The following is a 230686-nucleotide window of genomic DNA, read 5'->3' on the forward strand; positions in this document are numbered from 1 at the left end:
ACGTTTTTCCAATCGTGCTATTTCGCTTCCAGCTCTGCTGCAGGTGTTTCAACAACCACTTTCCAAGCTGTTCCGATCGGAGGCAGGCTGCGTGTCAACACAGGGCTGTAGAACCCAATGACTTTAGCGCCTTTGGTCAGTTCTTCGGCTTTCACCGTTTCACCTTCGTGGTTCACGATCATCGTGTCTTTAGCAATGTTCAGCACGACATGGTCAGGAGCTGTTTCTGTTAAGCGTGTACCTGTAATCTCAATCTGTGAGATGCTGCCTTCAGCTGTTGTTACATTTTCAATCGTACCCGCTGTCCCCAGAACGTCTTTCAATTGTGATTCCGCAGCGTCATCCAGTACAGTGACTTTGTAAGTCGGCGTTTGTGGTGGCAGACTGCGGGTGGTGATCAGGGAATGTTCAGCTTCCACGTTCATGCCAATGGCCAGATCAGTCAGTGCAATCTCTTTCCCTTCAACTGAGATGAATTTCGTCTCATCGCTCAGATTGAGCACAATACCATCCGTACCTGCACCGCCAATCTGGATGGACTTATATTTATCTTGGTTCGAGATTCTGGTAATTACACCACGTTCAGTAACCGTCTTCACGTCCTCTTCACTGGTGATCGTCACCTGATTTCCTGTTGTGTTCACTTGTCCATGCAGTGCTTTTTCTGCAAAAGAAACCGGTACATACAATTTGCCGCCTGTGATTTCGGGCGCTGTACCCAGCGTGAGCAGCATTTTATTCACGGAATATTGATCCTTGCCTGTGATTACCTGTGTCCAGAGAGCACCACGAGTCAGCTCTGCAGTTTTAGTTTCTTTATTCCATTCCAGTTCAATACCCAGTGCGTCGGTAAGATCACGCAGCGGGATCATGGCTACTTTGCCATCTTTGTTCCAATAACCATCAGAAATGGTTGCACCATTCACGGATACGTTTACTACACTCACTGCGTTACTATCTGCTGAAACGGATGTTTGATGGACTGGTTGTGTGTTGTCCAGTGTTGCTGCATAAGCGGCTCCACCACCCAATGCCATGGATAGGGCCATCAGTGCACTTACTTTTTTCATGTTGTTGTTCATCAATATTCATCCCTTCTAATCTGTGTACTGACGCGGTAAAATCTTCCTTAGGGCCGCGCTTCAAGTTAATAGACGGGACAAATCGTCTAAGTGTTGCAGTTGAAATGCAATGAATGTAAGCGGTAGATTATTTTAAATTAGAAATATCGCTTGTATTGCAGGTTATCCGCAGCAGGATCAGGTTAATTTCAGGTAAGTGGCCAAACCTTTGTCCTATTTCACATTCAAGTACGAGGAGGAACGGATTAGATGAGTGATATGTTGGTAGCGCTCTATCGTTTACCGGAGCAAGAGAGTGGACTGAGAGCGTTGGAGGAATCCTCCATTGTGATTCGAAGAGCCATTGCCCCAGAGAAACAGCTTGTACTGGATTGGGTGAGGTCACATTTTAGTCAGGCTTGGGTGGATGAATGTGAGGTCGCTTTTGCGCGTCAGCCGGTGTCCTGTTATATTGCGGTTGAACATGGGAAAATGATTGGATTTGCCTGTTACGAAGCGACGTGTCGCAACTTCTTCGGACCGACAGGTGTGAGCCAGGATGCACGGGGCAAAGGTGTAGGCACAGCCCTGTTACTGGCCTGTATGCATGCGATGAAGGCGGACGGTTACGGGTATGCGATTATCGGATCAGCGGGACCTGTGGATTTCTATGCCCGGACGCTGGGTGCCGTGAAGATTGAAAATTCAACGCCGGGTATTTACGAAGGCATGCTGCGGGCAGACTAGACGATAATGATGTTGTGGAAGTTGTGGAAAAGGAAGGGAGGACGATGATGAGCACGAAACAAATGTTACACATCGGAATGATCGGTACAGGATCAATTTCGGATCTTCATATGAGGTGTTATGCCAAAAACGAGGATGCCGTCATCTATGCCATCTGTGATCTGAACGAAGAGCGGGCTAAAGCTGCTGCGCAGAAGTATGATGCTCAATCCGTATACACTGATTATCGGGAGATGCTGGAGGACCCGCATGTGGATGCTGTCAGTATCTGTACCTGGAATAATACACATGCGGAATTTGCCATTGCTGCACTGGAGGCAGGCAAGCATGTATTGCTTGAGAAACCGGTGGCAACCAATGTGGAAGATGCGCTACGGATTGAAGAAGCGGTGAAGAAGAGTGGACGTACCTTTATCGTTGGATTTGTGCGTCGGTATGATAACAATATGCAGATGATGCGCAGATTCATTGATGCCGGAGAGTTCGGTGAACTGTATTATGCCAAAGCTTCCATTCTGCGGCGTCATGGCAATCCGGGTGGTTGGTTCGCTGACAAAAGCCGTTCTGGCGGAGGTCCCCTGATTGATCTGGGCGTACATATCATCGACCAATGCTGGTATCTGATGGGCAGGCCGAAACCTGTTTCGGTCAGTGGTAATACGTATCGGAAGTTGGGCAATCGTGCCCATATCGAACATCTTTCTTTTTACAAAGCGGCCGACTACAGCGCAGCTGTAAATGACGTAGAGGATATGGCGAATGCGCTCATTCGATTTGAAAACGGGGCTTCGCTGGCGGTGGATGTGAGCTTTACCCTGCATGCACGCGGAGATGAATCTTCGGTGAAATTATACGGCGAGCGTGGTGGGTTCGAATTGGAGCCGGAGACACTGATCGTCACGGAGAAAAATAATACCATCCTGAATATTGAACCCCAGACGGACAATACGGGTCTCCATATTCATAGTGCATTCCAGAACCAGATTGACCACTTTGTGGATTGTTGTCTGAACGGTACAGAGCCGATCAGCCCAATTGCGGATGGTGTGGCTTCCACGCGCATGTTGTGCGGAATCTACGAATCCGCTGAGAAAGGGCAGGAGATTCGTCTGGATTGAGTTCATTTTACACATGGCAGTTGTCCTTCATCATATTTAAAAAGCATGCGTCTTCCGCGTGATCTGCGGTTACGCATGCTTTTTGGCATCAGGTCATTTATTCAGTGGTGAATTCTCGTACCCAGGGTCATCATAATCCGTATCCTGCAGCCTTGGAAGAACGTTCATGCTCTCAATTGCCTGCCGGGTATCCGGCGTGCCATGGTCATACAGAAAGGTATACAGCAAGGTCATACCATCTGAAAATTGCTCTGTTGCCTCATCGTGGTCTGCTGATTTGTAGGGTACCGGCGCCCGTTGCAAGGTATAGGCATCGTCATCCTCCAGCACCTTCATCAGATCTTTTAATCGGCCCAACTGTTCGTCATCCACCAACACCTCAAAGGGTGTAGATTCGTTCTTTGTTTGCTCAATAAGATTATGTGTTACCGATACATACAGATGTTGTTTGCCGTCCTGCATAAACCAACCCCCATTCTGAAATGGAAAAAAGACGCTTCTACTGTTAATAAACAGCAAAAAGCGCCCTGAAACGAGCTATAACGGTATCCCGTTTCGTTTATTTCCCAAATCTCCCCGTTACGGGCACTTGGCGGGTACCGGCCTCCATCGATCCTGAACACAGGGGACAGGCGGGAGGGCCTGATGATGCCTTTTTGGTTGCTTTAGAAGGCACAGCTGGCTTCTGTCTTAGCCACGCTTTACAGGTGGATGAACTGCACTTCCAGACCGCAACGGTCTCCGTACGCTCAGCATTACCTGAACCTGAAGTGTACGACTGTGAACTGGAGGAACTCGCAGCTGTCGGTCTCACACCAGTGGTGCTGAACGCCTTATGGTTGCGAATTTCACCACTGCCACGCCGTTCACCGAAGCGATCCTCATCACGTTCGTTGTGGACCTCGTAGTCACGACGGTCACTGTGACTGATGGCACGACGCTGTGCCACATCCCGACCTTCGGAACGGGCACCTGAGCCCGAGCGGGCATACTGTCCATTACCTTTACCATATGAAGTCTGACTGCTCGTCCGGCTCTCCTCACGAGGTTTACGTTTGTCCGGAACTTCCATGCCGAAGGCTTCAAGCAGGAAGCGGGACACATCCGCTGGCTTTCCGTGATGGCTCGCCGGTGAGGTAACGTACAAGTACTGCTTGGCCCGTGTGATGGCAACATAGGCGAGCCTGCGTTCTTCCTCCAGTGCCATGTCCAGTTCGGCGTCTGTCTGTTGCACAGCAAGCGCAGCTTTCTGATCCTCGGGGATATCCTGGCGTAGTGCGGTACTGTGGGGCACAATACCTTCACTGGCTCCGATCCAGTATACACAAGGGAACTCCAGTCCTTTGGCCCGGTGAATGGTCATCAGCTGCACTGCGTCACTGTCCTGTGCACGGCGCAGAGATTCCATCTCACGGTGTCTGCGGGAGAGCTCATCCGCGAATTGGATGAACTCTTCCACGGTTTCGAATTTTTTGACGGCAGCTTCAAATTCATCCAGGGTTTCCAGCATCGTTTCCTTATAATGGGTGAAGATGCTGGGATCACCACTTTCCATATACTTGTCGTAGAACTGCCTGCGCATCTCCTGAATGGCGATGATGGGCTTTAGTTTGTGCAGTGATTTGATCAGCTTGATGCGTTCCTTGACCTGTTCCTGCTGGAACGGTTTCAGCTTGTCCCATTTTACCAAATGAATAAGCGGATATTTCTTCGCCTGTTGTTGTTCACAGCGCTGAATCCACTCCAGACCCGCATCACGTGATACATAGAGCGGTCCCAATGCACTGGGGAGAGCATCCATGGCACGTGGATCAAGGGACAGACGCAGATGATCCATCAGGGGTCTGATGAGAGACTGGTCATAGAACACCGGAGAAGCACCATGCTGTACAAAAGGTACATCTTTCAAAACAAGCTGCTCGAATACAGCCCGGCTGCTGCTTGCTGTCCGGTGAAGAATTGCAATATCACGATAGGTATGTTGTCCTTCTTCAACCTGTTGGCACAGCTGGTTTACGACCCATGCCGCTTCTTCCTCCGCATTGGATGGTGTGGCGAAACGGGGCGCATCGCCGCGGTTTCCGGCGGCACGCAGCCGCTTGTCACGTCTGCGTTTATTGCGGGCGACCAGTTCACTTCCGAGTCCCAGAATGCGTGCATCACTACGATAATTGATATCCAGCGTCACGATGCGTGCACCGGGGTATACTTTATCGAATTCCAAAATTGATTCCTGGCGTGCGCCATTAAAGGTATAGATCGTCTGGTCATCGTCTCCCACAACCATCAGGTTGCGGTGAGCGGAAGCCAGTTTTTGCACAATTTCATACTGCAGATGGTTGGTATCCTGGAACTCATCGACCATAATGTACTGAAAACGCTTCTGAAGCGGCCCCAGAACAGCAGGGTCACGAAGCAGGGCGGCTGCCCGCAGTAAAATATCATCAAAATCCATTTTGCCCCGATCCTGTTTCCAGGCTTCGTAACCTAGCAGAACACGCTTGGCATCGCGTTCTTCCTGCGATTTTTCAGGCAGGTCGGTTGTTTCCGATCCTTGCATCTTCCATGCGGACAGCATGGCCAGCAGACTTTCAGGCTGGAAGGCTTCACTCATGCCATTTTGGCGAAGAAGCATCTTCAGAACCGTATGCTGAGCCCGCGACTCGCCAAAGATCTCTTCCTGCACACCGTAATGACGCAATAATGTCAGGGCAAAAGAGTGAAAGGTACGAGCCTGTACGGCTCTCGCGGCTGCCGGGCGTATACCTGGCAAAGCCGCGATCCGGTCTTTCATCTCAGTTGCGGCCTTGTTCGTGAACGTCACCAGTAGGATACTGCCAGCATGTACGCCGCTGACTTCTATAAGGTAGCCAGCTCTTGCAGCCAGCACAGTTGTTTTGCCACAACCGGCTCCGGCGAGCGTCAGAATCGGTCCTCTTCCGTGACGGACTGCCGAGATTTGTGGTGCGTTTAACTTGATGCCTGCCTCTTCAAGAGAACGAAAATAAAAGGCATCCTGTTGCTCATTACCCACGAGTTGCCGACTGGTCTCCAGCGGAGCAGACGGGGACTGGGGCAGGGACGCCGCCGGGGTAACCCCGAGCGGACGGGGGTAGAACGTTGAGTTCGGACTTAACATGTTTCATCCACCTCTGTATGCATTCAGGGATAGGACTATCCCGGCTAAAAGTAAACCATTTGCCCTTTTCACAATCACATTGTAAATTGGTATGATAGAGTTAGTCGCCTAATCAGGCGGTTAAGTATGGTCAAAGCTTCATTATACCCGAACATATGGTCTTGACGAAAGCCCCCGATTTCATCCAGTATCGGTATAAAACGGGCACCTGCACGAGATTACGCAACTTTTTGGCATGATATCGTATAAGTTATATGCCTGAGCATTTTGCATGAAGGATGTAATATGCTAATTTACTACTAAATAGAAATGATAATATTGGTTTTGACGGGACAGAGGAGGAATGGTCATGAAACTGCTTCAGCGCATCAAAGACGGAGCGAACAAAGCAACAGAGCGTGCCCAGCACGCCGTTGAGATTGGAAAACTGAACAACCAGATTGTGGGCTTGCAACAGGAACAGGAAGTCCATTTTACAGATATGGGTCGCATCTTCTATGAGGGTTATCGGGCACAGGATATGACGCGTGCAGAAAAAGAAATGGTGGATCTGTCGCAGCTCTGCGACGAATTGCAGGACGAGATCGATGGTCTGCGCAACAAGATTGCTCAGCTTAAGAACGAACGGTTGTGCGAATGTGGACACGTCGCTTCCCTGGATGCCAACTTCTGTCCTAAATGCGGACGCAAGTTGGGTGAACTCAAGACAGCAGCGCCTAAAGTAGGAGCAGTAGGAGTCGCAGGAGCCACCACAGCCGCGAGACAGGAGGCAGCTGTAGCTCAGACCCAAACTCCAGAGCCGGACTTCTACGATGCGCCACCTGAATTGGAACTGGAGGAAGATGAGCCGTATCACACGGTCATTCCGTCCATAGCGGATCTGGAGACAGAATCGGAATATAACAGTACGGAATTTACCCAGGAAGAAAAGGAAGCGTTCGATGCGGAGTGGGAACGTCGCAGAGATGAAGAGATGCAACGGGAACGTGAGCGTCAGCAAGAACTGGACGAACGCATCCGCTACTGGAAAGAAAACAACCCGATTGTGAACACGGTGGACGTACAGACCGAAGTATCACGCGAAATGGTGAATTGTCAGATTTGTGCAGCCGAGCTGCCCAAAGGTTCGAAGTGGTGCCCGCGTTGTGGTGCCGAACAGATCTGATCTGATGCAGTAGAAGCACTGCTGCATCATTGTGAGGCAGTGCGGGTTGCTGACAGCATGGGGGGACGGGAATATGGACCAACTGCTGCATCATTTGCGTCATCTCGGGTTTACCGAGATGGAATCTAAAATTATGGTGGAACTCGCCCGTCAGGGATCAGCCTCAGGATATGAGGTTGCGAAGCGGCTGGGCGTGTCCCGTTCCAATGTATATGCGACCCTGCAACGGCTGGAACAGCGTGGGTTCTTGCGGTGTAGTCCAGGGGAGCCGGCGAAGTATAGTGTGCTGAAGCCAGAGGAGATGACACGTATGATCTCCGATCAAATGCGTACCTCACTGGATTATGTCCAGAGCAGCATGCCCAAAAGTGAACCGGAGAAGCCTGTTTTCTACAACGTCGAAGGGGACAAGAATGTGTTTGAGAATCTGAGCCGTGAATTGGCCGAGGCTCAGCATGAGATTGTTGTAGACGTTTGGCGTGAAGAGGCAGAGTTGCTACGTAATGACTTACAGCAGGCTGAAGCTCGGGGTGTGCGGCTGTTATGGTCGTGTGATGGTGGCGAAGGTATGCTTGATCAGCCTGTTCCTATGCCGGGTTTGCCTATGTATGGCACAGGTAATGGTCGGAAATTTTCCCTGGTGGTGGACCGCCGCTGGTGCATGCTGGGCATGCGCGGGGAATCATGCGCCACACAGGCAGTGGTGACGGAGCATCCGGTAATGACCGGACTGCTACTGAATCATTTTGCTCAAGAGCTGGTGTTGTACGAACTGGAACAGGATATGGGTGAGGAACTGGAGTCCCGCTATGGGCACCGGTACGAAGAAATCTCTGCGCGTTATTGGTCTTCTCCTTCAGGAGAGGGTGACCAGAGCTAGACAGATCGGCGACTAATTCACCTCTGATGGAGTGAACATGCCAGCACAAAGGTATCTATCTTGATGAAACGAATACGTGTGTACATAAAGCAGGCGCTGCCCAAAGGCAGACGCCTGTTTGTGCTGGTTTGAGATATGACAGTGATGTTCGTCACAGCATCTGTTTCCAGTCAAGTCGATAGTAAAGGTATGAAGTTATGCTATTTTTGAGAAAATGAAGCTATGAACATTCGATTGAACAGGATACTACATGATCATTCTTTGGGCACGTGATATAGAGCTTCAAGCACATCGATATAATAAGCTGTACCATGGGGTACAAATTCCGTTGCCCGAATCTCGCGAACGACACGCTCAGGTTTATAAGCTGCCTGATCGCTTAACGGGTCCTTATGACCGATGGAATGTGGTGGTGATATCAATGGCTGAGTCTGAACTCCAGTAGCTTGGATGACGTCGATCTCGCCACGGAACATAGCGAGTAGATCATCCAGCGGCACTTCATACAGGCTATCCACCTCGCTGGGCTGCAGAACGTAGGCTTCGAGCGGCTGGTTCAGACATAATCCATAGACGGCGCTGAATTCCCGATCTATGAATGGGACACCACGCACCTCTCCTTGGAGCTGCTGTGTAGCCGTGAGTAGATAGGTTAGTGCCTCGAATGGAGTATTCACACCCAGTTCTTCCTCCAGCTCACGAATGGCGTCTTGCAGTTGTTCACCTGCGGTAAGATGGCCTGCTGCTGTAATGTCGTAACATCCGGGAAAGGTATCCTTAATATCACGCCGTCGCTGAAAAAGGACCTGTCGCTGCTCGTCTTTGTCACGCACGATCCAGCAGTGGAATGAACGGTGCCAATATCCTTTGGCATGGACCTCGCTGCGTAGTGAAGTGCCGATCCAATTTTGCTGATCGTCATAAATGTCGAAACGTTCTGGGGTCATGAAACGTATCTCCTTATATAGCAGATTTTAAAGTTCAAAATTTCACAAAGTATGTTTTAAACGAAAGGGGAACGATCGTATGGAATGCATTGTACACTTTCAGGTGATTTATCCGCAACCTCAGGAACGTAAAAGTCTTAGAGGACTTATATTTGTAGGGCAAGGTCAGGAACCGGCTAACAGTCAGTTAAGCAGCATGTTTAAGGATATGGGATTTAATGTACGTTTGGAAGATGAGGCCCAGTTGTTGTTCAAGCCAGTGGATGCTTCGGCAAACTTTGAATATATTCGTGTGACAGAGCTTGATACTGGAGAAGAAGTTTACAAAGAAGATAAGGATCTGAAGTCGATCCTGGAGCATTTGCTGCCACGCCGCTTCTAATTCATGAGCATGGCCGCAAATGACATTCATGGGGGAGCACGTGTAACACATGTATGTTAGGCACAAAAAAAGGCCCCACCTTTACGGTGGAACCTTCAACCCTTTAAGCTACGCAACCATTTTTAATGAAGCCCATATGGCTAGCTTTTCATACATACACCCTAGCAAGTAAGAGGTTGTCCCCCGCATCAGGATTTATATCCGTAATTCAACTCGGTGCGTCTTTATACGTTCATTGTGATTATGCTAGTGCGCCGGTTCCTTCTGCTTCCAGTTCTGAAGTACAGTGCGAGCAGCGGGTAGCCGCGGCTGGAATTTCCGATAGGCAATACTTGCAAGCCTTGGTCGTTTTTTGCGGCTCGGGCTTTTTGTGTTCTTTGCTTTTGAGATAGTTGATGCCCTTCACAAGCATGAAGATACAGAACGCAACGATAAGAAAATCAATCATGACGTTGATGAACTGACCATAAGCAATCACGGTAGCCCCAGCTTCGTTGGCTTGAGCGAGGGTGGTGATGTCCTGTCCGTTTGCTGTTTTCATGTCTCTATCCAGGTTGATGATTTTCTGACTGAAGTCAATTCCACCCAGCAGTTTTCCAACTGGAGGCATGATGATATCATTCACAAGGGACGTGACGATTTTACCAAAAGCAGCCCCAATAATGACACCGACCGCCAGATCGATGACGTTGCCGCGGACGGCAAATTCCTTGAATTCTTTAAGTACGCCTTTCATGTTTGCATATCTCCTTTGATCATTCAATTCAAAATATAGGTCGCGTTTCCATCCATTCTCCGTTCAGATCCGCGCTTCCGTTCTCATATTGTACATAAAAAATAGATTCCAATCACCCCCTGTTTGCAAATTAAGACAAGTTTCCGCAACTTCCATGAAAATACTTCTTTATTTCACGCCGCCGATTCGGTATACTTCTAACATTGTCAGTTATGTTTAACCTTTTACATTCAGGTTCGCGATCATACATTGTAACGAATCATGGAGCCAAAAAATTAAATATGCCGTTACTCGTATATGTGCAGGAATAGGCCTGCATGTCTCTACCCGATCACCGGAATGATCGGACTACGGGAAAGATGTTGCAATGTTTTGTATGGTTGGCATGAGATTATTCTCAGGCAGTTTGACTGAAGAGCAGGTTCAAGTAATTTCTATCTGTTTCTGATCACACTGTTTGGAGTTTCTCACGTCAGGAGTTATATCCTGTCATTCTGTCCATCCAGTACACTTGCAGCATCCATACGGCTTGTCCATATACGTACAAGTCCGTCTTTCCCGTCTCCGGTTATTCCGCGGCGTGTGAAAAGGCGGGCTTTTTGCTTTTTTACCATGCGATTGGAAGAGCGTGTGAGCTTCTGTGCGGAGGGCATTCAGGGGGAAGAATTACAATGCAATTGTTAAAAGACAAGGTAAGACAGGAAGGCATCGTCCTGTCCGAGCAAGTACTCAAAGTGGATTCATTCCTGAACCACCAGATGGACCCGGTTCTGATGAAGGAAGTGGGCAAGGAATTCATTCGCCGCTTTGAAGGTGAGAATATCACACGTGTGCTGACAATTGAGTCGTCAGGGATTGCACCAGGCATCATGACCGCTTTGGAGCTGAACGTGCCGCTGATCTTTGCACGGAAGCAGAAGTCGCTCACACTGACGGAAGACATTCTGGTAGAGAAGGTCTACTCCTTCACGAAGCAGGAGACCAATGAAATTACTGTTGCCAAGAAGTTCATGAAGCCTGGTGATCGCGTGCTGATTATTGATGATTTTCTGGCGAATGGTGAAGCAGCATTTGGTCTGGCTCGCATAGTGGAGCAGGTTGGAGCCGAAGTGGTGGGTATCGGTATTGTTATTGAAAAAGCATTCCAGCCGGGAGGTCGCTTGCTGAAAGAAGCAGGATACCGTGTGGAATCGCTGGTTCGCATCGGTGCACTGTCGGATGGACAGGTTACATTTGCGGACGAGGAGGGCACGAACTAATATGGCACGCGAACGTATCTTTCAACGGCATCGGCATCCAATCAAAACGTTCTCCCTCGGACTACAGCACGTGCTTGCTATGTATGCAGGAGCCGTCGTTGTCCCATTGATCGTTAGTAACGCATTGGGTTTTACACAGGAACAACTAACCTATCTCATTGCTATTGACCTGCTCGCATGTGGTGTGGCTACACTGCTTCAGGTATGGGGAAATAAATATTTCGGCGTAGGGCTGCCTGTCATGCTCGGTTGTGCATTCCAGGCCGTGTCTCCGATGATCCTAATCGGGATGAACAGTGGGGTATCTGCCATCTACGGAGCAATTATTGCCTCAGGGCTGTTCGTATTGATCTTCTCCGGAATCTTTGGGAAGCTTATTCGGCTCTTTCCACCCGTGGTTACGGGTTCGGTGGTTACGATCATCGGTTTGACCTTGATTCCGGTTGCTTTCCACGATCTGGGCGGCGGTCAGGGGTCAGAAGATTTTGGCAGCGGAGTGAACTTGTTACTCGGTTTCGGCGTGCTTCTGTTTATCATTCTGATGACTCGTTTCACAACTGGATTTATCCGTTCCATCTCGGTACTGATTGGTCTGCTGGTAGGTACGGTGGCAGCAGGGTTCATGGGTGAGGTTAATTTTGCTCCTATTCGTGATGCAAGTTGGTTCCACGTTGTTCAGCCGTTTTACTTCGGTACACCGACATTTGAGATTGTACCGATTCTGACGATGATTCTGGTGGCGATTGTCAGCGTGGCCGAGTCCACAGGTGTATTTATGGCTCTGGGCAAAATACTGGACAAGGACCTGTCTTCCAAGGATCTTGCCCGTGGTTATCGCGCGGAGGGTCTAGCCATTGTATTAGGTGGTATTTTCAACTCGTTCCCGTATACAACGTATTCGCAAAATGTAGGACTGGTACAGATGACACGTGTGAAGACACGTGATGTCATTGTGGTGGCTGGTGGAATCCTTGTGGTCATTGGATTTGTACCAAAAATTGCAGCCCTTGCACAGCTCGTTCCAGGGGCAGTACTTGGCGGAGCGATGGTGGCCTTGTTTGGCATGGTGGTATCATCAGGCATTCGGATTATCGGCAGTCAGGTCGATCTGAACCGACATGAGAATCTGTTTGTCATCGCTTGTTCTGTAGGTATGGGGCTTGGGGTTACCGTTGTACCTGAGTTGTTCGCAGGTGCACCGGCCTGGGCTCAGATTATGCTCGGTAATGGTATCATTGCAGGTAGCTTCACGGCGATCTTCATGAACCTGCTGTTCAATGGTCTTGGTACCAAGGAAACGGCTGCCAAGATGGCTGAACAACAAGCAGATGCCATACTTGGAGAGACGGGCAAGTCAGCTTAAATTAGCCGAAGTAGGCTAGGATTATCATCCAGCAGGATTGTTATGTTAACTGTTATAGATAGACGATTCACAAGATGAATAATGAATCAGATTAATCATGAAGATATACAGCATGAATGGTTTATGACATACATCTTTTATGCTATGAATGTTCAACCACATGAACGAATGAAAGAGACACCTTTAGATGCGAAACACCGAAAACAGGCTCAACAGAGTCGCGTTTTCGGTGTTTTTTGTTTTATTTAACTATGATGAGCGGGGATTACAGATGACGTAACTGTTTCTCTGCAAAATCGCCAACCCACGGCAGCTTCAGCCACTTCCCCTGTAGACTGGTGACGACCATAATAAGCCAGACCACCACACCAAGCAGGGATAACAGCGATGCCACGAGGGGGCCAAACAACGGAAGGAAAGCTGATAGTACATGCCCGACCATAATGATGCCAAAGACCGTTACAGATTGCAGCGCATGGAATAGCACAAACCGACTCCGCTTCTCCACAGCGAGAAAGACAATTCCCCCTACAAAGGTAAACAGATAACAGAGCATGCCAGCAATATTTTCATCCAGACCGCTAGACGATTTCATGGGGGACATCCGGTCCAGCCTCCTTTGACCTTTTTAACTAGGTTATGAGAGAGATGGACAGAACTGAACCGATGAATTTATTTGCCTGTGAACGGATGGGGATGCAACACATGGGAAAAAGCAAACAGGGGCAGAGCAAGCCATTGTACAGCTTGCTCTGCCCCTATTGTCGTTTACGATTAATACGTTACACGAACGAAATCGTTATCCGCCCTCGATCTGTCTGCGAGGGTTTGTAATCTTGCCAATTTTATCGGTGTCGTTTTCTTTGGGAACCAACCGCTCATCGGTTCGTCCTTCGTGGTGATTATCATATGCATATTCGGTCAGTTTCCATTCCGACTTGCCAAGAACGGGATCGGCCGGGAAATGTTGCCCCCGGTGCAGATGTTCCTCACGTCCGGCTTCATTGATGTAAACTCCGTCTACTTCCACCTTTTCATGCGAAAGGGGCAGCATATCTTGTTCTTTGCGGTCCATGAGACGACGCCTCCTTTGGATACCAGTAATTTAACTGTATGGGTTGTCCGTGATAATATCCCCCGAATAGTTCAGTGTTATGCTGGATATATTAATTCCGTATAGAATGGTGGCATTCATAACATATGATTCGGAATTAAACTTTTTGGGCATGAGAACCGTTATATTTATTAGAGGAAATCGTCAAGTCGTAAGATACTTCCGAATATGCTACAATAAGATTATGATTCATTCCGAATCATATCGGGTATTTATAGTGTCAGGTACTTGCTTTCTAGCGAGGTTCCCGACCTAAAGCTTGCTTTAAGCCGCGCACACAACTTCATGGATGGCATTTAAGACTTATTCGGCATTCTCTAAACGGAGCATTCACTTTCAACGTTTTGGGAGGGAATTACAATGGCAACGAAAGGTCACAATGAGGTCAAAGAAAGTTTGAGGGAAATGACTCGGATTTTCCGTCCTAAAGATCCAAAAAAATTCGTGAAGGAGTACGTGAGAAAATACCGGATTACGGGTGGATACGAGGAAGAATTGACTTCTGTGGTTGAGCATGAGCTTGTCAAGATGGATTCTTCCGTGTCCTGAAACAACACACAACTCTGATTATACTGTTCCGATAATGAATAGAACCGTCTCCCGGGCGATAAGCTCCGGCAGGCGGTTTTTTTTGCGTTCCTGCTGCATATATATGGGAGTACACCTACAGCGGGAAGGATGAATGCATGTGGACCCTATTTTGAAAACCAAAGAAGAGATTGGCTACATGCGGGAAGCTGGACGGATTTTGCGAAGTTGCCACCAGCATATTGAGCAGTGGATGATCCCCGGTATCACGACAGCAGAGATTAATGAGCGGGTGGAAGAGTTTCTGGCAGCACGAGGAGCCACACCGGAGCAAAAAGGGTACAAAGGATATCCGTACGCGACGTGTGCCTCTGTTAATGAAGTGGTCTGCCACGGATTTCCGGGGGAAGAGGAGCTGGCGAGCGGGGATGTATTGACCATCGATATGGTGGTGAACAAAGACGGCTGGCTTGCTGACTCGGCCTGGACATATGGAATTGGTGAAACAAGCAGATCCATTCGCAAGCTGATGAGACGCACGGAGAAGGCACTTGAGCGGGCGATTGCCCAGGCAGTTCCAGGGAATACACTCGGAGATATTGGAAATGCCATTGAACGAACAGCCAGATTGTATCGGTACGGAATTGTGAAGCCTCTCATTGGTCATGGGATTGGTCAATATATTCATGAACCCCCAAATGTGTTGCCTTATGGCAAACGCAGAACGGGCACGATGCTCACCGAGGGCATGGTTATTACGATTGAACCAATCTTTACAAAGGGCAGTTCCGGGGCCGTTGTGTGGGATGAAGATGGATGGACGGTAAGGACGGTAGATGGCAGCTGGGGGGTCCAGTATGAGCATACGGTTGCGATTACTGGGAATGGCCCCTTGATTCTGACCGATGGCACGTGAGATGAAGTCAGTGAAGAAGAGGACTTGAGTTGAACTTTCTCCGAAATGCTCCATGCTGTTTTGAGCTTGAAGATAGCGGTATGGAGCGATAGGCATGTCTTCTGAATGGATATGGAAGAGGTTTTCCATAAATTCTGATCTTTCTTTTGCATAATAGCACATGTTTTCAATGTGAGAAAAATCACCAATAAATCGAGTTTTATCACCGAAATTTGGCAAAAATTTTCAAATGTAGAGTGTAATACTTTTAACTGAAATCGTTTGCAAATCAAGTTGTAGAGCGGTTTTTTACATAAAGTGAACAATTTGTGAACATGTGTCCAAAGATTGACAAAATCATACCCTCAACTTATATTTAATAAGTGATTGAAGCATATAGAATGAATTGGAAGAATGCGCAGACATGCCCTGAGCAGGAAATCACGGGAGTACTGGAAGCGTTATTTTTGTAAGCGTTCTGTATGATGAAGAGGATTATGCGTATCGTGCTGAAACGTACCTTTTGTTGCCTTTCTACCGAACGACAACGGTAATCTACGAAAACGTAAAAAAGTGGGGTAGATCAATGATGAAACAGTGGCAGGTTGCAAAGCGAATTCTCCCCTTGCTGGCGGTGTTCTCTTTGCTGCTATCCGCATGCGGGCGGGAAGACTTGTCGGTAATGAAACCTCAGGGTCCTGTAGCGCAAGGCCAATATGATCTGATGAAGTTATCCATCGCGATTATGATCGTGGTGCTCATCATTGTATTTGCCATAGCGGCCTATGTTCTGATCCGGTTTCGTAGACGAGCCGGGCAGACTGAGATGCCCGAACAGGTTGAAGGTAATTTCAAGCTGGAAGTAATATGGACAGCCATTCCGTTATTGCTGGTTATTGTTCTGGCAGTACCGACGGTCCAAACGATTTTTGCCCAAGGCGAAGATCTGTCCAATGACAAAAACGCACTTAAGGTCCAAGTCACCTCACATCAGTACTGGTGGGAATTCACTTATCCTCAATATGACGTAACCACCGCTCAAGATCTCATCATCCCGACCGGAACAAAAATCGCATTCGAATTAAAAACCGCTGACGTGCTTCACTCCTTCTGGGTGCCGTCACTTGCGGGCAAAATGGACACAAACCCGGATGGAACACTTAACAAGTTCAGTTTCTCTGCACCGAATGAAGGCGTTTACCGCGGTAAATGTGCCGAATTATGTGGCAGATCGCATGCTTTCATGGAGTTTAAGGTAAAAGCAGTGAGTCAGGAATCGTTTGACAGATGGGTGAACCAGATGAAAGCACCCGCAGTCCTTCCTGAAGACACTCAATTGGCCGAAAAGTTCAAAACAAACTGCCTTTCTTGCCACGCTGTTGGTGATCAAGGTGGACCGGTTGCACCTAACCTGACGGGAATCGGCGGCAAGGAATCTGTCGCAGGCATTTTGCTGAATTCTCGCGAGGGACAGGAAGAAGGTAGTCCGGTACTGGATAACATGAAAGAATGGCTCCATGATCCACAATCCGTGAAGCCGGGCAATACCATGCCGAATCCCAAAGATCTTGGGTTGACGGATGAAGAAATCGACGGAATTGCCGAATATCTGGCCAACTACAAATTGGACTATGAATAGAACAGCAAGGACGAAGAAGGGGGTACACAACCTTGGCTCATGCGCATAGCGTCAAGAGGTACAGGGGCTTGATGGATTGGATCACCACCGTCGATCACAAAAAAATCGCCATTCTCTATTTGGTTGCGGGTGGATTTTTCTTTGGAATCGGCGGCATTGAAGCCATTTTGATTCGGATTCAACTGATTAAGCCTATGAATGAATTTGTATCGGCACAGGTCTTCAACGAATTAATTACAATGCATGGAACAACGATGATTTTCCTTGGTGTCATGCCACTTATTTTTGCCATTATGAATGCTGTCGTGCCTTTGCAGATCGGGGCGCGGGACGTTGCTTTCCCGTTTCTTAACGCGCTGGGTTTCTGGACGTTCCTGTTTGGTGGATTGTTGCTGAACCTGAGCTGGGTTATGGGCGGAGCACCGGATGCAGGCTGGACCTCATATACGCCGCTTTCGGGCAGTGAGTACAGTGGAACGCATGGTGTGGATTTCTACACCATCGGCCTTCAGATCGCGGGTCTGGGAACGCTCATCGGGGGCATTAACTTTCTCGCAACGATTATTACAATGCGTGCTCCAGGCATGTCCTACATGCGGATGCCGATGTTTACATGGACGACATTTATTACATCCGCCATTATCCTTTTTGCTTTTCCTGCCATCACGGTAGGGCTTGTACTTTTGACGTTTGACCGTATACTGGGAGCGAATTTCTTCGATGTCGCAGGTGGCGGTAACCCCGTACTCTGGCAGCACATCTTCTGGATCTTCGGGCACCCGGAAGTATACATTCTGATTTTGCCGGCATTTGGTATTATCTCGGAGGTTATTCCGACCTTCTCGCGTAAACGGTTGTTTGGATACAGCTCCATGGTATTTGCCACCATCCTGATTGCCTTCCTGGGCTTCATGGTATGGGCGCATCACATGTTTACAACAGGTCTGGGTAATGTAGCCAACGCGCTTTTCTCCATCTCCACGATGTTGATTGCCGTACCTACCGGGATCAAAATCTTTAACTGGCTCTTTACGATGTGGGGTGGACAGATCCGCTTTACAGCGGCAAATCTGTTTGCTGTTGGATTCGTTCCAACCTTCGTTATGGGTGGCGTTACAGGCGTCATGCTGGCATCTGCTCCAGCGGATTTCCAGTTCCATGATACGTACTTTGTTGTAGCCCACTTTCACTACGTTATTGTAGGGGGACTGGTGCTCGGCTTGTTCTCGGGACTGCATTACTGGTGGCCGAAGATGTTCGGACGTATTCTGAGTGAAACACTGGGCAAATGGACGTTCTGGACGTTTATGATCGGTTTCCAATTAACGTTCTTTGTACAGCATTTCCTCGGTCTGATGGGGATGCAGCGCCGGATCGTTACATACTTGCCGAATCAGGACTTTGACCTGCTTAATCTGGTCAGCTCCGTCGGTGCGTTTCTAATGGGTGTTGGGGTTATCATGTTCCTCGTGAACATCGTAATCACAATGAGAAAACCGGCTGGCGCGCCAAACGATCCGTGGGAAGATGGCCGTACACTGGAATGGTCTATTCCATCTCCGCCGCCGGAATATAACTTCAAGCAGACGCCGCTGGTACGCGGAATTGATGCATATTGGAAGGAAAAAATGGCAGGACATACCGAGATGACACCGGCAGAACCTGTAGGTTCGATTCATATGCCTTCAGCAACGCCGTTGCCGTTTGTAATGTCAGTAGGTATCTTTATCGCCGGACTTGGCTTGATGTTCAGCAAGGATGAATTTGGTAATGCATTTATGAATGTCATTTTTAACAATTATATTGTAGTTATTATTGGTCTCGTAATCACATTTGGCGCAATGGCACTTCGTTCACTTTATGATGATCATGGCTGGCATATTGAACCGGAGGATCAGGATGAGAAGGGGGCTAGAACATGACAACCTCACATGCCGAACCGGTGAACAACAAATTGCCGCATGAACCGGAGAAAGCAACGCTTGAAGGCCGTAACAAGCTTATCGCCTTCTGGTTGTTCCTTGGCGGCGAGACGGTACTGTTCGGTACACTCTTTGCTACCTTCCTGGCTCTTCGTGGCCAAACCAATGATGGACCTACGGCGAATGAACTGTTCCACCTGCCACTCGTGGCCGCTGCAACGTTCATTCTCCTGGTCAGTAGTTTGACGAGTGTATTTGCGATTCAGGCCATGCATAAGGGCAAGCGAGATGCACTGGCGTTGTGGCTTGGCATCACGGTAGTACTGGGTATGGGATTTCTCGCACTGGAAATTTACGAGTTCTACGAGTATGTGAAACATAAAGAGTTTGGCATGACCACGAGTGCATTCAGTTCAGCATTCTATACACTGGTCGGGTTCCACGGAGCCCACGTTGCTTTTGGTATTGTGTGGATCGGAATCATTATAGGTCAGCTGTTCAAAAAAGGATTGACGGTCGTAACCGCACCTAAAGTATACGTCTCCGCAATGTACTGGCACTTTATTGACGTGGTCTGGGTGTTCATCTTTACGGTCGTGTACCTGCTCGGAAAGGTGGGGTAGCACATGTCAGCACAGGATAAGACAGATCAACAGCCTGTGAAACACCGTCACCGGACGGAAGGGCCACAGAAACACGTCGTGGTGTTTATCTTCTCCATTATTCTCACGCTGATTGCGTTTGCGGCTGCTTCTGCCGGAGGGGTCAACACAACCTTTATCATTATTATTTTGCTCGTCATGGCTATTCTTCAAGTATTCGTTCAATTGGGTTATTGGATGCACTTGAAGGACAAAGGGCACTTGATGCCGATTCTGTTCATGGCCTTTGGCTTTTTCGTAGCCTTTACGTGCATCATTATGGCACTCTATTGGGTCTGGTGGTAAAAGAGATGGCGGCGGCGCATTGCCGCCGTCTTTTCCCCTTTTTGGCGAATGAATTTTCACAAAGTAATGAAGGCAACAACCAAATCAGGTCACGGGGAGGTTTCCCGTATGCTCGGGTTGCAATATTTTAGCTTCAACGACTTATGGAGTCCGCTTATATTGGCTTTATTTCTGATCATTGCTGCGGCTTATCTGGTGCTTGTGGGACCGTTAAGCGAGCAAATAAAGGATGCAGAACCTGCGACTGTTGCACAGAAAATCATGTTTATTACAGGGTTGTTTGTCCTGTATCTGGCTCAAGCTGGCCCATTTAATCTGCTTGGTCACGTAATGTTTAGCTTCCACATGGTGAGTATGGCGTTATCCTATCTGGTAGCGCCGCCGCTGATGATGAAAGGTTTGCCGATCTGGGTATGGCGCAGAATCGTACGCTGGTTGCCAACGCGCCAGCTATCGTTCCTGGCTCATCCGATCGTTGCGGCTGTGATCTTTAACGGGCTTTTCTCGCTGTATCACCTACCGATTGTACATGATTATGTCATGCTGAATTTTACCGTTCACCGGTTGTATTATATTGCACTGTTCATCACCTCGATGCTCATGTGGTGGACATTGCTGAATCCGTTGCCAGAGGGTAGACAAGCGTCGGGGTTATCCAAGATTGGTTTTATTTTTCTGAATATGGTACTGCTCACGCCTGCGTGTGGATTGATTATTTTTGCGTCCGAGCCGTTGTATCAGACGTACAGCAACCCGGCAGTATGGGCTGAAGCCATGCGGTATTGTGTGTCTGGAGATTCTACGGCGTTACTTCGCTCATTCGGTGGGCCTGCGTTCTTCAACTTCCTGTCTTCCGCGAAGGAAGATCAGCAGGTTGGTGGCATTGTAATGAAGTTTATTCAGGAAGGAATCTTTGCCTCCATGCTGGCTTATGTCTTTTTCCAATGGTATCGGAAAGAGAAGCAGGAAGATGATGATGATTCGTATCCTGCAGGGGGCGCAGGGGGGCCGCTCAATCCGGCTGCCAAATAATTAAGTCAATGTTCTGACAAGAGGGGGAACACACGATGGATATGTATTTTTGGCTACCCACGATCAGTACTTCTTTCATTGTGATTAGTGCAGTACTGGTGGGGATTGGATGGGTACTGATTATTCGAGGTAAACGTGAGGCTCATCAGTCCGCCATGGTAGCAGGTGCGATTGCAGCTCTAATTTTCTTTGTGATCTATATGTCGCGAACGGTGTTCGTGGGTAATACGGCTTGGGGCGGGGACCCGGATCTGGAGATCTTTTATCGGATATTTCTGATCTTTCATATTATCCTCGCTACCGTGGCAGCGATATTCGGCATCTCCACACTGGTCTTGGGGTTCAAAAAGAAGTTCGGAACACATCGCCGCTGGGGCAAGTTCACGTCCATGATCTGGTTCGGATCAGCGCTAACAGGTGTTGTCGTGTATGTTCTTCTATATCTCTTATATCCTGGTGGTCATACACGTCCCGTATGGGAAGTTATCCTCGGCGTATAAAAGTATAGATATAACCTCCGGCTACTTGGGCGTGTGTCACTATGACCTTCTGAAACTATGAAAATAGACGAATCTAGTAGACGATTCGTCCACGCTCCCTCTCTCATTCATTCATAGAATGAGTTTGAGAGGGGGAAAGTAAATGAAAAAAACAGTCAATGTCAGTCAAACGTATCCACGTCTCACGGTGTATTCTGAAGAGAACTACAGAGGGAGAAGCCGCATTTATCGTGGCAATACGGGGCTCCGCAACCTGGACAATATTTTGGATGGGGTGGAGAGCCTACGCTTTTTCTCAACAAGTTCGAATGCAACGCTGGTTGTGTTTACGCGTCCTAACTTTCAAGGTGGATTCCGTGTCTTCCGTGGCAACACCAACTTGAGAGATTTGGATGATCTGATCCGTGGCAATGATGTGGAATCCCTGATCTCCACCAATCAACGGTTAACGCTGGCTCAGATTCGCGCAATCCGCAGGGATCGCAGTCTGCCTAGTGGCTACAACCTCGTTTAATCGTAAGACCTCTTCTGTAAACAGGTGCTAGAGAACGGCAAAGGGCTGTATCCGTTATTGTGTGTGTACACAATAACGGGTACAGCCCTTCTTTTGTGCTTGGGGAATTTCGTATATTCCCCTAATCCCCGCCGCCACTATCCCCACCACTGTCGCCGCCGCCACTATCCCCACCACTGTCGCTGCTGCTACCACTATCGCTGTTGTGATGAGAATGTGTGTCTGATGAAGAATCCGACTCATGATGTTTGTGATCCGGTGTGTGTCTGGAATGTCGATCGTAGGAGTCATCTCCTGTAATGACCGGATATCCCGAAGCAGAGTCGGTATAACCGTTGTTACGACGGATGCGGTGTCTCCCTTTTTTGGCAGAATGACGATGAGGCTCATCCCGGAGGACCAACCATATTACGACGATAAGGAAAAGGAGGACAAAACCGATCTCTACCAGCCAATCCATAGCTGTAACCTTCCTTTCTTTGATTCATTACTATAATTTATTTTAACGTAAATTCGTACTGTGTCCCATCCCGTCTTCCTGATTCAGGAAATTTAAGGGTTGACGGGATGAGAATTCGGTCTGTATACTGTGTATATTGATATATACAGTAAACACAGTGAACACAGTAAGCAAGATGAGTGAGTGAATGACAGGTGAAAGGCAGGCAGGCATATGAACGAATGGAAGCAGGCGTGGTGGCTGACCCGCAGTCAGATGAGTAAGGATAAGCTCCAATGGCTATGGTCTGCAATATTCATGATATACACTGGCAGCATGAGCGGTGTGATGTTAGTAGGACAACAACAGACAGATTTCATTAATCCGGTGGTGGATGCCTTCTTTTTACTTATGTTGCCATTTCAAGGGTTTATGTTCTGCAGGCGCTCCTTCCGTTACATACATGAGGATTCCTATACGCAGATGCTGGCCTACTATCGCAGAATTCCTATCCCTGAACAAGCGGTGATGTGGTCCAGGTTACAGCAGTCTCTAATGGCGTTTGCTTACAACGGTATCTTTTTCTACGGATCGTTATATGTGGTTAACCTTCATTCCGAAGGATTCCGATGGGATCAATATCTGGCCTTTAGCCTTACCTGTACAGGTTATGGACTTGTGGTAACAGGATTGTATATTTACGGAGAGTTTCTGAACAGTGGCAAGAAATATTTGCTTCTCAGTACGCTTTTTGTACCAATCGCCATTGGCATGTCCTTACTGATTCGAATGTCAGGCAGTTACGGATTACGGCTTGTACTGGATGAAAGTAAATCATGGGGGCTACTTTCCCCGATCATGTGGATTGCTCTGGTGGCTGGCGTAGCGGGACTATGGCTGTTTAGTCGCTTGACGCTGAAGAAGCTGGTTCAACGGGATTTGAATTAAAATGAGAATTGAGCTTATGTACGAATACAGGATGAAACCGGCACGGTCAGGTAACAGACTGGAGTGTACCGGAGGGCGAGGTGCAAGATGTGAAAATACCCATTCAAATTAATGAAAATAGCGCTGAACCTTTATACCACCAAATTGAAAATCAGTTAAGATCGTTAATTATTACGGGTCAGTTGGGGGAGGGAACACATTTGCCGTCCATTCGTGAGTTCGCCGGAGCACTGAATTGCAGTGTTATTACGGTTAGACGGGTCTATCAGGATCTGGAGAATGAAGGCTTGCTTCGTACGAAGCAGGGGACAGGTACATTTGTGGCCCAGGTAGAAGCCGGCGACAGAGAGAATTATAGATTAAAGGCCGCACAGGAAGCGATGCAAGCAGCGGTGCAGTCCGGGAAATCGGTAGGCTGTACGGAAGAAGAGATGGAGAGCCTGTTCCGGGAAGTCCTGAAGGCTATTTACGCGAAGTAAGGGAGTGATTCATACGTGGAACCGATAGCAATCCAGTTGAACGGCGTATCCAAAATGCGAAAACGCAGAGTTATTGGCCCAATTGATCTGACCATCCCGGAAGGGTATATAGTCGCTATTCTCGGTCACAACGGTTCAGGCAAAAGCACCCTTCTTAACATGCTGCAGCAAGTGGTGCTGCCAGATGCTGGGCAGATTATATGGTTTGGTCAGGAACATGATGGGCCACTTCCCATTGAACTGAGACAACAGATTGGTTTTGTGGCAGATAACGCTGGTTCAGAAGAGAACCGGATAACAGCACAGGAAGCAGCCCATTTCCGGGCGTACTGGTATCCACGTTGGGATATGAAGTTGTTCGACCAACTGATTCATGATATGGAAGTACCTGTTGATGTGAAGCTGAACAAGATGTCCAAGGGAGAACGGCGAAAATTTGAGATTGCAGCTGCAATTGCAGCTCGCCCAAGACTATTGCTTTTGGATGAGCCTTCATCAGGACTGGACCCCTTTGCCTGGAAAGTGATGGTTGAGCAGTTCCGTACCTTCATGGCGGGGGGAGACACCACGATTCTGATTGCCACACATATTGCGGACGAAGTCAAAAGGCTTGCGGATTACATCGTATTGATGCACCGTGGTCAGTCGCTGGGGATGGCCGAGAAAGATATGGTGCTCGATCAGTGGAAAGAAGTCTGGTATGAAGGAGATTTAAGGCCAGAAAGTATTCCTGGTGTTGTGGAATCTTCTTTGGAAGAGGGGGGTCTGGTTCGCGTAATTACAACCCGGGTCAGCGAGGCGCAGGAGAGGCTGGAGCTGTCCAATAACCGGGTATTGAAAATCCGTAACTTGGAATTGGATGAAGTGCTGGCATTCTGGATTGCCGGGTATGCACCCGTACAGTGGAAATAACCGAAGGGAGACGATAAATGATGAACCGATTGGAATTGAAGCAAGTCGTCAAGCAATATGCAGACAAAACAGCCGTTAATGGAGTCACGCTCAATGTAAAAGAGGGAGAGATTTACGGACTGCTCGGAGCCAATGGTGCAGGTAAAACGACAACAATGCGCATGGTGCTTGGACTGATTCACCCTGACGGAGGGAACATCCTTTACAACGGCAAGCCCTATAATACGGAGCTGCAACAGATTATGGGTTATCTTCCGGAAGAGCGCGGATTGTACCCGAAGGTGAAAGTCAGCGAACAGATTAATTACCTGGCACGACTTCGTGGCATGAATGGTAAGGACGCAGATCAGAGCCTCAAGTACTGGCTGAATCGGTTTGAGGTACCTGAGTATTACGATAAGAAGATCGAGGAGTTATCCAAAGGTAATCAGCAGAAAATGGGCTTTATCGCAGCCGTAGTGCATAGACCGCAGATTCTCATTCTGGATGAAGCGTTCAGTGGTCTGGATCCTGTGAACGTGGAATTACTCAAGTCCACCGTCAAGGAATTACGTGACGAAGGCACAGCTATTCTGTTTTCAACACACCGCATGGAGCACGTTGAAGAGTTGTGTCGTCAGATCACCATTCTGCATCGTTCCAACACGGTGGTACAAGGAGAGATCAAGGAGATCAAGAGCCGGTATCCGCGTGAACAGGTTTTCCTGGGTACGATTGGTAGTGTGGAAGGGCTCGAACAATTGTCTGGTGTGAAGAAAGTTGAGCGGAATGAGCGCGGGTACCTGATACATATTAGTCAGGTGGAAGCTGCTCAAGAGATTCTGAGAACAGCCATGACCCAGACGACAGTGGAACACTTTGAACTGAAGGAACCAACGCTTAACCAAATCTTTATTCGTGAGGTAGGTGAGTCGAATGAATAAAATGGGAACGATTACGGGTTTTACATTTAAAAACAAAGTTAAAACGAAATCATTCATGGTAACGACCATTGTACTTGCACTTTTAATTTCAATCGGACTCAATGTTCCATATTTCATTACCTTATTCAATGGGGGTTCCATTGGCGGAGCTTCCAGCAGCAATCCTGTAAATATCGGTCTTCTGAGTACAGGGCAGCCTGAAGTTTCGGAGAAACTGGAGAGCTTCTCTGCGGCTCAAGGAGATCAGGCCTATCGATTCATTGCCAGTGGTGCCAAAGATGAGGCTGCTCTTGCGGCGGATGTGGAAGCAGGGCTTACCGATGGTTATCTGAAGTTTGAAGCTGTTTCCGGGCAAGAGTTCCCGCAGCCCATTCTATATTCAGCAGAAGACGTATCACCTCAGATCATTGCATCCATTGAAGCGGCATTACAGAGTGTGAAGCTGGATGTGGTTGTGAAGGATGTACTCACAGCGGAGCAGAAGGAACTGATTACAACACCTGTGAAGCTCACCGAGCAAAGTTTGAGTACAGATGAGAGCGGAGCAGGTACTGAGTCTGAAGGTGGAATGAGCCCGATTAACTATATTGTGGTGTACTTGCTGATCATCCTGCTGTTTACCTCAACGATGATGACAGGTAACATGATTGCCTCCGAGATTACAGCTGAGAAGAGCTCACGTATTATGGAGATTTTGATTACGAGTGTATCACCGCTCAGTCAGATGTTTGGTAAAATCATCGGTATATTCATGGTGGGGATGCTGCAAATCGGGATCTTCGGAGCGGTGGTTGCCGGAAATATCTTGCTGCCGCATAACCGTGCAGTATTAGGTGACTTCAATATGAGTCTGAGTGATGTGAATAGTGCAGTTATTGTGTACGGACTTATATTCTACATTCTGGGTTACTTCCTGTATGCCGTGTTGTTCGCTGCCATTGGTTCAATGGTAAGCCGTACTGAGGAACTCGGTCAGGCTGTTCTGCCGATTACGATGTTGTCACTTGTATCCTTCTATATTGCGATCTTCAGTATTTCTACGCCGAACATTCTGTTGTTGAAAATCGCAAGCTTCATTCCATTCACATCGCCGACCGCGATTCTGGTACGGATTGGTGCAGGGGTTGCACCAACCTGGGAGATTCTAACTTCATTAGCGATTCTGATCGTATCCATTATCATCTTCGGATGGCTTGCAGCCAAAATTTATCGCACAGGTGTGTTGATGTACGGTAAACGTCCAACCTTTAAGGAATTGTTTAAAGCCATGAAGGCTTATAAGATCTAAATTGAGTGTTTGAAGGGGAGGGATTGGATAAGTGCTGCTCCGTTTGTGGAGTGGCACCAATTCCCACTTTTATCCGTAGTATCTAAGTATGTCTATTCTATTAAAAATTGGATTGGCAACTATATTCAATAAAGGAGATTACATAATATGAAAAATTGGAAACGCATGCTCTTATCTCTTACCATCTCAGTGAGTTTGCTCGCATCTGCAGTACCAGCTATGGCTGCTCCACAAGGAACTTCCGTCAAGGTCAATGACCAGGCTGTGAAATATGCTACAGGAGCACCAATCCTGGATAAAGGTACAACATTGGTTCCACTGCGGACTACGCTGGATGCTATGGATGTGAAGTTAACAACTGCGACAGATGATACGATCACGGCTGTGGTAGATGGCAAAACGATTACACTCAAAAGCAAGCTTACACGTATCAACGGTGTAACGTATGCGCCAATCCGCATCGTTGGTGATGCTGCGGGTTATGAAGTTCGCTGGGATGCTGCAACGCGCACCGTGTTGTTGGTATCCAAGGGCGGAGAAACCGAAACTGCTCAAACCGGTGGACGCGGCTTCATGTGGGAAGTTGAAAGCAATGGCAACACGGTCTATCTGGTAGGATCTATGCATATTGCTGATGAGAGCTTCTATCCATTACGTCCGGAGTTCGAAGAAGCCTTTGCGGAAGCCGACTATCTCGGGGTAGAGATTGATATTAGCAAAGCCGCTGATGAAGAGCAGCAAAAGCTGGTTCTAAGTCTGGGTTCGTATCAGGATGGCACAACACTGAAAGATCACATTTCCAGTGAAACGTATACTAAGCTGGGCGATGTATTGAAGAAAAATGGTCTGGAGTCTAACGCTTTGGATGCATTTAAGCCTTGGGTAGTAGAGAGCACACTTGCAAGTTTGAAGTCCACAACGGCAGGATACGAAGCGTCAGCAGGAGTGGATCTGTATTTCATCCAGAAAGCGATCGAGCGCAAACTTCCAGTTATTGAGTTGGAGAGTTATCAATCTCAACTTGGTATGTTTAACGACTTTTCCAAAGAAACACAAGAGGAAACACTGAAAGCGACAATTGAAAACTTCGACGTGTTGGATAACAGTGTGAAAGAAATGGCTGAGACGTGGAAAACGGGTAATGACGAGCAACTGCTTGAACTGACAAACAGCTTCTCCACTAACGAGGAATATAACAAAGCAATGTTAGTTGATCGTAACATTGGTATGGCGGACAAAATCGATGGTTACTTGAAAAACGGCAAAGGTGAGGAATATTTCATTGTTGTTGGTGCGGCACACTACTTGGGCGATCACGGCATCGTGAAACTGCTTGAGGATAAAGGATATAAAGTAGAACGTAAATAAATATAGATTACTATAGAAGGTAACCCTTTCGTCTCGAATATAAGAGTTGAGAGGGTTACCTTCTTAATATATAGAAGAAAGACAGATTAAATAAAGAAGATCAAGCTGTAGGATAATACAATCGAACCTAGGATTTCATCGTAGATTCAAGGTCCTTAATATGGATTAGATTGTGGATTTAATATGTTTTGAAATTAACTCTTTACAAGTGCGTGTGCTGCATGGTATATTCTATTTCCGGCCAAAAAAACACGAGATACACGGTGCGGCAAGCAAATCAAATAAGCTTCGAAAGAAACTTAAAAAAAGAGCTTGCAAAGTTGGTTCGGACATGATATTATATAAGAGTTGCTGAAGAGAACGACATTCGGTAACAAAACAAGTTTGATCTTTGAAAACTGAACAACGAGTGAGTAAACATTCTGCTTGCAGAATGAACGCAAAAGTTTGAAACAAGCCTTGGCTTGAATCGACTGGAGCACAAATGAGATTTTTAATCTCGTCAGATTCAAAATGAGCTTATCGCTCTTTTCAATACTTTATTGGAGAGTTTGATCCTGGCTCAGGACGAACGCTGGCGGCATGCCTAATACATGCAAGTCGAGCGGACTTGAAGAGAAGCTTGCTTCTCTGATGGTTAGCGGCGGACGGGTGAGTAACACGTAGGCAACCTGCCCTCAAGTTTGGGACAACTACCGGAAACGGTAGCTAATACCGAATAGTTGTTTTCTTCGCCTGAAGGAAACTGGAAAGACGGAGCAATCTGTCACTTGGGGATGGGCCTGCGGCGCATTAGCTAGTTGGTGGGGTAACGGCTCACCAAGGCGACGATGCGTAGCCGACCTGAGAGGGTGATCGGCCACACTGGGACTGAGACACGGCCCAGACTCCTACGGGAGGCAGCAGTAGGGAATCTTCCGCAATGGGCGAAAGCCTGACGGAGCAATGCCGCGTGAGTGATGAAGGTTTTCGGATCGTAAAGCTCTGTTGCCAGGGAAGAACGCTTGGGAGAGTAACTGCTCTCAAGGTGACGGTACCTGAGAAGAAAGCCCCGGCTAACTACGTGCCAGCAGCCGCGGTAATACGTAGGGGGCAAGCGTTGTCCGGAATTATTGGGCGTAAAGCGCGCGCAGGCGGTCATTTAAGTCTGGTGTTTAATCCCGGGGCTCAACCCCGGATCGCACTGGAAACTGGGTGACTTGAGTGCAGAAGAGGAGAGTGGAATTCCACGTGTAGCGGTGAAATGCGTAGATATGTGGAGGAACACCAGTGGCGAAGGCGACTCTCTGGGCTGTAACTGACGCTGAGGCGCGAAAGCGTGGGGAGCAAACAGGATTAGATACCCTGGTAGTCCACGCCGTAAACGATGAGTGCTAGGTGTTAGGGGTTTCGATACCCTTGGTGCCGAAGTTAACACATTAAGCACTCCGCCTGGGGAGTACGGTCGCAAGACTGAAACTCAAAGGAATTGACGGGGACCCGCACAAGCAGTGGAGTATGTGGTTTAATTCGAAGCAACGCGAAGAACCTTACCAGGTCTTGACATCCCTCTGACCGGTACAGAGATGTACCTTTCCTTCGGGACAGAGGAGACAGGTGGTGCATGGTTGTCGTCAGCTCGTGTCGTGAGATGTTGGGTTAAGTCCCGCAACGAGCGCAACCCTTATATTTAGTTGCCAGCACTTCGGGTGGGCACTCTAGATAGACTGCCGGTGACAAACCGGAGGAAGGTGGGGATGACGTCAAATCATCATGCCCCTTATGACCTGGGCTACACACGTACTACAATGGCCGGTACAACGGGCTGCGAAATCGCGAGATGGAGCCAATCCCAACAAAGCCGGTCTCAGTTCGGATTGCAGGCTGCAACTCGCCTGCATGAAGTCGGAATTGCTAGTAATCGCGGATCAGCATGCCGCGGTGAATACGTTCCCGGGTCTTGTACACACCGCCCGTCACACCACGAGAGTTTATAACACCCGAAGTCGGTGGGGTAACCGCAAGGAGCCAGCCGCCGAAGGTGGGATAGATGATTGGGGTGAAGTCGTAACAAGGTAGCCGTATCGGAAGGTGCGGCTGGATCACCTCCTTTCTATGGAGAATCGTTTCCTGCAACGGAAACATTCAAATATAAAATCTAGCCAGGTCGGCTAGTTACTCACTCGTTGCTCAGTTTTGAGAGCTCAAACTCTCAAACAGCTTGCTTTTGCATGGAGCTTGTTCTTTGAAAACTAGATATCGAAACGAAACAAACGCGAATTAGAACATTCCTTTAAGCTGATCTTGTGTAAACAAGTGAAGTGTTTTTATAAGGTAGATTGCACGTACGATGGTATCGAGTGGGAGCGACTTTTGGCTTTGCGCAAGCAAAACAAGGGAAGCGAGCAGTCGAAACCGGAGCACGAGGTTAAGCTACTAAGAGCACACGGAGGATGCCTAGGCGCTAGGAGCCGATGAAGGACGTGGCGAACAACGAAACTGCCTCGGGGAGCTGTAAGCAAGCTTTGATCCGGGGGTGTCCGAATGGGGAAACCCAGCTGGGGTAATTTCCAGTTACTCATAACTGAATACATAGGTTATGTAGAGGCATACCAGGGGAACTGAAACATCTAAGTACCCTGAGGAAGAGAAAACAATAGTGATTCCGTCAGTAGCGGCGAGCGAACGCGGAGAAGCCCAAACCAGAGAGCTTGCTCTTTGGGGTTGTGGGACGTCTCACATGGAGTTACAAAGGAACCGGTTAAGCGAAGAGGTCTGGAAAGGCCCGCCAAAGAAGGTAAAAGCCCTGTAGTTGAAAGTCTGTTCCCTCCGAGACGGATCCCGAGTAGTGCGGGGCACGTGAAACCCCGTATGAATCCGGCAGGACCATCTGCCAAGGCTAAATACTTCCTAGCGACCGATAGTGAAGCAGTACCGTGAGGGAAAGGTGAAAAGCACCCCGGAAGGGGAGTGAAATAGAACCTGAAACCGTGTGCTTACAAAAAGTCAGAGCCCGTTTTAGGGGTGATGGCGTGCCTTTTGTAGAATGAACCGGCGAGTTACGTTCCCGTGCAAGGTTAAGGTGAAGAGCCGGAGCCGCAGCGAAAGCGAGTCTGAATAGGGCGACTTAGTACGTGGACGTAGACCCGAAACCGGGTGATCTACCCCTGTCCAGGGTGAAGGTGCGGTAACACGCACTGGAGGCCCGAACCCACGCATGTTGAAAAATGCGGGGATGAGGTGGGGGTAGCGGAGAAATTCCAATCGAACTCGGAGATAGCTGGTTCTCCCCGAAATAGCTTTAGGGCTAGCCTCGGAAAACAGAGTCGTGGAGGTAGAGCACTGATTGGGTGCGGGGCCCGCAAGGGTTACCAAGCTCAGTCAAACTCCGAATGCCATAGACTTACTTCCGGGAGTCAGACAGTGAGTGCTAAGATCCATTGTCAAAAGGGAAACAGCCCAGACCATCAGCTAAGGTCCCCAAGTGTGTGTTAAGTGGGAAAGGATGTGGAGTTGCACAGACAACCAGGATGTTGGCTTAGAAGCAGCCACCATTGAAAGAGTGCGTAATAGCTCACTGGTCGAGTGACTCTGCGCCGAAAATGTAACGGGGCTAAACACACCACCGAAGCTATGGCTTGATGCTTTGCATCAGGGGTAGGGGAGCGTTGTATAAGGGTTGAAGGTGTACCGTAAGGAGCGCTGGACATTATACAAGTGAGAATGCCGGTATGAGTAACGAAAAGATCAGTGAGAATCTGATCCGCCGAAAGCCTAAGGGTTCCTGAGGAAGGCTCGTCCGCTCAGGGTAAGTCGGGACCTAAGGCGAGGCCGAAAGGCGTAGTCGAAGGACAACAGGTCGAAATTCCTGTACCACCGTAAGCCGTTATGAGCAATGGGGGGACGCAGTAGGGTAGTGACGCGGACTGATGGATGTCCGTCTAAGCAGTAAGGCTGATGTGTAGGCAAATCCGCACATTGTAAGGCTGAGCTGTGATGGGGAGCGAAAATTGTAGTAGCGAAGGTCATGATCTCACACTGCCAAGAAAAGCCTCTAGCCAGGTGATGGTGCCCGTACCGCAAACCGACACAGGTAGGCGAGAAGAGTATTCTAAGGCGCGCGGAAGAACTCTCGTTAAGGAACTCGGCAAAATGACCCCGTAACTTCGGGAGAAGGGGTGCCCCGGTAGTGTGAATAGCACGAGGGGGCCGCAGTGAAAAGGCCCAAGCGACTGTTTAGCAAAAACACAGGTCTGTGCGAAGCCGTAAGGCGAAGTATACGGGCTGACGCCTGCCCGGTGCTGGAAGGTTAAGGGGAGTGGTTAGGGAGCAATCCCGAAGCTGTGAACCGAAGCCCCAGTAAACGGCGGCCGTAACTATAACGGTCCTAAGGTAGCGAAATTCCTTGTCAGGTAAATTCTGACCCGCACGAATGGCGTAACGACTTGGGCGCTGTCTCAACGAGAGATCCGGTGAAATTTTAATACCTGTGAAGATGCAGGTTACCCGCGACAAGACGGAAAGACCCCATGGAGCTTTACTGCAGCTTGATATTGAATTTGGGTACGATCTGTACAGGATAGGTGGGAGCCTTTGAAACGTGAGCGCCAGCTTGCGTGGAGGCAACGTTGGGATACCACCCTGATCGTATCTAGGTTCTAACCTGGTACCGTAATCCGGTGCGGGGACAGTGTCAGGTGGGCAGTTTGACTGGGGCGGTCGCCTCCTAAAGAGTAACGGAGGCGCCCAAAGGTTCCCTCAGAATGGTTGGAAATCATTCGAAGAGTGCAAAGGCATAAGGGAGCTTGACTGCGAGACCTACAAGTCGAGCAGGGACGAAAGTCGGGCTTAGTGATCCGGTGGTACCGCATGGAAGGGCCATCGCTCAACGGATAAAAGCTACCCTGGGGATAACAGGCTTATCTCCCCCAAGAGTCCACATCGACGGGGAGGTTTGGCACCTCGATGTCGGCTCATCGCATCCTGGGGCTGAAGTAGGTCCCAAGGGTTGGGCTGTTCGCCCATTAAAGCGGTACGCGAGCTGGGTTCAGAACGTCGTGAGACAGTTCGGTCCCTATCTGTCGTGGGCGTAGGAAATTTGAGAGGAGCTGTCCTTAGTACGAGAGGACCGGGATGGACGTACCGCTGGTGTACCAGTTGTTCCGCCAGGAGCACCGCTGGGTAGCTATGTACGGACGGGATAAACGCTGAAAGCATCTAAGCGTGAAGCCCCCCTCAAGATGAGATTTCCCAGTATGTAAGACCCCTTGAAGACGACGAGGTAGATAGGCTGGGGGTGGAAGTGCAGCAATGCATGGAGCTGACCAGTACTAATCGGTCGAGGGCTTATCCAATAGCAAGTTCTAAATCGCATGTTTCGTTTCGAATCTAGTTTTCAGAGAACAACACTCTGAAATGTAAGCTACGCGTTTGGTGGCGATGGCGGAGGGGTTCCACACGTACCCATCCCGAACACGACCGTTAAGCCCTCTAGCGCCGATGGTACTTGGACCGCAGGGTCCTGGGAGAGTAGGACGCCGCCAAGCAACAAGGAAGACACACTTGATGATATCGAGTATGTCTTTTTTTGTTACTATTTTTCTGCTGAGAAACAAACTAACTATATAGATAAGACAGCATCAATATAATCATTTATATGTGAAGACTCTCAGTATTAATAATTGGACTACGGATTAATGCTGATATACATACTTCCAATAAAAATGATCAACTTCTGTTTCTTAGCTCCTTCAGCAACCTTTCAGTTGAATTTAACGTACGTTTCAATGGAATAGGGTATAGTGAAGCCAAGTAAAGAGGAGGAGAACCATAATGAATATATCTTCTACAGCCAGCTCCACTACATCATACATATCGACATCTTCGAGCTCCGACAATTCAAGTAGCTTGGAGAAACAAAAGACGAAGCTCGAAGCACAACTGGAGAAAGTGCAGTCTAGCAAGGACGATGAGAAGACGAAGGAGACAAAGACCAAACAGCTTGAGCAGCAGATCAAGCAGATTGAGGCACAGATTGCACAGCAAAGCTCTCAAGGATCCGGTACAACTGGTACGAAGGAGGCACCACCTGCCCAACCTCCATCCAATGGAAAGGGCGTAGCTACCCCTAAGGAAATTGCTAATGCAACAACAGATAGTAATGGCCGATTTGATATACGTATCTAGTTGCTTACATCTAATGTAGGATAAAACAAAGCCCTGACCGATCTATATTAATCGTGCAGGGCTTTGTTTATTTGTCTGTTAAATTATTGATGAGGTCTACCTACATGCTACCTTCGTATCATGTATCTTCTATCTGATGCCGCTATATTATCTGTTACCGTTATTCAGACTGCAACGCGTGTATTCGATCCGTAAGGGATCGTTTTCTATAGTACAGGGCTATGGTTGCAAGAACCAGCATTTCGGACAGCGGTACGGCAAGCCACACACCCGTGACACCAAAGAATGAAGGCAGGACTGCAATCAACGCTATCATGATAATCATTTCACGCGCAGCTGTAATCCAGATGGCCATTTTGGCATTACCTACAGATTGGAAATAAGTGCTCATGACAAAGTTAACACCCATAAAGACATAGGCAAATGTAAATATACGTAATCCGTAAATGGCATTATCCGTTACGCCACTACTGAAGTTTCCAAAGATTTGCACGAAATAAGGTGCACCGATTTGAACAACAATCAGTAATAATAGACCGCATGCCAGAGCTGTTTTAGTCGCTAAACGTATCGTTTGTTGTACCCGTTTAATCTGATTGGCACCGTGATAATAACTTATCAGAGGTTGGGCAGCGGATGCCAGACCAAGGAACGCTAACAGTACCACACCATGAATATAGTTCAACACGGTAAAGGATGCTACGCCATCCGTGCCCGCAATGCGGTCCATGGAGATATTATGGGAGACAGAGAAGACCGACATGCCAAGTTCAGCCAGAAAGCTGGGGAAACCAATGAGTAGAAGGGAAGCCAGCAGTTTGTTGTTCCATTTGAACCGGGTAAACGTGAGATTATTTGTTTTTTTGAAAAAGTGAGTGAATAGGACAAGCAGCGCAAGAGACGCCGATACGATTGTACCGATGGCTACACCACGTACACCCCATTCGAGTACATACAATGTTACATAGTTAATAATGATATTGGCCACAGCAAAGGTAATCTGAGCGTACATGGATGTGTTGGGATTCCCATCGTTTCGTACAAAGACAGAGAGTGCATTCTCAATGGTGAAGACAAATCCGAACAATAACATGATATTCATGTAGTCCGAAGCAAACGGGAAGGTCTCGGCGTTAGCACCGAGGGAGTATACCAGCTTGTCTTTGAACGTAAATGCAGTATATCCAATGGCTATCGTAACTAACATAATGAGCATAATAGATTTGGTGAAAATTTGTTTGGCTGATGTGATATCTTTTCTACCCATCGCGTTGGAGTACAAGGTTGCCCCGCCCATACCAATCCACAGTGACATGGCAACAAAAAGCGTGTAGACAGGAGAGGCAATGCCGATCCCGGCCATCGCGGTAGAGCCCAGTTTGTGTCCAACCATAATGCCGTCGATAATAAAATTAAAAGCAACTACCAGCATCCCCAATACGGAAGGCACAAGGTAACTTATAAAAGCTTTACCTACAGATTGCCCTTCCAGTGGATGCGTCCATTTCGTATTCATAATGACCTCCGTTAGTAAACTGAATGTTCATTCTGTATTAAATAATACTGAACGTTCGTTCTGTATGATAACACGGCTTGAATTCTCTTGGCAACTTTTGCGTTTAAATATCGTTTATGTGGTAGAGTAGGTGGATATTTATAAGGCGGGAGGAATCTCTTGATGAAACAAAATAAATACGATGAAGCTGAGTTTTTCGACAACTATAGTAAGATGGCTCGTTCCGTTCAAGGGCTGGATGCAGCCGGGGAGTGGCATGAACTGCAGACTCTTTTGCCTGATTTGAAGGACAAGCGTGTGCTGGATTTGGGATGTGGTTTTGGGTGGCACTGCCGGTATGCGCGAGAGCAGCAAGCGAGTTCAGTGATCGGTGTAGATTTGTCTGAAAATATGCTTCAGCGTGCTCGTGAAATGACGGACGACCCGCAGATCCAGTACAAGCAGCTGGCGATTGAAGATATTGATTTTGCACCGGGACAATTTGATGTTGTGATCAGTTCACTTGCTTTGCATTATATTGAAAGGTTAGACACGGTGTATGCTAAGATCAATGATTGTCTCGTAGAAGGGGGCACATTTGTACTATCTTCCGAACATCCCATCTTCACTGCTCGTGCTGCGCAGGATTGGCATTACGGACCCACAGGTGAGATTCTGCATTGGCCCGTGGATGATTACCACGATGAAGGGAAACGTGTGGCGAACTTTTTGAATCAGGATGTGGTCAAATATCATCGCACACTGGCAACGCATCTTAATGAACTTATTAAGGCGGGGTTTGCTATTCAGAAGGTGGCTGAATCCAAACCATCACCGGAGATGATTGAACAGGTTCCTGGCATGCGAGACGAGAATCGGAGACCGATGTTTCTGATGATTGCTGCGGTGAAAGTATAACGATGAAAATGATACGTTAGACTAGAGGGCAGAAAGAAACTGAGGGAGTGGAGCGTTCGCTTAAAAGCTTCTGATAGAGATCACTAACTAAGTGAACTTGAAGGAATCAGCGTGTTCAGCGATGTTGAACATGCTGTTTTTTTATTTTGCTACAATAATAAGAAATAATGTCCAAAACAGGGAACTAAATCACATTAGACTCAGTCATATTAAGTGAGGTGAACAACAGTTGGATGATCAATTACTGGCACAGGCTCAGACCATAGACAATTACAAACTTAGCAGCATGATGGATGACTACGGAAACGATGTGTGGAATTACGCTTATTTTCTGACCAAAAGTGCCGAACAGGCAGATGAATTGTCACAGGAGGTATTTATTCGGGCATACTCGGGGATCGCCCAATATCGCGGTGAGTGCTCACTGAAAACATGGCTGTTGACGATTACTAGGAACACCACTTTTACATATCGAAAATCCAGATTTTTTCGTAGCAGTCTGTGGGGAGAGACGTTACCCATTGAGACAGAGCATGGGGATTCGAACCAAAGAGTCATGATTGCAGAGCAGCCTGCACATCCTTCGGCGGAGATGGAAGTGATGCGTAAGGAGCATATCCATGAAATCTGGGATATTGTTCTGGCGTTGCCGAAGAAGTTCCGGGAGATTCTTTTGTTGAATCTGAAATATGAGCTTACGACGAGTGAGATTGCTGAGATGTTGAAAATCAGCTTAGGCACAGTAAAATCCAGACTATCCCGAGGTAAGGATAAGGTACGGAAACAATGGGAGGAACGATGCAAATGACACAGAAGGATGAGCAATGGGAAAAGGAAATCCGGAAGGGACCGTTTGCGTCGTCTCCTTTTACAGAGGATCACAAGCGGAAGGTGCTTCAACAGGTGGAGTGGATTAAGAAGTCGGAAGAGGGAAGCAAGGGAGATAGATCAGAGGACAGTTCCAGGTCATTTAGGCCGTTTAGACCGCAAGTAGGCAACGTGTCACACAAGCGCCGCCGTAAAAGAGGGCCTCTTGTTGCCGGCATGGGTTCGTTGGTTATTGCTGCTGGATTGTTCCTATGGATCTGGGATGATGGACAGCTGGTAAAACCCGTGATCGAGCAGGTCTATCCGACAGCAGCGTTACAGTTATCCGATGGTTTGAACACAAATCTGCTAACCGACAAAATGAAAAGAAATGTTGCTACTACGATGCGAGATGATCTGGGTAAACAGCTGAAGATTAAGAAAGTGGAAGACCTGCCTGTGTCCGGCAGAATATATGTAGAGGCTGGAAATGAAATTGAGAAGGAGTATGCGCAGATATGGCTCGATGCGACAACAGGAAATCTGCGTGAAGTACAGATGAGATGTGAGATGCAGCCAAGCGAGCTGGAACAACGTTATCTGCGTCAAGTTCCATCGCTTTTGCAAAGTATAGGCAGTAATCCAACGCTTAAACCCGCATCAGTCCAACGTTTTGTGAGTATGAAGCAAGGGGAGTCGGAGCCAATATCGCATACGACATTAGCGTTAGAGAATGAGACTGGTTATGGGGAGATTGTATGGCAGCAGGACAAGGCTGTCTCGATCACAGGCGACCTTAGACCTGATCAGGTATCTCAGGCAGCGCTGGCGGATGCGGAGGATGCCGTTAATGCAGTATTCGGTGAAACATCTCTAAAACTTAGGGGGGTAAGTCGTTCCAAAGATGATGAAATTGGGAGAGATATAATTAATCTTAGTTTCAATGATCATTACTTGGTTCAAATGACTGTAGGAGAAGAAACTAAGGTTTACTCTATTATTGGGGAGAATTCTTATCGAGATGATTTTGCCAATTGGGATGAAGTAGAGGCGTACCATCAGAAGATTTATGATGTGAAGGAATCTTTCCTTAGGGACGAAGTAGGGCCGATGATTAAAGAAGTATTCAACGTCAACCTCGATGGATACAGTCTTCATAGGGAAGCTGATAATCCGGGGATTGCCGTATTTGAACTAGAGTCGCCGAAAGATGTGATACGGGTTCGCTACAATGAAGATGTAAAAATTACGATGATCACCAGAGGCGAGTTATAGGGCTGATCTTATATGTTACAATTTACTTCATAGATGGAATGGGTATAAGGAGATAACGATGAAATATTTGGTGAGTTCATGTCTGGCGGGGGTAGCTTGCCGTTACAATGGAACAGCGAGCCTGGATGAGAAAATTCAGGAGCTGGTGGAGCAGGAGCAGGCCAAGATGGTGTGTCCGGAGCTGCTTGGTGGATTCTCCACTCCACGGGAACCGGCTGAAATTATCGGTGGCACGGGCAAGGACGTACTGGCAGGCACTGCAAAAGTGATCGAGAAAAGTGGCAAGGATGTCACAGACCTATATATCAAGGGAGCCTATCAGACGCTCGAATGGGCCAAAAAATTGAATGTATCGTGTGTGGTACTGAAGGAGTTTAGTCCGTCCTGTGGTACACAGATGATCTATGATGGGAATTTTGCCAACCACAAGGTAACTGGAGAAGGTGTCACCTCAGCATTGTTGAGGCAAGAAGGATATACCGTCATTTCTGAAAATGAATGGATGGAGCAATTGTAAACTTCATGTGTGAGATTATGCCGTCTAGGAGAAGATTTATGTCCTGCAGCGGCTATTTTCCTTGTTAGGATACAATACTTACTTTTAGAAACTGAGAAACAATAATGTGCGTACTTTTCATTTTCGGATATAGATTCTAAACTAATACTTAAGTAAATCAAAAACTAGAGACTGATGATTCAACATAAAAAATCTATAAAAAGGACGTGGAGTTTCATGGAAGTTACAGCAAAGTCAAAGACAAAGGAAGACATCTTAAAAGCTTATCATTTCCGGCATGCAACAAAGATATTTGATGATACCCGCAAAATCTCGGATGAGGATTTCCAATTTATATTGGAAACAGGCAGATTATCTCCAAGTTCCATTGGTCTTGAACCGTGGAAGTTTCTGATTGTACAAAATCCAAACCTGCGTAAGCGTCTGTCCGAAGTCTCTTCCGGCGCTCAAAAGCAATTGGCTACAGCAAGCCATTTTGTTGTTATTTTGGCCCGATCAGATGCCAGTTATAATTCTCCTTATGCGGAGTACATGTTGAAGGAAACAAAGGGAATGCCAAATAACGTATTTGAGCTAACAAGTGAGGCTTATGGAAAGTTCCAAAATAACCAGAAAATTCTGGATAATCCACGATCATTATTTGACTGGGCATCCAAACAGACGTATATTGCACTCGGCAACATGATGACGGCGGCAGCTCAGATCGAGATTGATTCTTGTCCAATCGAAGGTTTCAGCCGTGAGGACGTCCACCGTATTATGGAAGAAGAGGGCTTGCTGGAAAATGGCGCATGGGGCGTCTCTATGATGGCAGCCTTCGGTTATCGGGTAGAGGAGCCCCAACGTGAGAAGTCCCGACAATCCGTTGAGAAAATCACGCAATGGATTAACTGAATTCAGCATGGATTCAACTTGAATTCAAAAACAATTAGCTAAGATCTAACATTATAGATCAGGATCAAAGTAGTATCGGAACAGCCCGATATTTTCCATATGTTAGAAGGATGGAAAGGGCTGTTTTTCTTTTTTATAAAAAAGAACTTGAAATTACATAGATGTCTATGTATAATGAGGTCATGCCAAAATATAACGCAATTGCACTGATTGCAAGAATCAGGGACCATGTCAACAAACGGATTGTACACGAATTGGAACAGCATGAGGTAACAGGGATTGTTCCTTCTCATGGGGATGTATTAATGTTCTTGTACCGGGAAGAGACGCTGTCGATCAAGATGTTGGCTGAACGTGTTCAACGCACGCAACCAACGGTAACGGTACTGGTCAACAAGCTTGAGAAGCTTGGCTATGTTGAACGTAGCAAGAGTGCCGAAGATAGCCGAGTGACGATGATTCGCCTAACCGAACAGGGGAAGCGACTCGAACCGATCTTCCATCAGGTATCAGAGCAGATTAATGACATCATCTATAGTGGCCTGTCCGATGAACAGTCGGAGCAATTGGAGAGCTTGCTGTCCATTATTGTCCGAAAGTTATAATGAATGAACTCTTCTGTCTGCAACCCTTCCAGATTTGACTGGGGTGGAGGCAGAGGAGCCAAAATATTTTTTTGCCCATATACATAGATATCTATGTATGCGGGAACGTATCAATGTAACCCATTTTCGCAACCTAACTCAAACCAAACCTGGAGGGATTCACACTATGAAACATCTTATCGTATATGCTCACCCACACACAGACAGCTTGAATAACGCAATCCTCAATACTGCTGTAGAAGCTCTCGAAGCTCAAGGCCATGAAGTAGTCGTTCGTGACTTGTACAAGCTTGGATTCCAACCCGTACTGACTGAAGCTGACACAGCTTCTATGCGTGCAGGACAGACACCACAGGATATCGCTACAGAGCAACAGTTTGTTACAGATGCAGAAGCCATTACATTCATCTATCCGATCTGGTGGACAGGTCTTCCTGCCATTATCAAAGGATATGTTGACCGTGTATTCGCCTATGGTTTTGCGTATGCAGCAGGTGAAGCGGGAATCGAGAAATTGCTGACAGGCAAAAAAGGCCTCATCATCAACACACATGGTACACCAAGTGAAATTTATGATCAAATTGGCATGACTGCTGGACTGAAATTAACTTCAGACGTAGGTATCTTCGATTTTGTAGGCATTGAAGCCGTAGATCATCTGCTCTTTGGAAGTATTGGATACCTGGATGCACCCGCATATCAAGCCATGTTGGATCAGGTTAAACAAACGGTTACAACCAAATTCTAATATAGATGTTGTTTCCCTATAGGATTCCATATGATACCAGACCGACTCGATCATGAGTCGGTTTGTTTGTTCATGTGTTTGCAAAATGGATGAAAGGGGGTATAATCGTACCCATGGAACCTATACTTATATTTAAAGCATTATCGAACGAGACACGTAGACAAATCCTGTTGTGGCTCAAAAACCCGGAGCAACACTTTCCACCGCTGGAACTATCTCAGCATCCGGATGGTGGCAAGAACGGAATCTGTGTTGGCACGATTCAAGTGAAGGCTGGACTGGCTCAGTCGGTTATCTCCAGTTATCTGCTGACCATGCTCAAGGCAGGGTTGCTGCTCTCCGAGCGAAGAGGACAATGGACGTATTATCGGCGCAACGAGGAGACAATCCGTCAGTTTGCTGAATACGTGCAGAACGAGTTATAAGCCGGATGCCGGAACGGAAGCTAGGATGCACATGTAGGCAGGGATTCCGTCCGGATGTAAACGGCTAGTTTATCATCAAATCACCATATCCAGTTGTGATTTAATTAATCTATATATCTGGATATACAAAAATATAATCATCGAGGAGATTAAACGATAATGACTACAGAAAATACAGCTTCATCCCATAAAGAACATATTAATGACGTTAAGCTTTCCATCCTGGATTTGGCTCCTGTTGTAGTGGGCGCAACACCTGCTGATGCTTTGCGCAACAGCCTGGATCTGGCACAGCATGCTGAGCGTTGGGGATATCACCGTTACTGGGTAGCTGAACATCACAACATGCCGGGTATTGCTTCTTCCGCAACTTCGGTCGTTATTGGATATCTGGCTGGTGGAACCAAAACGATTCGTCTGGGTTCAGGAGGCATCATGTTGCCTAACCATGCACCGCTTGTCATCGCTGAGCAGTTCGGCACACTGGAATCCTTGTATCCTGGCAGAATTGACCTGGGACTGGGTCGCGCACCAGGGAGTGACCGCCGTACATCGCTTGCACTACGCAAAGATCTGAACAGTGGGGAAGATTTCCCTGAGCTTTTGGCAGAACTTAGAGCATACTTTGATGCTTCGGCGACATCTTATCATGCACCTGTTCGCGCAGTTCCTGGAGAAGGATTGAATATTCCAATTTATCTCTTGGGGTCCAGTGATTTCAGTGCACGTCTGGCAGGTCAGCTGGGATTGCCGTTTGCTTTTGCCAGCCACTTCTCGCCCGATTACACCCGTATTGCACTGGAGACGTATCGAAACAATTTCCAACCATCTGATAGCTTGAAGGAGCCACATGTGATTGTTGGTGTTAACGCTGTTGTTGCGGATACAGACGAGGAAGCAGCATGGCTGGGTACAACGATGCAACAGCAGTTCCTGAACATTATTCGCGGCACAACGGGATTGGTACAGCCTCCGGCAGAGATGGAAGGCAAATGGACGGATCGTGAGAAAGCTGGTGTTGAGCAGACGCTGAAGGCAGCTGTTAATGGTTCGCCAGAAACCGTACGTGGACAGTTGGAATCCTTCATTCGGCAGACGCAGGCAGATGAGCTGATCATTACGTCGATGATCTATGATCATAAGGCACGTCTGCATTCCTATGAGTTAATCGCACAATTGGCGGGAAAAGCCTGATCTTAAATTTTTCAGCATAAAAGCTGCTTAAAGGTAAGTTATAGATACAAATTTACGGTTCGTCTCACAGTGAGGCGGGCCGTTTTTGAATAGGGAGAATTTGCAAATGTTTCGTGTGGGGCAGAAGACTCATTTTGGGGTAAAATGACTTTACCGGTTTAATTTGAAACGGTTAATCAGCACCATACGTATAAATCCAGAGTGTTATACATATGTTGGCTTGTACAAGATACTTTATTTTATTCGTGTGTAAGGGGCGTTTATCTAGATTTACAGTTTGAATTTTTAATTAAGGATACATGAGAGAGGACGACACGCCTATGGAGCAACCTGAGCAACCCCGCGTTTGGCCGGAGCGGTTCAAGCGATTTTTTCTTAACAACAAGTTTGTGCTATTTCTGCTAATTCTGCTGTTGGTGGGACTGAATGTCATGGTTCTGACCAAAGTATCCTTTGTTCTTCATCCGCTCGCAGTACTCATCAAAACCATTGTGTTACCTATTATTCTGTCAGGCATACTCTATTATCTGCTGAATCCGATTGTGGATGTGATGGAAAGGTGGAAAATCAAGCGCGGCTGGTCCATTCTGATCCTGTATCTTGCGATTGGAGGCATTCTGACAGTCGTAGTATTGGCGGTCATTCCGGTTGTGCGTAACCAGATTGTGGGGCTGATTGAAAATTTCCCAACGTACAGTGAGACGGTAAAACAGCAGTTTGAGGAGCTTACGGGCAGTAAATTGTTCGGTCAGTTCCAGGAAACGGTGAATCTGAATTCGCAGGACTGGTGGGGAACAATCTCCCAAAAGGCTACTGAAATTCTGAACTCGACCTGGACCAAATTGGGCGGATTCCTCGGAGCTTTCACGGAGACCGTGCTGTCCATCGTAACGGTTCCGTTCATTCTGTTCTATCTGCTAAAAGACGGCAAGAAGCTGCCAGCGAAAATTCTGTCTTTCCTGCCGATCAAGAGCCGTACGGGCGCAATGCATGTGCTGGAAGATATCAATCACCAGATCAGTTCATTCATTCGTGGACAGATTATCGTCAGCTTCTGCATCGGTATTCTGCTCTACATCGGTTATATGGTCATTGGTCTGGATTATGCACTGATTCTTGCAATTATCGCATCGTTCACAAGTGTTGTTCCGTATCTGGGACCTGCAATTGCGATTACACCAGCATTGATCGTGGCACTCGTCACTTCCCCGGTGATGCTGCTGAAAATGGTTGCCGTATGGACGATCGTACAGTTAATTGAAGGTAAATTCATCTCACCACAGATCATGGGTAAAACGCTGAAAATCCATCCGATCACGATTATCTTTGTCATTCTGACTTCGGGTAATCTGTTTGGAGTCGTGGGCATTCTGCTCGCTGTTCCAGGATACGCGGTGCTGAAAGTATGTGTATCGCATATCTTCAACTGGTTCAAGGACAGATCGGGCCTTTACGATCCAAACAAGAACAATCTTTTATAACCAAAGTGGCAAGTTCCAATGGATAGTTAATCAGAAGATTTAGTCACTTTTTATTTTGTACAAAACGGTACCCTTACCAAGAAGAACCCCCGTCCATCGGCAAATAGCCGAGAGGCGGGGGTTCTTCTTCATGAACAAGCTTGGCTGCTGCCTAGCTGTGTTTAATATGTTGGAGCGTTTGCAGGAAAATCTGCTCAATATGAGTATCATCCAGAGAGTAGTACACCGTCTTGCCTTCCTTGCGCCGCTTGACGATCCGCATGTTGCGGAGAGAACGCAGCTGATGTGAAATGGCCGACTGTCCCATGTCGAGCAGAACCGTCAGGTCATGAACACATAATTCCTTCTGTAACAGCGCATCAATAATACGTAGACGTGTAGGGTCGCTGAATGCCTTGAACCAATCTGCCATCTCGGAAGAGGTCTCCCGATCTATGAGTGAAGTGCGAATCGTCTGCACGTCCGCTTCAGTACCTGAGCAGGCTGCATCACATTCGCTTGGTGCTTTAACCGGTTGTTCCATTTCCTATCACCACCTATGTTAACAACTATAGCTCTATTATATCCAAAACCCGCCTAAAGCGAAATGATTACTATTAGCATAATCTGTATGAAAAATCAACAACGATTGTTGACACTCATGTTTAGGCGTGCATATAATAGGGGTAACCAAACATATGAATGAGTGCTCATATATTGAATACAATTGAAATATAACATCGTTTTTGTACTGCAAAGGGGAGAATTCACATGGGAACCGGACAGGAACAGGTGAAAAGGGAACTGCTGCTTGATGGACTGGATTGTGCGAACTGCGCATTAAAGATTGAGAATGGCGTCAAAAAAATTAAGGGCATTAACGAATGCTCTGTCAATTTTGTTACCAAAACATTATCGCTACACACCACTTCCGACATGGACGAACAGGTAGTGGAAGAAGCAAAACGCAAAGTGCTTCGGCTGGAGCCGCATATTCGCATTTCGGAAAAAGGAAAACACGTGAACGGACATGTGCACACCCATACAGGGAGTGCAGGTAGTGCAAATAACCACAGTCATGACCATACTGGACATGATCATGGACATTCACATTCACATGGCAAACACTCGCATGCTCATGATCAACATCAACATGGTCACGCACATGATCATACACATGAGCACGGGAGTCATGCTGGACATGATCACAGCCATACCCATGATGATGCCCATGCAGGCCACTCGCATGAACATGGTGCAGGACAGACGAAAGTGTTGCTTGCTCGTCTTGCTGCAGGTTCTGTGCTGCTCGCAGCTGCGATCTGGTCGCCGCTGGAGGGCTGGGCACAGTTTACGCTATATGCGCTCGCTTATCTGATTGCCGGGGGAGACATCGTGCTCCAGGCGTCCAAAAACATCATCCGCGGTCAGGTGTTCGATGAATACTTCCTGATGTCCGTCGCTACCTTGGGTGCCTTTGCTATTGGAGAGTATCCCGAAGGGGTAGCGGTCATGCTCTTTTATCAGCTCGGAGAGCTGTTTCAGGGCATGGCGGTTAATCGGTCACGCAAGTCGATTCAGTCACTGATGGACATTCGCCCAGACTACGCGAATATCCTGACGGGTTCGGGTGACGAGACCCGTCGTGTATCTCCAGAAGACGTATGGATTGGTGATCGTATTGTCGTGAAAGCAGGAGAGCGAGTACCGCTGGATGGTATCGTTAGAGCTGGGCGTTCCATGGTGGACACTTCTGCTCTGACAGGTGAATCGGTACCTCGTGAGCTGGAGCCCGGAAGTGATGTACTGAGTGGATTTGTGAACAAAAATGGTATGTTGACCATTGAAGTAACCAAAACGTTTGGTGAATCAACGGTATCCAAAATTTTGGATCTGGTGCAGAACGCGAGCAGTCGGAAAGCGAAAACAGAGCATTTTATTAGTAAATTTGCCCGTTATTACACACCGGTTGTTGTTATCCTTGCAGCCCTGATTGCATTTGTTCCGCCGTTGATACTTAGTGGTGCAACATTTGCCGATTGGATCTATCGTGCATTGGTCTTCCTGGTTATCTCATGTCCTTGTGCGCTGGTGGTCTCTATTCCACTTGGATTCTTTGGTGGTATCGGAGCGGCTTCACGTAACGGGATTCTCGTCAAAGGCAGTAACTACCTTGAAGCGTTGAACGATGTGAAAGTTGTTGTTTTTGATAAAACGGGTACACTAACCAAAGGTGTATTCAAAGTAACAGCCATTCGTCCCGTAGGCGGACGCACGGAAGAGGAATTGATGAAGCTGGCAGCCATTGCCGAAGCGAATTCCAATCATCCGATTGCCGAATCCATTCGCGCAGCTTGGGCCAAAGCGATTCCCACGCAAGGTGTGGAAGGTTATGATGAAGTTGCCGGACACGGGATCAAGGTGAGCGTGGATGGTCGGGAAGTGCTGGCAGGCAACGCCAAATTAATGAAGCAGGCAGGTATATCCTATACCACACCGGAGACGGCCGGAACGATAGTCCACGTGGCTGAAGCTGGCACGTATGTTGGTCATCTGATCATCGCCGATGAAGTGAAGGACGATGCAGCTGCTGCGATTCAGGCGCTGAAGAAGCTCGGCATCCGCAAAACGGTCATGCTGACAGGAGATGCGAAAGCCGTGGGTGAAGCGGTAGGACGTGAGCTGGGTGTGGATGAGGTCTATGCTGAATTGCTGCCACAGGATAAAGTCGAACGACTGGAGCAACTGGAAGCTGCCAAATCTCCGAAGGAAAAAATGGTGTTTGTCGGTGACGGTATCAACGATACCCCTGTGTTGGCACGCGCCGATGTGGGCGTGGCGATGGGTGGACTCGGTTCAGATGCCGCGATTGAAGCGGCAGATGTGGTCATCATGACCGATGAACCGTCGAAACTGGCGAGCGCAATCCGCATTGCAAAGCGTACACGAATGATTGTATGGCAAAATATCGCGTTTGCTCTGGGGGTTAAGGCGATTTTCCTGCTACTCGGTGTGTTCGGCATAGCCACCATGTGGGAAGCGGTATTCTCGGATGTCGGTGTCACGGTGCTGGCTGTCCTGAACGCCATGCGTGTACTTCGTGTGAAGAATATCTAAGTTTACGAAACGATCCAGGCGGCTCTTCGTATATACGTAGAGCCGTTTTTATATTTTTTATGTAGATAAGTCTAACTAGACATTTACACGAGAACGGAGAGGACAGAAATAACTTGAAGAAGCGAAGCGTTCACCTTTATCCCCGGGTTTTCCCCTTTCAATAGGGAATCAAAAAAATCTGGGGGTAACAGTGATCAGTAGGTTATTCTGTCACCGGAGTGTCAGTGTAAGCAGGTCTATGGAAGACAACAGTGAAGGGGAGAACGTTTTGACAGGAGCAGTAGTAGGGATAATTATCGGAGTGTGTTATTTCATTCTGGGGTTAATGGTGTTCAAAAAACCACCGAAAATGATTAACGGAATATATGGATATCGGACCCCGCGTGCAATGAGTAATCCCGAGTTGTGGGACGAAGCGCAAAGTTATAGTGCCAATCTGATGATGCAATTTGGTGTAATTATCACGATATTTGGCATTATCGGTTTCTGGCTTACAGATGTACGAGCTTTGGTGCTGAGTCTGGTTGCTACAGGATTTTATACGATCAGACTATTTACCAGAGTTGAAGGCCGGTTGAAGCAAATGCAACGTGCTCAACAGCAACAGCAACAGAATGAGCAGAACGTTTAAGGTAAAGTGAATGAATAGTTTACAGAGGAAGACTCGCGTGTGAAGCGGGTCTTTTTTTGTTGAAGATAGAGAATGGAAGGCGATGTTGAACTCGCTAAGGCTTTATGTTTGAAATCTAACGTTGACGTTAACGTTAAAATTATATATAATTATATACATAACATTACAGACATATGGAAGAGGTGAGGGAAATGAGTTTATATAAAATCGACGACGTAGCCAAGGAATGTGGTTTGACCAAGCGGACCATTCGGTATTATGAAGAGATTGGTGTCATGCCTTCACCTCAGCGGACAGATGGCGGTACGCGGTTGTACACTCGGGAGGATATCGATTATCTGAAAAAGGTGGTTCGCGCCAAAGAGGTACTTGGATTCTCCCTTCAGGAGTTACATACCTATGTGGCAACAGCAGATGCCTTGAACGAACAACGTTTTGACTACCAACAGACGATTGAAGTGAGAGAACGGATCGAGAAGCTCACCACGATGGAAACAACGCTGGATGGTCAGCTGCAACTGATTGAGCAGAAACTTCAGAGTATACATGCCGTACAGACTGAACTGGAAGAGCTGCGTGAACGCGTTCGGAGCGGTATTCAGAAGTTACAGGCACATGATCCGCAGGGTGATGAAGACGGCTAACCCAATTAGCATCTAATATTTAATAAACAAAACTGTATACACATAATCGCTACATGGAGTGAGCACCATAGTACCTGTGGCGATCCTGTACAAACACCGGATGTTTCGGTGTCATTTGTGCCGTTTTGTTACCTCTAATTCTGAAAATGTATAGAATGTTTTCATTATTTTCATAGTCATTTTCAAATAAAAGTTTCATCACATAAATTATTCACAGGAGGAATTACGTATGAAAAGAGAGCCATCATTACCGGACGAATTGCCGTCATCACGTGGGGGCTTGTTATCCCAACCGCGAGCGGTATGGGCGGTTGCCTTTGCATGTATCATATCCTTTATGGGTCTGGGGCTGGTTGACCCGATCCTGCCCGCGATTGCAGATCAGCTGCATGCTTCGAAAAGCCAGGTGTCGCTGCTATTTACCAGTTATAACGCTGTAACCGGGGTAGCGATGCTGATTACAGGTGTCGTATCCAGCCGGATTGGTGTGAAGTGGACGTTGCTCAGCGGTATATTGCTGATTATTATCTTCTCGTTCCTCGGCGGTACCTCAGACACCGTAGGTGCACTGGTTGGTTACCGTGGCGGTTGGGGACTGGGTAATGCCTTGTTCATCGCAACGGCGTTATCTGCCATTGTTGGACTGTCCACGTCGGGGACAGCCAAGGCAATTATTTTGTACGAAGCAGCGCTTGGTCTCGGGATTGCGGTTGGTCCGCTGCTTGGTGGTGAGCTGGGTTCCATCTCTTGGCGTGGCCCGTTCTATGGGGTGGCTGTTCTGATGGCGATTGCCTTTATAAGCATTACATTTATGCTGCCCAAAATGGCTAAACCGAAAACACGAAGTTCTTTGTCCGATCCATTCAAAGCATTAAGTTATCCTTCATTGAAAACATTGGCGATTACCGCCTTCCTTTATAACTTTGGTTTCTTTACCTTGATGGCTTATTCACCTTATGTAATGAATCTGGATGAGCACGGCCTGGGTTACGTATTCTTTGGCTGGGGACTGATGCTGGCGATTACGTCTGTATTCGTCGCACCAAGATTACAACGCCGATTCGGATCGGTTCCGTCCATGAGTGTCATGCTTACATTGTTTGCGATTGATCTGGTTGTTATGGCAGTAGGTACGGTGATGGGTTCACCAACTACCGTTATTGTTGCAGTCATTGTAGCCGGGATTTTCCTTGGAATTAACAACACGTTGATTACAACGGCTGTTATGGAAGCTGCACCTGTGGAGCGTTCTGTTGCTTCTGCTGCATACAGCTTCGTTCGTTTCCTGGGTGGTGCACTTGCTCCATGGCTTGCAGGTAAATTGTCCGAGTGGTTCCTGCCGGAAACGCCGTTTTATTTTGGCGCATTAATGGTTCTGATTGGTGTCGTGGTACTGCTGGTACGCCGTCATCATCTGCGGGATATCGATTCCGCTATTACATCTCATTAATTCACAGGAGGGATTGCAATGCTGAAACATATATTGGTTGCTGTTGATGGTTCGGAACATGCGCATAAGGCTTTGGAACAAGCTCTGATCCTGGCTGAAGATATGAAACAACCTGCAAGTCTGTTGATCGTGCATGTTAATCCTACCATCTCCATTAATGAACCTGCATTGGGTGTTGATCTGGAAGCTCGGATTGCCGAAGAAGGGCAACATATCATAGAACCGGTGACCAGACAGATGTCTGGACGAGACATCGCATATGAAACACTGCTTATTGCGGGTGATCCCGTTAATGAGATCTGCCGTGTGGCGCGTGAACGAGATTGTGGAATGATCATGATGGGCACGGGTGGGAAAGGCATGCTCGCAGAGATGATCGTGGGCAGTGTCAGCCATGGTGTGTTAAAACATGCAGATTGCCCCGTCCTGACGGTTAAATAGGTTGTGAAATCCTTTATAATGCAATAGCTCAAGATCGCCACAATGGCTCATCAGGTACGTTACAAGCTATGATTACCAAATACCGTAGTGGGTTGATGGCATGGAAATAGTGTATAAATAGATTATATAAATTGAACTGAACTTTTACATGAGACAGCGATTGTATTGTTGTTGTTCTGTCATCGAAGTGGCAGTGTAACATTCTTTAGTTCAATAGGTTCTAAAAGGATGGAGGATGCAGCATATGAAAAAACAACATCTGTTTATCGGTGGCAAACTGACCGAATCCGTAGATTATAAAGAACTTCAAGCACCATACTCCGGGGAAACGCTGGCAGAAGTCTCTTCGGCTTCAGCCGAGGAAGCGGAGGCTGCTGTTGTAGCTGCGGTTCAAGCCGGGAAGGCAATGCGCCAGATGCCTGCACATCAGCGTGCAGATATTCTGTACAAGTTGTCCTCCATGCTTGAAGAACGCAAAGAAGAAGCAGCGCGAATCATAGCGCTTGAAGCGGCGAAGCCAATTACGGCAGCACTGGCCGAGGTTGACCGGACGGTGGAAACGTATCGTTTTGCCGCTGAGGAAGCCAAGCGGCTGACCGGAGAGACGGTTCCGATGGATGCAGCCAAAGGTGGAGAAGGGCGTATCGGCTATACGATGCGGCAACCTCTAGGCGTTATTGGAGCCATCACGCCGTTTAATTTTCCAATGAACCTGGTAGCTCACAAGGTAGGTCCAGCGCTCGCAGCAGGCAATACGATCGTACTCAAACCTGCGGAGCAGACGCCGCTGTCTTCCTATTACATCGCTAATTTGCTGCAGGAAGCCGGACTGCCGGATGGTGCACTGAATGTGGTGAGCGGTGATGGCAAAACCATTGGTGATGTGCTTGTGGAGCACCCCCATGTTGCTCACATTACGTTTACAGGCAGTCCAGCGGTAGGCACGAGCATTCGTAGCAAAGCAGGACTCAAACGAGTGACACTGGAGCTTGGGTCGAATGCGGCGGTGATTGTGGATAAGGACGCAGACCTGGACAAAGTGGTTCCTCGATGTGTGACTGGTGCTTTCACGTATCAGGGACAGGTATGTATCTCACTACAGCGAATCTACGTACATCGTGACATCTCGGAAGAATTCATCCGGCGTTTTGCTGAAGCGGCCAAACAAGTGGTGGTCGGAGACCCGCTGAGCCCGGATACGGTGGTCTCTGCGTTGATTACCTCCAAGGATGTACAGCGTACACTTGACTGGATTGAAGAAGCTAAACAGGCCGGGGCTGAAGTGGCAGCAGGCGGTCAAGCTGAAGGAGGCGTTCTGCGTCCAACGGTACTGATTAACGTTCCGCGTGATGCCAAGGTATCCTGTCAGGAAGTGTTTGCACCCATCGTTGTGATCAATACGGTGGATTCCGTTGAAGAGGGTATTGAACATGTTAACGATTCTATATACGGGCTTCAGGCAGGCGTATTTACAAACGATATTCATACCGCCCTCCATGCTGTCGATCAGATCGAAGCAGGTGGAGTTATGATTAATGATATTCCGACGTTCCGAGTGGATCACATGCCCTATGGTGGGGTGAAACAAAGTGGGATTGGGCGTGAAGGTGTAAAATATGCTGTAGAGGAAATGACGGAATTGAAGTTTGTTATGTTTAACAAAGGGTGATTCTCTTCCATTCTTTTACTCAATATACCGTATGCCAATGAAAACATAACCACACACTCCTGTGCCAGAATAATGGCACAGGTTTTTTTATATGAAGATCATGGAAAAAGTTTCAAAAATACATATGGATTCTTCGCTGACTGCGGGTTCACATCTGATGAGACGGGTATAACATAGTTAACATACCGCAACATAACTGACCAAACGCCCTCATATTACCGAAGCATGATGTACCCATCCAGAGAACGAGCGGAATGAAGCGGTACAGCACTGCCGAAAGTCTTATATTCTCTCATTATTCAAATAAAATGCAGTATGAATTAAGCCTGAACTCTGGAGTTGCAGGACAGGCAGGAGGTGTATTCAAATGGCGTATTCCATGGTTGACGTATCGGGAATGTCAGGCGTAAGTCTGAACGAACTGAGCCAGTATGCAGAGACAGGTCTTCTGAATCCGGCCTTTGGGGATGTAGATGAGGACATCTATTATGAAAAGCAGGAATTGCTGAGACTCCAGCAAATTCTTTTCTGTAAGGAAGTAGGTATGAAGGAGAATGAGATTGCCCCGATGCTCCGGGATAATCCTCAGGATGTCATACGCATCATGAAGCAGCATCGCATTGATATTCTGGAGAAGGCACTCCGTCTGCATGGATTGATTCAGACACTGGACAAAACGATCTCTCATTTGCAAGGTGAACAGGAACTTGATGAACATGAACTGTATAACGGTTTTGTAAATAAGGGGCGTCACCAGTTGCTGAATGAATCGGGTTTTGACCCTGTAATCAATAAAGATATGAACCATGTGCAGACAGAGGGTGTTCAGAGGTCCGACATCCAATCTTCCAATTCATCCACATTGCCTGAAAATCAGGAGTTGAAGTCAAAAGAAGACTATCTGGATTCCCAGGCGAAAATTGATCAGGTCCATCTCGACTTACAACAGGCCATTGAGGATGGATTGGAACCCGGTAGTGCGAAAGTACAACGGATTATTGGCAGGCATCTTGAATGGATCAAAGGTTATTATACACCCACCGCTGAGATCTATCGGGATTTGGCCAATCTGTATGTAGAGCATAAAAATTTCCGTCAGATGTATGATGGTTACCACCCGAGGCTGGCTGAATTCCTGCGGGATGGGATGATGATTAAAGCGGAACATGATTTATCCTAGATGCATAAAGTAACATGGGCGAGCAAGAACATGGGTGTGAATCATAATGGATAACAAAGAGCGCAGACCTTTGAGAGGACTGCGCTCTTTGTTATTACGGGTTCTTCATCATCGTGTGTGATGAGACTTCGATCACCTTATTCATCATTTCCTAAAGGGGTATGGTTGCCTCCAACTGCTCTGTGAGCAGGCTTACGGCTTTCTCCAGGAAGACGCGGTCTTCGTCGTCAAAACGGTTTTTGATCGGGCTGTCGATATCCAGCACCCCGTACAGTTCGCCGTTTTTGATAATAGGTACGACAATCTCACTGTTTGATGCTGCATCACAGGCAATGTGGCCTGGGAAGGCATGAACATCATCAACGACCAGGGTACGTTTTTCCGCAGCAGATGTGCCGCATACACCACGTCCCAATGGAATTCGGATACAGGCAGGCAGTCCTTGGAATGGCCCGAGGACCAGTTCTTTTCCATCATACAGATAGAAGCCGACCCAATTGGTGTCGGTCATAAATACATTGAGCAGCGCAGCAGCGTTCGCCAGATTGGCAATCGCACTAGGTTCATCGCGGATCAGAGCACTTAACTGTCCCAGGACGGCGGTGTGCTGCTCACTTCGTGTTCCTTCATAGGAAACAGCTTGAAACATGGTAAATCACCCTCCCGAGCAAAATGGTACTTATTTTCAAGATAGTGCAGAGGATGCGGTTAGTCAAGCGGAGGATTTCGGAAAGGGAAGGGAATACCAGAAGAATCCTCCTGTTTCTCAGCTTCTTACGTGGGGTAATTACTTAGCAACCACGGAGGGCTACAACCCGGGAAGGAGCTTGGCTTATGCATGCAGAGGTACAGAATCTTTTTGTACGGATTCATCTACTATATTTCGCGCAAAATCAGGATTTGAACGTTAGCGAGGCACTGCCCCTATTGGAAGAACGGGGATATCGCGTTGGAGAGCGGGAGATCAAGCAGGAGCTTGAACACCTGACACAGGAGAATTTCCTGACCGCCCACGGGGACCAATGGAGCCTAACCGGGACTGGCATCGAAGAATTCAAGGAAATCACGGCTGTGTTTGGCCGGGTTAGCGATGAATTACTGGGGAAGGGCAAGAAAACGTCCAAAGCTTAAAATTCATTTGGACAAGCCATGATTCCGTAATTCACTCAAACTTGAATTGATCCATACGTACAACAAGACCGGGAGCGACATTGGCCCGGTTTTTTGACGTGTGTTCATGACTGAACAGTTGCCATTCAGCGCAGGTTATGATTAGATGACTAGTGAATATTATGGTCTGCGGAGATAGATCGGATCGGAGTGTCTTTATATGTATAAATGCAAAGGAAGAATTCCCGAAATGGAGACTGCGCGGCTTCGTCTGCGTAAAATGCGTCGCCGGGATGCGGCCCAGATGTTCGCATGCTGGTCAGATCGCGAGGTGACCCGTTACATGAATCTTGCACCCATGATTGGGACAAGCGAAGCGGCGGACATGATTGCACTGCTCAACCAAATGGCAGGGGAAGAGGATGCGATCCGCTGGGGGATCGAACTCAAAGAAACAGGCAAGCTCATTGGCAGCTGTGGCTTCAATACATGGCAGCTTGAAGGCGCATTCCGGGGTGAGATCGGATATGAGCTGGGACGTGATTACTGGCGACACGGTTATATGACGGAGGCTTTCTCGGCATTGCTGCCTTTTGGGTATGAGACCATGGGTCTTAATCGAATTGAAGCGCTGGTTGACCCACGCAATCTGGCTTCCGGCGAGTTCCTGACTAACCGCGGCTTCACACGAGAAGGGTTGCTGCGACAGGTGCAGCATACGTCCACCGGATACAAGGATATGGTGATGTATTCGATGCTGTATGATGAGTTCCTTCGCAAGCGAGGTAAATAAAAGAGACAATATATAATTGTTTTTAAATTTACACGTAAACGAAGAAACAGAACAAAGCTGGAGAAGCGAAGCGATCGCCTTTAAAGCTTTCTGAAAGAAAGCTACATCGGAAGCATACGCTATCACCGGATTTCTCCTTTAGAGAGGAGAAGTAAAAATCTGGGGATAACAGCGATCGGAAGCTTGTTCTGGTTCGTAGTAGAAGTGTAAATTAACGTACCAATTATATAGAGAAACAAAGAGAGAAGGGTTTGTGTGAATGCAACTGGAGGTTTGAAGCGCAGTTTCATCTTAACCGGGCTGTTGCTCGCGACATTTCTGTCAGCGATTGAAGGCACCGTAATTGGTCCAGCAGGGCCGACCATTGTCAGTGAGCTGGGGAGTGTACAGCTGCTGAGCTGGATTTTCACCGCATACCTGTTGACGATGGCTGTGAGTACGCCCATTTTCGGCAAAATCAGTGACTTGTATGGACGAAAGCCTGTATTTCTGATTGGCTGTGCCTTATTTTTACTGGGTTCACTCTTGTGCTGTCTGTCGCAGAACATGGAGCAATTAATTATTTTTCGTGCCATTCAAGGGATCGGTGCTGGTGCGGTAGTTCCTGTTACATTTACGATTATCGGGGACATCTACGCCATTGAAGAACGTGGCAAAATTCAGGGCTGGATCAGCTCCGTGTGGGGCATTTCCTCTCTGGCAGGACCACTGCTTGGAGGTTATTTTGTAGATAATCTGGGCTGGCAGTGGATCTTTGGTTTTAATGTGCCGTTTGGTCTGCTTGCGATGTGGTTTGTATTTCGTTATCTGAAGGAAGATATCTCTCCACGTACGGCCAAAATTGATTATGTCGGTGCACTGACCTTCACGGTGGGTATTACCGCGTTGTTGTTCGTCCTGTCGGCGGGTGGGCAGTATTATGCCTGGAGTTCTCCGTTAATTGTTGTGCTGAGTGTGGTCGCCGCTCTGTTTATTATTTTATTTTTTGTGGTGGAAAAAAGAGCCCAGGCCCCTATGGTTCCATTACATTTGTTCCGAATTCGTGATATCCGTGTGGCGAATATCGCTGGACTCCTGACCAGTACTTTGATGATCGGCCTGACCAGTTATTTGCCGCTTTGGGTGCAGGGTGTTCGGGGAGGTAATGCTACGGAATCCGGGTTGCTGCTCGCGCCGATGTCGGTGGGTTGGCTCATTGGTAGTGTGTTGGCAGGCCGCCTGTTGATGAAAATTGGATCACGGTTGACCGCATTGATTGGATTAACCGGAATTGCGATTGGATCGGGTGGACTCTTTCTGGTGGGCGGGACATCCCCGCAGGCTGTACTATTTATATTGACCTTTATTTATGGTCTCGGCTTCGGGTTTGCGTTCACGATCTTCACCATTATTGCGCAGTCTTCTGTAGGGTATAAGGAACGTGGTTCCTCTACGGCACTGCACACTTTCATGCGTACGTTGGGACAGACGATTGGTGCAGCGGCTTTTGGTACCTGGTTGAACTATCGGATCTCCACGTTATCGAGTGAGCAGAATCTGGCGGAGGCGGGAATATCGGAGAGTGATCTGAACGAATTGCTCGCACCACATACGGATGCTGCCCTATCAGATGATAAATGGGCGCTGCTACGTAACGTGCTGGAAGGAAGCTTGCATTCCCTGTTTGTCATTATGTTTGTCATTGCACTGGTCTCGTGGGTAACGACGCTTGCTCTACGCAAACGTTTAATTGTACCCGAAGATGCAGATGCTCCACCGCAGCCACAAGGTTCAAAGTAAAAAGTGGATATATACGAAAAACATATGAAAAACCGGATTCGCCGATGTCAGGCAAATCCGGTTATTTTTGTTGGCAAATGTGCAATGAACTAGAGTTTATCTTCAAACTCAGGCAAGTGATACGTTGGGGGATGTCCGGGTCTAAAGCATTTTGAAGTACAGGCTGGCTGATCCTGGTGAATCCTCCAGACGAATTTCTAAGGAACGGAGGACGCCTCATTTGGCCATCTGCTCCGTAAGGAACATGAGACACATTATTCCCCAAAATCACCTGAAAAACACGTTGTAAACGGCTGTTATTCAAAGATAGCGTGTGTCAGATTCCTTAAAATGCTGCGAGCGCTTCAAACCCCTGAATAAGACGTCACAGGTTCGTTAGCGTTAGCGCTCCATATCTGCTCCAGAACATTCAGTTACGCTCCGGCTTTCGGCAGGTTTAAAGATACGCTCTAGCTGCTTGCGGATAAACGGTCTGCGGAATGTGCAAGCCTTCCCAAGAGTTCGGACAGCAATTCCTTGTCTTCCTCACTTAGTCCACTTACCGCCCGATCAATCTTCAACGCATAGCCTGGATAGATGTCATCCATGGTGCGCTGTCCTTCTTCGGTCAGTTCCACAAAGATGATACGTCTGTCCTGCGGACAATGTTTGCGGTGTAACAATCCTTTTTGCTCGAGCTTATCGATCACATAGGTCACATTACCACTTTGCAGCAGAAGTTGTGCGCCAACCTGTTGAATCGGCTGAGCTCCTTTCATATATAACACTTCGAGCACCCCGTATGCGGTGGGGTTGAAGCCATGCACTTTGCTTCCGGATACAGCGTGTTCATTCACGCTCTTGAATGTCTGGGCCAAGGTGCGGTACAGATGAAGTGAACGTTCGGTTCCGATTTCTTGTAATTCCAGCATGCTGATCCCGCCTTTTCAGATTAGTTTTATAAGTTGAAATGATAAAGTTACAACCTACCACTACGAGGACAGAACAACCTTCCAATCACTGTTATCCCCAGATTTTTTGAAATATTCTTCAAAGGTAAAATCCGGTGATAAAGTATGCTTCCGATGGAGCTTTCTTTCAGAAAGCTTTTAGGTGAACGCTTCGCTTTTTCAGGTTTTTTCTGTCCTCTCCGTTATGTTGTTCATGTAAAAGAGTATTTCAACTTATATGAGTTGGTTAGTTATGTTTGACGATTCAGGTTGTCGCCATGGTTTAATTGTAAACTTCTATTTCTACGAAAAACATGCGATATGTCACAAGATTTGCATTTTTAGCATTTAAAATTTGATCATTCATCATGCTAAAAAAATCATCCTTCAGATGTCGCTTCTTCTCCGCCTCTGGCAGGAGGTTGAGTCAAGCCCTAATCTCTTATAATGAGTTCATATTATGAATTCGGAAGGTAATGGAGGAGAAGAAGGATGACAAGTGATTTAACGTTTGCAGGACAACGACCGCTGAAAAATAACCGATCTTTTGTAACATTGATGGTGGCACAGGCCATTTCCAATCTGGGTGATTGGCTGCATCTGCTAGCAATCCTGACCCTCGTGGGTATCCGCTGGAATGCAACGCCATGGGAGATTACATTTGTCACACTTTCCGCAGCACTGCCTATTCTGTTGACAGGGCCATTCGCAGGCACGCTTGCAGATCGCCTGAACCGAAAATGGCTGATGATTGTAGCTGATGGTGCACGGATCATCATTGTGGGTGCGTTAATTTTTGCTGACCAGATCTGGCACGTTTACATACTGCTTGTCCTCAAATCCCTGTTCGATGTAATCTTCTCTCCGGCCAAAAACGGAAAGCTGAAGGAAATTGTACCCCGCGAACAACTTGCGCAAGCTGTATCCATCAGCTCGGTGATCGAACAGATGTCCAAAATCATTGGTCCGGCGCTTGGCGGACTTTTGGTAGCCGCCTTTGGAATTACCTGGTGTTTTGTTCTCGATTCAGCGTCTTTTCTGATCTCCGGCATCATTTTATTGTGGATTCCTGGAACTCGGGTGATCCAATCTGCAATTCATAACGTAACAGAAGTAGAGGAAGAGACAGCTGGGGATGTTCGCAACCGCCCAAAAGACTCTTTTTGGAAAGAAACACAGGAGGGCATCCGCATGCTCGCATCTCTCCCTTATGTAGGAACGTCTCTGATTTTGCTTGCTTCAGCCATACTTTTTCTGCAATTTGCCGATTCACAGACTGTGGTGTTATTCAGACAGCTTCCCGGAATTTCAAGTGATCTGCTGGGATGGTGCGTGGCAGCAAGTGGCGTAGGTACATTAATTGCAGCGATGAGTGTGCGGAAGTGGAAGCATGCAGGGCATGTTTTGAAGATGGGTCTGGGTACCATACTCATGGGTCTGGTTATCGGCGGAGCCGGAGTTATTGTTGGGATTTGGCCGCACGCCGGGTTAGGTGCCAATCTGTTGTTAGTATCCCTCTTTGCCTTGGCAGGTGTCGGAATTGGGTTTGCGATTGTGCCCTTTCAAATCCTGTTGCAGGAACAGACACCTGAGGCGATGACAGGCAGGGTATTTGGAACGGTAGGCAGCGTGATGACAGCCAGTAATATTATGGGCCCGGTGGTAGGCGGATTCATGGTCACCTCATTTGGTGTAGTGCCGGCTTTTGTCTGTTCAGGCATTTTGCTGACCCTGCTTGGGTTGATTTATTTGATGAAACGTAGCGGGGAAAAAGCCGATCTGAATGGCTCCATTGCAGCCAAGACCATGGTTGCAGGCGACTGAAAACAGGCCGAATCTGCTCAGGTTAGAACAGTTGAAATGAAGGTTTGAATTTACGTCAAATTTTAAGTTTATGATTAAAAAGCGTTTGAGTAAACGCCTTCACGTTTAATGAGGAACAGGCAGAAATCCCTGTATTCTAATTATTCCTAGGGGAAAACTCATATGCCTTGTCCCACCAACGCATTAGCGGAAAGGGGGTGAAGCAACTTGAATGTAAAGTTACCAAAATCGATTGTGCGTCTTGGAAGCATACCACTGGCTATACTTGCCGGGACTTTGCTTCTGGGAGTTGGATCGTCACATGTATACGCCGATGATGCTCAGGCATCTTCTGAAAAACCGTCCAGCGGATTGTCACTAAATTTGTTTTCACGTGATTCGGATGGCGGGTTGAATCTGACTCCGTCGGTATCGGTATCCACACCACTACTGGATGTTGAAGTTCCGTCGATCAAAGCGAACGAATCCACAGGTAAGCTGAGTGTATCTGAGCTGAAAGTAGATACACCGCTTGGATCGGCCGGAACATCAGAGATTGGGATTGATGCGAAGAAGGGAACCGTCGAACTGCCGTCTGTACAGGCGGATACACCGGTGATCAAAGCCGATGTATCAAGCAGTCAGGTGAACCTCAACGAAGGGACAGCTTCCTTGCCTGGCGTTACCGCAGAGGTACCCGAGGTCATCAAGGCAGAGACGTCTGCTGTGAAAACAGACCTTCGGCAGGGCAAGGTTGAATTGCCTTCCGTGAAGGTGGATGTACCTGAAGTTACTTCGGTCAACATCTCCTCATCCCGTGTGGATCTGAGTAAGGGAAATGTCCAGCTGCCATCTGTGAACGCAGAAGTTCCAGTTGTAGACGTATCCGCTGAACTCAGTCCTGATCAGGAAAAGGTGGAGATTCCAAGTGTGAAGCCAGAACGGCCTGTAGTCACTCCGGAACAACCGGCGGTCGTCAAAACACCGAATGTTAAAACTTCCAATACGAGTGCACTCGCAGATCCTGTTTCACCACAGAAAAATGAGGAAGGACAGGACGCGGTACAGGCTACGGGCAAAGTGGTGGAGGTTACCCTGGAACCAGAAGTACGTCCAGAACAACCTGTTATCCCGCAGGTATTGCCTGTGGAAGGGACCGATCTGACGCAGGATTCCGATGTTAATGCAGGTTTGCCCGATAACGAGTTATTCCTCGTAGATCAGTCATCTGCTAAACCAGCTGTCACTGAACAAGTGCAGAGTAACCAGGAAGCCAATCTGAAACAAGATGATGCTGATGCAGCATCTCCATTGCAGCCTCGCACAGAACGACCAACCAGTTGGTCTGTTGCAGCAACTTCTCCCGGAGCAGCTAATGCTTCCGCCGGGACAAGCTCCGGTTCGTCCGGTGTAACTGGAGGTGGAGCAACCGCTCCAGCCGCTGCACTTCCGGGAGCAACAACGGGTCTGGTTACGCCAGATTACGATTTTGCTTTCCGAATGGAACGGCTCGATGGATTCAGTCAATGGTCACAGGCACCGCCTGGGCGGCCGCCGCAATATACCTCTTTCTCTCAATAACAATGGCGTTAATTCAACCAAAATTGAGAAGGAGTGTATATAATCATGAAAAAAGTGAATCGTTGGGTAAAATTGTCGGTATTGTCGGGTACGTTGGTGGCTGGATTGCTGGGAGCTTCGCAGGCAACTTACGCAGATAGCTATAGCAATAACAGCAGTGGAAATCTGGATCTAAATGCAGGTTTGCGCCTGGAACTGGGATCTCTTCTGTCTGGACACCGTGACACGGGTTACGGAAACCTTGGTAGCTACGGAGGTTCATCCAGTGCAAGCGGAGCATTGAATCTGGATCTTGGCCTTAATGCCGGCTTATCCTCAGAGAGCACAAACCGATACAATGATCGTTCTTCCGACCACACAGCTGAACGTAGCAGTTCTGGCAAGCTGGGCCTTGGCCTGAATGCCAATGTGTCGGGAGAAGGTACAACGATGAGCGACTATTCACGAGGCGGCGATGATCGGAACGTAAACAGTAGCACTACGAGCGAAAGTCGTGGAGCGCTAGATCTGGGTCTGAACGTGAATGCCGAAAGTGAGAGTGCGACATGGACTCAATCTGAACGCAACAATAGCGTGAATGACCGTGAGCGTAACGTAAACAGTAGCACTGCAAGCGAAAGCCGTGGCGCACTGGATCTGGGTCTGAACGTGAATGCCGAAAGTGAGAGTGCGACATGGACTCAATCTGAACGCAACAATAGCGTGAATGACCGTGAGCGTACCGACAGCAGCAGCTATGCGAGCGAAAGCCGCGGCGCACTGGATCTGGGTCTGAACGCGAAAGCAGAAGGAGAGAGTGCAACGTGGACTCAATCTGAACGCAGCAACAGCGTGAATGACCGTGAGCGTAACGTAAACAGCAACTACGCGAGCGAAAGCCGTGAAGCCTTGGATCTGGGTCTGAACGCGAAAGCGGAAGGTGAGAGTGCTACAGTAGCTCAATCTGAACGTAACAATAGCGTGAATGACAGCGAGCGTACCGTGAATAGCAGCTATGCGAGCGAAAGCCGCGGAGCACTGGATCTGGGTCTGAACGCGAAAGCAGAAGGAGAGAGTGCAACAATGGCTCAATCCGAACGCAACAACAGCGTGAAAGACAATGAGCGTACCGTGAACAGCAGCTATGCAAGCGAAAGCCGCGGAGCCTTGGATCTGGGTCTGAACGCGAAAGCAGAAGGAGAGAGTGCAACAATGGCTCAATCCGAACGCAACAACAGCGTGAAAGACAGCGAGCGTAACGTGAACAGCAGCTATGCGAGCGAAAGCCGTGGAGCGCTGGATCTGGGTCTGAACGCTAAGGCAGAAGGAGAGAGTGCAACGACGGCTCAATCTGAACGCAGCAACAGCGTGAAAGACACCGAGCGTAACGTAAACAGCAACTACGCGAGCGAAAGCCGCGGCGCACTGGATCTGGGTCTGAACGTGGATGCGGATGCAGAGAGTGAAACTACATCTGTGGTGGAGACAAATCGGTAATATGAGATTTTCACTGTAATATGAAGAAGCAGGGGCTCCGGAACCCCTGCTTCTTTTTTGCATTTATAAGACATATGAGTTAGCGTTCTTCTGAATGTTCTTCTAATAAGTGTACTATCTTTTCAAATGTATACTCGCCTTCGGCAATGTTGACCATAAATTCTACGGCATATTTACGTTCCATCTGCAAATGGTAGCCATTCACTCGCAGAAAGGACTTGGTTACAAGATAAGCTGTACGTTTATTTCCGTTATAGAAACAGTGGTTTTTAACCAATGACACTAATAAGGCAGTAGCTTTATCAAATATGGAAGGGTAGGCATCCTCTCCAAACAAACTTTGGAGAGGTCTATTTATCGCAGAATCCAACAAAGCAGAATCCTTAACCCCAGCTTGTGCTGTATCATTCATCTTCTTCATCATAAAATGGTGAGCGGCTACTACTTCTTCAATGGAAAGGAATATGGTCATCTTAACGATCCCTTAAATCATTTAGGATATCCTCATCTTCTTCGAAAACGTCGAAGAAAGCTTCCAGTACTTCGGGTCTTACATGTTCGGGTATTTTCATTTGTTTAACCTTTTTTAGTACAATTTCTCCCTGACTGTTTTCAATAAATTCAATCTCATCGCCCTGAGAAACATGGAGCTTATCAATCAAAACCTTAGGCAAGCTAATGCCCAAGCTGTTTCCCATCTTGCCTATTTTGCGAGAAAGAATTTTTCTTTTGGAATGCTCCTCTTTCATCTGAGCCCCACCATTCATGATATATTCCTCCTATAGTATGATCTAACTTATGAAAGTAATACATTTGTATGTAATAATGTTAGTATGTAATAACATTATAACATGGTTTGTACTTCAAAATGCTCAAAATGATCAAACATACAACCCGCAACTCGATTACAATAAAACATAAAGAATGAAATAAACGCCTGATCAGAACAGGGAGTGAATGATATGGGAACGGAATATAACAGTACGGAAGTACAGGAGTCCATATTGGACGTACATATTACCGAGGCAGGATACGAGCCGGGAAAATCGACCATACGCAATATTCGAATGGATGTGGCGCGAGGAGAACTGGTGGGTATTATCGGACCAAATGGTGCGGGCAAAAGTACCACAATCAAAACACTTCTTGGTCTGCTGGAACATGCGAACTATGAAGTGACGATTGGAGGAGATGGTCGTTATGCCTATATCCCGGAGCAACCGGTTTTTTATGAATATATGACGCTATGGGAACATCTTGATCTGGCTGCAGCGGCGTATGAAATGGAGGAAGAAGGTTTTGTTGCCAGAGCGGAGGAGCTGTTGGTTCGTTTCGGTATGGACCATGTTCGGAATGATCTTCCAGCCAGTTTTTCGAAGGGCATGCGGCAGAAAATGATGCTGATGATCGGATTTCTGTCTTCACCGGATATCTATATTGTGGACGAGCCGTTCATTGGACTGGACCCTCGTGCAACCAAGGATTTTCTAAAATTACTAGATGATGAACGTCGCCGTGGTGCGGGTGTGCTCATGTCTACGCATGTGCTGGATACCGCTGAACGAATCTGCGACCGGTTTATTCTGATTGCTTCGGGCAGATCTGCTGCCGAGGGAACATTGGATGAGATCCGTGAAGCGGCAGGATTGCCGGAAGCCTCTTTGTTTGACTGTTTTGATGTACTGACGTCTTAGATAGAGAGAGGGTGAGAGAGAATGGAAACTTCCCAGCGTTATACCCCACTTCGTTTATACAGGCGAAGACGCAAAGAGCACTTCAGGGAACAAATGAAAAATCTCAGACTCGTCGTGGATTGGACGGTTTGGGTATATCTGCTTGTTCCGGGCGTACTCTATCTGATTGGGTGGTACACGAGTCTGTGGACCAAACCGCTGCCTGCATGGGCGACAGGATTACCACTACCCGTACTGACTGGGCTGATTGACGTCGTTATGCTTACCGGTGGTGTGTTGATATTTGTGGAGGAAGCGGATGTATTGTTTTTGAAATCAAGGCCGTTGTGGATACGCACGTTAATGAGGCAAGGGCTCTACCGGTCCTGTCTGCGACATCTTGGCAAAATGTTGTTGATTACAGCGCTGACTGCTCCCCTGTGGTCCCGTGTCTATGAGATGTCGAATCTCCAGATTGCACTTATGGCTGTCTGGTTTGGTGCAATAGCGTCATTTCAAGCCATAACACTACATATGACGAAGGTTCGACATACAGGATGGCGACGCTGGATTCAGATGATCCCTCTCGTCATTGGCATAGGTTATATGACCATTCATGCGACATCATGGATGTATGGACAGACGTGGAAAATCATATTTGGAATCGTAATTATCATGCTTCTTCTGATTACAGTTGGACAGATGAGGCTGTTGATGAAGGGAACGTTTGAAGGGGATGTGCGGGAGGATCTGCGGAGCAGGCTACAGCTTACAGCTCTAATGTTAAGTCGGGCGGTGAGCAAGCCGAAAGCCCCACGAACACGGTCCATCATCTTCCGCAAACCGCGTAAACTGTTACGCAATCGTTCCATCGCGAATCGGACAGCGGAGATTGCATTCAAGGCATTTTTCCGGAACTCGGCCACGATGAAATTGTATCTGCAGCTTGGCGGACTATCCATCGCAGCAGTTGCATTACCACCTTTTCCGGTCAATATCATTGTGTGTGCGTTATTAATCATCATGTTGACGGTGATGTTTTATCGTTCTTGGGACGTTTTTGCCACGTCCGACTATGTTCAGCTTATAACATATGACTCGGAGGCGCTGCATCTTGCAGGTTCAGTGATGGTTCGGATGTTGTTTGTCCCGATTGGTATTCTTATGGGATTCACGCTGGGATTGGCTTGGCTCGGCTGGATCGTCGGTATTCTGACAGCTGCAGGTGCGGTGGCTTTTGGACTCTGTGTCTTATCTATTGCCGGATGGGTTCGGTTGACCCGGGCCTAAGGAATTCCTTTCTAATTCGGAGCATATCGTGCGCTATATCTGCCCATGCTATAGAAGAAGAATCTCATCTATGGATGATGAGAGATTAGCTGTAGCAAGGAGGAAGAGACGATGATGGATAATAGCGAACTACAGGTGCATTTTTCAGACGATTCAGCGTTGAATGCCGCCAGGGCAACCTTGGAGGAATTGGGATATAAACCGTATCAGTCCGGCCCGCTGGAATTGTACATCCCTACAGATCGCCAAGATCCTCAGTCTGCCGTAGAGATTGTACAATCTCATGGAGGAAGTGCCGTATTTGCCTCACAAACGGAAGAGTTGGATCAGTTTCAGAATATATCGATTCCGGCTCATCTCGTGAATGAAGACTGGAATGAGGGTTATGCGAACGGAAACCAGGGAAGCCAGACGGAGCAAGGCAGACATAACTATAGCGATGACCCGACATACGATGATTCGGCTGATGGATTCTCAGGCAGTGTCAAAGCATAGAAGGGAAAAGATCACAAGTTAAGAGTGGTTCGTTCCGTCTTTCTAAAATGGCATAATGCCCAAAAACCCCGATACTCCACAGATAGTGGATCTCGGGGTTTTTGACATCTGAAGCAATTCATCATGCGCTTAAAGTGTGTAATACCTAGTATTGAGAGTTCAAAAAGTTCGGTTTTCAGTACCGAGAAGATGGAATGAAGCTAGAAATGGAGTAGCGGAGTGTAGGGAAAACTACGTGAGCAACTACAATGTTTCTGAAGGAAACATACTTCGTAGGCATCAACCTATTTCGGCTGAATTTCATATTCGATGCTGATGATGCCATTAGGCATGATTCGTAATCAAAAGCGGACTTTTTGAATAACCTCTATTTATAGTTTAGCGTGTTTATATTCAGCTGCATGCATGCCAGCCGTATATCCCGTTGAGAATGCAGCGGTGATATTATACCCTCCGGTGTAGCCGTGAATATCCAGAACTTCACCGCAAAAGAATAGTCCAGGCAGCAGCTTGGATTCCATCGTTTTTGGGTATATCTCCTTTAAGTGGATTCCTCCCCCAGTGACAAAGGCTTCTTTGAGCGATCTTGTTCCGTCTGCACGGAAGGTAAAAGCTTTCATTAGCCCGCACAAGTTGCTTAACATACCTTTAGGAAAATGGTGGAACGTGAGGTCATCGCTGATCTCTGCCCGTTTCATCATTAATGGAATCATGCGCTCTGGAACCCATGTTTTCAGTATGTTTTTGACAGCCTTGCGGGACTCTTGTTCCAATACCTGCTGAACCTGTGCTTCCAATGCACCTGGGGACAGCTCCGGGAACAGATCAATGCTCATGATGACCTGTGGGTTTCCAGACTTCATCTGAACCTTGCGGATAAATTGGCTACAACGCAGTGCAACCGGTCCAGACACTCCAAAATGCGTGAAGATCATATCCCCCCGATGGGAGATGACGGTTTTTCCTTTGGCGTCCAATACAGATAAGCCGATATCCCTCAAAGACAAACCTTGCAGTTCTTTGGATTGAATCCAACTCTCCCCAGACACAATAGGCACTTCGGTTGGATATAACTCCGTAATCGTGTGCCCCGCAGCCTCAGCCCAGGGGTAACCATCTCCGGTTGATCCGGTTTGGGGTACGGATTTGCCACCAGTAGCGATAATGACAGAGCGTCCAAGGATCGTTTTACCTGAGAGCAATTTAACACCCTGTACGTGCTGACCGTTCTGAATGAGTTCCTTAACCGGTTCTTTGGTACGAATCTCAACGCCGAGGGAGACAATTTTGCCTACCAGCGCATCCACAACGGTTTTTGCTTTATCGGTTACAGGGAACATTCTGCCGTTGTCTTCTTCTTTCAGGGCAATTCCGAGATTCTCGAAGAAACGCATGATTCCCTGGTTGTCCAGATTTTGAAACGAACTATATAAAAAGCGTCCATTACCCGGAATATGTCGGATGAGTTCATCCGTTTCCTTGGCATTGGTTACATTGCAGCGACCTCCGCCAGAGATGCCGAGTTTACGACCCAGTTGATCTCCTTTATCCAGCAGAAGCACGGAGGCTCCATGCTCGGCAGCAGCAACGCAAGCCATCAGGCCCGCAGATCCACCACCAATTACAATGACATCATACATATGTTATTACCCTCTTTTTTCATTGATTTTGTCTGTTTTACGTAAAAATGTGTCTACTCCTGGCTTTTTCTGAAATATAATGGAGTTATGAGCAGTTCTATTGTGCAGTCTTAAGGGATATATTGTAATATACTGTCGCCTATGTTTTAATCAGAAATACATGAGGGAATGTGCAGGCAGAGGAGGAGATGGCATTGTGGTTGCGTTAAAGGACATGCTTTTACAAGTACTGCTGGCAGGGTCGGCGGTATATCTGATTCCCTTATTCCGTCTGGTACTTTCCAAGCGGGCTATTGCCAGAATGGAACATGCCGGAATCGTTCATACCAGTTTTGCTGTGACAAGTGTCGCTAGCATGTTATTGTGTCTGCTGTTTGCGCTCGATGCAAGCCCGGTGGCTGTGCCCATCTCATTAAGCATCGTACCTGTGATACTTGTTATTTTGTATTGTAAGTCCGCTATAGGCGCAACGCTGTCCATTCTACATATTCTCTTCTATTTTCTTTTTGCGCATTCCTATGATCTGTACGGATTTCTCCTTCATACGGGCATTCTTCTCTATCCTATTGTATGGTTGTCTGCCAAACGATTCAAGCATAATACACCTTCACGCAAAATGGCGATCCTCATCATCCTGATTACAATGGAACTGATTGTAACGAGTCTGTTATGGATCGCATCCCTCCAGAATGAATCCACATACTCTGCGACCTACATGATACTTACAGCACTTGGATATACCGCTGGAGCCATTGTTGCGGGCAGTCTGAGTCTGCTATGGCTGGAACGGATGAAGCACTATCGCGGGCTGGAGCAGCATCTCTCGGAAGTCCACCACCGATACATAGCCGAAACGGAGAAACTTCATCAGATTCTGAATGCAGTGCCTCTCTCCATTGCTACCGTAGATAAACAAGGCACAGTCATGTTTGTCAATGAGATGATGGAGCAAACCGCAAGGGAGCAGCTACCTTGTACCTCCACGCCTGATCTCATTGGACAGCCTGCCAGTCAATTTGTTGAACAAGGTCAGGCGGATAAGATGGATAAAAGCATTCGCAGAGCCATCGTTCATGGTGAGATTAGTGGGTTGACCGTTCGTTACGGTGCATACGTATTTCAGTCCCGAACCGTACCGATCTATGCCTTTTCAACAGAGTCTGCGAGAGAAGTTACAGGAGCCATGCTGATCATTCAGGATATCACGGAGCTTGAGATGTTGCGAAGTGAACTGGATAATGTGGATCGTCTCAGTCTGGTGGGGCAGATGGCTGCAAGCATTACGCATGAGGTGCGTAATCCAATGGCGGTTGTGCGTGGCTTTCTTCAACTTATGCAGGAAAAGAGTCCTGACTCCCTCGATCACTATTACCGGATCGTTCTGGAAGAGCTGGACCGGGCCAACAGTATCATTAATGATTTCTTGTCTTTGGCTCAGAATCGTATCGCCGAGAAAGAAGAATCCCAGTTGCACGATATCATACATGAACTGAGTCCGTTGTTATGGGCGGATGCGAACCTGCGTGGTCAGAGTATTGAACTCATGTTGGCCCATAATGTGCCGAAGCTGCATCTCAATTCTAAGGAAATCAAACAGGTGGTGTTGAACCTGGCCCGTAATGGGATGGAAGCCATGAATGAGAAGGGCGTGCTTACGCTGGAGACACGGATAGTGGATGATAAAGTGGAACTGTGTGTACGTGACACAGGACCTGGTCTACCCAGAGTGAAGAAGGAAAAGCTGTTTGAACCTTTCTATACGACAAAAGCCAAAGGAACCGGACTTGGATTGTCCATGTGCTTAAGTATTGTGGAACGACATAATGGAACCATTACTGTGGAATCGGAGGAAGGCCAGGGCACGACCTTCAAGGTGGCATTTGAACGTTAGTCATTCAGCATATTTTGCCAGACATTGAGACATAATATTATGGAAGAGGCCTTTCCGCAGGCGGTTTCTGAATCTTGCTTTCATTGCTTATGGATGTATAATAGGAATAGCACATCATTACATCCATAATGTTCGATATGAATGTAACGTTGTTTTGGAGAGTTATTCGCCTTTAATTCTATCGAGATCATAGAACAACCATTTATAAGGAGTGAAACCGAATGTCGATGTCATTTGATCAATACATGAAAGATATGGTTCAACCCATGCGGGATGAGTTAACTCGTCTAGGAATCCAGGAGTTGCGTACTCCTGAAGAAGTGGAAGCAAGTCTTCCGGATGCAAAAGGAACAGCGCTGGTTGTCATTAACTCTGTCTGCGGATGTGCCGCAGGTCAATGTCGCCCAGGTGTGTCCCAAGCACTTCAGCACGATATTACACCGGATCACCTGTACACTGTATTTGCTGGTCAGGACAAAGAAGCAACTGCAAAAGCACGTGAATTCTTTGCACCGTATCCTCCATCTTCACCGTCCATCGCTCTGATGAAAGACGGAGAACTCGTTCACTTTATCGAGCGTCATCAAGTGGAAGACCGTTCTGCAGAGGATATTGCGGCTGATCTCAAAAGTGCATTTGACCGTTACTGCCGTTAATTCGCTCCATAGAACGCCCCGCCCTTCGGATCACCGATGCCGGGGCGTTTCATTTTGGATAGATAAGGTTATTGAACCATTCGGACCTTTCAAGCTGGACATCAAATTTCATTCATTTAGAAACGGGGTGTGTGAACGATGAGTTTGCAACAACAGATCATCGCTGAATTGAAGGTTAAACCAAGCATTAATGAGGAAGAGGAAGTACGCAAGCGTGTTGATTTTCTGAAGACGTATGTGAAAAATGCGGGTGCCAAGGGTTTGCTGATTGCGATCAGTGGCGGTATTGACAGTGCAGTGGCTACGGCGCTTTGCAAAAAAGCGACGGACGAGCTCACGCAAGAGAACAACCAAGAGTACAAAACGCTTGGTGTGTTCCAACCTTATGGTGAACAATCCGATATCGATCACAGCTACGCGGTAGCCAAAGCATACGATCTGAAGCATGTCGTGGAAACCAATATCGAAGATGCAGTTAACGAGATTGCGCTGGAAGTGGAGCAAGGTTTCAAATCTTTGGGCAGCCCACGCCATATGACTCACCAAGGCAAAGGTAATGTTAAGGCGAGAACTCGTATGGTTATGCAATATGCGCTTTCGTTTGAAGAAAACCTGCTCGTTGTAGGTACGGATCATGCGTCCGAAGCCATTACAGGCTTCTATACCAAATGGGGCGACGGTGCTGTGGATATTACACCACTGAGCACCCTGAACAAACGTCAGGTACGCCAGTTGGCAGCATATCTGAACGTGCCACAGGCTATTTTGGACAAAGCACCATCGGCAGGACTGTGGGAAGGTCAGACGGACGAAGATGAGCTGGGAATTTCGTATGAAGCGAACAGCGACTATCTCGAAGGCAAACAGATCGATCAGGCTGCACAAGAGCGCCTCGAAGCGTTCTATACGCGCACACATCACAAACGCAATGCCATTCCTGGGATCTAATACGGATGGATGAGCATGATCGTTATATAGGGAATGCAAAAAGAGTCACTGCTCACGCAGTGACTCTTTTTGTTATGTGGAACGAGAAATCGCAAAAATCCAGGTGACTACTATATTAAAGATGAGTTACCTATTCCAGTCTTTGATCTGTTGCAGGGTTTGGGTGATGGCTTGCTCCAGTTGCGGAGTGGTTTCTTTAAATGGATGTACCGTATTAAAGGTGTGGTTCCCTTCGGGTATCTGGTGCCATGGGATATCAGGGCGTGCTTGCACAAGTGCGGCAGAACCGTCACGCAGACGTTGGGGATCTTCTGTTCCCTGAATGAGTGCGACTCGCACAGGTGAAGAAGCCAAGCGATCAATGATAGCGTAACGTTCGCTATGCTTATCCAGGTCTTCCAGAATAGCCACGTCCAGTGGCATCTGCTGGCCTGTTCGTCCGTTAACGACATGGCTGCGGCCATGCGTACGCATTTCTTCTTTTTGCTCTGTTGTGAAGAGATCCAGATTGGTTACGCCATTCCAGGAGATGACACCTGCCACCTGCTCGGGATGATCCAGTGCATAGACGAGACTTACGCCCGCACCGCGGCTGTGGCCAACCAGGTATACAGGAAGTCGAGTGAGTTCAGGTTGTGTAGCCACATGTTCCAGTACCAGGGCCAGATCGGCAAGCTCCCGGCTGTAGGTATTCACTGCGAACTTTTCAAGTTCAGAGAATTGCTCCAGATATTCGCCGATACCGTTGTGAGAGAAATTAAAGGTCAGCACATGATGTGTCTGGCTTAGCTGTGAAGCTGCGTAGGGGAACATGCCCCAGTCTTTGAAGCCTTTGTATCCGTGAGCCAGGATGATGACGCCTTGAGCGGATTGTTGTGCAGGGAAAAAGTCTCCGCGAATGATCGCATCTACGTCAGTGGGCAATTCAAAAGTTATGGGCATTATTCAGACCTCCTAAGAATTTCAGACGATTCCTGATTCATATTTTAGCATATATGGGAATGCGGATAGGTACTCGCTTCTGATCGCCCCTCCTGCTACAATAGAATACGTGTTCGGAGAGTTACGGATCATGTGATTGAATGGAGATCTTTTACAATGCATGTTCAAAAAGAGCGGTTTTCAGTACCAAGAAGATGGAACTTTTGAACAACCTCTTACAGTATAAAAGATTAAGCGGGTGAAGCGTTGATGATATATGGCATTGGTAATGATGTGCTGGAGATTGGACGTATGCGGAAGCTGCTGTCCGGTCGCCATGCGGAAGCATTTCTGAAACGAATTTTAACGCCAGCAGAGCGGGAGATCGCGGTTCGTCGAGGGAAGCGGATGACGGAGTTTGTATCCGGTCGATTTGCAGCGAAAGAAGCGGTGTCTAAGGCATTTGGCTGCGGTATTGGTGGTGTCATGGGCTTCACTGACATTGAGGTGCTGCCGGATGGGACAGGACGTCCAGTGGCCTCGCTGTCCAGTCAAGCCTGGGAACGCCTGCAGCTGCCATACGATAAGCAATATGACATTCATTTGAGTATTACGCATCAGACGGAATTGGCAGCGGCCTTTGCGATCGTAGAACAGATGGAAAAGTAGCTAGCTTGGCAATAGGAGAGGACGGAAATATGGGTTTACAGGAACAGAAACAACATTTCAGCGTGAATTTGCTAGACTGGTATATGGTCAACCGACGGGATTTGCCGTGGCGTCGCCACAACAATCCGTATTTCACATGGGTATCGGAGATTATGCTTCAGCAGACTCGGGTCGATACGGTAATTCCGTATTTCAATCGTTTTATCGGGAATTTCCCGACCGTGCAGGCGTTGGCGGAAGCACCCGAAGAGGATGTGTTGAAAAATTGGGAGGGACTCGGGTATTACTCCCGTGCACGTAATCTTCAGGCTGCCGCGAGACAAGTCATGGAGCTGCACGGAGGAGAGATGCCTCAGGAGAAACAGGCTGTCTTTGCATTAAAAGGGGTGGGCCCGTATACTGCCGGGGCCATTCTCAGCATTGCCTTCAACCAGCCGCAGCCTGCGGTAGATGGCAATGTCATGCGGGTACTGTCCCGATACTTCCTCATCGATGAGGACATTATGAAGGGCAGCACCCGGGTGTTAATGGAAGAGCTCGCAGGAGAGCTCATTCCGGAAGGGCGGGCGCGTGATTTCAATCAGGCGCTGATGGAGCTTGGTGCGCTGGTGTGTACACCCAAAGCGCCGCACTGCCTGACTTGCCCGGTCATGGAGCAATGTTCCGGCCGTATCGCCGGAAGAGAGCTTACGCTGCCGGTTAAGACCAAGGCGAAGCCGCCGCGCCCTGAGCAGCGGCTGGTCGCGATTGTGGAGGGCCGCGGTGCTCATCGCGGCCAAGTGCTTGTGCGCCAGCGCCCAGACACGGGCCTATTGGCCCGCATGTGGGAGCTGCCACATGTGCTCGCGGCGCCCGCCGCAGCGAGCAAGAAGGCAGCGCCGCTGGCGGATGAGCCGGCCATGGCATTGCTGGCCGGCAGTCTATGGGCGGAAGGCTTCGCTGCCCGCCCGGAAGGGCTGGCTACCCATGCGGAGCATGTGTTCAGCCACATTGTCTGGAGCCTGCAGGTGTACAAGTGTACCGAGCAGGACCAGAGCAGTGAGCTTCCGCTGATCGCAGCGGAAGCCAGAGCCGCCTACGATGCACAGGCGGCAACAAGGGAGGGCACAGCCTCATCATCAGCTGTGTCACCTGAGTCAGACACAACGCATTCATCGGAGCCGGGCACGCCTAATGCGCAGAACATCTCAACATCGCTTAACGATGGAGAGATGTTGATGTCATCTGACGTTAGTGATCCTGCGCTGAGCACGCTGACACTGACAGGTAAAGGTGATGGCTTGACCTACCGCTGGATCGGTCCGGAAGATATGGACAAGATGGCATTCCCCAACATATTTCTGAAGCTGATCAGCAGTTATTTTGCCGGTGCGTATGATCAAGTGAATGATTAAATGGGGGAGCTAACGAACCTGAGTGACGTTATCATAGCCAAATCAACCCAAAAGTGCGCATTAAAGCTCGTATTTGGGGAAATAGCTACTCTGAGATTCGTTAGGTTCGCGATACGATGAAATATGGAGCAATAGCGTGTCCTGGGTTCGTTAGAAACAAAACACCCATTAACTATAACTATAGCGATAGCAAAAAGAGAGCCTGATCACGGTCACAACGACCGAATCAGGCTCTCTTTTATGTTAACTGTTGCATACTAACAGTCTTATTTTGCAGAAGCGTAACGTTTGTTCACTTCATCCCAGTTGATTACATTCCAGAAAGCGGCGATGTAGTCAGGACGTTTGTTTTGGTAGTTCAGGTAGTAAGCGTGCTCCCATACATCCAGACCCAGAACCGGAGTCAGACCTTCGAAGAGAGGGCTGTCTTGGTTAGGTGTGCTAGTGATGGACAACTTGCCATCTTTGCCAACTACGAGCCAAGCCCAGCCGGAACCGAAACGAGTTGTAGCTGCTTTAGCGAAATCTTCTTTGAATTTATCAAAACCACCCAGTTCGCTATCGATAGCTGCTGCGATATCACCTGTAGGAGCGCCGCCGCCGTTAGGTCCAATGATTTCCCAGAACAAGCTGTGGTTAGCATGTCCACCACCATTGTTGCGAACCGCTGTGCGGATGCCTTCAGGTACGCTGTCAAGGTTAGCAATCAGATCTTCCAAGCTTTTTTCTTGCAGTTCAGGAGCGCTTTCCAGAGCTGCGTTCAAGTTAGTTACATAAGTATTGTGATGGCGATCGTGGTGGATTTCCATCGTTTTTGCATCGATATGTGGTTCCAGTGCGTCGTTAGCGTAAGGAAGTGCTGGTAATTGAAAAGTCATAATGAAATACCTCCTGAGATTTTAGTTTTTTTGAGAACAGGTACATATGTAATAATACCCTTGCCACTAATATTAAACCGCATTCGAGCTAATTAAGCAACATTTTTGTTTATTAAGTCCCCCGAAGCGTTGATCTAATGATGGGCCAGAGATAACAAACATATTTTACCCATTATGCAACTATTTATGTGTTTTCAGGCGTTTAAATGGATGAAAAGTTTAATATTCGTATGTAAACGGTTACAATTAAGCGCTTTCAAAAGAAAATGCGTGTTTTATGGAGAAAAGTATGGTTTAATTGACGAAGAAGCGGTATTTTCTCGTTTTTTGTCATTATATGAACATTGGGTTTTTGGTAAAAAGGGATTCCCTTTTTGTAAAAAACCTCATCTAAGCTAACGAAAAGGGAGATTTAAGACATGCACGTTCGTTCCTTTCAGTTGAGTGATGCAAGCCAGATGACGGAGCTTCTCCAGGTTGCACTATCGGAAGAGTGTTATGAGAACACGATGGGCCCGTTTGCCCGTCAATTGTCATGGGATTCTGACCTGATCATGGTTGCGGAAGAAGAGGGAGACCTCGTAGGCGCTTTGATCGGTACGATTGATCACAACCAGGGTTGTATCTACCGTATTGCGGTACATCCAGACTATCGTCGCCGTGGAGTCGGCAAAACACTTGTCGAGGCTATGGAACAGCGGTTCCAGCAGCGTAAAGTCAGCCAGGTATGGGTGGCGGGTGATGAGCACAACAAAGTAGCCATGCCTCTATATGAAGCAATGGGTTACGGTGCCAATCAGATTATGAGCGCTTTCCAGACTCTTAGTATTTTGTCCAAAGCTTAGTTTGCATGTTTAAAAAGAAATAAAAAAAGATTTTCATTTCATATTAGGCATATCTCTTTAACGTGTAAGAACGTGAGGGATGTGCCTTTCTATTTATATGAGTGTTCTTCACGTCATATTCCTCTGGTTCCCTCATTTTATGAACATGCTTCGGAGTCTCCGAATTCTATTTAAATTAACGCGACTATCCCGGCTGTATTCACGATAACGAAGGTATTGGTGCTCATAACCAATTGTTTCACTCTCCCAAATGAAGTAGACTGAAAGGGAGTATGGTCACCATGTTACAAGTTTAATTCAACTATTTAATAAATGAGGTGTCCCTTTGAATTCCAATAATCATTCAATGGAACATGTGACTTCCGAGCAACGTAATGAACCGTCAAAGCCTGAACAACCGGGGAAATCCTGGGTTGTCGAGCTGTGGGACTGGGTCAAAACGATTGTTGTTGCTTTTGTAATCATGATGCTGCTGAACCTGTTTGTGTTTAATCTGTCAATGGTCAAGGGACAGTCCATGCAGCCGACACTGGTTGAGCGAGATCGCCTTTTCGTCAACAAAATCGTATACCATCTGGGTACTCCTTCCCGATCAGATGTGATTGTACTTCGTGATCCAAGCGAAGGCGTGGAGAAGAAGGATTTTCTGGTGAAACGGATCGTTGGACTTCCGGGAGATACAATTGAGGTCAGGGATCACCATCTATATGTGAACGGCGAGCAACAAGCGGAAACGTACACTGATATTGAGGTGCAGGACCCTGATTTTGGCCCAATCACATTGGAGCCGGATCATTTCTTCGTGATGGGGGATAATCGTCATGAAGGCAAAAGTAAGGATAGCCGAGTGTTTGGCAGTATTACATCCGACCAGATTGTAGGCAAGGCTGAATTTATTTTCTGGCCGTTTTCTGAATTGAAGAAATTGTAAAATGCTGACAGGACAACAACTTCAGACTGCATTTTGCGTTAAACCATATAGACTCGTTCCGTTTGAATTCAAGTATGCAAGGCATATATAGAAATTAACGCCTGTCCTCTTACCGTGAGGCGGGCGTTCACTATTTACGGAATAAGTGTCGGAAGAAGAGAGGGAAGAGAAATGACGAGCGTACAGACCGGGGCAGCACAGGATGCCTCCGTATGGGAGAAGTTAAAACAGGAGATCAAGGCAGCTGGCCCCGGACTGGGCATTGATGATATCGGATTTGCTTCGGCTGATCCCTTTGTTTCCCTGAAGTCGCTGCTGGAGCAGTCGCGGGATAAGGGGTATGCTTCAGGATTTGAAGAGCCGGATATTGAAAAAAGGGTGCACCCCGCCTTAAAAGATGGCGAGCCCGCTTCACTGATCGCAATAGCCGTGGCATACCCATCCAAAATGGTGAATCCGCCGAAATCGGAGCCTGGTGCGTATCGAGGCATTTTTGCCCGTTCGGCTTGGGGCCAGGATTATCATCAGGTCCTGCGTGCAGCGATGGACAAGCTGGTAAACTTTATACGTGAACGTGTACCTGAGGCCATGATCGAAAGTATGGTAGACACCGGAGCATTGGTGGATCGTGCGGTGTCCCAGCGTGCGGGGATTGGTTTTAGCGCCAAAAACTGTGCGATTATATCACCCAAATTCGGTTCATGGATTTTTCTCGGAGAACTGGTAACGAATATTCCTTTTCAACCAGACACACCTGTGACCGAAGACTGCGGTGAATGTACAAAATGTATTGATGCCTGTCCTACTGGAGCATTGGTGGGCCCGGGGCAGTTGAATTCACAGCGTTGTATTTCTTTTGTAACCCAGACAAAAGGGTTCGTGGATGAAGAATTTATGCTGAAAATAGGCAACCGTCTGTACGGTTGTGACACATGTCAGATTGTCTGTCCAAAGAATCGGGGCAAGAATTGGGATCACCATCCCGAGTTTCACCCCGATCCGGAGATTGTGAAGCCACTCCTGCTGCCGCTGCTGGACATCGGTAACCGGGAATTCAAGGAACGTTTCGGTCAGAGTTCCGCCGCTTGGCGGGGCAAGAAGCCGATTCAACGCAACGCCGTTATTGCCCTGGGCAATTTCAAAGACAAAAGTGCTGTACCCAAACTTACAGAAGTACTAAAACGTGATCCGCGCCCCGAGTTGCGGGGAACCGCAGCTTGGGCGTTAAGCAGAATTGGAGGAGAAGACGCCATGAGAGCAATTGGGGAAGCTGCCGCTAACGAACAAGATGGGAACGTACTAAGCATGCTGCAGAAGGCCGAGGAGCGACTGAGTTCGTCCGAGACCTTACCCAAACAGCCACAGGCTGGGCAAGTGAGTGAGAAGCAGCAAGAGGAACAGAACAACGAGAACAATGCCTTGCGTGCGTTACAACAAGATTTGAAAATGGAAGCTGGGATTGAACCGGGTAGTGAGCAGTCTGCACAGCCTGCCAAACCGGAAGCCGCAGCGTGGAAACCTTCAGCCGTTACAGGTCTTCATGGCAAGCCCGTCTACTACGATGAGATACTGACACCGATTGGTACTCTTACGTTATGCGCGACGGATGAAGGACTGTGTCACATTGATTTTGGCGCTTTTCACGTGCGCGAGGCTCATCTGCAACAATGGGCCCGCACCTGGATTGGCGAGTATCGATATGAGAAGAATGAAGAGAAGCTCAGCGAAGCTGCTAAGCAGTTAAAGGAGTATTTTGCAGGGGAGAGAAAAACGTTCGACTTGCAGCTTGATCGGCTTGGAACACCATTCCAGCTACAAGTATGGCAAGTTCTGTCCGATATATCTTATGGAGAGGCCTCATCACACCAACAGGTTGCGGAAATCATCGGCAGACCCAAGGCTGTTCGTGCAGTTCTGGACGCCATTAGCAAAAATCCGATTCCGATTATTATTCCCTGTCACCGTATCAGCGGTAGAGACGGTACCCTGGTGGGTTATGTAGGCGGTCTGCAAACCAAGGAGCAATTGCTCGCATTGGAGCAGCGATCGTAACGTAAGAGCGGGGGACGTTCATGAAATATGTAAACGTGGAGAGCGTGGAAGCGGGGGAGCTTCTGGGCAAGACGGTATATTCCAGTAACGGTACGGTACTGCTGTCTGCCGGAGTCCAGCTCACCGTATACATGGTCAATACGTTGAAGCGTATTGGCGTGACCATGTTATACATCCAGGATGAAGCGTATAAAGATGTGGAACCAGAGGACATTCTGGATGAAACCACGAAACGGGCAATAATTAACGAAATGAGTGTCACACTCGAATCCATTCGCTCGGGGAAAGACTGGAGTCCGAGAAAGGTTGCCCTCAGTATAGAGAAGTTGCTGAATGATGTACTGAACGGGCGTGAACTGTTAGTGCAGCTCACCGATATTCGTACCAAAGACAATGCACAATATGTTCATGCGATGAATGTATGTTTGTTGTCTTCGGTCATCGGACTGAATATGGGACTCAATTATAATCAACTGAAGGACCTTGCTGTGGGGGCATTATTGCATGATATAGGCAAAGTGGGGGAACCTCCGGGCAGTGGCTCTGCTGCGAATTCTTCGCTGCACCATACATGGCGTGGATTCGAAGTGATTAAGAACAAACGGGAGTTCAGTCTGTTGGTCGCCCATACAGCCCTGCAACATCATGAGCATGTAGATGGTACAGGCATGCCGAGAGGGATCAAGGGGAGTGACATTCATCTGTTTGCGAGAATCGTTAGTGTGGCTAATATCTATGATAATCTCATTAATGGTTTATCCAAGGACAGTTTGATGCCACATGAGGCCTGTGAAGAGATGATGGCGTTGTCTGGTACAAAGCTGGATCGGGACATTCTGATTGAGTTCAACAAGAGTGTATCCGTGTATCCCAATGGTACAGCGGTACGACTGTCCACCAAAGAGACTGGAGTCATTGTGCGTCAACATCGGGGATTGCCCGGCAGACCTGTAATCAGGGTGGCGCGCGGAAGTACGCGTTATTCTCTGGATGTGGTTGAAATCGATCTGGCTCAGCATACAACCGTTTTCATTGAAGCTGTCATGACGTAGCTTGTGTGCGGTTCAACTGGAAAATCCGTTTGCTCAAGGCGTGCGGAAATGCTATGATACTTTCAGGAAATCCGGTCTGTGTCAGGTTTGCAACATGTGTGTTGAACATCATGAAGTGACACGGATTATCAGGCTTTTTAGAATGCATACAGAGGTGTCTAAGAGATGGATATTGTTATACCGATTATCACATTGATTGTTGGTCTGGTCGGGGGATTTTTCATCGGGGTGTTCTACTTGCGTAAACAACTTGAGAAAATGCAAAGCAATCCGGACATGCTTCAGAAAATGGCGAAGCAAATGGGCTACAACCTGAATGGCAAGCAAATGCAGCGTGCCCAGCAGATGATGAAGAATCAGCAGCCAGGAGCGAAAATGCCTCAGCCGCAACAGCATCCTGCGCGTAAAAGTTCGGGCCGCCGAAAATAATAGCAGGGAATAACTGCTTAAAGTGCGTGTTCAAAAAGTTGGGTTTTCAGTACCGAGAAGATGGGATGAAGCTAGAAATGGAGTAGCGGAGCGTAGTAAACTACGTGAGCAACGGACATTTCGGCTGAATTTCATATTCGACGTTGATGATGCCGTTAGGCATCCATCGTAATCAAAAGCGTACTTTTTGAACAACCTCTTAAAGTATGTGGTTCGAAAGGAGGCGTTCGGCAGTGGCTGGCGTTAAAGATTATTTGAATTCAAAAGTATCCGACAATCGGGAGAAGATCGAGTATCATGTAGAGCAGATCCTGAAATTGATCGGAGAAGATAGTACACGTGAAGGGCTGCTTGAAACGCCTGCACGTGTGACCCGAATGTATGAAGAAATTTTTGGTGGATATGAAGTAGACCCGCGCGATGTGCTCGGTGTCACGTTTGACGAGAATCACGAAGAACTGGTTATCGTCAAGGATATTGTCTACTACAGTCAATGTGAGCACCATATGGCGCCGTTTTTTGGCAAGGTGCACATTGGGTATGTACCAAGCGGCAAGATCGTTGGTCTGAGCAAAATGGCTCGTCTGGTCGAAGCCGTAACACGTCGCCTGCAAGTTCAGGAACGTATTACTTCACAGATCGCTGACATTCTGACAGAGGCCGTTGAGCCTCATGGAGTTATGGTCGTTGTGGAAGGCGAGCACTTGTGCATGTGTTCCCGCGGCGTGAAGAAACCGGGAAGCAAGACGGTGACGTCTGCTGTACGTGGTTCTTTCCGTGAGAATCCGGCACAACGTGCGGAGTTCTTGTCTTTGGTGAAAGATTAAAATCAGGTATGTCCACTTGCTGGACAAGCCGGATGAGTAAGTTTCTTTGGTTTTGGAAGTAGCAGTTTCTAAGCCATAGGATGCGATATAAATAAGCCGTGTTCCTTGGGAACCGGCTTATTTATATATGCGTTGTCATTCCTATATACTGGATACATATGAATTCGTTAAGCCGGAGGTAATGGAACGATGAGTGTACCTTCCCATTCAGATCAACCGGTTCAGCCGGAAAAGGGACTACAGGCAGATAAACAGGCTACATTGCGTCTACAAATCTGGGAGACACCACTCATGCGACAAGGTAGTAGTGTACTCGAAGCTTTTGCTTGGGAAGAAGTCATGTGCAGGCGGGTTGGGGCAGGGCATCTGCCTGTTGCACATATATGGAGACACCCAGATGCCTTTGTAGCGGGTTTGCGTGACCGCAGGTTGCCACAGGCTGTAGAAGCGATGGAACGGATAAGAAGCCAAGGGACAGCGGTCTGTGTTCGGCCTTCCGGTGGAGCGGCAGTGCCCTTGAATCCAGGGGTAGTTAATGTGTCACTGATTCTGCCTAATCCCGGACATGCCATCAATATTCATGATGATTTCCGGAAGATGGCTTCGATTATTGCCGAGTCGCTAACGCCGTGGTCGAATCAGGCGCAAACTGGTGAGGTTCAGGGTGCTTTTTGCCCGGGAGACTATGATGTCAGTGTAGGTGGATTGAAATTCTGTGGTATTGCCCAGCGCAGACAGGCAAAGGCGTATATTATTACTGCTTTTATCATCGTGGAAGGTCAGGGAGATCAACTGGCAGCGGACGTGCGTCAATTTTATCAGCATGCAGCAGGCGGGGCGAGTGAAGGATATCCTGATGTTCAGCCTGGCACGATGGCAAGTCTGAAAGAATTGGCAGGTGTACCTTCAGCTGCGGCATATACTGCGGCTTTGGTTCGAACTCTGCGTGATCGCTATCCGCAGGCGGAAGCCAGCAGGGTGCTTAGTGTTGGCTCTGAAGAAGTACGTCTCACAGCTGAGCAGATGAAACTGCGCTATGATTGAGTTCTTGATAATCGGACTTGGAATTGGGTAATAGAGATGATATGATGTGATTTCGGAAGGAGAGTGTTAGGATGGAAACGTTGAGATATACGTACTTATATGAGGTTGTATCTACAGGCGAAAAGTCTGAGTTCAGCCAAATGGCAACAAGCAAGGAAGAGGCTGCTGCACTGATCGTTGCTCGTATTGCAGATCTGGAGTTTACAGATGAGGCAGATATCAAGCTGGGCGACCTGATTGCTATTAGCAAACAGGTTGGCGACAACTATGTAGCGTGCGAGGGCTGTGCTTCTTAAGTGAGCATTTTGAAATAGGAAGTCTCTCAAAATATAAGCAAGTCTCTTTTTAAAAGAGGCTTGCTTTTTTGTCTACACCATAAGAGATATCTTTCAGTCATTCGGCTGGAGATATCTCTTTTTTTCTCTCATCCATCTAAGCTCAAGCTTAATAAGGCGGCCACAACAACTTGCGTGCTGTTTCGTACCGTTCAGCTACAGCCGGCCAGTAGACGACATTCCACCAATCCTCGATATACTTTTTACGTTCATTCTGATGTTTCAGATAGTAGGCATGTTCCCACACATCCAGGGGCAGGAGCGGTACGATATCGGACTGGGACAGGTTCTGGTGTTTTTCCGCCTGCAAAATCTCCAAACGGTGTGCTCTCGGGCTCCAGACAAGCATCGCCCAACCACTGCCTTCCACTTTGTTCGCGGCTTCCGTGAATTGATTCTTGAATGCTTCATAACTTCCGAAATCCCGTTTGATCTGTTCTGCGAGCATACCGGAAGGTTTACCGCCTCCAGCAGGATTCATAATGGTCCAGAAGATCGTATGCAGGTAGTGGCCTGCCCCGTTGAAGGCGAGTTCACGTTCCCAATGTTTGATGAGTTCAAAATTATTCTTTTTTCGCGATTCTGCCAGCTTTTTCTCTGCTACATTTAGTCCGTCCACATAAGATTGATGGTGTTTGTCATGATGGATACGCATCGTCAGCTCATCAATATGTGGCTCCAGCGCATTGTATGCATAGGGGAGAGGCGGCAGTGTGTGTCCTCCGATGGGAACCGGCTTTTCTTTTACGGGAGGTGCTGTAGAGCTGGGTGTGGCTTGTGTTGTTCCGGTAGAAGGCGGTTGAATGGTTGCGGATTGGATCTGAGCTGAAGCGGCAGGTGCATTTACATTTCCCTCTGGAGAAGTTGGAGCTTCTGAAGCTTGGCGATGGATGCTTCCTGACTCTGACGTATGCAACGCATTTTCCAGAAAAAGTGACGGCTCCGAATCCGTTTCGCGCAAGATGCTAGGTTGGCCAAGCGTATCCAATACGCCCAGAAAATACTCCGATTCGCGGATAAAATGTAGAATAAGTACTTTGGCAAGCGGAACAGCTTGCACAGCAGCACTTTGTTCCAGAAGAACATACAGCTGTTTGATGAACTCTCTCGATTGCTGCCGAGCTGCCAACACAAGTTGATCGATACAACGAACGATGTAGGGAGCAGGCGGATGGGTTGCGGGCAATAGTTGTTTTAAAAGCTGATTGGCTACTCGCTCGCTGTTTGCAAAGGTAGCCTCCCATTCCTCCAGTAGCTTGACGTATGGGGGCTCCAGATCAGGAACCAGGGCACGAATGACGAGTGTATGTTCTTTCTCCTGCTCTTTCCAGAAACGGATTTCCTCCAATGTCCGCAGAGGCAGTAGGTGACCATATCCATACCAGTTCATCTATGTTGAACCTCCTTCAGATGAAATTCATTACATGCAGACCATCTGTTCATGCGTCCCAAGAGTATATTCCGCGAGCTTGTTGTCCTATGAGTGCAAAAAAAAAGAGCCCCTGAGGGCTCTGGAAAAAATTCGATGATTGAAATTTGGTTATTCTCCACTATTCGTGTTCTGCACATCGTCACTGCTTGTCTTCGTTACATGACTCAGGAAAGTTGAGACACGGCGCAGATATTCCTTTGGATGCTCCCGGAAGATCAACTCATGATGCGCATCCTGGACAATCCATACATCCGAGTACGGATTGGTCTGATTGGCGGCGAGTTGCTCCGCAATTGGATAAGGCGCCTTCTCGTCCTCTGTACCATGGATAAAGAAAATCGGGAACGGATAATCTTCCTTTTTCACTTCCTGATAGGGGATCTGTTGCAATCCGGTACCATTCAAAATAGGGAACAACAGATTCATGATCTCGAGTGTAGGCTGACGCGGGAGATCGATCTGGTTATGAATGTTGTGGTACAGCGTATCCGGCTCAAGCAGGAACGTACTGTCCAGAATCATTGCATCCACTTCCTGTGTAATCAGCCCAGTCTGAAGCGCTGTACCGGCACCCATCGAGAAGCCCCAGACAACCAGTTCCTGCGCACCACGTTGCTTGGCGAACTGGATCGCACCGAGCAATTGCTGTGACTCAGCTTTGCCACCTGTGGCTACAGCTTTGTTCACCTGTGAGGCGAAGCCATAATCGAACATGACCACGTTGAACCCAAGTTGATGGGCATAGTGTGCCAGGTCATACATAGGTACCCATGTTTCTTCACGATTGGCACCATAGCCGTGACTGAAAATAATCGTTTTGCTTGCAGCATTATCAGCAGGTATATACCATCCCTGCATCGTGCGGCTGCCATCTGCTGCCGGGAACGTGATGTCTTCATACTTCATGTTCTTGGCTTGCATCGGATTGGAGAAGACAGGCGCTACCGTTGGATTGGATAATACCCATGCGATATAACCATGCAGTGCGATAAAACAAAACAGTAGAAAAAATACAACGGAGAGCAGCAACGCTACGATAATATGTTTGAACCGAATCAGCCTCGGTGATAGGGAAGAGGGCAGATCGGACACTTTTGTTTGCAGCGGGGCTTCGCTCTGGGATGTTGGATACATGAATGCCCCTCCTTTGAAGTTCAGTTGAAGATAACAACGACATGAAAAGAGAATTGCGTCGATTTCAGAGCCTGCTTCAGAGCGATGTCTTAATGTAATATATCTTTATCGTATGTTCCAGTATAGTCAAAGTCAATTGATTGAGGGCATTTGTTACGCAATTGTTATATAGTTCTTAAGATATATGGGTAACATTACCTTAGTGTGTAAATTACAGGGGATTAAGTCTTATAAAAAGGAAAAATTTACAGGTTGGCCTATTTCGATTTTGGCTCTTTTTGGTTTACAGATGAGACCGTTTCTCATATAATTTATGTAACCAAGTTTCATGTGATGAAACATGAGGAGGGCATTATGCCATGGAAGATCGCAAGTTAACCGTCCGGGCTGTGGAACGGGCGCTGGATATATTATTATGTTTTACCACACGCAGTGATCTGGGACTCACCGAAATTGCCAGCCAGATCGGCTTGCACAAAAGTACAGTGCACCGTTTGATGGCTACGCTGGAGGATCGAGGGTTCGTGATCCGTGATGCAGCAACAGAGAAGTACCGACTTGGCATCCGAATCTGGGAGCTGTCAGCTCATATGTCCCGCAGTGACGATCCTGCTATTCTGCTGTTGCCTGCGATGGAGCGACTGAGAGATCGATTGGGGGAGACCGTGAGTCTGTACCTGCGTGATGGGAGTGAACGGATACGGATTCAGGCTGTGCAAAGTGATCAGGCGATTCGCCGAGTCGCCCCCGTTGGTGTTAGACTCCCGCTGTCTGTGGGCGCTTCCAGCAAAGTTTTGATGGCGTTTGCCACGGACGAGGATCGTGAAGAACTGATGAACGGCCCGGAATGGCCGGTGTTTATTGATCCGGCGGTGTATTTGGCGCAAATGGGAGATATCCGGGATAACGGATATGCGACGAGTTATGAGGAACGTGAGCCGGGAGCTGCCGCGGTATCTGTACCGATTATGGATCGCAGAGGCAATATTGCAGCTGCGCTCTCGGTCTCAGGGCCTGTCAGTCGACTCTCGCAGGAGACATTGCATGAATACGCACCTGTATTGAAGGATGCTGCTACGCAGATGGGGCTCATGTTATCCTGATGTTTATGTAAGTTTTTTTCTCCAATGGAGTTTGATCATTTGGAATATAAAGGTTGTTTTTATGTTCCGGTTGCGCTACTCTGTAATGGACGGCCCTACGGGGCCAGCTTCATTGAATATGAACGGCGGCTTATGTAAGCCGCAACTTACTAACGTTACTGGGGGAGTCCGAATTGTCCGGACTGAGACGGAATCGCATGAGATTCCGGACCCTTTGCACCTGATCTGGATCATACCAGCGTAGGGAAGTAATCGGCGATATGACCTCAACCACCTCATGATGTGACCCTTGTAGTCTCCGTTAAGGAGCTGATTGAAGGTGCATTATTGGTGATGGACATAAAAGTCGGTTCCTTCGGGGACCGGCTTTTTATATACAGTGAACGGGCGATATAGCGCGTACTCCATTGACTTCTTTTTTCAATAACCTGCGAAAGTGGGCTTGTATGATGAGAGAGAAGTCACCATAGATTCATGATCTGTGGCAGCCCCCGTCTGTTGTTAACTGTACATGAAAAGTGTCTCCCCTGGTCTGGCGTAGGATCGCTCTTTCTTCTCTGCATTGCGCATGATTTGGGACAGGTACGTAAGTAAGCTAATGACGATACCAACCAAACAAGCGATGAACACTGAGGAGGAGACAAGCGAACATGAGTACAGGAAATCAAACGGGACAACAAGCGATGGAGCAGGAACATAACGGTCAGCAGGTGGAAAAAGAAACAGGAGTGGCCGGACGGATTCAGCCCTTTCCGGGCAGCCGCAAAGTCTACATTCAGGGCTCACGGCCGGACATTGCTGTACCTGAGCGTGAGATAGCCCTTCATGACACGAATACTCCCCAAGGGGTGGAGCATAACGAACCGCTACGTGTCTACGATACGAGCGGGCCGATGACCGATCCCGGATTTCATGCCGATATCCGTGCAGGTCTGCCAGCCTTGCGTACCCGTTGGATCACAGAGCGTGGTGATGTCGAAGCTTATCAGGGCCGTACGGTTAAACCGGAGGATAACGGACTAAAGCCCGGAGGGAAGAGAGCCGGCGCCGAAGAGTACCCTGGATTGCGTAGCAAACCGCTGCGAGCACAGACAGGACGCTGTGTGACTCAGATGCATTATGCGAGGCAGGGAGTCATTACGGCAGAGATGGAGTTTGCCGCCATTCGTGAGGGCGTAGAACCGGAATTTGTAAGGCAGGAGCTGGCGAGTGGACGTGCGATTCTGCCATCCAACATCAATCACCCGGAGAGTGAACCGATGTTGATCGGTCGTCATTTTCACGTGAAGATCAATGCCAACATAGGTAACTCTGCCGTATCTTCCTCCATCGAGGAAGAGGTGGAGAAGATGACCTGGGCGGTACGTTGGGGATCGGATACGGTGATGGATCTGTCCACAGGCAAAAACATTCATACCACCCGGGAGTGGATTATCCGCAATTCACCTGTGCCGATTGGTACGGTGCCGCTGTATCAGGCGCTGGAGAAGGTGAATGGCGAAGCGGAAGCGCTGACCTGGGAGTTGTACCGTGATACGCTCATTGAGCAGGCAGAGCAGGGAGTGGACTACTTTACGATCCACGCAGGTGTACTGCTGCGTTATATCCCCATGACCGCCAAGCGGATGACAGGCATTGTGTCTCGCGGTGGGTCCATTATGGCAGCATGGTGCCTTGCGCATCATCAGGAGAATTTTTTGTACACCCATTTTGAAGAAATCTGCGAGATTATGAAAAGGTATGATGTGGCGTTTTCGTTGGGAGATGGACTTCGTCCAGGCAGTATCTACGATGCCAATGACGAAGCTCAGATGGCGGAACTGGCTACGCTCGGGGAACTGACGCAGATCGCATGGAAGCATGATGTGCAGGTGATGATCGAAGGGCCGGGTCACGTGCCGATGCATAAGATCAAAGAGAATGTGGACTTGCAGATGGAGATATGTAAAGAGGCACCGTTCTATACGCTGGGGCCGCTGACGACCGACATTGCTCCGGGATACGACCACATCACATCCGCCATTGGTGCGGCCATGATTGGCTGGTTCGGCACGTCCATGCTCTGTTATGTTACACCAAAAGAACATTTGGGCCTGCCCAACAAGGATGATGTGCGGGAAGGGGTCATCGCCTACAAGATTGCAGCCCACGCCGCCGATCTGGCAAAAGGCCATCCACGTGCTCAACGCCGGGATGATGCATTGTCCAAGGCACGCTTCGAGTTCCGCTGGCGTGACCAGTTTAACCTGTCACTGGACCCTGAACGTGCGCTGTCCTACCATGATGAGACGCTGCCAGCAGAAGGAGCCAAAGAAGCTCATTTCTGCTCCATGTGCGGACCGAAGTTCTGTAGCATGCGCATCACGCAGGACATTCGTGCCTTTGCCGCGGATAAAGGATTGTCCGAGAATGAGGCTGTAGCAGCGGGCATGCAGGAAAAGGCCGAGGAATATCGGACACGGTCCTAAGCGCCGGTACAGCGCAAGCTGGGCAGTCTGAAATAGAGATAAAGCCGTTTCTCTCTGTCATTGCAGAGAAGAACGGCTTTTTTTAGTGTTATGTCATGTATGTATTCTTAACCGTACTCAGCCTTTATCAGAATTAGCTTTGTGACTATGTGTGGTCCATATTTTATACAGAATTCCTGCGATAACGAATAAAAGAGCGTCACTGAGTTTTGGTGCTCCTCCGTATAGAAATGCGGAGCAGGAAAAACCTACTATAAACAGTAAAACAATATAGAGTAAACGCATATTAGTTCACCTCGTTAATTTTTGGTGCTACTAAGTAAGTGAGTTCATAGTTGCATAGTTTCAGATAGTACTTGTTACTTCACTCCAAACCCGCTACTACTATCGAGCCACGCCCAAATTATTCTCCAAATACGCCGCAAGCAATGCCAGCGGGCTATGGATCGGAATACTTCGATCTACTGTAACCTGTGCAGCAGCGGGAGCCATAGATAGTTGGGCTGCCACTACCGTTTTACCCGGATACTGCTCAGAAATCTGCTGTAATCCTTCACGTACCGCTTCGAGATACCCTTGCTGATCTCCACGCATAATCAACTCAAATGTCCCCGGGATGCACACCGCTTCCGTCTGAGATGTCTTGGCAACGTGTAGTTGCCCATTCTCATCCTCTTGCTGTAATGCCTGATTCACCCGTGCCATCGTTCCTTCAATGGTTGCCGGGTTGGTGAATGCTATTATGTAATCTCCCGGTATTCGCCGCATCTCCTGCAATAACGGATCATCTATGCCGATCACCGGCACAGGGACCTGTGTGGCTTCCTGCTCCAGTACTGTCGCAAACAGGGTACACGTGACCAGAATGGCATCGGCATGACACTCAGCGATCCATTGGAGCGTCTGGGCTACCTTCTCGCGAATGACGACATCGGAAAAGTCAGCGTCATGTTTAAGACGATCCAGACCTGGATCGACGTAATGGACCAATTCAACTTCATAAGGAGCAAGCGTCTCTTCAATTAAGGCGATGTTGGAATAATGAGCGTGAAAACAACCAATGGTGATCATGTGCTAAGTCCCCTTTTACAGTTCGTATATGTCATGGATCTCTTAGATATTTAAATCATTATAGGAAACATGCCTGAGAACTGTACAGTCATTTAAGGCTCAACGCCAATAACCGCCCTTCCACCAAGCTGCGGAAAGACGGTTCATAACCGGACAGGCAATCGTCCGGCTTTCATTTTATCTAAGGGAAGGAGAAGCAGTTTTCTTCGCCATTTTTTGCTGTAAAATTTCATGAAAGGATAGACCTTGAGTGTTCTCATTCTCCTTTTTAGGAGCAGTGGTCGCCGTGTTGCGCGGATATTGGTGATGGTACGGGATCATTTGCTGAATAGGCATGCGGATCATCTTGGTTCCTCCTTTGATGCATTTTTTGAATTATGTATTTCGACTGGTTACCATGCCAGGTGCGCATATAGGTAAATGTGACTTGTTAGACGAAATAGAAGATTTTAAGACGTAATTCCAATTGGATTGTAGTGATTTTACCCGGTTTTAAGGAGATGTAAACGTTTTTAGGGAAATTCAGGAGTAAAGGACCTGATTTGAAAGGTTTAATATGGGAGGATCGAATCGGTTGTTATGTGAATAGTCCCAATTTTAAGGAAGTCAATGGTACCCGCTTATGAGGCATATTGTCTGGTTAAATGATGCAAAGCATGCTAACTAACTTGGTACCATGGTCGGGTTGTTTAGGTGGTAATGTAGTTCCGGATATAACAAAAAAACTGCCGAGTGTACTCGGCAGCTTGCGTGATATGAAGAAGGATGCGAGGAAACTTTGATCCGGTCTGAGGTGGTATCGTGTTGGTTTTATCTACTTTGGTGAACAGCGATGTATATATCCACTTGTACACTTTCGGGATTCAGGCTGCGTTCATCATACAACTCAAAATCCCCGGTGAACGTACGATCACTTTGCTTCTCCCATGCCCACACGGCTCCCCAAGCTTCGTGAGCAACCTCTGCCATCGGTCCTTTTCTGGAAGTGAATACGGCGTAAGTTGCAGGAGGGAGTAAAATGTCGTCCAATCCTTCAGGCAATGATTCGTTCGGACTGACCTCATGCCCTACCAGTATGGTGTATTCATCGGTTATGCCATCGGTGTAATCCGTGTAACAGCCATAGCGGACGGCTTCAGGTGCAGGAAGGTGCTCTGAGGAAAAATAATTGTTCCAGAGTCCCTGAATACAGCCTTTGCCACTGATCTCAATGGCATTGGTTGTGCGGGCGGATACGCCGGCAAGACGTTTGCCGGGGAGCGTGACATAACGAACGGGCTGGGCAGAGAACGAATGATCTGTTGTTACCTGACCAAGATTAGCGGAAGCAGTAGGGTTTTCAGCGAGAGATTCTGTATGTTGATCCGTTGTATTTGTGCGCCAACGTTTCAAAAAAGGAAGCTGGTTACGCAGCATCGAACGAGCGGATTCCTCATCCATGCCTTCGTCCTTCAGAATGGCAGTGCACATCTCCGTCATGCCTTCAAGTGACATACCGGGCTGCTCAAACTTGCCCTCTTTGTAACAATAGATACAGTACTCACGGGTTGTGCTTCCATCTGCTTCCGTTCCGAATTGGGCAGGGGTTGTGAGCGGCATGCCGCAGCTTTGACATACAGTGACGTTCATGATCAGTTCCTCCTTGTATATGTACAGATTGAATATATCTGAAGTATACGGGGAGGAACTGGACAGCAGTCTGTCAGGTTTGAGTTGGGGGTGTATAATTTTGTACAATTTGCCCAGCGATACGACAGATCTCATCTCGAACATGCTGAGGCTCAAGTACCTCAACGTCCGCGCCGAAGCCAAGAATGAATCCGTATAACCAGGCATCTTCGGGAAAAGCAACCTGGCTTATGTAATACCCATTCCCATCAGGAATGACGTTCTCGATCCCGAACCATTCTTCCGCAATATGACGGACGCGAGGATGGAATTTCAAGGTTAACCTAGCTTGATTGTCCGGGCGGGTCCATTCCTGCTGCCAGGGTCTGTCCTGGAGGTTAATGACTTTACGCTCGAAGTGCTCATTAGCAAGTGTGACATCTTGCATGCGCACAAGCTTGAACATGCGAAATTGATTCCGCTCGTGGCAAAAAGCATACAGGTACCAGGAATGTTTCTTAAGTACGATGGTATGAGGATCGGCAGTGCGGTGAGTCTGGATACCTTCCGCACTGCAGTAGGTAAAGGTTACGGGGCGTAATTGATCCATACCCTGTTCGATAAGTTCAAGCTTGATTTTCAGCGCTTCGGGATGCGTCCAGGTTGAATAATCCACGATGAATCGATTGGTATTGGCCTGAAAATCGTCATTTTTGGATTCAGGTACGATACTGCTGAGTTTTTCGACCAGAAGCTCACGCGCCGCATTGGCATGGGAAGTGGATACACTGCGCAGTGCAGTGACGATGGAAGCGAGGTCCTTGTCTGTTAATACGTTTCGATCCAGACGGTAACCCTCTGCCAGACCAATCCCGCCGCTTGCCCCCTGATACGTCACCACAGGAATGCCTGCTTGACCCAATGTATCGATATCCCGATAGATGGTCCGGATCGATACTTCGAACATATCTGCCAAGTCTTTGGCTTGTACCCGTCCACGATTGATTAACAGCACCACGATGGCTAATAAACGCTCCAGTTTCATATGTATGGATTCCTTTCATTGGTTTATCTGGTGGATTCAAATATGTTATAATGCCCAGCATCACACATAGGAGTGGAATAAGCAATGAAGCGAATTACGATTCTGATCGCAGACGATGAAGTTGAGATCGCTGATCTGGTTGCTTTACATTTACAAAAAGAAGGATATCACACCATCAAGGCCTTTGACGGGAAGGCGGCGGTTCAAGCTGTTCAGACCCAAGCGATAGATTTGGCGATTCTGGACATAATGATGCCTGGCATGGATGGATATGAGGTGACTCGTAAAATTCGGGAGCAGCATCATTTACCGATCATTTTCCTGAGTGCCAAAACGTCAGATATGGACAAAATTACGGGACTCGTGATGGGCGCGGACGATTATATGACCAAACCGTTCAATCCGATGGAGCTTGTTGCCCGGGTTAACTCCCAGTTGCGTCGTTCGCTGCAATTCAGCCAGTCTGCGCCTGTTCAGAGGTCCATTCTGGAGAAGGGCGGGCTCATCATCACGCCAGATCAACATCGCGTTACACTCTACGGCAAACCAGTGGAACTAACACCGAAGGAATTCGATATTCTGTATCTGCTCGCGAGCCACCCCAAGCAGGTGTTCAGTGCAGAAAATATTTTTGAACAGGTCTGGGGAGAAGCCTATTACGAGAGTGGGAATACCGTGATGGTCCACATTCGGACCCTGCGCAAAAAGCTGGGGGAAGATGTGAACAAGAACAAGTTTATCAAAACGATCTGGGGTGTGGGGTACACGTTTAATGACTAAACGAAGAAGTTTTCGTACAACCATGATTATGTTGTTAGGGTTAAGCATGCTTGCCTCTGGCGCAATTACCTATGGGATTTACAAGCTTTTACAAGCTTATTATTCGGGTGTCCGTGCAGAAGATCAGCTCGCTGAATATCGTCATTTTATGAAAAGTATCGGAGATATCTATTTCTTCATGATCTTATTTATCCCACTGGCCATTCTATTTTTCTTCTGGTTTACCAAGCCCTACGCGACGTATTTCAAGGACATTTCTACAGGGATCAGACATTTGGCCAACGGAGACTTTCAGCATCGTGTGCAGATCTCCTCGAAGGACGAGTTAGGTACGATTGCGGAGGATGTGAACCTGGCAAGTGAGAAGTTAAAGGAAGCGGTAGAACGAGGGGATTTTGCTGAAAATAGTAAGGACCAGCTTGTCGTCAATCTGGCGCATGATCTGCGAACACCGCTGACGTCTGTGCTTGGATATTTGGATCTGCTCATGAAGGATGATCAGTTGACGGAGGAGCAGGTGCGGCACTTTACGTCGATTGCATTCACCAAATCACAGCGTCTGGAGAAGCTGATTGATGATTTGTTCGAAATTACTCGTATGAACTATGGCATGTTGCCTATAAACAAGACACAGCTGGATCTTAGCGAACTGCTAAAACAGATGAACGAAGAGCTCTATCCTGTATTTGAAAAGAACCAACTAGTCGTCCGACTAAAAATAGACACTGATCTTACGGTCTCCGGTGATGGCGAGCTGCTGGCTCGTGTGTTCGAGAATCTGCTGATTAACGCTGCACGGCATGGCAAGGATGGCATGTACGTAGATATTAATGGATATCGGGATGCAGAACAGGTCATCATTCAGGTGATTAACTATGGTGGACATATCCGTCCGGAGGAGTTGCCACATATCTTCGATATGTATTACACCGGAGATCGTGCCAGGACACCTCAGGAGGGTGGGACAGGCCTCGGACTGTTTATCGCTCGCAATATTGTGGAGCAGCATGATGGTACGATCTCGGCCCAGAGCGACGTGGTACGGACGTTATTCGAAGTTCGTTTGCCCGTATTCCAATAAGGTTGACGTCAAATTTAAGAAAAACTTTAAAATTGCCCTGCTTTTTCTTTAACTTGTGTTGTCTATCCTTGATGTATGAGGTAAAAGGAGGAACAAGCATGAAAAAGTGGGGCTTTTTGATATGTATCATTTTGATCGGATATATCGTTACGCAATCACCGGGATGGATTCAGCAGAAGGATGAATTGCCCATCGAGATCCAGAATACGCGTGAAAATCCCGCAGGTTATACCGTATCCGTCACCGGAAACATTCAGGATCAGGTACATAAGGGCAACTTGTTACTAGTTGATAAGCAATACCCCGTTCACCCGGAAGGAGTTAAATCCGATATTGTATATGTGGCACATGAGGATGATCTGCTTCGTGGATATGGAATACTGGATCAGAAAATCATGTTATCACGACAGGTAGCGCAGGAATTTCAGAGGATGGTGGAAGCAGCAGGCGAAGAGGGAGTCAGATATTTTCTCGTCAGCAGCGGGTACAGGGATTTTACGAAGCAGGACGAGTTATATCGGGAAAAGGGTTCAGACTATGCACTTCCTGCGGGTCACAGTGAGCACAATCTCGGGTTATCCCTGGATATTGGCTCCAGCCTGGGTGCCATGAATGAAGCACCAGAGGGTGCATGGCTGGAGAAGAATGCATGGAAATACGGATTTATTTTACGTTACCCAAAGGATAAAGTGCGCATCACCGGTATTCAGTATGAACCATGGCACTTTCGATATGTAGGGCTGCCGCACAGTGCTGTCATGTATAAGAATAATCTGGTACTTGAAGAGTATCTCGATATGCTTAAGGAGAAAGAGAACATTACTGTGGAAGTAGAGGGTGAGGAGTATCATATCCGCTATTATCGAGCCACCCGAGACACAACTGTTTACATACCTGAGGAAGGCCAAACTGAAATATCGGGGGATAACAAGGATGGCGTTATTGTCACCGTAAAGAAATAACAGGGCAACACAAGGGAGGCAAAACAACATGAAGCACAACAACCAGAAGAAAAGCAAACATTACATCCTTTGGATTGCCGTTTTCATTATCTATTTATATCTGCTGACTAAGCTGATTCTGTTTAAAGGAAGCCCGGTCGATTTTGGCATCGTGAAGGATCGACTGATGGCGTTCTTGCAACAACCGGATCTGATCCATACCCGAACCGTGAACCTGACACCATTCCAGGAAATCTCACGAGACTGGAACAGCTTCTCGTTACATCGTCCGGGCACCGCAATCCATCTGGCAGGCAATATACTGGCCTTTATCCCGCTAGGCATCTTCATTCCTGTGTTGACGGGCAACAAGTTATTCTCTGGAGTAAAGGTACTCTTACTGTCTCTGCTGCTCAGTCTGGGCTATGAAGTGACACAGTTAGTGACTGGCATGGGAATATTTGATGTGGATGATCTGATGCTTAATACACTCGGCGGCTTGATTGGATATATCATTTTCACCATGGTCATCGGCCTGAAAAAGGTGTTGGTGGGAGGAGAATCCCGCGTGACGACGAAAAAGTTAAATTCTAAGGAAAGTCACGTGTAAGGAGGAGAAGGACTTGATTATAGTGGCTGTACTGTTCATTAGCGCAGGGCTAATGTTTCTCGTGTATCCACACAAGGTAACGGATGCTTCGGAAAAACAGATTACGGAGCGAGTGATCATGTCGAGATGGGTCGGAGGCTCGTTAATTGCTCTGTCGTGTTTGTTTCTGATCATGGGCACGATTCAACTGTTAGATCAAGCCTCACATCACATTGGGCATTAAAAGGCAGTTGGCCTTGAAAATTGATTTTTAAAAGTATACCGATTATAAAAAGCAAAGCCCAAAAAGCTCCCCACCACGTGCAGATCGCACGTGATGGGGAGCTTTTTGGTATAACTTCATCACATTAAATATTGATGTAATTAAGCTTTTTTCATCATTTGACGCAATACAGTTTGCAGGATACCGCCGTTATGGTAGTAATCCACGTCAACCATGCTGTCCAGACGAGCGATAACAGGGAAGTCGAACTGTGTACCGTCTTCACGAGTTACGGTAACTTTCAACTCTTGTCCTGGCTTCACGTCATTGCTGAGGCCAGTAATGTCATACGTTTCACGTCCGTTCAGACCAAGGCTGGACCAGCCGTGACCTTCCTGGAATTGCAATGGCATTACGCCCATGCCCACCAGGTTACTGCGGTGGATACGCTCGAAGCTTTCTGCGATAACGGCTTTGACGCCGAGCAAGAATGTTCCTTTTGCCGCCCAGTCACGGGAGCTTCCTGTACCATACTCTTTACCAGCGATAACGATCAGGTTCTGTCCTTCATCCTGATACTTCATGGAAGCATCGTAGATGGACATTTCTTCGTCCGTTGGCAGGTACTTCGTGATACCGCCCTCAGTACCCGGAGCTACCTGGTTACGAATACGAATGTTGGCAAACGTACCACGCATCATGACTTCATGGTTACCACGACGTGAACCGTAGGAGTTGAAGTCTTTGCGCTCTACGCCATGCTCTTTCAAGTAAAGTCCAGCCGGGCTGGATGGTGCAATATTACCTGCTGGCGAGATGTGATCCGTTGTTACGGAATCCGCAAGCAATGCCATAACGCGTGCAGAACGGATATCTGCGATATCGTTCAACTTGTCGCCAAGCTCCTGGAAGAACGGAGGATTCTGAATGTACGTGGAGTTCGGGTCCCACTCGTACAATTCGCCTTCCGGTACAGAGATCGCATTCCAACGCTCGTTGGCTGTAAATACGTTCTCATACTTGTTGCGGAACATCTGAGCGTTCAGGGAACTAGCGATGGTATCCTTGATTTCCTCGGAGCTAGGCCAGAGGTCTTTCAGGAATACAGGCTCATTGTTCGTATCATAACCGATTGGATCGGTTTCAAAGTCAATATTCACAGTACCTGCAAGTGCATATGCCACAACGAGTGGTGGCGATGCCAGGTAGTTGGCTTTAACCTGTGCGTGTACACGGCCTTCGAAGTTACGGTTACCGGACAATACAGCCGCTACGGTCATATCGTTCTCAGCAATAGCTTCGCTCACTTCGTCCGGCAGTGGGCCGGAGTTACCGATGCATGTTGCACAACCGTAGCCGGCAACGTTGAATCCGAGTTGGTCGAGATACGTGATCAGACCTGCTTTTTCTAGGTACTCGGTAACAACAAGGGAACCTGGTGTCAGACTGCTTTTCACATATCCTGGTTTGGTCAGACCGCGTTCAACTGCTTTTTTCGCCAGTAGTCCCGCTCCAACCATAACACTTGGATTCGAAGTATTCGTACAACTTGTGATCGCCGCGATCACAACAGCGCCTGCTTTCAGTTCACTGGTGGAACCGTTCGGGTGTTTCACAGGTACGGATTGTTCGATTTTCTCATCGCTCAGACCGTAGCCGCCTTTATCTACAGGTGTGCGAATGATGCTGTTGAAGCTTTCTTTCATTTGTGTCAGCTCGATGCGATCCTGTGGACGTTTTGGTCCGGCAAGACTTGGTACAACAGAGCCGAGATCCAGTTCAATCACATCTGTGAATTCAGGGTCAACGGTGCTGGAAGTACGGAACATGCCTTGAGCTTTGTAATAAGCTTCAACCAACTCTACTTGCTCGTCAGGACGGCCAGTGTTACGCAGATAGTTCAACGTTTCACTATCAACAGGGAAGAAACCGATGGTAGCGCCATATTCTGGTGCCATGTTGGCTACTGTTGCACGGTCAGCCAGACCGATGTTGGCAAGACCTGGTCCGTAGAACTCTACAAATTTACCAACAACGCCTTTTTTACGAAGCAATTGGGTAACGGTCAGTGCCAGATCCGTTGCTGTTGCGCCTTCACTCAGGCTGCCTGTCAGTTTGAAACCGATAACGTCCGGTGTAACAAAATAAAGCGGTTGGCCCAGCATACCTGCTTCGGCCTCGATTCCACCAACACCCCAACCAACAACGCCAAGTCCGTTGATCATGGTGGTGTGGGAGTCTGTACCTACGAGGGAATCCGGGAATACAACGGTCTCGCCGTCAACAGTTTTTGTTGCTGCCACGGAAGCCAGATACTCCAGGTTAACCTGGTGAACGATCCCTGTGGATGGTGGAACTGCACGGAAGTTGTTGAATGCCGTTTGCGCCCAACGCAAGAAGCGGTAACGCTCTTCATTACGCTCGAACTCAACTTTGATATTGTAATCAAGTGCATCGTTGGTACCAAAAGCATCAACCATAACGGAGTGGTCGATAACGAGATCGACCGGTACGAGCGGGTTGATCTGTTTTGGATCACCACCTGCTTTTTTCACAGTATCACGCATTGCAGCGAGGTCAACGACAACCGGTACACCGGTGAAATCCTGCAGAACGATACGTGCAGGGATGAATGGAATTTCCTTGTTATTGTCACGGCCATCTGCCCAGCCGGTCAGTTGTTTTACGTGTTCTTCGGTGATGGCACGTCCGTCGAATTGACGAATTGCTGCTTCAAGCAACACTTTAATGGAGAAAGGAAGCCTGGAAAGATCGCCGTGGCCGTTTTCCTGAAGAGCATCGAGACTGTAGTAGCGGTAAGACTTGCCTCCAACCTCAAGACTGCGAGCGGCGGAGAAATGATTCTTTGCTGACATACATGTACCTCCTTGGGATGTGTCGGTGAGATGAAGAAAACGTTCATTTAGGTGAAGAACAGGCCTTCATCGTTCCGTGTTCTTGTTCGTTAGTTTCATCAGATGAAACGTAATTTCATAATCATAACTTTAGTTTTAAGTATACCGTTTTCACCTCCGTACGTAAAGGTCTTTTTGCCTGATCAAGCAAGCTTTTGGACCGATGAAGGCGTTTTCGTGAGGCGAGCAGGAATAAGATATCTCGTGTACCTGTATTTGCCGAATTTCGGATCTCCCTCCTGAGCCGTGTACATACAACCGAAGACCCTCTCATATGAATAGTAGGAGTTTATATACGCAATGAAATATTCCAGACAGAACTCATGCCAAAGGGGGACATAGGCTTGGAACGGGAATGGAAGAGTGCCTTATATACTTACGTGAACCAGTACAATCGCTGTGAGATCGACTACCGTCCACAGACCAGCGAACGGATCGTTACCGATCCTGACTTCGTGGTGGAACGGGGAGAGCGTATGGCAAGGCTGGACGGATGGTATCGTAAGCGGCGCGCCGTGCCTCTACGCAGCGAGACCAGCGCCAAGCTTGTGCGCACGCTTATGGATGGCCAGGAAGAAGCGGTGGTGGATGTACAATTGTACAGCAGACTGTTCTACGAGAAGAGCGGGATCACCCACCGGGAGGACCGGATTGAGCGGGAGCGGTTAACCTTTCTGCGGCAGAGTGGTGGATGGATCATTGGACGGGTCGAGCGAGAAGTGCCGGAGCGTCGCCCTGCTGGGGAAGGACGTCCGTTTCAACAAGCTGATTTTGTACAGGCGATGAATCGGCCGCTGCTGAATCGGGAAGTGTTGGGTCAAGGAAGAAGCTCACGGCAACAGTCATATCGCAGAGATCTGGCGGTTGCTTATGCAGATCGGTGGTGGAATGCGGGGAATCCGGCATTTGAGGAATTTGATGTGGATTGTACCAATTACGTGTCCCAATGTCTCTTTGCAGGGGGCGCACCCATCCACTATACTGGTAGAAGAGAAGCCGGCTGGTGGTATAAAGGGTATGTGAACGGCTCCGAAATGTGGAGTTACAGTTGGGCAGTTTCCAACAGTCTGGAGCGTTATTTGTCAGGCAGCAGCTGGGGTCTGACCGCGACAGAAGTGGAGCGTCCTGAGCAGCTGATGCTCGGCGATGTTATTCTCTACGATTGGGATGGAGATGGACGATTTCAGCACAGCACGGTTGTGACCGCGTTTGATGCGGGCGGTATGCCGCTTGTTAACGCACATACGGTTAGTAGCCGTCACCGATTTTGGGATTACCGGGATTCTTACGCTTGGACGGAGCGAACGGTATACCGGCTTTTTCATATTGCAGATGAGTTTTGATGACGAAAGATTTTCGGGATGCGGTGACGCAGACATCCAGTTCCGTGTAAAATAAGATCAGATAACGCAAGCAGAATAACAAGGGTGTTGAGCATGCAAACATGACAGCATCAGGCACAGATAATCGGAGGGTACACATGAGTATGGATAAATTAAAAGTAGGCGTCGTGTACGGCGGAAAATCAGGCGAGCATGAGGTGTCGCTGCAAACGGCGTTTGCTGTAACAAACGCATTTGATTATGAGAAGTATGAACTGGTTCCTTTTTATATCTCCAAGCAGGGGACGTGGAAAAAAGGACCTGTCATGCATGCGCCGTTCGCGCAGATTGAAGATCTGAAGCTGGAGCAATCGGCCGGTGGAACGCAGGATGCGCTGAACGCCCTGTTTGGCCGTTTGTATGGCGGAGCAGAAGCGCTGGACGTGATGTTCCCTCTGCTGCACGGTACGTTTGGAGAGGATGGCACCATTCAGGGCATGTTCGAGATGGCGGATATGCCATATGTAGGTGCAGGTGTACTGGCTTCGGCTGGCGGCATGGACAAAGTGGTCATGAAAAAGCTGTTTGCACAGGCCGGCATTGACCAATGTGCCTTTACGTATTTTAACGCGACACAATGGAAGCAGACAGAGCACGAAATGATCGTACAGGTCGAAGATCAGCTGGGGTATCCTTGTTTTATCAAACCGGCGAATCTGGGCTCCAGTGTAGGCATCTCCAAAGCACGTAACCGCGATGAGCTGAAGACAGCTGTCGAGTTCGCACTTCGGTATGATACGAAGGTTGTCATAGAGGAGTTCGTTGAAGCCCGCGAAGTTGAGGTCAGCGTCCTCGGCAATGACGAGCCCATGGCTTCCGTTCCAGGCGAGATCGTATCATCCGGTGAGTATTATGACTATGCAGCCAAGTATATTGATGGTCAATCACAGATGCTGATTCCAGCTCCACTGGACCCAGAGGCCGCAGATCGCATTCGCGAGGCAGCTTTGCAGGCGTTCCGTGCGATTGAAGGTAACGGTATTTCACGTGCGGACTTCTTCATTCGGAAAAATGATGGCGCATTGCTTATTAATGAAGTTAACACCATGCCTGGTTTCACACCATATAGCATGTATCCACTTCTTTGGCGTGAGACAGGTGTATCGTATGCCGAACTGCTGGATCGCATGATTGAGCTGGCACTGGAGCGTTACAACCGCAAGCAGGCACTGAATTACGAGAACGGCGTACAGGCGTAGCCTGCGACCACAAGATCAGGAGGGATATGCATGGGATTTCAGACTGAATTCAATTCCGTATGCAAGTTTAAGAATGAGCAGGAGCTGTTCGAATTGCTTGAATACGGACGCGGCAAAATGGTCAAACAGGGCTTCCGGGTATTTCCTACCGGCCAGAAAGTGATTGCATACACACCGGATAACGTGGCTGTAGCCATCGTCAAGATCGTGGTTTCCATTGCAGAGATCAACTTCCAGGGGCAAGAGGTAACTGAGGTGGAGATGCAACTCATCCGCAAGTTGACTGAGGAAGAATCACGCATTCAGACTGCCCTTGCGGATGAGATGTTCTTTGGGGAGCAAGCACAGGAGTAGTTGTTGACTGTAAGTGCGGGTCGGAAGGACTGATTTGCCAGAATACGATTATGGTCACTCTTTTAGGGTAAAACTTGGTTATATACAGTGACGGTACATCCTGACGGCTGAAGATGCCGTGCGGGTTCTCCGCCCTAATAGAGAGGAAGAGATTCATGCTCGTACGCTTTGGTTACGTGGCTATGTCCGTGCTTATAGAGAACGCCTCGCCTTCCCGGACCATGACCATGTCGAGTTTTAACAAAATCGATGACAGGGAAGCAGCGATCCGCAAGCTTGAACGGATTGCAGCCGAGAACCTGCACAATACATTACGTTTGCTCAGGCACAACAAGGGTAGCCATATTCATGTATATCGCTTCTCTTCCAAATTGATTCCACTGGCAACACACGAGGACCTGAATGACTGGGACCCGTTCCCGGCACTGAAGCAGGACTTTGCGGCCATTGGTGATTTTGTGAAGGAAAATCATATGCGTGTGTCCTTTCATCCGGATCATTTTACCGTACTTAGTACCCCCCGCGAGCAAGTTCTGCACAACTCGATTCGCGACCTTCGTCATCATGTTCGGATGCTGGATGCCATGGGACTGAATGCCACTGCCAAGAACAATATACATATTGGTGGTGCATACGGGGACAAGCCTTCGGCGGCGCTTCGTTTTGAAGAAAACTTTTTGAAGCTGGATCGGGACATTCAGGAGCGGCTCACACTCGAAAATGATGACAAAACGTTCAATGCGCCTGAGACACTAGCCGTGTGCCAGCGCTTGGGATTGCCCATGGTGCTGGATATTCATCACCAGTGGGTGAACAACGAAGGAGAACAGCCATGGGATCTGTGGCCTGATATCCTGAAAACCTGGGATTCACCGCTCGCGCAGGCAGATTCACCGGCTGATCAGCCATTGCCACCCAAAATCCATGTCTCCAGTCCAAAGAGTGAGAAGGATCTGCGAGGTCATGCCGATGGTGTGGAGGTAGAGCCTGTGCTCGACTTCTTGCGTCATATCGCGGCAGATACCCCGAGGCTTGACGTGATGATTGAGGCTAAACGCAAGGATGAGGCTCTTGTGCAACTGATGCAGAAGCTGGCATTCTATCACGAAGAGGGTGTGGAGTGGGTGGACGAGTCTACCGTCATCATTCATCCGTAGTGCCAAAAGGGGCCTGGGCAACGAGAAACTTTACGACCTGTGGGGCGTATACTTTTAACAAGTATTTCAACTTTTCGTAGATTGATATAGAAAGTAGAGTGAACGCTTTGAATGAGAAGGAAAAGACACCTTATGTCGTGACAAGCAAAAGCTATACTGCCGTTGCCATTAATGCAGCTTCCAAAGCTGGCGAATGGATCAAAAGCCGTCTTGGGACGGTAGCTGAACTTGGCACCAAATATTCACCCCAAGATCTGGTGACCGAAGTGGATAAAGGAGCGGAGCAGATGATCCGCCGCCTGATTCTTACGCATTTTCCCCACCATGCCATTCTGGGTGAAGAAGGCGTCGAACCCGGACCGGAAGCTTCGGCAAAAGCACTGAAAGAAGCAGAGGAAGAAGAGTTCCTGTGGATTGTTGATCCTGTGGATGGAACGACGAACTTTGTACACGGATTCCCGTTTTATTCGGTGTCCATCGCATTGGCTCACAATGGTGAAGTCATTGTCGGCGTGATCTACGACCCTTCCCGTGATGAAATGTTTGTTGCGGAAAAAGGGAAAGGAGCATATGTTCACGGAAACCGGATGCTTGTATCTGGTGAACAAAAACTGGCTCAGAGCCTGATTGCGGTTGGATTCCCTGCAGACACAACCTTTGCGTTGCCACTGAATATGGCTGCTGTGCAGGCACTTGCTCCGCAAGTTCGTAACTTGCGTGCAGGCGGATCTGCCGCCCTTCATCTGGCATATGTTGCCGCAGGACGTCTCAGCGCCTACACTGAAGTTGGATTGAAACCGTGGGATATTGCCGCAGGTGCGCTGCTGGTTGAAGAATCCGGCGGCAAGGTGACCGATACCATTGGAACGCCTTACCAACTGTCTGTGAACCATGTCGTTGCCAGCAATGGCAAAATCCATGATGCATTAACAGATGTGTTGAAGGAAGCGAAGGCTACCGGCTTGGAGTGAGTCTATTCAACTCATCGATGCTTTAATTACTTTTATTGTACATTAACGGAGGGGACAGAAGGCATCTGAAGAAGCGGAGCGCTCGCCTTTATCACCGGATTTCTACCTTGGAAAAGGGAATCAAAGAAATATGGGGATAACAGCGATCGGAAGATGGTTCTGTACACGAAGTGAAAGTACAATAGTAATAATTAACGCATGTATGACTTTAATTAAAGGAGCGAAAACAATGGATGAATCCAAAGAACTGGAACGACGGCTCAGTGATATGCTGACGGAAGGGGACATGGAAGAGTCCGGCGACACCGATCAGCGTGAACGCCAGCTGATTCCTCCCAAGTATGAAGTGCGAATCCAGACGGAACGTGATCCAATTGTCGAGGAAACGTTAAAGTACCGGAAGATGGCACGCGAAGTGGATGATCGTTATGATCGGTATCTGGAGCGAGCTACCGGGAACAAAACGGCGAGCGACAAGGGTCATTCGAATTCTGAGGACTCGAATAAGCCGCAATCTTAACTACTGAACGTTATAGCTGTGCTTCACGAATAACAGGCTCCCCATCAGGGAGTCTGTTATTTCATGTGTGCTCTCAGCAGAGAGGACAACGCCTACTTTAAAATGATAGAATAGAGTAACACGACTTATATCATTGGAATGACCGATGTACACTATATTAGTGTAATTATAGATTCGCGAGAAGGAGTGTTATCCTGAATGAAGCGTAAACGTATATGGGAAAATACAGCTGCCGGTTTAACGGTAAGCATGTTGGCAGGAATGCTGCTCTTTACATCATCTGCATTGCCTGCACACGCGGCTGACACCAAAACCGGTGTATTGCCAGCAGGTACTAACGAGGCTTCGCTGACTGCGAAGAAAGATGCAGTAGCCGTAACCAAGGAGTTCCGCATCGTCACATTGGGAGATTCCATAACGGTAGGTTATGAGCCCAACACAAAAGAATTGCCTTATGGTTATGTAGAACGTCTCCATGAGCAGGGTTTGCTGCATGGACGTACACAGGTGGACAACTACGGGATTGCCGGATTGAAAACCAGTGGACTGAAAAACTTCACTACTGCAATTAAGGATGGCAAAACACTGACTTCTGAAGCCATTCAACCAAGTCTTCCTGATCCAAGAGCGGGACAGATCGGAGCCAATACTGCTGCAATCCGTGAGAGTGTAGCACAGGCCAATCTGGTTGCAATTACCATTGGGGGAAATGATGTATCTGAGCTTCTCGGTACAGCAGACAAACTGAGTGATCAGGAACTGCAAGCGAAGGTAAAAGAATTACTCGCAACATATACAGCCAATGTTAGTGCAGCGATTAATGATATCCATGAAATTAACCCGACAGCTAAAATTGTCATCGCCGACCAGTATCAACCGATGCCAGAAGTAGCAGGCAAGGCACTCTATTCCAAACTGATGGAGGCATCCCAAGGCTTCACACAGACTATTGATGGCATTGCAGCACAATTCACTGCTCAGGGTACCGATGTCAAAGTCGCACACGTGGCCAAGGAGTTTGTTGGCGGTGAAGGCACCATGACTCATATGATCAAAGATCGTGATTTCCACCCGAATCAGTTTGGATATGCGGCCATTGCCGAAGTATTTGCCAAAACGATCTGGGGAGATTACACCAAGTTGACTGCACCTGCCACAGGTGAACCAATGAATATTATCGTGAGTGGCAAAACATTAAATACTCCGTACAAACCGATTATCCGTAACAGCAAAAACTTTGTGGCGATTCAAGACATCGTGAACGCTGTGGGTGCTACTACGGTGTGGGATAACAAGACTTCAACCGCAACCATTACATATGGAGACCGAAAGGTTGCTGTGAAGATTGGTGCCAATGCTGTGAAGGTAAATGGAGCATCGGTTACTGTGGATACACCTGCATTCCTGAATAAGGTAGGCAAGGAGTCCAAAACATATGTACCACTTGCCATGGTAGCTGAAGGTCTTGGCTTTGATGTGCAATATGTAGCGAAGCTGAAAACTGTTTTTGTTAATCCGTAATATACGAATATGAATGGAATGAAGGACAATCTGCTTTTTTATAAAGCAGGTTGTCTTTTTTGCATCTTTCTGAAAATTATCGAGTAAAATGGCCCGTGAAGATGAGAGGGCAAAAAGGATATCGGATGTTTCACTGGCTGACTCAACGGGTTGTCCTTTTTGTTCAGAAGTTGTTCAGAGCGATCCTATAATGTAGCTAGTATAAGAGGAGGAAAAGCCTTATTATTGTGTAAAATCATAGTTTAGACATATTTGATGGGGTTACATGAAAAATTTACGAGAGAAGAGGAGAAACATGCGCGTTATTAAGAAATTGATGCTAAGCATGATGGCATTCATTCTACTGTGTTTTACTTGGCCAGTTCTGCCCATACATGCGGCGGGACAAATGGTGTTTGAAGGTGTACCTTCAGTTGAAATGCGTCCAGAAACAGAAGGCAACCAACTGGTAAAACCTGATGTAGCGAAGGTCGTTTGTTCAGATCCTACTACCGAAGCAAGTTCACCAAGTTGTCCAGTAATTAAATGGGGCGACCTCACTTATTGGATATACAGCGATAAAGATAATAACTTTGTATTTTATGTTGCAGTGTATAACCAAAAAGGGGCCTTGATTAATCATAAAATCTTCTCAGGCGCTCGCTATATTAAAGAAATCACAGTGGATGGCAGTAGTGAGCGAGTTACCTTAAAAGGGCAAGGTAACCAAATCGTACAAGTGACTTTTGACCAGCTAAAAGAAATTACCTATACCCCCGGAGTGGATCTCAGCGTTACTGATAGTAAGGTTGGGATGAATGAAACGGTTAACTTGATTGTAAACATGAGGAGTCCCATAGAGGATTTGGACGGGGATATCGTGTTTAAATCAAGCGGCTCAACGTTGACACAGGTAGAACTTGCTGACGGCAAAGCGGAGTATTCATTAGACTCTTCTACTCTGGGACTCGGTGTGCATACATTTACAGCAGATTATATCCCAAAATTGGGCAGTGAGTTCAAAATGAATACATCCAAGCCGGTTACTATTGAGGTGGCATACAGGGTCAATTTTATGGATGGACAGGGTAACGTTTTTTCGAAAAATATCGTGAGGGATGGTGGACTCGCTCAAGAACCGAACCCAAGCCCAACGAGAGCAGGTCATACCTTTGCAGGATGGTACACAGATCAGACAGATCCAACCACCAAATGGAACTTTGGGAGTAATACGGTGGCGCGAAATATGGCGTTGTTTGCACACTGGACGGTGAACAATTACACCGTAACGTATGATGCGAATTACGGCGGAGCGGGAACCGCGACCACAGAGACAGTGGCTTACGGAGCGAAAGCGAGTGAGCCAAACCCAGCCCCAACGCGAGAAAGCTATACCTTTGCAGGGTGGTACACAGATCCGACAGATCCGGCAACCCCGTGGAACTTTTCGAGTAATACGGTGGCGGGCAATGTGATGCTGTACGCACATTGGACGGCTAATAATTACATTTTGACATATAACGCGAACTACAGTGGAGCGGGAACCGCGACCACAGAGTCAGTGGCGTACGGAGCGAAAGCGAGTGAGCCAAACCCAGCCCCAACGCGAGAAGGCTATACCTTTGCAGGGTGGTACACGGATGCGACAGATCCAGCAACCCAGTGGAACTTTTTGAGTAATACGGTAACGGGAAATATGACGCTGTACGCACATTGGACGGTGAACAATTACACCGTGACGTATGATGCGAATTACAGCGGAGCGGGAACCGCGACCACAGAGACAGTGGCGTACGGAGCGAAAGCGAGTGAGCCAAACCCAGCCCCAACGCGAGAAGGCTATACCTTTGCAGGGTGGTACACAGATCCGACAGATCCGGCAACCCAGTGGAACTTTTCGAGTAATACGGTGGCGGGCAATGTGACGCTGTACGCACATTGGACGGCTAATAATTACATTGTGACATATAACGCGAACTACAGCGGAGCGGGAACCGCGACCACAGAGACGGTGGCTTACGGAGCGAAAGCGAGTGAGCCGAACCCGGCCCCAACGCGAGCGGGCTATACCTTTGCAGGCTGGTACACGGATGCAACAGATCCAACCTTCAAATGGAACTTTGCAAGTGATGTGGTGGAGGGGGATGTAACGCTGTACGCACACTGGACAGTCAAAATTACGCCACAGCCACCGACTCCATCGACACCTTCTGTTCCATCAGCACCTTCTGTACCGGTGGTTGTCCCTTCCAATGGGGAACAGAGTCAATCCACCGTGCTAATTAACGGTCAGGCAGTATCCACACGCAGAGTAGATGAAACGTTAGCTAATGGTCAGCCTGTCGTTCGGTTGATCTTAACGGCTCAAGGATTAACGAATGTGATGAATACTAACGCTTCGGAAGCAAAGATAGTCATCGACGGGTTAGGGACAGCGGTCAAGCTGGAGATTCCCATGCAGCCGTTACAGGTAAAGGTTAAAGCTGATGCCAATGCTAAACTCCAGATAACAGTGAATGGTAATAGTGTATCTATTCCATTAAATAGTCTGGCTGATCGGCAGTCAGACTCTGCGTTGACGATTTCCATCGTGGAAGGCTCCAAAGAGGCGCAGGCACGTGTAGAACGTGTGGCTCAAACGATGGATGCACGAGTCGTATTGAAACAACCAGTCACGTTGTCTGTTGATATCAATGGGCAAGATACAGAGGATGGTTCGAACGATTACTTGCATAAGTCTATCGTGATCCCTGCTGGGTTTAATCCAGACCAGATCACAGTCGTTAGAATTGATGCGAATGGGCAACTTCATTTCGTACCTGCTGTTTTTACCGCCACACAAGCTGAGATATTGTCTACTCAGGGCGGTGAGTATACGATTATTAGTATGAATAAGGTATTCAACGATGTGCAGCAGCACTGGGCTGGCGAAGACATTCAGCAGATGGCCAACAAGCTGATTGTTGATGGGCGGCCTGATGGAAGCTTTGCACCTGAACAACCGATTACTCGTGCTGAATTCACAGCCATGCTTGTACGTGCCATGGGATTATCCGGAGGTAGCGTAAAAACCGAATTGCCTTCCGCTTTTAATGATGTGGATTCGGAACAATGGTATGCCAATGCACTCATAACGGCAGGAAGTAAGGGGTTGGTTAATGGTTTCGCAGATGGGTCATTCCACCCGGATGGTCAGATTACTCGGGAACAGATGGCTACGATGCTGGATAGGGCATTGAATTTGATGAAGATTCCTAATGACCAACTGACAGGTACCACTCCTTCATTTACAGATGCATCAAATATCTCGAACTGGTCTTCTGACGCCGTAGCTCGACTGGTAGAGACAGGGATCGTTAAGGGAATGAACGGGGGAACCTTCGCGCCTCAGGAGAATGCAACGCGAGCACAGAGTACGGTGATGTTAATGAGACTTATGCGCTTTGCTCAACTAATCAATTAATGATTATATAGGTTAATGATTACTTGTGAAAAAATAAAACCCAGGTTTAATTGAGAAAGCAAAAAGCAGTCTGCTCTTTGAATGAGTAGGCTGCTTTTTGCTTTCTCAAGATACATTTACACATGTATACCTTCTTTAGTGACCTAAAATGTTGCATAAATATATCTTGTCAGATGACCATGGATGTGTAAATATGAAAATAACTTACAATAAAACTACTAACCCATAGCACGATAGCACCCTTCGCAAGCCAAAGGAGCGCTTAGGATGAGCCAAATTAAGAACGCTTTCACAACACTGCCGATTCACCACAAAACGATTCTTCTCATCGGACTTTTGATGTTAATCAGCTTTACGTTTTATGCATCCGTACTCCGATATGTGTTCAGTATCTATGACCGTCAGATCTATGAGAAATCCTCGCAGGTCCTCAATATGTCTTCGGTAGGTATTGAAAATCAACTTCGTGAAATTTCCAATCTCTCCTTCAAGGTGATGTCGGACGAGCCGCTTCAGCAATATCTGCTCCAACTGAAAAAGGTAGAAACGGGTTATGAGAAAAATGGATTACGCAAAAAAATTACCAACAGGTTAGTCGCTTATGCCGGTTCCGAAAAATACGTCTATTCCATGCTATTTATCGATAATGATAATAACGTTATGGCCGCAGGCAATCGGGAGGGAATTTCGGAGTCGAAGCAAAAGGAACTGGTTGCACTGGGACAGCAATATTCGGGCTCCAATGCCTGGCATACCAGTGGGGATAAACAGTCCCGACTCTTGTCGGTCCGACAGGTGAAATCCTTTATTGGCGGAGCATTTACATTGGAGGACCTCGGCACACTGATCATCCGGGTACGGCTGGACCGAATTGTACAGGATCAGATGCAAGAACCGGCTGAGGACTCCCAATTACTCATTACCGATGGAAAAGAAGTGATCTATCCAACAGAATCGTCGGTCAGTGAAGCCGAGATTGAGTCTGAACTGAAGCGCACCCAGCCCTATGGAATTGCCATGTTGGAGCAGGGGAGGCACTTTGTAGCTCGTGCTCATTCTTCCTATACGGATTGGACCTATTTGTACACAACCCCGTTTGACCAGATGTTTAAAAAGATCCAGTTTGTCAAACAGTTGGTCACGGTGATCTTCATTATGATTTTTCTTGCTGCGCTTATTATTGGAGCGAGATTCTCTCGCAGTATTACCCATCCGATTGCGCAGTTGATCAAAAAGATGCGTAATATCGAGAAAGGTGATCTGGATAAACTGGAGGAGGCTGCCCTCGGCAATATTCCGATATCTCCACAGAACGAGGTTGGGCTGCTACATCGCACATTCAAGATGATGCTTCAAAGAATACGTGAATTGATTGATGAGAATTATGCCAAGCAACTGGTGATTCGTGAGACCGAGTTGAAAGCGCTTCAGGCGCAGATTAATCCACATTTTCTATACAACACGCTGGAATCCATTAACTGGCTGGCTAAAGTACAGAAGCAACGACAGATCTCGGAAATGGTTGAGGCTCTCGGATTTCTGCTGCGTAGCTCTGTGAATATGTCCGAGAAGTGGATCACGCTGGAAAGAGAGCTGGACATTGTCCGCAGTTACGTGACGATTCAGCGCACGCGTTTTGAGGAAAGATTGGATTTCGACATGGAAATTGCCCCAGAGGTAGGAACGGCTCGAATCCCCAAGTTAACATTACAGCCTTTGGTGGAGAACGCCATACATTATGCACTCGAACCAAGCATTGACCCTTGCCGGATTCGTATTCGGGCGAGAGCAGATGGAGATAAGGTGATTATTGAAGTCGAGGACGACGGTCCGGGGATGACACCGGAATTCCTGGAAGAACTACACGAAGGACGTATTCAGACAAGAGGACAGGGCATTGGGTTATCTAACATCCAGGAACGAATCAGACTGACCTTCGGCGATGAAGGTGGAATGGTGATGAGCAGCAAGCCCGGATCAGGAACTGTAGTATCGATCAGCATACCTTGGATCAGAGAGGACGATGACGATGTACAAAGTGATGCTCGTAGATGATGAACGTGTCATTCTGGAGGGGATTTCCCAAGTGGTCGATTGGGCCGCGGCAGGTACGGAATTAGTGGGTACGGCGAGGAACGGGATCGAAGCATTGGACAAAATTGGGCAGTCGAGACCCGATATTATCATTACGGATATTTCCATGCCAGGTCTGGATGGTCTCGGACTCATAGAGAAGGCATCTGAAGCATACCCGGGAGTACGTTTCATTATGTTATCCGGCTACAAGGAGTTCGAATATGCTCGCAGAGCGATGCAATATGGCGTGAAGCATTATTTGCTCAAACCCTGCAACGAGAATCAGATCCATGATGCGTTAACTGAACTGTTGCAGGAACATCAGGATGCTCAGGTGAGGGAGCATGTTGCGGGTGAGATGAAACAGCGATTGCAGCGTGTCCTTCCACATGTGAAGGAGCAATTTCTGCTGGAGTTCATGACCAACCGCACCTATGGGCCGGTTGATCTGGAGTATTATCAGGAGCTGTTTGATCTGGAGCTTGAAGAGAACGCAGTTCGGTTACTGCTGTTCCGAATTGTAGATGAACATGATTACAGTCACTTATTTGCGATCAAAAACATAGCCAGTGATCTGCTCCAACATGTCCTGTTAAGCACAACCATTGAAGGCAAACTCCTCATCCTGCTTGCGGATTCAGCCGATTCGGCCGGACTGAAAGAAAGTATTGAAGAGGTTCGTGCTGCATTCACCAGACTATATAAATTGGAAGTGACCGCTGCGCTGAGTGAAGCAGATCGAATGATTCAGTCCCGGCGGTTGTTTCGTGAGGCGTTGCAGTATCTGAACCATCGTTTTTTCATCGGTGAAGGCAAGCTGATTACGAAGAATGATCTGGTACTGGCCGGAGAATGCGACGGCGTACATGTAGAACAGGATGCGGAGCAACTGTGTCAGTTGATCAAATCGGGCAATACCGAGGATACAGCGGTAGAGGTGGATCGTCTGTTTGATCTATTATCGCGTCAGCAGCTGGAAATTGAAGTGACTCGCTCTTACGTAGTGCAGCTGTACTCGGCGATGGTTCATGTCTGTCCACCTGAGGAGGCAACGGAATTCACCCAGCGTATGGCAGAACTGCCGCATATCGATACGTTATCTGGTTTGAAGTCTTTTGTTGCAAGCAGTGCAGCCCGATTAACTTCCGGTTATTACAAAAACCATATCAGTCGACAGTCTTCTGCCGTGGAGAAGATGATGGATATCGTGGATCGTCATTATGGAGAGGCAGATCTCTCGCTCAATGGAGTCGCCCATCAGATGTTGTATATGAATCCGGATTATCTGGGCAAGATTTTCAAAAAAGTCACAGGCGAGAATTTCTCCAACTACGTAAATCGTCTGCGCATTGAACGCGCATGTGACCATATTCGCAGAGGCGGGGATGTGAAAGTGTTCGAGCTTGCTGAATTGTTCGGATTCGGCGGGAATTCACAATATTTCAGTCAGGTGTTCAAAAAGTGGACCGGTATGACACCTACGGAATTCCGCAGGATCGGCATATAACAATGGACTACCAATCGTGTAATTCATGTCTGGGGAGGACGAACAGCGCCGAGAGGAGGCTGTTGTCCTCCTCTGTTTTTTGAACCAACAAGACGGTTTTGTGTATTCAACTCTGGTCGTACATTTGCGAAAATGACATTAACAAGTTTGTGAAAGCGTTATCAGAAATAAAAGGATAACTCGTTCACACAACCATATCAACATAAAAGGGGAGATTGGCATGGTGAAAAAGGCAATATTCCTGATGATGGCTGCATTGCTCGTTTTTACAGCGGCGTGTAGTTCAGGTGGAGGTAGCGAACAGGGATCATCGGATGGATCGGTTACCCTGCGGATCGCTTGGTGGGGTTCGGATGCACGGCATGAATATACACAGAAGGTCATCGACCTGTACAAATCGAAAAACCCGAATGTCAAAATCGACGTGGAATATGCTTCATTTGATGACTACTGGAAAAAGCTCGCACCACAAGCAGCTGCAAATCAGTTGCCTGACATCGTTCAGATGGATATTTCCTACATCAGCCAATATGCACAGAATGGTCAGCTTGAGGATCTAGCGCCTTATCTGGGCAATCAGATCAAAGTGGACGATGTGTCCGAGAACGTTATTAGCACAGGTGTAATTAACGGTAAACAATACGGTGTACCTGCCGGTGTTAACGTTCTGGGCTTCCAATATGACCCTGCTTTGCTTAAAAAAGCGGGAGCGGAAGCTATGCCTGAAAATATGACATGGGAATCATACGAAGCACTGGGTAAACAAGCCGCAGAGAAAGGCCTGTATTTGGATGGAGGGGTAGCTCCGGATATCTTCTTCCATTACTTCCTGCGTACCAAAGGACATTCGCTTTACAATGCAGAAGGAACTGGCCTTGGTTATGATGATGACCAATTGTTTGTGGAGTTCTTCGGACTTATGCGCCGCATGATCGAGCAAGGTGCAGCACCTACGCCGGATGTAGCCAACCAAACCAAAGGCATTATTGAGGAATCAGATCTCGTGAAGGAAAAAGGAATCGGCGTATGGCAATGGTCCAACCAGTTCGTAGCCTTGCAACAGGTAGCGAACCGTCCACTCGAAATCGCTCCAATGCCAGGACCGGATATGGAAAAAGGACTATATATGCAACCAAGTATGTATTGGGGTGTAACGTCCAACTCCAAAGTGAAGGAAGAAGCGGCTAAATTCATTGATTTCTGGGTGAATGACGTGGAAGCCAACAAACTGATCAAAGGTGAGCGCGGTGTGCCAATCTCAGGAGCAATCAAAGAAGCTATCGCACCTGAGCTGAGTGACGCAACGAAACAAGTCTTTGAATTCGTAGCAGCCATGGAGCCAAAAGCTTCACCAATGAGTTCTCCGCCACCGGTTGGTTCACCTGAAGTAATCTCTGCTCTGGCAGATGTGGTTGAAGAGTTGAACTTTGGCAAAATTACACCTGAACAGGCAGCAGAAACATTCCGCAAGAACGCCGAATCTGTACTTGCGAACAATAAATAACAGTTGAATGATGGCTTGCTCGTCCCACTTCAGGGATGGTCGGGAATGCGGCTACTCGCAAATGCGAGGGCCTTTCCCCGTCCAGATGACCGAAGCCAGGATGAGGGAGCAAGCTGATCCATGAAGGAGGTTCGTTCCATTGAGGCAGTATTCGTCGTTACGTAGAAACTTAACTGGATATGCGTTCATAAGCCCGTTTATTATTGGATTCCTGGGCTTCACACTCATCCCCATGTTTGTGTCCTTATATATGTCGTTCACGAGTTATAACTTGTTCACTTCTCCGCGGTGGATTGGGCTTGATAACTACACCAAAATGTTTTTTGATGACCCGAAATATTGGAACTCGGTCAAAGTGACGTTTCTGTATGTATTCATTGGGGTACCGTTAAGGTTGATCTTTGCCCTCTTCGTAGCGATGGTCCTAAACACTGGCTCTCGTATGATTGGAACGTACCGGACGCTGTATTACCTGCCATCCATTATCGGTGGTAGTGTGGCCGTATCCATTATGTGGCGTAACCTCTTCAGTAATGAGGGTGTTATCAACAGTGCTCTAACGGCAATCGGGATCGGGCCAATAAGCTGGTTTGGTGACCCGAATGCGTCTCTAGTTATGCTCATCTCACTGTCTGTGTGGCAGTTTGGTTCGTCCATGCTGATCTTCCTGGCCGGTCTCAAAAATATCCCTACTGAGATGTACGAGGCAGCAGGTGTGGATGGCGCAAATCCTATACGGAAATTTTTCAGCATCACCTTGCCACTGCTTAGCCCGATCGTCCTGTTCAATATGATTATGCAGACGATTGGAGCATTCATGACGTTTGTACCTGCCTATATTATCTCCAAAGGTGAAGGCGGTCCAATGGACGGTACGATGTTGTACTCCCTGTATCTGTTCCGGCAGGCGTTTATGTTTAACAACATGGGTTATGCTTCGGCCATGGCCTGGGTCATGCTCATCATGATCGGTATACTCACGGTGGCTGTGTTCCTGACATCCAAGTACTGGGTGTTCTACGAATCTGAAGGAGGGAAGTAACGATGGTTTGGAGAAATGTAAAATGGCCCGTTTATCACCTGTTCGTTGCAGCTCTTGCCCTCCTGATGTTATATCCCGTACTTTGGATGCTCTTCAGTTCATTCAAGGAAAGCCGTACGATATTCGTCACTGCGGATACCCTGTTTCCTGCGGAGTGGATCTGGAGTAACTATGTGGATGGCTGGAAAGGCACAGCTGGAAGACCGTTTATGGATTACATCACCAACTCACTTGTAATCGTGGTTATTTCCACGATCGGTGCCGTAATATCTTCATCGCTGATCGCTTTTGGTTTTGCCAGACTGAATTTCAAGGGACGCACGTTCTGGTTCTCCTTGATGATGTTAACACTGATGTTGCCACATGACGTGGTATTGGTTCCTCAGTACATCATTTTCACGAAGCTCGGCTGGCTGAATACTATCTTGCCAATCGTTGTACCTACATTCTTCGGAATGCCATTCTTCATCTTCCTGATGGTACAGTTCATTCGAACGATTCCGAAGGAGCTGGATGAGGCTGCAACCATCGATGGATGTAACAAGTTTAGATTGTATATTCAGATTATTATGCCACTGATCAAGTCTTCTCTGGCGACTGCAGCCATCTTCTCCTTCTACTGGAGATGGGAGGATCTGCTCGGTCCGGTATTGTACCTGAACTCGCCTGATAAATACACCGTGTCGATGGCGCTGAAAATGTTCCTCGATAGTGAATCTGCTTCCAACTGGGGCGCAATGTTCGCCATGTCCATCGTCAGTCTGGTTCCGGTTGTAGCTGTGTTCTTCATCTTCCAGAAACAAATTGTTCAAGGGATGAGCACCAGCGGATTGAAAGGATAAGCCAGATTACTGTATCTTCGTATCTTCGCCCGAATGAACGTTTACGAAATTTAACCAAGGAGGTTATCGCTTTTGAATAAAGCTCAGGGTAGTCAGGCCGTTGCCATGGAGGCAGCGGCAGAGGGCCAGGCAGTGTCCGTGACCAGCTGGAAGTTTAACTTTGGACCGGACTCGGGAAGAGCAGATGAGACAGGGGATTATCTGAAAGTAACTGCAACAACCGCATATGAGGAACGCGGAGGATACGGATTCGAGGCAGGATCTCTGGTGTATGAGAAACAACGCATTCGTGATGACGATGTGTCGGATCCCACGAAACAACATTATAACAATCCGGGGCAGACAACCATGTCTGCCCGATTGCGTTCAGGCTTCTGTATTCCACTCAAAGCATCGTTCATCGTGGATGTTCCCGACGGAACATACCAAGTATTACTCGTTGCAGGTGATGAATTGGCTGAGACAGTGACCCGCGTGAAAGCTGGTGAAGGCAGGCTTGTACTGCCAACCATTCGCACACTTCCCGGACAATGTGCAGAGGTGCGATTCTCGGTCGTTGTTCGCGGCGGCAGATTTCGTCTGTCATTCTCTGGTCCTGCACCGAGAATCAATGCGTTAGAGATTACTCTTGCGAATCAGACCATGACTGTATTTCTTGCCGGGGATTCTACCGTAACGGATCAGCAGGAAAGTGGATATCCGTATTGCGGTTGGGGCCAGTTATTGCCAGCGCAGTTCAAACATGATGTGGCAGTAGATAATCACGCCCAGTCAGGGCGCAGTTCCCGCAGTTTTATTAATGAAGGCAGACTCAGCGCCATTCTGGAGCGAATCAAGCCTGAAGATTTTCTGTTTATTCAATTTGGACATAACGATGAGAAGCCGGACCCTGAACGTGGGACCGACCCATTCACAACATATAAGGAATATTTGAAAAAGTATATCGACGCTGCACGCGAAGCCAAGGCTCGTCCGGTACTCATCACCCCGGTGCATCGTCGCTATTTTGCGGACGATGGCACATTGACCGATACGCATGGCGATTATATCATCGCCGTGCGTGAGTTGGCGGAAGAGGAAGATGTTCCGCTGATCGATCTGGCTGAGCGCAGCCGTCTTCTGTTTGAGCAGGCAGGCGTAGAAGGCACCAAGGACGACTTTATGTGGGTGCTGCCAGGCGAGTATGTGAACTTCCCCTCAGGCGTGGAGGATAACACACATTTTCAGGAACGCGGCGCCCGCCGCCTTGCCCAGCAGGTGGCAGAAGCCATCCGTGAGTTGCAATTGCAGCCGCTGCAGATGTATCTGCGATAGGTTCATGCCCTAAATAATTAAGCGAGTTAAACGAAGTAACGAGAAAAACAAAGTTGCCCAGCGAATAGCGAAGGCAATAAACTTTTAAAAACAAGCGAGCGTAGCAACGGAGGAGGGCGGAATCGGGTATAGGGAGCGAAGCGTCCGCCTTTGGAGCGGGATTTCCCCTGCTGAGGGGGAATTGAATAGAAATCCCGAGCCAACAGCGGCCCGCAGCCCGATCTGCCCACCGAAGCGACTGCCCTGCGAGCTATTCAGGGTTTAAAAGCTGTAGCGAGTTAAACAAAGTAACGAGCCAGCAAAAGTTGCCCAGCGAAAGAACGAAGGCAATAAACTTTTAAAAAACAGGCGAGCGTAGCAGCGGAGGAGGGCGGAATCGGGTATAGGGAGCGAAGCGTCCGCCTTTGGAGCGGGATTTCCCCTGCTGAGGGGGAATGAATAGAAATCCCGAGCCAACAGCGGCCTGTAGCCCGATCCGCCCGCCGAAGCGACTGCCCTGCGAGCTATTCAGGGTTTAAAAGCTGTAGCGAGTTAAACAAAGTAACGAGCCAGCAAAAGTTGCCCAGCGAATAGCGAAGGCAATAATCTTTTAAAAAACAGGCGAGCGTAGCAGCGGAGGAGGGCGGAATCGGGTAGAGGGAGCGAAGCGTCCGCCTTTGGAGCGGGATTTCCCCTGCTGAGGGGGAATGAATAGAAATCCCGAGCCAACAGCGGCCTGTAGCCCGATCGGCCCTTCGAAGCGACTGCCGCGCGAGCCCACGGATTTTTAACCTAAATTGCAATCGCAAAAAAGGAGGATGTATTTCAATGACACCTGACCAGACAGAATTAGGCACATCTGCCCGTAAGAATGTTTCAGCAGCTACAGGTCACACCTACTGGGTCATTCCGGATGGTTACATTCCCCCGGAGAGCCGGGGCACATTGGAGAGTCATGAGAGCATCTGTGTACTGAACACCAGTGCCACGAATGCGGAGCTGCACATCACGATTTACTTTGAAGACAGAGAACCACTCGAAGGTATGGTCGCTGAAGTACCAGCGAGAAGGACAAAGCATATTCGCACTGCATCGCTACGATCCGGGGAGCAGTCTATTCCACCGGGCGTGCCTTATGCGATTACGGTTTCGAGCAATATCCCCGTCATCATCCAGTACAGCCGTTTGGATACGACTCAGCCTGAATTGGCTTTGATGAGTGTCATGGCGTATCCATCAGGATAACTTCCCCAATAGACAGCATAGTTGGAGATGGTAAAAAGCCCCGTAACCTTGCATCCAATGCAGGCACGGGGCTTCTTTTTCTTCATTTAATCGCTGTATTTATACGTGCTCGCATTAAGGATATCCACATGGACCTCTACTTTGCCGAGCTTGAAACGCTCCAGGGGGTCAGCACGTTGGGAGACCTCTTGTTGCCATAAGGGCAGATTGTGGCGATAGAGGTGTTCCACGAGACCGTATGAATCGATCTTGCGTGACTTGGTTTTTTCGAACGTATCTCGGATTTGGGATTCGATTTGTTTCTCCGCTTCCTGTTCCATGGCATGTGGAGACCGAGGAGCCCCGTGATCTTCGGTGATGGAGCTTTTGACCGAGGTAACTAGATCAAATGTGACGCCATCTCCTTGTTTTCTCGCCGTTATTCTCGTCTTGGGATGACGAAGCATCAAGGTTAAATCAGGAGTTTTCCCACCATTCCCATATACGTATAGTGGGTACTGATGTACGCGCTCATAATTTACGTATCGTGTACCATCTGCGTCTGCTCCTGCAACTCTACCCTGACTTGTGCCTTTGGAAATGACATAAAATCCATCCATTCTAACAAGGGGTGGCGTTTTATCGCCGTTGAACCAGGTCTCGTTCCTCGTTGATACCGAGGGTAAAAGAACGACGGAAGCCGGCTCCCGTAGTCCATCGAGAAGCTGATGGAGCCGGATAGGTTCGAAACCGGAATGCTGTTTGTATAGCCTCATGGGCTCGAATAACTCAATCGTCTGGGCAGATTGGTTCAGCAGCGCAGATGGGGAGAGCACATCCGGAATGTTCTGCTCTGTCGCGTAAATCCAGGGTGTATATCTCAGTTGACCTGAATGCAGCAACGTATTAAATATATCCTCCAGCTTCCCTTCCAGAGCATTTTTCGATAAAACAATGGCTTTAACATGAGTCCAGAGCGTTTGCTGCTGTGATGTTTCATACAAGTCGTTAATAGCCATGCTCAGTGTTGAACCTTCACCCCGTCCAATCCAGATATCCCTTGTTTCCCGGGAAGTTGGCGTTTCCTGTTTTGCAATACTGGAGAAGTCAATCAACTGGGCATACGCAATATATTGGTTGTCCACATAGTCTATTCCAATGGCCGTGATGAAGTTAATACTTTGCACCTCTTTGGAATCCCAGCATCCCGTTAGCAGGATCAAGCACCCCGCAAGTAGGCCACTCATGGACATCCATCTGGTCATGACCGTTTTCTCCAGCGAGTGGAATCTTGGGTGTGAAGTGCTTCTGGACGCTTGTTTTTTTTCATGGAAGGGGGCATGGATACGGCCTGAGTGAAGTCTCCTGGAATGTAGGGAGATACGGGTGACAGATAGGATACGCCATAACACTCCAACGATACGAGGTGTACCAACAGAGCGAACAGTCCGATCATAAATCCAAATAATCCAAGGATCGAAGAAATAATAAGCATTCCGATACGAATTTGTGCAGTAGCCCCGCTGAGCACGGTATTCACGAGAATATAGCTGGAGATGACTGAGATCGCTACCGTAACTATGATGGTGGGCGATGTAATCCCGGCACGAATGGCTGCATCCCCGATGATAAGTCCGCCGACCACGCTGACCGTCTGCCCTAACGCACGTGGTAACCGCCGACCGGCTTCGTTAAATAGCTCGAACATAAAAATCATTAAAAAGGCTTCCAGCGTCACCGGCATGGGCAGGCCCATTCTAGTACCAGCAATTGTAGCCAAGAGAGGTAGCGGAATCTGTTCCACATTGAAACTGGTCAGGCCGATGTAGAAGGCTGGGAAGAAACAGGCAATCAGCAGACCGGAAATACGCAAAATCCGTTCGAAGGTAACTATGAAAAAAGGTGTGCTTTTGTCTTCCGGGGACTTCAACTGATTGAAAAGTGTAGTTGGTGCGATGACCGCCACAGGAGAACCTTCAATGAGAACGGCAAAACGTCCATTTAACAGGGAATCGACGACAAAATCAGGACGTTCAGTATTATCTGTGAGTGGAAAAATACTCCGAATCCCTCCCATGACAGCTCGCTCCATGATTGAGGTACCCAGAATGCCGTCAATCTCAATCTGATCCAGATTGTGTTGTGCTTCTTTCAGAATGTCTGGATTAATAATATCTTTTACATATAGAAGTCCAATGGCAGTTTGGGTACGACCACCTTTGACATATTTCTCATAACACATCGAAGATGTTTTCATTCGTTTGCGAATAAGGGCCACGTTGGTAGTGAGTTCTTCGGTGAATCCATCGCGCGGGCCTTTAACTGATGTTTCAATGGCTGATTCTTCTGGACTGCGTCCCGGGATATCAGCGATATCCAGACTGCAGGCCTGCACACCATTACCAAAAATGATCAGTAGTTGTCCACTAAAAATCAAAAGATTAAGTTTCTTGGAATCAGTGAGATCCTCAATCGGATTTAAGGTTAATCCCAGTTCGTGGGGATGTGATTCCTCAATGATCAGGGAGTGTTGTTCCAGACGGGGAATAATAAATTGATTGATTTGTTTGCCGTCGACCAGTCCTTCGCAATAGAGCAAAATGACTGGCTGATCGGATTCATCTTTGACAGGAAAGGTCTGAATAACAACATCTGCACATGGATTGAACTGCTCTTTCAAAGAGGCAAGCAGTGTTTCATGGGACGTGGTGTCAATCGCTTGATGCTCCATGATGTTTCCTCCTCTGATGGCGTGAATGGATAAAGGCAACCGTCGTCGCGATAATCGCAAGTCCGCTCAGATACACGAGATTGAACGGAAATATGTATTCGACCAGAAGCTTTTCGAAGGTCATATCATCCAGAGGATACAACATGGTTAGAATAAAGAAGACACCTAACGAGATACAACTGATAAGCCTTCTGGTAGAGCTCTTAATATTCCATATTTCTACTACAATATACATGGCGAGACTAATCCGGGTGAACGAGCCTGCGAGCCACTGGTAGATGGAAAAGAAGTCGGTCTGGGCGATGTACTTGCCCAAGGAGGCAATTCGCCATTCTTCAAAGGCGGGATATCGCATTTTGGCAGCCTCAAAAGGATCGAATTCCACAATCGCCCCGATGAGTGGGCCGACTGTTAGTCCCACAAGAATGATTGCGAGCATCAGATACTGCCATACAAGTATACGTTTAGTGAGATGAGGCTGGATATACCAGATGAACTGCAGTTCAAACATGCCTGCAAGACTGTAAATCATGCCATTCAGCACCGGATGCCAGCCATGTTCTAACACAGGCAGGAGACGACTGTAATCCTTGTATTGAGTGTTCACAATTGCAACATAGAAGCCCAGCAGTACCACCAGTGGAAGGATCAATCCTGCCGTAAATGCCAGTGAGCGGATGCCTTTATATGCCCCATAGGCACAGAGAGACATGAGGGCAATACTGGTTACCAGAATTGGCGTTTCTGTCAGGTAATTTGTTTTGGCCCAAGTCGTGGTATCGTGCAGGGTGAAATAGATTACGCTCAGAAAAAAGAGACTGTTCCCAACTCGAAATAACATGCCAATGGGCTTGCCGAGACGGGATGTTAACCATTCATGCAGGGTTTGATGCTGGAGGAAACGAGAGACATAAGCGAGCATTAGCGCAAATATCAGAAATGGTCCGGCTGATAGCAGGACGGAAATCCAAGAATCCCTTTTGGCCGCAGCCAAAAGGGCAGGAATAATCAGAACATGGCTGATCAAGCCAACGGACAACATGATCAACATCATAGCTTGTAAAAAAGAAGGTTGTGTTCGTTTCATGCTGAGGGGTCTCCTTTTCCCGATAGACTGTCCTCAGCAGTGTTAACGGGATTGGAGCGCTTCATACTGTCAGTCAAAATAACGAATACCCATGGCTTCTCTTACCTCTAACATCGTTTCCCGGGCCGCTCTCCAGTCAAAATGCGGGGTTCGGGGAGGATGGCAGCGTATAACTCGTTGAACCGGCGAACCAACTTCATCGCTGTCTCAATATGGGGAATCTGACTTGATCCCGGTGACCAGCCTATGTTTGCGACCGCTCATATTGGTGCCAAGCACACCAGCAATAATCAACAATGCACCAATATAGTGGTAGCTACCCACTGGTTCATGCAGTATCCATGCACCTCCTACGATGGAGATGAGCGTGGACAGATTGCTGAATACACTCATTTGCGAAGCCTCCAGATGGGTCAGGGCATAGCTCGCAAGCAGGGTAGAGATCATGGTGGAGAGGATCGCCAGATAAGCGAGCGCACCCAGATAGGATGTATCTCCAAGCGGTTTGATGTAGTCCATCATGGAACCGCTGGACGCATGTCGGATCAGGGAAGCGGCGTTGAATACAATACAGCCAACCATCAGTGTGACCCATGTTAATTCCATTGGTTTGTACTTCTGGGTTAATGGTCTTGCAAGCACACCATACCCTGCAAAACAGACCGTGGATAACAGCAATAATGCAATGCCCTTCAGGTTACCTATAGACATGCCGCTTCCTTGCATTATGAAAATAAAGACCACTCCAGCAACAGACAGAAGCAGGAACAGCTTCTGCATCGTGGATGTGCGTTCCTTCAGGAAGACTGAAGCGAGAACAAGTGTGAATACAGGGGCCATAGCCTGAATAATACCGGCTTCCGATGAGTTGGAAGATACAAGCCCAAAGGCTTGAAAGGCAAAAAATAAGACGGGAGATAACAGCCCCAGTGGAATGATTCGCCACAGATCACGAAGGCTCAGTCGGATTTTGATCCAGCCAAAAATGACAGGAATGCTAACAACGATCAGCGACAGGGCGAATCGGTGGGCAAGCACATCAATTGGATGTGCAACAGTGACGGTCATTTTAACAAATAAAAAAGATAGACCGATAATAGCTGCGTACAATACAGCTGCGATATAAGCGTATCCCCGAGTGTGTGTTGTGTTCATAAATGCTCCTCCAATACAGTAGTCATAGTGCTTTATCTTTCATTATCCTGAATTATGTCAGGTTTGAGGCATGTGCTGGACTTATTCAATATACTGCCGGGTGCATCGTGCTACAATAGATAAAAGGTTTAACTGTATCGGTACAATTGTGGGAGAGGGATGGGTGCAGTGAAAAAATACGAAGTGATTGCCGAAGCATTAAAGCAATGGATTCAGGAACAGATGCAGCAGCAGGATCGTCGCCAGTGGGCAGATAAGGGCATCCGTCTTCCAGCCGTTCGAGTTGTAGCAGAACAATATCAATGCAGTATAAGTACAGCGATTCGTGCATATGAGTGGCTGGAGCAACGGCATTTGGTGTACGCCATACCTCAATCTGGCTATTATGCCGTTCAGAACGGGACAGGTGCTCAGGACATGGACTGGCAGGGAGCGTTGGACTTTGCTTCAGCTGCTCCCGATCCAAGGGTGTTCCCTTATGCAGACTTTCGTCATTGTGTGGATCAGGCGATGGAGAAGAAACAGGCAGAGTTATTTATGTATGGCACGGATCAGGGATTACCTTCGCTTATCATGCTGTTGCAGAAGCAGTTTGCGGATTATCAGGTGTTTGCGAGAACGGAGCAGTTCTTTATCACATCAGGTGTGCAACAGGCACTGGCTGTACTTGCATTGATGCCTTTTCCTAATGGAAAGAGAAAAGTACTGCTTGAACTACCGACCTATCACAATATGCCCTCGCTACTGAGTGGATTAAATGTGCCGATTGCCGGTGTGAGACGTGCCCTGGATGGGCTGGATTGGGCATCGCTTGAACGTCAGTTCGCTAAGGAAGATATCAAGTTTTTCTATGTCATGCCGCGCTTTCACAATCCGATTGGCACATCGTTGACTGTTGCTGAGAAAAAGAAACTAATCCGGCTTGCACAGCGGTACGATGTCTATCTGGTGGAGGACGATTATCTGGCTGATCTGGAGGACAATACGAAACAGGACCCGTTATGGTCCTATGATACCGAAGGCCGGGTCATCTATCTGAAGAGTTACTCCAAAATTTTGTTTCCAGGTCTGCGCATTGGTGTAGCTGTTCTGCCCTCACCACTAATTCAATCTTTTGGGGCTTACAAAAAAATGCTCGATATCGACACTTCCGTTTTGTCTCAAGCTGCGCTGGAGATCTATGTCCACAGCGGAATGTTTGCTCATCACAGGAAAGTGATTCGTAACCGCTATGCTGCCCGGATGCACACGGTGCATGAGCAACTGGACACATATCCAGACTTTGCTCCGTTTATGGACGCTCCTCGAACAGGTGGGGAGCATACCGTATTGCCTTTGGCGGGTGATATGCCGCTTCGTGTTCTGCTGTCCCGGCTTCAACAGCACGGAGTCATCGTTGATACGACAGAACGGTATTATCCGGAGGGAACATATCAGGCGCATCAGGATCAGATGCTGCGCTTGAACATTTCCAATGTGCCGAAGCAGCGAATCGAGGAAGGGATACAGAAGATCCGGGAGGAAATTTTGAAACTTCAGATTAGTCAGAGATAAAGACAAACCTATAACAGCTAGGCCATTACAATAAAATGCATATAGATGTTGCACATAGCATCTATCTAGCCGTATGTGACCACTCACCACTGTCCGTATATAACAAAAGGCGTCCACACAAGTTGATCACTTGTTGGACGCCTTTTCCATGAGTTGTTAATCCATCGACCATACAGCTTGTACGCTATATTGTGAATGGAAATAATCCGATTTATTCCTGAGCCATCGCCTTGAAGGAAGCTTCTGCGGCTTCCAATGTAGCCTGAACATCCTCGTCTGTATGGGCCGTGGTCAGGAACCAAGCCTCATATTTGGATGGAGCCAGGTTAATACCACGGTTCAGCATGTGACGGAAGAAGGAAGCAAACAGCTCTCCATCCGTGTCTTGAGCATGATCATAATTCGTAACCGGATGGTCACAGAAATGGGTGGAGAACGCACCGCGGATCCGGTTGATCGTCAGTGCAATTCCATGACGGTCAGCAGAAGCTTGCAGACCTGCCGTCAGGTCGATAGCAAGACGTTCCATCTCTTCGTATACACCCTCGCCTTGCAGGACCTCCAGACATGCGATACCAGCTGAGATGGATGCAGGGTTACCAGCCATCGTTCCCGCCTGATAAGCCGGTCCGAGTGGGGCAACCTGCTCCATAACGTGTTTGCGTCCACCGTAAGCACCGATTGGCAGGCCGCCACCAATAATTTTACCAAGAGCCGTCAGATCAGGTTCAATCTCCGCATGGTTTTCGAGTCCGGCATACGTCTGAGTAGAACCGTAATGGAAACGGAAAGCCGTAATGACTTCGTCATAGATAACCAATGAGCCGTTAGCCCGTGTCATGGCACAAAGACCTTCCAGGAAGCCAGGCTCCGGCATAACCATACCGAAGTTCCCAACGATCGGCTCAACCATGACTGCGGCAACATCATCACCCCAGCGCTCCAAAGCATCCTTCAGGGCTTCCAGATCATTGTAGGGCACAGTAATGACTTCTTGTGCAATACTGGCTGGAACTCCCGCACTGTCAGGAATTCCGAGCGTAGAAGGGCCAGAACCGGCAGCCACAAGCACCAGATCCGAGTGACCGTGGTAACATCCGGCGAATTTTACAATCTTATTGCGTTTGGTGTAGGCACGAGCGACCCGAATCGTGGTCATGACCGCCTCTGTACCGGAGTTTACAAAGCGCACTTTATCCATGGAAGGAATGGCTTCCTTCAGCATTTTGGCAAGCTTGATCTCAAGCTCTGTTGGGGTACCGTAAAGTACACCATTTGCTGCCGCTTCTGTAATGGCCTGCGTAATATGAGGGTGGGCATGTCCTGTAACAATCGGACCGTAAGCGGCCAGATAATCAATATAACGGTTGTCATCGACATCCCAGAAGTGGGCGCCCTGGGCTTTTTTCATAAATACAGGTGCACCGCCACCAACGGCTTTAAACGACCGTGAAGGGCTGTTAACACCTCCTACAATATGTTCAAGTGCTTCTGCGTATAGAAGTTCGGATCGGGAACGTGATGTATTCATAAGATAACTTCCTTTCGTAATTCAAAATATGATAAAGGTACAAACCACAGAAAGATATGATGATTTTCTCATAATAGTATAGCCGGGCACAACGAGAGGGCAGCGAATGGCTGCCCTCTGCATGTTTAGATTACTGAGCCGGTTGCTCTGACTTCTGATCGTCAGCGCTGGCTGTTTTATCTTCGGTGCTGTTCGTACTATCATCCGTTGTAGCAGGCGGGTGAATAATATCCTGAATATGCTGCTTCAATTTCTCTTCATTGGTAACCGTCAATACTTGTGCACCGCCTGCTGTACGTTCTTCTTTCAGCAGGTTCATTGGTGGAATCTGCTCACTGCCGTTCATGCTGCTCTGGTATCCGAGACCACCCAGCTTCCACATATCGGAGAGTGTCAGATTTGTATCTACATAAGGATTAACCTGTTCCAGAATGGCAGGCAGTTTGGCAATGGTTGTTGTTGACTGCATTTTCGCCGTTACAGCTTTTAGCAATTCACGCTGACGCTCGGAACGGGCGAAATCCGACATCGCATCATGACGGAAACGAACGTACATGAGCGCTGTCTCGCCATCCAGATGCTGATATCCTTTTTTGAGATCAATATCGTATTCGTTATTGTCTGCTTTACTTGTATAGTGCATGTCTTTCTCCACATCAAAATCAACACCGCCAACGGCATCCACCAATTTGATGAATCCCTGGAAATCCGTATACACATAATACTGTACAGGAATGCCGAGCAGGTCGCCGGCAGCTTGCATCGCTGCATTAGGACCATGGGTGATAGCGGTGTTGATCCGTTCCTTGCCATATCCGTCAATATTGACGTAAGTGTCGCGCAGAATGGAGAACAGATTGATTTTTTTGGTAAGTGGGTCGAGCGATACAACCATCATGCTGTCGGAGCGAGGAACTTCACCTTTTTTCAATCCACGTGCATCGACACCCATAACGAGAATATTTACCGTTTCTGTGCCTTCCCATTTGGGTGGGTCAGGAGTATTTACTTTCTCCACATTTTCGATGCCTGCAAATGGTGAATCGTCGCCGTCCTTTGCCAAACCGTCCAACTGATTGAGAATAGAACCGAAATAATATGCCGCTGCTCCTCCAATAATTAACACGAAGGCGGCAAGAGAAATCCATATGGTTCTCTTCGTCTTTCTGGTCATGCTAGCTCTCCTTTGTATTTGAGATGAAATAAAAAAACGAGTTCGAGTATTCAAGTAAGATGTAGTCGAAGCTTTCCGTACACGTCTTTTCCCAACATACAGGGCAGGACGCAGCTCCAGACTATTTTAAAGCTTGCTGAATTTTGACTGATACCATTATAATTTCTTTTTGGGCTACAAGCAATTTCAACAAAATCCAAGTGAGGTATAATCATGCTGGCGATTGATGTCAAAGATTTGCGCAAGTCGTTTAGCGTCCAGAAAAGCCGAGGTGGGCTGAAGGGCGCGTTCCAGGACCTGTTTGCACGTCAATACCAGGAGGTATTGGCTGTAAATGATATTTCATTTCAGATTCCGCAGGGCGAAATATGCGGATATATTGGGGAGAACGGTGCCGGTAAATCAACAACGATCAAGATGTTGACCGGCATTTTGGTGCCTACTTCAGGGCAAATATCGGTTGGTGGATATGTTCCGTATCAGGAACGTGAGAAGTTTGTACAGAATATTGGTGTTGTTTTTGGTCAGCGCAGTCAATTGTGGTGGGATATTGGTGTTATTGAATCCTTCCATTTATTGCGCAAAGTATATCGTGTAGGAGAAGTCGATTTCCGTAAAAGGCTGGATGAACTGGTTGAGCGATTGCAGCTTCAGGACCTGTTAAGCCGTCCGGTGCGGAAGCTCAGTCTTGGTCAGCGTATGCGCTGCGAGTTAGTGGCAGCCTTGTTGCACAACCCGAGTATTGTTTTCCTGGACGAGCCAACTATTGGTTTGGATATTGTGGTGAAGTCGGAAATTCGGGATTTCTTGAAAGACATGAACAGGGAGCATGGAACGACCATTCTGCTCACAACCCACGATTTGCAGGACATTGAGGCACTGTGTTCCCGGGTCATCATGCTTGATGCAGGCAACATCATCTATGATGGAGGTCTGGATCATCTCAAGTCCCAGTGGGGTAAGGAGCGAGAGATCCGCTTCAAGTTTGGTTCAGCTCACAACATCAGTCAGATGCAGGAATGGACTGCTGCGTTGCCTGTACGTTGGACGGTAGAGAATGAATTGTCCGCATCTGTATGGATTCCGCTGGAACTGAACGTTTCGGATGTACTCGGACGTGTCGTTGGACAAGCCGATATTACCGATATTCAGATTATTGAGATCAACACGGATGAGATTGTGCGCAGTATTTACCAATCCGGTTCCGCCGAGCGTCCCGAGATTGTGGGAGCAGGGAAAGAAGCGGTGGGTGTATCCTGAGATGAATAGTGCATTTATTGATTTTATGCGCATCCGTTTTTTAACGATGCTGGCATACCGGGTGAATTATTACTCCGGCATTTTGATATATACGCTGAATATCGGCGTGTATTACTTTACCTGGCAAGCCATTTACGGTAGCAGTGGTGAACTCGGCGGCTTCACGGCAGCGCAGATGACCACTTACATCGCTGTATCCTGGATGGCACGTGCCTTTTACTTTAACAACCTGGACCGGGAGATTGCCGCAGACATACGGGATGGCTCCATTGCGATTCAATTCATCAGGCCGATCAATTACGTTATGGTCAAAATGATGCAAGGGCTTGGCGAAGGCATTTTCCGCTTCCTGCTGCTCATGATTCCGGGAATGCTCATCGCCATTCTGCTGTTCCCGGTTGAATTGCCTACGGCGCCATCGGCGTGGATTGGCTTTCTCGTCATGCTGTTCTTCAGTTTCCTCATTAATTCCCAGATTAATGTGATAACCGGACTTGCAGCATTCTTTGTGGAAAACAATGAAGGCATGATGCGTATGAAACGCGTCGTGGTTGATTTGTTCTCTGGTCTAATCATCCCGATCAGCCTGTATCCAGGCTGGATGTCTGCGGTGATGAAGGTATTGCCTTTTCAGGCCATTACGTATCTGCCCGGTTCCGTGTTCACTGGAAGAGTGGAAGGTACCGCCATCTGGAGTGTACTCGGTATTCAGGTGTTCTGGTTTGCCGTACTGCTGCTTCCGATGGTATTGATCTGGCGTAAGGCGCGCAAGCGTCTGTTCGTGCAAGGGGGATAACAGATATGTACTATATGGGTCTGATCTGGGAATATTTGAAGAATTACATGAAAACACGACTCACGTACCGTGCCGATTTCTGGGTGGAGATCCTATCGGATCTGCTGTTCCAGGCAACCAACCTGATCTTTATCTTTGTGGTCTTCCGCCACACGGATAACCTGGGCGGTTGGAGTGAGAGTGAAGTGCTCTTTGTTTATGGATATTTTATGGTGCCCTATGGCATCTTCAGTTGTTTTATCAATCTGTGGGGATTCAGCGAGCGGTACATCGTCAAAGGTGAGATGGATCGGATCCTGACACGCCCTGCACATAACCTGTTCCAGATATTGCTTGAAAATGTGGACCCGCCTGCACTCGTGGGCTCGTTTATCGGCTTGATCATCATGATCTTCAGCGGAGCAGAGATGGGTCTGATGCTGGAGTGGTGGCATATCCCTGCCTTAATTATATTGGCACTCAGCTCAGTCATGATCTATGCAGGCATCTATACCACATTGACTTCACTATCCTTTTATTCGGACGCGCCAACAGGTATCCTGCCGTTGATGTATAACATTCAAGGATATGGACGCTACCCGGTAACGATCTATAACCGTGCCATTCAGGTGCTGTTAACCTGGATCATTCCGTTTGCCTTCGTGGGGATCTATCCCGCAGCATTGTTCCTGGAAAGGTCCGAGATGCATCGTATGGCGCTCCTCACACCTGTGATGGGACTGGTGTTTGGTTCCATGGGCTTGCTTCTTTGGAATTATGGTGTGAAGCGGTATCGCGGAGCAGGTTCATAATAACGCCCTATAGCAATTCATGGGGGAGATTAGGGAGGAACTGACATGACGTTAAATGTAGGCGAATTGGCACCGGATTTTGAACTTCCGTCCAGTACGGGAGAATCGGTAAAGCTTTCGGATTACCGCGGACAGCGGGTACTGCTTTATTTTTACCCCAAGGATATGACTTCGTCCTGTACGCAACAGGCTTGTGATTTCCGGGATCGACATGCTGAATTTGAAGGGCTGAACACAGTCATTCTCGGAATCAGCACCGATCCGATGAAACAACATGACAAGTTTATTGCCAAGTATGGTCTGCCGTTCACATTGTTATCGGATGAAGAGCATGTCGTAGCCGAGCAATACGGGGTATGGCAGCTGAAGAAAATGTATGGCAAGGAGTACATGGGTATGGTTCGCTCCACTTTTCTAATTGATGAAGAGGGGAAATTGATCAAGGACTGGTCCAAAGTTCGGGTCAAAGGACATATCGAGGCTGCGCTTGAGGCTTTGAAGACATTGTAATAAATCATTTAGACATGTGTGAATAAATACATCTTAACCGTTTCATCATTAAAGGCTGTGCTTCGCGGAATTTCCGTGAACACAGCCTTTTTAGGTTGGCAAGCGCTTATGATTGGTTGAATTATTCTTGCTCTTGCCAGAACGAAGCCGATGCACGAGCAGTAGGAATAGCGGAATAATAAAGCTTACCGTGATATCCCAATCCACCCAAGCGGGCATAATCGTATTGGTGTAGAAAATGACATTGGGAGAAATCAGTACAGCTAAAGCGAATAATAACATGGCTGATGGCAGGATGAGAGGTTTATATGTCTTTAATCGAAATAGCTGAGCTGTTCCAACGACAAAGGAGAACATGTACAGCAGGCTTTTAAAATAGGTAGCAATTAACCAAGCGGTCGCCATGAACGCCTCAATTCGCTCGAAAAAGTTGCCGATATTAATTTTCTGGGACAGGGTATAGGAGATGTAGATGTCATGCTGGGTCAGAAAGGGGCCAAATATCATCAGTGAAATGAGCAACAGTGTGGTTAGCAACAGCCCTCCACATAAAGTAGCGAGTAACATGTCCCGTTTGATGTGAGGCCCGGACATCACATAAGGAAGAACCATGGTGATCACGATTAGTTCACCAAAGGAAGTGAAAGCCCCTCTAATGACAGACTGCATCAGATGAAGCCAAGGGATGTTCAAGTAAGGCTGTAGATTTGAACTGTCTACTTTGGGCATCAGCCCCAGAAATAATAGAATCATAAATGCAACAACGATTGGAGTCAGCATTTCACTGCTTGCTCCTATTGTATGCAAGCCATGCATAAGCCCCCAGACCAGAGCGCACATAAGGATAATTAGGATGACCCGGATGGGGGTCTGAAGGTAGATCTGTGTGGTCATAAAGTCACCGACTTCACGGATACATATGACAGCGCCTATGGCGAAATAAAATAGATATGCAGCTGCCAAAACAGATCCTGCCCACCGGCCAAGTATTTTTTGGCAGATTTCAATAAGGGAAAGATCAGGATGCGTCTGATGAAGTTTGTATAGCACCCACATGATAAGTATGCCGATCGGTTGACCGATAAGAGAACAGATCCATGCATCCTGTTTACCGGAAGCAGTAACCACGGAGGGATAGAGTAGAATCATGTCCCCAATCATGACGAGAAAGGTAAGGACTGTAAATTGCCTAATGGTGATTTTCTCCTTAATTAACATAGACACCGTTCTCCTTCTCTATATTAGGCATGGATGATATTCATGAATGAACCATTTTTCCATCCACTCCAGGCTCCTTCCCCCAAAAAAAGCACTCATTCCTGAGAGGCATTGTTTGGAGTAACCGATGATTTTCTGTAAGACTTGAGCAATTGTATCAGCAGAAGACAGCCTGGCAGAATGATCCCTAGTGTGGTATCCCAGTCTACCCAATATGGAACAATCGTGATCACGATAAAAGTAATGCTGGGTGAGATCAAATTGGCTAATCCGAACACAAGTATGGACGCAGGGAGTACCAGTATCTGATACTGCTTAAGCTTGAACAGTTCCGCACAACCAACAATAAAGGCGTATAAGTATATCATCGCTTTGAAGTACGTCGAGATCAGCCAGGAAGAAGCCATAATGGCTTCAATACGTTCAAAAAAGCTCCCAATACTGATTTTCTGGGACAAAACAAAAGAAGCATATATGTTATGTTTCGTAAGAAAGGCACCCAGAACCAGCAGCGATATGGTAACGAGCGTTGCCAATACCAAGCTGCCTAAACCAGCTGCAATAATTACGTCCCGCGTTCGATGAGCCTGCTTGGCAACATAGGGCAGTATCATCATGATGGGAACGGCTTCACCGATCGGATATATAATGCTTACCAGAATGCCTTGCGAGATAGAGACAACACTCGTATCACTTACTGGCTTCAAATTTCTAGTATCAATCTGAGGAAGCAGGCAGACTGCAAGGACGACAATAAACACAATAACGACGGGCATCAGTAGTTCACTACTTCGCCCCATCGCCTCTAATCCGTGAGACACTCCCCAGGCGATCACGATGACGAACATCAGAATGATGATGCGAATGGGAGTGTACGGGAAGATTTGAGTGGTCATGAAATCGCCGACTTCTCTCGTATGCGTGGAAGCACCAATAATGAAAAAGAACAGATAGAGGCAGGAAAAAAAAGTACCTGGCCAGAACCCTAGAATGCTTCGTGCCATCTGCACCAGATTTTTTTCTGGGTGCGTGCTACATAGCTTCAGGAACATGGCCATCAGTGCCATCCCCAGAGGAACGCCTATAAAAGCACAAATCCAGGAGTCTTGTTTGGCATAGGACGTGATGACCGAGGGGTAGATCAGCATCATATCCCCGACCACCATCATAAAGATGAGAGTGGTCAATTGTCTTGTTCCAAGGCGCCCCTGTTCCAGCATAATGGTCCTCTCCTTTTTCTAGGTTCCCGTCAGATGTGCCAAGAATTGATTAACAGGTTCATAGATCCACATGATGATATAGAGCGGACTGGGGAAGTCCCACAGGTTGGCTGCAATCACACTGAACCCTGTGGCTATGACGAGCATTCCGCTGCACACAGCTGTTTCCCTCCATTCCTTGCGGCGGATGAGACCAGGAAGATCAACCAAGCCTACGAGGCCCCCTATGACAATGACAGTAATTGTAATCAACATCCGGTCTCACTCCTTCAAATCCTCCTTGAATGAATCATCCAGTGTACCCACACGTTTGATCTGTACATTGGCTTCATACTTAACATCCAGATTCTCAAAATATTGATCCCAATCCTTTTCAATCTTTTTGAAAAATTTAGGATCGGCATGATACACTTCCTGACCGAATCCAAAAATGTCAATATGGAACTTTCGCCGCACTGAATTCACCGATTTTTCCATCAGTTCTATCAGTCGCTCCTCACTGTCCTTTTCCAACTCTTTGAGCGTTTTCATCGAACCAATTCTGATTCCGCACTCTACTGCACCAATGGAAGACACATTTTTGAGTTTGATGTGAATCACAGGCTGGTCGTTAATGACCTTTGCTTTTCGTTGGGTCTTGGTGCGGAGAGCTTTGAAAGTCACTTTTCCTCCCTTTCGGCAAGGCAGGTGACTGATAGTAGACACCACATTGTCACGGATGTAGTTGTATCCTTTCGATTCATCTTCCGTTAACCAGCCGATCAGTTTGTCCTTTTTGAAGATGCTTAATCCCGTAGAATTCAGATTGGCCGGAGATTTGATTGTCGCTATATTATCTTTGCTTCCGCTTATCGCTGAACTGCCAACAACCTCTACTCCGGTGATGACAGGCTGTATTCCGGGAGTTAGCATGTATTCCATTAACTGATCACCAGTTACCGTAGTAGTGGGAGACCAGGTTTTGGCAGATACGTCCAGAGAATTAAACATCTTCTCCGCAGGGATATTCTCAAGTGGGGTAAGCACGTTCAGTACTTTGGAAGCCGTTGTATTTCGTGCAACCATGACGTAATAATCGGGACGGACAGTAGGTTCTCGCATTAACGCTTCCATAACATCGTAGATGCCCTCTTTGCGTGCATATTCTTCTCCGAACACCAGTACACGGATATGTGCCATGAATATGCGGCGTGGGCTTGTCTCGGTCAGCTTTTGAATTGCTTCAAACAGCGTGGACGCGGATGCTTCGTACAGCGTGACAGGAGTACCATTCCCTCCCCCTGATTTGGAGGATACTTCATTCGGCACGACGACCTGAGCACTCACTTTAATCAAATCGCCATCCTTGTCTACACCAAGACCCAGCATAATGCCAAGTTCATTCAATTCCTGGCGATCCCAGCATCCGGTAAGGAGAGGGAGCAGGAATACAATGCATACAATTAATCGGAAGCACTTGTTCATACGTTGTTCTCCTTACCGAATTAACGCTTCATTTTTTTGCTGGCTTGTCGGATTTTGTTCGGGGTACCCGTAGAGAATGGACGTGTTTTCATATGGGACCAGGGTACACGAAACAGCGTATCTTTCAGATCTTTCTGAATTAGAGGTGCAAAGGGGGACATATACGGTACGCCAAAAGAACGCAAGCTGCACAGGTGTGTAACCGTAATGAGCAGAACAATTAGAATACCGTAGAAACCAAAAGCTGCCGCGAGTATCATCAATACAAATCGCAAAATTCGGACAGAGATAGAAAGTCCATTCTCTGGAATGACATAACTGGATATGGCCGTTATGGAAACGATAATAACCATTGCGGCGGAGACAACTCCTGCATCTACGGCTGCTTGGCCAATCACCAGTGTTCCGACAATGGAAACGGCCTGACCGACCGTTTTCGGAATACGTATACCTGCTTCTCGCAAAATTTCATAGGTCAGTTCCATCAGTATGGCTTCAATGAATGCGGGAAAAGGAACGCCTTCACGTTGAGCTGCCAGACTAATGAGCATATTGGTGGGCAACATTTCCTGGTGAAAGGTGGTAATGGCAATATAGAAGGATGGAGCTAGTAAAGCGATAAAAAAGGACAGATAACGAATCAAGCGAATCAATGTGCTGATATCGGCCCGTTGATAGTAATCCTCCGGCGATTGGAAGAAATGCACGAACAAAGCTGGAACCAGCAGCACAAAAGGCGTACCGTCCACGATGATGGCTACTCTGCCCTCAAGCAAAGCAGCACAAACCGTATCTGGACGTTCACTATTGTAAACCGTGGGGAATAACGTTCTGGTTTCGTCTTGTACAAGTTCCTCGATATATCCACTCTCAAGGATACTGTCGATATCGATCTCATCGAGTCTTCGACGCAGTTCTTTTACAGTCTCCTGATCCACGATATGTTCCAGATAGAGCACAGCAACTCGGGTTTTGGTAACCCGACCTATTTCTCTTTCTTCGATCCAAAGATGAGGATTACGGATTCGTTTGCGGATCAATGATGTGTTGGTACGCAGGTTTTCGTTGAAGCCTTCCATAGGTCCCCGAACGACGGTTTGGGAGACAGGTTCTCCAACGGATCGATCTTCCCAGCCTGCTGCACCAATCTTCATTCCTCGTTCAGATCCTTCAAGCAGTAAGATAGCTGATCCCGAAAGAAGTGCATTCATTACTTCATCCATATCATCGACCAGCAATACATCACTGGCGATCAGGATATCATTCTGGAGGTAGCTGAGATGTTCATCGTCTGCAGAGAATTCAGGGAGATCACGCTTTTGCAATAATGATTCCATGATGGAGTGATTCAGAATCTGCACATCCACTAATCCATCAATGTACAACATGACTGCAGGCCATTTATGTAAACACTGGAGAGGGCGCATCATCAAGTCGTTGCTGTTCCCCATCACTTGCTTGCAGTATTCCATATTTTCGCTTAGATCCGGAGAGATTTGCCTCTGATCTTGGCGTTCCAGCGACGATTCACTCATGCCTTCACCTCCCTATACACCCTATATTTTCAAGTTAGTATGACCTGGATGAATTCGGATTATCACAAAAAAAGGAGCCGCGATTATTCGCGACTCCTTGCCTGCTTATTATAGATGGACTTTTGTCCGCATTTACTTTTGTCTTTGTCGAACAGGGGCTGGCTTGGATACGGTGGATCTTGCTGCCCATGCTTTGCGGTAACGATAGAGCACGGCTACGATGAGCAATAGGCCGATTCCTCCCACGATATATGCTGCATATTGATGAGCCAGATGGAATACGGCGTTCCACTGAGGACCAAATATTTTGCCAATGCCCAGAAACAGTACAACCCAGAACAGTGCGCCTGAATAAGCGTAGAGAACGAATTTACGAAAGGGAACAGCGGCTATGCCCGCAAAATATCCGGTGAAATGCCTTACACCCGGAATGAAATAACCGATGAAGATTAAGGCATTACCATACTTGGCGAACCACTTTTGCGTTTTATCGAGCTTGTCCTGCTTCAGCAGAAACCATTTTCCGTATCGTGTTATAAAGGGCAGTCCTGCTTTGGCTCCAATAAAATAAGTGATTGTCATGCCAATCGTTGTTCCCAGAAAAGCCAGTATGGTGAGGATTCCGAAGTCGAGATGCCCCTTGTAGGAGAGAAACCCTGCGTAAGCCATCGTTGTTTCACCAGGAAAGGGAAGTGCGATGAATTCAAGCAACAAGCCAAAAAACAATACGCTGTATCCGTAGGACCCAAACAGATGTTGGATCTTCTCAAGCAATTCCAATAGATTTCACTCTCCTGAATACGGGGTGGGAGCATGAATACTCTCCAATGTGTTTTAATGTGTTCTGCCTGTCCATTATGCTACCTAATCTGAAGCGAAGAATCAATCAGGCTAGATAGCAAATTGTGAAAAAATATTAAACAAAATCACGTCTTTTTTCAATGTAGCCTCCATATAATTCTAACAAATCTGCTGAAGTCTATCAGCAAATTACTAGAGACGGTGGAGGTCGATTCGTAAATGGTACAGAGACCGGAATTCAGAATCAAGGAATTAGGGGGAAACTCTGCAACAACCATACATACGTTTTTATCTGGACAATGGTCTGTCATTCTCGTGCGAATTGCGATATTGCTATGTGCATTCGCTGTATATGCGGGCACGGCTTATGCATCTTCTGCTTCCGGCTCAGATGATCCGATCCCGGAAGATAAGAATACTCAAGACAAGGTAGTCTATCTGAGTTTTGACGATGGACCGGGTAACCATACCCGTGAAGTATTGGATATTTTGCGCAAGGAGCAGGTTCAGGCTACATTTTTTGTGCTGGGAGAGCAGGCAGAGCGTTATCCCGAGTTAATCCGGGCGCTTGTGGAGGATGGACATGCTTTGGGCAATCATACGTTCAATCATCAATACGAACAGCTGTACAGTGATTTTAAAGTGTTCTGGAAACAGATCAAACAGACAGAGGAAGTGCTGGAGCGTATAACCGGTTTCCGTCCCAATCTGGTGCGAGCGCCAGGAGGTACCTACGGACATTTTGACCAGAGTTATTTTGATTTGCTGCATTTGGGTGGATACACCGTCATGGACTGGAACGTCGATAGTGGCGATTCCAAGCGTAAAGGTGTTCCGGCCAAAGAGATCCTCAGCAATTCGACCAAAGTACCTGCGGGAGCACGTTCGGTCATTGTCCTGATGCATGACGGTGGTGCACATGCTGAAACGGTAAAAGCACTTCCGGGTATTATCAAATATTATCGTGATCATGGATATCGTTTTGACACCATAAAAAGTACGGATCAACCAGTTCAATTCCGTGTACATCCAGATGGTAAGTTTAAGGCGCGCAAGGCGCCGGGAAAGGCCTGGATCGCAGAGCGTGTAGAAGCAAATGCGACGTTGTGGCTCACAACCAAGAAGCTGAAGGTAGAGGTGGGCTTAGCCGCGGCTACCTTGCAACCGGGCGAGTTCCGTATGGAAGGTCAGCGAATCATGGTGCCTTTGCGTACATTCATGAAAAAATTCGGGGGCAGCACTCGCTGGGACTCTGAAACAAGGACAGCCATAGCAGTATGGAAGGAAAGAACGATTCATGCAGACAGTGTGAGCGGAACACTGACAACAACAGGGGCAATTGAAACGGGGGCAGTACAGAGTAAGGGTGGAACCATCTGGGTTCCGTTACGTGAGTTACTGGAGCAGATGGGGTTGAGGGTGAATTCCTTAACCAGTAACGAAGCAGAGTGGACGGTAAAGGCGGGCACTTCCAGATCCATTTCGGCAATGAACAGTATATTTAAGTATAAAATGATCTGAAGAAAGTCATTCTTGCAGGACTATTCTCTCTACTTCCGGGCAACACTGAATCATAGATTACTATGGTTCAGGAATGCTGATGAACGGAAGGAGATCAGGAGAAATGTCTTATATACGAATGGAACATGAACATGCTGTTGAATTGTTAAACAGGGTCATGAAGCGTGTTGAGAGTGTGATTATTGGCAAAAAAACAGAGATTCGATATGTCCTCACTGCAATGCTCAGTGGAGGTCATGTACTTCTGGAAGATGTGCCGGGTACCGGGAAAACGATGCTGGTTCGTGCCGTGGCTTCTGCACTGGACTGCTCCATGGGCCGGATTCAATTCACGTCCGATGTCATGCCGGCAGATGTTACGGGCACTTCAATCTATCATCCACATACAGCTGAATTCAAGTTTCGGCCCGGACCCGTCATGTCCAACGTTGTCCTGGCTGATGAAATAAATCGCGCTTCACCACGCACTCAGTCTGCCCTGCTGGAGGCAATGGAGGAACGACGTATTACGGTTGATGGCACAACCTATGCCTTGCCACGCCCGTTCTTTCTGCTGGCGACACAGAATCCGTTACAGTTTGAGGGTACGTACCGTCTGCCTGAAGCGCAGTTGGATCGATTTATCATGAGGATTGGACTGGGGTATCCCGATCCGGAACAGGAATTGGAATTGTTAACCCGCATACAAGGTAGAGAGGAGCTTGATGAACTTCGCCCTGTCCTGCTTGCTGAAGAAGTCGTAGCCATGCAGCGTGAAGTCAAACAAGTACATGTTGATCCGGTCGTCAAACAGTATCTGGTGGCTGTTGCTGTAGCCTCTCGCAGCCTTCCGGCGGTCAGATTGGGCATCAGTCCCCGTGGAACACTGGCCTGGATGGCTGCGGCACAGTCATTTGCCTATCTTCAAGGACGCAGTTATGTCATTCCGGATGATGTGAAAGAGGTAGCTGTGCCTGTCCTTTCCCACCGTATTCAATTGAAGGCCCAGAACAGAGCGGAGGTTTGGGGGCAAATTCAAGTCATTGAAGAAGCCTTATCATTGGTCCCGGTACCTGTACAGATGGCATCACAGGGAAGGGGACGGAGGCAATGACTGCGCTGGGACAACGGATTGTGAGTGCTGTCTTGGTGGTGGCTTTTGCTTCCTTGTATCAGTGGCATGGGGGCAAAGCGGCGTTGTTTCTATCCGTTATAACTTTCTTGATGTTCACAGGAGGTCTGCTTCTCCATTGGTTCAGACCACGGCGTATTCACATCCGTCGGAAAATACACGCGAACCGGATTGAGGCAGGCGAGCAGGTACGGGTTCTTGTCGAACTGGAATTCAATTGCCGTATTCCATTGTTATGGATCGTTCTGTGTGAGAACACACCTGCAGGTGTTCATCGCAAATTGATTTTCCCGGGAACACGGCGACAATTTTCCTATCAATATGAATGTTCCGGGTTACGCAGAGGAGTCTACAGATGGGATACGGGCAGATTGTACTGGGGGGATATGTTTGGCTGGAATACCCTCTCCGCAGAGACCGCAGGAGGTACACCCCTGATTGTTGTTCCTCAAGCAACGGCTTGGGGGAAGGGTGATTCGATAGAATTTGCAGCGATGATCGAAGGGACTCTGTCGGAGCGAAGAAATAGCCAGGGAAACCGTAGCCCTGAGTTTCGTGAATATCAGCAGGGTGACCCACTGGGACGTGTTCATTGGAAAAGTACAGCCAAAACGGGACAGCTTCAGACCTTTCTGCCCGATACCACGGATCTAGCTTCGCTCGGCATCCTTGTGTATGAAGGCGCGTCGGGTTATGGCGTAATTCAGCGGGAGAACATGGATGTACCTGCTTTTGAACGAGTGGTTCGTGCAGCTGCCCGCTGGATTCATACCGCTGAGCGGGATGACATTCCTTATCATCTGTGGATGGAAGGCGGCGATAAGAGCTATGATGCACAAGATCAATGGCAACATGGGCCGTTCCATGCAGATGATGAGAATCATGGACTAGACAAGTTAGCGGGGGCACGAATATCCAAAACACAATCAGGCTCTGTTTCGCTTCGAACGGAGATGCTGGATGGACTGGCGAGCGGGTCGCGAATTGTAGTTCTCACAGGCAAGATGGACCCGGTTCTGGCCGAATGGATCATAACTGCAATCGGGTCGGGTTATCGTGTCGAGGTGCAACTGACTGAAGCGAACCAGAACCAATTAGGATCAACGGATAGATGGATGAATGGATTGAGATATGACAGCTTAAGTTTGGAGCGGCTTCGTCACAGCGGGGTGCCGATCCATGCGGTTACAGACGTTGCGTTATCTTCATTGGGAAAGGTGGAGGTAACGGATGTGGGAGCGTAATGGTAACCAGCAACCCAATTCCACTGTGGCCGACTTAGAGTCAACGGACCGTACGAGAATAGAATCGGCTCATTCCATATATAAAGCTGTGAACCAGAATTCTGTGACGGATATAAAGGATGAGGGTTATGTGAGCGTACCTATCCTGTACAAAATTGTTATTTCGGCCATTTTACTTATACTGTCTCTGGAGTGGATATATCCTGTTACATCATCAGATCAGCAGGGCAGTGAACGGTTCTTGTCCGTAATGGCGGGATTAACGGGAGCATTGTTGCTCGCGGGGTTAATTCGTACAGGATGGATCACCGGAGTACTAATCCGATTATTCATTGCACTCGCTGCGCTATGTCTGATGTACGGAGGAAGTGAACCTGTCCGTTGGGCGGTCGCTTATCCGGGAATATTTTCAGCGGATATGGACACTTTTATAAATAACTGGCGATTTCACTCGATTAGTACAGAAACGAGAGGTTTGTTCATGATGTGCGGCTGGAGCATGCTCATGGCTTCTGTGCAATCCCTCGTATTGTTACGTCGAAGCGTTATGCTGTTTGGCAGTGCAACACTGCTCTATTTGCTTTTGCTTGAATCCTTTGCGGGGCTGGATGTGTATGCTTCTGTAATACGGTCTGTCCTATGGACTTTTCTTATTCAGGCTCTGCTCCAGCTATTACGTCTCAATGCAGGAGTCACGACTCCGAGTTATCGCGGCAGCCCCTATGGCCGTTGGAGTGCAGTAACTATCGTTGCTTCCGCAGGTATGGTGCTTCTCTCCGCGTTACCTGGCCAGTTTGCTTCCATTCCTCAACCGGAACGCATATCTCTGGAACAGATGGGTGAACGCATAGCTCGATGGGCAGGTTATACACAGCACAGTAGTATCCCTGCTGCAACGGCAGTCACGGGATATAGCACAGCGGACGCGCCTATGGGAGCACCGTTGGTGCAGGGGAATTCCATCTTTTTTATAGCGAAGAGTCCAAAAGTGACGTATTGGCGAGGGGAGACCCGTTCATATTATAACGGTAGTACTTGGAGTGACCCGGGTCAAAGCTTCGAAACGGCAAGTCCATCCGGAATGCTGCGTGCTGATGGTTGGGAAAATCCAACCTATTGGAGTCGCATTCGCCAAACCATTACGATGCAGCGAGAGTGGAAAGGACCAAATCCACTCTTTACCGGGGGCATACCGGTCAACGTATCGTTCCAGGATAAGAACAAGGATAATCAGGAAAACATGTTTTCTTTGCTGTCTAATCGCGATTCGGCAACATTGTGGCTCGCGAGCTCAGGGGACGATAAGATAGTTAAAAATTATTCGGCAGACGTCATGGTTCCTGTCGCAACAGCTGAACAGTTACGTCTGCTTGAGGAAACGAATAAAGGGAAAGATCCGGCAGCCATTCGGAGGACCTATCTGCAATTGCCTGCATCACTCCCTGGTCGAGTGCAGACGCTTGCCAAGGAAATCATTCAAGGCAGTGAGACCCGTTATGACGCTGTGCAAGCCGTAAAGACTTATCTGGCTGCTCATGCCGAGTATACGTTGGATACACGTATGCCACCGCGAGGAACAGATTTTGTGGACGATTTTCTATTCGTCACCCGGCAGGGGTATTGCAATCATTTCTCCACAGCTATGATTGTGTTACTTCGTTCGGAAGGCATCCCCGCACGCTGGGTTAAAGGTTTTGGGTCTGGAATGGCTGACCCGGATGTGCCCAGTCAGTATGTGATTTCACAGGGAGATGCACATTCCTGGGTAGAGGTGTATTTTCCGGGTGCAGGCTGGATGCCGTTTGAGGCCACGCCAGGCTTCACCATGGCGCAAGGCGCGGGCGAAGATGCCGCAGCACTCGCCGGGCCGCAGCCTGTTGCGGAGAATCCGCCGAATATGAGCGGCGGATTGGCTAACGCGGGCGCATGGCTGCTCGCCCGCGCACGGGCCATTGCCGCGGAGCCATGGCTCGCGGCAGCCCTTGTGACAGCGGCCCTGTTGGGCGCCGCTGCTCTGGTCCGCATGCGGCGGCTACGCCCCGCGCTGCGGATCAGGCTGCTGCTGGCGTGGCCGCGCAGCAGCTTTCCAGACCGCGAGCGGCTGCTGGGTGCCGCCGCTCCGGTCTGGGCCGCGCTCGCGCGCCGGTACGGCCCGCGGCCGCCGGGTATGACGCTGCGTGAATATGCAGCGTCACCGGCTTTGGCCGCAGGCGCGGACGGCGCGGACATCGCGCGGTTTGCGGCCGACTGGGAACGGCTGCTGTACGGGCCAGACCGTCCGCTGCGCGCGGACAGTCTGGACTTCCTGCGCCGGGCACTTCGTTTGGCCCGGCGGTTGCAGACGTTGTAACACAAGCATGTTACAACAAGGACGCCACACAACCTGCCGTGATTTAACTCTCGCGATACTCTCCCCGAGACAGCTTGGCAGGTTGTTGACGGATGATGATCACCACGGGCACATCTATTCTATGTTTACTGTGCAGCATTTGGTTTATCGCTGCATGCCATACATAAGACGCCTTTCGCGCTGTGCTGCGAACGAGGCGTCTTTCCACGATCATACACTTGAACCAGCATCTTGCTGCCAAGCTTTTCTATTCGAAATTTCATATTTAGAGGCAATTGGTAATCCTGTTTTGATATGTCGAAAAAAGGAGTTTCGCCTTTCCTTGACGGTATGTTTTGTCGTTGCGTATAATTAGTTTCATTGAATTGAGGGAGGCACGGTTATGAATAAGCAGAATGAGATTGTGGTTGTCCTTGACTTTGGGGGCCAATACAACCAGTTAATCGCCAGAAGAATCCGGGATCTTGGCGTATACAGCGAGCTTTTGCCGTATAACACACCGGCGGAGAAGATCGCAGAAATGGCACCAAAAGGAATCGTATTTTCAGGTGGGCCGTCCAGCGTATACGCTGAGAATGCTCCACACGTGGACCCAGGTGTTTATGACCTGGGCTTGCCAATCTTCGGTATCTGCTACGGAATGCAGCTTATGGCCCAACAGCTCGAAGGTAAAGTAGAACGTTCCGAGAAGCGAGAGTACGGTAAAGCAGACCTTGAGTTTGCTGCTGGATCTACACTGGCAAAAGGTATTGAAGGCGAACATACGGTATGGATGAGTCACGGTGACCACGTGGTTACACTTCCTCCAGGATTCAAACTGGATGCAGGCACGGAAAGTGCGCCAATCGCTGCCATGAGCAACGATGAGCGTAAATTGTATGCTGTCCAGTTCCATCCGGAGGTACGTCACTCTGTTCGTGGTAACGACATGATTCGTAACTTCCTGTTCGAAATCTGTGGTTGCGAAGGCAACTGGACGATGGAGACATTCATCGATGACACCATCAAAGACATTCGTGAAAAAGTTGGCGACAGTAAAGTACTATGTGCGCTTAGCGGCGGTGTAGATTCTTCCGTTGTAGCTGCATTGCTTCACAAAGCCATTGGTGATCAACTGACTTGTATGTTTATCGACCACGGTCTACTGCGCAAAGGCGAAGCTGAAAGTGTAATGGAGACATTTGTCGGCAAATTCGACATGAAAGTGGTCAAAATTGATGCACAGGAGCGCTTTATGTCCAAACTGGCTGGCGTGGATGATCCAGAACAAAAACGTAAAATCATCGGTAACGAGTTTATTTACGTATTTGACGAAGAGTCCAAGCAGTTCGATGATTTTGCATTCCTGGCGCAAGGTACACTGTACACGGACATCGTGGAAAGTGGTACAGCGACTGCACAGACCATCAAATCTCACCACAACGTGGGCGGTCTGCCTGAAGACATGAACTTCAAACTGATCGAACCGCTGAGCACGCTGTTCAAGGATGAAGTACGTAAAGTGGGTACCGAGTGTGGCCTGCCGGACGAAATTGTTCATCGTCAGCCGTTCCCTGGTCCGGGTCTTGCGATCCGTGTTCTTGGTGAGGTTACTGAAGAGAAACTTAAAATTGTTCGTGATTCAGACTACATCCTGCGTGAAGAGATTGCCAAAGCCGGTCTCGACCGTGAAATCTGGCAGTACTTCACAGCCCTGCCTAACATGAAGAGTGTCGGCGTTATGGGTGATGCGCGTACGTATTCCTACACTGTAGGTATCCGTGCTGTAACATCCATCGACGGTATGACTGCGGACTGGGCACGTATCCCTTGGGATGTGCTGGAGAAAATCTCCGTACGGATTGTTAACGAAGTTGATAACGTAAACCGTATCGTCTATGACGTAACATCCAAACCACCTGCAACAATCGAGTGGGAGTAGGGTATAGACTCTTAACGATAGATTATAAAAAATGCTCTTTTATCTGCGGTATTTCGCAAATAAAAGGGCGTTTTTTTATAAAGTGAATTGTGATAAAATTTTCATTTGGGTACTTTTTTACAAATAGTACACTCTCAAAATTAATCCCATTTTAAAGTTGACTTCATGATCCTTTCAGGTCCGGCCTGTACAATAAGTACATACTAAAGGCAATATGTCTACTGAAGGGAGAATTGAATGTATGCGTAAAACCGACTATATGAGCAAATGGAAGATGGGCATTGGAAGTGCGTTTCTGATGGTGATGCTGGCAGGATGCGGTTCAGGTATGCAAGATCTGGCTTCCGGTTCGGGGGACTTTCCATTTGTGAACTTAGAGGCAACGGATGCTTCTTCCGATCAGACCAGAAACCAGGAGTTATCCTCTGACACAACAACAAACACAAATCAGGAACAACAAGATATACAGGATACTCCGCAGACAGAGATATAATTAACATAGGACTGATCCGGTAAAAAGTAGCTCCGGAACATGTCGCAAATTGCTCCATATACCTAATGAGTATAAGTCTTCGGAATACGAGACATCGTTATTCCTAGATCATCATTCACCTGATTGCTAAAACGCATGAGAAACATAAGCTAGCCTGATTAGAGCGCTTCTGCTCTTTGATCAGGCTAGCTTTTTAGGTTATCCTGCGGAACTTTCGCCATGAAAGAATGGACATATTCCATTGAGATCTCAACGAAAAAAGCGTATTCAATTGGGTTGTAAACCGCTGAACTGGTTCAATCTGTTAAATAATACGAACGATATTATAAAAGGGTGATATTAATATTCGTTTTTCTCATTGACAAAAACATACTGCCCTCCTAAAATAGTGATGGGAAACAAACAAATAGCGCATACTTATTCGTATAATCCTGGGGATTGGCCCGGGAGTCTCTACGAGATCACCCTAATGATCTGGCTACGAAGAGGAGAAGGCTAAGCACATGAATTCTACATGATTGCGGGGACATCACGCACATTAGAATTTTTTTTGTTCTTAGTAAAGGCATCATGCCACTCCTTGTCAGCTGAACCCTGGGTGAAGAATCTTCATCAGGGTCATTTGTCGTTTTTCAATATGGCTTCAACATCTCTAAGGGGGAGTTAGTAATTATGGATCGTTTCTTTAAATTAAAAGAAAACGGAACAAACGTTAGAACGGAGATTGTTGCGGGTCTTACTACCTTTATGACAATGGCTTACATTCTTTTTGTAAATACGTTGTTCTTGGGACAAGCCGGAGCGGGTATGTCGGATAATGCAGTATTCTTTGCAACAGCCGTCGGCGCCGGATTAATGACTATTATTATGGGATTGTTCGTGAATATTCCGATCGCGCTTGCACCAGGTATGGGATTGAATGCGTACTTCATGACTGTCGTTCTAAGTTCGAATGGGGCGATTACATGGCAGGCTGCTCTCGGAGCAGTGTTCCTTTCCGGTATCGTGTTCATTATTTTGACCGTCACAAAGATTCGGCAAATGCTGCTTGTTGCAGTTCCGCAGTCGATCAAAATGGCCATTACGGTGGGTATCGGTCTCTTTATTACCATTATCGGTTTCAAACTTGCTAATCTCGTGGCTGTAACAGTTAATGTTGCACCAGACGCAGATCTGAGTCAGCCGATTCCAGGTAGCAGTTTTAACCTGTCATTGGGCAACTTTGTAACACATCACGATGCATTGCTGGCTCTGATTGGTTTGCTCCTTATTGCTATACTGATGGTTATGCGCGTCAAAGGCGCTCTGCTGATCGGGATCATAGCAACAACGCTGATTGGTATTCCAATGGGAGTTACGAATCTGAGTGGTCTTTCAGGCGCAAGCTGGTTGCCTAATTTCAGTGATCTGGCAGTTGGACAACTGGATTTGAAAGGTGCCATCAGTCTGGGATTGTTCGAGATCATCTTCATCTTTACCTTCGTTGAATTGTTCGACACGTTTGGTACGATGGTAGGTACTGCAACACGTATGGGGATTATGAAGGATAAGAAAAAAGGCGAGAAAACGATTGGTAAAGCGATGCTCGTCGATGCAGTTGGTGTCAGCGCAGGTGCTGCACTGGGTACTAGTACCATTACGGCATACGTTGAAAGTGCTTCAGGCGTTGAGGCGGGTGGACGTACAGGACTGACTTCGGTAACGACAGGTTTGTTGTTCATTTTGGCCCTGTTTATCGCACCGCTTGCGCTTGTTGTTCCATCCGCTGCGACGGCTCCGGCATTGATCATCGTGGGTGTGCTTATGATGAGTCAAGTGCGCAGCATTGAGTGGGATGATTTCCTGCAAGCTTTCCCTGCGTTCCTTACCATTGTATTGATGCCTTTCACAGGTGGAATCGCAAACGGGATCTCCGCAGGTATCGTATCCTATGTGATTCTGGCGGTGTTCAGTAACTTGGTTACAGAGCGTAAAGTGAAAATTCACTGGCTCATGTGGATCTTGGCGATCATTGTAGTCTGCCGATACGTATTTATTGGCGGGGAATAAGCGTACAATAGTTGTGATGAACAATACTGCGTTAAGTATGTAACCTTATATATGAAAGAGCGGAAGCCACGGGATTCAAACCCGGAGCTTTCGCTTTTTTTTTGTATTCTTTTCTTGAGCAAAATGAATTTCAAAAATGTTTTCCTTCTATATAGAAGGAATGAGTATAATGTTCTATGATCTGTTGGTTGTTTATCCAATGAAGTCATCGGTTAATAAGTTTCTATAACGTGATGAGTCTGTACTGTATACAAGATGAGTTTCTCTATAATTGGATTAAGGATCATATAAAAAAACTTATTGCGTTTGTGAGTTCATTACTCCGATCATTAAAGTTAGTGCGCAGATGTATCATTTAGCCGGCTATAAGGAGATACTTGTTAAAGGGTCTACAGGGTACTTATTTTATAAGAATTTAATGTTTACCGAAAAAAGACTTGCGTTCTATAACTGTACATGGTATATTCTATTTCCGGCCAAAAAAAACACAAGATACACGGTGCGGCAAGCAAATGAAATAAGCTTCGAAAGAAACTTGAAAAAAGAGCTTGCAAAGTTGGTTCGGACATGATATTATATAAGAGTTGCTGAAGAGAACGACATTCGGTAACAAAACAAGTTTGATCTTTGAAAACTGAACAACGAGTGAGTAAACATTCTGCTTGCAGAATGAACGCGAAAGTTTGAAACAAGCCTTGGCTTGGATCGACTGGAGCACAAATGAGATTTTTAATCTCGTCAGATTCAAAATGAGCTTATCGCTCTTTTCAATACTTTATTGGAGAGTTTGATCCTGGCTCAGGACGAACGCTGGCGGCATGCCTAATACATGCAAGTCGAGCGGACTTGATGGGAAGCTTGCTTCTCTGATAGTTAGCGGCGGACGGGTGAGTAACACGTAGGCAACCTGCCCTCAAGTTTGGGACAACTACCGGAAACGGTAGCTAATACCGAATAATTGTTTTCTTCGCCTGAAGGAAACTGGAAAGACGGAGCAATCTGTCACTTGGGGATGGGCCTGCGGCGCATTAGCTAGTTGGTGGGGTAACGGCTCACCAAGGCGACGATGCGTAGCCGACCTGAGAGGGTGATCGGCCACACTGGGACTGAGACACGGCCCAGACTCCTACGGGAGGCAGCAGTAGGGAATCTTCCGCAATGGGCGAAAGCCTGACGGAGCAATGCCGCGTGAGTGATGAAGGTTTTCGGATCGTAAAGCTCTGTTGCCAGGGAAGAACGCTTGGGAGAGTAACTGCTCTCAAGGTGACGGTACCTGAGAAGAAAGCCCCGGCTAACTACGTGCCAGCAGCCGCGGTAATACGTAGGGGGCAAGCGTTGTCCGGAATTATTGGGCGTAAAGCGCGCGCAGGCGGTCATTTAAGTCTGGTGTTTAATCCCGGGGCTCAACCCCGGATCGCACTGGAAACTGGGTGACTTGAGTGCAGAAGAGGAGAGTGGAATTCCACGTGTAGCGGTGAAATGCGTAGATATGTGGAGGAACACCAGTGGCGAAGGCGACTCTCTGGGCTGTAACTGACGCTGAGGCGCGAAAGCGTGGGGAGCAAACAGGATTAGATACCCTGGTAGTCCACGCCGTAAACGATGAGTGCTAGGTGTTAGGGGTTTCGATACCCTTGGTGCCGAAGTTAACACATTAAGCACTCCGCCTGGGGAGTACGGTCGCAAGACTGAAACTCAAAGGAATTGACGGGGACCCGCACAAGCAGTGGAGTATGTGGTTTAATTCGAAGCAACGCGAAGAACCTTACCAGGTCTTGACATCCCTCTGACCGGTACAGAGATGTACCTTTCCTTCGGGACAGAGGAGACAGGTGGTGCATGGTTGTCGTCAGCTCGTGTCGTGAGATGTTGGGTTAAGTCCCGCAACGAGCGCAACCCTTATATTTAGTTGCCAGCATTTCGGATGGGCACTCTAGATAGACTGCCGGTGACAAACCGGAGGAAGGTGGGGATGACGTCAAATCATCATGCCCCTTATGACCTGGGCTACACACGTACTACAATGGCCGGTACAACGGGCTGCGAAATCGCGAGATGGAGCCAATCCCAACAAAGCCGGTCTCAGTTCGGATTGCAGGCTGCAACTCGCCTGCATGAAGTCGGAATTGCTAGTAATCGCGGATCAGCATGCCGCGGTGAATACGTTCCCGGGTCTTGTACACACCGCCCGTCACACCACGAGAGTTTATAACACCCGAAGTCGGTGGGGTAACCGCAAGGAGCCAGCCGCCGAAGGTGGGATAGATGATTGGGGTGAAGTCGTAACAAGGTAGCCGTATCGGAAGGTGCGGCTGGATCACCTCCTTTCTATGGAGAATCGTTTCCTGCAACGGAAACATTCAAATATGTAGCTAAGCTACAAAATACTCACTCGTTGCTCAGTTTTGAGAGCTCAAACTCTCAAACAGCTTGCTTTTGCATGGAGCTTGTTCTTTGAAAACTAGATATCGAAACGAAACAAACGCGAATTAGAACATTCCTTTAAGCTGATCTTGTGTAAACAAGTGAAGTGTTTTTATAAGGTAGATTGCATGAGCGAGTGATCGAAATGGAACGACTTTTGGATTTGCGCAAGCAAACCAAGCGGAGTGACAGCTCGAACACGAGCGATATGGTTAAGCTACTAAGAGCACACGGAGGATGCCTAGGCGCTAGGAGCCGATGAAGGACGTGGCGAACAACGAAACTGCCTCGGGGAGCTGTAAGCAAGCTTTGATCCGGGGGTGTCCGAATGGGGAAACCCAGCTGGGGTAATTTCCAGTTACTCATAACTGAATACATAGGTTATGTAGAGGCATACCAGGGGAACTGAAACATCTAAGTACCCTGAGGAAGAGAAAACAATAGTGATTCCGTCAGTAGCGGCGAGCGAACGCGGAGAAGCCCAAACCAGAGAGCTTGCTCTTTGGGGTTGTGGGACGTCTCACATGGAGTTACAAAGGAACCGGTTAAGCGAAGAGGTCTGGAAAGGCCCGCCAAAGAAGGTAAAAGCCCTGTAGTTGAAAGTCTGTTCCCTCCGAGACGGATCCCGAGTAGTGCGGGGCACGTGAAACCCCGTATGAATCCGGCAGGACCATCTGCCAAGGCTAAATACTTCCTAGCGACCGATAGTGAAGCAGTACCGTGAGGGAAAGGTGAAAAGCACCCCGGAAGGGGAGTGAAATAGAACCTGAAACCGTGTGCTTACAAAAAGTCAGAGCCCGTTTTAGGGGTGATGGCGTGCCTTTTGTAGAATGAACCGGCGAGTTACGTTCCCGTGCAAGGTTAAGGTGAAGAGCCGGAGCCGCAGCGAAAGCGAGTCTGAATAGGGCGACTTAGTACGTGGACGTAGACCCGAAACCGGGTGATCTACCCCTGTCCAGGGTGAAGGTGCGGTAACACGCACTGGAGGCCCGAACCCACGCATGTTGAAAAATGCGGGGATGAGGTGGGGGTAGCGGAGAAATTCCAATCGAACTCGGAGATAGCTGGTTCTCCCCGAAATAGCTTTAGGGCTAGCCTCGGAAAACAGAGTCGTGGAGGTAGAGCACTGATTGGGTGCGGGGCCCGCAAGGGTTACCAAGCTCAGTCAAACTCCGAATGCCATAGACTTACTTCCGGGAGTCAGACAGTGAGTGCTAAGATCCATTGTCAAAAGGGAAACAGCCCAGACCATCAGCTAAGGTCCCCAAGTGTGTGTTAAGTGGGAAAGGATGTGGAGTTGCACAGACAACCAGGATGTTGGCTTAGAAGCAGCCACCATTGAAAGAGTGCGTAATAGCTCACTGGTCGAGTGACTCTGCGCCGAAAATGTAACGGGGCTAAACACACCACCGAAGCTATGGCTTGATGCTTTGCATCAGGGGTAGGGGAGCGTTGTATAAGGGTTGAAGGTGTACCGTAAGGAGCGCTGGACATTATACAAGTGAGAATGCCGGTATGAGTAACGAAAAGATCAGTGAGAATCTGATCCGCCGAAAGCCTAAGGGTTCCTGAGGAAGGCTCGTCCGCTCAGGGTAAGTCGGGACCTAAGGCGAGGCCGAAAGGCGTAGTCGAAGGACAACAGGTCGAAATTCCTGTACCACCGTAAGCCGTTATGAGCAATGGGGGGACGCAGTAGGGTAGTGACGCGGACTGATGGATGTCCGTCTAAGCAGTAAGGCTGATGTGTAGGCAAATCCGCACATTGTAAGGCTGAGCTGTGATGGGGAGCGAAAATTGTAGTAGCGAAGGTCATGATCTCACACTGCCAAGAAAAGCCTCTAGCCAGGTGATGGTGCCCGTACCGCAAACCGACACAGGTAGGCGAGAAGAGTATTCTAAGGCGCGCGGAAGAACTCTCGTTAAGGAACTCGGCAAAATGACCCCGTAACTTCGGGAGAAGGGGTGCCCCGGTAGTGTGAATAGCACGAGGGGGCCGCAGTGAAAAGGCCCAAGCGACTGTTTAGCAAAAACACAGGTCTGTGCGAAGCCGTAAGGCGAAGTATACGGGCTGACGCCTGCCCGGTGCTGGAAGGTTAAGGGGAGTGGTTAGGGAGTAATCCCGAAGCTGTGAACCGAAGCCCCAGTAAACGGCGGCCGTAACTATAACGGTCCTAAGGTAGCGAAATTCCTTGTCAGGTAAATTCTGACCCGCACGAATGGCGTAACGACTTGGGCGCTGTCTCAACGAGAGATCCGGTGAAATTTTAATACCTGTGAAGATGCAGGTTACCCGCGACAAGACGGAAAGACCCCATGGAGCTTTACTGCAGCTTGATATTGAATTTGGGTACGATCTGTACAGGATAGGTGGGAGCCTAAGAGACATGAGCGCCAGCTTGTGTGGAGGCAACGTTGGGATACCACCCTGATCGTATCTAGGTTCTAACCTGGTACCGTAATCCGGTGCGGGGACAGTGTCAGGTGGGCAGTTTGACTGGGGCGGTCGCCTCCTAAAGAGTAACGGAGGCGCCCAAAGGTTCCCTCAGAATGGTTGGAAATCATTCGAAGAGTGCAAAGGCATAAGGGAGCTTGACTGCGAGACCTACAAGTCGAGCAGGGACGAAAGTCGGGCTTAGTGATCCGGTGGTACCGCATGGAAGGGCCATCGCTCAACGGATAAAAGCTACCCTGGGGATAACAGGCTTATCTCCCCCAAGAGTCCACATCGACGGGGAGGTTTGGCACCTCGATGTCGGCTCATCGCATCCTGGGGCTGAAGTAGGTCCCAAGGGTTGGGCTGTTCGCCCATTAAAGCGGTACGCGAGCTGGGTTCAGAACGTCGTGAGACAGTTCGGTCCCTATCTGTCGTGGGCGTAGGAAATTTGAGAGGAGCTGTCCTTAGTACGAGAGGACCGGGATGGACGTACCGCTGGTGTACCAGTTGTTCCGCCAGGAGCACCGCTGGGTAGCTATGTACGGACGGGATAAACGCTGAAAGCATCTAAGCGTGAAGCCCCCCTCAAGATGAGATTTCCCAGTATGTAAGACCCCTTGAAGACGACGAGGTAGATAGGCTGGGGGTGGAAGTGCAGCAATGCATGGAGCTGACCAGTACTAATCGGTCGAGGGCTTATCCAATAGCAAGTTCTAAATCGCATGTTTCGTTTCGAATCTAGTTTTCAGAGAACAACACTCTGAAATGTAAGCTACGCGTTTGGTGGCGATGGCGGAGGGGTTCCACACGTACCCATCCCGAACACGACCGTTAAGCCCTCTAGCGCCGATGGTACTTGGACCGCAGGGTCCTGGGAGAGTAGGACGCCGCCAAGCAACAAGGAAGACACACTTGATGATATCGAGTGTGTCTTTTTTTATCTAATTTGATTTATGAAAGAGGAACAGCTCACATTTGTTGGGCTTTTTCTTATTATTGCCCTCTCACTTAACTTACACAGTTGTAAGGCAATTGTAAGTTAGATCAATACAATCAATCTAGTGGCTCCTGTATACTAACCCTATCCATCGATGGGGTTGATTTTCAGGGGGAGTTGGCGTGAGGTTTATTGAAATTTTATTATTCTTCTCAAGTGTTTGTTTATTGGCATTGTTGTTCATTCCCAATCAACGTATACGAAGAACAGCTTTGCTCCTGACAAGCGGAGTCGGATTCATTTTTTTAGTGATACATTTGCTTGTTGAAGGATACAGGATTCAGCTTGTATTTTTATACGGATTTGCGACCCTGATGTTTATGTTTTCTCTTATAAAAGTTGTTCGAACGCAGAAAGGCGTGCGGCCAGTCTCCCGAATTCCTAGAGTACTTGCTCCCCTTTTTATTGCAATTGGGCTGATTGCCACAGTCTGTTTCCACTATGTGTTTCCGGTTTTTGACCTTCCAGCACCAACTGGCAAGTTAAAAGTAGGCACGCAAGTCTTTCATTTCGTCGATCCACACCGGGAGGAGACATTCGGGAAATCAGAGACAGGCAAGAGAGAATTGATGGTTCAGGTGTGGTATCCGGCTGAAGCTGGTACTGGAAAGTATACTCCGTTTATCCCTACTCCCCGAATCTTATCTTATATGGCGGAGAGTTATGGCCTTCCCGGGTTTACGTTTCAACACCTGAAGTATGTATCCAGTCATGCTTACTTGGCGACTGAAGTCTCATCGGCTCAGGCCTCGTACCCATTGATTCTTGCAAATCCCGGCTTTGGTTCCTCCAGGTTTCTTCACACGTCACAAGCCGAAAATCTTGCGAGTCATGGATATATCGTGGCAGTGATCGACCACACCTATAATACATTTGCAACCGAGTTTCCGGATGGTCAAATCACGACCAATACAACCAGCGATTTGTTTTCACCCGAACATGATTATAGAACAGAAAGAGAACAACGTGACGAGTTGGGAAAAGTGTTAACCGATGATGTGGTGTTTGCGCTGGACCAATTCGAACTGATCCAATCGGGGAAAATTCCAAGTCAGCTAAAAGGGAGGGTGGATCTGGGGCATATCGGAGTGTTCGGTCATTCCATTGGAGGAGCGACGGCCTATGATGCTTCTTACGATCCACGAATAACAGCTGGGATAGACCTTGATGGAGGACTTTATGGTCTGCATGACAAAGAGGGCTTGCGGAAGCCGATTTTGTTCATGAACTCGGAAAGTGTATACGAAAAATTAAAAATGTTGATCGATCACCGAGTCTACACGGATGCTGAACTTGAACGTATGGGTAATACAAGAGAGTGGGTGGATCAAGAAAGGAAAGACAAAAAGTTGGAGCTTGATCGGATGCGTAAAACAGTTGCCGCAGGGGGACAAGTTCTATATATCGATAATGCGGAGCATTTAAATTTTACAGACGTGCATTTCATTTCTCCAATTTTCAAAATTCTGGGTATTACAGGGAAGATTGCGCCCGAAAGAGCGAATTTCATTATTAATTCCTATATGCTGGATTTCTTTGATATGTATCTGAAAGAAAAGAGCGGAAACTTAATGAACGGACCCGATAGTCGGTTCCCGGAAGTGAAGTTCATAACCCCACTATTATAATTATGGAACAGGTTGTCAATATTGCGACAACCTGTTTTTTTTATATGATTTTGTATCCGTTTCTTCAAACGTAGCTAGCAGAAATGTCAATCCGCCGTCCCCGTTATTGAGGTTCACCTTAACTTGAAATTCTTAATTCGACTGATGTAACCCTTATATAAGGACTAAGTGTCTATAGAAAGCTCGTAAATAGGGTAATGGTTCAGAAACATCTCTTCACGCAGATAAAAGTAATGCTGATTCCAAGTATAAATCGAGTAAAGATTATAAAAAAATTAGTACCAAGTACTAAGACTTAGTGCTATAATGGTAAAAAACAAGTGAGGTGACTACCGGTATGAAGCATCAATCAAAGGCAACCATCACGGCAATGGGGACGTATGTACCGGATCGAATATTAACGAATGCTGATCTGGAGAAATTAGTCGAGACAAGTGACGAATGGATTGTGCAACGTACAGGCATGAGAGAACGGCGAATTGCAGCTGAAGATCAATTTGTATCTGACCTGGCTACGAAGGCTGTAGAAGATATGATACGTCGTTATGATGTAAGTGTAGAAGATGTGGATATGATCCTTGTGGCTACAAGTACACCTGAATATGCTTTCCCAAGTACGGCATCCAGAGTACAGGCTAATCTTAAGATCCCACACACGGGCGTACTGGATTTAAATGCTGCATGCGCAGGTTTTACCTACGGACTACAGCTAGCCGACAGTCTGGTGACCAGTGGAATGTACCGCAAAGTACTGGTTATTGGAGCAGAGACATTATCCAAAATTACAGATTACACAGACCGCACGACTTGTGTCCTGTTTGGTGATGGAGCGGGGGCCTTCTTGGTGGAGAAATCATCGGGTGCTGAAGGTGACTTTATGGCAGCCATATCAGGTACACATGGAGAAGGCGGTGTACATCTCTATAAGAGTGGCTTGTCTTCTGAGATGAATGGTGTGCCTTTACAGGGTGAGGGATGCCTTGTTCAGAATGGGCGAGAGATTTATAAGTGGGCTGTACGGACGATCCCAGAGCAATTGGATAAGCTGATAACGAAAGCTGAATTAAGCCCTGACCAGATTGACTGGTTTGTCCCGCATAGTGCCAATATGAGAATGATTGAGGCTGTTTGCGAACGTGGTCCGGTTCCTTTGGAACGAACCTTAACCAGTGTGGAGTATCGTGGGAACACATCTGCTGCTTCCATTCCGCTTGCTTTACAGCTTGCAGTGGATGAAGGGAAATTGAAAGAAGGACAGAGCGTAGCTCTCTTTGGCTTTGGTGGTGGTCTGACGTACGCAGGTCTGGTGCTGAAATGGGGCGTGCCTGACAAGGTTCAGGAATGAGTAACAAACGACGGTATGCAACACAAAAATAAATAGAGAAAAAAAAGAGACCACCCAAACTTCATGCAGTCATGAAGAGGGTGGTCTCTTTAGTAGGTTAACTCGTTTCAAAAAAAGTGATATGATTGCATCTATTTTTTGTGTTAACTGGAATTACTTAATCCCATAAATATTTTACGGCGTAAGCTTAGGCGCTTGGCGGTGATGTGTACCTTGTTCGTAGCTGTAAGCCAGCTTGATCAAGGTTCCTTCATCAAAGGCACGACCCAGGAATTCCATGCCTACAGGCAAACCATCGGTTGTGAAACCAGCAGGGACCGTGATCGCCGGGAAGCCGGAGAATGGACTCAATCGGTTGTTACCACCGGAGTTTTGTCCTTCGCCAATAACACCAGCGGCTTGTGTGGACGTAGGATAGATGATGGCATCCAGATTATTATCTGCCATTACTTTCAGCAAGGACTCACGTGTAACTTGGGTACGTTTCAGGACGATGTCCTTATATTCCGTAGTCTCGAGGGTTTGGCGTGCATCTCGAGTCTTCATGGATTGTTCTTGTGACTTATCAAACTCTCCGGAAGCAATGATCTCGGACAGACTGTGATATGGAGCATCTGCACCCAATGACTCCAGATAGTCATTCAGCTGGAACTTGAATTCATATCCACTAAGGCTTGGGTATTTGTTGATCTCAGCCAAGTTCGGGATAGAAATTGGAACTGCGGTAGCGCCAAGTGACTTCAGTTCTTCTACAGCTTTGTTGATGACGTCAGCAACGGCTTTTTCTTCAGCTTTGGTACTTGGAATGAGTTCTGTGGCCACACCGATGCGTGCACCTTTCAGTCCGTTTACATCCAAGAAGTCTGTATAGCTGGAAGGGATTTTTCCAACCGCGTAAGCTGTAGCGACATCTTTCTTGTCATAGCCGGCTGTAGCATCGAGCATGATTGCGGCATCACTTACGGTACGAGCCATAGGTCCACCGACATCCTGTGTCAAAGCCAATGGGATAATGCCTTCACGGCTGGACAGTCCGATGGTTGGGCGGATACCCACAAGGCTGTTGAAGCTGGAAGGGATTCGGATCGAACCGCCAGTGTCTGTACCCATGCCGGCTGCGGCAAAGTTAGATGCAATGGCAGCACCTGTTCCGCCGCTTGAGCCACCTGGATAGTGGTCCAGAGCGTATGGGTTCAATGTTTGTCCGCCCAATGAGCTGGATGTTGTGATGCCAAATGCGAATTCATGCAGGTTTGTTTTGCCCAAAATAATAGCGCCAGCTGCTTTGAGTTTCTTCACTTGTTCAGCATCGTGAGCAGGGACTGAATCTTTCAGACAGATACAGCCTGCGGTTGTCGGCATATCGTTGGTATCGAAATTGTCTTTCATCAGAATCGGAACGCCATGCAGAGGTCCACGAGCACCTTGAGCTGCACGTTCTTCATCCAATTGCTCCGCAATTTGGAGTGCATCCGGGTTCAGGGTTAATACCGCGTTGATGCTTACACCTTGATCATCGTATTTTTCAATGCGGTCCAGATATTTCTGAACCAGTTCTTTTGATGTCAGTTTTCCTTGCGTCATTGCGGCCTGGAGATCCATAATGGTTGCTTCCTCCAGGACAAACGGTTTTATGTAGTTATAAATGCGGTCTTTCAGTATGGAGAGGTCATTCTCGGTAAGTACAGCGTTTGGAAGGAAGAGTGATTCCGTATAGCCTTTCATCAATCCGGCAGTGTTCAATGCACCAACAGCACCTGCGAAAGTGGCTTCATCAGGAACATCCTTGAATGATTCGGTAGTCGAATCCAGCTTGAGCCATTGTTGCAGGGCGACCGCAGCATCTTTACGTTGTACGGTTGTGCCGGAGAGCTTGTCCATGGTAAAAGGAACACCTGCAAGTGTAGCCGCTTCTTCCATGGCCTGAACAAATGCTGCCGGAGTAACAGGCGCTTTGCCTTTAGATACCGCAGCAACTGTTGTTTTACTCGTGGGCGTTGCCGTTGCGGCTGATGCCGAAGGCACCGTTCCTCCCCATGTTGTGGCAACAACAGCTCCTGCCAGTAACAAAGCCCCACTTTTTTTCAATACAGATCCATGATAAGTCATGCATCCACGCTCCCTTCCTGTGTCTCATTGATGTGTGTAGCAGCGATTCTGTTTCTATGCTTTTGACACATTGTATAGTTATGTTAGGTAATCTTACAAGGTTTATATTTATCCAAAAAAACGTATACATCAATACTTTACAGTGTTAATACTTATTCATGCTTCTGTTTACATGTGCTAAGAAAAACTATTACACATTTTTGTGTTAACAAATATAACACGAATTCGATATATTGATTAAACATGAGGTTACAGGATGCGAGTGGAGTAAGAAGTAGAGATGACAGAGCATACCTTTAGTGTGAAATGATATAATGAAAAGATAGGAATGAAAGAGACATAACGTTCTACCAGAGAGGAAGAGATATGAAGTGAAGACATTGGTACTCGCAGAAAAACCGTCTGTAGCACGCGAAATAGCCAGAGTTATGGGGGCGCGTGATAAACATAAAAGTTATATGGAAGGCCCGAAATATATCGTTACCTGGGCGCTTGGACATCTGGTTGGATTAGCTGAACCGGAGGATTACGACAAGAAGTATGCAACATGGAATCTGGAGGACCTGCCAATTCTGCCAGAGCGTACGAAACTGAAGGTACTTAAAGAGACCAACCATCAATATAAAGCCGTGCAGCAGTTGATGAAGCGTCAGGATGTTGGCGAGCTGGTCATTGCGACGGATGCAGCACGTGAGGGAGAATTGCTAGCCCGTTGGATCATGCAGATGGCGGGGTGGAAAAAACCTTTTAAACGCCTGTGGATTTCATCCCAGACAGATAAGGCGATCAAAGACGGATTTGCTTCGCTGAAGCCAGGCAGTCAGTTCGACCGTCTCTATGAATCTGCACGTTGCCGGGCGGAGGCCGACTGGATGATTGGACTTAACGTGACCCGTGCGTTAACCGTTCGTTTCAATGCGCAGTTGTCTGCTGGACGGGTACAAACCCCGACATTAGGCATGATTATGGACAGGGAAAATGAAATTAACGGTTTCCGCTCACAGGAGTATGAGACGTTAACGGCAGATTTGGGTGGTTTTCAGGCTGTGTGGCGAGCGGCTGGAGGAGATTCGCGAATCTTCAACCCTCAAGAAACTCAGGAATTAAAGAAACGGGTAGATGGACGCAAGGGCACGATTGCCCAAGTGAAGAAAAGCGAGAAGGTGGAGCCACATCCACTGGCATATGACCTGACGGAACTGCAACGGGATGCCAACCGGAAATATGGTTTCTCTGCAAAGCAAACATCAAATGTCCTGCAACGTCTGTATGAACAGCACAAGCTCGTAACGTACCCACGTACGGACAGCCGATACCTGACTTCGGATATGACAGCTACATTGAAAGAACGTCTGGACAGTGTAGCCATTGGACCTTATGCGTCTTTGGCACGTCCTTTGCTGCGCAAAAATCTGAATATCACCAAACGTATTGTGGATGATAGCAAGGTGACTGATCACCATGCAATTATCCCTACGGAGCAAACGGTGCTTCTGAATCAATTGAACCCGGAGGAACGCAAATTGTACGATCTGATCGTACGTCGTTTTATCAGCCTATTTTATCCGGCAGCGAAGTACGATTCGGTTGCGATCACGGTTCAAGTGGGGGACGATTCCTTCCATGTCAAAGGTACAACAGTAAAAGAAAGTGGATGGCGTGAAGTATACGGCGGCGATTACAGCGATGATGACGATGACCGTGTGGATGATGCAGCAGACCATGAGCGTGCGCTTTTGCCAGATGTGCAGCAAGGACAGTCCGTGACGGTTCAGCGTTGCCATATTAAAAGTGGACGGACGATGCCTCCCAAACGGTATACCGAAGCCGCTTTGCTTTCCCAGATGGAAAAGCATGGTCTTGGCACTCCGGCTACACGGGCGGATATTATCGAGAAGCTGGTCAGTTCCGACACAATAGATCGTCAAGGCAACAGCATGCATCCAACCGGCAAAGGGAAACAGTTGATTGAACTGGCTGCCCCGCAGCTTCGTACACCGGATCTGACTGCTCGCTGGGAGGCTGAGTTGGAGCGAATTGCCCGTGGGCAAGGGAAACCGGGACCGTTCCTGGATGGTATTCGTTCAATGGCCAAAGAGCTGGTGTCTACGGTAAAAGGCAGCAAAGCAGAGTACAAGCCACATAATGTGTCCAATAGCCATTGCCCGGACTGTAACGCACGATTACTGGAGAAGAAGGGCAAGCGCGGTAAATTCCTTGTATGTCCTACCGAGGACTGTGGATATCGTCGTTCGGCAGAGAAGAGACTGTCCAACCGACGTTGTGCCCAGTGCCACAAAAAGATGGAAATCAAAGAAGGTAAGGCGGGGTTATATGTACAATGTCTTCCTTGTGGTATTACAGAAACATTGGATAAGGACAAACAGCATGTGAACAAACGCGATCAGCAAAAGCTGGTGAAACAGTATGCTAAGCAGGAGTCCATCGGTTCCAATCTGGGTGAACTGCTGAAGGCGGCTATGGAGAAAAAGGGAGAGTAACATGCTTGAGGGTAGTTGAGGTAATACTTCGTGCGGTACGAGCTATGCGAATGATGTACTCATTTACTCCAAAGGGACTGATTATAACTTTTCTCTACTCATCTATGTGAAGTCGTATAAGATCCTCCGTTTTCAGGCAACGTAAGCCAAGGAGGTGATACCTATATGCCGCATAACAAACCAGAGAAAATCCATAACCAGCAAAACAAAGACAGTATTCGGGAAGAGAGTATCGCTGTGCGCCCGGACAAAGCAGCCAAAAGAGCACCAAGCCTGAACGGAATTCCAAAACAGGAGTCCTAAGTCAGAGTGAGGTAGCGTTTATGCACCAATTTCCGGTTCCCTACCCGGTGCGTTGAACATGTCTCGAATGAGGACTATAATGGAGACAGGGAGATGTCCCGGGACAGGGGGATCGCTAGAATTATATGCAAACCGGACTTATATTGTGGTTTTTATTTATTAATGTAGTTGGTTATCTGGTGATGTCGGATGATAAGAGGCGTGCACAACAGCGTCGTGACCGTACACCCGAACGGACGTTATTCTTGCTTGCGTTTATTGGCGGTGCTTTGGGAGTCTGGATCGCGATGTATCGGAAAAGGCATAAGACCAAACATCCCAGCTTCACCATTGGTATTCCGTTGTTGTTGTTCCTGAATGCGGTAATCTATGGTTACTTTATTCAATGAATACATGGAACACATGCGTAACCGTTCATAGTAGGGTTTCATATGTAAATTCATTCGTATAAATGGTTCATTGTGGCTGCGGAACGTTTAAGGAGTTATATGGTTCTGTTAGTTAATTACATGTCAGACCGAAGCTTGCTTCGCGTGCTCTACATATAAAGGAAGGGACGGGATTCACATGTTATTTTCCAAAATATTAGTGGCTTATGATGGTTCCAAAGCTTCAAATAAAGCACTTGATCGTGCGATTGAGCTAGCGAAAGTGTCCCCAAATGCAGTACTGGATGTCATTCATGCTTTTGATTTCCCGCGTGTATTCATCGGTGAGGGGTTGGCTCCACTGCCACCTTCACTTAATAATGACTACTACAATCTGGCGGTGCAGACAACAGATGAAGCGAAAGAGCGAATTCAGGCTGCTGGTGTAACGGCCAATGTGGATCTGATTCAAGGAGCGGCTGCGGAAGTGTTGCTTGATTTTGCCAAAGAAAATGATTCTGATATCATTATTATTGGTAGCCGCGGACTCGGTGGAATTCGGGAATTTGTCCTGGGTAGTGTCAGTCACAATGTGGTGCAGCATGCTCAGGTTCCAGTACTGATCGTAAAATAATGGATGAAGTGTGTACGCACTGAAAAGCAGGAAGCCGGTTGTCTTCGAGAGATTGAAGAGGAGCCGGCTTTCTTTTATGGGATGAAATGGATGGCTAACCGAATTTAATGAAGCAATTCCCGAACATTATATTTGTCAATATGTTAAATGTTCGTCTTTAAGTTGACATTAGCTGTAGGGGATTGTTAGAATGTTAGATGTGTCGATCAGGTAAGAATAAGGTCGAGTAGGAACGAAATGTGTAATAAGAGATTACCAAAATGAACGAAGATAGTTTGATAGATATTTGCTCGTATAACGCCGGGAATAGGGCCCGGAAGTATCTACCCGGGAACCGTAAATTTCCGGACTACGAGGAGATACGGCTGAGAGTCGCATGCAACCAGATGCGGACAGCAAGCCCCCTTTTGGCATGCCCAAATGAGGGATACGTATTTCTTGGAGTCCGGTGTCCGGAGAAAATGTGATGTTTTCGCGGGTAGCGGATTTTTTCATTTCACACGTAAAATGAATTCATTAATACCAGATGTAATCAAAAAAGCTCAGACGGGAGTTGGATGTATTCATGTCACTGCAAGTCGCTGTAATTATGGGCAGCAAGTCGGATTGGGAAACGATGAAACATGCGTGCGAGGTGCTGGACGAGCTGGAGATTGGGTATGAGAAAAAGGTGGTCTCCGCCCATCGTACACCGGATTTGATGTTTGAATACGCAGAGCAAGCAATTGATCGAGGATTCAAGGTGATCATTGCAGGGGCAGGCGGGGCAGCACATCTACCCGGTATGGTTGCCGCCAAAACGATGCTTCCAGTCATTGGCGTACCGGTTCAATCCAAAGCATTGAACGGTCTCGATTCCTTGTTGTCCATTGTTCAGATGCCTGGTGGTATTCCCGTCGCAACTGTGGCGATTGGCAAGGCAGGGGCAACCAATGCAGGATTGCTGGCAGCTCAAATGATCGGTGCTTTTGACCCGGATGTCCAACGTCGCTCTGAAGCTCGCCGAGAGCGCATCAAACAAGAAGTACTCGAAAGCAGTGAAGAACTATGAGTAGTACAGGGAACCAATCCGGTATAGCAGGTGAGTTGAAAAATGTCCTGCTGCCCGGGAAAACAACCATCGGCATTCTTGGAGGCGGACAGCTCGGACGTATGATGACGCTCGCAGGAACGGCAATGGGGTATCGATTCGTTACTCTTGATCCCGCTGCGGATGCACCTTGTGGTCAAGTTGCTCGTCAGATTGAAGCTGGTTATGACGATGCCAAAGCTGCACTTGAACTGGCTCGGCAATGCGATGTCATTACGTATGAGTTCGAAAATGTGGATGCAGAAGTCGCTGGGCTGCTCGAGCGTGAGTCTTACGTTCCGCAAGGAAGTGCGTTACTGTACACCACACAACATCGGTTGCGTGAAAAACGAGCAATTGAAGCTGCTGGAGTAAGAGTTGCGCCTTATCGTGAGATCACGAGTGCGGATACGATGCTTGCTGCTGTAAGCGAACTTGGAGTGCCATGTGTACTGAAGACGGTGACTGGAGGCTACGATGGCAAAGGCCAGCGTGTAATTTGGGAAGCGAGTGAGGCGGTTGCCGCATATGAAGAGCTTGCAGCTACAGGTGCGGAACTGGTGCTGGAACAATTCATCAAGTTTGCATGCGAGATATCGGTCGTTGTAGCGCGTAGTACAAATGGGGAGATCAAAACGTTCCCGCCAGCGGAGAACATTCATGTGAATAACATTTTGCATGCTTCAATTGTACCGGCTAGAGTTGCCGCAGACATCCAGATTGAAGCGCAAAAGTTGGCAGCAGCGGTGGCAGAATCAATGAAGGCTGTTGGATTACTTGCTGTGGAACTGTTTGTAGCGGCGGATGGAAGACTGTACGTCAACGAACTGGCGCCAAGACCACATAATTCCGGTCACTATACGATGGAAGCTTGTGCGACTTCCCAGTTCGAACAACATATCCGTGCGATCTGCGGATTACCACTTGGGGACACTTCGTTATTAAGTCCGGTTGTTATGGTCAATGTGCTTGGGGAACATCTGGAAGGCATTATCGCCAGAACAGGGCAACCTGATGCAGAAGCGATAGAGCTCGGTGTGATTCCCAAGCTTCACATATATGGTAAAACCGAAGCGAAAACAGGACGTAAGATGGGGCATGTGAATCTGCTCTGTCAGGATGTTGAAGAAGGATTGCAATGGATTGAACAAACTAATCTCTGGAGGAATACAAATTCATGATTGAACGTTATAGCAGACCCGAAATGAGAGCCATCTGGACCGAAGAGAACAAATTCCAATCGTGGCTGGAAGTTGAAATTTGTGCATGTGAGGCGTGGGCCGAACTGGGTGTTATCCCTAAGGAAGAAGCAGCATTGCTTCGTCAGAACGCATCTTTTGACATCGATCGCATCTATGAGATTGAAAAGGAAACACGTCATGACGTTATCGCATTTACACGTACAGTATCTGAAAGTCTGGGTGCGGAGCGGAAATGGGTGCACTACGGACTGACTTCCACAGATGTCGTGGATACGGCTCTGGGTTATGTACTGCGTCAAGCGAATGAGATTCTGGAAAAGGATATCGTAAATTTCATTGAAATTCTTCGTGAAAAAGCACTGGCTTATCAGCACACACCAATGATGGGACGTACGCACGGGGTGCATGCGGAGCCAACGACATTTGGACTGAAAATGGCATTGTGGCATGAAGAGATGAAACGGAACCTTGAGCGTTTCCGTCATGCAGCAGACAATGTACAATACGGAAAAATCTCAGGCGCAGTAGGAACGTACGCGAACATCGATCCGTTTGTCGAAGAGTTTGTATGCGAGAAGTTGGGCACGAAACCTGCGCCGATCTCGACTCAAACATTGCAACGTGACCGTCACGCGGAATATATGGCTACACTGGCGTTAATCGCAACATCCCTGGACAAGTTCGCTACAGAGGTACGTGCACTGCAGAAGAGTGAGTTCCGTGAAGTGGAAGAAGCTTTTGCTAAAGGTCAAAAAGGATCTTCAGCAATGCCGCACAAGCGTAATCCAATTGGTAGTGAAAACATCTCCGGTCTGTCCCGCGTCATTCGCGGACATATGGTATCGGCATACGAGAACGTAACGCTCTGGCATGAACGCGACATCTCGCACTCTTCCGTGGAACGTATCATTCTGCCAGATGCAACGATGCTGCTGAACTACATGCTGAACCGTTTTGGCAACATCGTGAAGAACCTGACGGTATTCCCTGAGAACATGAAACGCAACATGGAGCGCACCTACGGGGTACCATTCTCCGGTCGCATCATGACAAAGCTGATCGACAAAGGTTTCAGCCGCGAGCAAGCATACGATACCGTTCAACCACGTGCGATGCAAGCATGGGAAGAACAACGTCAGTTCCAGGATATCGTGAAATCCACACCGGAAATCACGGAAGTACTGAACGAAGAGGAAATCGCAGATGCGTTCAACCCGTCATGGCATCTGAAGCACGTAGACACCATCTTCAAAAAGCTCGGTCTGAACGACTAATATATAACTTCCATAAGGCTATAGCACAGAATGATGGTTCAGCGCTTGAACGCAGAGGACAGAAATAAGCTGAAGAAGCAAAGCGTTCGCCTTTATCCCCGGATTTTCACTTTGAAAAAGTGGTATCAAAAAATCTGGGGATAACAGCGATCGGAAGATTGTTCTGTCATCGGAGTGGAGTCCGCACCATCAGGATTCTGATCTTAGCCTTACATCTCCTGAAAGAAGGTGAGCCCATGGCACTGTCCACTGCGGCAGATCTCGTTAAAGCACCTCTGTTATATAAAGGAAAAGTACGTGAATTGTACGATCTGGGTGAACATTTTCTAATCGTGGTTACCGACCGAATCTCGGCATTTGATTATGTGCTGGACCCGGCAGTTCCCGAGAAAGGAAACGTACTGAACAAACTCAGCAGCTTCTGGTTTGAACTGACAGGTAGCATGATGGACAATCACGTGGTTCATACCGATGTGAATCAACTGGGTGACCTGATCACAGACCCTGAATTGCTCAAAGACCGCATCATGGTAACCCGCAAAGCAGAACGCATTGATATTGAATGTGTCGTGCGTGGATACATCACTGGTGGTGGATGGAGACAGTACGAAACGAGCGGTGAAGTGAATGGCATTAAACTGCCTGAAGGACTGCGCAAGAACGCCAAGCTCGAAGTTCCCATCTTCACCCCGGCTGCCAAAAATGATGTAGGGCACGACGAGGACATCTCAATGGATCGCATGAAAGAACTGGTGGGAGACGGACTTGCAATGGAGCTTCAGGAAAAAAGCTTACGCCTGTACGAATTCGCCCGTGATTACTGTGATCAGCGTGGCATCATTCTCGCAGACTGCAAATTCGAGTTCGGCATCGTGGATGGCAAGGTCATCCTGATTGACGAAATCTTCACCCCAGATGCTTCACGTTTCTGGGCCAAAGAGAATTATGAACTAGACATCGAGATCGACAGCATGGATAAAGAGCCAGTGCGCACCTATCTCGCTGGAACCGATTGGGACAAGAACAGCAAACCTGATCCACTCCCACAAGCGGTAGTTGAAGCAACAACCGCAAGATACGTCGATATTTATAACCGTTTAACGAAATAATAAAGTTTAACGTTTGAGCGGGCTACAGGAAAGTTTGGCTTTCGATCGCTGTTGCCCCGGAATGTTTTGATTGGAATCCCTTTTTTCAAAAGGAAACATTCCGGTTGCAAAGGCGAACGCTTACGCTTCTCCAGCTCAAATCTTTCCCTCCGCCAGTGACAAACTGGGGGATGAGGCAATTAAGACCAAAGACTTCTATTAAACAGGAAGTCTACAAATATAAAAATAATAAGGTTACTAAAGTAACTTAAAGACCATTCATTGTTTTCACGTAATGGTCAGTCTCGACCATTACACACCGTGCAACGTAAAGGTTTAGGCCTTTAAAAAACGTCGCATGGACTAGCGGAGGGGCGGAATTGTTCTTAAAGGAGCGATAGCGTTCGCCTTTGTCCTCGGGTTTTGACCGCATAGCGGTTCAAAACAATCAAAAAACCTGGGGACAACAAGCGACCGGAAGAACAATCCGCCCCGGAGCAAGCACCAAAAGTAACTTTTTTAACAGCGTAAAGCATTTATCCCGTTCATTACTGAGGAGGAACATAAGGATCATGATCAAAGCAACCGTATATGTCACTATTAAGCAAAGCGTACTCGACCCGCAAGGCGTAGCTGTTCAAGGAGCCCTGCATTCAATGGGATTCAATGAAGTGGAAAGTGTACGGATCGGTAAAGTCATGGAATTGAACCTGGATACAACAGATCGTGCGGAAGCGGAGAAACGATTGAAAGTCATGTGTGAAAAGCTGCTGGCCAACACCGTTGTTGAAGATTACCGCTACGAATTGGAGGGTTAATCTCATGAAATTTGCAGTTCTTGTGTTCCCTGGCTCCAACTGCGACATCGACTGTTACAAGGCAGTGGAAGATGCGATTGGACAAGAGGTTGATTATGTATGGCACACGGCTACAGATCTTTCGGCTTATGATTGTATTTTAGTTCCAGGTGGTTTCTCTTATGGTGACTACTTGCGCTGTGGAGCGATTTCCCGCTTTGCACCGGTAATGAACGAGGTAGCGAAAGCTGCTGAACAAGGTAAATATATTTTGGGTATTTGCAACGGATTCCAGATCCTGACCGAAGCAGGATTGCTTCCAGGCGCGTTGATCCGTAACACTTCCCTGAAATTCCGTTGTCACGATACGGTATTGAAAGTGGCGAATGCAGATACACCATTTACACGTGACTATGCACCGGGCGAAGAGATTATCATCCCGATTGCTCACGGTGAAGGCAACTATTATTGCGACGAGGAGACGCTAGCGAGTCTGCAAGCGAACAACCAGATCGTATTTACGTATGGTACCAACCCGAACGGTTCCCTGGGTGATATTGCAGGAGTCTGTAACGAGGCTGGAAACGTGGTCGGCATGATGCCGCATCCAGAGCGTGCAGTGGATTCACTGTTTGGTTCGGAAGACGGCAAACGTATGTTTACATCTATTTTGAAAGCATGGAGGGATCGGCATGACGCAGCAGCTATCCGCTAAGGAACCAACAGCAGAACAGGTCGCAGAACATAAACTTTACGCACAAATGGGCGTATCTGACAGCGAGTATGAGCTGATCTGTGAGTTCATGGGGCGCAAGCCAAACTACACGGAAATTGGTGTGTTCAGTGTAATGTGGTCCGAGCATTGTGCTTATAAAAACTCCAAGCCATTGCTGCGCCGTTTCCCAACCACTGGACCACGTGTCCTGATGGGACCTGGTGAAGGTGCTGGTATCGTGGATATCGGTGATAACCAGGCTGTTGTATTCAAAATTGAAAGCCATAACCATCCTTCCGCGGTTGAGCCTTATCAAGGTGCGGCAACAGGTGTGGGCGGCATTATCCGTGATATTTTCTCCATGGGCGCAAGACCGGTTGCATTACTGAACTCCCTTCGTTTTGGCAAGCTGGAGAGCGATCGCGTTAAATATTTGTTCGAACATGTTGTAGCGGGTATTGCTGGATACGGTAACTGTATCGGTATTCCTACCGTTGCAGGCGAAGTGATGTTTGATGAGAGCTATGAAGGCAATCCGCTGGTTAACGCGATGTGTGTGGGTCTGATTGATCATGACAAAATTCAGCGCGGCGTAGCTAAAGGTGTAGGGAACCCGGTTTATTATGTAGGGCCACCAACAGGCCGAGATGGTATTCATGGAGCAACCTTTGCATCGGTTGAACTGACGGAAGAATCCGAGTCCCAACGGACAGCGGTTCAGGTCGGTGACCCGTTTATGGAGAAACTGGTAATGGAATCTTGTCTGGAATTGATCGACACGGGCATCGTGCTCGGAATTCAAGATATGGGTGCTGCGGGTCTGACATGTTCGAGTGCAGAGATGGCAAGTAAAGCGGGTAACGGTCTGGAATTGTATCTGGATCAGGTACCACAACGTGAAGAAGGCATGACGCCTTACGAGATGATGTTGTCTGAGTCCCAAGAACGCATGTTGTTCGTCGTTGAGCCGAAGGATGAGGCACAGGCGATGGAAATCTTTGAACGTTGGGGCGTAATCTGTGCCAAAGTTGGTAAAGTAACGGATGATGGTCGTCTGAAATTGATCCACCACGGCGAAGTGGTTGGAGATATGCCAGTAACGGCACTGGTTGACGAATGTCCAGTCTATGACAAACCTTCTTCTGTACCTGCTTATTATGAGCAAAGTGCTTCCATCGACACGCTTCGTTACGACGAAGTGTCGGATCTCGGCGGAGCGCTGAAACAAGTGCTGGCTTCACCAACCGTAGCGAGTAAAAAATGGGTGTATGATCAATACGATTACATGGTGCGTACAAGTACTGCCGTTCGTCCAGGGTCGGATGCTGCCGTAGTTACGATTCGTGGCACACGCAAAGGTCTCGCAATGACAACGGACTGTAATGGACGTTATGTGTATCTTGATCCTGAAGTTGGTGGACGGATTGCCGTAAGTGAAGCTGCGCGTAACATTGTATGTTCTGGTGCTGAGCCACTGGCGATCACGGACAACCTGAACTTCGGTAACCCGGAGAAGCCGGATATTTTCTGGCAAATGGAGAAAGCGGTAGACGGTATGGCAGAAGCTTGCCGTGTGCTGGATACGCCGGTCATCGGTGGTAATGTAAGTCTGTATAATGAAAACGCCAAAGGCTCCATCTATCCAACGCCAGTTGTCGGTATGGTAGGTCTCGTTCATGATACGGATCATATCACGACACAAGCATTCAAATCCGAAGGTGATGTTATCATCCTCCTCGGTGAAACAAAAGCTGAACTGGGTGGCAGCGAGCTGCAATATGCGGTTCATGGTCAGACGGAAGGTCGTCCGCCAGAACTGAATTTGCAAACGGAAAAAGCGTTGCTCAGCACGGTGCTGGAAGCTATTCAATCCGGTCTCGTTCGCTCTGCACATGACTTGTCTGAAGGCGGCTTGGCTGTTGCACTCGCAGAGTCTTGTATCAGCGGTAACGTAGGAGCACAGGTGAATGTGGAGACTGCACTGCGTGCAGATCACGCCCTGTTCAGTGAGAGTCAATCCCGTATCTTGTTGTCGGCTACGCCAGAGCAAGCGGGTAAACTTGAAGCATTTGTACGTGAGCGCGGTGTACCTGTAGCTGTGATTGGACGTGTAGAAGGAAGTAACCTGACGATTGAATTGAACGGAACATCAGCCGTGAGCGAACCTGTAGGAGGTTTGGCTCAGGTCTGGGAGGATGCGATTCCATGTCTCATGAACTGACGACAGGACCGTTGTGGACAGGCGATTATTATAATGAAGGGTCCGGCAAGGAAGGACTCGACAAATTGAAGGAAGAATGCGGTGTGTTCGGGGTGTTCAGACACCCTGACGCGGCTTCGCTCTCCTATTATGGACTGCATGCGTTGCAACATCGGGGCGAAGAAAGTGCAGGCATGTGTGTGAGTGATGGCAGCCAGTTTAACTATCATCGCGGCATGGGTCTGGTGAAAGAAGTGTTCACCAAAGACCTGATGCAGACGTTAACCGGGGATATTTCCATTGGACATGTCCGGTATTCAACAAGTGGTGACAGTAAACTGACGAACGCACAGCCACTGGTATTTAAATACCGTGATGGCGATTTGGCAGTAGCGACCAACGGAAACATCGTGAATGCACCAACGATCCGGCGTGAGCTGGAGCAGAGCGGTTCCATTTTCCAAACAACGAGTGATACCGAGGTCATTGCGCATCTGATTGCACGATCCTCCAAAGGGCTTGTGGAAGCGGCAAAAGAGGCATTCCAGCGCATTGTGGGCGGTTATGCATTTCTGATCATGACCAATGACAAGCTGCTCGTGGCTTCCGATCCGCACGGACTTCGACCGCTGACGATGGGTAAGCTGGGAGATGCGTATCTGTTTGCATCCGAGACGTGTGCACTGGAAACAATCGGCGCAGAGTTAATTCGTGATATTGAACCGGGTGAACTGCTCGTGCTTGATGCAGATGGTCTGCACGAAGATCGCTTTGATCATCACAAACACCGCAAGGCATTATGTGCGATGGAATATATATATTTTGCTCGTCCCGATAGTGATATGAATGGTGCGAATCAGCATGCTGCCCGTAAACGAATGGGAAGCCGGATGGCGATTGAGTCGTTTGTGGATGCGGACTTGGTTACGGGGGTACCAGATTCCAGCATCTCGGCGGCGATTGGATACGCTGAACAGACAGGCATTCCGTATGAGATGGGTATGATCAAAAATAAATACACCGGACGTACGTTTATCCAGCCAAGCCAGGAATTGCGGGAGCAGGGTGTAAAGATGAAGCTGAGCGCTGTGCGTCGCGTTGTGGAAGGAAAACGTGTGGTTATGATTGACGACTCCATTGTACGGGGAACAACCTCCCGTCGGATCGTTAACATGCTGCGTGATGCAGGAGCTACCGAAGTCCATGTACGCATTACATCACCACCTTTCAAAAACCCATGTTTCTATGGCATCGATACACCGGACAGCCGTGAATTGATCGCCTCACAACTGTCGGTGGAAGAAATTTGCCGTGAGATTAATGCGGATTCCCTGTCGTTCCTCAGTCCGGATGGACTGATAGCATCGATTCAGGGAGATAATCAGGATGATCCCAAAGGCGGGCTTTGCCTCGCATGTTTTGATAATGATTACCCAACCCGCCTCGACTTTGGCGGGGAAGAAAAATTCGGCTGCAGTTGCTAGCTGTTATGTGGCGAGACAAACGTATCTCGCCGCCCCAGGCATAGCCCGCGCCCTCAAGCCCCGCCTTGCGGAGCAACAGGGGTCAGGGCAGCCAAGCGAAGCAGCTGCCCCCGGACGCAGCCCGCGCCCTTAAGCCCCGCCTTGCGGAGCAACAGGGGCCAGGGCAGCCAAGCGAAGGAGCTGCCCAGCGGGCTTGCCCCGCAGCGTAGCTGAGCGGGGTTCGCCGACCGATGGCTTGCAGCCAACGGAATCGGCGAACAATCCCGCGGGATCACGCACGAATCAACCATAGCAAGATCACACCAGCCACCTCTGCACCGCTTTTTTGGCGGGTGTCCAGAGGGCCTGCCAAGGTCCTATGGGGTCCTCCCGGGCGGGAGGATTTAGGTGGGGCGAAAAAAAAGGAGCTGATTCCACTTGTCAGAAGCATATAAAAAGGCCGGCGTCGATATCGCGGCAGGTAATGAAGCGGTTGAACGGATGAAAAAACACGTGAAGCGTACCTTCCGTCCGGAAGTGATGACAGATCTGGGTGGATTCGGTGCCCTGTTCGGTTTGAACAAAGATAAATACGATGAGCCTGTGCTTGTATCCGGTACGGATGGCGTAGGCACCAAGCTGAAAATTGCATTTGCCATGGACCGTCACGATACCATCGGAATCGACGCGGTAGCGATGTGTGTGAACGACATTGTGGTACAGGGTGCAGAACCACTCTTCTTCCTTGACTATCTGGCATGTGACAAAGTTATTCCTGAGAAGATCGAAGCTATTGTTGCGGGTATCGCTGAAGGCTGTTATCAATCTGGTTGTGCGCTGATCGGTGGCGAGACGGCGGAGATGCCGGGCATGTACAGTGAAGGCGAATACGATATTGCCGGATTCACGGTGGGTATCGTAGACAAAGCTAAGATCATCAACGGTACAACCATCGCCCCTGGCGACACAGTGATTGGACTGGCCTCCAGCGGTGTGCATAGTAACGGATTCTCGCTGGTACGCAGACTTTTGTTGGAAGATGCGGGACTTGATCTGCATGATGAAGTAGCGGAACTGGGCGGTAAGCTGGGTGATTCCCTGCTGGAACCTACGAAGATCTACGTTAAACCTCTGTTGTCCCTGCTGGAAAAGGTAAAAGTAAAAGGCATGGCACACATTACAGGTGGTGGCTTCATCGAGAATATCCCACGTATGTTGCCGAGCAACGTGAATGTGGATATTGACTACGGCTCTTGGCCGATCCTGCCGATCTTCAACCTGTTACAGGAAAAAGGTGCTGTCTCGAACCGTGACATGTTCACCACATTCAACATGGGTGTTGGGCTTGTACTGGTGGTTAATGAAGCAGATGCAACGGAAGCGCTGGAACAACTGAAAGCATCTGGTGAAGAAGCGTACATCATTGGCCGTGTTACTGAAGGAGATGCGCGAGTAACCTTCACGGGAGCGGATGTTTAATGGCGAACTACCGCATAGCTGTATTTGCCTCGGGTGAAGGGACCAACTTTCAGTCATTGGTCGATGCAGTACGGAACGGTGGGTTGGATGCATCTGTAGATCTGCTCGTGTGTGATAAATCGGCTGCACGCGTTGTGCAGCGGGCACAGGATGCAGGCGTGGATTGTCATCTGTTTACTCCAAAAAATTATGCTTCCCGTGAAGCCTATGAGGCAGAGATCGTGGAAGTGCTTGAATCCAAAAAAATCGACTTGGTTGTTCTTGCGGGATATATGAGATTGTTGACTTCGGTTGTGGTGGATCGTTACGCAGGGCGGTTGATTAATATTCATCCGTCCTTGCTACCAGCATTTGCAGGCAAGGATGCGATTGGACAGGCTCTCGAATATGGCGTGAAAGTTACAGGCGTGACGGTGCACTTTGTGGACGGTGGCATGGATACAGGGCCGATTATTGCCCAGCATCCGGTTCCCATTTTGCCAGAGGATACGCCTGAGTCAATCAGCCGCTCCATCCATGCAGCCGAACAGCAACTTTACCCTGAAGTGGTATCCTGGTTCGCTCAAGGTCTGGTTCAATTAGACGGACGTCACGTTACTGTTAACAAACCGGTTTGATATAAGTTGAAATTTTTTTGCACATTAACGGAGAGGACAGAAAAAACCTGAAAAAGCAAAGCGGTCGCCTTTATCACCGGATTTTCCCTTTAAGAAAAGGGAATCAAAAAATCTGGGGATAACAGCGATTAGAAGGTTGTTCTGTCATCGGAGTGTCCCGTGTAAACATCTTAGTTCCACTTATATAACAGAAGTCGAATATTGGTACGCATTTTGTGATATTTCTCGGGAAATAAATCGGCTGTGTTTCGTCAGGAAACGCGAAGCCATGGGACATTAAAGGAGGAGCATATTGTGAGTATCAAAAGAGCGCTGGTCAGCGTATGGGATAAAACAGGCATCGTGGACTTTTGCCGCGAGCTGTCGCAAATGGGTGTGGAGATTATTTCGACAGGAGGTACAAGCAGCCTGTTGTCGAAGGAAGGCGTACCTGTCATCGGAATTTCGGATGTGACCGGGTTCCCGGAAATCATGGACGGACGTGTTAAAACATTGCATCCAGCAGTTCATGGTGGGTTGCTGGCTGTTCGTGACAGCGAAGAGCATAAGCGCCAGATGGAAGAGAACGGATTGGGTTATATTGACCTCGTTGTCGTAAACCTCTACCCCTTCCAAGATACTATCGCCAAACCGGATGTGACGTACGAAGACGCGATCGAGAACATCGATATCGGTGGTCCAACGATGCTTCGTTCTGCAGCCAAAAACCATGCCTTTGTCAGTGTTGTTGTTGACACAGCGGATTATGGTAAGGTGCTTGAAGAAGTTCGCAGCAATGGAGATACCACCCTCGAAACACGCAAACGGCTTGCGGCAAAAGTGTTCCGCCATACAGCGGCTTACGATGCAGTTATTTCTGACTATCTCTCTAACCTGAACGGCGATCCGTTGCCAGAGCGTCTGACGGTTACTTACGAAAAACTCCAGGATTTGCGTTACGGCGAAAATCCACACCAGCAGGCGGCATTCTACCGCAAACCGCTGGCTGCACAAGATACGTTGACAACAGCCGAGCAATTGCATGGCAAAGAGTTGTCTTACAATAACATCAACGATGCGAACGCAGCATTGCAGATTGTCAAAGAATTTGAAGAACCGGCGGTTGTTGCGGTTAAACATATGAACCCATGCGGCGTAGGTATTGGTGCAAGTATCTATGAAGCTTACAGCAAGGCATATGCTGCAGATCCAACGTCTATCTTTGGTGGCATTGTGGCAGCGAACCGCATTATCGACAGCGATACAGCAGGCAAATTGAGCGAGATTTTCCTGGAAATCATACTTGCCCCTGACTTTACACAAGAGGCACTCGATATCCTGACGAAGAAGAAAAACATTCGTTTGCTCAAAACGGGTGAACTGAATGCTGCTCGTAAACGGGAAAGCCAATTCGTGGTAACGTCTATTGACGGTGGTATGATCGTGCAACAGTCCGATGTACACTCCATCGAAGCGAGCGAGCTGAACGTGGTAACGGATCGTGCGCCTTCGGAAGAAGAACTGAAACAGCTGTTGTTTGGCTGGAAAGTAGTTAAACACGTGAAATCCAACGCGATTGTACTTGCAGCGAATGACATGACGGTAGGTGTGGGCGCTGGACAAATGAATCGTGTGGGTGCAGCCAAAATTGCGATTGAGCAAGCGGGCGAGCAAGCAAAAGGTGCTATTCTGGCATCCGATGCGTTCTTCCCAATGGGTGATACGCTGGAACTGGCAGCAAAAGCCGGAATTACAGCGGTAATTCAACCTGGTGGTTCGATCAAAGATGAAGAATCCATCAAAGTAGCCAATGAATACGGAATTGCCATGGTCTTCACAGGCGTTCGTCACTTCAAACACTAGAATGAAAAAGGTTTAATAAGGGGTGTCGCCAGTCATACTTATGACTTATGGTACACCCCCTCTTTTTTAGGTTTTTCAACACGCGATAGCGTAACAAATCCAGTTATGCACGGAGGGAGAACAGAACGAATGGATATTCTGGTAGTAGGCGGCGGTGGCCGGGAACATGCAATCATCTGGGCGCTGGCTAAGAGTCCAAAGGTAGACAAGATTCACTGCGCACCGGGAAATGCAGGTATTGCTCAGCTCGCTGAGTGTCATGCCATTGCGGTAAATGAATTCGATAAACTAACGGCTCTTGCTGTAGAGCTTAAAGTGGGATTGGTGGTTATTGGTCCGGATGATCCGCTGGCGGATGGGATCGTGGATGCATTTGATTCGACAGGTATTCCGGTATTCGGACCCCGTCGTAATGCAGCAGAGATCGAAGGAAGTAAAACGTTCATGAAGGACCTGCTGCACAAATATAACATTCCAACCGCAGCCTATGAAAAATTCGACAACTACGAACAGGCTCAAACGTATCTGAATGAGCAAGCAATTCCGGTTGTCATCAAGGCAGATGGACTGGCAGCGGGCAAAGGTGTGACGGTAGCTTATTCGCGTGAAGAGGCTGATCGGGCACTTCGCAGCATCATGGTGGAGAAGGTATTTGGTGATGCAGGAGCCAAAGTGATCATCGAGGAATTCCTCGCAGGGCAGGAAATGTCCATTCTGGCTTTTGTCGATGGGGAGACGGTTCGTCCGATGGCCGCAGCACAGGATCACAAACCTGTATTCGATAATGACCAGGGGCCAAACACAGGCGGTATGGGTACATATTCACCATTGCCACATATCCCTGCTTCTATTATTGAGGAAGCCGTGGAGACGATCATTAAACCAACGGCTAAAGCGATGGTGTCCGAGGGACGTCCATTCCAAGGTGTATTGTTTGCCGGTCTGATGATATCGCCGGATGGCAAACCCAAAACGATTGAGTTTAACGCACGTTTTGGTGATCCCGAAACACAGGTTGTTTTGCCACGTCTGAAAAGTGACTTGTTCGATATCTTCTGGGCAACCGTTCATGGCAAACTGGCTGACATTGAGATTGAATGGAGCGATGAAGCCGCAGTATGTGTGGTGCTTGCTTCAGGAGGTTATCCGGGTCCTTATGCCAAAGGAGTAGTCATCGAAGGACTAGATCAAGTGGACGATGCCGTGGTATTCCACGCAGGTACAGCTCGTAATGAAGCAGGAGACTGGGTCACGAACGGCGGACGAATCCTGGGCGTAGTTGGCCTTGGTGCAGATATTGCCGAAGCTAGAAACAAAGCCTATGCAGAGGCGGAGCGTATCCGATTTGATGGCAAACATCAGCGGACGGATATCGCTGCTAAAGCACTGGTATAGAATGAATACAAGAGCCCGTATAGATGTGTACCGGAAAGGTATTTGCATCCTGCGGGCTCTTTGCTGCGTATATAGATGTACCTTGTGCAAACGGCCGAACTTGTCCATACGGGAAAGACATGGGAAAGATACGAAACAGGATATAATCTGGGTGTTTAGGCATGTTGTTTAATGCCCTAAAGTACAGGGTAGTATTTTTATAAATTGGACTATACTAAACATGTGAACATGTTCACATTATGAGATAATATCAATCATATTATATAAAGTACGTAACATACATAGAGACTAATTTGTGAACATTATACTGTAAGCTTGTGGCAAACCATAACGTGCAACTGGATGGTTGAGCGGGAAACATGGTATACTTTTCGGAAACAGGAATGAGTACGAGGGGAGGTGGATATCTATTGGGTAGGCGATATTGTAAATTGTCCAAATGGCGAATCTAGGTGGAGTTAAGCGAGGAACAATTGACAGCATGAGGGGTAACCCGATTTGAATGAAGAAGTTTCTGCAAGTCATTGACTTCATCTTGAATTCCTGTTTTGTATTTTACAAGGTCAAACACGTACGACATATACAAATATGATCATTATTCGATTTCATATAAGGCATACGCCATGATGAACGACAAACAGCGCATGAATGGTTAACCTAGTTAACGGATCACGCTGTAACTATCTCTGGAGGTGAATCCCTGAGAACCGGGGAAATCATTGGACATAATTACCATATTGAATATCGCTTTACTTATTATCTTGATTGCATTGACTGCATTTTTCGTAGCATCGGAGTTCGCTGTAGTCAAAATTCGTACATCAAGAGTAGATCAACTGGTTGCCGAAGGCAATAAAAAGGCAGTACTTGCCAAAAAAGTTGTCTCGGACCTGGATTATTATCTGTCAGCCTGTCAGCTCGGTATTACGGTCACTGCTCTAGGACTGGGAGCGCTCGGCAAACCGACGGTTGAGAGATTGTTATACCCGGTATTCAATTATTTAGATGTACCTGCTTCGATCTCATCAATTGCTTCCTATGCGATTGCCTTTATCCTCGTCACGTTTTTGCATGTGGTTGTTGGTGAGATGGCACCGAAAACGCTGGCGATTCAATTTTCAGAAAAACTGACATTAATGCTTGCCCCATCACTATACTGGTTCGGTAAAATCATGTATCCGTTCATCTGGGCGCTTAATGGAACCTCTCGTGTTCTTCTGCGAGGATTCGGTGTGAAGCCTGCCAAACATGATCAAGCCTACTCGGAGGACGAGATCAAGATCATCATGAACCAGAGTTATGAAGGTGACGAGAACAACAAGACCAAGCTTTCATATCTGGAAAATGTATTTGTGTTCGACGAACGTGATGCCAAAGACATCATGGTACCACGTACGGAACTGGTGACATTAGATCAGGATATGACCTATGACGATATTATTCCCATATTGGATGAACATAACTATTCACGTTACCCTGTCATCGAGGATGGGGACAAGGACCGCATTATCGGTGTTGTGAATGTGAAGAAGATTTTGCCTGACATGGTAGCCGCAAGATCATATCAACTAAGCGAGTTCGTTCGTGAGATCCCATTTGTTTCCGAAGTTACACGTATCCAGGATGCGATGATTAAAATGCAGCAGGAACGTGTACACATGGCCGTGGTCGTGGATGAATACGGCGGTACTTCGGGAATTATTACGATGGAGGATATTCTGGAGGAGCTGGTCGGTGAGATTCGTGATGAATTCGATGCCGATGAGGTGGCGGATATCCAGGAGACCGGAGAGAATCAATACCTCATTAATGGTCGGGTACTTTTGGATGAAGTGGAGCGGCAGTTCGGGCTTAGCTTTGAAGGAAACGAAGAGATGGATACCGTAGCTGGATGGATTCAATACCAGAAGGGTGTAGGTGTGGAAAAAGGCGACACGGTAGAACACGGTGATTATGTCTGGACCGTTGTGGATACCGAAAATTATCACATCAAGCAAGTTCTTCTGGAGCGGGTAAACGGCGCGCAGGTTGAGGAAGCTGCTAGCGATCTGGCGTAATGTTGGTTCGATCATAACTGTAATCTAGGGTCGACGGCCCTCAGAATTTAAATGTTTTGGCAACGTAACAGTGTAGGGGACGGAATCGATTCTGAAGAAGCGTAGCGTTCGCGTTTGCAAACCAATTTTATACCTTTGAAAACAACAATCAGGGAAATTTGGAGGCAATGGCGATCGGAAGAACGAGCCGTCACCGGAACGTCACTCGTGCAACCTTATTTTAAATTTTAATGGAGGTGAATCCCTCAGGTTGAGGGAAATCATTGGACGGAATAATAGCCTTGAATTTATTTTTAGTAGCCGTATTTATAGGTCTGACAGCCTTTTTCGTTGGAGCCGAATTTGCAATTCTTAAAGTACGGATGTCCCGAATCGATCAATTGATCTCGGAAGGTAACAAAAAGGCAGTACTGGCCAAAAAAGTGGCGCACAACCTGGATTATTATCTGTCGGCATGTCAATTGGGGATTACCATCACGGCGCTGGTATTGGGAGCCCTGGGTGAACCTACCGTTGAGAAAATGCTGCACCCGCTATTTGAGCGCATGGAAGTGCCGGCGGCATTGTCTACCGTGCTTTCCTATGGTATTGCTCTGGCGATCATTACGTTCCTGCACGTGGTTATTGGTGAATTGGCACCAAAAACACTGGCGATTCAGTTTGCAGAGAGAATGACGCTGTTGCTGGCACCACCACTGTACTGGTTCGGTAAAATCATGAATCCGTTCATTTATGCATTAAATGGAGCTGCTCGTCTGCTGCTTGGTATCTTTGGTGTAAAACCTGCCGGGCATGATACCGTTCACTCGGAAGAAGAGCTGAAGCTGATTATGGCACAGAGCTATGAGAGTGGCGAGATCAACCAGACGGAGCTGGACTATCTGAAAAACATTTTTGCTTTTGATGAGCGTTTGCTTCAGGAGATCATGATTCCAAGAGATAAAATTGTTACGCTAAATAAGGAAATGCCGCTTGATCAGATCATTGAGACGCTGAATCGACACGAATATACAAGATACCCTGTTATTGCGAATGGGGATCAGACGCATTTTGTGGGCTTTATTAACACAAAAGAAATGCTGACGAGTGTGGCTGCAGGCAGAGACTTTAATATGGAGACATTTGTTCATAATACGCCGAGTTTCTCCGAGCGCTCTCCAATCAAGGATGTGCTGATTCAGATGCAGCAAAGCCGCGTACACATTGCAACCGTGAAAAACGAGGCAGGTGCTACGGTAGGTATGGTTACAATGGAGGATATCCTTGAAGAGATTGTCGGAGATATCAAGGATGAATACGAGCACAAAGATTTGGTGAATCCACCAAAAAGAATGAAATTGGTTTAAGAAGCAGTGATACAAACGTAATACAGGAATACGAAACAACCTAATCAATCGTTATAACGCTAAGCAGGTTCCCGGAGTGATCGGGGCCTGCTTTTTGTATTAAATCTTAATTTTAAAATAAAAGCTTGCATATTGTGGTCCAATGGATTAATATAAATTTAAAGAATCTTAATTTAAAGATAAATAACGAAAAGCAATAAATAAAAGAAGCAAAAATAACCTATGATACAACTAAAACCAAGGGAGTGGAGATTATGTTCAGAACTTCAGGAATTCATCATATTACAGCTTTTGTTGACGATGCGCAGAAAAACGTTGATTTTTATGCAGGTGTGTTGGCGCTCAGACTGGTGAAAAAAACAATTAACTTTGATGCACCAGACGTGTATCACTTGTATTACGGGAATGAGCAGGGTGCACCGGGCACAATCATTACCTTTTTCCCACAGCAAAATTCAAGAAGAGGTGTCATTGGTTCCGGTCAGACTGGAGTTACCGTATATGCGGTTCCTGTAGGAAGCCTGCCTTTCTGGAAAGAACGTCTTGCTTCCTTCGATATTCCATATGAAAATAAAACCAGATTCGGTGAGCAGTACATTCGTTTCTTCGACAAAGGCGGTCTGTTGCTTGAACTGGTTGAGCGTGAAGGCGGTCAGCCAAGCAACTGGAGTTTCAACGGTGTGACACCGGAGCATGCCATCAAAGGATTTGGTGGAGCCGTATTGTTCAGCCACGTTCCTGAGAAAACCATGGACGTCTTGGTGAGCAAACTGGGTCTGGAGCAAGTCGGTGAAGAGAACGGACTCCTTCGTCTTCAGGCAAGCGGCGATATTGGTCAGATCATCGATATTCAGTCAACAGGTATCCAGCGCGGGATTGGTGGAGCTGGAACGGTTCACCACATTGCATGGCGTGCCAAAGATTACGTGGAGCATGAACAAATTCAGCAGGATCTTGAACAATCCGGGTATCATCCAACGCCAGTCATTGACCGTCAATACTTCAACGCTGTGTATTTCCGGGAGCCGGGAGGTATATTGTTCGAACTGGCTACGGATCCTCCGGGATTTGCACGGGATGAACCAGCAGAGAGCATGGGTGAGAAACTGATGTTGCCTGAATGGTATGAACCACAGCGTGAGCAGATTGAACAATTGTTGCCACGAATTGAAGTACGTGAATGGAAAGGAGAGTCCAAATCATGACCACAACCAATACAATGAAACATATCTATAAAGCAGGTGCTCAGCCGGATGCTCCAACAATCCTGTTGCTTCATGGCACAGGCGGAACCGAGAATGATCTGATCGGTCTGGCGGAGATGATCGCACCAGGAGCTGGCATACTTGGGGTGCGGGGTAATGTATCGGAGAACGGGATGCCCCGTTTCTTCCGCCGCTTGGCCGAAGGTGTTTTTGATGAAGAAGATCTGATTGCTCGTACGGCTGAGCTGGGATCTTTTGTCGATGCAGCTGCGGTGGAATACGGTTTTGATCGGTCCAACGTGTATGCACTGGGTTACTCTAACGGTGCCAACATTGCGGCAAGCTTGATCTTCCATCAAGCAGATGTATTCAAAGGTGCAATTCTGCATCACCCAATGGTACCGCTGCGCGGACTCGAACTGCCGGATCTGAAAGGTCTGCCTGTGTTCATTGGTGCGGGCGAGAACGATCCGATTGTACCAAGACGTGAAACGGAGGAACTCGCTTCGCTGCTGAGCGGTGCAGGTGCCGATGTAAACACGCATTGGGAGCGTCAAGGTCATCAGTTGACTCGTACCGAGGCAGAAGCCGCGGCAGCTTGGTTTAAGACACAGGCGTAAATTGGGTGGATAGACGGTTATGAAACGTATAGAGACAGCCTGATCGTGAAGATCGGGCTGTTTTTTCTTTTTATTTAGTCATCGTCAGAAAGAGGAAATGATGGACTGGTGTTATGTAACCGTTACTAACCGGGTAAACATTTGAATGTGTGGTAGATAACCTTGTATGCTTAGTGATATAGCTATGTATCAACATCATGAACTGGAGGGGTTAATGTGGAACGTAACATCAAGGAACTGGTACAGCGGATGACACTGGAAGAAAAAGCGGGTATGTGCTCGGGACTGGACTTTTGGCATCTGAAAGGGGTGGAGCGTCTTGGCATTCCGTCCATCATGGTGACGGACGGACCTCATGGGCTGCGGAAGCAGGATGGGAGTGCAGATCATCTAGGACTTACGTCGAGCGTACCTGCAACCTGTTTCCCGTCTGCGGCAGGACTGGCTAGTTCATGGGACAAGGAGCTGGCGCGTCAGGTCGGGGTAGCCTTGGGTGAGGAATGTCAGGCCGAGGATGTAGCGGTACTGCTTGGTCCGGGTGTAAATATTAAACGTTCCCCATTGGGCGGACGTAACTTTGAATACTTTTCCGAAGATCCGTTGTTATCTACGCAGATGGCTACCGGTCATATTCAGGGTGTGCAGAGCCAGGGTGTGGGTACATCTCTCAAACACTTTGCAGTCAATAATCAGGAAGAACGGCGCATGTCGATTGATGCGGTGGTGGATGAGCGGACGCTGCGTGAGATCTATCTGGCGAGCTTCGAAGGTGCAGTGAAGGATGGACAACCATGGACAGTAATGTGTTCCTACAACAAGGTGAACGGTACGTATGCAGGTGAGAATGAATGGTTGCTTACGGATATTCTGAAGGACGAATGGGGTCACGAAGGTCTTGTGGTATCAGACTGGGGTGCGGTCAATGAACGTGCAGACGCCCTTGCAGCGGGATTGGAATTGGAGATGCCAACAAGCGGTGGAATTGGTGAGCGTAAAGTGATTGATGCCGTAGAGAGCGGACAACTGTCGCTGGACAAGCTGGATCGGGCGGTGGAGCGTCTGCTTACGCTGATCTTCAATGCTGTTGATCAAAAGCAAGAAGGGGCTACATATAACAAGGATGAGCATCACCAACTTGCGCGCAAGGTGGCAGCCGAGAGTATGGTTTTGCTGAAAAATGAAGAAGGTATCCTGCCGCTGGGACGTGAAGGCGAAGTGGCGTTAATCGGGGCATTTGCTCGCAAGCCTCGCTTCCAGGGCGGCGGCAGTTCCCATATTAATCCGACCAAAGTGGATGATATTGTGGAAGAGATGACCCAGGTGGCTGGCGAAGGTGTAACCTTCTCGTATGCCCCAGGTTATCGGATTGAAGCGGATGATGTGGATGAGACATTAATGCATGAGGCTGTTCAGGCAGCGCAGTCGGCGGATACCGCTGTTGTGTTTGTTGGATTGCCAGATCGTTATGAATCCGAAGGGTATGATCGTGCCCATCTGCGTCTGCCTGACAATCATATTCGGCTGATCGAAGAGATTGCGAAGGTTCAATCACGTGTCGTCGTTGTGCTGAGCAACGGATCTCCAGTAGAGATGCCTTGGCTACCGCAGGTGCAAGCCGTGCTCGAAGCTTATCTTGGTGGACAGGCTGTTGGTGGAGCGATAGCTGATCTGTTGTACGGAGAGGTGAATCCGTCCGGTAAACTGGCAGAGACATTCCCTGCCAAACTCAGTCATAATCCATCTTATCTGAATTTCCCGGGTGAAGGGGATCATGTCGATTACCGTGAAGGCATCTTTGTTGGTTACCGCTATTATGACAAAAAAGAGCTGGAGCCACTGTTCCCGTTTGGTTATGGACTGAGTTATACGACATTTGAATATGCTGATCTGAAGGTAGATCGCACAGAACTGACAGATCAGGATGAGGTGAACGTGCAAGTAAGGGTCACCAATACCGGAGACAGAGCGGGCAAGGAGATTATACAGCTGTATGTCAGCGATGTAGAGAGCACAGTTATTCGTCCGGTGAGAGAATTGAAAGCTTTTGCCAAGTTGGCTCTTGAACCTGGAGAATCAAAAGTAGTGAGCTTTACACTAAACAAGCGTTCATTCGCCTATTACAACGTAAATATGAAAGACTGGCATGTGGAGACCGGAGAGTTCGATATTCAGGTAGGTAGTTCCTCACGGGACATTCATGTGCACGCACGTGTGAATGTAGAGTCTACAGCGACATTCCTTCCAACCTATACGCGTAATAGTACATTGGGTGATATCCAGCGTGATCCGGCCCATAAAAAGCTGCTGGACCAGGCTTTGCAACAATTCCAGGAAGCCAGTGGGTTCGGCGGTGATGATGCCGGGGATCATGCAGATATGATGGATGCGATGATGAAATATATGCCGCTGCGTGCACTTGTTGCGTTTAGCGGTGGGGCCATGACGGAAGAAGCGATGAATGAACTTCTGGAGCAGTTGAACAGCAAGGATCATGGTATTCGGGGATAAGGGGCTGCGCCCTTAAACCGAGTAGGAGCCCATCCTTGGATTAAGCGATTACGATTATGCGATCGTGCAGGAACTGCGCACGAAGCAACAAGAAGGTGTATGTGATAACCAGCCGCATATTGGCTGGTACGGTTACCCGATCCGATTATGGATCGGGTTTTCTTTTTGCATAAGGAAAAAGGGGTGAAAGGAACGGTGGGATGGGGGATGATCCTAGTAACGTGACAGAGGTGACAGGACTGCTCTAACTTGCTGAAGCAACATGGTTGTCGTAAAGCATGGATTATTCTATAATGAAGTAATTGATAATCATTTTCAATTAGATTCGGTGAAAGATGACTATGCTTGTAATCAGGAGGGGAATATGAATCCTAACCCTAGCTCACATACATTTGGTTCAAGTGCGTTTGTTCAGACCCGCGATGGTCGCAAACTACATTATATGTCCAGGGGAACAGGAGAGTTGACGGTTGTATTTGAGTCCGGTATGGGCGCCTCCAGATCGAACTGGGGACTGGTTGCACCAGCCATTGTTGAGCATGCACGTGCTGTCGTGTATGACAGGGCAGGGGCAGGACGAAGTGATGTCGACTCGGCTCCCCGCAGCCTTGAACGCATTGCAGGGGATCTTGGAGAACTGCTGACCGCTCTGGGCCAGGGCCCATTCATTCTGGTTGGACATAGCTGGGGAGGTCCGATTGTACGGGCTGCGGCAGCTGCACATCTATCTCGATTACGTGGCATTATCCTGGTAGATCCATCAGACGAGCATTGCGAAATGTATTTTTCCAAGCTTACTAGAAAGAGCTTTGCCATCAATGGTTTCATTATTCCAATCATGGCGCGGACTGGCTTATATAAGTTGCTTGGCAGCAAAGCTGGAAGCATTCAGCCTGCTGATGTGGCGGCGGATCACCTCAAGGAGGATTTCACTGTACGGGCAGCCAGCACGATGCTTGCGGAAGGTAAAACATTTCTGGATGACATGGCAGCACTGCTGGAACATCCTCCGGCTCTGGGTAATCTGGAAGTTAGCGTGATCTCGGGTACGAACCCGGGCAAGGGAGAGGGGAAAATCAGACCTGCCCTCATCACGGCGCATCGCCAGACGGTGAGCCAGCTATCCAATGCGAGATGGATTGGGGCCGATCAATCGGGACATATGGTTATGTATACAGACCCTCAGGTCATTATCAATGAAATTGTACGAATGATAAATGAAGTGAGCTCAGGCGCAAGAACAGAACAAAAGTGATACAATACAAAGAAAAGCAGTGCGCGACATTGCTAGACCATAAAAGCGGAGTGTGGAGACAACATGAAACCAGTTGAACAAGAACCAACGGGAACCACAAGTCCCGGTCGTGCCAGTGTTGGCATGGAAGATATCGTGCGCGCACATCATGTGCTGCGTGAGGTCATTGTAAGAACGCCGTTGCAGCGGGACGCTGTATTGTCGGCCAAATATAACTGTAATGTGTATCTGAAAAGGGAAGACCTTCAAGTGGTGCGTTCGTTCAAAATCCGAGGCGCCTATAATATGATTCGCAGTCTGACGCCAGCCGAGATGGAGAAAGGGATTGTCTGTGCGAGTGCGGGCAACCATGCTCAGGGTGTCGCTTTTAGCTGTAATGCCCTTGGAATTAACGGCAAAATCTTCATGCCGAGTACAACGCCGAATCAGAAGGTGAAGCAGGTGCGTCGTTTTGGCGGCAACAACGTTGAAGTGGTGCTGATCGGAGATACGTATGACGATGCATACGCAGAAGCAATGCGTGCATGTGACGAACAGGGCATGACGTTCATCCATCCTTTTGATCAACCGAAGATTATTGCAGGTAATGGTACGGTAGCGATGGAAATTATGGAAAGTCTCGATGAGAATGCCGACTATGTATTCGTGACGATTGGTGGCGGAGGGCTGGCAGCCGGCGTGGGAACCTACATGAAGACTGTGAGTCCGGAGACACGCATCATTGGTGTAGAGCCACTTGGTGCAGCTTCCATGAGTGAGGCGATGTTCCGCAAACAGGTTGTGACGCTGGATGATATTGATAAATTCGTGGATGGCGCAGCGGTAAAACGGGTTGGCGATCTGACCTATGATATCTGCAGCAGTATACTTGATGACATTGTGAAAGTGCCAGAAGGCAAGGCCTGCACAACTATTCTGGAACTATATAATGAAAATGCGATCGTGGTTGAGCCTGCCGGTTCCTTAGCTGTTGCGGCCCTTGAACAGTATCGTGAGCAAATCGTGGGCAAGACGGTGGTCTGTGTTATTAGTGGCGGGAACAACGATATCGACCGGATGCAGGAGATCAAGGAGCGTTCCCTGATCTATGAAGGTCTGAAGTATTATTTCATGGTTAATTTCCCGCAGCGTGCAGGAGCTTTACGTGAATTCCTGGAGGAAGTTCTAGGGAAGAATGATGATATCACCCGATTTGAATATACGAAAAAGCATGATAAGGAAAATGGTCCTGCCTTGGTGGGCATCGAGCTGATGTACAAGGAAGATTACCAACCACTCATTGAACGTATGAACCGCAAAGGTATCGCCTATACCGAGCTTAACAAAAATCTGAATCTGTTCAACATGTTAATCTGATGAAACATTCCAGTATGCAATCAGATCACCAAGAAAAATCTCCTCTGATCAGACCTGCGCGCATAGAAGATGCAGATCAGGTCATTCCTTTGCTGTACCAGGCGATAGGAGACATTGCATATGCGCTAGCGGGTGAGGCGGATCATGAGAAGGCGATGCAGATTTTGCAGGCGTTTTATGTGCAGGAAGACAACCGGATTAGCTATCGTCATGTGACAGTGATGGAGCAGGATGGGCTGATTGCGGGGATTCTGGTGGCCTATGATGGCGGCGAAGCAGATCGTCTGGACCAGCCGATTCTGGATCGCCCTGGACGAAGCCAGGAAGAGAAGTATGCATTGGTCAAAGAAACCCGTCCGGGCGAGTATTATCTGGATACTCTCTCGGTAAGTGAAGCATATCAGGGGCAGGGCATCGGCCGCGCACTGATGGCTGCGTTTGAGGAGCAAGGCAGAGATCTGGGTCACTCGCAGGTATCCTTGATTGTAGAACAGGACAACGGCCGTGCACAGATGCTGTACGAACGGCAGGGATATGTCAAAGACGATGTGATTGTCATCGCAGGACATGAGTATAATCATATGGTCAAACCGATTCAATAGTACAGAGCGCTGACGGTTTAGTCAGTTTTGACTATAGAACCAAGATAGAAACCGCCACAGGAGCGTATCCTGTGGCGGTTTTTGGCATGGTGATATGTTGGAATTCAGCCTGAATTTGAAACGGATGTTAACCTTGGGGACAGATTAATTTAATAATTCGCATAGTCGCTGACCGGCACATTCTGCTCCAGCCATTTCTCGACAGCAGCCGTTTTTTCATACTTCGATTCCTTAACCACGTCCATAAAGGCATCCAGCTTGGTGAGGAATTCACTATCGACGGATGCAAGACGCTGCAAGACGCCGTTGTAGCCTCTTTGGGCGTTCGCAACCATTTTGTTCGTGTCATAATCAAACAGCGGTGTATTGTTCAGCCCATAAAAGGTATACAGGGTATAACTGTTTAACAGGTTATGCACCTGCTTGGCCCGATTTGATGTTGGATGCAGCTCCAGGAATCTTTCCTGGCTGAGTGCTCGAAGGAGAATTTCCTGATAGCCAATGACCAGAGCACCGTCATCCGCAGGCAAGTTTTTCGTTTCCTTTGTCATGATATGGATGTAGCTTGAGATATCCTCTTTAATGACAGAGGTATATTTCACGAATGCCGCATAATTCATTATGGGATATAGGGAGCCTTCGAGCATGACGAGGCGATAGCCGCTGTCACGAGCTTCTTTTAACAGTGCACGCAGATCGGAGTCCTGGGTACGCTCCATAAGTTTGGTGAAGCTATCATTCAACTTGTATGCCTTGATCATCTTGTCCTGAACATTAGGAACAAGCAGGCGGTCTGTCATGGCGCTTAGCGCCTTCAGGCGAGCATTCTCCAATTGAAGCACCATCATGGTGGCTTGATGCTTTGTTACTTTTTTGATATGAGATTCGAGATAAGTATCGGCGGCAGGCAAGCCGTTCTTTTTGTAGAGCATGGACTGAAATGTTTTATATATCGTTGTTGAACTGGCAGTCGTGACTTTGGTATCTGTACTGGAAGATGCGGCAGCAGCGACTCCGGATAATGGAGCGACAGCCGTTTGGAGCAGCATGAGGATAGCGGTGGCTGTAATGAAGGTGCGCATGCCTTTACGTTTGGCAGATTGGAACGATGATGGCATAGATATGAACCTCCCGTAGTTATGAAATTGATAGGTGTTGTTCACTAGTCACTATACATTAACCCAATTGGTGCAGGATGTGGTTGCGGAATGGTGACAAATTCTTCTGTTATTTTTAACTTTTGGAGGGTGGAAGATAGAGGAAGATTTCTGCGAAAATATTTTTTGTACAACTGGAAACTTTTGAGCCGATCGGAACGTCTTAGTTGTGCATAGGAAAATACAGGAATTAATGAAAAGAACAGCGAATCTATTTCGATGTTAACTAAATGTGAGAATGGGGATATGGGATATGAGGAAAGCGGGAGGAAAACAAGTGAAGAAGGTAATGTCAGCGCTGGCTGTATCGGCCATGCTGATGTCCGCACTTCCAACATCGGTTATGGATGCAGCTGCGAGAATCAGCATATATATTAATGATGCAGAGTTATCATCTGCTCAGGCACCTGTCATGAAAGGTGGACGCGTACTGGTTCCGCTACGGTCGATTTTTGAAGGATTGGATGCGAAGGTACAGTACACGAACAGAACCAAAACGATTGTTGCAACTCGCGACGATCAGGAAGTTAAATTGACACTTGGTTCCAAAACGGCATACATCAACGGGGAAGCGATATCGTTGGATGTACCTGCGAACACGATTAAGGGCAACACAATGGTTCCCATTCGTTTTGTCAGTGAAGCTTTTGGAGAGAAAGTATTCTGGAACTCGCGCAATCAACGTGTAGATATCAAGACAACGGTAACACCTCCAGTGGATGAGACACAATATGCTGCATGGAACATCTATGGTTCGGTATCCGGAAGCAACGGAGATGGTCGTGACCTGACCGTGAGCTTTACACGTCCAACTTCAGAGAAGGCGGTATCTGCTTACCGGATTATGCTGGTAAAAACTCGCGATGTGAATAGCTTCACGGAGTCCTCAGCAACTGCCGTACCTTCTGCGAACTATACATCTGTTACACCGAATGGCAGCAACCCGAAACTGACTCTTAATGCACAGACGCGTGACGTGAACGGGGATTTGCTCAATAGTAATGAAACGTATCGTCTGTATGTACTGACTGTTGGTAACAGCAGCAATAATTATAAAAATGCATTGAACTGGTCTTCCCAAGCATTGAAGCTCAATAATGTGAAATCCACAGTACAGGCGGTTACAAGTCTGCGTGCTGCAGATATTAGTGACTATGGAGATGGCCGCGATCTGGAGATTAACTTCACGCAGCCGAGCACAACATCCAACATTACGTATTATCGTGCTTTTGTTGTTAAAGCAAAGGACTCTTCTGCGTTCAATCTGGCTGCGGCGAACAAAGTATCCAGTGCTAACTCCACGATCATATACAAAGGAAATAGTACCGCAGTGAAAAGCCAGCTGACTTCTTCAACACGGGATACGTCCGGCGAATTGATCAAAAGTGGCACAGCGTATGTGGTCTACATCTTGTCGGTAAGCACTAATACAACAACAGACAGCAAGCTGTCCGCAGCATCATCTTCACTTACGTTGTCCGTGAACACAGCAACGTCTCCAGTAATTACGCAGGTGAAGGATAACTCGGATTATGGAGATGGTCGTGACATTCAGGTGAGTTTCAACCGTTCATCAGATGAGTCCAAGGTGGCGAATTATCGCGTCTTTGTGGTGCGTAACTCGGTTGCCAGCAGCTTTAATCTGACAACGGCGAGTAACCTGTCCTCCAGTCTGTACTATACGGTGAATAAAACAGGCAACAACATTACAACGACATTACCTTCATCCATGAAGGACACAAGTGGCTATAACGTAACGAATCTGCAAGATTATCGCGTCTTTGTGATGGCGGTGGGCAATCAGCAAAATGGATACACCAATGCACTGTCAGCTTCCTCCACTGTGCTGAGACTGACAACGACCGGTAACGCTGGAGTCATCAGCAACCTGGCTGTTGCGGATATTGGTGACAACGGTGATGGGCGCGATCTGCGGGTTTCGTTCAACAAAGCTGCGGATGAGTCCAGAATCTCTGGATATCGAGTATACGTTGTTCGCTCCGGTAATGCGGGCAACTTCACACTAAGTGCAGCTAATGCGTCGAACTACTATACGCAGGTGAACAAAACGGGTGGTAACTTGTCAGTAACTCTTTCGAATAGTGCATACGACACAAGCGGTTCCCTTATTTCTAATAACGTTTCCTATCGTGTATTCGTTATGTCAGTAAGCAATAGCGGAAACTCAAGTCAAAATGCGTTGTCTTCATATTCTTCTCAGATCACACTGACTGCAAACACGGCTGTTACCGCTCCGACCAGTGTGACTGCGAAGGACATCGCGGATAACGGAGATGGACGTGATTTGCGTGTGACATTTAATCGATCGTCGAATGAGACGAACGTGTACCATTACCGTGTATTTGTAGTCAAAACTTCCAACTTGAGTGGATTTGATTTGTCGGAAGCTAATCGGAACTCCAACTTTAAGGTGGTAAATAAAGCTGGAGGAAGCGGAGATTACACGGTGACTTTAGACGATACCAAGGCAACAGATAGTACAACTATTCGCAATGATGAGAACTATCGCATATTTGTACTTGCGGTAAGTAATACAGGTAATTCATCCAATGTGCTGTCAACGGCCTATGCAGATGTTAAATTGTCCGTAACTAGTGCAGTAGGAGTAGTTACAATTACTAACGTTGAAGTTAAGAAAGAAGAGCAAGCAGCTGGTGATGTAACGGATGTGACTTTGAGATATACGGAACCAGCTTCCAAAGCAGGCATTGGACGTTATGTTGTTATGGTTGCTCCGACAGGAAGCGCATTTGGGCTCAATGTAGCGAAGAATATAGCGAAAGAAAACAATTCCACTACAATAAAATACGTGGAAACATCTGGTGGAAATGCCATACTTCCGGGTGTACTGTCTGATATCAATGGTCAAAAAATTGAAGCAGGCAAATCATACACGGTGTATATTTTATCTGAATCAAACGACAATAATCGTGAATCAAGTTTGGCTTCATCTACATTCACTATTAATGCGAAGAAACAGACAGTAACACCAGTGCAAACGGTAACTGCTTTAGAAGCAAAAGTAACTGATAATTTAATCAATGTAAGTTTCGATAAGCCAAATGAATTAGGGATTACTCGTTACGATGTGTACATTGTTAAAGAAGGAAGCAATTCAGGAACTGCTGGGAAAGCTTTACAAACTGTTGATACGGGTGGTACTTCTTCAGGAACAGCAATAGTGGATATTGGAAATTCCGCCAATGATTCAAATAATATGGCTTTTGGAGAGGGTAAATACAAAGTTTTGGTAGTCTCAGTGGTGAGTGAGCCGACGAAATATACATCTGTCAGTGCAGAAAGAACATTTGATATTCCGCCAGCTTCTTCTGGAAATGGTCAGTGAACTGACAATACGGGCGCGGGAACTTCAGGTGGTAATGGCACTCAATCATCTGCTGCAGACCCCTCTACGCCAGGTTCATGAATCCAGATAGACAAATGCGGTTGAAACGCATACTGGGTAATTAATTTTTAGGAATTTAAAGCCATTAACTCCCTTTCCAACCGGAAAGGGAGTTTTTAATATTCCCACGTAGACACCGCTTAACATCCTCGCGGCAATTCACTTGATAAAAAATTTGTCGCCAGAACGGTCCCTTAGACCAATGTTGCATTTGAACCAATTATTGGATAATAAAGGGAAGCTGGGTATATAGATTGAACTTACATTTACATGAAACGGAGTGGCCAGTGTAAATTTCTTTAGTTCACCTTATGTAAAAGCCTATGAGCCGAAAGGAATGATGGAATGCTTGCATTTCGTTTGACGGGCCTGCCGGATTCCCGGTTGCCGCTGTACCTGTATTGTGTGGGCACGCAGGAAGAGAAAGTTCTGCATAGACCGGATGGATTTCCGGTGTATCAGTTGTTTTTGTCACGCGGTGGTGAAGGGCAGTTCAAGATAACGGGAAAAGGGACATGGACGATAGGAGCAGGGCAGTTATTCATCGTGGAACCCGAGGTTGCGCATGAGTATGTGCCTCATTCCAAATCCAAAGGGGAACTGGGTTATATCGGCATTGGCGGTGCATCGGCTGGATCGGTATTACAATCCACGGGTTTGCTTCAGAACGAACCGTGCCATATCTCCGGTTTTGAAGTCATCTGGTCACGCATGACCAATCTCTGGCACGCGCTGGATCAAGGAGCAACGGAGATGTGGAACACATCAACCCTGATCTACCAGCTCATTTTGGATATAGCACAATCGAAAATACCATCTGATGTCGGCATAGGAGGTATTGTATCATCTAGGGCACAGGATGGCACTGTAAAACACTCTAATCGGGAGCCCGATCCGAGCAAGGATGCACTCGTCCGAGCAGTAGCATTGATTCATACGCACTACCAGGATGACCTGTTATTGAAGCACATCGCTGACGCAGTTGGTTATTCGGTGCAGCATCTCAACCGATTATTTCACCAGCATTATGACGTGACAGGACATCAATATATGCAGCGATTGCGTTTGCAGAAGGCTTCGGAATGGCTGGACAAGCACCCACGAGCAAGTGTACGAGAGGCGGCAGAGACGGTAGGCATGGAAGTGAACTATTTTATCCGGATGTTCAAGCGGGAGTTTGGAGAGACAGCGGGCAAAGGAATCAAACATCGGAACCAGCTCCCAATGGAAAAAGACCTCACGAGTTCGTGAAGTCCCTTAATCGATTATATAACGTGTTATGCTGTTTTCTTTTGTCCAAATAAAGGCCTTAACGTTGCAAGCCCCACAACTCCGATCACCGCACTCACCCACGGAGCCAGTGCAAATACCGGAAGTTTATCACGCAGTGGATACCCTACAAAGAGCACAAGGACCACGATGACGATGTAGATGATGATTCCCTTAAGGTTAACCTTAGGTACGGTGTTCTTGTCCGCTCCTTCATCGTCCGGTCGCTCAGCAAGACGGCGAAGCATCTCCACCAATGCAATACCGCCAACTGCCGCAACGATCAGAGAGAACAGACTGATGTGTTGGAACGGCTCCGTATCTCCGCCAGTCCAACCCACGAACAATCCCACACATCCTTGAATTAACATGACAAAAGACAAAGCCGCCCAAGCGATCATGGCATACCACTTTGGAGTCCGTTTCACAGGCTCTGGATTCTCCGTTGACTGTGGTTCTCCAGCGTTGGCTTTCTTTTTCGATGGATCTGATGGACTATTACCACGGGTTGGGCTGGATTTACCCACCTCAACGGCAGCCGTCTTCTCCGGTGCTGTATTTGTTATCCCGAGCTGTGCATGGATGTCTTGTTCCAGATCAGGTCCGTATAACTCGCGAGCGGGTTTATTATCCCGCTGAGCCTGCACGATCGCTTTTCCTGCGGAGAGTATCCACTCTTCCTGTGTTCTCTCGTCCGCTGGCGCATGACGTGCAATTGTGCTGATCTCGTCATACAGTTTCACATGTTCAGGTGTCATTCGACTCATCTCAGTTATTTGCCGATTCTGTATTTCTTTAAGCTTCTTATAGGAAATCCCCAATGATTGCTCCCCCTGTCTACACACGTTCTGATCTTCCAATTGACTGAAGACCCTGACGGTATTTTAGTATACGGGAAGGGCTCTCGTTTCGCAAAGTCATTCCTTATAAAAAAGCTGCTCATGGTGGACCCATATCCATACACAGGCTAGTATGACACAGGTGCATAACAGCACCAGTTTACCGTGATGTTGAATCCATTCCAGTAGATGTTCCATGAATTCATTCCTTTCGGTAGAAGGACTCCGAGGCATATGCTGCCAATGATTGTTCGTTTATTTTCCCCCGTTCATGTGAAAAAAATCCCTCACGCCTCCCAGATCTAACGATTGTGTGAAGTATGCATAAAGAGCAGCCGATTCCATCACAATAGTAGCATTTCCAACAGAAATCCAAGATTGGAGTGTGCTTGTTATGGATAAACAAACAGATTTGACGCGGAAGCTGCTACTGAACAGCAACTCCCGTGGAGTCGTAGACGAGGTTGTATCCTTTGAGGAGAATCTGGAGGACACGGAGTATGCAGAAGAACTGACAGATGGCAATTTGAGGGGAAGAAGTTTCTGGGACAATAGTGATTCGGGTCATGAGCATGAGTGGAATGGACGGGTGGAGACCCACGAGATGTTCCGTAGAAGCTACGAATAACGATCCTGCAACACTTGTTTGAATTCCAAATGATATCCGGGCCAGCTGTCATCAGCGTGGCTCATTTTTTTTTGCTTATTAACCGATAAAATGTAGAATAGCAGTCGACGTAGAAAGGGTTCTTACTTACGTTGACTTGAAGGTTACGGGATGATAATATATGAATAACATCTTAATACACACTAAACTTATCGGATTATATATATTTAATAAATGGAACTCAACAGGCTAAGCGTGGAAAGGGGAAATCGGTATGGAACGTCAGATCAGTATCCGTCATGGACAGGAAGAATTAACAGCCACGATTCATTATCCGGTTGTGAAAGATATCAAGGAGGAGAAGAGTCAGCAGCGAGTACCTCTGGCAGTTATCTGCCACGGCTTCGTTGGTAGTCGGATCGGCGTGGATCGTTTGTTTGTAAAGACTGCACGGGAGCTGGCTGAAGACGGTTATCTGGTCCTGCGTTTCGATTATATCGGTTGCGGAGAGAGCAGCGGGGAGTACGGAGCGGAGGGACTGGAGTCCATGGTGCTGCAGACCCGTTCGGTGCTGGACTACGCGGTGAATTGCAGTGATGTAGATCCTACGCGTGTTACGCTAATTGGTCATAGTCTGGGTGGGGCCGTTGCGTTACTAACTGCTGTGCGCGACAAACGTGTTAAAAACCTGGTTATGTGGTCCTCCGTAGGTTATCCATTCAATGATATCGTGAAGATTACGGGACGGGAAGTATACGATGAAGGCGTGAAACTGGGTGCGGCTGATTATCTCGGATACAAATTCACACCAACCTTCTTCGAGTCTCTTGCTGAACAACAACCATTCCAGGAAGCAGTCAAATTTAGTGGTGATGTTCTCGTCGTGCATGGTACATCAGATGAGATTATCCCTGTAGACTACGCCTTTCTGTATCAAAAGGTATTCTGGATGCGTCAGGAAGGTCGTTGCGACAAGGAGATCATCTTCCAGGGCGATCACACCTTCTCTTCAGGTAAAGAGCGGGAACAGCTCATTACGCGTACGAGAGAGTGGCTGGGCGAACGTCAGAAGATCGAGCAGGATTGGCAGCACTGGATGATATAAGTGGCAGGATTACAACTGTTTGGGGATGTCAGCTTGGAAAAGCGCCTTCTTAAGGGTAAAATAGAGGAGTAAGCATTCTATCCGTGTCTGGAGGTTGGCAGCAATGACATTACCCGCACTTTTCATTGCGCATGGTTCTCCCGCTCTGGCGGTGGAGAGCAATGACTACACTCACTTCTTGAACCAGCTTGGAGACAGGCTGCCGGCTCCGAAAGCCATTGTTGTATTTACGGCGCATTGGGATTGTCCTGAACCGTCCGTGACGATGGATGATACACATCAGACCTTGCATGATTTTTACGGATTTCCTTCTACGATGTATACGATGGAATACCCTGCATCTGGGCAGCCAGATTTAGCCAACGAGATATGTGCTTTGTTCACCCGCAGCAATCTGGCACATCAGCCGATTCGTGGCCGAGGGCTGGATCATGGCGTATGGGTACCGTTGCTCCATATGTATCCTGAGGCTAATATCCCTGTGATCGCTGTATCGGTAGACTCGCTGCGTACGCCGCAGGAACAGTATGATATTGGCCGAATGCTGGAACAGCTGCGTCATGATGATGTGCTGATCATTGGCAGTGGTGGAACGGTTCACAATTTACGATTGCTTGGCAATACGGATGAACCGCAAGAGTGGGCGGTGGAATTTGATAACTGGATCGGGGAGCGCTTGGAGCAGTGGAACACGAGAGAGCTGTTTCAATATGAGAAAAAAGCCCCGCACGCACGCACGGCAGTTCCGTCGTATGGCACAGAACACCTTGCGCCTTTGTTCTACGCCATGGGTACAGCGGATATGTCCCGATCAGCGAAGCGTTTATTCCAGTCTTATCCTTATGGAACGCTCAGTTTGAACTGCTGGCAGTTTGGAGACGGCGTGTAACTTGGAACAGACAACAGCCTGATTATGGTGTTTGAAGCCAGTTTCGTACGGATAACGTGTATTAATGCATACAATTACAATATATAAACAAAAGAAGGTTCCTGTACACCCTTGGTGGGATACAGTAACCTTTTTTCAATACGAGGACTTATTCATGCAATAGATCTTTATTTGCGGATTTCGAACAATTCACAGTCTGTACGCGAATGATAAGCGAGCTCACTGACACTGGATTGTACCACTACGGTGTTGCTGTCAAAACGGATAATGATGCCACCCGAGTCAATCTGGTGATTATCTTTAAAAACTCGAACCTTATACTTCATATTCATGGCTTCCTGAAAATCCGCATCGGTCTCAAGACGTCGCTGGGTCGGCATATCGTGTACTCCTTTGAAGTTCAACTTTATTTCATCATAATACGATTTTCTGTGGCTGAGCAAGTCAGGCAGAGCATCCAGGCCATTTTTGAAAAGTAAAAAGCCCTGCTCTCCAGGGGGATTGGGAGCAGGGCCGAGAATTCTATGAATGATTGCTTAAGCTGTTTTGTGAGTTGGGCTAATCGTTGGTGTGTCTTTAGGCTGATTGCCTTTGTTGTTACGAGTGAACAATCCGCGAAGGTAAGGCAGTACCCAGTGATCCAGACCGATTTTACCTGCATTTGCACCAGCAACGACAAGGAAGATTTCCATTACAACCAGTTGAGCATTTGTGCTTACTGTTCCCGAGAAGAGGAACGCGAAGTTCATGACCATAGCCATCAATGCTGCCAGTGTGGTGAAGCAACCAAGGATGAGACCCAAACCTACAAGGAATTCACCCAATGGGATAACGAAGTCGAACAGTCCTGCGTTTGGTACTGCGAATTTCTCAAGGAACGTTCCCCACCATGCTTGAACTGCTGGATGATCACCCGTTGTTTTTTCCAGTGCCCCTGCAAGGAACCCGCCAGCTTCGAATCCGCCAGTCAATTTGCTCCATCCGTGAGTCATCCAATCATAACCGATATACACCCGAAGTACTGTCAAAATCCACATTGCTACTTTGTTTTCTCTAAGCCATTGGTTGAAGCTGAACATATGAACCACTCCTTCATGGAATTTAGTGTGTGTTGTTTTTGTTTTTTCTAAGTGATCACCTTTGATGTCTTTATTGTATAGTTCAAAAGTCGTTTTGTTTGTGATTAAAATCACAATCTAGTTCAAATTTTAAGTAAGGTTTGAGAAGTTCACATTTAGGACATATTTTTCTCCCAAATCGCTGTTTCAAATGTGAATTTCACGCTGTATCAAGGCCTTCTGGGCGCAGACAAATCGGATGGGGTGTGATTAAATGGAAAGAAATACGTGAAATGGTTGCCCACATGAGACATATATCACAACTTAGAACCAGGCCATATCGTTCAGGAGGTCCTATATTGAAGCTTTTTAAATGGAACAAAGCAGCATCGGCTGCATCCCTGTTTATTCTCTCATTGAGTCTTGTTGCCTGCCAAAACCAGGAAGTGGCGCAGATGCCACTTCAGCCAGAACCGACACCTGCACCTGTACAAGAAGAACAGAACGTGGAGGAGTCCAACACGTCTCTCTATACAGCACCTCTGACGGGTCTGCCTGTAGATGAAGCAATTACGCGACGACCACTCGCCGTAATGATTAATAATGCACCAGCGGCTCGGCCCCAATCGGGTCTAAGTTCAGCCGATATCATTCTTGAAGTTCTCGCTGAGGGAGGTATTACCCGTTTCATTGCCATCTTCCAGAGTGAAGGCGGTGGGGAAACGGTTGGACCCGTTCGCAGTATACGTCCATATCTGATTGAGCTCGGCGAGAGTTATGATGGGGTACTTGTTCACGCCGGAGGCAGTCCGGAGGCGTATTCCATTTTGCAAAGGCAGCAGAAACAGCATATGGATGAAATCTCGAATGGTGGACCTTACTTCTGGCGTTCCTCGGACCGTAAAGCCCCACATAATCTGTATACTTCAGCGGACAAGCTGAGAGAAGGGTCAGATATCAAGGGTTATAGCCATGATTTCAAGTCTCCCGTATACATCTATAACGAAGAAGGTGCGACATCCGCAGGAGAGGCAGTGAAGCAATTCGATATCCATTATTTATTGGATAGTTACCGGGTGACGTATGATTATGATGAAGTTAGCGGACGATATATGAGAATGGTGAATGGCAAGGCAGATCAGGATCTGGATAATGGAACTCAACTTGGCGCAGCGAACATCATTGTGGCAGGTGCAGATCACAAGGTGCTCGATAGTGTAGGTCGGTTGTCCGTTAATTTGGAACAGGGCGGGGAAGCCATGTTGTTTCAGAAGGGCAAGATGATTCGTGGGCAGTGGGTGAAGAAGCAGGGGGATATTATACGGTTTGTTCAGGGTGGCAGTGAAGTTGCTCTTGTGCCTGGTAAAACCTTTATCAGCATTGTTCCCAATCAACCGGAATTTTCCAGTCATGTGAAGCTGGCTGTGCAGCAATAAAAGGATGTAATGAAAGAAAACGATGAAACATGTATCCATTTTGTCGTCGAAAAGGCATGATATTGTACCTTGGCGTGAAAAGTAGAATCGTGTCGATTTTGAAATTTGATGTCGAATTGTAAACGCAGTGTAAAATCTTGACTTGAATTTACCATTATTCCAAATAATTAAGATTCATTTCAGATTAATGTGATAAGAATATAAAAAAGGATCACACCTTTTGTACAAACCATGAAACAAATATGATAAGATATCAAAGGTTGTCATTTCATGTTTCATCGGTTATCGGCAATTTTTCTCGTAAAGGGGATAGAGCTATGAAGCTTAAGAAGAAGAAGGATATATTTTTTGAGACACTGGAGAATATGGCAGATACGGTTGTTCAAGCGGCAGATTATTTCTCCCAGCATGTTTCCAACCTTCAGGATGTGACTCTTTTTGCCAATGAAATGAAGAAGTACGAGTCGAAATGTGATGATTACGTGCATACGATCATTACAGAACTCAACAAAACATTTATCACGCCGATCGAACGCGATGATATTATGGAGCTGACAACAACACTTGATGACGTATTGGACGGACTCGAAGCAACGGCTTCCCGTTTCTATATGTACCAACTGACGGATCCGGACGAATTTATCGTTCAGTTCTCTGAAATTTTGCGCCAATCGGCTTACGAAATTCAGAAGGCGATCCATCTGCTGTCACAGAAAAAATTGCTGGCCATCCGTGAATACACCATTCGTTTGAATGATCTGGAAAACCAGGGCGACGAAGTGCTGCGCATGTGTATCAAACATCTCTTCGCTACCGTGTCTGATCCGATTGAACTGATCAAGCGTAAGGAAATTTACGAACGTCTTGAGACAACAACGGATGCTTGTGAAGACGTGGCGAATGTGCTCGAATCCATCATTATGCGTAATTCTTAAGGAGCCAGAGAATAATGGAAACAACGATTTGGGTATTAGGTATAGTCGTCTTCCTTGCACTGGCGTTTGACTTCATCAACGGTTTTCACGACACGGCGAATGCCATTGCCACTTCGGTATCAACACGGGCACTGACGCCACGTCGTGCGATCCTTCTTGCAGCGGTGATGAACTTTGTCGGTGCGATGATGTTTACAGGCGTTGCGAAGACGATTGGGGGGAGTGTGACCGACCCCACCACGCTGGATAACGGGATCGAGGTCGTCATAGTCACCTTGATCGCAGCGATTATCTGGAACCTGGTTACATGGTGGTTTGGTATTCCGTCTTCCTCATCACATGCACTTATCGGAGCCCTTGCAGGTGCCGTGCTTGTTGGCGCAGGATCTGATAAAGTGAAATGGAGCGGATTCATTGATATCGTCGGAGGTTTGCTATTATCACCTCTGATCGCGTTTGCCATCGGTTATGTGGTCATGACGATTCTCAAATATATTTTCGCCAAACGCAGTCCGCATAACGTGAATAAAGGTTTCCGTACGGTACAGATTTTCACGGCTGCACTGCAAGCATTCACACATGGTACGAATGATGCACAGAAAGCGATGGGTATTATTACGTTTGCTTTGGTTGCAGCAGGTGTACAAGATCATCTGGAAGTGCCGCTGTGGGTTAAAATCTCAGCAGCAACCGCGATGGCTCTAGGTACATCCATTGGTGGTTGGAAAATCATCAAAACGATGGGTACCAAAATCTTTAAAATTGAACCGATCAACGGATTCGCCGCCGATCTGTCAGCTGCTTCCGTTATTTTCACAGCAACGTTGCTTCACCTTCCAGTTAGTACGACGCACGCGATCACATCAGCTATTCTGGGTGTAGGTTCCGCGAAACGTTTCTCTGCTGTGAAATGGGGACTAGCTGGACGTATCATTATTACGTGGTTCATTACGATTCCGATTACTGCGGGACTGGCAGGATTGCTCTACTGGATTATTTTCTAAAAAGAGAAGTTATCCCGAACGAATTCGGGGTTACCAGACAATCTGTTCATAACTGTGTGAATATCGGGATATGTGGATAATTATACAACCAAAATCAAGAGACGCCTGTGCATGAACGTGTGGACAGGCTGGATATGTGGATAGCCATCCGTGGAATGATAAACCAAAAGAAGATATTCCTGTGGATACAGGGAACTGTGGATAGGGAAATGAGAGAAGCCAACAGGGTTGGCTTTTTTTGTTGTCGAGTTTGAAGGTACCTGTGTACAATAACGTATAGATACAGGACAAGGATGTGATCTGATTTATGATTCGTACACTCGCCATTACACGAGAACATCAAGTCTCCGTTAACGTACCACTTACACAGCTGGATCTGAACGATTACGCCTGGGTATGGGCCGATTTTAACCAGCCAACGGAAGAGGAAAGCTGTTTGCTGGATACATATTTTCATTTTCATCCATTAGCCATAGAGGACTGTCTGCATGTGTTGCAGCGGCCCAAGCTCGATTATTATGATAATCTGCAGTTTCTTGTGCTGCATGCACTGAATCCGTCCACACTGGAAGCCGAGGAGGTTGACTTGTTTCTCGGATCTAACTTCCTAGTGTCTTTTCATCATGGTGTATTGGAGGAAGTGGATGAAGCGTGGGAACGCTTGTTGCACCATGCACATGAACGAACCATCTGGGCGCGAGGTCCAGTGGCGGCGGCCTATACCGTGATGGACAAGTTGGTGGATCATTATTTTCCGTCTTTATTTGCGATTGAGGATGAACTGGCTGAACTGGAGAACCGGGGTGGACAAGAATCGGTTGAAGACTTGATGAACCAGGTGTTTGATCTGCGGACTCGATTGCTGAAGCTTAGAAGAACCGTAGTACCGATGCGGGATCTGCTCTATCGGGTGGTGAACTCCCAGCATGTGCAGCGAACAGGTGAACATACCGCTTATTTTACCGATATCTATGACCATTTATTGAAGCTGACAGACATGATCGAAGCCGATCGGGAGATGACCGCTGACCTGCGCGACAGTTATATTTCCCTGAACTCCAACCGGATGAATCAGATCATGAAGACACTCACGGTGATTACGACCGTATTTATGCCGCTCACACTGATTGCGGGTATATATGGCATGAACTTTGCCTATATGCCTGAGCTTCAATGGAAGTTTGGGTATGGTGCGGTGCTGCTGTTAATGTTTGTGCTTGGCGGGAGTATGGTGGCCTGGTTTGTGAAGCGGGGATGGTTTAAGTAGAAATGTTATACCTTACTGCTCCGTATGCAATTCCATCCTCTTGGTGACAAGCGCAAGCTATTGCGAGCAGATCATCAGAAGAAGATTGCATAGCCGAAGCAACGTTTGTTACATATAAAAAGGCCACTGGACAAGGATCTCGAGCAGGATTAACTGTCGGGAGATGATGCTTGCCAGGTGGCCTTTCTGATTCTTCTATAGAAGTTTTGAAAAAAATGTATCCACATGTGAATAAGTTCTCGCTGAAACGAGCTGTGTATAACTTACGGCGATTTCCTGTTACTCCATTTCAAGAACAAAAGAAGTTGTAGCTGCTTCTTTGCCATTCACAAGAATGGTAAGCGTATGCAGACCGGCATAATATTTTCTCGTTGTGATGATTCTGAAAGATTGTTTTGTGGCTACCTTGGTTCTGCCTGTCGGGTACATTTTATCGGAGCATTTGAACCGTTTGGGGGCCTGCTTGCCGTTTGCCTTCATATAACCCATCTCATATTCAATTCGCAGCATCTGTGACTCGCCGCTCTCATTAACGACATCAAACGAAAAATGAAGATCCTCGCCAATGCTAATCGTATCCTGGACAAGCTGAAGCTGCTCAATGTGAATCGAATCCTGCTCGTTATAACCAAAAAGACTTAGTGCTTTGCTATGTCCTTTCTTCAGTAATGATCTGCTGGCATGCCGGACAATCCAGTCTGTGTGTACATGTTGTCCGTACCAGGTCGTGGCCAGATCCATAACCAGTTCAGGGTGGTCCTTGGAGATGTCATTTAGATGATTCGCGACACTTTTGCGAACATAGAGGGACTCGTCCTGTTTTAATGCATGCAGAATCGGAAGTACAGGTGTTGGATCGGTGATAAAGTTCTGGAGTTTGGCACCCCATGGCAAACGTGGCCGGCTGCCCTCACTGGCAAGTCTGCGGATATGCTCGTTGTTGCTCTCTGCCCACGACATCATATGTTTCATCGTTTGGATTGGATAATGTTTAATAAACGGGCGTACTGCGAACTCGGAGCTGGAATAAGGTGTGAAGAGGGTCAGATACTTCATGGATAACTCGTAATCCTCTGGGTCAAGTCCGTTCACTTCGATAAAATCCGGTACAAACAGATATTCAACGCCTCTCATATTCGGAGCGGCTTGTTCAATAATATGTAATGCTTCCTCATAATTGTCGGGCAGTACTGCAGTCAAGGCCAGTGTGATTCGGCGAATGCGCGCTTTGAATTCCAACTGTTCCCAGCCTTCAGCAAAAACCAATTCATGAAATTGCTGTGTATCCAGCTTCGGGTAGAATTGACGCAACTGTTCGCCGGTCCGATCGATTAATGCGGGAGTGTATTTGTCTTTGATAAGTTCCATGGTCCGCCTCCTTTAGTTATTATCAAGTATACCTCAAATTGCAGAAATAAGAACATAAGTTCCTGAAATTTTTGATATATTAATGAACGGTGTTAAGGCACCCACCTTCTGTAAGGGGGTGCCTGGATGAATTTAACCTTTGCGACTTTTGGGACGGCGCTTGGTGGTATTGGATTTGCGGCGGACTGGAGTTGTATTGCGGCGACGTGTAGCATTCGTTGTTTTGTTCCGACGTTTGCTTTTACGTTTCCGGGGCGGCGTATATTCTTCATAGTCTGCATCAGCTGCGCTGTTATTCGATTTTCCTTTTCCAAAAGGCAGAATGCCCATAACGAGTTTCATCATCGGAGCCATCTGCTGGATGCCACCAACGACCTTTTGCATTTTGCCTATTCCACTCATGATTCCATCAATACCGCCGAAGCGGTCGATCATTCCTTTTAACTCACCGATGTTGGCTAACGAAAACCCGGAACTGCCTGTAGCAGCAGGCGCCTGTACCGGAGCAGGGGGAACCACCTGAGCTCCACCTCCATAAAAGTTCCCGCCAGCCAAACCTTGCCCATAGGGTACGACTGCAGAAGCTTCGACTTCACCGAAGCCCGGGTAATGGGGTTCTACGCCAGGATACATCGGTTGAATCTGAGTTTCATTTAAAGACCGCGGAACCACACCGGGCGGCATATAGGCAGAAGTATGTGCCTGCCGATGAGCATGAGAAGACGGACGCTGCCCTGGTGCTGGCTGGCGGTGATAATAATGCTGTGGCATGAACGATCACGTTCCTTCTATTGGATTTCGGAATTGCGTTCCATGAGTTGCATGACAGATGTACATCATAGACCCTTGTGGAACTCCCTTTTGTTATACTGTATGTCATTCGCGGAGAGACGGCGTAGGCGGGTATCCCGGAAAACGGGATATTTGCGGATTTGGGCGCATCTATGATGGCAGGTTCACGAAGAGTAAAATGAAGTTTAGACACAAAATTGTAACATTTAGGAGGATTGAAATCCTACATAAGTAATCGGATATATACAGGTGAAAACTGGGAAATAGCGCGCTAAATTCGCCCGATGTACGCGAGGGGAGGACAATAGTACCTTTTGTAAGCGGTAACATGTATTTTTATTCTGTAGTGCGTGAAATCGGTAACGCTTGAAATACCAACTCAGGGTGAGTACAATGTAGGTACACAGTAACCGCTAGGGGATGATGATGAAATGCAGCTGAAAAAGCTAAATGATAAAAGCATTGAACAACTATTCGAGGCTATTTTGACGCTAAAAGATATTGAAGAGTGTTATGTTTTCTTTGATGACCTCTGCACAGTTAACGAGATCCAATCCATGTCCCAGCGGCTGGAAGTGGCTCGTATGTTGGGTAAAGGCAATACGTATAACCAGATTGAAGCAGAGACAGGTGCGAGTACAGCTACAATTTCACGTGTGAAACGCTGCCTGAATTACGGCAATGATGGTTATAAAATGACGCTGGAACGCCTGGGACGCTAACATGAAGAAGCCGGGTGTACTCATCATCAGTCACGGTTCACAGGAGCAGACCTGGGTGGAATCCGTCGATGACGCGATCTCCCGGTTGAATCTGCCTGTTCCATTACCGGTTGAAGCCGGTTTTCTTGAACTTGTGGAAGGACGCCTGATCCAGGACGGTATCGACCGACTGGAAGCACAAGGCGTAACCGATATTCTGGTCGTACCTCTATTTGTTTCGTCCGGGAGTACACATGTGGATGAAATTGAATATGCCATTGGTGCAAAGGAAACACCTGATCGCGAAACGGATCTGGAACCGTTCGATGTGAAGGCTCGGGTTCACTTTGGTTATCCAGTGGATAACGATCCGGATATTGCCGTGATGGTGTGGGACAAAGTCCGATTATTGTCGCAGCAACCGGAGAAGGAAACGATTTTGCTGGTAGGCCATGGGAGTATTCATGATGGTTTTCGCGAGCGTTGGGAAGCCGGAATTTCTTCCCTTGCAGAGCGTGTGCAGGAAGTTAGTGGTTTAGCCCATACGGATTATGCATTGCTGAATCCGGAGAGTGTGTACGACAAAGTGAAGTACTGGAGCGAAGAGCGGGGGAACCGAGTCATTGTGGCGCCGCTGTTTTTGAGTGCCGGTTATTTCACGAGGAACGTTATTCCGGATCGGCTGCAGGAACTGAACTATGTGTACAGCGGTGAGACACTGTTACCACATCCATACCTTGTGCAGTGGCTGGAGCGCCAGATCCAGATTTTGCTGGAGAGATGTAATGAAGTTAAAGTTTCTTCTTGAAATGATTGCTTTGGCATAGGTGTAATCACATCGCTCGCAGTAATGTCGCACCAATTGATTTGAACTCCATAGCTTCATAAACAATCAAACCACGTCGAAGGACGTGGTTTTTGTTTGTTGTAGATCACTTGAAAGAGATTGGGCTATCCATTAATGGGTGCGTGCAATTGCAAATGTAGCTCCAGTAAACTTATTAATTGGTCAACGATCTCCTCGGCCGGATAAGGCATGGAATTCATAATCCACCACTCCAGGAGGCCCACAGCAGCGGAAGCAAGAAACTGTATGGTGATCTCTTTTTTCATACCCTCCTGAATGCCACAGGCATCCATCTGTTCCTCCACTCCCTGGACCAACAATCCCATCAACTTACTACGGAATGCCGGAATACCTTTTTTGGTTAGAAGTGTAGTATAGGTAGAGGCATGCTGTTCCAGATAACGGAAAGTTCTGAGCAGCGCATCCTTGGCGGTAACGGATGTTGGAGTAGGGCTTTCCATCATACAGGCATCCAACAACTGCTGCAAATAGGTTTCAATGCATTGATCCAACAGATCGAACTTGTCAGCATAATGCAAATAGATTGTTCCTCGGTTTACATTAGCCCGATCAGCAATGTCGTTTATCGTAATTTGCTCAAAATCCTGTTCCTCCAGTAACCCCACAAAAGCTTCAATTATCGCCTTTCGTGTCTTGAGTACTCGTCTGTCCATGGCCCCTCCTATGATGGTTTTCAACAATAAGGAATCATTCGTTGATTATTCAACAAAAACGGATATTTTAACGATTGAAGCACAGTAGGTGCTTTGTTACTCTTATTTTATCAACAAATGTTCATAAAGCAACGAATATTGATAAAATATGAAATAGAGGGATAAACAATGAAGATATTAGTGTATGGGGCAGGTGTTTTGGGCAGTCAACTGGCGCACATTCTGGTACGCGGCGGCAATGATGTTACTATTCTGGCTAGAGGGAAGCGGGCAGAGGAGCTGGAGAAGGATGGAATCGTCATCCGGCATATGTTTCAATTCAAAACGACAGTTGATCAGGTTCGGGTAGCCAGAACGTTGGAAGTGGATGACCAATATGATCTGATTTTTGTTGTCATGAAATATAACGATTTTCCTTCTGTGTTACCTATTCTGGCAGAGAATCAGAGCAGCAATATTGTGATTGTGGGAAACAACGCAGATGCACGAAGCATGCAAAACTATTTGGTGGAAAACAGTAAGGTGGCAAAACAGGTCGCATTTGGATTCCAGGTGAGTGGAGGTAAGCGGGAAAAGGACCGCATGTTATCGGTCGGTGGAGGCAGCGGACAAATGGTAATCGGCAGTCTGGACGGAGAGATAGGATTTAAACCTTTGCTGGATCAAGCTTTCCAACATGTAAAATACAAGTTGAATGTTCTGAGTGATATTGATGCCTGGCTGAAAAGCCATATCATCCCCATTCTGATGCTTAATGCGGTGAGCTTTAATGAGGAGCGTGAGTTGATCAAGTTGGACGGGAACAGAAAGCAAATCCAACATATGATTGGGGCGATGGATGAAGGTTTTAGTGTTCTTGAGGCTATGGGCATAACGATTATACCGGAGATTCAGGCTAAAATGATTCGCAAGCATCAACGGATGTTGTACCTTCTGTTGAAGATATACAGTGTTCTTCCAATTCATAAGCTGATTGCGGGTTCTTTTGGAGAGATTGAGGCGTTAAATAATGCATTTAACGATTGGAAAAAGACAACAGGCACCCCGACTCCCCATTGGGATGTGCTGAAAAGAGATTTTACTCCCCTTAAATGAAGTGTTGCTCATTCCCTGCATACCGACTACAATAAAACCAACTAATAAAATGGGGATAAGGAGATATACAGATGCGGGAAGTGCCCATGCGCTATGTGAAAGCAAATCAGGTCGGTATTGTATTGTTTGTTTTACTCTCGTTTGTGTTCAATCCAATTGTAGTTCTGGGCGTGCTGTGGGTCATTCAGGTGGTTGGTCTGGCTTCTGGTGGAAAGCTTAATCTGTTTGTGCAGATTGGGAAAGCTGTGTTAACTGGTAAAGGGACAGAGACGCAGGCGGTGGAGCTGCAGCGATTCAACAATATTCTGGCTGTGCTCTTCCTGTCTCTGGCACTCATCTCGTTCTCGCTTGGCTGGGTAGCCGCAGGTTATGTATTCTCCATTATGCTTCTCGCGGCTGCAAGCGCGGCTCTGCTGGGTTATTGTGTGGGTTGCACGGTGTATTTCTGGTACAAACAGCTGCGTGCAGGCAGAAAAATCGGATTTTGAGGTTGGCTGAAGAAGAGATATAAGTATCCGGGATACTACGATAACTTCATAACGAAATCCCCCTCAAATGAGCTGTTCACTTGAAGGGGATTTTCTTTTTTTTCTTATCTGAACCAGGCTTTATTTAAATTGTTGGTGAAATTGTTATCGTTGAAAGGCACGTTGGCACTGCCAAAGTTCGTCGTATTGAGCGCATTTCGTGCGGCAGAAGTCAGGTCGTCCCATCCGATTAAAGGTTGTGTTCCCCCAACAGTGTTGGTAACGCCAAGCTCATGGTTCAGCGGCCAGGTACTATTATAGGAAATCGACGGATGGTTACCTTGTGTATTGGTATTGCTCGGTGTGACGTTGGTGAACTGGCCGTGACCAGAATAGGCGATAGAGAGGATTTTGGAATTGGCAGCTGCCGGATTGTCTACCCACACGACGATACCTTCCCAATCATGACGATGGCCGAGTCCAGAGGAAGGGGAGTCTTTTGGGAAATACCACGAATACATGATTGCCCACACCCCATTGTGCCATGCGGAGCGGGAGTAGATCTGGCCTGTACTTGAGCTACAGTTTCCATTCGATGACCCGGACGTATTCAAGCCAGCGCTGGTATTGCCCTGTTGATCCACTGCGGGAAAAGGCACGCATCCATGATAGACTTTTAGAAATGGCTGAAAACGCTTGGCCGCTTGTTGTGTCACTGTGACTGGTGTGACTTCCTGGAATCCGACAACCTCATCATGATTAATTTCTGCCGCTTCAACAGTGGTAAACCAAGGAATACAGGCCATAAGCGAAACCATGAGCATTAACGCGATTTTTTTCATTTACACTTCTCCTTCAAGGGTATGATGTGGTGCTAAGTAGAGGGTGCACTAAAACTATATTGGAAAAAGATTTATATTATTTATCTTTTTATCTTAAGATTTGTAAATTTGTAGCATATCTATGTCATAATCATATGAAGATCATCGAAATCGAAGACTAATTCCTGTCCAAGCGGGCAGAATGGTTGATTAATGAGACTATTTTACATAAAAGGTAGTGGGAAAGATTCAGGATCGGTGCAGGAGGTTTATTGGGTAATGGATGGATTAGTGGATACATATATGAAAAAATATACTTATAGATTACAGGCTAGGACATCTTTACATTTGATGATATGATAGGAGTTAAAGGCTTTGGAATGAGACGGAATTCCTGATGCATAGATATAGGTAAGACGAAAGATTAGAGCAACATTAACCGAAGTTCATTATTGTGTAAAAAATATGCCCTTTTGTGGACTGATGCAACGTAAGAATATGAGGTCGTATAGACTCATGGATAATGTGGAATAGGTGGCGTATGAGATGAAAAAAGCTCGCTTAATATATAATCCGACCTCAGGCCGGGAAGAAATGAAGAAACGTCTGGCTGATATTTTGCAGCGTTTGGATCAAGGTGGTATTGAAGCTTCATGTCACGCAACAACGGGTGAAGGTGACGCAACCCGGGAAGCTGAACTTGCGATTGAGCGCGGGTATGACATGATTATTGCAGCTGGCGGCGATGGCACGTTGTACGAAGTTATCAATGGTATGGCCGAGCGGGAGAACCGTCCTCCGCTGGGTGTGTTTCCTTTGGGAACAACGAATGATTTTGCGCGTGCACTCGGCATTCCGAGACAGTGGGAAGATTACGTGGATCTGGTCATTAACCAGCAGCTTCGTCCGCTCGATCTGGGCAAAGCAAATGATAAGTATTTTATCAACATCGCTGGTGGTGGCTCATTGACTGAACTGACCTATGAAGTACCGAGTCGTCTGAAAACGATGATTGGGCAACTGGCCTATTATATGAAGGGTATTGAGAAAATGGCGAGTCTGTCTCCTCAGGAGCTGATTATTCGCGCCGACGGTCAGGAAGAGATTCATGATGAATTCATGTTATTCCTCATCGCCAATACCAATTCGGTCGGGGGATTTGAGAAATTGGCTCCGGGTGCAACCATTGATGATGGTCTGTTCGATGTCATTTGCGTGAGGAAATGTAATTTGGCTGATATGATCCGCCTCGTAACGCTTGCGCTGCGTGGGGAACATCTGAACGACAAGAAAGTGGTTCATTTCCAGACGAGTCATATGGAAGTTACGTCACCGGGGTATGTCCAACTGAACCTTGATGGAGAGTTGGGCGGCACGCTGCCAGCTACGTTTACGAACTTGCGTCATCATCTGATGTTGTATCGTTAAACTTGGCACTTGGCGCAGAATGTGGTCGCTTGGGGAAAGCAGTGATGCATGAGAAGTGGTTGTATAGCAATCGCACAAGTGATGAGGAGAGTTGGATTCAGCTCTGCCGTAAGGCGTGATGGAAGTATATTTTCCAGTTGCTGTGTACGGTGGGATCGCGTATAATCTCATGTGGTCACTATGCGTTGAGCTTAACAAACTCAGAAAGCCTTAATGTGGCGAAATCGCCGAAGCTGCGAATCTAACGAATTTCAGCGTCGTTATTTTGGAGAAAATGACCGGAAAAGATCGGAAAACACTATCCGAACTTGATATAACGTTTCTGAAGTTCATTAGAAATTCGGAACGTTATTTTTGATGTGAATAAGGTGTGCCAGGTTCGTTAGAATCGGGAACAAAATGAAAAATAGAGATTTCTCCCTCGCCTGCACAGGCGGGTACTATATAAGAAGAAAGAAGTGAATGTACGTTGTCTAATACGAACCGCAGCGGTCGTGGAAAAAACCGCCGGAATTCGGCTGCCTCTCAGGGGCAAGGGAACGCTTCAGCGTCCCGTCAGCCAAGTCAATCATCTCGTCCATCTACACGTCAGCAGGGAAAAGAGGTGCGGCCACAAGGCGCATCTCTTTCTGCCGTTCGTTCAAAAGGGAGAGCGCGTGAATCTGCACCAGTCGAAGGACTGCCCGTTAGCAAAAATGAAGAGACCGTCATCGACATCATTGGCATGAACCATGACGGTGAGGGTGTAGGTCGTGCGAATGGATACACGCTCTTTGTGCAGGGTGCGCTTCCAGGTGAAACCGTGCGTGTGCGCGTGATGAAAACCAAGAAGCAGTATGGCTACGCCAAACTGCTGGAAATCGTGAAAGCAAGCCCGGATCGAGTGTCCGCGCCTTGCCCGATCTACGATCAGTGCGGCGGCTGCCAGATCCAGCATATGAGCTATGCCGGACAGCTTGCGTGGAAACGCCAGTTGGTGGTAGATAATTTGCAACGGATTGGCAAGTTGAATGTGATGGTGGAGGATGCGGAAACGCCGGCATCCAATACGCAGGATGATAAAGAGGGCGCCGAACAGCGCGTGCAGGATGACGCTTCAGTTGGTGATGCGAATCAGACAATTGAACTGGCTACTTCTGAAGTACAAATGATCGGCAGCAATCGTATTCGCCTTCGCCTTGAAGGTGTCATGAACGAAGAAGATACGGAGCAGGGCATTCGTGTACTGCCTACGATGGGTATGGACGAGCCATGGCGCTATCGGAATAAGGCACAGGTGCCGATTGGAGTTGCCGAGGGTGGCCTGGTAGGTGGTTTTTACGCTAAAGGAAGCCATCGGATCATCGATATGGAGAGCTGCCTCATTCAGCATGAGCACAATGACGAAGTGGTTGCAAAGGTTAAGGAAATCGGCAGTCATTTTGGAATCAGCGCATATAACGAAGAGACAGGCCGTGGTTTGTTGCGCCATGTGGTCGTGAAGAAGGCGTTCCGTACAGGCGAGATGATGCTTGTTCTGGTCACCAATGGACGAGACATTCCGTACAAAGACGAATGGATTGGCAGTATCCGTGAATCAATTCCGCATGTAGCGAGCATCTGCCAGAACGTGAACAAGAAACAGACCAACGTCATCTTTGGCGATGAGACCCGCGTCCTGTGGGGCCGTGATGTAATTTATGATTATATCGGTGATGTGCAGTTTGCGATCTCTGCGCGTTCGTTCTATCAGGTGAATCCGGTGCAAACGGAAGTACTGTATGGCAAAACGGTAGAGTACGCTGGACTGAGCGGCAAAGAGACGGTAATTGATGCCTATTGCGGCATCGGTACGATTTCTCTTTTCCTCGCGCAACATGCGGATCAGGTGTACGGGGTAGAGATTGTGCCTGAAGCCATCGAAGATGCTCGTAGCAATGCGCTCTTGAACGACATGAAGAACGTGAAGTTTGAAGTCGGTGCATCCGAGGACGTTATTCCACGCTGGAAAGAACAAGGCATCGAAGCTGATGTGATCGTAGTTGATCCACCGCGGAAGGGCTGCGATCCACGTTTGCTGGAAACGATCCTGGAGATGAAGCCGGAGCGAGTGGTGTATGTGAGCTGTAATCCGAGTACGCTGGCACGTGATTTACGTGTGCTGGAGGATGGCGGATATCGGACGGTTGAGGTAACGCCGGTGGATATGTTCCCGCACACGGTGCATGTGGAGTCGGTGGCGAAGTTGGTGAGAAAAGACTAAGAGTTGAGATGTATTTGGCGGAAATAATAAGAGGGGCGAGAGCCCCTCTATTTTTGGTTTGGTTAGTTAAGTTTTTTTTAAGCAGAAATTTAGTATTGAGTACTAGTTAGATTAAGATGTAAATAACATTTCATTTGCTATAATTTGGAGTTATTAACTGCCACAATAATAGGTGAGAAAAACATCTTTACTAAATGGGGAGTGTGAAGTTAAACAAGATGTCGAATTTTATAGTGCTTTAGAGAGTATCTCGATAGAAGGGGGAAATGAAATACAACAATGGAGAAAGCGAGATACTAGCGAATATTACTTTACAAATCTAGAGGAACAGGATAATTCAACAGGAGCTAAAAGAAGGATTAGCGCGAAAGTATCTATCGAGCGTTGCAATCAAAAATAATTTCAAATGTTATTATATATGTTATAATTGTTTTGGTATTATTATCTTAATTGTAACTTTAAGGAAGGGATTTGTTAAATGAGAATAGCAACAGGGTTATTACTTGCATTATATCTTGTTTTTATGTGGTTTATGGCACTAACAGCGAACGTAGTTTCTTATGATGGTGAAGTCCTTAATGTTATTGCTAAGATAATATTGGTCTTTCAAACTTTAGCTTTCCCCTTTGCATTTACAATGCCTAGAACAGCGATGGTGTTCCTAATCTGTTCAACCTTGATTGCTTTCATTTCAGGGTTTGGTCTTGATTCTGGTCATATTTTCTTTGCCGTGGTAGGAATTATCTTTACCCTTATGAGTTATGGGGGGTATAGAGAAGTAGTTAAGAAAAAGAAGTCAACGGTTAAAGCCGCTACGAACTAACTACATAGACAGCATTATAAGTATCAAAGGGCATTCACCTTTAGCAAAGGGCGAATGTCTTTTTTTATTATAGTAGGAGAAGAATAAAATCCTATCGCACCTTTTCCTTTATATGGAGACCATTGAGAGTAAGGGAGATGATAATAATTCCTTTAGTTGCTTCTGTTTATTGTACTGACAGACCGTTAACGCTGATTTTGCCGCCCCATAATATAAGGTTGTTTCATACCTGCTGATTTTGAGGTTAGTCGGCGGCGGTAATAAGAAACAATCCTCGAAAGCTGTAAGGAAATCTAACGCAATATATAGTCTGCTAACTTTCCAACGCTCAGGCTCAATCATATTAAATATCTCCATTGCTTCGAGCGGTGGGTTAGCAGGATTGAAGGAAAGCATAGCATTGAAGTAACGATAAACAAACGGCTTTATAAGGAGTAACCACACCGCGAAGAAATGGGGCTTGCGCTGAAAATAACAATGCTTGAAGTAGGGGTTACGGCGTTTACTAGGAAACCGTATCTTAATACGTTCTATTTCCTCTGAGGTTAAGGTTGCAACGATTCTCAGCTTGTCCTTTGTGATTTTCAAATTTCATATTCCTTTCTGTATGTACATCTAGGTAAGTGTGCTATAGCTGCCGATACTCTCTGATGCCCACCCGAGCCTTCACTTCGTGAAGTCTCATGTTAGGTTTAATAGTAGTTAGATGCGATAGAAAAAATAGAGGATAAAGCAAGTAAACGTCTAGGGGAAATTCAGTTTTGGCGTACAAGCATTTGTATTATTCCTATAAAGGATTGGATGCTAAAGCGTCTGTCACAGCAGTGCTGACTACGATTTTATTTAAAGGAATCTATATTCAAGCATTTGGCAGAGAACGAAGCTAACAATATTTAGCTAAATCATGCGCATTTCTGTAATCTAATAAAGCCGTTAATATGCGATTGGAACTACTAATAGCAAGTTCATATGGAACTGATTAAATGTAACGATTAGGTTATGGTACTGGACTAGCAATGCTGAATATTGTCGATCCAATACATAGACATCATAAATTTTACTTTTTTCCACTTTGCAATAAAGATGGAATCTGATAGGATAAGTTTATAAATACGATGGTTTTAGTGAGGATTAAAAAGGAGGCCGCCTTGCCATGCAAGAATTAACACATCTGGATCAACTTGAGGCTGAAGCGATATACATTATCAGAGAAGTAGCAGCGGAGTGCGAGAAACCGGTCATGTTGTATTCCATCGGCAAGGACAGCTCGGTCATGCTGCACTTGGCCCTAAAGGCTTTCTACCCCGAGAAGCCGCCGTTCCCATTCATGCATATCGATACAACCTGGAAATTCAAGGAAATGATTGAGTTCCGCGACCGAAAGGCGAAGGAATTTGGTATCGAAATGATCGTGCACTCTAATGAAGAGGCTATTCAACAAGGAATCAATCCCTTCGACCATGGTTCCGCATATACCGACATTATGAAAACCACAGCCCTGAAGCAGGGATTGGATAAATACGGATTCACGGTTGCGTTCGGTGGCGGAAGACGTGATGAGGAGAAGTCGCGTGCGAAGGAGCGGATTTTCTCGTTCCGGAACAAGAATCACTCGTGGGACCCGAAGAACCAACGTCCGGAGATGTGGAAGCTGTTCAACACGCGAATCAACAAGGGAGAGAGCATTCGAGTCTTTCCGCTGTCCAACTGGACTGAGAAGGATATCTGGCAATACATTCGTCGGGAGAACATCGATATCGTTCCGCTTTACTCCGCTGACGTAAGACCGATCGTTAATCGTGACGGGCATATCATCATGGTGGATGACGAGCGGATAAAGCTTGAGCCTGGCGAGAAGGTAGAGATGAAGAAGATTCGCTTCCGTACGTTGGGTTGTTACCCGCTGACGGGCGGAGTCGAGTCCGATGCCGTTACGCTGGATGAGATCATTGAGGAGACATTGGGTGCGTTATCTTCCGAACGGACCAGTCGGGTTATCGATCAAGAAGCGGCGGGAAGCATGGAACGACGCAAACGGGAGGGCTATTTCTAACATGAAGAGTCTACTTAAATTCATTACCTGCGGAAGTGTGGATGATGGCAAGTCCACGCTGATCGGACATATGCTCTATGAGGCCAAGCTGCTGTTTGCCGATCAAGAACGCGCGCTTGAGCTCGATAGTCGATTGGGAAGCCGAGGCGGCAAAATCGACTACTCGCTGCTCCTCGATGGTTTGCTGGCCGAACGCGAACAAGGGATTACCATTGATGTGGCATATCGTTATTTTACGACGTCTCATCGTTCCTTCATCGTGGCGGACACACCGGGACACGAAGAGTATACGCGCAACATGGCTGTAGGCGCTTCCTTTGCCGATCTAGCCATCATTCTGGTGGACGCTACCAAAGGCATCATTACCCAGACCAAACGCCATGCCCGGATCTGCGCCCTGATGGGGATCAAGCATCTCGTACTGGCTGTGAACAAGATGGATCTGGTCGGCTTCGATCAGAGGACGTTCGAGGCAATCAAGGAAGAGTTCATCCAAACGACGGCCGAATTCCAAATCAAGAGCATCCAGGTCATTCCCGTGTCCGCTACGGAAGGGGACAACATTACAACCCAGTCGCCGAATGCTCCCTGGTACGAGGGGTTAGCATTATTGCCGTATTTGGAAAGTATAGATGTTCATACTACCGATGATACGAAGCCTTTCATGATGCCAGTTCAGCGTGTAAGCAGACCGGACCATACGTTCCGTGGGTTCCAGGGCCAGATCGAGGCTGGAAAGATTTCGGTCGGAGACGAACTCATGACTCTGCCAAGTCGGGAGAAAGCCAAGGTTAAGCGGATTTTGGTGACGGACCAAGCTCAGGATTCGGCTTATGCTGGCCAACCGGTTACGATACAACTGGACCGCGAAGTTGATGTCTCGCGGGGCTGCGTGCTCACGATAGACAATCAAGTCCAAGAAGCTGACAGCTTCGCTTCTACGATCCTGTGGATGGACGATTCCGTCCTGACTCCGGGCAAGCATTATTGGGTAAAGGTCGGAACGAAGACTCTTCCAGGCACTGTAACGGCGATTACCCATAAAATTGACATTAACACGGGCCATACCGTTCCGGCCGATCAAATTGTTAAGAACGAATTGGCCAAGTGTGAATTTACGCTGTCGGATCAGATCGTCTTCGATTCCTTTGAGCACAATAAGAGCATCGGAGGTTTTATCCTCATTGATCGTGTCACCAACATGACGTCTGCTTGCGGAGTCATCGATCAAGCTCTGAAGGGAGAAAGCAGATTTGCCACGCTGGATACGGGGATCACGAGAGATGTTCGCGCCCAGCAGAAAGGACAATCTCCGCTCACGCTCTGGTTTGCTGGCTCGGATACGGTAGCTCTCGCCAAGGAAGTGGAGAAGCGACTAATGTCATCCGGTTACCATACGATGCTGCTTGAGAGCGTCAGTGGAGAAACGCTCCGCGGTACGGCGGAGATGGCAAAGGTGTTGAACGACGCCGGCCTGATCTCACTGGTATCCCATGATTCTATCAGTGCGGGCGAACTTGAGACAGCTCGAGAGATCATCGGGGGTAAAGGATTTATCGAAGTTAACGCGGACGAGATCGGCGGAATGTCCACCCAGGATGCCGCGAAATCCGTGGTTAAACGAGTCGTGCAATCCGTTATCGATCACAGTCCTTCGAATAACTACGACATTTAATAAGCATGTATGTCCGATAAAGCGGTTGCCGATCAGGCAGCCGCTTGTTTGTTTCGTCTAACATCTTAACGAACAGTCTGTATTCAGTGGTATGGCACCCGTTGATGTTAAAAGATGTAGAAAATCATTGGGCTAAGGATGCTGTCAATGATATGGGCTCTCGCCTCATTGTGAATGGCATTGGTAACGATCTATACAATCCAAATACGGATATGACACGTGCTGAATTCGCAGCGATTATGATGAAAGGTTTGGGACTGAAGCCAGTTGATGGAAAGGCGCCTTTTGCAGATGTGGATGCTCCCGCTTGGTATCATTCCGCTGTTGCTGCAAGTATTGAGGCAGGTGTGATCAGCGGCAGAGGAGCACATGAACTGGCTTCGAAAGCCAACATCACCCGTGCTGAGGTTGCAGCTATCGTCCAAAGAATATTGAAGGCTTCGGACTTGATTTAAAGCACCAAAAGGGTTCCCCATGCAGGAAGAACTGCATAAGGGGAGCCCCTTTTTGTCTTTGTTTCAATACCATCCATTAACTACAGTAGTCTAAAACTCCCCAACATCCCAGGCGATAATTAATACACATGCACACCCGTACCAAGCACGGATTTGTTTTGTACGGAATTTCCGGATAGATATACCTTTTGCAGATTAGGCAGCTGGCTTAGGGTCTCGATATTGGAAATGGCATTGTTCTCGAGATGAAGCTCTTCTATGGCCTGCCAGTTACTCATAAATTCGAGAGAAGCCAAATTGCTGTCTTGCAGAGTGAAGGAACGTAGAGCGGACATGTTGGCAAAGTAAGGCATCATTTGGTCAACTTCAGTAACAGAGGTATTGTTTATGCTGAAATATGGCTGCTCTAAGGTCAAATGTTCAAGCACGCCTTTATCTGCGGCCGATTTTTGCTCAAAGTTCAGCCTACACTCGGAGCACATCAGAGATTTCACCTGCTTCAAACCAAATAAAGCATCGCTCTCCTTATATAGTGACGAGTCGTAAATGTTTAAGGTCTCTAGGCGGGACAAGCCGTCCAGGGCGGCAAGACGGGTTAGTTCATCGATCTCCCAGAGCGAGAGTTGCTCCAGTTTCGGGAATTTACCCAGCGCAGCCAAGTTCAATTCGCCACTTCCGCCACGGAGCGTCAGACTGGTTGTAGTCGGGGCCTTTAGCCCGGGGAGAAAGGAGCTTGGAATTTCCGCTCGCTCTACTTTAGGCAGTGTCAGCGCTTCTGGATTCTCGTAGTAGCCGGACAACGTTAATTCCCGCAAAGAGGACAGGCTATTGATGGCTTTTACCGAACCAAGCTGACTTAGAGAAGCCAGGCGCAGTGTAGTAATGGAGTTTTTACCAGCCAAGCGCTCCAGACTGGAGAAGTTTACATTTTCGATATCTAACGTTTGTAGAGCAGGCATATTTTGCACAAAGTCGATGGACTTTACGTTCGTTAAATAGGACAACTGAAGCTCCTGAAGCTGGGTCAAGGCATACAGCGGCTGCAGGTCTGTGGTTTCACTGTACTGTATAGACAAGGATGATAGCCCGGTCATGGACGACACCCATCCGAGTTCATCGACAAAGGTGAGCGACAGGGACTTGAGCGGCAGTTTATTCAATAGATAAAAATCTGTTACGGACTCATCCACATAGGTAATGGATAAAGAGTTCAGATTGGGGAATTCCAGCAACATAGCCAATTCCTGATTGCTGCGAAGCTGCGTGGAAAGCTCCGTAATTTTAGACTTGTCGCCAAAGTAGCCCGAAAATGTACTAAAGGATTCGTTAAAAGCGCCTCCATAACTTTTTAATCCCGGCATATGGGCCAAAGTGGTTTGGTCCGTCTGGGATATTTCATAGGTATTTGTCAGGTCCAATGCGGTCAGTCCCTTAAAAGCTTCAAAATCTCGCTGATCAATCCGTTGGCTATTCAGTTTTTTGTCCTGAGTAATATAAGTGATCTTCTCGGCCTGTTCATCGCTGAAGGGATCGGAGAGGCTATATGTAAACTTCCATTGATCATTCTCCGAATGCTCTACGGTTAAATAGCGAATACGAGCCAATTCCTCCTCTGTTGGCAAGGCGGACCCTTTATCGAAGATATCTCGCAAAAATGAGAGCAAAACCTCGCTTTCAGGCATCTTTCGCACAGGCAAATTGGCTTCTGTTTTTGGATAGGTGGAGCTGTTGCTATAATAAAAATATGTACCGATGGCGCCAGCCAGGACTAACATCAGTATCAGCATTACCTTTACGGAGGCAGTCTGCTTCAGCGGTGCTTTAGGGGGCGTTCCGTGGTAATGATTAATGGTCTGGTCTACGTAATAGACATGATTTTGCTTCAATAAAAGCTCTGTTTCACAATAGGGACACTTTAAAACCTCATCCTTCTTGTATTCAATTCTTCCGTTGCAATTGGGGCAGTTTAGCGGGATAAACGCCACGAATGTCCCCTCCTTCATTATGATGGTCATAAGATCATGCTGAACGGTCATCTGATTTCATTATACCTTGTGAATTTACGTTTGATGAGAGAAAGAAGTTTCACATAACGAAGGAGCAGGGAAATCCTGCTCCTTTTTGACCTTTTTTAAGTATGGTCTGGTGGCAGATCTTATTAAATAAATCATCAAGCAATAGATGTAATCGGATGTTTAACTTGCACAGGGTAGAGATGTTCACCATAGGTTCTTACAAATAAACCTTCATTGGTGATCGAACTTTTTAGATCAAGACCTTGATCATCTGGAGTGAAATGAAAGGTTACTTTCTCTGTATCTTCATCTGCAATCTTATCCAAGATATCTTTCATATTCATTTCGTTTAAGCTAACAACGTCGAAGAGCTCAATATGATTGTCTTCTTTCTGATAAATAACAATGACGTTTTCGTTTTCCAAGTAATAAATATCATCACTAAAGACATTCAGGCAATAAAACATGAGTATTCCTTGAGAATGATGGGTTGCGAAATGCTGAGAAACAGGCAATCTTTCCGATGCCAATTTTTGAATAAGACGTAAATCCTCCGCGTTAGTTACATTTAGTTTTCGGATGTTCGCAGGCTCGGGTGATTTTTTTGCCGTATAATTCATTGAAAAAAGATGTTCTTCCACAGGTTTAAACCCAAACTTGGGGTAAAAATCGAGCACCGATTCATTGGCAAAAAGGTACATATAATCGTACTTGTTCTCGTATTCCTCTAAAACTTTGTTCATTAAACGTGTAGAGAGTCCTTTCCCCCGATAATCAGGATGTGTCATCACCGTGCCGATTTGAATCGCTTTTTTCTTCTCACCGTGAATGATGAGCTCAAGGATGTTAACAGAAACGTTGGCAATAACCTGGTCTCCATCGACATATGAATAAGGGATGTAACGCTCTCCCCAGTATCCTTGTTGATACCAATCTTCAAAATTGATCTCAAACGTGTTGACAGCAAGCTCGAAAAAACTCTTGCGCAGTACTTCATTGTTTTTATAATTCTTCATAAATATTAATTCTTGCATGGTATTCTCCCCTTAATCCTCAAAAGTGACTGTTTGTATAGTGGTACGATCCTGTATTTAACTATGTAAAATATGATTACAGGTGACAATTCTGCTTATAAGTAAGTTATTGGATATACCTCTGAAATATTATTCAGCAAATACTATAAAAATCCTCTTTAAGACCGCGTTATAAATAAACCTGGCGATGTTGGTTAAGCAGGAGTTGTGACAAGAGAAAGTGGAGTTTGGTATGGAAAGAGACGTGGTATTATCCCTCAAGGTAGAAAGTGAAAAAAGAGGTCATGTTAAAATGAACTTCAACACTGAAAACCGAAGTGGATTTTTGCTATGCCAGCGAAAAATGGCCAAACCTTTAATCGATATAGTGAAGAAACGAAGAAAGAAGCTGTTCGCCTGTGATTGGAAAAAGGTTGGACATAGAGTCGGATCAAGGAGAAGTTTGGTATTAAGAGTGAGAGCCGGATTATTACTTGGGTACAAAAAAGCCAAAATTCGAGAGATTTTTGAGGATTATCGAGGACGTTGGACGAAGAAGCATTTTAGCAGTGCAGAAGAAGAAAATGCTTATCTGAAAGCGCAGGTAGAAGATCTAAAAAAGCTCAATCCGAATTTACACGGAGAGGGAGGATGGATTTCGAAGCCCGGTACTAATCCGTTCGAGAAATAAGCAAGTGAGCACCTGTGGTTTGGCTGTGTAAAATTGCTGAAATCTCTCGTGCGGGTTACTACAAATGGAAGAAGAATATTGTCCTCCGAGAGAAACGATCAGATCGGGATGCGGATCTAAAAGAGCATATTTTAGTCATTCATCGGCGTCGTCCTTATTTCGGCTACAAACGTATGCGAACCGCGTTAGGAAAGGAATGCCTTGTGGTGAATCACAACAAGGTACGCCGCTTAATGAGAGAACTCCAGATTCGTTCCGTAATTCGCAAGAAACGACCATCTGCTAGCCGGAAACCGTCAGTTCTATTCTGTAATGTCTTAAATCGGGAATTCTCGGCGGCAGCTCCTGTGCAGAAGTTCGTGACGGATATTACGTATGTCCGGATGGGGCATGATTTTGCTTATCTCTCGGTTGTGATGGAACTATAAAACAACGAGATTATAGCGTGGGAACTCTCTGAGCGAAATGACTTAAAACTCGTTATGGAAAAGGTGAAGAAACTGAAATGTGGACCTACTTTGCTCCATTCCGACCAGGGGTTCCAGTATACAACACAGAGCTATGCCAGGTTGCTTGAAGAGAAGAGCTAACAAGAAGCCATTCCAGGCGTGGGAATTGCTGTGACAATTCATGTATTGAGTCTGTCTTATCCCACATGTATGTAGTACTGTTCGAAGGTGATTTACCTATCAGTTCTCATATAGCCCCGCATCCACCTACTCGTTATCATATATATTTAATAATAATATACTTACAATGTATTGACTATTACTAACCCATTGAGTGTAAATCCCCCCATTCTCCTCAACAATTTTTTGGATATTTTTAATTCCTATTCCTTCTATTAGTCTTTTTTTACGAGTTTTAATTTCGTTTAGGTCAAATGTATTGGAAATTTCTATAAGTAAATTTTTATTGAAATGCTTAATAATAAGTGAAATATTCCTTTTATTAGGGTCGTCTAGACGTAAGACTGCATTTAAAGAGTTATCTATTAAATTTCCTAGAACTACTGCAAGAATATCGTTATCTAATTCAATCCTCTCAGGAAAAAAAGATTCAATATTCAAAGATACTCCGTTCTCTTGAGCCACAGTCTTTTTTTGATTAAGTAGATAATTTAGTACATAATTGTTAGTGTAAAAATTGTTGATATTATGAAGCTTATTTACTGATTCCTGAATATATTTTTCAGCTCCGCTAATATCTCCTTGGCCTAACATTCCCGACAGAACGATGTATTGATTTTTTAAGTCATGCTTCATTGAATATAACCTAGACTGTGAATGTTGAAGTTGTTTAAAAAAGTTTAATTCTGATTTATAAGAATGTTTTTCCATTCTCGTTTTCTCAAGTTTTTCGAAGGTGTTTCCAAGGATGGAATATAAGTATAGTATACATATATTTATAATAATGAATAAAATACCTATATTGATATGATATTCCTTATTCAGGTTTGCTACAGACGTTCCTAGGATCAGTAATGATATTAATGGTGTCAAAATTAAGGTCATCAACAATGCAATATTTAATACTTTTCTTAAATTGTTTTGCCGGAAGTAAATTATCCTATAAATAGAAATAGATATTAGTTTTAAAATTGCCGAAGAGAAAACCATTAAAAATACGAGAATGAAATTAAATTCGAATTTTCCTGATAGTGACACTGCTCTCAAAAAAAAGAGAGGTAAAGAGTCGCATAGTGAAAAAGTTGAAACTAGAAAAGTTAACTGAATAAATTTTTTCTTTGTTTCAAAATTTTGTTTCCTAATAATGAATAATAATATAATAGCAGACATAAGATTAACGAATAAAAATGAATTATGAAACGAGAATAAGCATAATAAAATAATCGAATAAAAAAAGAACCACAATAATAGTTTCATCATGATTTTTTTTGAAAAGATAAATTTGCTCGACAACCAATAATTAGTCAAAACTAAATTAATGAAAAAGTTAAATAAAATTGTAGTAGTATCATTCATTACATAAGTTCTCTTATCTTCATCAAAATTTGCTTTCTAGCGCTATCTATGAATTTACGGCTCATGGGTATTTCGACAGTTCTCGTTTCATCTAAGTTAGCAGTAATTGAATTACTGCTAACTTTTTTTATATGTCTGGCATTCACAATATAAGAAGTATGAACTTGTACAAAGTTATCATTTATTTTGGATAAAAGTGCATTCGTTTGAAGAAGTGTTTCATAAGTATCAGAAGCGGTATGAATCAGAACCCTTCTTTTGTTTTTCTCGAAGTATATGATCTCGCTGTGAGATAGACTATAAAAAATTTTATTGAATGTGAAAGTGAATTTTGAATCGTCTATATCTAAATATTTAATAGTTCGATTTAAAGCAGGATATAATTTGTCTTTTGTTACAGGTTTTAAAATATAATCGAAAGTGTTAACTTTAAAGGCCCTCTCCATATACTCATTAAAACTTGTTATAAAAATAATTGGACAAGTGAGATTATTCTCTCTAATGGCCTCTGCGATTTCAATTCCAGATATATTGCCAAACTCAATATCTAAAATAAACAAATCATATGTATTCGATTTGAGGAACTCAATTAATCTAAAAGGATTATTAAATACATCTATTTCAAATATTGAAGAATCATATTCCAAAATCAAGTTTTCTATTACTTCTGCTAGAACTGGAACATCATCACATACTGCAACTTTTAACAACTTCAATACACTCCTTCAATAAGGTGAACTGCTATGGGATTAAATCAAATTATTTGGGAATATACAATTTACCATCAAAAATTTCATGTAAATCTTCTGAAAAAGTTAGCTTTCAAGTCTCATTGGCTAAATTCGACTCTATTAAGTTTGATTGTAGTCAAACTGTGAATGCTTCTTTGAAGATGTTTAATCGACTCTATATTTGACACTAGTAAGTCACTTGCTTAGTCTTAAGTTATATATTTAGGGATTTTTTTCCTTGGTAAAATTATTACACCATAATTGAATAAGTGTCAATTATTACATTTATATTGCATATTGTTACATTGATTATAAATATTTTAATAAATAGTATACTATGAAATTACAAATAGATTATTTACTTTCTGTTTGTAAATGTATGTACCAACATTTTAATGATAATAAGGAGGTGGAAATCAATGAAAAATGTTTACTCCAAACCAACAATCGAGAAGGTAGCTGGTTTTAAAGAGTCTACTAAAGGTTTTTTTGCCGGTAAGTGGACAGATGTTTTTGGTGGTAAAGCTGTCGTTCGCATTGAGTTCTAAGATGGAATAAATACTTAATCTAGATTTTTTAAAAAGTGGTCATTGGACAATGAGAGAACGTCCAGTGACCATTATTTATGATGATGAAAACTAAATGAGAGGGTGGACTACTATTAGCATGCTGTTAAATGATATAGAAAAATCAAGCTCTGGTGGACTCCTTTATCAATTACATATAAAAAAAATATTTTGTGATGTTTCGATTATTTCTCACCAAAAGTATGTTAAGTATACGGATGGAGAAATGGAAATATATTGTATGTCTTCTGAATACTCTAAGTTTTCTGATCATGTAAAGACACATGAAATTACCCAATTGGCATTGATTATACAAAAAAGAATCTCTGAGGGTATTTTTGTTCTGGTTAATAGTCAGGAAATCATTATAGGAGGTGCTTTGTTTGATACCTCTCTATGTTGGAGTAAATTAGATGGCACGATGGTTGTTAGTGATTCGGCTTGGAATATAGCACAATATTTTAATTTAGATATTTCAAAAGTAGCAGTTGCATTAAACCTAATAAGTAGTTTGCCTTATTATCCTTTCCAAAACGTATCCATGTGGGAAAATGTAGAAAAAGTCCAACCATTTTGTGTTTTGAAAAATGGAAAAAATCAAACTTTCGAAGAAGTTAAAATTTGGGATATACCTGATTTGAACCATGATATGGATTTGACATTGAAAAATATAAGAGAGGGCTTTCTTGAGGTTATAAGAAGCAGTAATCGTTATGCTAATGTATCAGCGGATCTCTCTGGAGGTGTTGATTCGGCATCGGTTGCTTACCTTCTAAAGTTTTGTGATACAGACGTCAAGTTATACCACACAAAAACAGATAACAGTTGGAATAGTGACTCTAAATGGGCTGCTTCGTTTGCAGAGGATATGAATATACCTCTAAACACGCTCTCATCTTTAGGTGAGTCTGGTAAGAGATACGATATCGATACACCATACTCAGGATCAAAATTACCCGACCACCCAATTTTTTGGGCAGATACAGAGGGATATGTTGAGAAGATTGTTAGTTTAAAAGAAAATCCTGGGAATTCAATTCATTTTACTGGTCTTGGTGGTGATGAATTGTTTACACCTATGCCAGCTTATGCCTGGACCCTAGTAAGGCAGAATAAATTAAGAAGTTTATCACTTGGCTTTAGATACTGCTTAATTTCAAGGATATCTTTTTTAAAGGGTATGTCTGATCTCATAAACAATATGCCTTTTAAGGAAGCAATAAAATCAGAAATAGGTATCGGATTTGGATACAATAAATCAAATAAAAAGGACTCGGCGTTGGCTTGGTCCGGAAAAATCAATGTTCCAGCATGGATTAACCAAGACAGTCTTTCTTTGAGCCATAAAGCGGCAGTAAATGCTGTAGATAAAATTTCTGGAGGTCTCGATTCTGACCGTTCTAAACATCAGGCACTAGAGTCACTGCTGTTTCAAACACGTGTAATTGGTCAACTTAACCTGATTTACGGGGAAGAATACAAATGGAAATCTCCATTTTTGGATACTAAAATCATTGAATCTGCACTATCGATACCTATGCGGCATCACTTAAAGTCTGAAATAACTAAACCGATGCTTCATAAAGCTACAGTGGGGATTGTTCCCAGTGAAGTTTTCACTCGAGGCTTTAAAGGAGATTATTCAACAGCGTTATATAAGGGCTATAAAGAGGCAGTGAATGAAATTATTTCTATCGTTAAAGATCTTAATGTTGTCAAACTTGGGGTTGTTGATCCAGACATACTAGTCTCTGAGTTATCTATGCCAACTGCTTTACACAACCGAGTTATTGATTTTGAGAGACTGTGCGCTGTGGAACGATGGCTTAAGAATACAATTGATTTCAAAAAAACAGCAAAGGTGGTTAATATATGAGAAAAAGAGAAATGAATGTTAAAATTATTGAACAAGAGAACGGGGCCATGGTTTTTGATAAAAGTATAGGCGTGTATTTTCAAGTAAACCATGTGGGAAAACTTTTATTAGAAGGATTAGTTGAAGGGAAATCGAGAAATGAATTAGTGGAAGAATTAGAAGAGACTTTCGCTCTAGAGAAACCTAATGCAGAGAATGATGTGGATGAATTTCTTTCTATGCTAAGAGAGGCGGGAATAGCGTAATGGACGTAGCACTTTTTTCAGAGAAACCAAAAAAAGTGTCAATAAAAATGAGACTCCTTGCCCTATTAGCTATTCTGATATCAGTGCCGTTAAATTGGCTTAGTCCAAATAGAATCGAAAAGATATTTACTCGCATAACAAAAAATAAACCATTAGCTTCAGAGAAAGAAGTTTTAGAGATCCGTGATGCAGTATGTACAGTAAGCAGAAGGTGTAGAAGTCAAGAGGGGTGTCTGAGGCGTTCTATTGCTGTTGTAGTGGCAGCGTGGTTAAAGAGAAGGTCTGCAAGTTGGAATACAGGATTCGCTCTAGAACCTTTTAGAGCTCATGCATGGGTTGAAGTAAAGGGTATACCTATTGGTGAGCCGGATGAAATTAACTTGTATACTAAGGTTATTAGTGTGTCAGCTCATAGTGAGGAGATGCCTGAAAAAAAAATAAAGTCAGCACCTGAAAAATCCCAAGAAGATAAAGGGAAATCAGAGCATCGAAAATCAAATTTGAGGGAATTATTTGCTTTAGCTAATGGTAATAAATTAGAACTGTTCCTAGTAGTCATACTAGGTATTATTTGCGCATGTCTAACACTTTTGCAACCTAACCTAGTGGCAGATTTAGTTCAGCAATACAGTTCGGGTTTTGTAGTGAATTCAACTCTAATTCTTCTCGTGATTGTATTAGCAGTTTCTATGAGTCTTACTACTATACAATATTATTTGTTACAGAAGATAGGAGAAGGCGTTGTGTTTGAAGCACGAAGTAGTTTAATAAGTCACTTGTTAAAACTTCCGATAATTGAATATGATAAAAGAAGTGTAGGAGATTTAATAAGCAGAGTAAGCGGTGATACTTCTAGACTAAGAATGGCCCTGATTCAAGGGACAATTGCTTTCACTAGCGGTTCCTTTATTGTAGTTGGTGCTGCAATTGGACTGGCGCTAAAGGATCTGGTTTTATTTTTAACTGCTTTATTTTGCATATCTTTATCTTTTATTGGGATTTTTGTGATGAGTAACCTTATACAAAAGTCTAGCTT

General features: G+C 47.1%; 198 protein-coding genes, 6 rRNA genes, 1 pseudogene and 4 riboswitches (1 of these 209 running past the window's edge). Of the genes and pseudogenes, 153 read left to right on the forward strand and 52 right to left on the reverse strand.

Going from position 1 to position 230686, the window contains the following annotated elements:
* Window positions 1–17: 17 nt before the first annotated feature.
* Window positions 18–1070, reverse strand: a complete 1053-nt coding sequence (locus tag MHI14_RS30005) for a copper amine oxidase N-terminal domain-containing protein (RefSeq protein ID WP_341131945.1) — start codon at window positions 1068–1070, stop codon at window positions 18–20.
* A gap of 261 nt (window positions 1071–1331) precedes the next feature.
* On the opposite strand from MHI14_RS30005, the gene MHI14_RS30010 reads away from it, so the two are divergent.
* A complete protein-coding gene (locus MHI14_RS30010; protein ID WP_017690853.1) occupies window positions 1332–1808 on the forward strand; it encodes a GNAT family N-acetyltransferase in 477 nt (158 codons plus the stop codon).
* Window positions 1809–1855: 47 nt separating this feature from the next.
* A complete protein-coding gene (locus MHI14_RS30015) occupies window positions 1856–2926 on the forward strand; it encodes a Gfo/Idh/MocA family protein (RefSeq protein WP_047840275.1) in 1071 nt (356 codons plus the stop codon).
* 93 nt (window positions 2927–3019) lie between these two features.
* Here MHI14_RS30015 and MHI14_RS30020 read toward each other — a convergent pair whose 3' ends face one another.
* Together MHI14_RS30020 and MHI14_RS30025 are read right to left on the reverse strand one after the other, a co-directional pair.
* Window positions 3020–3388, reverse strand: coding sequence for a hypothetical protein (locus tag MHI14_RS30020; RefSeq protein ID WP_124117824.1), 369 nt, complete (start codon window positions 3386–3388; stop codon window positions 3020–3022).
* Window positions 3389–3485: 97 nt separating this feature from the next.
* Window positions 3486–6065: a UvrD-helicase domain-containing protein gene (locus tag MHI14_RS30025; protein ID WP_341131946.1), complete on the reverse strand. Its 2580-nt coding sequence runs from the start codon at window positions 6063–6065 to the stop codon at window positions 3486–3488.
* 349 nt (window positions 6066–6414) lie between these two features.
* Here MHI14_RS30025 and MHI14_RS30030 point away from each other — a divergent pair, with 349 nt between their 5' ends.
* Entirely contained in the window at window positions 6415–7230 is an 816-nt protein-coding gene (locus MHI14_RS30030) for a zinc ribbon domain-containing protein (RefSeq protein WP_133386869.1), read from the forward strand.
* A 73-nt stretch (window positions 7231–7303) separates the two neighbouring features.
* Window positions 7304–8110: a TrmB family transcriptional regulator gene (locus MHI14_RS30035; RefSeq protein ID WP_341131947.1), complete on the forward strand. Its 807-nt coding sequence runs from the start codon at window positions 7304–7306 to the stop codon at window positions 8108–8110.
* 254 nt (window positions 8111–8364) lie between these two features.
* On the opposite strand, the gene MHI14_RS30040 is transcribed toward MHI14_RS30035, so the two are convergent.
* Complete coding sequence (locus tag MHI14_RS30040; protein WP_341131948.1) at window positions 8365–9057, reverse strand: NUDIX hydrolase; 693 nt, start codon at window positions 9055–9057, stop codon at window positions 8365–8367.
* A 79-nt stretch (window positions 9058–9136) separates the two neighbouring features.
* On the opposite strand from MHI14_RS30040, the gene MHI14_RS30045 reads away from it, so the two are divergent.
* Entirely contained in the window at window positions 9137–9439 is a 303-nt protein-coding gene (locus MHI14_RS30045; RefSeq protein WP_017690846.1) for a hypothetical protein, read from the forward strand.
* Between the two features lie 241 nt (window positions 9440–9680).
* Here MHI14_RS30045 and mscL read toward each other — a convergent pair whose 3' ends face one another.
* Both mscL and MHI14_RS30055 read right to left on the reverse strand, forming a co-directional pair.
* On the reverse strand, window positions 9681–10175 hold the full coding sequence (mscL, locus tag MHI14_RS30050) for a large conductance mechanosensitive channel protein MscL (RefSeq protein WP_289391045.1): 495 nt from the start codon (window positions 10173–10175) through the stop codon (window positions 9681–9683).
* Window positions 10176–10446: 271 nt separating this feature from the next.
* Window positions 10447–10546, forward strand: a riboswitch (purine riboswitch).
* Window positions 10547–10654: 108 nt separating this feature from the next.
* The gene (locus MHI14_RS30055; protein ID WP_341131949.1) at window positions 10655–10789 is read right to left on the reverse strand and encodes a hypothetical protein; all 135 of its coding nucleotides are present in this window, start codon (window positions 10787–10789) and stop codon (window positions 10655–10657) included.
* Window positions 10790–10846: 57 nt separating this feature from the next.
* Between MHI14_RS30055 and MHI14_RS30060 the strand changes: the two genes are divergently transcribed.
* Window positions 10847–11434, forward strand: a complete 588-nt coding sequence (locus tag MHI14_RS30060) for a xanthine phosphoribosyltransferase (protein WP_036613196.1) — start codon at window positions 10847–10849, stop codon at window positions 11432–11434.
* Window position 11435: 1 nt separating this feature from the next.
* A complete protein-coding gene (locus MHI14_RS30065; RefSeq protein WP_339312003.1) occupies window positions 11436–12797 on the forward strand; it encodes a nucleobase:cation symporter-2 family protein in 1362 nt (453 codons plus the stop codon).
* Between the two features lie 265 nt (window positions 12798–13062).
* On the opposite strand, the gene MHI14_RS30070 is transcribed toward MHI14_RS30065, so the two are convergent.
* A complete protein-coding gene (locus MHI14_RS30070; RefSeq protein ID WP_047840268.1) occupies window positions 13063–13401 on the reverse strand; it encodes a DUF4870 domain-containing protein in 339 nt (112 codons plus the stop codon).
* Window positions 13402–13596: 195 nt separating this feature from the next.
* On the reverse strand, window positions 13597–13872 hold the full coding sequence (locus tag MHI14_RS30075; protein WP_091038332.1) for a transposase: 276 nt from the start codon (window positions 13870–13872) through the stop codon (window positions 13597–13599).
* Window positions 13873–14271: 399 nt separating this feature from the next.
* On the opposite strand from MHI14_RS30075, the gene MHI14_RS30080 reads away from it, so the two are divergent.
* The 9 genes from MHI14_RS30080 to MHI14_RS30120 all read left to right on the forward strand — a co-directional run bounded on the left by MHI14_RS30080 (window position 14272) and on the right by MHI14_RS30120 (window position 21888).
* A complete protein-coding gene (locus MHI14_RS30080; protein ID WP_017690840.1) occupies window positions 14272–14460 on the forward strand; it encodes a hypothetical protein in 189 nt (62 codons plus the stop codon).
* A 133-nt stretch (window positions 14461–14593) separates the two neighbouring features.
* A complete protein-coding gene (gene map / locus MHI14_RS30085) occupies window positions 14594–15355 on the forward strand; it encodes a type I methionyl aminopeptidase (protein ID WP_341131950.1) in 762 nt (253 codons plus the stop codon).
* Window positions 15356–15920: 565 nt separating this feature from the next.
* Window positions 15921–16973 (forward strand): cytochrome c oxidase subunit II, encoded by a 1053-nt coding sequence (gene coxB / locus MHI14_RS30090; protein ID WP_047840266.1) that lies wholly within the window; start codon window positions 15921–15923, stop codon window positions 16971–16973.
* Between the two features lie 71 nt (window positions 16974–17044).
* Window positions 17045–18895: a cytochrome c oxidase subunit I gene (gene ctaD, locus MHI14_RS30095; RefSeq protein WP_445670387.1), complete on the forward strand. Its 1851-nt coding sequence runs from the start codon at window positions 17045–17047 to the stop codon at window positions 18893–18895.
* Window positions 18892–19518, forward strand: coding sequence for a cytochrome c oxidase subunit 3 (locus MHI14_RS30100; RefSeq protein WP_091038337.1), 627 nt, complete (start codon window positions 18892–18894; stop codon window positions 19516–19518). Before ctaD ends, MHI14_RS30100 begins: the two co-directional genes overlap by 4 nt.
* A gap of 3 nt (window positions 19519–19521) precedes the next feature.
* The gene (locus MHI14_RS30105) at window positions 19522–19842 is read left to right on the forward strand and encodes a cytochrome C oxidase subunit IV family protein (RefSeq protein ID WP_036613178.1); all 321 of its coding nucleotides are present in this window, start codon (window positions 19522–19524) and stop codon (window positions 19840–19842) included.
* A gap of 108 nt (window positions 19843–19950) precedes the next feature.
* Window positions 19951–20874: a cytochrome c oxidase assembly factor CtaG gene (gene ctaG, locus MHI14_RS30110; protein WP_340967490.1), complete on the forward strand. Its 924-nt coding sequence runs from the start codon at window positions 19951–19953 to the stop codon at window positions 20872–20874.
* Window positions 20875–20909: 35 nt separating this feature from the next.
* Window positions 20910–21374 (forward strand): DUF420 domain-containing protein, encoded by a 465-nt coding sequence (locus MHI14_RS30115; protein WP_036613174.1) that lies wholly within the window; start codon window positions 20910–20912, stop codon window positions 21372–21374.
* Between the two features lie 142 nt (window positions 21375–21516).
* Window positions 21517–21888, forward strand: a complete 372-nt coding sequence (locus MHI14_RS30120; protein WP_036613171.1) for a hypothetical protein — start codon at window positions 21517–21519, stop codon at window positions 21886–21888.
* Between the two features lie 121 nt (window positions 21889–22009).
* Here the strand turns inward: MHI14_RS30120 and MHI14_RS30125 are convergent, their stop codons facing one another.
* Window positions 22010–22348, reverse strand: coding sequence for a hypothetical protein (locus tag MHI14_RS30125; RefSeq protein ID WP_341131952.1), 339 nt, complete (start codon window positions 22346–22348; stop codon window positions 22010–22012).
* Window positions 22349–22561: 213 nt separating this feature from the next.
* Here MHI14_RS30125 and MHI14_RS30130 point away from each other — a divergent pair, with 213 nt between their 5' ends.
* The 10 genes from MHI14_RS30130 to MHI14_RS30175 all read left to right on the forward strand — a co-directional run bounded on the left by MHI14_RS30130 (window position 22562) and on the right by MHI14_RS30175 (window position 34410).
* A complete protein-coding gene (locus MHI14_RS30130) occupies window positions 22562–23275 on the forward strand; it encodes a hypothetical protein (protein ID WP_091038344.1) in 714 nt (237 codons plus the stop codon).
* An 89-nt stretch (window positions 23276–23364) separates the two neighbouring features.
* Window positions 23365–23754: a GntR family transcriptional regulator gene (locus MHI14_RS30135; protein ID WP_091038380.1), complete on the forward strand. Its 390-nt coding sequence runs from the start codon at window positions 23365–23367 to the stop codon at window positions 23752–23754.
* A 15-nt stretch (window positions 23755–23769) separates the two neighbouring features.
* The gene (locus MHI14_RS30140; RefSeq protein ID WP_091038346.1) at window positions 23770–24666 is read left to right on the forward strand and encodes an ATP-binding cassette domain-containing protein; all 897 of its coding nucleotides are present in this window, start codon (window positions 23770–23772) and stop codon (window positions 24664–24666) included.
* Window positions 24667–24686: 20 nt separating this feature from the next.
* Window positions 24687–25589 carry an ABC transporter ATP-binding protein gene (locus MHI14_RS30145; RefSeq protein WP_036668607.1) on the forward strand — a complete coding sequence of 301 codons (903 nt, stop codon included), beginning with the start codon at window positions 24687–24689 and terminating at the stop codon, window positions 25587–25589.
* Window positions 25582–26877 carry an ABC transporter permease gene (locus MHI14_RS30150; protein WP_341131953.1) on the forward strand — a complete coding sequence of 432 codons (1296 nt, stop codon included), beginning with the start codon at window positions 25582–25584 and terminating at the stop codon, window positions 26875–26877. Before MHI14_RS30145 ends, MHI14_RS30150 begins: the two co-directional genes overlap by 8 nt.
* A gap of 147 nt (window positions 26878–27024) precedes the next feature.
* Window positions 27025–28245 (forward strand): TraB/GumN family protein, encoded by a 1221-nt coding sequence (locus MHI14_RS30155; RefSeq protein WP_341131954.1) that lies wholly within the window; start codon window positions 27025–27027, stop codon window positions 28243–28245.
* A gap of 539 nt (window positions 28246–28784) precedes the next feature.
* Window positions 28785–30337: ribosomal RNA gene (locus MHI14_RS30160) — 16S ribosomal RNA — on the forward strand.
* A 313-nt stretch (window positions 30338–30650) separates the two neighbouring features.
* A 23S ribosomal RNA gene (locus MHI14_RS30165) occupies window positions 30651–33578 on the forward strand.
* Window positions 33579–33653: 75 nt separating this feature from the next.
* Window positions 33654–33770 (forward strand): 5S ribosomal RNA (gene rrf, locus MHI14_RS30170).
* Together the 16S, 23S and 5S rRNA genes form the textbook arrangement of a ribosomal RNA operon.
* A 286-nt stretch (window positions 33771–34056) precedes the next feature.
* Entirely contained in the window at window positions 34057–34410 is a 354-nt protein-coding gene (locus MHI14_RS30175) for a FlxA-like family protein (RefSeq protein WP_249913878.1), read from the forward strand.
* Window positions 34411–34570: 160 nt separating this feature from the next.
* On the opposite strand, the gene MHI14_RS30180 is transcribed toward MHI14_RS30175, so the two are convergent.
* Window positions 34571–35926: an MATE family efflux transporter gene (locus tag MHI14_RS30180; protein WP_341131955.1), complete on the reverse strand. Its 1356-nt coding sequence runs from the start codon at window positions 35924–35926 to the stop codon at window positions 34571–34573.
* Window positions 35927–36088: 162 nt separating this feature from the next.
* Between MHI14_RS30180 and MHI14_RS30185 the strand changes: the two genes are divergently transcribed.
* From MHI14_RS30185 to MHI14_RS30230, 10 genes are all read left to right on the forward strand, one after another.
* Window positions 36089–36823 (forward strand): class I SAM-dependent methyltransferase, encoded by a 735-nt coding sequence (locus MHI14_RS30185; RefSeq protein WP_211085696.1) that lies wholly within the window; start codon window positions 36089–36091, stop codon window positions 36821–36823.
* 229 nt (window positions 36824–37052) lie between these two features.
* Complete coding sequence (locus MHI14_RS30190) at window positions 37053–37631, forward strand: RNA polymerase sigma factor (protein ID WP_341131956.1); 579 nt, start codon at window positions 37053–37055, stop codon at window positions 37629–37631.
* Window positions 37628–38905 carry a hypothetical protein gene (locus MHI14_RS30195; RefSeq protein ID WP_341131957.1) on the forward strand — a complete coding sequence of 426 codons (1278 nt, stop codon included), beginning with the start codon at window positions 37628–37630 and terminating at the stop codon, window positions 38903–38905. Before MHI14_RS30190 ends, MHI14_RS30195 begins: the two co-directional genes overlap by 4 nt.
* A gap of 58 nt (window positions 38906–38963) precedes the next feature.
* Window positions 38964–39422, forward strand: a complete 459-nt coding sequence (locus MHI14_RS30200; protein WP_341131958.1) for a DUF523 domain-containing protein — start codon at window positions 38964–38966, stop codon at window positions 39420–39422.
* A gap of 216 nt (window positions 39423–39638) precedes the next feature.
* The gene (locus tag MHI14_RS30205; protein ID WP_249913872.1) at window positions 39639–40316 is read left to right on the forward strand and encodes an NAD(P)H-dependent oxidoreductase; all 678 of its coding nucleotides are present in this window, start codon (window positions 39639–39641) and stop codon (window positions 40314–40316) included.
* A 161-nt stretch (window positions 40317–40477) separates the two neighbouring features.
* Window positions 40478–40921, forward strand: a complete 444-nt coding sequence (locus MHI14_RS30210; protein WP_308737808.1) for a MarR family winged helix-turn-helix transcriptional regulator — start codon at window positions 40478–40480, stop codon at window positions 40919–40921.
* 166 nt (window positions 40922–41087) lie between these two features.
* Window positions 41088–41669 carry an NAD(P)H-dependent oxidoreductase gene (locus MHI14_RS30215; protein WP_339312026.1) on the forward strand — a complete coding sequence of 194 codons (582 nt, stop codon included), beginning with the start codon at window positions 41088–41090 and terminating at the stop codon, window positions 41667–41669.
* Window positions 41670–41782: 113 nt separating this feature from the next.
* Complete coding sequence (locus MHI14_RS30220) at window positions 41783–42094, forward strand: ArsR/SmtB family transcription factor (protein ID WP_036668255.1); 312 nt, start codon at window positions 41783–41785, stop codon at window positions 42092–42094.
* Between the two features lie 159 nt (window positions 42095–42253).
* On the forward strand, window positions 42254–43288 hold the full coding sequence (locus MHI14_RS30225; RefSeq protein ID WP_051449565.1) for an LLM class flavin-dependent oxidoreductase: 1035 nt from the start codon (window positions 42254–42256) through the stop codon (window positions 43286–43288).
* 320 nt (window positions 43289–43608) lie between these two features.
* Window positions 43609–44769 carry an AI-2E family transporter gene (locus MHI14_RS30230; protein ID WP_036614215.1) on the forward strand — a complete coding sequence of 387 codons (1161 nt, stop codon included), beginning with the start codon at window positions 43609–43611 and terminating at the stop codon, window positions 44767–44769.
* 151 nt (window positions 44770–44920) lie between these two features.
* Here the strand turns inward: MHI14_RS30230 and MHI14_RS30235 are convergent, their stop codons facing one another.
* Complete coding sequence (locus MHI14_RS30235) at window positions 44921–45292, reverse strand: ArsR/SmtB family transcription factor (RefSeq protein WP_100526808.1); 372 nt, start codon at window positions 45290–45292, stop codon at window positions 44921–44923.
* Between the two features lie 227 nt (window positions 45293–45519).
* Between MHI14_RS30235 and MHI14_RS30240 the strand changes: the two genes are divergently transcribed.
* From MHI14_RS30240 to MHI14_RS30270, 7 genes are all read left to right on the forward strand, one after another.
* Window positions 45520–47865, forward strand: coding sequence for a heavy metal translocating P-type ATPase (locus MHI14_RS30240; protein WP_341131959.1), 2346 nt, complete (start codon window positions 45520–45522; stop codon window positions 47863–47865).
* Between the two features lie 268 nt (window positions 47866–48133).
* A complete protein-coding gene (locus MHI14_RS30245) occupies window positions 48134–48496 on the forward strand; it encodes an SdpI family protein (protein ID WP_341131960.1) in 363 nt (120 codons plus the stop codon).
* Window positions 48497–48687: 191 nt separating this feature from the next.
* Entirely contained in the window at window positions 48688–49140 is a 453-nt protein-coding gene (locus tag MHI14_RS30250; protein WP_339312031.1) for a MerR family transcriptional regulator, read from the forward strand.
* A gap of 229 nt (window positions 49141–49369) precedes the next feature.
* Window positions 49370–50590, forward strand: a complete 1221-nt coding sequence (locus MHI14_RS30255; protein WP_062837652.1) for an MFS transporter — start codon at window positions 49370–49372, stop codon at window positions 50588–50590.
* A gap of 18 nt (window positions 50591–50608) precedes the next feature.
* Complete coding sequence (locus MHI14_RS30260) at window positions 50609–51031, forward strand: universal stress protein (protein WP_341131961.1); 423 nt, start codon at window positions 50609–50611, stop codon at window positions 51029–51031.
* 244 nt (window positions 51032–51275) lie between these two features.
* Window positions 51276–52700, forward strand: coding sequence for an aldehyde dehydrogenase family protein (locus tag MHI14_RS30265; protein ID WP_341131962.1), 1425 nt, complete (start codon window positions 51276–51278; stop codon window positions 52698–52700).
* A 367-nt stretch (window positions 52701–53067) separates the two neighbouring features.
* Window positions 53068–53880, forward strand: a complete 813-nt coding sequence (locus MHI14_RS30270) for a MerR family transcriptional regulator (protein WP_133387554.1) — start codon at window positions 53068–53070, stop codon at window positions 53878–53880.
* A gap of 151 nt (window positions 53881–54031) precedes the next feature.
* Here MHI14_RS30270 and MHI14_RS30275 read toward each other — a convergent pair whose 3' ends face one another.
* Entirely contained in the window at window positions 54032–54529 is a 498-nt protein-coding gene (locus MHI14_RS30275) for a GAF domain-containing protein (protein WP_036614172.1), read from the reverse strand.
* 185 nt (window positions 54530–54714) lie between these two features.
* On the opposite strand from MHI14_RS30275, the gene MHI14_RS30280 reads away from it, so the two are divergent.
* The 3 genes from MHI14_RS30280 (at window position 54715) to MHI14_RS30290 (ending at window position 57562) form a co-directional block, all read left to right on the forward strand.
* A complete protein-coding gene (locus MHI14_RS30280) occupies window positions 54715–55011 on the forward strand; it encodes a hypothetical protein (protein ID WP_036614170.1) in 297 nt (98 codons plus the stop codon).
* A gap of 199 nt (window positions 55012–55210) precedes the next feature.
* Complete coding sequence (locus MHI14_RS30285) at window positions 55211–55783, forward strand: GNAT family N-acetyltransferase (RefSeq protein ID WP_338590643.1); 573 nt, start codon at window positions 55211–55213, stop codon at window positions 55781–55783.
* Window positions 55784–56056: 273 nt separating this feature from the next.
* The gene (locus tag MHI14_RS30290) at window positions 56057–57562 is read left to right on the forward strand and encodes an MDR family MFS transporter (protein ID WP_251035278.1); all 1506 of its coding nucleotides are present in this window, start codon (window positions 56057–56059) and stop codon (window positions 57560–57562) included.
* A gap of 449 nt (window positions 57563–58011) precedes the next feature.
* On the opposite strand, the gene MHI14_RS30295 is transcribed toward MHI14_RS30290, so the two are convergent.
* A complete protein-coding gene (locus MHI14_RS30295) occupies window positions 58012–58473 on the reverse strand; it encodes a MarR family winged helix-turn-helix transcriptional regulator (RefSeq protein WP_017690799.1) in 462 nt (153 codons plus the stop codon).
* A 510-nt stretch (window positions 58474–58983) separates the two neighbouring features.
* On the opposite strand from MHI14_RS30295, the gene MHI14_RS30300 reads away from it, so the two are divergent.
* The 3 genes from MHI14_RS30300 to MHI14_RS30310 all read left to right on the forward strand — a co-directional run bounded on the left by MHI14_RS30300 (window position 58984) and on the right by MHI14_RS30310 (window position 63351).
* The gene (locus tag MHI14_RS30300; protein WP_341131963.1) at window positions 58984–60315 is read left to right on the forward strand and encodes an MFS transporter; all 1332 of its coding nucleotides are present in this window, start codon (window positions 58984–58986) and stop codon (window positions 60313–60315) included.
* Window positions 60316–60522: 207 nt separating this feature from the next.
* The gene (locus MHI14_RS30305; protein ID WP_133387557.1) at window positions 60523–61875 is read left to right on the forward strand and encodes a hypothetical protein; all 1353 of its coding nucleotides are present in this window, start codon (window positions 60523–60525) and stop codon (window positions 61873–61875) included.
* A gap of 45 nt (window positions 61876–61920) precedes the next feature.
* Window positions 61921–63351 carry a hypothetical protein gene (locus tag MHI14_RS30310; protein ID WP_341131964.1) on the forward strand — a complete coding sequence of 477 codons (1431 nt, stop codon included), beginning with the start codon at window positions 61921–61923 and terminating at the stop codon, window positions 63349–63351.
* A 79-nt stretch (window positions 63352–63430) separates the two neighbouring features.
* On the opposite strand, the gene MHI14_RS30315 is transcribed toward MHI14_RS30310, so the two are convergent.
* Window positions 63431–63823, reverse strand: a complete 393-nt coding sequence (locus MHI14_RS30315) for a type II toxin-antitoxin system death-on-curing family toxin (protein ID WP_341131965.1) — start codon at window positions 63821–63823, stop codon at window positions 63431–63433.
* 1 nt (window position 63824) lies between these two features.
* Window positions 63825–64118, reverse strand: coding sequence for an AbrB/MazE/SpoVT family DNA-binding domain-containing protein (locus tag MHI14_RS30320; protein WP_176873173.1), 294 nt, complete (start codon window positions 64116–64118; stop codon window positions 63825–63827).
* Between the two features lie 195 nt (window positions 64119–64313).
* Here MHI14_RS30320 and MHI14_RS30325 point away from each other — a divergent pair, with 195 nt between their 5' ends.
* The 3 genes from MHI14_RS30325 to MHI14_RS30335 all read left to right on the forward strand — a co-directional run bounded on the left by MHI14_RS30325 (window position 64314) and on the right by MHI14_RS30335 (window position 66809).
* The gene (locus MHI14_RS30325; RefSeq protein WP_289391069.1) at window positions 64314–65045 is read left to right on the forward strand and encodes an ABC transporter ATP-binding protein; all 732 of its coding nucleotides are present in this window, start codon (window positions 64314–64316) and stop codon (window positions 65043–65045) included.
* Between the two features lie 21 nt (window positions 65046–65066).
* Window positions 65067–66314 (forward strand): ABC transporter permease, encoded by a 1248-nt coding sequence (locus MHI14_RS30330; protein ID WP_341131966.1) that lies wholly within the window; start codon window positions 65067–65069, stop codon window positions 66312–66314.
* A gap of 111 nt (window positions 66315–66425) precedes the next feature.
* Window positions 66426–66809, forward strand: coding sequence for a hypothetical protein (locus MHI14_RS30335; protein ID WP_091018768.1), 384 nt, complete (start codon window positions 66426–66428; stop codon window positions 66807–66809).
* Between the two features lie 371 nt (window positions 66810–67180).
* Here MHI14_RS30335 and MHI14_RS30340 read toward each other — a convergent pair whose 3' ends face one another.
* On the reverse strand, window positions 67181–68449 hold the full coding sequence (locus MHI14_RS30340; RefSeq protein WP_133387464.1) for a BaiN/RdsA family NAD(P)/FAD-dependent oxidoreductase: 1269 nt from the start codon (window positions 68447–68449) through the stop codon (window positions 67181–67183).
* A 214-nt stretch (window positions 68450–68663) separates the two neighbouring features.
* On the opposite strand from MHI14_RS30340, the gene MHI14_RS30345 reads away from it, so the two are divergent.
* The 3 genes from MHI14_RS30345 (at window position 68664) to nadE (ending at window position 71944) form a co-directional block, all read left to right on the forward strand.
* Window positions 68664–70340, forward strand: a complete 1677-nt coding sequence (locus MHI14_RS30345) for a two-component system sensor histidine kinase NtrB (protein ID WP_165980451.1) — start codon at window positions 68664–68666, stop codon at window positions 70338–70340.
* A 221-nt stretch (window positions 70341–70561) separates the two neighbouring features.
* Window positions 70562–70996: a BrxA/BrxB family bacilliredoxin gene (locus MHI14_RS30350; RefSeq protein WP_091038991.1), complete on the forward strand. Its 435-nt coding sequence runs from the start codon at window positions 70562–70564 to the stop codon at window positions 70994–70996.
* A gap of 138 nt (window positions 70997–71134) precedes the next feature.
* On the forward strand, window positions 71135–71944 hold the full coding sequence (gene nadE / locus MHI14_RS30355; protein ID WP_341131967.1) for an ammonia-dependent NAD(+) synthetase: 810 nt from the start codon (window positions 71135–71137) through the stop codon (window positions 71942–71944).
* Window positions 71945–72070: 126 nt separating this feature from the next.
* Here nadE and MHI14_RS30360 read toward each other — a convergent pair whose 3' ends face one another.
* Window positions 72071–72886, reverse strand: a complete 816-nt coding sequence (locus MHI14_RS30360; RefSeq protein WP_091038993.1) for an alpha/beta hydrolase family protein — start codon at window positions 72884–72886, stop codon at window positions 72071–72073.
* Between the two features lie 249 nt (window positions 72887–73135).
* Between MHI14_RS30360 and acpS the strand changes: the two genes are divergently transcribed.
* Together acpS and mutY are read left to right on the forward strand one after the other, a co-directional pair.
* Complete coding sequence (gene acpS / locus MHI14_RS30365; RefSeq protein WP_076216711.1) at window positions 73136–73534, forward strand: holo-ACP synthase; 399 nt, start codon at window positions 73136–73138, stop codon at window positions 73532–73534.
* A gap of 29 nt (window positions 73535–73563) precedes the next feature.
* A complete protein-coding gene (mutY, locus tag MHI14_RS30370) occupies window positions 73564–74928 on the forward strand; it encodes an A/G-specific adenine glycosylase (protein ID WP_341132042.1) in 1365 nt (454 codons plus the stop codon).
* Window positions 74929–75194: 266 nt separating this feature from the next.
* Here mutY and MHI14_RS30375 read toward each other — a convergent pair whose 3' ends face one another.
* Window positions 75195–75806 (reverse strand): superoxide dismutase, encoded by a 612-nt coding sequence (locus MHI14_RS30375; RefSeq protein WP_036614138.1) that lies wholly within the window; start codon window positions 75804–75806, stop codon window positions 75195–75197.
* A 419-nt stretch (window positions 75807–76225) separates the two neighbouring features.
* On the opposite strand from MHI14_RS30375, the gene MHI14_RS30380 reads away from it, so the two are divergent.
* The 8 genes from MHI14_RS30380 (at window position 76226) to MHI14_RS30415 (ending at window position 83282) form a co-directional block, all read left to right on the forward strand.
* Window positions 76226–76651 carry a GNAT family N-acetyltransferase gene (locus tag MHI14_RS30380; RefSeq protein ID WP_017690782.1) on the forward strand — a complete coding sequence of 142 codons (426 nt, stop codon included), beginning with the start codon at window positions 76226–76228 and terminating at the stop codon, window positions 76649–76651.
* A gap of 346 nt (window positions 76652–76997) precedes the next feature.
* Complete coding sequence (gene lepB / locus MHI14_RS30385; RefSeq protein WP_074096722.1) at window positions 76998–77582, forward strand: signal peptidase I; 585 nt, start codon at window positions 76998–77000, stop codon at window positions 77580–77582.
* A 171-nt stretch (window positions 77583–77753) separates the two neighbouring features.
* Window positions 77754–79634, forward strand: a complete 1881-nt coding sequence (queG, locus tag MHI14_RS30390) for a tRNA epoxyqueuosine(34) reductase QueG (RefSeq protein ID WP_341131968.1) — start codon at window positions 77754–77756, stop codon at window positions 79632–79634.
* A gap of 20 nt (window positions 79635–79654) precedes the next feature.
* The gene (locus MHI14_RS30395) at window positions 79655–80686 is read left to right on the forward strand and encodes an HD-GYP domain-containing protein (RefSeq protein WP_091039000.1); all 1032 of its coding nucleotides are present in this window, start codon (window positions 79655–79657) and stop codon (window positions 80684–80686) included.
* 165 nt (window positions 80687–80851) lie between these two features.
* Window positions 80852–81115, forward strand: a complete 264-nt coding sequence (locus MHI14_RS30400) for a YneF family protein (RefSeq protein ID WP_017690778.1) — start codon at window positions 80852–80854, stop codon at window positions 81113–81115.
* A gap of 233 nt (window positions 81116–81348) precedes the next feature.
* Entirely contained in the window at window positions 81349–81942 is a 594-nt protein-coding gene (gene folE, locus MHI14_RS30405) for a GTP cyclohydrolase I FolE (protein ID WP_036668229.1), read from the forward strand.
* A 189-nt stretch (window positions 81943–82131) separates the two neighbouring features.
* Window positions 82132–82986, forward strand: a complete 855-nt coding sequence (locus MHI14_RS30410; RefSeq protein WP_341131969.1) for a lipoate--protein ligase family protein — start codon at window positions 82132–82134, stop codon at window positions 82984–82986.
* Window positions 82987–83057: 71 nt separating this feature from the next.
* The gene (locus MHI14_RS30415) at window positions 83058–83282 is read left to right on the forward strand and encodes a hypothetical protein (RefSeq protein WP_091039003.1); all 225 of its coding nucleotides are present in this window, start codon (window positions 83058–83060) and stop codon (window positions 83280–83282) included.
* Window positions 83283–83430: 148 nt separating this feature from the next.
* Here the strand turns inward: MHI14_RS30415 and MHI14_RS30420 are convergent, their stop codons facing one another.
* Both MHI14_RS30420 and MHI14_RS30425 read right to left on the reverse strand, forming a co-directional pair.
* Window positions 83431–84711: a Fe-Mn family superoxide dismutase gene (locus MHI14_RS30420; protein WP_341131970.1), complete on the reverse strand. Its 1281-nt coding sequence runs from the start codon at window positions 84709–84711 to the stop codon at window positions 83431–83433.
* Between the two features lie 150 nt (window positions 84712–84861).
* Window positions 84862–85887 carry an alpha/beta hydrolase gene (locus MHI14_RS30425; protein ID WP_341131971.1) on the reverse strand — a complete coding sequence of 342 codons (1026 nt, stop codon included), beginning with the start codon at window positions 85885–85887 and terminating at the stop codon, window positions 84862–84864.
* 359 nt (window positions 85888–86246) lie between these two features.
* Between MHI14_RS30425 and MHI14_RS30430 the strand changes: the two genes are divergently transcribed.
* Both MHI14_RS30430 and thiC read left to right on the forward strand, forming a co-directional pair.
* The gene (locus MHI14_RS30430) at window positions 86247–86990 is read left to right on the forward strand and encodes an IclR family transcriptional regulator (protein ID WP_017690772.1); all 744 of its coding nucleotides are present in this window, start codon (window positions 86247–86249) and stop codon (window positions 86988–86990) included.
* A 150-nt stretch (window positions 86991–87140) separates the two neighbouring features.
* Window positions 87141–87254: riboswitch (TPP riboswitch) on the forward strand.
* Between the two features lie 419 nt (window positions 87255–87673).
* Window positions 87674–89458, forward strand: coding sequence for a phosphomethylpyrimidine synthase ThiC (gene thiC, locus MHI14_RS30435; RefSeq protein WP_341132043.1), 1785 nt, complete (start codon window positions 87674–87676; stop codon window positions 89456–89458).
* 384 nt (window positions 89459–89842) lie between these two features.
* Here thiC and MHI14_RS30440 read toward each other — a convergent pair whose 3' ends face one another.
* The 4 genes from MHI14_RS30440 to MHI14_RS30455 all read right to left on the reverse strand — a co-directional run bounded on the left by MHI14_RS30440 (window position 89843) and on the right by MHI14_RS30455 (window position 93182).
* On the reverse strand, window positions 89843–90529 hold the full coding sequence (locus tag MHI14_RS30440) for a hypothetical protein (protein ID WP_341131972.1): 687 nt from the start codon (window positions 90527–90529) through the stop codon (window positions 89843–89845).
* A 177-nt stretch (window positions 90530–90706) separates the two neighbouring features.
* Window positions 90707–90874: a hypothetical protein gene (locus MHI14_RS30445; RefSeq protein ID WP_165980452.1), complete on the reverse strand. Its 168-nt coding sequence runs from the start codon at window positions 90872–90874 to the stop codon at window positions 90707–90709.
* A gap of 465 nt (window positions 90875–91339) precedes the next feature.
* Window positions 91340–92158 (reverse strand): zinc ribbon domain-containing protein, encoded by an 819-nt coding sequence (locus tag MHI14_RS30450; RefSeq protein ID WP_341131973.1) that lies wholly within the window; start codon window positions 92156–92158, stop codon window positions 91340–91342.
* A gap of 73 nt (window positions 92159–92231) precedes the next feature.
* Window positions 92232–93182 (reverse strand): helix-turn-helix transcriptional regulator, encoded by a 951-nt coding sequence (locus tag MHI14_RS30455; RefSeq protein WP_341131974.1) that lies wholly within the window; start codon window positions 93180–93182, stop codon window positions 92232–92234.
* 84 nt (window positions 93183–93266) lie between these two features.
* On the opposite strand from MHI14_RS30455, the gene MHI14_RS30460 reads away from it, so the two are divergent.
* From MHI14_RS30460 to MHI14_RS30480, 5 genes are all read left to right on the forward strand, one after another.
* Entirely contained in the window at window positions 93267–93962 is a 696-nt protein-coding gene (locus MHI14_RS30460; RefSeq protein ID WP_036614121.1) for a response regulator transcription factor, read from the forward strand.
* On the forward strand, window positions 93955–95043 hold the full coding sequence (locus MHI14_RS30465; protein WP_341131975.1) for a HAMP domain-containing sensor histidine kinase: 1089 nt from the start codon (window positions 93955–93957) through the stop codon (window positions 95041–95043). Before MHI14_RS30460 ends, MHI14_RS30465 begins: the two co-directional genes overlap by 8 nt.
* Window positions 95044–95141: 98 nt before the next feature.
* Window positions 95142–96005 carry a M15 family metallopeptidase gene (locus tag MHI14_RS30470; RefSeq protein ID WP_289391092.1) on the forward strand — a complete coding sequence of 288 codons (864 nt, stop codon included), beginning with the start codon at window positions 95142–95144 and terminating at the stop codon, window positions 96003–96005.
* 28 nt (window positions 96006–96033) lie between these two features.
* Window positions 96034–96594 (forward strand): VanZ family protein, encoded by a 561-nt coding sequence (locus MHI14_RS30475; RefSeq protein ID WP_341131976.1) that lies wholly within the window; start codon window positions 96034–96036, stop codon window positions 96592–96594.
* Window positions 96595–96607: 13 nt separating this feature from the next.
* A complete protein-coding gene (locus tag MHI14_RS30480) occupies window positions 96608–96817 on the forward strand; it encodes a hypothetical protein (RefSeq protein WP_341131977.1) in 210 nt (69 codons plus the stop codon).
* A 140-nt stretch (window positions 96818–96957) separates the two neighbouring features.
* Here MHI14_RS30480 and acnA read toward each other — a convergent pair whose 3' ends face one another.
* Window positions 96958–99672 carry an aconitate hydratase AcnA gene (gene acnA / locus MHI14_RS30485; RefSeq protein ID WP_091039027.1) on the reverse strand — a complete coding sequence of 905 codons (2715 nt, stop codon included), beginning with the start codon at window positions 99670–99672 and terminating at the stop codon, window positions 96958–96960.
* Between the two features lie 362 nt (window positions 99673–100034).
* Here acnA and MHI14_RS30490 point away from each other — a divergent pair, with 362 nt between their 5' ends.
* The 15 genes from MHI14_RS30490 (at window position 100035) to MHI14_RS30560 (ending at window position 119766) form a co-directional block, all read left to right on the forward strand.
* Window positions 100035–101054, forward strand: coding sequence for an amidase domain-containing protein (locus tag MHI14_RS30490; protein WP_445260333.1), 1020 nt, complete (start codon window positions 100035–100037; stop codon window positions 101052–101054).
* 137 nt (window positions 101055–101191) lie between these two features.
* Complete coding sequence (locus tag MHI14_RS30495) at window positions 101192–102292, forward strand: D-alanine--D-alanine ligase (protein ID WP_036614110.1); 1101 nt, start codon at window positions 101192–101194, stop codon at window positions 102290–102292.
* Window positions 102293–102322: 30 nt separating this feature from the next.
* Window positions 102323–102646: a hypothetical protein gene (locus MHI14_RS30500; RefSeq protein WP_036614107.1), complete on the forward strand. Its 324-nt coding sequence runs from the start codon at window positions 102323–102325 to the stop codon at window positions 102644–102646.
* 155 nt (window positions 102647–102801) lie between these two features.
* Window positions 102802–103803 carry a UV DNA damage repair endonuclease UvsE gene (gene uvsE / locus MHI14_RS30505; RefSeq protein WP_289391096.1) on the forward strand — a complete coding sequence of 334 codons (1002 nt, stop codon included), beginning with the start codon at window positions 102802–102804 and terminating at the stop codon, window positions 103801–103803.
* A gap of 107 nt (window positions 103804–103910) precedes the next feature.
* Entirely contained in the window at window positions 103911–104774 is an 864-nt protein-coding gene (locus MHI14_RS30510; protein WP_430982076.1) for an inositol monophosphatase family protein, read from the forward strand.
* A gap of 229 nt (window positions 104775–105003) precedes the next feature.
* Window positions 105004–105294, forward strand: coding sequence for a hypothetical protein (locus MHI14_RS30515; RefSeq protein ID WP_091039031.1), 291 nt, complete (start codon window positions 105004–105006; stop codon window positions 105292–105294).
* Between the two features lie 198 nt (window positions 105295–105492).
* The gene (locus MHI14_RS30520) at window positions 105493–106815 is read left to right on the forward strand and encodes a stalk domain-containing protein (RefSeq protein WP_341131978.1); all 1323 of its coding nucleotides are present in this window, start codon (window positions 105493–105495) and stop codon (window positions 106813–106815) included.
* Window positions 106816–107110: 295 nt separating this feature from the next.
* Window positions 107111–110257, forward strand: a complete 3147-nt coding sequence (locus MHI14_RS30525) for an InlB B-repeat-containing protein (RefSeq protein ID WP_341131979.1) — start codon at window positions 107111–107113, stop codon at window positions 110255–110257.
* Between the two features lie 267 nt (window positions 110258–110524).
* Window positions 110525–112312: a sensor histidine kinase gene (locus tag MHI14_RS30530; protein ID WP_341131980.1), complete on the forward strand. Its 1788-nt coding sequence runs from the start codon at window positions 110525–110527 to the stop codon at window positions 112310–112312.
* On the forward strand, window positions 112287–113840 hold the full coding sequence (locus MHI14_RS30535) for a response regulator transcription factor (protein ID WP_091039038.1): 1554 nt from the start codon (window positions 112287–112289) through the stop codon (window positions 113838–113840). Before MHI14_RS30530 ends, MHI14_RS30535 begins: the two co-directional genes overlap by 26 nt.
* A 220-nt stretch (window positions 113841–114060) precedes the next feature.
* Complete coding sequence (locus MHI14_RS30540) at window positions 114061–115344, forward strand: ABC transporter substrate-binding protein (protein WP_091039041.1); 1284 nt, start codon at window positions 114061–114063, stop codon at window positions 115342–115344.
* 139 nt (window positions 115345–115483) lie between these two features.
* Window positions 115484–116386, forward strand: a complete 903-nt coding sequence (locus tag MHI14_RS30545) for a carbohydrate ABC transporter permease (RefSeq protein ID WP_091039042.1) — start codon at window positions 115484–115486, stop codon at window positions 116384–116386.
* Between the two features lie 2 nt (window positions 116387–116388).
* Window positions 116389–117228 (forward strand): carbohydrate ABC transporter permease, encoded by an 840-nt coding sequence (locus MHI14_RS30550; protein WP_091039044.1) that lies wholly within the window; start codon window positions 116389–116391, stop codon window positions 117226–117228.
* Between the two features lie 105 nt (window positions 117229–117333).
* A complete protein-coding gene (locus tag MHI14_RS30555; protein ID WP_445670388.1) occupies window positions 117334–118542 on the forward strand; it encodes a rhamnogalacturonan acetylesterase in 1209 nt (402 codons plus the stop codon).
* Window positions 118543–119349: 807 nt separating this feature from the next.
* Window positions 119350–119766 carry a sensory rhodopsin transducer gene (locus MHI14_RS30560; protein WP_341131982.1) on the forward strand — a complete coding sequence of 139 codons (417 nt, stop codon included), beginning with the start codon at window positions 119350–119352 and terminating at the stop codon, window positions 119764–119766.
* A gap of 86 nt (window positions 119767–119852) precedes the next feature.
* Here the strand turns inward: MHI14_RS30560 and MHI14_RS30565 are convergent, their stop codons facing one another.
* The 4 genes from MHI14_RS30565 to MHI14_RS30580 all read right to left on the reverse strand — a co-directional run bounded on the left by MHI14_RS30565 (window position 119853) and on the right by MHI14_RS30580 (window position 124718).
* The gene (locus MHI14_RS30565) at window positions 119853–121010 is read right to left on the reverse strand and encodes a Ger(x)C family spore germination protein (protein ID WP_341131983.1); all 1158 of its coding nucleotides are present in this window, start codon (window positions 121008–121010) and stop codon (window positions 119853–119855) included.
* Window positions 121007–122476, reverse strand: coding sequence for a spore germination protein (locus tag MHI14_RS30570; RefSeq protein WP_289391102.1), 1470 nt, complete (start codon window positions 122474–122476; stop codon window positions 121007–121009). Before MHI14_RS30570 ends, MHI14_RS30565 begins: the two co-directional genes overlap by 4 nt.
* Window positions 122457–123563, reverse strand: coding sequence for a GerAB/ArcD/ProY family transporter (locus tag MHI14_RS30575; RefSeq protein WP_341131984.1), 1107 nt, complete (start codon window positions 123561–123563; stop codon window positions 122457–122459). The genes MHI14_RS30570 and MHI14_RS30575 overlap by 20 nt, the downstream gene beginning before the upstream one ends.
* A gap of 207 nt (window positions 123564–123770) precedes the next feature.
* Entirely contained in the window at window positions 123771–124718 is a 948-nt protein-coding gene (locus MHI14_RS30580) for a DMT family transporter (protein ID WP_133387486.1), read from the reverse strand.
* Between the two features lie 159 nt (window positions 124719–124877).
* Between MHI14_RS30580 and MHI14_RS30585 the strand changes: the two genes are divergently transcribed.
* On the forward strand, window positions 124878–126272 hold the full coding sequence (locus MHI14_RS30585; RefSeq protein ID WP_341131985.1) for an aminotransferase-like domain-containing protein: 1395 nt from the start codon (window positions 124878–124880) through the stop codon (window positions 126270–126272).
* Between the two features lie 211 nt (window positions 126273–126483).
* Here MHI14_RS30585 and MHI14_RS30590 read toward each other — a convergent pair whose 3' ends face one another.
* Both MHI14_RS30590 and MHI14_RS30595 read right to left on the reverse strand, forming a co-directional pair.
* A complete protein-coding gene (locus MHI14_RS30590; RefSeq protein ID WP_289391106.1) occupies window positions 126484–127803 on the reverse strand; it encodes a glutamate-1-semialdehyde 2,1-aminomutase in 1320 nt (439 codons plus the stop codon).
* Window positions 127804–127933: 130 nt separating this feature from the next.
* The gene (locus tag MHI14_RS30595) at window positions 127934–128977 is read right to left on the reverse strand and encodes an LCP family protein (protein ID WP_091039059.1); all 1044 of its coding nucleotides are present in this window, start codon (window positions 128975–128977) and stop codon (window positions 127934–127936) included.
* Between the two features lie 213 nt (window positions 128978–129190).
* On the opposite strand from MHI14_RS30595, the gene MHI14_RS30600 reads away from it, so the two are divergent.
* From MHI14_RS30600 to bcp, 4 genes are read left to right on the forward strand one after another with little or no spacing between them, the layout of a single operon-like run.
* Window positions 129191–130237, forward strand: a complete 1047-nt coding sequence (locus MHI14_RS30600) for an ABC transporter ATP-binding protein (RefSeq protein ID WP_341131986.1) — start codon at window positions 129191–129193, stop codon at window positions 130235–130237.
* Between the two features lies 1 nt (window position 130238).
* A complete protein-coding gene (locus MHI14_RS30605; RefSeq protein WP_036614077.1) occupies window positions 130239–131033 on the forward strand; it encodes an ABC transporter permease in 795 nt (264 codons plus the stop codon).
* A gap of 5 nt (window positions 131034–131038) precedes the next feature.
* Window positions 131039–131824 (forward strand): ABC transporter permease, encoded by a 786-nt coding sequence (locus MHI14_RS30610; protein WP_076333833.1) that lies wholly within the window; start codon window positions 131039–131041, stop codon window positions 131822–131824.
* A 45-nt stretch (window positions 131825–131869) separates the two neighbouring features.
* Window positions 131870–132334 carry a thioredoxin-dependent thiol peroxidase gene (bcp, locus tag MHI14_RS30615; protein ID WP_036668208.1) on the forward strand — a complete coding sequence of 155 codons (465 nt, stop codon included), beginning with the start codon at window positions 131870–131872 and terminating at the stop codon, window positions 132332–132334.
* A gap of 90 nt (window positions 132335–132424) precedes the next feature.
* Here bcp and MHI14_RS30620 read toward each other — a convergent pair whose 3' ends face one another.
* The 6 genes from MHI14_RS30620 to MHI14_RS30645 all read right to left on the reverse strand — a co-directional run bounded on the left by MHI14_RS30620 (window position 132425) and on the right by MHI14_RS30645 (window position 138551).
* Complete coding sequence (locus tag MHI14_RS30620) at window positions 132425–133552, reverse strand: GerAB/ArcD/ProY family transporter (protein ID WP_341131987.1); 1128 nt, start codon at window positions 133550–133552, stop codon at window positions 132425–132427.
* Window positions 133553–133647: 95 nt separating this feature from the next.
* Window positions 133648–134772 (reverse strand): GerAB/ArcD/ProY family transporter, encoded by a 1125-nt coding sequence (locus tag MHI14_RS30625; protein ID WP_341131988.1) that lies wholly within the window; start codon window positions 134770–134772, stop codon window positions 133648–133650.
* Window positions 134773–134790: 18 nt separating this feature from the next.
* Window positions 134791–135027 carry a hypothetical protein gene (locus MHI14_RS30630; RefSeq protein WP_091039066.1) on the reverse strand — a complete coding sequence of 79 codons (237 nt, stop codon included), beginning with the start codon at window positions 135025–135027 and terminating at the stop codon, window positions 134791–134793.
* A gap of 6 nt (window positions 135028–135033) precedes the next feature.
* Window positions 135034–136236: a Ger(x)C family spore germination protein gene (locus tag MHI14_RS30635; protein WP_133387490.1), complete on the reverse strand. Its 1203-nt coding sequence runs from the start codon at window positions 136234–136236 to the stop codon at window positions 135034–135036.
* A 20-nt stretch (window positions 136237–136256) separates the two neighbouring features.
* Complete coding sequence (locus MHI14_RS30640) at window positions 136257–137771, reverse strand: spore germination protein (protein ID WP_341131989.1); 1515 nt, start codon at window positions 137769–137771, stop codon at window positions 136257–136259.
* A 132-nt stretch (window positions 137772–137903) separates the two neighbouring features.
* Entirely contained in the window at window positions 137904–138551 is a 648-nt protein-coding gene (locus tag MHI14_RS30645) for a DedA family protein (protein ID WP_341131990.1), read from the reverse strand.
* Window positions 138552–138791: 240 nt separating this feature from the next.
* Here MHI14_RS30645 and MHI14_RS30650 point away from each other — a divergent pair, with 240 nt between their 5' ends.
* The 4 genes from MHI14_RS30650 to MHI14_RS30665 all read left to right on the forward strand — a co-directional run bounded on the left by MHI14_RS30650 (window position 138792) and on the right by MHI14_RS30665 (window position 144798).
* On the forward strand, window positions 138792–140093 hold the full coding sequence (locus tag MHI14_RS30650; RefSeq protein ID WP_341131991.1) for a polysaccharide deacetylase: 1302 nt from the start codon (window positions 138792–138794) through the stop codon (window positions 140091–140093).
* Between the two features lie 103 nt (window positions 140094–140196).
* Complete coding sequence (locus MHI14_RS30655) at window positions 140197–141186, forward strand: AAA family ATPase (protein WP_341131992.1); 990 nt, start codon at window positions 140197–140199, stop codon at window positions 141184–141186.
* Window positions 141183–142448 (forward strand): DUF58 domain-containing protein, encoded by a 1266-nt coding sequence (locus MHI14_RS30660; RefSeq protein WP_341131993.1) that lies wholly within the window; start codon window positions 141183–141185, stop codon window positions 142446–142448. Before MHI14_RS30655 ends, MHI14_RS30660 begins: the two co-directional genes overlap by 4 nt.
* The gene (locus MHI14_RS30665) at window positions 142435–144798 is read left to right on the forward strand and encodes a transglutaminase-like domain-containing protein (protein WP_341131994.1); all 2364 of its coding nucleotides are present in this window, start codon (window positions 142435–142437) and stop codon (window positions 144796–144798) included. The genes MHI14_RS30660 and MHI14_RS30665 overlap by 14 nt, the downstream gene beginning before the upstream one ends.
* Window positions 144799–144841: 43 nt before the next feature.
* On the opposite strand, the gene MHI14_RS30670 is transcribed toward MHI14_RS30665, so the two are convergent.
* Window positions 144842–145006: a hypothetical protein gene (locus MHI14_RS30670; RefSeq protein WP_341131995.1), complete on the reverse strand. Its 165-nt coding sequence runs from the start codon at window positions 145004–145006 to the stop codon at window positions 144842–144844.
* 174 nt (window positions 145007–145180) lie between these two features.
* On the opposite strand from MHI14_RS30670, the gene guaA reads away from it, so the two are divergent.
* From guaA to MHI14_RS30710, 8 genes are all read left to right on the forward strand, one after another.
* Window positions 145181–146719: a glutamine-hydrolyzing GMP synthase gene (gene guaA, locus MHI14_RS30675; RefSeq protein WP_091039079.1), complete on the forward strand. Its 1539-nt coding sequence runs from the start codon at window positions 145181–145183 to the stop codon at window positions 146717–146719.
* A 241-nt stretch (window positions 146720–146960) separates the two neighbouring features.
* Window positions 146961–147212, forward strand: a complete 252-nt coding sequence (locus tag MHI14_RS30680) for a hypothetical protein (RefSeq protein WP_341131996.1) — start codon at window positions 146961–146963, stop codon at window positions 147210–147212.
* A gap of 401 nt (window positions 147213–147613) precedes the next feature.
* Window positions 147614–147713, forward strand: a riboswitch (purine riboswitch).
* A 171-nt stretch (window positions 147714–147884) separates the two neighbouring features.
* The gene (locus MHI14_RS30685; RefSeq protein WP_036614057.1) at window positions 147885–149261 is read left to right on the forward strand and encodes an NCS2 family permease; all 1377 of its coding nucleotides are present in this window, start codon (window positions 147885–147887) and stop codon (window positions 149259–149261) included.
* Between the two features lie 775 nt (window positions 149262–150036).
* Window positions 150037–151589: ribosomal RNA gene (locus tag MHI14_RS30690) — 16S ribosomal RNA — on the forward strand.
* A gap of 306 nt (window positions 151590–151895) precedes the next feature.
* Window positions 151896–154823, forward strand: a 23S ribosomal RNA gene (locus MHI14_RS30695).
* A 75-nt stretch (window positions 154824–154898) separates the two neighbouring features.
* Window positions 154899–155015: ribosomal RNA gene (gene rrf, locus MHI14_RS30700) — 5S ribosomal RNA — on the forward strand.
* A gap of 223 nt (window positions 155016–155238) precedes the next feature.
* Window positions 155239–156744 (forward strand): alpha/beta hydrolase family protein, encoded by a 1506-nt coding sequence (locus tag MHI14_RS30705; protein ID WP_341131997.1) that lies wholly within the window; start codon window positions 155239–155241, stop codon window positions 156742–156744.
* A gap of 337 nt (window positions 156745–157081) precedes the next feature.
* Window positions 157082–158089, forward strand: a complete 1008-nt coding sequence (locus MHI14_RS30710; RefSeq protein WP_339312102.1) for a ketoacyl-ACP synthase III — start codon at window positions 157082–157084, stop codon at window positions 158087–158089.
* A 174-nt stretch (window positions 158090–158263) separates the two neighbouring features.
* Here the strand turns inward: MHI14_RS30710 and MHI14_RS30715 are convergent, their stop codons facing one another.
* Window positions 158264–160198 carry an amidase family protein gene (locus MHI14_RS30715; protein WP_341131998.1) on the reverse strand — a complete coding sequence of 645 codons (1935 nt, stop codon included), beginning with the start codon at window positions 160196–160198 and terminating at the stop codon, window positions 158264–158266.
* A 371-nt stretch (window positions 160199–160569) separates the two neighbouring features.
* Between MHI14_RS30715 and MHI14_RS30720 the strand changes: the two genes are divergently transcribed.
* The 24 genes from MHI14_RS30720 (at window position 160570) to MHI14_RS30835 (ending at window position 190094) form a co-directional block, all read left to right on the forward strand.
* Window positions 160570–162699, forward strand: a complete 2130-nt coding sequence (locus MHI14_RS30720) for a DNA topoisomerase III (protein ID WP_341131999.1) — start codon at window positions 160570–160572, stop codon at window positions 162697–162699.
* A 165-nt stretch (window positions 162700–162864) separates the two neighbouring features.
* Complete coding sequence (locus MHI14_RS30725) at window positions 162865–163002, forward strand: hypothetical protein (RefSeq protein WP_017690703.1); 138 nt, start codon at window positions 162865–162867, stop codon at window positions 163000–163002.
* A gap of 125 nt (window positions 163003–163127) precedes the next feature.
* Window positions 163128–163391, forward strand: a complete 264-nt coding sequence (locus tag MHI14_RS30730) for a DUF1294 domain-containing protein (protein ID WP_017690702.1) — start codon at window positions 163128–163130, stop codon at window positions 163389–163391.
* A gap of 178 nt (window positions 163392–163569) precedes the next feature.
* Entirely contained in the window at window positions 163570–164004 is a 435-nt protein-coding gene (locus tag MHI14_RS30735; protein WP_047840488.1) for a universal stress protein, read from the forward strand.
* Between the two features lie 270 nt (window positions 164005–164274).
* Window positions 164275–164376, forward strand: a riboswitch (purine riboswitch).
* A gap of 193 nt (window positions 164377–164569) precedes the next feature.
* On the forward strand, window positions 164570–165055 hold the full coding sequence (gene purE / locus MHI14_RS30740; protein WP_017690699.1) for a 5-(carboxyamino)imidazole ribonucleotide mutase: 486 nt from the start codon (window positions 164570–164572) through the stop codon (window positions 165053–165055).
* The gene (purK, locus tag MHI14_RS30745) at window positions 165052–166254 is read left to right on the forward strand and encodes a 5-(carboxyamino)imidazole ribonucleotide synthase (RefSeq protein WP_341132000.1); all 1203 of its coding nucleotides are present in this window, start codon (window positions 165052–165054) and stop codon (window positions 166252–166254) included. The genes purE and purK overlap by 4 nt, the downstream gene beginning before the upstream one ends.
* Window positions 166251–167549 (forward strand): adenylosuccinate lyase, encoded by a 1299-nt coding sequence (gene purB, locus MHI14_RS30750; RefSeq protein WP_036668399.1) that lies wholly within the window; start codon window positions 166251–166253, stop codon window positions 167547–167549. Before purK ends, purB begins: the two co-directional genes overlap by 4 nt.
* Window positions 167550–167785: 236 nt before the next feature.
* Window positions 167786–168658, forward strand: a complete 873-nt coding sequence (locus MHI14_RS30755; protein ID WP_091038777.1) for a phosphoribosylaminoimidazolesuccinocarboxamide synthase — start codon at window positions 167786–167788, stop codon at window positions 168656–168658.
* A 551-nt stretch (window positions 168659–169209) separates the two neighbouring features.
* Window positions 169210–169455, forward strand: coding sequence for a phosphoribosylformylglycinamidine synthase subunit PurS (gene purS, locus MHI14_RS30760; protein WP_017690695.1), 246 nt, complete (start codon window positions 169210–169212; stop codon window positions 169453–169455).
* 4 nt (window positions 169456–169459) lie between these two features.
* A complete protein-coding gene (gene purQ, locus MHI14_RS30765; RefSeq protein WP_036606071.1) occupies window positions 169460–170149 on the forward strand; it encodes a phosphoribosylformylglycinamidine synthase subunit PurQ in 690 nt (229 codons plus the stop codon).
* Window positions 170127–172370 carry a phosphoribosylformylglycinamidine synthase subunit PurL gene (gene purL, locus MHI14_RS30770; RefSeq protein ID WP_307414987.1) on the forward strand — a complete coding sequence of 748 codons (2244 nt, stop codon included), beginning with the start codon at window positions 170127–170129 and terminating at the stop codon, window positions 172368–172370. The genes purQ and purL overlap by 23 nt, the downstream gene beginning before the upstream one ends.
* On the forward strand, window positions 172355–173833 hold the full coding sequence (gene purF / locus MHI14_RS30775; protein WP_091038782.1) for an amidophosphoribosyltransferase: 1479 nt from the start codon (window positions 172355–172357) through the stop codon (window positions 173831–173833). The genes purL and purF overlap by 16 nt, the downstream gene beginning before the upstream one ends.
* 417 nt (window positions 173834–174250) lie before the next feature.
* A complete protein-coding gene (gene purM / locus MHI14_RS30780) occupies window positions 174251–175291 on the forward strand; it encodes a phosphoribosylformylglycinamidine cyclo-ligase (RefSeq protein WP_091038784.1) in 1041 nt (346 codons plus the stop codon).
* The gene (gene purN, locus MHI14_RS30785) at window positions 175291–175908 is read left to right on the forward strand and encodes a phosphoribosylglycinamide formyltransferase (RefSeq protein ID WP_341132001.1); all 618 of its coding nucleotides are present in this window, start codon (window positions 175291–175293) and stop codon (window positions 175906–175908) included. Before purM ends, purN begins: the two co-directional genes overlap by 1 nt.
* Window positions 175909–176202: 294 nt before the next feature.
* Window positions 176203–177750: a bifunctional phosphoribosylaminoimidazolecarboxamide formyltransferase/IMP cyclohydrolase gene (gene purH, locus MHI14_RS30790; RefSeq protein WP_133387391.1), complete on the forward strand. Its 1548-nt coding sequence runs from the start codon at window positions 176203–176205 to the stop codon at window positions 177748–177750.
* A 129-nt stretch (window positions 177751–177879) separates the two neighbouring features.
* Window positions 177880–179145 carry a phosphoribosylamine--glycine ligase gene (purD, locus tag MHI14_RS30795; protein ID WP_341132002.1) on the forward strand — a complete coding sequence of 422 codons (1266 nt, stop codon included), beginning with the start codon at window positions 177880–177882 and terminating at the stop codon, window positions 179143–179145.
* Window positions 179146–179864: 719 nt separating this feature from the next.
* Window positions 179865–181202, forward strand: a complete 1338-nt coding sequence (locus MHI14_RS30800; protein ID WP_133387389.1) for a hemolysin family protein — start codon at window positions 179865–179867, stop codon at window positions 181200–181202.
* Window positions 181203–181465: 263 nt separating this feature from the next.
* The gene (locus tag MHI14_RS30805) at window positions 181466–182548 is read left to right on the forward strand and encodes a hemolysin family protein (protein WP_133387388.1); all 1083 of its coding nucleotides are present in this window, start codon (window positions 181466–181468) and stop codon (window positions 182546–182548) included.
* A gap of 254 nt (window positions 182549–182802) precedes the next feature.
* Window positions 182803–183753 carry a ring-cleaving dioxygenase gene (locus MHI14_RS30810; protein ID WP_074093485.1) on the forward strand — a complete coding sequence of 317 codons (951 nt, stop codon included), beginning with the start codon at window positions 182803–182805 and terminating at the stop codon, window positions 183751–183753.
* A 14-nt stretch (window positions 183754–183767) separates the two neighbouring features.
* On the forward strand, window positions 183768–184373 hold the full coding sequence (locus MHI14_RS30815; RefSeq protein ID WP_133387405.1) for an alpha/beta hydrolase: 606 nt from the start codon (window positions 183768–183770) through the stop codon (window positions 184371–184373).
* A gap of 216 nt (window positions 184374–184589) precedes the next feature.
* Window positions 184590–186881 carry a beta-glucosidase family protein gene (locus MHI14_RS30820; RefSeq protein WP_133387387.1) on the forward strand — a complete coding sequence of 764 codons (2292 nt, stop codon included), beginning with the start codon at window positions 184590–184592 and terminating at the stop codon, window positions 186879–186881.
* Window positions 186882–187245: 364 nt separating this feature from the next.
* Complete coding sequence (locus tag MHI14_RS30825; RefSeq protein ID WP_341132003.1) at window positions 187246–188136, forward strand: alpha/beta fold hydrolase; 891 nt, start codon at window positions 187246–187248, stop codon at window positions 188134–188136.
* A gap of 63 nt (window positions 188137–188199) precedes the next feature.
* Entirely contained in the window at window positions 188200–189492 is a 1293-nt protein-coding gene (gene ilvA / locus MHI14_RS30830; RefSeq protein ID WP_133387385.1) for a threonine ammonia-lyase IlvA, read from the forward strand.
* Window positions 189492–190094, forward strand: coding sequence for a GNAT family N-acetyltransferase (locus MHI14_RS30835; protein ID WP_341132004.1), 603 nt, complete (start codon window positions 189492–189494; stop codon window positions 190092–190094). Before ilvA ends, MHI14_RS30835 begins: the two co-directional genes overlap by 1 nt.
* A 149-nt stretch (window positions 190095–190243) precedes the next feature.
* On the opposite strand, the gene MHI14_RS30840 is transcribed toward MHI14_RS30835, so the two are convergent.
* Complete coding sequence (locus MHI14_RS30840) at window positions 190244–191212, reverse strand: hypothetical protein (RefSeq protein ID WP_341132005.1); 969 nt, start codon at window positions 191210–191212, stop codon at window positions 190244–190246.
* Between the two features lie 316 nt (window positions 191213–191528).
* Here MHI14_RS30840 and MHI14_RS30845 point away from each other — a divergent pair, with 316 nt between their 5' ends.
* Window positions 191529–194618: a copper amine oxidase N-terminal domain-containing protein gene (locus MHI14_RS30845; protein WP_165980442.1), complete on the forward strand. Its 3090-nt coding sequence runs from the start codon at window positions 191529–191531 to the stop codon at window positions 194616–194618.
* Window positions 194619–195023: 405 nt separating this feature from the next.
* Window positions 195024–195929 carry an AraC family transcriptional regulator gene (locus MHI14_RS30850; RefSeq protein ID WP_341132006.1) on the forward strand — a complete coding sequence of 302 codons (906 nt, stop codon included), beginning with the start codon at window positions 195024–195026 and terminating at the stop codon, window positions 195927–195929.
* Window positions 195930–195955: 26 nt separating this feature from the next.
* Here the strand turns inward: MHI14_RS30850 and MHI14_RS30855 are convergent, their stop codons facing one another.
* Window positions 195956–196714 (reverse strand): hypothetical protein, encoded by a 759-nt coding sequence (locus MHI14_RS30855; protein ID WP_341132007.1) that lies wholly within the window; start codon window positions 196712–196714, stop codon window positions 195956–195958.
* Window positions 196715–197180: 466 nt separating this feature from the next.
* On the opposite strand from MHI14_RS30855, the gene MHI14_RS30860 reads away from it, so the two are divergent.
* The 3 genes from MHI14_RS30860 to MHI14_RS30870 all read left to right on the forward strand — a co-directional run bounded on the left by MHI14_RS30860 (window position 197181) and on the right by MHI14_RS30870 (window position 199387).
* Window positions 197181–197414, forward strand: coding sequence for a hypothetical protein (locus tag MHI14_RS30860; protein ID WP_133387380.1), 234 nt, complete (start codon window positions 197181–197183; stop codon window positions 197412–197414).
* Window positions 197415–197667: 253 nt separating this feature from the next.
* Entirely contained in the window at window positions 197668–198498 is an 831-nt protein-coding gene (locus tag MHI14_RS30865; protein ID WP_036606057.1) for an alpha/beta hydrolase, read from the forward strand.
* A 103-nt stretch (window positions 198499–198601) separates the two neighbouring features.
* Window positions 198602–199387 carry a DODA-type extradiol aromatic ring-opening family dioxygenase gene (locus MHI14_RS30870; RefSeq protein ID WP_062836227.1) on the forward strand — a complete coding sequence of 262 codons (786 nt, stop codon included), beginning with the start codon at window positions 198602–198604 and terminating at the stop codon, window positions 199385–199387.
* A 167-nt stretch (window positions 199388–199554) separates the two neighbouring features.
* On the opposite strand, the gene MHI14_RS30875 is transcribed toward MHI14_RS30870, so the two are convergent.
* Both MHI14_RS30875 and MHI14_RS30880 read right to left on the reverse strand, forming a co-directional pair.
* Window positions 199555–199767: a hypothetical protein gene (locus MHI14_RS30875; protein WP_017690673.1), complete on the reverse strand. Its 213-nt coding sequence runs from the start codon at window positions 199765–199767 to the stop codon at window positions 199555–199557.
* 156 nt (window positions 199768–199923) lie between these two features.
* On the reverse strand, window positions 199924–200466 hold the full coding sequence (locus MHI14_RS30880) for a DoxX family protein (RefSeq protein ID WP_091038811.1): 543 nt from the start codon (window positions 200464–200466) through the stop codon (window positions 199924–199926).
* Window positions 200467–200804: 338 nt separating this feature from the next.
* Between MHI14_RS30880 and MHI14_RS30885 the strand changes: the two genes are divergently transcribed.
* From MHI14_RS30885 to corA, 4 genes are all read left to right on the forward strand, one after another.
* Window positions 200805–201881, forward strand: coding sequence for a DUF3048 domain-containing protein (locus MHI14_RS30885; protein ID WP_289391133.1), 1077 nt, complete (start codon window positions 200805–200807; stop codon window positions 201879–201881).
* A 317-nt stretch (window positions 201882–202198) separates the two neighbouring features.
* A complete protein-coding gene (locus MHI14_RS30890; protein WP_076215091.1) occupies window positions 202199–202816 on the forward strand; it encodes a DUF47 domain-containing protein in 618 nt (205 codons plus the stop codon).
* 14 nt (window positions 202817–202830) lie between these two features.
* Window positions 202831–203820: an inorganic phosphate transporter gene (locus tag MHI14_RS30895; RefSeq protein WP_062836232.1), complete on the forward strand. Its 990-nt coding sequence runs from the start codon at window positions 202831–202833 to the stop codon at window positions 203818–203820.
* 307 nt (window positions 203821–204127) lie between these two features.
* Window positions 204128–205087 carry a magnesium/cobalt transporter CorA gene (gene corA, locus MHI14_RS30900; protein ID WP_133387377.1) on the forward strand — a complete coding sequence of 320 codons (960 nt, stop codon included), beginning with the start codon at window positions 204128–204130 and terminating at the stop codon, window positions 205085–205087.
* A 279-nt stretch (window positions 205088–205366) separates the two neighbouring features.
* Here the strand turns inward: corA and MHI14_RS30905 are convergent, their stop codons facing one another.
* Both MHI14_RS30905 and MHI14_RS30910 read right to left on the reverse strand, forming a co-directional pair.
* The gene (locus MHI14_RS30905; RefSeq protein WP_341132008.1) at window positions 205367–206455 is read right to left on the reverse strand and encodes a DNA alkylation repair protein; all 1089 of its coding nucleotides are present in this window, start codon (window positions 206453–206455) and stop codon (window positions 205367–205369) included.
* 132 nt (window positions 206456–206587) lie between these two features.
* Window positions 206588–207226 carry a tyrosine protein kinase gene (locus MHI14_RS30910; RefSeq protein ID WP_341132009.1) on the reverse strand — a complete coding sequence of 213 codons (639 nt, stop codon included), beginning with the start codon at window positions 207224–207226 and terminating at the stop codon, window positions 206588–206590.
* 452 nt (window positions 207227–207678) lie between these two features.
* Between MHI14_RS30910 and MHI14_RS30915 the strand changes: the two genes are divergently transcribed.
* Both MHI14_RS30915 and MHI14_RS30920 read left to right on the forward strand, forming a co-directional pair.
* Window positions 207679–207969, forward strand: coding sequence for a YerC/YecD family TrpR-related protein (locus MHI14_RS30915; RefSeq protein ID WP_017690665.1), 291 nt, complete (start codon window positions 207679–207681; stop codon window positions 207967–207969).
* Between the two features lies 1 nt (window position 207970).
* Window positions 207971–208756: a sirohydrochlorin chelatase gene (locus MHI14_RS30920; protein ID WP_341132010.1), complete on the forward strand. Its 786-nt coding sequence runs from the start codon at window positions 207971–207973 to the stop codon at window positions 208754–208756.
* 143 nt (window positions 208757–208899) lie between these two features.
* Here MHI14_RS30920 and MHI14_RS30925 read toward each other — a convergent pair whose 3' ends face one another.
* The gene (locus MHI14_RS30925) at window positions 208900–209469 is read right to left on the reverse strand and encodes a TetR/AcrR family transcriptional regulator (RefSeq protein ID WP_341132011.1); all 570 of its coding nucleotides are present in this window, start codon (window positions 209467–209469) and stop codon (window positions 208900–208902) included.
* A 168-nt stretch (window positions 209470–209637) separates the two neighbouring features.
* Between MHI14_RS30925 and MHI14_RS30930 the strand changes: the two genes are divergently transcribed.
* Window positions 209638–210564: a ketopantoate reductase family protein gene (locus MHI14_RS30930; protein ID WP_341132012.1), complete on the forward strand. Its 927-nt coding sequence runs from the start codon at window positions 209638–209640 to the stop codon at window positions 210562–210564.
* Window positions 210565–210635: 71 nt separating this feature from the next.
* Window positions 210636–211052, forward strand: a complete 417-nt coding sequence (locus MHI14_RS30935) for a DUF4395 domain-containing protein (protein ID WP_133387372.1) — start codon at window positions 210636–210638, stop codon at window positions 211050–211052.
* A gap of 104 nt (window positions 211053–211156) precedes the next feature.
* Here MHI14_RS30935 and MHI14_RS30940 read toward each other — a convergent pair whose 3' ends face one another.
* Window positions 211157–211873 (reverse strand): NPP1 family protein, encoded by a 717-nt coding sequence (locus MHI14_RS30940; RefSeq protein WP_341132013.1) that lies wholly within the window; start codon window positions 211871–211873, stop codon window positions 211157–211159.
* 525 nt (window positions 211874–212398) lie between these two features.
* Here MHI14_RS30940 and MHI14_RS30945 point away from each other — a divergent pair.
* The 3 genes from MHI14_RS30945 to MHI14_RS30955 all read left to right on the forward strand — a co-directional run bounded on the left by MHI14_RS30945 (window position 212399) and on the right by MHI14_RS30955 (window position 216345).
* Window positions 212399–213280, forward strand: coding sequence for a diacylglycerol kinase (locus MHI14_RS30945; RefSeq protein WP_047840512.1), 882 nt, complete (start codon window positions 212399–212401; stop codon window positions 213278–213280).
* Window positions 213281–213749: 469 nt separating this feature from the next.
* On the forward strand, window positions 213750–215522 hold the full coding sequence (gene rlmD, locus MHI14_RS30950; protein ID WP_341132014.1) for a 23S rRNA (uracil(1939)-C(5))-methyltransferase RlmD: 1773 nt from the start codon (window positions 213750–213752) through the stop codon (window positions 215520–215522).
* 478 nt (window positions 215523–216000) lie between these two features.
* The gene (locus MHI14_RS30955; protein ID WP_341132015.1) at window positions 216001–216345 is read left to right on the forward strand and encodes a hypothetical protein; all 345 of its coding nucleotides are present in this window, start codon (window positions 216001–216003) and stop codon (window positions 216343–216345) included.
* Window positions 216346–216453: 108 nt separating this feature from the next.
* Here MHI14_RS30955 and MHI14_RS30960 read toward each other — a convergent pair whose 3' ends face one another.
* On the reverse strand, window positions 216454–216933 hold the full coding sequence (locus MHI14_RS30960) for a hypothetical protein (protein WP_341132016.1): 480 nt from the start codon (window positions 216931–216933) through the stop codon (window positions 216454–216456).
* Between the two features lie 173 nt (window positions 216934–217106).
* Between MHI14_RS30960 and MHI14_RS30965 the strand changes: the two genes are divergently transcribed.
* The 4 genes from MHI14_RS30965 to MHI14_RS30980 all read left to right on the forward strand — a co-directional run bounded on the left by MHI14_RS30965 (window position 217107) and on the right by MHI14_RS30980 (window position 220528).
* Window positions 217107–217232: a hypothetical protein gene (locus tag MHI14_RS30965; RefSeq protein ID WP_341132017.1), complete on the forward strand. Its 126-nt coding sequence runs from the start codon at window positions 217107–217109 to the stop codon at window positions 217230–217232.
* A 266-nt stretch (window positions 217233–217498) separates the two neighbouring features.
* A complete protein-coding gene (gene cysD / locus MHI14_RS30970; RefSeq protein WP_076333411.1) occupies window positions 217499–218398 on the forward strand; it encodes a sulfate adenylyltransferase subunit CysD in 900 nt (299 codons plus the stop codon).
* Between the two features lies 1 nt (window position 218399).
* Window positions 218400–220073: a GTP-binding protein gene (locus MHI14_RS30975; protein ID WP_341132018.1), complete on the forward strand. Its 1674-nt coding sequence runs from the start codon at window positions 218400–218402 to the stop codon at window positions 220071–220073.
* Between the two features lie 104 nt (window positions 220074–220177).
* Window positions 220178–220528 (forward strand): S-layer homology domain-containing protein, encoded by a 351-nt coding sequence (locus MHI14_RS30980; RefSeq protein ID WP_341132019.1) that lies wholly within the window; start codon window positions 220178–220180, stop codon window positions 220526–220528.
* A gap of 119 nt (window positions 220529–220647) precedes the next feature.
* Here the strand turns inward: MHI14_RS30980 and MHI14_RS30985 are convergent, their stop codons facing one another.
* Both MHI14_RS30985 and MHI14_RS30990 read right to left on the reverse strand, forming a co-directional pair.
* Window positions 220648–222414, reverse strand: coding sequence for a leucine-rich repeat domain-containing protein (locus MHI14_RS30985; protein ID WP_341132020.1), 1767 nt, complete (start codon window positions 222412–222414; stop codon window positions 220648–220650).
* Window positions 222415–222698: 284 nt separating this feature from the next.
* Window positions 222699–223577: a GNAT family N-acetyltransferase gene (locus MHI14_RS30990; RefSeq protein WP_341132021.1), complete on the reverse strand. Its 879-nt coding sequence runs from the start codon at window positions 223575–223577 to the stop codon at window positions 222699–222701.
* Window positions 223578–223907: 330 nt separating this feature from the next.
* Between MHI14_RS30990 and MHI14_RS30995 the strand changes: the two are divergent.
* Window positions 223908–224905, forward strand: a pseudogene (locus MHI14_RS30995) (IS3 family transposase); the annotation flags it as partial.
* Window positions 224906–224963: 58 nt separating this feature from the next.
* Here MHI14_RS30995 and MHI14_RS31000 read toward each other — a convergent pair.
* Together MHI14_RS31000 and MHI14_RS31005 are read right to left on the reverse strand one after the other, a co-directional pair.
* Entirely contained in the window at window positions 224964–225587 is a 624-nt protein-coding gene (locus MHI14_RS31000) for a sensor histidine kinase (RefSeq protein ID WP_341132022.1), read from the reverse strand.
* A gap of 644 nt (window positions 225588–226231) precedes the next feature.
* On the reverse strand, window positions 226232–226942 hold the full coding sequence (locus MHI14_RS31005) for a LytR/AlgR family response regulator transcription factor (protein ID WP_341132023.1): 711 nt from the start codon (window positions 226940–226942) through the stop codon (window positions 226232–226234).
* A 440-nt stretch (window positions 226943–227382) separates the two neighbouring features.
* On the opposite strand from MHI14_RS31005, the gene MHI14_RS31010 reads away from it, so the two are divergent.
* The 4 genes from MHI14_RS31010 to MHI14_RS31025 all read left to right on the forward strand — a co-directional run.
* Window positions 227383–227511, forward strand: coding sequence for a lasso RiPP family leader peptide-containing protein (locus tag MHI14_RS31010; protein ID WP_341132024.1), 129 nt, complete (start codon window positions 227383–227385; stop codon window positions 227509–227511).
* 118 nt (window positions 227512–227629) lie between these two features.
* Entirely contained in the window at window positions 227630–229405 is a 1776-nt protein-coding gene (locus tag MHI14_RS31015; RefSeq protein WP_341132025.1) for an asparagine synthase C-terminal domain-containing protein, read from the forward strand.
* Window positions 229402–229650, forward strand: a complete 249-nt coding sequence (locus tag MHI14_RS31020) for a PqqD family protein (RefSeq protein ID WP_341132026.1) — start codon at window positions 229402–229404, stop codon at window positions 229648–229650. The genes MHI14_RS31015 and MHI14_RS31020 overlap by 4 nt, the downstream gene beginning before the upstream one ends.
* On the forward strand, window positions 229650–230686 hold the start of the coding sequence (locus MHI14_RS31025; RefSeq protein WP_341132027.1) for a lasso peptide biosynthesis B2 protein. It continues 1225 nt past the right edge of the window; only the first 1037 of its 2262 coding nucleotides appear in the window; it begins with the start codon at window positions 229650–229652; its stop codon lies off the right edge, out of view. The genes MHI14_RS31020 and MHI14_RS31025 overlap by 1 nt, the downstream gene beginning before the upstream one ends.

The organism is Paenibacillus sp. FSL K6-2393, assembly GCF_038002545.1.
GTDB lineage: Bacteria > Bacillota > Bacilli > Paenibacillales > Paenibacillaceae > Paenibacillus.

Coding starts and splice junctions, on each gene's coding strand:
- MHI14_RS30005 (WP_341131945.1), bottom strand. CDS start 1,070: ATGAAAAAAGTAAGTGCACTGATGGCCCTATCCATGGCATTGGGTGGT.
- MHI14_RS30010 (WP_017690853.1), top strand. CDS start 1,332: ATGAGTGATATGTTGGTAGCGCTCTATCGTTTACCGGAGCAAGAGAGT.
- MHI14_RS30015 (WP_047840275.1), top strand. CDS start 1,856: ATGAGCACGAAACAAATGTTACACATCGGAATGATCGGTACAGGATCA.
- MHI14_RS30020 (WP_124117824.1), bottom strand. CDS start 3,388: ATGCAGGACGGCAAACAACATCTGTATGTATCGGTAACACATAATCTT.
- MHI14_RS30025 (WP_341131946.1), bottom strand. CDS start 6,065: ATGTTAAGTCCGAACTCAACGTTCTACCCCCGTCCGCTCGGGGTTACC.
- MHI14_RS30030 (WP_133386869.1), top strand. CDS start 6,415: ATGAAACTGCTTCAGCGCATCAAAGACGGAGCGAACAAAGCAACAGAG.
- MHI14_RS30035 (WP_341131947.1), top strand. CDS start 7,304: ATGGACCAACTGCTGCATCATTTGCGTCATCTCGGGTTTACCGAGATG.
- MHI14_RS30040 (WP_341131948.1), bottom strand. CDS start 9,057: ATGACCCCAGAACGTTTCGACATTTATGACGATCAGCAAAATTGGATC.
- MHI14_RS30045 (WP_017690846.1), top strand. CDS start 9,137: ATGGAATGCATTGTACACTTTCAGGTGATTTATCCGCAACCTCAGGAA.
- mscL (WP_289391045.1), bottom strand. CDS start 10,175: ATGAAAGGCGTACTTAAAGAATTCAAGGAATTTGCCGTCCGCGGCAAC.
- MHI14_RS30055 (WP_341131949.1), bottom strand. CDS start 10,789: ATGGTAAAAAAGCAAAAAGCCCGCCTTTTCACACGCCGCGGAATAACC.
- MHI14_RS30060 (WP_036613196.1), top strand. CDS start 10,847: ATGCAATTGTTAAAAGACAAGGTAAGACAGGAAGGCATCGTCCTGTCC.
- MHI14_RS30065 (WP_339312003.1), top strand. CDS start 11,436: ATGGCACGCGAACGTATCTTTCAACGGCATCGGCATCCAATCAAAACG.
- MHI14_RS30070 (WP_047840268.1), bottom strand. CDS start 13,401: ATGTCCCCCATGAAATCGTCTAGCGGTCTGGATGAAAATATTGCTGGC.
- MHI14_RS30075 (WP_091038332.1), bottom strand. CDS start 13,872: ATGGACCGCAAAGAACAAGATATGCTGCCCCTTTCGCATGAAAAGGTG.
- MHI14_RS30080 (WP_017690840.1), top strand. CDS start 14,272: ATGGCAACGAAAGGTCACAATGAGGTCAAAGAAAGTTTGAGGGAAATG.
- map (WP_341131950.1), top strand. CDS start 14,594: ATGCATGTGGACCCTATTTTGAAAACCAAAGAAGAGATTGGCTACATG.
- coxB (WP_047840266.1), top strand. CDS start 15,921: ATGATGAAACAGTGGCAGGTTGCAAAGCGAATTCTCCCCTTGCTGGCG.
- ctaD (WP_445670387.1), top strand. CDS start 17,045: ATGGATTGGATCACCACCGTCGATCACAAAAAAATCGCCATTCTCTAT.
- MHI14_RS30100 (WP_091038337.1), top strand. CDS start 18,892: ATGACAACCTCACATGCCGAACCGGTGAACAACAAATTGCCGCATGAA.
- MHI14_RS30105 (WP_036613178.1), top strand. CDS start 19,522: ATGTCAGCACAGGATAAGACAGATCAACAGCCTGTGAAACACCGTCAC.
- ctaG (WP_340967490.1), top strand. CDS start 19,951: ATGCTCGGGTTGCAATATTTTAGCTTCAACGACTTATGGAGTCCGCTT.
- MHI14_RS30115 (WP_036613174.1), top strand. CDS start 20,910: ATGGATATGTATTTTTGGCTACCCACGATCAGTACTTCTTTCATTGTG.
- MHI14_RS30120 (WP_036613171.1), top strand. CDS start 21,517: ATGAAAAAAACAGTCAATGTCAGTCAAACGTATCCACGTCTCACGGTG.
- MHI14_RS30125 (WP_341131952.1), bottom strand. CDS start 22,348: ATGGATTGGCTGGTAGAGATCGGTTTTGTCCTCCTTTTCCTTATCGTC.
- MHI14_RS30130 (WP_091038344.1), top strand. CDS start 22,562: ATGAACGAATGGAAGCAGGCGTGGTGGCTGACCCGCAGTCAGATGAGT.
- MHI14_RS30145 (WP_036668607.1), top strand. CDS start 24,687: ATGAACCGATTGGAATTGAAGCAAGTCGTCAAGCAATATGCAGACAAA.
- MHI14_RS30150 (WP_341131953.1), top strand. CDS start 25,582: ATGAATAAAATGGGAACGATTACGGGTTTTACATTTAAAAACAAAGTT.
- MHI14_RS30155 (WP_341131954.1), top strand. CDS start 27,025: ATGAAAAATTGGAAACGCATGCTCTTATCTCTTACCATCTCAGTGAGT.
- MHI14_RS30175 (WP_249913878.1), top strand. CDS start 34,057: ATGAATATATCTTCTACAGCCAGCTCCACTACATCATACATATCGACA.
- MHI14_RS30180 (WP_341131955.1), bottom strand. CDS start 35,926: ATGAATACGAAATGGACGCATCCACTGGAAGGGCAATCTGTAGGTAAA.
- MHI14_RS30185 (WP_211085696.1), top strand. CDS start 36,089: ATGAAACAAAATAAATACGATGAAGCTGAGTTTTTCGACAACTATAGT.
- MHI14_RS30195 (WP_341131957.1), top strand. CDS start 37,628: ATGACACAGAAGGATGAGCAATGGGAAAAGGAAATCCGGAAGGGACCG.
- MHI14_RS30200 (WP_341131958.1), top strand. CDS start 38,964: ATGAAATATTTGGTGAGTTCATGTCTGGCGGGGGTAGCTTGCCGTTAC.
- MHI14_RS30205 (WP_249913872.1), top strand. CDS start 39,639: ATGGAAGTTACAGCAAAGTCAAAGACAAAGGAAGACATCTTAAAAGCT.
- MHI14_RS30210 (WP_308737808.1), top strand. CDS start 40,478: ATGTCTATGTATAATGAGGTCATGCCAAAATATAACGCAATTGCACTG.
- MHI14_RS30215 (WP_339312026.1), top strand. CDS start 41,088: ATGAAACATCTTATCGTATATGCTCACCCACACACAGACAGCTTGAAT.
- MHI14_RS30220 (WP_036668255.1), top strand. CDS start 41,783: ATGGAACCTATACTTATATTTAAAGCATTATCGAACGAGACACGTAGA.
- MHI14_RS30225 (WP_051449565.1), top strand. CDS start 42,254: ATGACTACAGAAAATACAGCTTCATCCCATAAAGAACATATTAATGAC.
- MHI14_RS30230 (WP_036614215.1), top strand. CDS start 43,609: ATGGAGCAACCTGAGCAACCCCGCGTTTGGCCGGAGCGGTTCAAGCGA.
- MHI14_RS30235 (WP_100526808.1), bottom strand. CDS start 45,292: ATGGAACAACCGGTTAAAGCACCAAGCGAATGTGATGCAGCCTGCTCA.
- MHI14_RS30240 (WP_341131959.1), top strand. CDS start 45,520: ATGGGAACCGGACAGGAACAGGTGAAAAGGGAACTGCTGCTTGATGGA.
- MHI14_RS30250 (WP_339312031.1), top strand. CDS start 48,688: ATGAGTTTATATAAAATCGACGACGTAGCCAAGGAATGTGGTTTGACC.
- MHI14_RS30255 (WP_062837652.1), top strand. CDS start 49,370: ATGAAAAGAGAGCCATCATTACCGGACGAATTGCCGTCATCACGTGGG.
- MHI14_RS30260 (WP_341131961.1), top strand. CDS start 50,609: ATGCTGAAACATATATTGGTTGCTGTTGATGGTTCGGAACATGCGCAT.
- MHI14_RS30265 (WP_341131962.1), top strand. CDS start 51,276: ATGAAAAAACAACATCTGTTTATCGGTGGCAAACTGACCGAATCCGTA.
- MHI14_RS30270 (WP_133387554.1), top strand. CDS start 53,068: ATGGCGTATTCCATGGTTGACGTATCGGGAATGTCAGGCGTAAGTCTG.
- MHI14_RS30275 (WP_036614172.1), bottom strand. CDS start 54,529: ATGTTTCAAGCTGTTTCCTATGAAGGAACACGAAGTGAGCAGCACACC.
- MHI14_RS30280 (WP_036614170.1), top strand. CDS start 54,715: ATGCATGCAGAGGTACAGAATCTTTTTGTACGGATTCATCTACTATAT.
- MHI14_RS30285 (WP_338590643.1), top strand. CDS start 55,211: ATGTATAAATGCAAAGGAAGAATTCCCGAAATGGAGACTGCGCGGCTT.
- MHI14_RS30295 (WP_017690799.1), bottom strand. CDS start 58,473: ATGCTGGAATTACAAGAAATCGGAACCGAACGTTCACTTCATCTGTAC.
- MHI14_RS30300 (WP_341131963.1), top strand. CDS start 58,984: ATGACAAGTGATTTAACGTTTGCAGGACAACGACCGCTGAAAAATAAC.
- MHI14_RS30310 (WP_341131964.1), top strand. CDS start 61,921: ATGAAAAAAGTGAATCGTTGGGTAAAATTGTCGGTATTGTCGGGTACG.
- MHI14_RS30315 (WP_341131965.1), bottom strand. CDS start 63,823: ATGACCATATTCCTTTCCATTGAAGAAGTAGTAGCCGCTCACCATTTT.
- MHI14_RS30320 (WP_176873173.1), bottom strand. CDS start 64,118: ATGAATGGTGGGGCTCAGATGAAAGAGGAGCATTCCAAAAGAAAAATT.
- MHI14_RS30325 (WP_289391069.1), top strand. CDS start 64,314: ATGGGAACGGAATATAACAGTACGGAAGTACAGGAGTCCATATTGGAC.
- MHI14_RS30330 (WP_341131966.1), top strand. CDS start 65,067: ATGGAAACTTCCCAGCGTTATACCCCACTTCGTTTATACAGGCGAAGA.
- MHI14_RS30335 (WP_091018768.1), top strand. CDS start 66,426: ATGATGGATAATAGCGAACTACAGGTGCATTTTTCAGACGATTCAGCG.
- MHI14_RS30340 (WP_133387464.1), bottom strand. CDS start 68,449: ATGTATGATGTCATTGTAATTGGTGGTGGATCTGCGGGCCTGATGGCT.
- MHI14_RS30345 (WP_165980451.1), top strand. CDS start 68,664: ATGCTTTTACAAGTACTGCTGGCAGGGTCGGCGGTATATCTGATTCCC.
- MHI14_RS30350 (WP_091038991.1), top strand. CDS start 70,562: ATGTCGATGTCATTTGATCAATACATGAAAGATATGGTTCAACCCATG.
- nadE (WP_341131967.1), top strand. CDS start 71,135: ATGAGTTTGCAACAACAGATCATCGCTGAATTGAAGGTTAAACCAAGC.
- MHI14_RS30360 (WP_091038993.1), bottom strand. CDS start 72,886: ATGCCCATAACTTTTGAATTGCCCACTGACGTAGATGCGATCATTCGC.
- acpS (WP_076216711.1), top strand. CDS start 73,136: ATGATATATGGCATTGGTAATGATGTGCTGGAGATTGGACGTATGCGG.
- mutY (WP_341132042.1), top strand. CDS start 73,564: ATGGGTTTACAGGAACAGAAACAACATTTCAGCGTGAATTTGCTAGAC.
- MHI14_RS30375 (WP_036614138.1), bottom strand. CDS start 75,806: ATGACTTTTCAATTACCAGCACTTCCTTACGCTAACGACGCACTGGAA.
- MHI14_RS30380 (WP_017690782.1), top strand. CDS start 76,226: ATGCACGTTCGTTCCTTTCAGTTGAGTGATGCAAGCCAGATGACGGAG.
- lepB (WP_074096722.1), top strand. CDS start 76,998: ATGGAACATGTGACTTCCGAGCAACGTAATGAACCGTCAAAGCCTGAA.
- queG (WP_341131968.1), top strand. CDS start 77,754: ATGACGAGCGTACAGACCGGGGCAGCACAGGATGCCTCCGTATGGGAG.
- MHI14_RS30395 (WP_091039000.1), top strand. CDS start 79,655: ATGAAATATGTAAACGTGGAGAGCGTGGAAGCGGGGGAGCTTCTGGGC.
- MHI14_RS30400 (WP_017690778.1), top strand. CDS start 80,852: ATGGATATTGTTATACCGATTATCACATTGATTGTTGGTCTGGTCGGG.
- MHI14_RS30410 (WP_341131969.1), top strand. CDS start 82,132: ATGAGTGTACCTTCCCATTCAGATCAACCGGTTCAGCCGGAAAAGGGA.
- MHI14_RS30415 (WP_091039003.1), top strand. CDS start 83,058: ATGGAAACGTTGAGATATACGTACTTATATGAGGTTGTATCTACAGGC.
- MHI14_RS30420 (WP_341131970.1), bottom strand. CDS start 84,711: ATGAACTGGTATGGATATGGTCACCTACTGCCTCTGCGGACATTGGAG.
- MHI14_RS30425 (WP_341131971.1), bottom strand. CDS start 85,887: ATGTATCCAACATCCCAGAGCGAAGCCCCGCTGCAAACAAAAGTGTCC.
- MHI14_RS30430 (WP_017690772.1), top strand. CDS start 86,247: ATGGAAGATCGCAAGTTAACCGTCCGGGCTGTGGAACGGGCGCTGGAT.
- thiC (WP_341132043.1), top strand. CDS start 87,674: ATGGAGCAGGAACATAACGGTCAGCAGGTGGAAAAAGAAACAGGAGTG.
- MHI14_RS30440 (WP_341131972.1), bottom strand. CDS start 90,529: ATGATCACCATTGGTTGTTTTCACGCTCATTATTCCAACATCGCCTTA.
- MHI14_RS30445 (WP_165980452.1), bottom strand. CDS start 90,874: ATGATCCGCATGCCTATTCAGCAAATGATCCCGTACCATCACCAATAT.
- MHI14_RS30450 (WP_341131973.1), bottom strand. CDS start 92,158: ATGAACGTCACTGTATGTCAAAGCTGCGGCATGCCGCTCACAACCCCT.
- MHI14_RS30455 (WP_341131974.1), bottom strand. CDS start 93,182: ATGAAACTGGAGCGTTTATTAGCCATCGTGGTGCTGTTAATCAATCGT.
- MHI14_RS30460 (WP_036614121.1), top strand. CDS start 93,267: ATGAAGCGAATTACGATTCTGATCGCAGACGATGAAGTTGAGATCGCT.
- MHI14_RS30465 (WP_341131975.1), top strand. CDS start 93,955: ATGACTAAACGAAGAAGTTTTCGTACAACCATGATTATGTTGTTAGGG.
- MHI14_RS30470 (WP_289391092.1), top strand. CDS start 95,142: ATGAAAAAGTGGGGCTTTTTGATATGTATCATTTTGATCGGATATATC.
- MHI14_RS30475 (WP_341131976.1), top strand. CDS start 96,034: ATGAAGCACAACAACCAGAAGAAAAGCAAACATTACATCCTTTGGATT.
- acnA (WP_091039027.1), bottom strand. CDS start 99,672: ATGTCAGCAAAGAATCATTTCTCCGCCGCTCGCAGTCTTGAGGTTGGA.
- MHI14_RS30490 (WP_445260333.1), top strand. CDS start 100,035: ATGCCAAAGGGGGACATAGGCTTGGAACGGGAATGGAAGAGTGCCTTA.
- MHI14_RS30495 (WP_036614110.1), top strand. CDS start 101,192: ATGAGTATGGATAAATTAAAAGTAGGCGTCGTGTACGGCGGAAAATCA.
- MHI14_RS30500 (WP_036614107.1), top strand. CDS start 102,323: ATGGGATTTCAGACTGAATTCAATTCCGTATGCAAGTTTAAGAATGAG.
- uvsE (WP_289391096.1), top strand. CDS start 102,802: ATGCTCGTACGCTTTGGTTACGTGGCTATGTCCGTGCTTATAGAGAAC.
- MHI14_RS30515 (WP_091039031.1), top strand. CDS start 105,004: ATGGATGAATCCAAAGAACTGGAACGACGGCTCAGTGATATGCTGACG.
- MHI14_RS30520 (WP_341131978.1), top strand. CDS start 105,493: ATGAAGCGTAAACGTATATGGGAAAATACAGCTGCCGGTTTAACGGTA.
- MHI14_RS30525 (WP_341131979.1), top strand. CDS start 107,111: ATGCGCGTTATTAAGAAATTGATGCTAAGCATGATGGCATTCATTCTA.
- MHI14_RS30530 (WP_341131980.1), top strand. CDS start 110,525: ATGAGCCAAATTAAGAACGCTTTCACAACACTGCCGATTCACCACAAA.
- MHI14_RS30535 (WP_091039038.1), top strand. CDS start 112,287: ATGTACAAAGTGATGCTCGTAGATGATGAACGTGTCATTCTGGAGGGG.
- MHI14_RS30540 (WP_091039041.1), top strand. CDS start 114,061: ATGGTGAAAAAGGCAATATTCCTGATGATGGCTGCATTGCTCGTTTTT.
- MHI14_RS30550 (WP_091039044.1), top strand. CDS start 116,389: ATGGTTTGGAGAAATGTAAAATGGCCCGTTTATCACCTGTTCGTTGCA.
- MHI14_RS30555 (WP_445670388.1), top strand. CDS start 117,334: ATGGAGGCAGCGGCAGAGGGCCAGGCAGTGTCCGTGACCAGCTGGAAG.
- MHI14_RS30560 (WP_341131982.1), top strand. CDS start 119,350: ATGACACCTGACCAGACAGAATTAGGCACATCTGCCCGTAAGAATGTT.
- MHI14_RS30565 (WP_341131983.1), bottom strand. CDS start 121,010: ATGACCAGATGGATGTCCATGAGTGGCCTACTTGCGGGGTGCTTGATC.
- MHI14_RS30570 (WP_289391102.1), bottom strand. CDS start 122,476: ATGGAGCATCAAGCGATTGACACCACGTCCCATGAAACACTGCTTGCC.
- MHI14_RS30575 (WP_341131984.1), bottom strand. CDS start 123,563: ATGAAACGAACACAACCTTCTTTTTTACAAGCTATGATGTTGATCATG.
- MHI14_RS30580 (WP_133387486.1), bottom strand. CDS start 124,718: ATGAACACAACACACACTCGGGGATACGCTTATATCGCAGCTGTATTG.
- MHI14_RS30585 (WP_341131985.1), top strand. CDS start 124,878: ATGGGTGCAGTGAAAAAATACGAAGTGATTGCCGAAGCATTAAAGCAA.
- MHI14_RS30590 (WP_289391106.1), bottom strand. CDS start 127,803: ATGAATACATCACGTTCCCGATCCGAACTTCTATACGCAGAAGCACTT.
- MHI14_RS30595 (WP_091039059.1), bottom strand. CDS start 128,977: ATGACCAGAAAGACGAAGAGAACCATATGGATTTCTCTTGCCGCCTTC.
- MHI14_RS30600 (WP_341131986.1), top strand. CDS start 129,191: ATGCTGGCGATTGATGTCAAAGATTTGCGCAAGTCGTTTAGCGTCCAG.
- MHI14_RS30605 (WP_036614077.1), top strand. CDS start 130,239: ATGAATAGTGCATTTATTGATTTTATGCGCATCCGTTTTTTAACGATG.
- MHI14_RS30610 (WP_076333833.1), top strand. CDS start 131,039: ATGTACTATATGGGTCTGATCTGGGAATATTTGAAGAATTACATGAAA.
- bcp (WP_036668208.1), top strand. CDS start 131,870: ATGACGTTAAATGTAGGCGAATTGGCACCGGATTTTGAACTTCCGTCC.
- MHI14_RS30620 (WP_341131987.1), bottom strand. CDS start 133,552: ATGTTAATTAAGGAGAAAATCACCATTAGGCAATTTACAGTCCTTACC.
- MHI14_RS30625 (WP_341131988.1), bottom strand. CDS start 134,772: ATGCTGGAACAGGGGCGCCTTGGAACAAGACAATTGACCACTCTCATC.
- MHI14_RS30630 (WP_091039066.1), bottom strand. CDS start 135,027: ATGTTGATTACAATTACTGTCATTGTCATAGGGGGCCTCGTAGGCTTG.
- MHI14_RS30635 (WP_133387490.1), bottom strand. CDS start 136,236: ATGAACAAGTGCTTCCGATTAATTGTATGCATTGTATTCCTGCTCCCT.
- MHI14_RS30640 (WP_341131989.1), bottom strand. CDS start 137,771: ATGAGTGAATCGTCGCTGGAACGCCAAGATCAGAGGCAAATCTCTCCG.
- MHI14_RS30650 (WP_341131991.1), top strand. CDS start 138,792: ATGGTACAGAGACCGGAATTCAGAATCAAGGAATTAGGGGGAAACTCT.
- MHI14_RS30655 (WP_341131992.1), top strand. CDS start 140,197: ATGTCTTATATACGAATGGAACATGAACATGCTGTTGAATTGTTAAAC.
- MHI14_RS30660 (WP_341131993.1), top strand. CDS start 141,183: ATGACTGCGCTGGGACAACGGATTGTGAGTGCTGTCTTGGTGGTGGCT.
- MHI14_RS30665 (WP_341131994.1), top strand. CDS start 142,435: ATGTGGGAGCGTAATGGTAACCAGCAACCCAATTCCACTGTGGCCGAC.
- guaA (WP_091039079.1), top strand. CDS start 145,181: ATGAATAAGCAGAATGAGATTGTGGTTGTCCTTGACTTTGGGGGCCAA.
- MHI14_RS30680 (WP_341131996.1), top strand. CDS start 146,961: ATGCGTAAAACCGACTATATGAGCAAATGGAAGATGGGCATTGGAAGT.
- MHI14_RS30685 (WP_036614057.1), top strand. CDS start 147,885: ATGGATCGTTTCTTTAAATTAAAAGAAAACGGAACAAACGTTAGAACG.
- MHI14_RS30710 (WP_339312102.1), top strand. CDS start 157,082: ATGAAGCATCAATCAAAGGCAACCATCACGGCAATGGGGACGTATGTA.
- MHI14_RS30715 (WP_341131998.1), bottom strand. CDS start 160,198: ATGACTTATCATGGATCTGTATTGAAAAAAAGTGGGGCTTTGTTACTG.
- MHI14_RS30725 (WP_017690703.1), top strand. CDS start 162,865: ATGCCGCATAACAAACCAGAGAAAATCCATAACCAGCAAAACAAAGAC.
- MHI14_RS30730 (WP_017690702.1), top strand. CDS start 163,128: ATGCAAACCGGACTTATATTGTGGTTTTTATTTATTAATGTAGTTGGT.
- MHI14_RS30735 (WP_047840488.1), top strand. CDS start 163,570: ATGTTATTTTCCAAAATATTAGTGGCTTATGATGGTTCCAAAGCTTCA.
- purE (WP_017690699.1), top strand. CDS start 164,570: ATGTCACTGCAAGTCGCTGTAATTATGGGCAGCAAGTCGGATTGGGAA.
- purK (WP_341132000.1), top strand. CDS start 165,052: ATGAGTAGTACAGGGAACCAATCCGGTATAGCAGGTGAGTTGAAAAAT.
- purB (WP_036668399.1), top strand. CDS start 166,251: ATGATTGAACGTTATAGCAGACCCGAAATGAGAGCCATCTGGACCGAA.
- MHI14_RS30755 (WP_091038777.1), top strand. CDS start 167,786: ATGGCACTGTCCACTGCGGCAGATCTCGTTAAAGCACCTCTGTTATAT.
- purS (WP_017690695.1), top strand. CDS start 169,210: ATGATCAAAGCAACCGTATATGTCACTATTAAGCAAAGCGTACTCGAC.
- purQ (WP_036606071.1), top strand. CDS start 169,460: ATGAAATTTGCAGTTCTTGTGTTCCCTGGCTCCAACTGCGACATCGAC.
- purL (WP_307414987.1), top strand. CDS start 170,127: ATGACGCAGCAGCTATCCGCTAAGGAACCAACAGCAGAACAGGTCGCA.
- purF (WP_091038782.1), top strand. CDS start 172,355: ATGTCTCATGAACTGACGACAGGACCGTTGTGGACAGGCGATTATTAT.
- purN (WP_341132001.1), top strand. CDS start 175,291: ATGGCGAACTACCGCATAGCTGTATTTGCCTCGGGTGAAGGGACCAAC.
- purD (WP_341132002.1), top strand. CDS start 177,880: ATGGATATTCTGGTAGTAGGCGGCGGTGGCCGGGAACATGCAATCATC.
- MHI14_RS30810 (WP_074093485.1), top strand. CDS start 182,803: ATGTTCAGAACTTCAGGAATTCATCATATTACAGCTTTTGTTGACGAT.
- MHI14_RS30815 (WP_133387405.1), top strand. CDS start 183,768: ATGAAACATATCTATAAAGCAGGTGCTCAGCCGGATGCTCCAACAATC.
- MHI14_RS30825 (WP_341132003.1), top strand. CDS start 187,246: ATGAATCCTAACCCTAGCTCACATACATTTGGTTCAAGTGCGTTTGTT.
- ilvA (WP_133387385.1), top strand. CDS start 188,200: ATGAAACCAGTTGAACAAGAACCAACGGGAACCACAAGTCCCGGTCGT.
- MHI14_RS30835 (WP_341132004.1), top strand. CDS start 189,492: ATGAAACATTCCAGTATGCAATCAGATCACCAAGAAAAATCTCCTCTG.
- MHI14_RS30840 (WP_341132005.1), bottom strand. CDS start 191,212: ATGCCATCATCGTTCCAATCTGCCAAACGTAAAGGCATGCGCACCTTC.
- MHI14_RS30850 (WP_341132006.1), top strand. CDS start 195,024: ATGCTTGCATTTCGTTTGACGGGCCTGCCGGATTCCCGGTTGCCGCTG.
- MHI14_RS30855 (WP_341132007.1), bottom strand. CDS start 196,714: ATGAGTCGAATGACACCTGAACATGTGAAACTGTATGACGAGATCAGC.
- MHI14_RS30860 (WP_133387380.1), top strand. CDS start 197,181: ATGGATAAACAAACAGATTTGACGCGGAAGCTGCTACTGAACAGCAAC.
- MHI14_RS30865 (WP_036606057.1), top strand. CDS start 197,668: ATGGAACGTCAGATCAGTATCCGTCATGGACAGGAAGAATTAACAGCC.
- MHI14_RS30870 (WP_062836227.1), top strand. CDS start 198,602: ATGACATTACCCGCACTTTTCATTGCGCATGGTTCTCCCGCTCTGGCG.
- MHI14_RS30875 (WP_017690673.1), bottom strand. CDS start 199,767: ATGCCGACCCAGCGACGTCTTGAGACCGATGCGGATTTTCAGGAAGCC.
- MHI14_RS30880 (WP_091038811.1), bottom strand. CDS start 200,466: ATGTTCAGCTTCAACCAATGGCTTAGAGAAAACAAAGTAGCAATGTGG.
- MHI14_RS30890 (WP_076215091.1), top strand. CDS start 202,199: ATGAAGCTTAAGAAGAAGAAGGATATATTTTTTGAGACACTGGAGAAT.
- MHI14_RS30895 (WP_062836232.1), top strand. CDS start 202,831: ATGGAAACAACGATTTGGGTATTAGGTATAGTCGTCTTCCTTGCACTG.
- corA (WP_133387377.1), top strand. CDS start 204,128: ATGATTCGTACACTCGCCATTACACGAGAACATCAAGTCTCCGTTAAC.
- MHI14_RS30905 (WP_341132008.1), bottom strand. CDS start 206,455: ATGGAACTTATCAAAGACAAATACACTCCCGCATTAATCGATCGGACC.
- MHI14_RS30910 (WP_341132009.1), bottom strand. CDS start 207,226: ATGCCACAGCATTATTATCACCGCCAGCCAGCACCAGGGCAGCGTCCG.
- MHI14_RS30915 (WP_017690665.1), top strand. CDS start 207,679: ATGCAGCTGAAAAAGCTAAATGATAAAAGCATTGAACAACTATTCGAG.
- MHI14_RS30920 (WP_341132010.1), top strand. CDS start 207,971: ATGAAGAAGCCGGGTGTACTCATCATCAGTCACGGTTCACAGGAGCAG.
- MHI14_RS30925 (WP_341132011.1), bottom strand. CDS start 209,469: ATGGACAGACGAGTACTCAAGACACGAAAGGCGATAATTGAAGCTTTT.
- MHI14_RS30930 (WP_341132012.1), top strand. CDS start 209,638: ATGAAGATATTAGTGTATGGGGCAGGTGTTTTGGGCAGTCAACTGGCG.
- MHI14_RS30935 (WP_133387372.1), top strand. CDS start 210,636: ATGCGGGAAGTGCCCATGCGCTATGTGAAAGCAAATCAGGTCGGTATT.
- MHI14_RS30940 (WP_341132013.1), bottom strand. CDS start 211,873: ATGAAAAAAATCGCGTTAATGCTCATGGTTTCGCTTATGGCCTGTATT.
- MHI14_RS30945 (WP_047840512.1), top strand. CDS start 212,399: ATGAAAAAAGCTCGCTTAATATATAATCCGACCTCAGGCCGGGAAGAA.
- MHI14_RS30955 (WP_341132015.1), top strand. CDS start 216,001: ATGAGAATAGCAACAGGGTTATTACTTGCATTATATCTTGTTTTTATG.
- cysD (WP_076333411.1), top strand. CDS start 217,499: ATGCAAGAATTAACACATCTGGATCAACTTGAGGCTGAAGCGATATAC.
- MHI14_RS30975 (WP_341132018.1), top strand. CDS start 218,400: ATGAAGAGTCTACTTAAATTCATTACCTGCGGAAGTGTGGATGATGGC.
- MHI14_RS30980 (WP_341132019.1), top strand. CDS start 220,178: ATGTTAAAAGATGTAGAAAATCATTGGGCTAAGGATGCTGTCAATGAT.
- MHI14_RS30990 (WP_341132021.1), bottom strand. CDS start 223,577: ATGCAAGAATTAATATTTATGAAGAATTATAAAAACAATGAAGTACTG.
- MHI14_RS31000 (WP_341132022.1), bottom strand. CDS start 225,587: ATGGAAAAACATTCTTATAAATCAGAATTAAACTTTTTTAAACAACTT.
- MHI14_RS31010 (WP_341132024.1), top strand. CDS start 227,383: ATGAAAAATGTTTACTCCAAACCAACAATCGAGAAGGTAGCTGGTTTT.
- MHI14_RS31015 (WP_341132025.1), top strand. CDS start 227,630: ATGCTGTTAAATGATATAGAAAAATCAAGCTCTGGTGGACTCCTTTAT.
- MHI14_RS31020 (WP_341132026.1), top strand. CDS start 229,402: ATGAGAAAAAGAGAAATGAATGTTAAAATTATTGAACAAGAGAACGGG.